Annotated in this window: 191 protein-coding genes, 5 tRNA genes and 1 pseudogene (1 of these 197 cut by a window edge); 102 read left to right on the forward strand and 95 right to left on the reverse strand. The window is 34.6% G+C overall.

What is annotated here, in order from left to right:
• The 3 genes from ACNQF6_RS08615 to ACNQF6_RS08625 form a co-directional block, all read left to right on the forward strand.
• Positions 1–1463: T9SS type B sorting domain-containing protein (locus ACNQF6_RS08615; protein ID WP_417965041.1), on the forward strand; the 1463-nt coding region annotated here is incomplete at its 5' end.
• Positions 1464–1502: 39 nt separating this feature from the next.
• Complete coding sequence (locus ACNQF6_RS08620; protein ID WP_417965042.1) at positions 1503–2429, forward strand: PorP/SprF family type IX secretion system membrane protein; 927 nt, start codon at positions 1503–1505, stop codon at positions 2427–2429.
• Between the two features lie 14 nt (positions 2430–2443).
• A complete protein-coding gene (locus tag ACNQF6_RS08625; RefSeq protein ID WP_417965044.1) occupies positions 2444–4402 on the forward strand; it encodes an OmpA family protein in 1959 nt (652 codons plus the stop codon).
• A 167-nt stretch (positions 4403–4569) separates the two neighbouring features.
• Here ACNQF6_RS08625 and ACNQF6_RS08630 read toward each other — a convergent pair whose 3' ends face one another.
• On the reverse strand, positions 4570–5238 hold the full coding sequence (locus ACNQF6_RS08630; RefSeq protein WP_417965045.1) for a hypothetical protein: 669 nt from the start codon (positions 5236–5238) through the stop codon (positions 4570–4572).
• Between the two features lie 403 nt (positions 5239–5641).
• Between ACNQF6_RS08630 and ACNQF6_RS08635 the strand changes: the two genes are divergently transcribed.
• Positions 5642–6916 carry a Y-family DNA polymerase gene (locus ACNQF6_RS08635; protein ID WP_417965047.1) on the forward strand — a complete coding sequence of 425 codons (1275 nt, stop codon included), beginning with the start codon at positions 5642–5644 and terminating at the stop codon, positions 6914–6916.
• Positions 6907–7347, forward strand: a complete 441-nt coding sequence (locus ACNQF6_RS08640; protein WP_417965049.1) for a LexA family protein — start codon at positions 6907–6909, stop codon at positions 7345–7347. Before ACNQF6_RS08635 ends, ACNQF6_RS08640 begins: the two co-directional genes overlap by 10 nt.
• A gap of 94 nt (positions 7348–7441) precedes the next feature.
• Here ACNQF6_RS08640 and ACNQF6_RS08645 read toward each other — a convergent pair whose 3' ends face one another.
• The 5 genes from ACNQF6_RS08645 to ACNQF6_RS08665 form a co-directional block, all read right to left on the reverse strand.
• A complete protein-coding gene (locus ACNQF6_RS08645) occupies positions 7442–10612 on the reverse strand; it encodes an efflux RND transporter permease subunit (RefSeq protein WP_417965051.1) in 3171 nt (1056 codons plus the stop codon).
• Between the two features lie 61 nt (positions 10613–10673).
• Entirely contained in the window at positions 10674–11735 is a 1062-nt protein-coding gene (locus ACNQF6_RS08650) for an efflux RND transporter periplasmic adaptor subunit (protein WP_417965053.1), read from the reverse strand.
• 4 nt (positions 11736–11739) lie between these two features.
• Positions 11740–13080, reverse strand: a complete 1341-nt coding sequence (locus ACNQF6_RS08655) for a TolC family protein (protein ID WP_417965055.1) — start codon at positions 13078–13080, stop codon at positions 11740–11742.
• A gap of 3 nt (positions 13081–13083) precedes the next feature.
• The gene (locus tag ACNQF6_RS08660) at positions 13084–13680 is read right to left on the reverse strand and encodes a TetR/AcrR family transcriptional regulator (protein ID WP_282713536.1); all 597 of its coding nucleotides are present in this window, start codon (positions 13678–13680) and stop codon (positions 13084–13086) included.
• 125 nt (positions 13681–13805) lie between these two features.
• Positions 13806–14327 carry a YceI family protein gene (locus tag ACNQF6_RS08665; RefSeq protein WP_417965057.1) on the reverse strand — a complete coding sequence of 174 codons (522 nt, stop codon included), beginning with the start codon at positions 14325–14327 and terminating at the stop codon, positions 13806–13808.
• A gap of 198 nt (positions 14328–14525) precedes the next feature.
• Here ACNQF6_RS08665 and ACNQF6_RS08670 point away from each other — a divergent pair, with 198 nt between their 5' ends.
• Together ACNQF6_RS08670 and ACNQF6_RS08675 are read left to right on the forward strand one after the other, a co-directional pair.
• Complete coding sequence (locus tag ACNQF6_RS08670; protein WP_417965060.1) at positions 14526–15500, forward strand: polyprenyl synthetase family protein; 975 nt, start codon at positions 14526–14528, stop codon at positions 15498–15500.
• Positions 15501–15639: 139 nt separating this feature from the next.
• Positions 15640–15996 (forward strand): hypothetical protein, encoded by a 357-nt coding sequence (locus ACNQF6_RS08675; protein WP_417965062.1) that lies wholly within the window; start codon positions 15640–15642, stop codon positions 15994–15996.
• Here ACNQF6_RS08675 and ACNQF6_RS08680 read toward each other — a convergent pair.
• A complete protein-coding gene (locus ACNQF6_RS08680) occupies positions 15993–16553 on the reverse strand; it encodes a hypothetical protein (RefSeq protein WP_417965064.1) in 561 nt (186 codons plus the stop codon). The genes ACNQF6_RS08675 and ACNQF6_RS08680 overlap by 4 nt on opposite strands.
• Positions 16554–16570: 17 nt before the next feature.
• Positions 16571–17113, reverse strand: a complete 543-nt coding sequence (locus tag ACNQF6_RS08685; protein ID WP_417965066.1) for a hypothetical protein — start codon at positions 17111–17113, stop codon at positions 16571–16573.
• Positions 17114–17232: 119 nt separating this feature from the next.
• Here ACNQF6_RS08685 and ACNQF6_RS08690 point away from each other — a divergent pair, with 119 nt between their 5' ends.
• From ACNQF6_RS08690 to ACNQF6_RS08700, 3 genes are all read left to right on the forward strand, one after another.
• Positions 17233–20004, forward strand: a complete 2772-nt coding sequence (locus tag ACNQF6_RS08690) for a 2-oxoglutarate dehydrogenase E1 component (protein ID WP_417965068.1) — start codon at positions 17233–17235, stop codon at positions 20002–20004.
• Between the two features lie 159 nt (positions 20005–20163).
• Positions 20164–21396 carry a 2-oxoglutarate dehydrogenase complex dihydrolipoyllysine-residue succinyltransferase gene (gene odhB / locus ACNQF6_RS08695; protein WP_417965070.1) on the forward strand — a complete coding sequence of 411 codons (1233 nt, stop codon included), beginning with the start codon at positions 20164–20166 and terminating at the stop codon, positions 21394–21396.
• 404 nt (positions 21397–21800) lie between these two features.
• Positions 21801–24689: a T9SS type A sorting domain-containing protein gene (locus tag ACNQF6_RS08700; protein WP_417965072.1), complete on the forward strand. Its 2889-nt coding sequence runs from the start codon at positions 21801–21803 to the stop codon at positions 24687–24689.
• Positions 24690–24748: 59 nt separating this feature from the next.
• Here ACNQF6_RS08700 and ACNQF6_RS08705 read toward each other — a convergent pair whose 3' ends face one another.
• On the reverse strand, positions 24749–25189 hold the full coding sequence (locus tag ACNQF6_RS08705) for a retropepsin-like aspartic protease (RefSeq protein WP_417965074.1): 441 nt from the start codon (positions 25187–25189) through the stop codon (positions 24749–24751).
• Between the two features lie 167 nt (positions 25190–25356).
• Here ACNQF6_RS08705 and ACNQF6_RS08710 point away from each other — a divergent pair, with 167 nt between their 5' ends.
• The 4 genes from ACNQF6_RS08710 to ACNQF6_RS08725 all read left to right on the forward strand — a co-directional run bounded on the left by ACNQF6_RS08710 (position 25357) and on the right by ACNQF6_RS08725 (position 28492).
• Positions 25357–26124, forward strand: a complete 768-nt coding sequence (locus ACNQF6_RS08710; protein ID WP_417965486.1) for a TatD family hydrolase — start codon at positions 25357–25359, stop codon at positions 26122–26124.
• A 65-nt stretch (positions 26125–26189) separates the two neighbouring features.
• On the forward strand, positions 26190–27326 hold the full coding sequence (locus tag ACNQF6_RS08715) for a 1-acyl-sn-glycerol-3-phosphate acyltransferase (RefSeq protein WP_417965076.1): 1137 nt from the start codon (positions 26190–26192) through the stop codon (positions 27324–27326).
• On the forward strand, positions 27316–28344 hold the full coding sequence (locus tag ACNQF6_RS08720; RefSeq protein WP_417965078.1) for an asparaginase: 1029 nt from the start codon (positions 27316–27318) through the stop codon (positions 28342–28344). The genes ACNQF6_RS08715 and ACNQF6_RS08720 overlap by 11 nt, the downstream gene beginning before the upstream one ends.
• 61 nt (positions 28345–28405) lie before the next feature.
• Positions 28406–28492, forward strand: a tRNA-Ser gene (locus ACNQF6_RS08725).
• Positions 28493–28537: 45 nt separating this feature from the next.
• On the opposite strand, the gene ACNQF6_RS08730 is transcribed toward ACNQF6_RS08725, so the two are convergent.
• The 3 genes from ACNQF6_RS08730 to gnd form a co-directional block, all read right to left on the reverse strand.
• Positions 28538–29956, reverse strand: coding sequence for a gluconokinase (locus tag ACNQF6_RS08730; protein ID WP_417965080.1), 1419 nt, complete (start codon positions 29954–29956; stop codon positions 28538–28540).
• A 20-nt stretch (positions 29957–29976) separates the two neighbouring features.
• Positions 29977–31296 carry a gluconate:H+ symporter gene (locus ACNQF6_RS08735; RefSeq protein ID WP_417965082.1) on the reverse strand — a complete coding sequence of 440 codons (1320 nt, stop codon included), beginning with the start codon at positions 31294–31296 and terminating at the stop codon, positions 29977–29979.
• A gap of 62 nt (positions 31297–31358) precedes the next feature.
• Positions 31359–32258, reverse strand: a complete 900-nt coding sequence (gene gnd / locus ACNQF6_RS08740) for a phosphogluconate dehydrogenase (NAD(+)-dependent, decarboxylating) (protein ID WP_282743079.1) — start codon at positions 32256–32258, stop codon at positions 31359–31361.
• A 299-nt stretch (positions 32259–32557) separates the two neighbouring features.
• On the opposite strand from gnd, the gene ACNQF6_RS08745 reads away from it, so the two are divergent.
• Positions 32558–33259 (forward strand): porin family protein, encoded by a 702-nt coding sequence (locus tag ACNQF6_RS08745; RefSeq protein WP_417965084.1) that lies wholly within the window; start codon positions 32558–32560, stop codon positions 33257–33259.
• On the opposite strand, the gene ACNQF6_RS08750 is transcribed toward ACNQF6_RS08745, so the two are convergent.
• Complete coding sequence (locus ACNQF6_RS08750; RefSeq protein ID WP_417965086.1) at positions 33254–33859, reverse strand: hypothetical protein; 606 nt, start codon at positions 33857–33859, stop codon at positions 33254–33256. The genes ACNQF6_RS08745 and ACNQF6_RS08750 overlap by 6 nt on opposite strands.
• A gap of 377 nt (positions 33860–34236) precedes the next feature.
• Between ACNQF6_RS08750 and ACNQF6_RS08755 the strand changes: the two genes are divergently transcribed.
• From ACNQF6_RS08755 to ACNQF6_RS08810, 12 genes are all read left to right on the forward strand, one after another.
• Entirely contained in the window at positions 34237–36678 is a 2442-nt protein-coding gene (locus tag ACNQF6_RS08755; protein ID WP_417965088.1) for a bifunctional UDP-N-acetylmuramoyl-tripeptide:D-alanyl-D-alanine ligase/alanine racemase, read from the forward strand.
• An 86-nt stretch (positions 36679–36764) separates the two neighbouring features.
• Positions 36765–37181 carry a large conductance mechanosensitive channel protein MscL gene (mscL, locus tag ACNQF6_RS08760; RefSeq protein ID WP_417965090.1) on the forward strand — a complete coding sequence of 139 codons (417 nt, stop codon included), beginning with the start codon at positions 36765–36767 and terminating at the stop codon, positions 37179–37181.
• A 378-nt stretch (positions 37182–37559) separates the two neighbouring features.
• Positions 37560–38549: an aspartate-semialdehyde dehydrogenase gene (locus ACNQF6_RS08765; protein WP_417965092.1), complete on the forward strand. Its 990-nt coding sequence runs from the start codon at positions 37560–37562 to the stop codon at positions 38547–38549.
• A 72-nt stretch (positions 38550–38621) separates the two neighbouring features.
• Positions 38622–39002, forward strand: coding sequence for a hypothetical protein (locus ACNQF6_RS08770; protein ID WP_417965094.1), 381 nt, complete (start codon positions 38622–38624; stop codon positions 39000–39002).
• 147 nt (positions 39003–39149) lie between these two features.
• Positions 39150–41357 (forward strand): TonB-dependent receptor, encoded by a 2208-nt coding sequence (locus ACNQF6_RS08775; RefSeq protein WP_417965095.1) that lies wholly within the window; start codon positions 39150–39152, stop codon positions 41355–41357.
• Positions 41358–41506: 149 nt separating this feature from the next.
• Positions 41507–43606, forward strand: coding sequence for a prolyl oligopeptidase family serine peptidase (locus tag ACNQF6_RS08780; RefSeq protein WP_417965488.1), 2100 nt, complete (start codon positions 41507–41509; stop codon positions 43604–43606).
• 302 nt (positions 43607–43908) lie between these two features.
• On the forward strand, positions 43909–44130 hold the full coding sequence (locus tag ACNQF6_RS08785; RefSeq protein WP_417965097.1) for a helix-turn-helix domain-containing protein: 222 nt from the start codon (positions 43909–43911) through the stop codon (positions 44128–44130).
• Positions 44131–44132: 2 nt separating this feature from the next.
• A complete protein-coding gene (locus ACNQF6_RS08790; protein WP_417965099.1) occupies positions 44133–45392 on the forward strand; it encodes a DNA cytosine methyltransferase in 1260 nt (419 codons plus the stop codon).
• Entirely contained in the window at positions 45389–46468 is a 1080-nt protein-coding gene (locus ACNQF6_RS08795) for an HpaII family restriction endonuclease (RefSeq protein WP_417965101.1), read from the forward strand. The genes ACNQF6_RS08790 and ACNQF6_RS08795 overlap by 4 nt, the downstream gene beginning before the upstream one ends.
• On the forward strand, positions 46465–47088 hold the full coding sequence (locus ACNQF6_RS08800; RefSeq protein ID WP_417965103.1) for a PDDEXK family nuclease: 624 nt from the start codon (positions 46465–46467) through the stop codon (positions 47086–47088). The genes ACNQF6_RS08795 and ACNQF6_RS08800 overlap by 4 nt, the downstream gene beginning before the upstream one ends.
• Positions 47089–47163: 75 nt before the next feature.
• Positions 47164–47604: a very short patch repair endonuclease gene (locus ACNQF6_RS08805; protein ID WP_417965105.1), complete on the forward strand. Its 441-nt coding sequence runs from the start codon at positions 47164–47166 to the stop codon at positions 47602–47604.
• Positions 47605–47732: 128 nt separating this feature from the next.
• Positions 47733–48047, forward strand: coding sequence for an HPF/RaiA family ribosome-associated protein (locus tag ACNQF6_RS08810; protein WP_099713737.1), 315 nt, complete (start codon positions 47733–47735; stop codon positions 48045–48047).
• Between the two features lie 93 nt (positions 48048–48140).
• Here ACNQF6_RS08810 and ACNQF6_RS08815 read toward each other — a convergent pair whose 3' ends face one another.
• Complete coding sequence (locus ACNQF6_RS08815; RefSeq protein ID WP_417965107.1) at positions 48141–49718, reverse strand: L,D-transpeptidase family protein; 1578 nt, start codon at positions 49716–49718, stop codon at positions 48141–48143.
• Between the two features lie 508 nt (positions 49719–50226).
• Between ACNQF6_RS08815 and ACNQF6_RS08820 the strand changes: the two genes are divergently transcribed.
• Both ACNQF6_RS08820 and ACNQF6_RS08825 read left to right on the forward strand, forming a co-directional pair.
• Positions 50227–52683: an AsmA family protein gene (locus ACNQF6_RS08820; RefSeq protein ID WP_417965109.1), complete on the forward strand. Its 2457-nt coding sequence runs from the start codon at positions 50227–50229 to the stop codon at positions 52681–52683.
• A gap of 13 nt (positions 52684–52696) precedes the next feature.
• Positions 52697–53206, forward strand: a complete 510-nt coding sequence (locus ACNQF6_RS08825; protein ID WP_417965111.1) for a nuclear transport factor 2 family protein — start codon at positions 52697–52699, stop codon at positions 53204–53206.
• 90 nt (positions 53207–53296) lie between these two features.
• On the opposite strand, the gene ACNQF6_RS08830 is transcribed toward ACNQF6_RS08825, so the two are convergent.
• Positions 53297–55342: a M13 family metallopeptidase gene (locus ACNQF6_RS08830; RefSeq protein ID WP_417965113.1), complete on the reverse strand. Its 2046-nt coding sequence runs from the start codon at positions 55340–55342 to the stop codon at positions 53297–53299.
• 500 nt (positions 55343–55842) lie between these two features.
• Here ACNQF6_RS08830 and trmB point away from each other — a divergent pair, with 500 nt between their 5' ends.
• From trmB to ACNQF6_RS08860, 6 genes are all read left to right on the forward strand, one after another.
• Positions 55843–56520, forward strand: a complete 678-nt coding sequence (gene trmB / locus ACNQF6_RS08835; RefSeq protein ID WP_417965490.1) for a tRNA (guanosine(46)-N7)-methyltransferase TrmB — start codon at positions 55843–55845, stop codon at positions 56518–56520.
• 30 nt (positions 56521–56550) lie between these two features.
• Entirely contained in the window at positions 56551–57186 is a 636-nt protein-coding gene (locus ACNQF6_RS08840; protein WP_417965115.1) for a LysE family transporter, read from the forward strand.
• Between the two features lie 43 nt (positions 57187–57229).
• Positions 57230–57559 carry an MGMT family protein gene (locus ACNQF6_RS08845; protein ID WP_305628889.1) on the forward strand — a complete coding sequence of 110 codons (330 nt, stop codon included), beginning with the start codon at positions 57230–57232 and terminating at the stop codon, positions 57557–57559.
• A 201-nt stretch (positions 57560–57760) separates the two neighbouring features.
• Entirely contained in the window at positions 57761–58915 is a 1155-nt protein-coding gene (locus ACNQF6_RS08850; protein WP_417965117.1) for an Mrp/NBP35 family ATP-binding protein, read from the forward strand.
• A 68-nt stretch (positions 58916–58983) separates the two neighbouring features.
• On the forward strand, positions 58984–59223 hold the full coding sequence (locus ACNQF6_RS08855; RefSeq protein WP_091172742.1) for a NifU family protein: 240 nt from the start codon (positions 58984–58986) through the stop codon (positions 59221–59223).
• A 181-nt stretch (positions 59224–59404) separates the two neighbouring features.
• Complete coding sequence (locus ACNQF6_RS08860; RefSeq protein WP_035668621.1) at positions 59405–59722, forward strand: 2Fe-2S iron-sulfur cluster-binding family protein; 318 nt, start codon at positions 59405–59407, stop codon at positions 59720–59722.
• Between the two features lie 31 nt (positions 59723–59753).
• Here the strand turns inward: ACNQF6_RS08860 and ACNQF6_RS08865 are convergent, their stop codons facing one another.
• From ACNQF6_RS08865 to ACNQF6_RS08895, 7 genes are all read right to left on the reverse strand, one after another.
• Positions 59754–60650, reverse strand: a complete 897-nt coding sequence (locus ACNQF6_RS08865; RefSeq protein ID WP_417965119.1) for a serine/threonine protein phosphatase — start codon at positions 60648–60650, stop codon at positions 59754–59756.
• A gap of 81 nt (positions 60651–60731) precedes the next feature.
• Positions 60732–61469, reverse strand: coding sequence for an SGNH/GDSL hydrolase family protein (locus tag ACNQF6_RS08870; RefSeq protein ID WP_417965121.1), 738 nt, complete (start codon positions 61467–61469; stop codon positions 60732–60734).
• 63 nt (positions 61470–61532) lie between these two features.
• On the reverse strand, positions 61533–62315 hold the full coding sequence (locus ACNQF6_RS08875) for a DUF3050 domain-containing protein (protein ID WP_417965123.1): 783 nt from the start codon (positions 62313–62315) through the stop codon (positions 61533–61535).
• A gap of 91 nt (positions 62316–62406) precedes the next feature.
• Positions 62407–63585: an acyl-CoA dehydrogenase family protein gene (locus ACNQF6_RS08880; protein ID WP_417965125.1), complete on the reverse strand. Its 1179-nt coding sequence runs from the start codon at positions 63583–63585 to the stop codon at positions 62407–62409.
• Between the two features lie 237 nt (positions 63586–63822).
• Entirely contained in the window at positions 63823–64536 is a 714-nt protein-coding gene (locus ACNQF6_RS08885; protein WP_417965127.1) for a tRNA1(Val) (adenine(37)-N6)-methyltransferase, read from the reverse strand.
• Positions 64537–64616: 80 nt separating this feature from the next.
• Entirely contained in the window at positions 64617–65141 is a 525-nt protein-coding gene (gene rimM, locus ACNQF6_RS08890; RefSeq protein WP_417965129.1) for a ribosome maturation factor RimM, read from the reverse strand.
• 15 nt (positions 65142–65156) lie between these two features.
• Positions 65157–65717: a 30S ribosomal protein S16 gene (locus ACNQF6_RS08895; RefSeq protein WP_035668607.1), complete on the reverse strand. Its 561-nt coding sequence runs from the start codon at positions 65715–65717 to the stop codon at positions 65157–65159.
• A gap of 198 nt (positions 65718–65915) precedes the next feature.
• On the opposite strand from ACNQF6_RS08895, the gene ACNQF6_RS08900 reads away from it, so the two are divergent.
• Together ACNQF6_RS08900 and ACNQF6_RS08905 are read left to right on the forward strand one after the other, a co-directional pair.
• Positions 65916–66401 carry a DUF6252 domain-containing protein gene (locus ACNQF6_RS08900; RefSeq protein ID WP_417965130.1) on the forward strand — a complete coding sequence of 162 codons (486 nt, stop codon included), beginning with the start codon at positions 65916–65918 and terminating at the stop codon, positions 66399–66401.
• Between the two features lie 154 nt (positions 66402–66555).
• Positions 66556–66918 carry an RNA recognition motif domain-containing protein gene (locus tag ACNQF6_RS08905; protein ID WP_099713722.1) on the forward strand — a complete coding sequence of 121 codons (363 nt, stop codon included), beginning with the start codon at positions 66556–66558 and terminating at the stop codon, positions 66916–66918.
• Between the two features lie 160 nt (positions 66919–67078).
• Here the strand turns inward: ACNQF6_RS08905 and leuB are convergent, their stop codons facing one another.
• From leuB to leuC, 4 genes are all read right to left on the reverse strand, one after another.
• Entirely contained in the window at positions 67079–68140 is a 1062-nt protein-coding gene (gene leuB / locus ACNQF6_RS08910) for a 3-isopropylmalate dehydrogenase (RefSeq protein ID WP_417965132.1), read from the reverse strand.
• A gap of 33 nt (positions 68141–68173) precedes the next feature.
• On the reverse strand, positions 68174–69700 hold the full coding sequence (locus ACNQF6_RS08915; protein ID WP_417965134.1) for an alpha-isopropylmalate synthase regulatory domain-containing protein: 1527 nt from the start codon (positions 69698–69700) through the stop codon (positions 68174–68176).
• 137 nt (positions 69701–69837) lie between these two features.
• Positions 69838–70434, reverse strand: a complete 597-nt coding sequence (gene leuD / locus ACNQF6_RS08920; RefSeq protein WP_417951127.1) for a 3-isopropylmalate dehydratase small subunit — start codon at positions 70432–70434, stop codon at positions 69838–69840.
• Between the two features lie 196 nt (positions 70435–70630).
• Positions 70631–72025 carry a 3-isopropylmalate dehydratase large subunit gene (gene leuC / locus ACNQF6_RS08925; protein WP_417965136.1) on the reverse strand — a complete coding sequence of 465 codons (1395 nt, stop codon included), beginning with the start codon at positions 72023–72025 and terminating at the stop codon, positions 70631–70633.
• A 643-nt stretch (positions 72026–72668) separates the two neighbouring features.
• Here leuC and dnaE point away from each other — a divergent pair.
• The 6 genes from dnaE to ACNQF6_RS08955 all read left to right on the forward strand — a co-directional run bounded on the left by dnaE (position 72669) and on the right by ACNQF6_RS08955 (position 80156).
• Entirely contained in the window at positions 72669–77213 is a 4545-nt protein-coding gene (gene dnaE / locus ACNQF6_RS08930; protein ID WP_417965138.1) for a DNA polymerase III subunit alpha, read from the forward strand.
• A gap of 234 nt (positions 77214–77447) precedes the next feature.
• Positions 77448–77765 carry a thioredoxin gene (gene trxA, locus ACNQF6_RS08935; protein ID WP_417965140.1) on the forward strand — a complete coding sequence of 106 codons (318 nt, stop codon included), beginning with the start codon at positions 77448–77450 and terminating at the stop codon, positions 77763–77765.
• A 167-nt stretch (positions 77766–77932) separates the two neighbouring features.
• Positions 77933–78871, forward strand: coding sequence for a DUF58 domain-containing protein (locus ACNQF6_RS08940; protein ID WP_417965142.1), 939 nt, complete (start codon positions 77933–77935; stop codon positions 78869–78871).
• An 86-nt stretch (positions 78872–78957) separates the two neighbouring features.
• Positions 78958–79031 (forward strand) — tRNA-Asp (locus tag ACNQF6_RS08945).
• 733 nt (positions 79032–79764) lie between these two features.
• Positions 79765–79841: transfer RNA gene (locus ACNQF6_RS08950), tRNA-Asp, on the forward strand.
• Between the two features lie 66 nt (positions 79842–79907).
• Positions 79908–80156 (forward strand): GIY-YIG nuclease family protein, encoded by a 249-nt coding sequence (locus ACNQF6_RS08955; protein ID WP_417965144.1) that lies wholly within the window; start codon positions 79908–79910, stop codon positions 80154–80156.
• Between the two features lie 127 nt (positions 80157–80283).
• Here the strand turns inward: ACNQF6_RS08955 and ACNQF6_RS08960 are convergent, their stop codons facing one another.
• Positions 80284–80784 (reverse strand): DUF456 domain-containing protein, encoded by a 501-nt coding sequence (locus tag ACNQF6_RS08960; RefSeq protein WP_417965146.1) that lies wholly within the window; start codon positions 80782–80784, stop codon positions 80284–80286.
• Positions 80785–80835: 51 nt separating this feature from the next.
• On the opposite strand from ACNQF6_RS08960, the gene ACNQF6_RS08965 reads away from it, so the two are divergent.
• From ACNQF6_RS08965 to ACNQF6_RS08975, 3 genes are read left to right on the forward strand one after another with little or no spacing between them, the layout of a single operon-like run.
• Positions 80836–81225 carry a hypothetical protein gene (locus ACNQF6_RS08965; RefSeq protein ID WP_417965148.1) on the forward strand — a complete coding sequence of 130 codons (390 nt, stop codon included), beginning with the start codon at positions 80836–80838 and terminating at the stop codon, positions 81223–81225.
• 42 nt (positions 81226–81267) lie between these two features.
• The gene (locus ACNQF6_RS08970) at positions 81268–81744 is read left to right on the forward strand and encodes a hypothetical protein (protein ID WP_417965150.1); all 477 of its coding nucleotides are present in this window, start codon (positions 81268–81270) and stop codon (positions 81742–81744) included.
• A 3-nt stretch (positions 81745–81747) separates the two neighbouring features.
• Positions 81748–82461: a DUF4184 family protein gene (locus ACNQF6_RS08975; RefSeq protein WP_417965152.1), complete on the forward strand. Its 714-nt coding sequence runs from the start codon at positions 81748–81750 to the stop codon at positions 82459–82461.
• On the opposite strand, the gene ACNQF6_RS08980 is transcribed toward ACNQF6_RS08975, so the two are convergent.
• Complete coding sequence (locus ACNQF6_RS08980; protein WP_417965154.1) at positions 82454–83572, reverse strand: glycosyltransferase family 2 protein; 1119 nt, start codon at positions 83570–83572, stop codon at positions 82454–82456. The two genes, ACNQF6_RS08975 and ACNQF6_RS08980, sit on opposite strands and share 8 nt — an antisense overlap.
• The gene (locus ACNQF6_RS08985) at positions 83569–84513 is read right to left on the reverse strand and encodes a hypothetical protein (RefSeq protein WP_282713546.1); all 945 of its coding nucleotides are present in this window, start codon (positions 84511–84513) and stop codon (positions 83569–83571) included. Before ACNQF6_RS08985 ends, ACNQF6_RS08980 begins: the two co-directional genes overlap by 4 nt.
• 55 nt (positions 84514–84568) lie before the next feature.
• Here ACNQF6_RS08985 and ruvC point away from each other — a divergent pair, with 55 nt between their 5' ends.
• The 13 genes and pseudogenes from ruvC (at position 84569) to ACNQF6_RS09050 (ending at position 98014) form a co-directional block, all read left to right on the forward strand.
• Entirely contained in the window at positions 84569–85123 is a 555-nt protein-coding gene (ruvC, locus tag ACNQF6_RS08990; protein WP_091172893.1) for a crossover junction endodeoxyribonuclease RuvC, read from the forward strand.
• A gap of 57 nt (positions 85124–85180) precedes the next feature.
• Complete coding sequence (gene hemW, locus ACNQF6_RS08995) at positions 85181–86335, forward strand: radical SAM family heme chaperone HemW (RefSeq protein ID WP_417965157.1); 1155 nt, start codon at positions 85181–85183, stop codon at positions 86333–86335.
• Between the two features lie 92 nt (positions 86336–86427).
• Positions 86428–87222 carry a cyclase family protein gene (locus ACNQF6_RS09000; RefSeq protein ID WP_417965159.1) on the forward strand — a complete coding sequence of 265 codons (795 nt, stop codon included), beginning with the start codon at positions 86428–86430 and terminating at the stop codon, positions 87220–87222.
• Positions 87223–87247: 25 nt separating this feature from the next.
• Positions 87248–87613: pseudogene (locus ACNQF6_RS09005) on the forward strand (MmcQ/YjbR family DNA-binding protein).
• A 117-nt stretch (positions 87614–87730) separates the two neighbouring features.
• Positions 87731–88144, forward strand: a complete 414-nt coding sequence (locus ACNQF6_RS09010) for a response regulator (protein ID WP_417965161.1) — start codon at positions 87731–87733, stop codon at positions 88142–88144.
• Positions 88145–88468: 324 nt separating this feature from the next.
• On the forward strand, positions 88469–88579 hold the full coding sequence (locus tag ACNQF6_RS09015) for a heme NO-binding domain-containing protein (RefSeq protein WP_417965162.1): 111 nt from the start codon (positions 88469–88471) through the stop codon (positions 88577–88579).
• Between the two features lie 117 nt (positions 88580–88696).
• On the forward strand, positions 88697–91381 hold the full coding sequence (locus tag ACNQF6_RS09020) for a PAS domain S-box protein (protein ID WP_417965164.1): 2685 nt from the start codon (positions 88697–88699) through the stop codon (positions 91379–91381).
• A 3-nt stretch (positions 91382–91384) separates the two neighbouring features.
• Positions 91385–92518: an FIST signal transduction protein gene (locus ACNQF6_RS09025; RefSeq protein WP_417965165.1), complete on the forward strand. Its 1134-nt coding sequence runs from the start codon at positions 91385–91387 to the stop codon at positions 92516–92518.
• A complete protein-coding gene (locus tag ACNQF6_RS09030; protein WP_417965167.1) occupies positions 92518–93555 on the forward strand; it encodes a sensor histidine kinase in 1038 nt (345 codons plus the stop codon). Before ACNQF6_RS09025 ends, ACNQF6_RS09030 begins: the two co-directional genes overlap by 1 nt.
• Positions 93542–93859 carry an Hpt domain-containing protein gene (locus ACNQF6_RS09035; protein ID WP_417965169.1) on the forward strand — a complete coding sequence of 106 codons (318 nt, stop codon included), beginning with the start codon at positions 93542–93544 and terminating at the stop codon, positions 93857–93859. Before ACNQF6_RS09030 ends, ACNQF6_RS09035 begins: the two co-directional genes overlap by 14 nt.
• Positions 93860–93870: 11 nt before the next feature.
• The gene (locus ACNQF6_RS09040; protein ID WP_417965171.1) at positions 93871–94578 is read left to right on the forward strand and encodes a LytR/AlgR family response regulator transcription factor; all 708 of its coding nucleotides are present in this window, start codon (positions 93871–93873) and stop codon (positions 94576–94578) included.
• 112 nt (positions 94579–94690) lie between these two features.
• Positions 94691–97468, forward strand: coding sequence for a T9SS type A sorting domain-containing protein (locus tag ACNQF6_RS09045; RefSeq protein ID WP_417965173.1), 2778 nt, complete (start codon positions 94691–94693; stop codon positions 97466–97468).
• A 189-nt stretch (positions 97469–97657) separates the two neighbouring features.
• Positions 97658–98014 (forward strand): hypothetical protein, encoded by a 357-nt coding sequence (locus ACNQF6_RS09050; RefSeq protein ID WP_417965175.1) that lies wholly within the window; start codon positions 97658–97660, stop codon positions 98012–98014.
• A gap of 363 nt (positions 98015–98377) precedes the next feature.
• Here ACNQF6_RS09050 and ACNQF6_RS09055 read toward each other — a convergent pair whose 3' ends face one another.
• The 3 genes from ACNQF6_RS09055 to ACNQF6_RS09065 all read right to left on the reverse strand — a co-directional run bounded on the left by ACNQF6_RS09055 (position 98378) and on the right by ACNQF6_RS09065 (position 101456).
• Complete coding sequence (locus ACNQF6_RS09055) at positions 98378–98605, reverse strand: transposase (RefSeq protein ID WP_417965492.1); 228 nt, start codon at positions 98603–98605, stop codon at positions 98378–98380.
• A gap of 172 nt (positions 98606–98777) precedes the next feature.
• Positions 98778–99179, reverse strand: a complete 402-nt coding sequence (locus ACNQF6_RS09060; RefSeq protein WP_417965177.1) for a hypothetical protein — start codon at positions 99177–99179, stop codon at positions 98778–98780.
• Positions 99180–99395: 216 nt separating this feature from the next.
• A complete protein-coding gene (locus tag ACNQF6_RS09065; RefSeq protein WP_417965179.1) occupies positions 99396–101456 on the reverse strand; it encodes a tetratricopeptide repeat protein in 2061 nt (686 codons plus the stop codon).
• A 266-nt stretch (positions 101457–101722) separates the two neighbouring features.
• Here ACNQF6_RS09065 and ACNQF6_RS09070 point away from each other — a divergent pair, with 266 nt between their 5' ends.
• The 3 genes from ACNQF6_RS09070 to ACNQF6_RS09080 are packed head-to-tail and all read left to right on the forward strand — an operon-like array spanning position 101723 to position 104415.
• Positions 101723–101896 (forward strand): hypothetical protein, encoded by a 174-nt coding sequence (locus ACNQF6_RS09070; protein WP_417965181.1) that lies wholly within the window; start codon positions 101723–101725, stop codon positions 101894–101896.
• Between the two features lie 33 nt (positions 101897–101929).
• Positions 101930–103180 carry an MATE family efflux transporter gene (locus ACNQF6_RS09075; RefSeq protein WP_417965183.1) on the forward strand — a complete coding sequence of 417 codons (1251 nt, stop codon included), beginning with the start codon at positions 101930–101932 and terminating at the stop codon, positions 103178–103180.
• 56 nt (positions 103181–103236) lie between these two features.
• Positions 103237–104415 carry a glycosyltransferase gene (locus ACNQF6_RS09080; RefSeq protein ID WP_417965185.1) on the forward strand — a complete coding sequence of 393 codons (1179 nt, stop codon included), beginning with the start codon at positions 103237–103239 and terminating at the stop codon, positions 104413–104415.
• Between the two features lie 2 nt (positions 104416–104417).
• On the opposite strand, the gene ACNQF6_RS09085 is transcribed toward ACNQF6_RS09080, so the two are convergent.
• The 3 genes from ACNQF6_RS09085 to ACNQF6_RS09095 are packed head-to-tail and all read right to left on the reverse strand — an operon-like array spanning position 104418 to position 110282.
• The gene (locus tag ACNQF6_RS09085) at positions 104418–105971 is read right to left on the reverse strand and encodes a glycoside hydrolase family 2 TIM barrel-domain containing protein (protein ID WP_417965187.1); all 1554 of its coding nucleotides are present in this window, start codon (positions 105969–105971) and stop codon (positions 104418–104420) included.
• Positions 105958–107193 carry a hypothetical protein gene (locus ACNQF6_RS09090; RefSeq protein WP_417965189.1) on the reverse strand — a complete coding sequence of 412 codons (1236 nt, stop codon included), beginning with the start codon at positions 107191–107193 and terminating at the stop codon, positions 105958–105960. Before ACNQF6_RS09090 ends, ACNQF6_RS09085 begins: the two co-directional genes overlap by 14 nt.
• Positions 107190–110282 carry a hypothetical protein gene (locus tag ACNQF6_RS09095; RefSeq protein ID WP_417965191.1) on the reverse strand — a complete coding sequence of 1031 codons (3093 nt, stop codon included), beginning with the start codon at positions 110280–110282 and terminating at the stop codon, positions 107190–107192. Before ACNQF6_RS09095 ends, ACNQF6_RS09090 begins: the two co-directional genes overlap by 4 nt.
• A 140-nt stretch (positions 110283–110422) precedes the next feature.
• Between ACNQF6_RS09095 and ACNQF6_RS09100 the strand changes: the two genes are divergently transcribed.
• From ACNQF6_RS09100 to ACNQF6_RS09110, 3 genes are all read left to right on the forward strand, one after another.
• Positions 110423–111604, forward strand: a complete 1182-nt coding sequence (locus ACNQF6_RS09100; protein ID WP_417965193.1) for a glycosyltransferase — start codon at positions 110423–110425, stop codon at positions 111602–111604.
• Positions 111605–111750: 146 nt separating this feature from the next.
• Positions 111751–112725 (forward strand): response regulator, encoded by a 975-nt coding sequence (locus tag ACNQF6_RS09105; RefSeq protein ID WP_417965195.1) that lies wholly within the window; start codon positions 111751–111753, stop codon positions 112723–112725.
• Between the two features lie 372 nt (positions 112726–113097).
• The gene (locus ACNQF6_RS09110) at positions 113098–113808 is read left to right on the forward strand and encodes a PH domain-containing protein (protein WP_417965197.1); all 711 of its coding nucleotides are present in this window, start codon (positions 113098–113100) and stop codon (positions 113806–113808) included.
• Positions 113809–113890: 82 nt separating this feature from the next.
• Here ACNQF6_RS09110 and ACNQF6_RS09115 read toward each other — a convergent pair whose 3' ends face one another.
• From ACNQF6_RS09115 to ACNQF6_RS09125, 3 genes are all read right to left on the reverse strand, one after another.
• A complete protein-coding gene (locus ACNQF6_RS09115) occupies positions 113891–114991 on the reverse strand; it encodes a DUF4407 domain-containing protein (RefSeq protein WP_417965199.1) in 1101 nt (366 codons plus the stop codon).
• Positions 114992–115155: 164 nt separating this feature from the next.
• A complete protein-coding gene (gene pckA / locus ACNQF6_RS09120) occupies positions 115156–116757 on the reverse strand; it encodes a phosphoenolpyruvate carboxykinase (ATP) (RefSeq protein ID WP_417965201.1) in 1602 nt (533 codons plus the stop codon).
• Positions 116758–116831: 74 nt separating this feature from the next.
• Positions 116832–117224: a DUF423 domain-containing protein gene (locus ACNQF6_RS09125; RefSeq protein WP_417965203.1), complete on the reverse strand. Its 393-nt coding sequence runs from the start codon at positions 117222–117224 to the stop codon at positions 116832–116834.
• A gap of 181 nt (positions 117225–117405) precedes the next feature.
• On the opposite strand from ACNQF6_RS09125, the gene ACNQF6_RS09130 reads away from it, so the two are divergent.
• The gene (locus ACNQF6_RS09130) at positions 117406–118776 is read left to right on the forward strand and encodes a saccharopine dehydrogenase family protein (RefSeq protein WP_417965205.1); all 1371 of its coding nucleotides are present in this window, start codon (positions 117406–117408) and stop codon (positions 118774–118776) included.
• Between the two features lie 65 nt (positions 118777–118841).
• Here the strand turns inward: ACNQF6_RS09130 and ACNQF6_RS09135 are convergent, their stop codons facing one another.
• The 5 genes from ACNQF6_RS09135 to ACNQF6_RS09155 form a co-directional block, all read right to left on the reverse strand.
• Positions 118842–120305 carry an energy transducer TonB gene (locus tag ACNQF6_RS09135; protein WP_417965207.1) on the reverse strand — a complete coding sequence of 488 codons (1464 nt, stop codon included), beginning with the start codon at positions 120303–120305 and terminating at the stop codon, positions 118842–118844.
• A 28-nt stretch (positions 120306–120333) separates the two neighbouring features.
• On the reverse strand, positions 120334–121698 hold the full coding sequence (locus ACNQF6_RS09140; RefSeq protein WP_417965209.1) for a M56 family metallopeptidase: 1365 nt from the start codon (positions 121696–121698) through the stop codon (positions 120334–120336).
• Complete coding sequence (locus ACNQF6_RS09145; protein WP_417965211.1) at positions 121695–122069, reverse strand: BlaI/MecI/CopY family transcriptional regulator; 375 nt, start codon at positions 122067–122069, stop codon at positions 121695–121697. Before ACNQF6_RS09145 ends, ACNQF6_RS09140 begins: the two co-directional genes overlap by 4 nt.
• A 2-nt stretch (positions 122070–122071) precedes the next feature.
• A complete protein-coding gene (locus tag ACNQF6_RS09150) occupies positions 122072–122485 on the reverse strand; it encodes a toxin-antitoxin system YwqK family antitoxin (protein ID WP_417965213.1) in 414 nt (137 codons plus the stop codon).
• 263 nt (positions 122486–122748) lie between these two features.
• A complete protein-coding gene (locus tag ACNQF6_RS09155; protein ID WP_417965215.1) occupies positions 122749–124137 on the reverse strand; it encodes a dipeptidase in 1389 nt (462 codons plus the stop codon).
• Between the two features lie 108 nt (positions 124138–124245).
• Between ACNQF6_RS09155 and ACNQF6_RS09160 the strand changes: the two genes are divergently transcribed.
• Positions 124246–124327: transfer RNA gene (locus ACNQF6_RS09160), tRNA-Leu, on the forward strand.
• Positions 124328–124377: 50 nt separating this feature from the next.
• Here the strand turns inward: ACNQF6_RS09160 and ACNQF6_RS09165 are convergent.
• The 7 genes from ACNQF6_RS09165 to ACNQF6_RS09195 form a co-directional block, all read right to left on the reverse strand.
• Positions 124378–126141 carry a DUF885 domain-containing protein gene (locus tag ACNQF6_RS09165; protein ID WP_417965217.1) on the reverse strand — a complete coding sequence of 588 codons (1764 nt, stop codon included), beginning with the start codon at positions 126139–126141 and terminating at the stop codon, positions 124378–124380.
• Between the two features lie 207 nt (positions 126142–126348).
• On the reverse strand, positions 126349–126711 hold the full coding sequence (locus tag ACNQF6_RS09170) for a nuclear transport factor 2 family protein (protein WP_315208526.1): 363 nt from the start codon (positions 126709–126711) through the stop codon (positions 126349–126351).
• Between the two features lie 84 nt (positions 126712–126795).
• Positions 126796–127704, reverse strand: coding sequence for a pseudouridine synthase (locus ACNQF6_RS09175; RefSeq protein ID WP_196852801.1), 909 nt, complete (start codon positions 127702–127704; stop codon positions 126796–126798).
• Positions 127705–128008: 304 nt separating this feature from the next.
• A complete protein-coding gene (locus ACNQF6_RS09180; protein WP_417965219.1) occupies positions 128009–128962 on the reverse strand; it encodes a geranylgeranylglycerol-phosphate geranylgeranyltransferase in 954 nt (317 codons plus the stop codon).
• A 91-nt stretch (positions 128963–129053) separates the two neighbouring features.
• The gene (locus ACNQF6_RS09185; RefSeq protein WP_417965221.1) at positions 129054–129992 is read right to left on the reverse strand and encodes a mevalonate kinase family protein; all 939 of its coding nucleotides are present in this window, start codon (positions 129990–129992) and stop codon (positions 129054–129056) included.
• A gap of 59 nt (positions 129993–130051) precedes the next feature.
• Positions 130052–130246, reverse strand: coding sequence for a hypothetical protein (locus ACNQF6_RS09190; protein ID WP_417965223.1), 195 nt, complete (start codon positions 130244–130246; stop codon positions 130052–130054).
• 41 nt (positions 130247–130287) lie between these two features.
• The gene (locus tag ACNQF6_RS09195) at positions 130288–131370 is read right to left on the reverse strand and encodes a diphosphomevalonate decarboxylase (protein ID WP_417965225.1); all 1083 of its coding nucleotides are present in this window, start codon (positions 131368–131370) and stop codon (positions 130288–130290) included.
• A gap of 287 nt (positions 131371–131657) precedes the next feature.
• Between ACNQF6_RS09195 and ACNQF6_RS09200 the strand changes: the two genes are divergently transcribed.
• Positions 131658–132134, forward strand: coding sequence for a TspO/MBR family protein (locus tag ACNQF6_RS09200; RefSeq protein WP_417965227.1), 477 nt, complete (start codon positions 131658–131660; stop codon positions 132132–132134).
• Positions 132135–132142: 8 nt separating this feature from the next.
• On the opposite strand, the gene ACNQF6_RS09205 is transcribed toward ACNQF6_RS09200, so the two are convergent.
• The 10 genes from ACNQF6_RS09205 to ACNQF6_RS09250 form a co-directional block, all read right to left on the reverse strand.
• Complete coding sequence (locus ACNQF6_RS09205; protein WP_282743145.1) at positions 132143–132880, reverse strand: hypothetical protein; 738 nt, start codon at positions 132878–132880, stop codon at positions 132143–132145.
• A gap of 124 nt (positions 132881–133004) precedes the next feature.
• The gene (locus ACNQF6_RS09210; RefSeq protein WP_417965229.1) at positions 133005–134225 is read right to left on the reverse strand and encodes a BaiN/RdsA family NAD(P)/FAD-dependent oxidoreductase; all 1221 of its coding nucleotides are present in this window, start codon (positions 134223–134225) and stop codon (positions 133005–133007) included.
• A 34-nt stretch (positions 134226–134259) separates the two neighbouring features.
• Positions 134260–134667 (reverse strand): GxxExxY protein, encoded by a 408-nt coding sequence (locus ACNQF6_RS09215; RefSeq protein WP_417965231.1) that lies wholly within the window; start codon positions 134665–134667, stop codon positions 134260–134262.
• Between the two features lie 326 nt (positions 134668–134993).
• Positions 134994–135671 carry a glycerophosphodiester phosphodiesterase gene (locus ACNQF6_RS09220; protein ID WP_417965233.1) on the reverse strand — a complete coding sequence of 226 codons (678 nt, stop codon included), beginning with the start codon at positions 135669–135671 and terminating at the stop codon, positions 134994–134996.
• Positions 135672–135752: 81 nt separating this feature from the next.
• Positions 135753–137411, reverse strand: coding sequence for an alpha-amylase family glycosyl hydrolase (locus ACNQF6_RS09225; RefSeq protein ID WP_417965235.1), 1659 nt, complete (start codon positions 137409–137411; stop codon positions 135753–135755).
• A gap of 79 nt (positions 137412–137490) precedes the next feature.
• Positions 137491–139296 (reverse strand): glycoside hydrolase family 13 protein, encoded by a 1806-nt coding sequence (locus ACNQF6_RS09230; protein ID WP_417965237.1) that lies wholly within the window; start codon positions 139294–139296, stop codon positions 137491–137493.
• A 287-nt stretch (positions 139297–139583) separates the two neighbouring features.
• Positions 139584–141890: a glycoside hydrolase family 65 protein gene (locus ACNQF6_RS09235; RefSeq protein ID WP_417965239.1), complete on the reverse strand. Its 2307-nt coding sequence runs from the start codon at positions 141888–141890 to the stop codon at positions 139584–139586.
• 93 nt (positions 141891–141983) lie between these two features.
• On the reverse strand, positions 141984–142643 hold the full coding sequence (gene pgmB, locus ACNQF6_RS09240) for a beta-phosphoglucomutase (protein WP_417965241.1): 660 nt from the start codon (positions 142641–142643) through the stop codon (positions 141984–141986).
• The gene (locus ACNQF6_RS09245; protein WP_417965243.1) at positions 142636–144156 is read right to left on the reverse strand and encodes an MFS transporter; all 1521 of its coding nucleotides are present in this window, start codon (positions 144154–144156) and stop codon (positions 142636–142638) included. The genes pgmB and ACNQF6_RS09245 overlap by 8 nt, the downstream gene beginning before the upstream one ends.
• A 189-nt stretch (positions 144157–144345) precedes the next feature.
• Positions 144346–145368: a LacI family DNA-binding transcriptional regulator gene (locus ACNQF6_RS09250; RefSeq protein ID WP_417965245.1), complete on the reverse strand. Its 1023-nt coding sequence runs from the start codon at positions 145366–145368 to the stop codon at positions 144346–144348.
• Positions 145369–145602: 234 nt separating this feature from the next.
• Here ACNQF6_RS09250 and ACNQF6_RS09255 point away from each other — a divergent pair, with 234 nt between their 5' ends.
• The 4 genes from ACNQF6_RS09255 to ACNQF6_RS09270 all read left to right on the forward strand — a co-directional run bounded on the left by ACNQF6_RS09255 (position 145603) and on the right by ACNQF6_RS09270 (position 154189).
• Positions 145603–148542, forward strand: coding sequence for a SusC/RagA family TonB-linked outer membrane protein (locus ACNQF6_RS09255; RefSeq protein ID WP_417965247.1), 2940 nt, complete (start codon positions 145603–145605; stop codon positions 148540–148542).
• Between the two features lie 17 nt (positions 148543–148559).
• A complete protein-coding gene (locus tag ACNQF6_RS09260; protein WP_417965249.1) occupies positions 148560–150149 on the forward strand; it encodes a RagB/SusD family nutrient uptake outer membrane protein in 1590 nt (529 codons plus the stop codon).
• A 22-nt stretch (positions 150150–150171) separates the two neighbouring features.
• Positions 150172–151230, forward strand: coding sequence for a SusE domain-containing protein (locus tag ACNQF6_RS09265; protein WP_417965251.1), 1059 nt, complete (start codon positions 150172–150174; stop codon positions 151228–151230).
• A gap of 61 nt (positions 151231–151291) precedes the next feature.
• Positions 151292–154189 (forward strand): alpha-amylase family glycosyl hydrolase, encoded by a 2898-nt coding sequence (locus tag ACNQF6_RS09270; RefSeq protein WP_417965254.1) that lies wholly within the window; start codon positions 151292–151294, stop codon positions 154187–154189.
• A gap of 118 nt (positions 154190–154307) precedes the next feature.
• On the opposite strand, the gene acs is transcribed toward ACNQF6_RS09270, so the two are convergent.
• From acs to ACNQF6_RS09315, 9 genes are all read right to left on the reverse strand, one after another.
• A complete protein-coding gene (acs, locus tag ACNQF6_RS09275) occupies positions 154308–156215 on the reverse strand; it encodes an acetate--CoA ligase (RefSeq protein ID WP_315208577.1) in 1908 nt (635 codons plus the stop codon).
• A gap of 15 nt (positions 156216–156230) precedes the next feature.
• A complete protein-coding gene (locus tag ACNQF6_RS09280; protein WP_417965494.1) occupies positions 156231–158150 on the reverse strand; it encodes an acetate--CoA ligase in 1920 nt (639 codons plus the stop codon).
• Entirely contained in the window at positions 158147–158509 is a 363-nt protein-coding gene (locus ACNQF6_RS09285) for a response regulator transcription factor (protein WP_417944961.1), read from the reverse strand. Before ACNQF6_RS09285 ends, ACNQF6_RS09280 begins: the two co-directional genes overlap by 4 nt.
• 2 nt (positions 158510–158511) lie before the next feature.
• Complete coding sequence (locus ACNQF6_RS09290) at positions 158512–161217, reverse strand: ATP-binding protein (protein WP_417965256.1); 2706 nt, start codon at positions 161215–161217, stop codon at positions 158512–158514.
• A complete protein-coding gene (locus ACNQF6_RS09295; protein ID WP_417965258.1) occupies positions 161210–161404 on the reverse strand; it encodes a hypothetical protein in 195 nt (64 codons plus the stop codon). Before ACNQF6_RS09295 ends, ACNQF6_RS09290 begins: the two co-directional genes overlap by 8 nt.
• Before the next feature lie 131 nt (positions 161405–161535).
• Positions 161536–161760 (reverse strand): DUF6814 family protein, encoded by a 225-nt coding sequence (locus ACNQF6_RS09300; protein WP_282713178.1) that lies wholly within the window; start codon positions 161758–161760, stop codon positions 161536–161538.
• Positions 161761–161770: 10 nt separating this feature from the next.
• Complete coding sequence (locus ACNQF6_RS09305) at positions 161771–163306, reverse strand: MFS transporter (protein ID WP_282713177.1); 1536 nt, start codon at positions 163304–163306, stop codon at positions 161771–161773.
• Between the two features lie 21 nt (positions 163307–163327).
• Complete coding sequence (locus tag ACNQF6_RS09310; RefSeq protein ID WP_417965261.1) at positions 163328–164707, reverse strand: porin; 1380 nt, start codon at positions 164705–164707, stop codon at positions 163328–163330.
• 102 nt (positions 164708–164809) lie between these two features.
• Positions 164810–165229: an IS1/IS1595 family N-terminal zinc-binding domain-containing protein gene (locus ACNQF6_RS09315; RefSeq protein WP_417965263.1), complete on the reverse strand. Its 420-nt coding sequence runs from the start codon at positions 165227–165229 to the stop codon at positions 164810–164812.
• A gap of 308 nt (positions 165230–165537) precedes the next feature.
• Between ACNQF6_RS09315 and ACNQF6_RS09320 the strand changes: the two genes are divergently transcribed.
• The 12 genes from ACNQF6_RS09320 (at position 165538) to ACNQF6_RS09375 (ending at position 176749) form a co-directional block, all read left to right on the forward strand.
• Positions 165538–166710 carry a molybdopterin molybdotransferase MoeA gene (locus tag ACNQF6_RS09320; RefSeq protein ID WP_417965265.1) on the forward strand — a complete coding sequence of 391 codons (1173 nt, stop codon included), beginning with the start codon at positions 165538–165540 and terminating at the stop codon, positions 166708–166710.
• A 119-nt stretch (positions 166711–166829) separates the two neighbouring features.
• Positions 166830–167396, forward strand: a complete 567-nt coding sequence (locus ACNQF6_RS09325) for a molybdenum cofactor guanylyltransferase (protein ID WP_417965267.1) — start codon at positions 166830–166832, stop codon at positions 167394–167396.
• A gap of 1 nt (position 167397) precedes the next feature.
• Positions 167398–168195, forward strand: a complete 798-nt coding sequence (gene cobA, locus ACNQF6_RS09330) for a uroporphyrinogen-III C-methyltransferase (RefSeq protein WP_417965269.1) — start codon at positions 167398–167400, stop codon at positions 168193–168195.
• Positions 168192–168428, forward strand: coding sequence for a MoaD/ThiS family protein (locus ACNQF6_RS09335; protein ID WP_417965271.1), 237 nt, complete (start codon positions 168192–168194; stop codon positions 168426–168428). Before cobA ends, ACNQF6_RS09335 begins: the two co-directional genes overlap by 4 nt.
• A 34-nt stretch (positions 168429–168462) precedes the next feature.
• Positions 168463–169542, forward strand: coding sequence for a molybdopterin-synthase adenylyltransferase MoeB (gene moeB, locus ACNQF6_RS09340; protein ID WP_417965273.1), 1080 nt, complete (start codon positions 168463–168465; stop codon positions 169540–169542).
• Positions 169543–169728: 186 nt separating this feature from the next.
• Positions 169729–170166: a molybdenum cofactor biosynthesis protein MoaE gene (locus ACNQF6_RS09345; RefSeq protein ID WP_417965275.1), complete on the forward strand. Its 438-nt coding sequence runs from the start codon at positions 169729–169731 to the stop codon at positions 170164–170166.
• Between the two features lie 151 nt (positions 170167–170317).
• Positions 170318–171232: a bifunctional molybdenum cofactor biosynthesis protein MoaC/MoaB gene (gene moaCB, locus ACNQF6_RS09350; protein WP_417965277.1), complete on the forward strand. Its 915-nt coding sequence runs from the start codon at positions 170318–170320 to the stop codon at positions 171230–171232.
• Positions 171219–172226, forward strand: coding sequence for a GTP 3',8-cyclase MoaA (gene moaA, locus ACNQF6_RS09355; RefSeq protein WP_417965279.1), 1008 nt, complete (start codon positions 171219–171221; stop codon positions 172224–172226). Before moaCB ends, moaA begins: the two co-directional genes overlap by 14 nt.
• Before the next feature lie 619 nt (positions 172227–172845).
• Positions 172846–173355, forward strand: a complete 510-nt coding sequence (locus ACNQF6_RS09360; RefSeq protein ID WP_417965496.1) for a transposase — start codon at positions 172846–172848, stop codon at positions 173353–173355.
• Between the two features lie 173 nt (positions 173356–173528).
• The gene (locus ACNQF6_RS09365; protein ID WP_282728257.1) at positions 173529–173825 is read left to right on the forward strand and encodes a DUF3861 domain-containing protein; all 297 of its coding nucleotides are present in this window, start codon (positions 173529–173531) and stop codon (positions 173823–173825) included.
• A 698-nt stretch (positions 173826–174523) separates the two neighbouring features.
• The gene (locus ACNQF6_RS09370) at positions 174524–175072 is read left to right on the forward strand and encodes an REP-associated tyrosine transposase (protein ID WP_417965281.1); all 549 of its coding nucleotides are present in this window, start codon (positions 174524–174526) and stop codon (positions 175070–175072) included.
• A gap of 366 nt (positions 175073–175438) precedes the next feature.
• A complete protein-coding gene (locus ACNQF6_RS09375) occupies positions 175439–176749 on the forward strand; it encodes a M28 family metallopeptidase (protein ID WP_417965283.1) in 1311 nt (436 codons plus the stop codon).
• A 118-nt stretch (positions 176750–176867) separates the two neighbouring features.
• Here the strand turns inward: ACNQF6_RS09375 and ACNQF6_RS09380 are convergent, their stop codons facing one another.
• The 3 genes from ACNQF6_RS09380 to ACNQF6_RS09390 form a co-directional block, all read right to left on the reverse strand.
• Positions 176868–177416, reverse strand: coding sequence for an acyl-CoA thioesterase (locus ACNQF6_RS09380; protein ID WP_282717377.1), 549 nt, complete (start codon positions 177414–177416; stop codon positions 176868–176870).
• 31 nt (positions 177417–177447) lie between these two features.
• Positions 177448–178887: a rubredoxin gene (locus tag ACNQF6_RS09385; protein ID WP_417965286.1), complete on the reverse strand. Its 1440-nt coding sequence runs from the start codon at positions 178885–178887 to the stop codon at positions 177448–177450.
• 76 nt (positions 178888–178963) lie between these two features.
• Complete coding sequence (locus ACNQF6_RS09390) at positions 178964–182476, reverse strand: molybdopterin-dependent oxidoreductase (protein ID WP_417965288.1); 3513 nt, start codon at positions 182474–182476, stop codon at positions 178964–178966.
• A 179-nt stretch (positions 182477–182655) separates the two neighbouring features.
• Between ACNQF6_RS09390 and ACNQF6_RS09395 the strand changes: the two genes are divergently transcribed.
• The 5 genes from ACNQF6_RS09395 to ACNQF6_RS09415 all read left to right on the forward strand — a co-directional run bounded on the left by ACNQF6_RS09395 (position 182656) and on the right by ACNQF6_RS09415 (position 188321).
• Positions 182656–183360, forward strand: coding sequence for a Crp/Fnr family transcriptional regulator (locus ACNQF6_RS09395; RefSeq protein WP_099713648.1), 705 nt, complete (start codon positions 182656–182658; stop codon positions 183358–183360).
• A 306-nt stretch (positions 183361–183666) separates the two neighbouring features.
• Positions 183667–185118 (forward strand): alginate export family protein, encoded by a 1452-nt coding sequence (locus ACNQF6_RS09400; RefSeq protein WP_417965290.1) that lies wholly within the window; start codon positions 183667–183669, stop codon positions 185116–185118.
• 26 nt (positions 185119–185144) lie between these two features.
• Positions 185145–186371, forward strand: coding sequence for a CmpA/NrtA family ABC transporter substrate-binding protein (locus tag ACNQF6_RS09405; RefSeq protein WP_417965292.1), 1227 nt, complete (start codon positions 185145–185147; stop codon positions 186369–186371).
• Between the two features lie 28 nt (positions 186372–186399).
• Positions 186400–187287 carry a nitrate ABC transporter permease gene (gene ntrB, locus ACNQF6_RS09410; protein WP_417965294.1) on the forward strand — a complete coding sequence of 296 codons (888 nt, stop codon included), beginning with the start codon at positions 186400–186402 and terminating at the stop codon, positions 187285–187287.
• 227 nt (positions 187288–187514) lie between these two features.
• Positions 187515–188321: an ABC transporter ATP-binding protein gene (locus ACNQF6_RS09415; RefSeq protein WP_099713645.1), complete on the forward strand. Its 807-nt coding sequence runs from the start codon at positions 187515–187517 to the stop codon at positions 188319–188321.
• 90 nt (positions 188322–188411) lie between these two features.
• Here the strand turns inward: ACNQF6_RS09415 and ACNQF6_RS09420 are convergent, their stop codons facing one another.
• The 10 genes from ACNQF6_RS09420 to ACNQF6_RS09465 all read right to left on the reverse strand — a co-directional run bounded on the left by ACNQF6_RS09420 (position 188412) and on the right by ACNQF6_RS09465 (position 198868).
• The gene (locus tag ACNQF6_RS09420) at positions 188412–189209 is read right to left on the reverse strand and encodes a DUF1829 domain-containing protein (RefSeq protein ID WP_417965297.1); all 798 of its coding nucleotides are present in this window, start codon (positions 189207–189209) and stop codon (positions 188412–188414) included.
• A complete protein-coding gene (locus ACNQF6_RS09425) occupies positions 189206–189706 on the reverse strand; it encodes a DUF6978 family protein (protein ID WP_417965299.1) in 501 nt (166 codons plus the stop codon). The genes ACNQF6_RS09420 and ACNQF6_RS09425 overlap by 4 nt, the downstream gene beginning before the upstream one ends.
• Before the next feature lie 429 nt (positions 189707–190135).
• Positions 190136–191617 (reverse strand): MFS transporter, encoded by a 1482-nt coding sequence (locus ACNQF6_RS09430; RefSeq protein WP_417965301.1) that lies wholly within the window; start codon positions 191615–191617, stop codon positions 190136–190138.
• Between the two features lie 288 nt (positions 191618–191905).
• A complete protein-coding gene (locus ACNQF6_RS09435) occupies positions 191906–192565 on the reverse strand; it encodes a response regulator (RefSeq protein ID WP_305627439.1) in 660 nt (219 codons plus the stop codon).
• 103 nt (positions 192566–192668) lie between these two features.
• Positions 192669–194477, reverse strand: coding sequence for a sensor histidine kinase (locus tag ACNQF6_RS09440; protein ID WP_417965303.1), 1809 nt, complete (start codon positions 194475–194477; stop codon positions 192669–192671).
• Between the two features lie 12 nt (positions 194478–194489).
• Complete coding sequence (locus tag ACNQF6_RS09445) at positions 194490–195077, reverse strand: DUF4202 domain-containing protein (protein WP_417965305.1); 588 nt, start codon at positions 195075–195077, stop codon at positions 194490–194492.
• A 29-nt stretch (positions 195078–195106) separates the two neighbouring features.
• A complete protein-coding gene (gene nirD, locus ACNQF6_RS09450; RefSeq protein WP_417965307.1) occupies positions 195107–195484 on the reverse strand; it encodes a nitrite reductase small subunit NirD in 378 nt (125 codons plus the stop codon).
• A 118-nt stretch (positions 195485–195602) separates the two neighbouring features.
• Positions 195603–198110 carry a nitrite reductase large subunit NirB gene (gene nirB, locus ACNQF6_RS09455; protein ID WP_417965309.1) on the reverse strand — a complete coding sequence of 836 codons (2508 nt, stop codon included), beginning with the start codon at positions 198108–198110 and terminating at the stop codon, positions 195603–195605.
• 397 nt (positions 198111–198507) lie between these two features.
• Positions 198508–198744 (reverse strand): GIY-YIG nuclease family protein, encoded by a 237-nt coding sequence (locus tag ACNQF6_RS09460; RefSeq protein WP_417965311.1) that lies wholly within the window; start codon positions 198742–198744, stop codon positions 198508–198510.
• A 51-nt stretch (positions 198745–198795) separates the two neighbouring features.
• Positions 198796–198868, reverse strand: a tRNA-Phe gene (locus tag ACNQF6_RS09465).
• Positions 198869–198966: 98 nt separating this feature from the next.
• Here ACNQF6_RS09465 and ACNQF6_RS09470 point away from each other — a divergent pair.
• From ACNQF6_RS09470 to ACNQF6_RS09495, 6 genes are all read left to right on the forward strand, one after another.
• A complete protein-coding gene (locus ACNQF6_RS09470) occupies positions 198967–199701 on the forward strand; it encodes a type III pantothenate kinase (protein ID WP_417965312.1) in 735 nt (244 codons plus the stop codon).
• Positions 199694–200944, forward strand: a complete 1251-nt coding sequence (locus ACNQF6_RS09475) for a BamG family beta-barrel-assembly machinery protein (RefSeq protein WP_417965314.1) — start codon at positions 199694–199696, stop codon at positions 200942–200944. Before ACNQF6_RS09470 ends, ACNQF6_RS09475 begins: the two co-directional genes overlap by 8 nt.
• A gap of 47 nt (positions 200945–200991) precedes the next feature.
• Complete coding sequence (gene lptC, locus ACNQF6_RS09480) at positions 200992–201546, forward strand: LPS export ABC transporter periplasmic protein LptC (protein ID WP_417965316.1); 555 nt, start codon at positions 200992–200994, stop codon at positions 201544–201546.
• 11 nt (positions 201547–201557) lie between these two features.
• The gene (locus ACNQF6_RS09485) at positions 201558–201752 is read left to right on the forward strand and encodes a hypothetical protein (protein ID WP_417965318.1); all 195 of its coding nucleotides are present in this window, start codon (positions 201558–201560) and stop codon (positions 201750–201752) included.
• A 3-nt stretch (positions 201753–201755) separates the two neighbouring features.
• Positions 201756–203015: a hemolysin family protein gene (locus tag ACNQF6_RS09490; protein ID WP_417965320.1), complete on the forward strand. Its 1260-nt coding sequence runs from the start codon at positions 201756–201758 to the stop codon at positions 203013–203015.
• Between the two features lie 108 nt (positions 203016–203123).
• Complete coding sequence (locus ACNQF6_RS09495; protein ID WP_417965321.1) at positions 203124–205220, forward strand: peptidylprolyl isomerase; 2097 nt, start codon at positions 203124–203126, stop codon at positions 205218–205220.
• Positions 205221–205328: 108 nt separating this feature from the next.
• On the opposite strand, the gene ACNQF6_RS09500 is transcribed toward ACNQF6_RS09495, so the two are convergent.
• Both ACNQF6_RS09500 and ACNQF6_RS09505 read right to left on the reverse strand, forming a co-directional pair.
• Positions 205329–206246, reverse strand: coding sequence for a GYDIA family GHMP kinase (locus ACNQF6_RS09500; protein ID WP_417965323.1), 918 nt, complete (start codon positions 206244–206246; stop codon positions 205329–205331).
• Between the two features lie 52 nt (positions 206247–206298).
• The gene (locus tag ACNQF6_RS09505) at positions 206299–207615 is read right to left on the reverse strand and encodes a hydroxymethylglutaryl-CoA reductase, degradative (RefSeq protein WP_282743535.1); all 1317 of its coding nucleotides are present in this window, start codon (positions 207613–207615) and stop codon (positions 206299–206301) included.
• 179 nt (positions 207616–207794) lie between these two features.
• Here ACNQF6_RS09505 and ACNQF6_RS09510 point away from each other — a divergent pair, with 179 nt between their 5' ends.
• Genes ACNQF6_RS09510 through ACNQF6_RS09525 form a run of 4 tightly spaced genes read left to right on the forward strand, consistent with a single transcriptional unit; the run spans position 207795 to position 213836 of the window.
• A complete protein-coding gene (locus ACNQF6_RS09510) occupies positions 207795–209966 on the forward strand; it encodes a S9 family peptidase (protein ID WP_417965325.1) in 2172 nt (723 codons plus the stop codon).
• A gap of 9 nt (positions 209967–209975) precedes the next feature.
• Positions 209976–211520 carry a peptide MFS transporter gene (locus ACNQF6_RS09515; protein WP_417965327.1) on the forward strand — a complete coding sequence of 515 codons (1545 nt, stop codon included), beginning with the start codon at positions 209976–209978 and terminating at the stop codon, positions 211518–211520.
• 4 nt (positions 211521–211524) lie between these two features.
• Positions 211525–213330, forward strand: a complete 1806-nt coding sequence (locus ACNQF6_RS09520; protein WP_417965329.1) for a peptide MFS transporter — start codon at positions 211525–211527, stop codon at positions 213328–213330.
• A gap of 44 nt (positions 213331–213374) precedes the next feature.
• Positions 213375–213836: a thioredoxin family protein gene (locus tag ACNQF6_RS09525; protein WP_417965331.1), complete on the forward strand. Its 462-nt coding sequence runs from the start codon at positions 213375–213377 to the stop codon at positions 213834–213836.
• Here ACNQF6_RS09525 and ACNQF6_RS09530 read toward each other — a convergent pair whose 3' ends face one another.
• The 5 genes from ACNQF6_RS09530 to surE form a co-directional block, all read right to left on the reverse strand.
• Positions 213837–215876 (reverse strand): ComEC/Rec2 family competence protein, encoded by a 2040-nt coding sequence (locus ACNQF6_RS09530; RefSeq protein WP_417965333.1) that lies wholly within the window; start codon positions 215874–215876, stop codon positions 213837–213839.
• 72 nt (positions 215877–215948) lie between these two features.
• Positions 215949–216470 carry a C40 family peptidase gene (locus ACNQF6_RS09535; protein ID WP_417965335.1) on the reverse strand — a complete coding sequence of 174 codons (522 nt, stop codon included), beginning with the start codon at positions 216468–216470 and terminating at the stop codon, positions 215949–215951.
• 47 nt (positions 216471–216517) lie between these two features.
• Positions 216518–217630 carry a lipid-A-disaccharide synthase gene (gene lpxB, locus ACNQF6_RS09540; RefSeq protein WP_417965337.1) on the reverse strand — a complete coding sequence of 371 codons (1113 nt, stop codon included), beginning with the start codon at positions 217628–217630 and terminating at the stop codon, positions 216518–216520.
• Between the two features lie 105 nt (positions 217631–217735).
• On the reverse strand, positions 217736–218008 hold the full coding sequence (locus tag ACNQF6_RS09545; RefSeq protein WP_417965339.1) for a hypothetical protein: 273 nt from the start codon (positions 218006–218008) through the stop codon (positions 217736–217738).
• Entirely contained in the window at positions 218001–218780 is a 780-nt protein-coding gene (gene surE, locus ACNQF6_RS09550) for a 5'/3'-nucleotidase SurE (protein ID WP_417965341.1), read from the reverse strand. The genes ACNQF6_RS09545 and surE overlap by 8 nt, the downstream gene beginning before the upstream one ends.
• 209 nt (positions 218781–218989) lie before the next feature.
• Here surE and ACNQF6_RS09555 point away from each other — a divergent pair, with 209 nt between their 5' ends.
• Together ACNQF6_RS09555 and ACNQF6_RS09560 are read left to right on the forward strand one after the other, a co-directional pair.
• On the forward strand, positions 218990–221167 hold the full coding sequence (locus ACNQF6_RS09555) for a carboxy terminal-processing peptidase (RefSeq protein ID WP_417965343.1): 2178 nt from the start codon (positions 218990–218992) through the stop codon (positions 221165–221167).
• Positions 221168–221401: 234 nt separating this feature from the next.
• Complete coding sequence (locus tag ACNQF6_RS09560) at positions 221402–222253, forward strand: DNA/RNA non-specific endonuclease (RefSeq protein ID WP_417965345.1); 852 nt, start codon at positions 221402–221404, stop codon at positions 222251–222253.
• Positions 222254–222291: 38 nt separating this feature from the next.
• On the opposite strand, the gene rodA is transcribed toward ACNQF6_RS09560, so the two are convergent.
• The 6 genes from rodA to purH form a co-directional block, all read right to left on the reverse strand.
• Positions 222292–223527: a rod shape-determining protein RodA gene (gene rodA, locus ACNQF6_RS09565; protein WP_417965347.1), complete on the reverse strand. Its 1236-nt coding sequence runs from the start codon at positions 223525–223527 to the stop codon at positions 222292–222294.
• A gap of 5 nt (positions 223528–223532) precedes the next feature.
• The gene (gene mrdA, locus ACNQF6_RS09570) at positions 223533–225485 is read right to left on the reverse strand and encodes a penicillin-binding protein 2 (RefSeq protein WP_417965349.1); all 1953 of its coding nucleotides are present in this window, start codon (positions 225483–225485) and stop codon (positions 223533–223535) included.
• Positions 225482–225988: a rod shape-determining protein MreD gene (locus tag ACNQF6_RS09575; RefSeq protein WP_417965351.1), complete on the reverse strand. Its 507-nt coding sequence runs from the start codon at positions 225986–225988 to the stop codon at positions 225482–225484. Before ACNQF6_RS09575 ends, mrdA begins: the two co-directional genes overlap by 4 nt.
• The gene (mreC, locus tag ACNQF6_RS09580) at positions 225981–226805 is read right to left on the reverse strand and encodes a rod shape-determining protein MreC (RefSeq protein ID WP_417965353.1); all 825 of its coding nucleotides are present in this window, start codon (positions 226803–226805) and stop codon (positions 225981–225983) included. Before mreC ends, ACNQF6_RS09575 begins: the two co-directional genes overlap by 8 nt.
• 100 nt (positions 226806–226905) lie before the next feature.
• A complete protein-coding gene (locus ACNQF6_RS09585) occupies positions 226906–227934 on the reverse strand; it encodes a rod shape-determining protein (RefSeq protein ID WP_035668436.1) in 1029 nt (342 codons plus the stop codon).
• A gap of 53 nt (positions 227935–227987) precedes the next feature.
• Positions 227988–229514, reverse strand: coding sequence for a bifunctional phosphoribosylaminoimidazolecarboxamide formyltransferase/IMP cyclohydrolase (gene purH / locus ACNQF6_RS09590; protein ID WP_417965355.1), 1527 nt, complete (start codon positions 229512–229514; stop codon positions 227988–227990).
• 198 nt (positions 229515–229712) lie between these two features.
• Between purH and ACNQF6_RS09595 the strand changes: the two genes are divergently transcribed.
• On the forward strand, positions 229713–230686 hold the 5' portion of the coding sequence (locus ACNQF6_RS09595) for an ABC transporter permease (protein WP_417965357.1). It continues 277 nt past the right edge of the window; 974 of the gene's 1251 nt are visible here — the first part of the coding sequence; it begins with the start codon at positions 229713–229715; its stop codon lies beyond the right edge, outside the window.

The following is a 230686-nucleotide window of genomic DNA, read 5'->3' on the forward strand; positions in this document are numbered from 1 at the left end:
CAGGCGGAACAGCACAAGGAACAGTAAGCTTTGATCCAATAACAGGATTGATGAGCTACACGCCACTAGCTACAGAAGCAGGAAGTACAGTAACAGTTGTTTACCAAGTATGTCAAGGTACAGTTTGTAATACGGCAACAGTTACTATCACAGTTCTAGCGGGAGACTTAGATGGCGATGGTAATCCGGATAATACGGATCCAAACCCAAGTGTTCCAACAGCGAATGGCGATACTGTAAGTGGAGCATTCGGAGGATCTACGACAGTTAATATCTTAGCCAATGATGACTTCTTAGCCAATGATGGTAATACCATTACCCAAGCAGGCGGAACAGCACAAGGAACAGTAAGCTTTGATCCAATAACAGGATTGATGAGCTACACGCCACTAGCTACAGAAGCAGGAAGTACAGTAACAGTTGTTTACCAAGTATGTCAAGGTACAGTTTGTAATACGGCAACAGTTACTATCACTGTTATAGCAGTTTCTCAACCAGTATCTGATATAGGAACTGTAACCTCTACAGGAGGGACAGCAATACTAAACGTAGCAGCAAATGATAAAATGAATGGTGTTCCAGCAACATTAGGAACTACAGGTAACGCAACCGTTTCTCAATCAGGAATATGGCCAGTAGGAATTACATTAAATCCATTAACGGGAGCAGTAACTGTTGCGGCAGGAACAGTACCGGGAGTTTATAATGTAGTTTATGAATTGTGTGATAAATTAACACCTACAACTTGTAATACAGCAACCAGTATTATTACAGTAGGGGAATCTCCAAAAATAGCAATCATTAAAACGGCAACTTTTGATGATAATAACGGAGATGGTTATGCACAGGTTGGAGAAACGATAACCTATAAATTTGAGATTTCCAATACAGGTAATGTACCATTAACAAATGTTGTTGTAATCGATCTTTTACCTGGTATTGTCCTTACAGGAGGCCCAATAGCATTGGGTGTTGCACAAACCGATACTACTTCGTTTGAGGCAAAATATAGTCTAACTCAAGCTGATATTAACAAAGGAAATGTTGAAAATCAAGCCAAAGTGACTGCTTTAAGTCCTATTGGGACTTTAGTAAGTGATCTTTCTGATAATGAAACGATTACAGATGACAAGCCTACGGTTTTAGGAATTTCAGGATGTGTAATCGAAGTGTTCAATGCAGTAGCTCCAAATGGAAGCGGTGACAACAAAGTTTTCCGCATCAGAGGCTTAGAATGTTACAGCGATAACACGGTAGAGATATACAACCGTTGGGGAGTTTTAGTATTCGAAAGAGCAGGATACAACAATGATGATAGAGCCTTTAGAGGAGTTTCAGAGGGAAGGGTTACCATTAATCAATCCGAAGAGTTACCAGAGGGAACGTATTATTATATCTTGAGATATAAGGATAGTGCTGCCACAAGTTTCGAGAAAGCAGGATACTTATATATTAACAGATAATTGATAAATAAAGCTTATAAGTTTAAAAATGAAAGCAATATGAAAACAAAATTAATAATGTTTTTACTCTTACTCTCGAGTTTGGTAAATGCTCAGCAAGACGCCCAGTTTACACAGTATATGTACAACACAATCAATATAAACCCGGCCTATGCAGGATCTCGCCAGTCTATGAACATCTTTGCCTTACACCGCACACAGTGGGTAGGGCTAGATGGAGCACCGGTTACTAATACTGCCTCGATCAATACCCCAATCAATGATACTAAAATTGGTTTGGGAGTGTCAGTAATAAATGACAGAATAGGTCCATCAGATGAGAATAATCTATCGGTTGATTTTTCTTATTATATCAATACATCAGAAGATTTTAAACTCTCATTTGGGTTGAAAGCATCAGCAAACCTTTTGAATGTCAATTTTGATAAATTGAATCAGTATGATCCAAATGATTATAGTTTTGAAAACAACATAGACAATAAGTTTTCACCAAATATAGGTGTAGGACTTTACTGGTATTCTGATAATACCTATATAGGACTATCTGTACCTAACTTGCTCGAGACAGAGCATTTTGATAGGTATGCAGGAGTAGGATCTGGTTCTTACATTGCACGAGAGCGTATAAATTATTACTTAACGGCAGGTCACGTTTTCGATTTAGATTACAACCTAAAGTTCAAGCCAGCAATGATGACAAAACTAGTTCAAGGAGCACCTTTACAGGTAGATTTATCGGCTAATTTTTTGATAAATGACAAGTTTACAGTAGGTGCAGCTTACAGATGGAGTGCAGCCTTGAGTGCTATGGTAGGATTTCAAGCGTCTGATTCATGGTTTATTGGATATGGATATGATATGGAAACTACACGTCTTGCAAATTATAATTCTGGATCTCATGAAATATTTCTTCGCTATGAAATATTCAAAAAGTACAACAGAATTACATCACCTAGATTCTTTTAATTTAATATAACGTTATGAAATTAAACGCCAGACATTTCCTATACTGCACAATTTTTTTAGTGTCATCATTAGTGGGATATACTCAAAAAAAAGGTGTGACAACCGCTGATAAAAAATTCGAAAACTATTCTTATGTTGATGCTATAGCTATCTACGAGAAAGTAGCAGAGAAAGGATACAAAGACGAGAAAATGTTTCGAAAACTAGGAGATTCCTATTTTTTCATAGCTGAATTAATAAAGGCAGAAAAATGGTATACTGCACTTTTTGACATGAATGCAGTACAAGAGACGGAGTACTACTATAGGTATTCTCAGTCATTGAAAGCAGTAGGTAATTATTCTAAGGCTGATAAAATGTTAGAGCAATTCATAGCAAAATCGGCAGGAGATCAGCGGGGGAAGCTCTTTGCAAGTCAACGAGATTACCTGAAAGAGATTAAGGAAAATTCGGGGCTTTATGAAATATTCGATGCAGGAATAAACTCTGCCTACTCAGATTATGGAAGTGCTTATTACAATAATACCATACTTTTTGCCTCTGCAAGAGATACGGGTGGAGTAGCTAAGAAAGTGTTTAAATGGAACAATGAATCCTTCACCAACTTGTACAGCTCTGAGATAAGTACACAAGGTGGTTTAGGCAAGCCAGAAGTTTTCAATAAAAACATTAACAGTAGGTTTCATGAGTCAACCCCCGTTTTTACAAAAGACGGCAAAACCATGTATTTTACACGAAATAATTATCTAAACGGGAAAAGGCAAAACGATAGTAGACGAATCATTTTGCTAAAACTTTACAAAGCTACAAACGAAAATGGAAAATGGGTTAATGTAGAAGAACTTCCTTTTAACAGCAACGAATATAGTGTAGCACATCCAGCATTGAGTGTAGATGAAAAGACATTGTATTTTGCATCAGATATGCCGGGTACTAACGGTATGTCAGATCTTTTTAGTGTAAGTGTCAATCCAAATGGAACTTACGGTACTCCAAATAATTTAGGACTCCCAATAAATACAGAGTCGAGAGAAACATTTCCTTACATTGCACAGGACAACAAGTTGTATTTTGCTAGTGATGGACACCCAGGGCTAGGTGGATTAGACGTATTTGTAACAGATTTATTAGCAAACACAGGAAGCGAAACCATAGAGAACATTGGCGCCCCGATAAATAGTACCCTAGATGATTTTTCATTTGTGATTGATGCAGAGAACAGAAAAGGATTTATAACCTCTAACCGTGAGGGAGGACTAGGTTCAGATGATATTTATAGATTCAATAAATTACCCGTTCCAGTATGTGTTCAAGTACTTCAAGGCGTAATCAAGGATCAAGACACAGGATTAGTCATGGCAAATGCCAAGGTAAGTTTGTTTGATGCTAATTTTAATCTTATAAAGGAGATCACAACTCCATTATCTGGAGCATATACATTTGAGGTTGAATGTGGGAAAGTGTATTATTTAAGAGGAGAAAAGGTAGAGTATGAAACTAAAGAGAACAAGATTGTAATAGCAAAAGTATCAGGAGAAACACAAGGACCATTAGAATTAGAGCCACGTAAAAGAGCAGTCGATGTGGGTACAGACTTAGCCAATACCTTGAATATTCCAATTCTTTATTTTGATTTAGACAAGTCATTCATACGAAAAGACGCAGCATTTGAGCTCGAAAAAGTATTGGCAGTAATGCAGCAATACCCAAAGATGACAATAGATATTAGATCACATACAGATTGCAGACAAACCATTGCATACAACCAAGCACTATCTGATAGAAGAGCGAATGCAACAAAAGCATGGCTGATAAAAAATGGAATAGCTGCAAATCGATTAGCAGCTAAAGGATATGGAGAGTCACAACTTGTAAACGATTGTGGATGCGAACCAACGAACAAATCAAACTGTACAGAGGAGCAACATCAAGCCAATAGAAGAAGTGAGTTTTTAATTGTTTCGATGCAATAAATCTTTTTTTAAACCTTAAAATATCTAAAAAATGCCCACGAAAAGGTTCTGCTTTTTGTGGGCATTTTTATTAAATAAAATCAAGTAAGATTACGCATTCAAAAAAAATTCCCGCTGATACAACTACCAGCAGGAATTTCAAACAAACCATTTATATAACTAACTAACTATCTTCTGTCTATTCTGATGGCTACACTTCCTGATGCTTTAGTGTCCTCAATTTTGGCTTTTGTACCATTTGTTCTGTAATAGTAGTAGTCATCATCATTTGAGTTTTGGCTGTTGCCATAATCATTGTTTCCATAGCTGTTTTGACTATATTCATGACGGCCGCCACCTTTTACGGCTCCAACAATATCAACAATCTGACCACGACGGTTGTAGATAATTTCTAAACCACCCACTCGTTCTAAGGCATAACGGTTGTATGTCATATAAACTGAACCTACTCGTTTTACTCTATCATTTGAGTCATAGTTGATCATCACGTTTCCAATACGTCTTACTCTGCCCATGTTGTCGTGTTCTACTTTTACACCATAATTTCCGTTTCGAACATTTGCTGGTGCACCATACGTTTTATTCATGCCATTTTTTTTGCCTGTTTTATAATACATGCCGCCAGTTGAACCGGTTGAAGGACGTGTATTAAAATCAAATTGTCCGTCAGGGAATATGAAGAACTCAATTCCTCTTTCTGTGAACACAATTGGATCGGCATCTCTAAAATCTACAACAGATCTTCTTTCTACAGAAAAATCGATTTTCTCTGCGGCATTCACTATACCACCTCCAAATACGAAGATACTAGCTACTAAAAAGGTAATTTTTTTCATGATAATTATATTTTGAATTTTGCCTACTCTTGAGCTTTTCGGCTTTCGCTTTTTTTACTTATTTGATTAGGTATATCCAAGTAGCGTGCCAAAGATTTGAATCACGGTTTTGTGTTTTTAGCTTGTAAATTGATTTAAAACATATAATTAACTTTAAATCAATCAATTAAAATCTTTAAAAAAATAAAAATAATTTTATTGAGAAGGGAATATTAAGGTTTTTTTAATATAATTCTTGTTGGGCTCAATGTGCTTTTTTATCGTTTTGATAAAGAACGAATCTCAATAAAAGAGATAGAACCTAATTTTTAAAAATATTTTTATATAAAACTACTTATCAACAATCCCTAAAATTAACTTTAGTTACAAACACGCATCGAGGGATATTGAGTAATTTTGTAACATGTATGCTTTAGTCGATTGTAACAATTTCTATGCTTCCTGCGAACGTGTTTTTCAGCCGAAATTCAACGGGAAACCGGTTGCAATTTTGTCAAATAACGACGGTTGCGTGATTTCCAGAAGTAATGAAGCGAAAGCGGTTGGGATTCCTATGGGTGCGCCAGCATTCCAGATTAAGGAATTGGTAAAAGAGAAAAATGTAAAAGTATTTTCTTCGAATTATCCGCTTTATGGTGATTTGAGTAATCGGGTGATGGCAATTTTAGGCCAGTTTACCCCGAATCTAGAAATTTATAGTATCGACGAAGCCTTCCTGAATTTTGATGGTTTGACGATTTTAGATTATCATGATTATGGAATCCAAATGAAAACCCGTGTGCAAAAATGGGTTGGGATTCCCGTTTGTATTGGTTTTGCACCAACAAAAGCATTGTCTAAAGTAGCCAATAAAATTGCCAAGAAATTCCAAGGCAGAACGCAAGGTGTTTACGTTATTGACACCGAAGAAAAGCGTATTAAAGCCTTGAAATGGACAAAAATTGAAGATGTCTGGGGCATTGGTTACCGAATGAATAAAAAGATGAAAGCTAAAAATATTGTAACTGCTTTAGATTTTATTGCACCACAACACGAAGCTTGGATCAAAAAAGAAATGGGTGTGGTAGGTATGCGTTTAAAATACGAACTCGAGGGAAAATCAGTTTTGGATTTAGACCTTATTGTGGACCAAAAGAAAAGTATTGCTACGACCAGAAGTTTCCCGAAACAAATTGCTGATTTTGATTTATTGCGTGAGCGTGTTGCTACTTTTGCAGCGGTTTGTGCAGAGAAATTGCGAAAGCAAAACTCCTGCTGTCATACGATTATTGTAATGCTAGTGGTTGATAAACATACGGTAGAAACTTCCAAATATTATTTTAATATGGCGGTTACGTTGTCCTATGCGTCAAATTCTACGTTGACAATTTCTAATACAGCTATCGCAATGTTGAAAAAATTACACCTAGGAAATGAGCATTTGAAATTCAAGAAAGCGGGCGTCATTGTCACTGAGTTGATTGATCAGGACAAGAAACAGTTGCAGTTGTTTGATGAGGAAAACCCAAAACATTTGGAACTGATGAAAGTGATGGATGGCCTCAATAACAAAATTGGTGACAAGAAAGTAAAGTTGGCCACACAAAATTTAAGTCTGACTTGGAACATGAATCAGAAGCATCTGTCACCCAGATACACCACTAATTTTAAAGATATACTCGAAATCAAATGTCTATAAATAAAGATCAAAAACTGACTTTTTTTCTGCCTGATTATGAAAGTGAATTGCGAATTGCTTTCATCAGTGAAGGTGTTTCAGCGGGATTTCCATCACCGGCTGCTGATTTTATGGAAATGAGCATTGATTTGAATAAACAATTGAGCGAAAATCCATTGGCTACATTTTACATCAAAGTAAAAGGAAATTCCATGATTGATGCCGGAATCAATGACAAGGATGTTCTTGTTGTGGATAGAAGTTTAGAGCCGCAAAACAATAAAATTGCGATTTGTTTTATCGATGGTGAGTTTACGGTGAAACGCATGCAACTCGAGAAAGACTGTTTGTATTTGATGCCAGAAAATCCAAGTTATTCTCCGATAAAAGTCACAGAAGAAAACCAATTAATAATTTGGGGAATTGTAACCTATGTGATTAAGAAACTTTAAATATTCCCTAAGAATTAAAATCTTAATGGACTTTTTAGTCATAAAAAAACCTGTTCAAATAAATGAACAGGTTTTTGAATATTATAAGAATAGTTTAGTGTTTAGGAGTAACTCCATCTTCGCTTAGTTCTAGGTGTTCATAATCAGCAACCATTTCAGCTTCATAATCAACTTTATCTCCTTTAGAAAGTCTATTGATTGCTTTTTCCATGATTTGGTAAATTACAGGAACTACAACCAAAGTTAAGAATAATGAGGAAATTAATCCCCCAATAATTACCCAAGCCAATCCGTTTTTCCATTCAGCTCCAGCTCCAGATGCTAATGCAATTGGGAACATACCAAATACCATTGCGATAGTCGTCATCAAAATTGGACGAAGACGCGCATGATTCGCTTGGATCAATGCTGTTCTCACCGTTTCACCTGCTTTACGCCTTTGGTTGGTATAATCGACAAGCATAATCGCGTTTTTACAAACTAGACCAATAAGCATGATGATACCTAGAATAGTAAATATATTCAGTGTGTTATTGGTTAAAGCCAAAGCCAACATCGCTCCAATAAATGAAAGCGGAATCGCAAACAATACCACAAATGGATGTACAAAACTATCGTATAACGAAACCATCACTAGGTAAACCAAAATAATCGCAGCTAATAACGCAATTCCTAATGTACCAAAACCTTCACTTTGGTTCTCCTGATCACCTCCCCAGATGTAATTTACGCCTAATGGTTTTTTTAATTTTTCAATTTTTTCTTGCCATTGTGTTACAATTGTTCCTGAAGCTACACCAACATTTTGACCTTTTACAGTTACCGATGCTGATTTGTCTCTTCGTTCTAATTCACTTGGCCCAGAACCTTCGGTTACGGTTGCAAATTGATTTAGTTTAATTTGTTGACCCATATCATTAATGAATATCAAGTTACTTACATCGGCAATACTTTTTCTGTCAAAAGCATTGTATTTAATATTGATGTCGTATTCGTATTCACCAGCTCTAAATCTACCATCAGTGTTTCCGCTAAAAGCAGTTTGCATGGTAATACCTACTGTTTGCAAACTCAATCCTAAAGCTGCCATTTTATCTCGATCCACTTTTACGTTCACTTCCGGATTTCCATCTTCTACTGATAATTCGATTTCTGTTGCTCCTGGAATGGTGCGTAATTCTTTTTCGGCTGCTTTTGCAAATTGCATGGCGCTTTCTACGTTTGGACCAGTTACAATTAATCCTAAAGTCGCATCTTCTGCAGTTCCTAAAATACCAACTGGAACCGTTTTAACTTTTGCTCCAACTAATATTTTTTCTAATTTACGTTTTGTTTTTGCAGCATATACATTTGCAGGTTCATCACGTTTGTCTAATCCAACCATTTTAACGTTTATCTCAGACTTGTACGCAGTTGCTTGCGAAGCACCAAGACCTTCACTGGTTTGACCAATCGTTGTAATTTGACTAAAAACATACGCTTCGTTCTTCAAAAAGGCTTCTGCTTTTTGCGTCATGAAATTAGTTTGCTCTAATGAAGCATCTTTTGGCATTTCTATTTGAACTAAAAATTCACCACTGTCAGACGCTGCAAAGAATTCTCCGCCAATAAATCCACCACCAAATAAACTAATCATAGAACCAAAAAAGATTACTAAAACTATAGCCAGTGTTTTAAAATAATGATCCAAACACCATTCTAATAATCCTGAAACCCAATTTGTAAAGCGTGTTAAATAGCTTTCAAATCCAAGGATGATTTTTCCAAAAAGGTTTTTACCTTCAATGTGTTCTAATTTTCCATATCTTGAAGACAACCACGGAATGATTGTAAATGAAGCTACTAAAGACAACAATGTTGAAATAATTACCGTTACACAGAATTGTGTAATAATGTTAGAAACCAATCCGGTACTCATTGCAATTGGTAAAAATACCACCACAATTACTAAAGTAATCGATACAACGGTTCCGCCAATTTCAGCTGTTCCATCATAGGCTGCACGTACCTTATTTTTACCCATTTCCATGTGCCTATAAATATTCTCCAGAACTACAATGGCGTCATCCACAAGAATACCTACAACAAGAGAAAGACCTAATAAACTCATTAAGTTTAAAGTATATCCCATCAAATAAATTCCGATGAAAGTAGCAATTAATGAAGCAGGAATAGAAACCATTACAATCAACGAGTTTCTAATACTGTGCAAGAAAAACAACATTACAAGTGCAACTAAAAGTACTGCAATAAGTAAATCATGTACAACAGCATCAGCAGCTTCTAGCGTAAAAATGGTACTGTCTTTTGCGATTTCTAATTTTAAACCATTCGCTTTATAATCGGTTTCCAGTTTAGCAATTGTTTTAACTAATTCTTCACTTACCGCAACCGCATTAGCATCCGATTGTTTGATAATTTGTAAAATAATAGCACTTTTTTGATTGACACGCGCTACTTTTTCAGTGATTTTTTGAGTGTCCTGAACATCAGCAATGTCACTTAAACGTACTTGAATTCCGTTTTTAGAGGATACAACTAGGTTTCTTAATTCGTCAACATTTTTATATTTCCCGGCCAAACGAATTAATATTTTCTGCTCACGAGTTTGAATGTTTCCTGTTGGAAAATCCAAATTAGAGGATAAAATATTTTGTTGTACTTGCGGAACAGAAAGTCCGTAGCCTTGCATTTTTACTGCATCAAGATTGACTTGAATTTCTCTTTCTTGTCCACCAATAATGTTTACTTGCGCAACACCTTCTACTCGAGAAATAACGGGTGCTAATTTTTTATCAATTAAGTCGTAAAAAGCAACTTCATCCATTTTTCCGTTGGCACCAATAGTCATAATTGGTAAATCACTTAAGGAAAATTTACTTAATGAAGGCGTTTCAACATCATCCGGTAAATCACTAAGAATGGCGTTTATTTTACGTTGAGCATCGTTCATAGAGATATTAACATCAGCCGAGGAGGTTAATGTAATAGACACAGTTGACAAACTTTCGTAGGACTTCGAGTCTATTTTTTTAATATTTTCTAAGGATGCAATCGCATCTTCAATTTTTTTAGTCACGGTATTTTCTACCTCACTTGGAGACGCTCCAGGATAAATAGTGGCAACAGTAATTACATTAGTTTCGAATTTTGGAATCAATTCGTAGCCCAATTGGCTGTAACTGTACAGTCCTCCTAATGTTAGAATCGTAAATAATACGATTACTAATGAAGGACGTTTTATGGATATTTCTGCTAATTTCATTTTTTATTTGCTTTAGGCTTTAAGCTTTAGGCTTTAAGCGGTTTCTTTATGGCTTTTAGACCTATTTTATGACTTCCACTTTAGATCCATCTTGAAGGTTAATTTGACCTGTAACAATTACAGTTTCACCATCAGAAAGTCCATTTAAAATTTCTACTTTATCACCAAGAATTCTTCCCGCTGTAACCGTTTTTAGTTTAGCAGTTCCATTTTCGATTACAAATATTTCGTTGCTGCTCACACTTCCTACAAAAGCATTTCTAGGAACAATCATCAACGATTGTTTTTGTTGGCTTGAAGCAAATTCAGCAGTTCCGTACATTCCGGCTTTCAGATCATTTGAAGCATTATTAGCAATTTCTATTTCTACCGGAAAGTTTAAACTTGCGTCTGCTTTTGGAGCAATGAAGGTGATTTTTCCAGAGAATGTAGCATCAGGATATACACTAGCTTTTACGTTAATCGTATTGCCTACTTTTAAACCTGCTACTTGATTTTCGTTAACGTTTACTTTCAACTTCAATTTTGAAACATTTACAATGTCAAACATTTGCGTTGCAGCGCCAAGAACGGATCCTGGTTCAATGTATTTTTTGTTTACGATTCCGTTAATTGTCGCTTTGATATTAGTATCGCCAATATTAACTTTTGCTTGTTGTAATCTTGATTTTGAAGTTACCAAATTCAATTTAGCTTGATCCAATTGTTGTTTCGTCACACCACCAGTTTTAAAAGCATTTTCAAAACGGCTGTAATCCGTCAATGCATTTTGATAAGAAGCTTGTGCCGTTTGCAAGTCAGCTGTGATCTGTTCGCTTCTAACAATAGCTAAAGTCTGACCAACACTTACTCGATCTCCTTCTTCAACTAAAACACGAACTACTCTTCCTGGTTTCTCAGCAGAAAAACTCAATTCCTGTAGTGGTGCAAAATTTCCATTGGCAGAAAAATCAAGAGAAACTTCTTCGATTTTTACGGTTGAAACTTTTACAGAAACACTGGCATTTTTCTCTGCTACAATTGCTGTTTTTGCTTCGTTTTCTTCTTTGTTTTTTGTTAAAGTATATGCGATAACGCCTAAAGCTGCTACGATTGCTACTATGATTAGTATGTTTTTTTTCATTTTTTTAGTTATTTATAAGTGTTTTTAATTCTCCTTTTGATTTGATTAATTGTATTTCTGCTAGTTTGTAGTCTAGGATTGCAGATGTATAGTTGTTTTGAGCTTCAGTCAATGAATTTTCTGCATCCAGTAAATCAGTTAAAGAGGCTAATCCTTGTACATAATTATTTCTTGTGTTGTCTAAAACTTCCTTAGCTAGTTGCGCATTTTCTCTTTGATTGTTGATAGTGGTTAAGCTATTGTCAATTTGTGTTTTTGCATTTGCGAAAGCCAAATCAAGAGATAATTTTGTATCGTTGATGTCTTCTTTTATGGTTCTCAAATCAATATCGGCTTGTCTTACTTTGGCACGAGTACCAAATCCTGTAAAAATTGGCACTTTTAAATTCAAACCAATTGAAGAGAAATCTGACCAATACACGCCATCAGATGGTTTTCCTCCAATAGGCATTTTTGGGCCCTGACCAATATAATTGTATCCTGCGTTCAATGATAGTGTTGGGTAATATCCTGCTTCAACAGCCTTTTTTTGATAAAATAAAAGTTGTTCTTGTTTTTTCAAGAGCAAATATTCTGTTCTGTTTGCTGTATTTGGAATCTCTGATAATGATTGTGGACTTACTTCAAATGCTGTTTGCGGAATCTCGATTTGAGTTTCTATTGGCATTCCCATGTAAAATTTCAATGCGTTTTCTTGAATTTGAACTGCATTTAAAACTTGTTGGCGTTGCGTATTGATGTTTGAAATTCTTACTAAAGTTCGATCTAAATCAATTTTTTTGGCTAGACCATTATCATACTGACCTTTTATGATGTCTTTTACTTTAGTGGTATTTTTATACAAACTGTCAATAACAGTTAGTTTTTGTCTCTGAACATATACCTGATAATAATTATTGGCTACGCGTTCAATTACTTGTTCTTCGGTTAGTTGTTCGTTGATTTGGTAAAATTCTCTAGTAGATTTTGCTGCTTTCAAACCTGTAAAAACCGTTTGATCGAAAATCGCTTGTGTCAAAGAAACACCAGCGGTTGAATTCCATTTTTGACCAAAATTTGCTTGAATTGTGCTTCCTGGTTGACCAAAATTTGCTCCATCAATAACGGTTGTTTGTAATACAGGATTGTAAGTTAAACTTCCATTTGCTGAAATTTGAGGTAACGCTTGAGAACGTACTTCCTGAATTTGGTACTCACTGTTCTCCACTTGTAGTTTTGCTTTTTTGGCTTCTGCTTTATTTTCTAAAGCATAGTTGATGGCTTCTTTGAGCGTGAGAGATTTGACTGCTTGCGCATTGGCACTAAGTGCAAATATTAGGGTTAATAGTATGATTATTTTTTTCATTGTTTATGTAATTGGATTAAGTAAGTTTTTTTCTAATTCGGCAATTCCTTTTTCTGTAGCCATTGCTCTGGTGTGGTATTGTAAAGCTTCCATTTCTAAAGAGAACACTTCTCTTTCAGATCTTATGTTTTCATTAATGGTAAAAATTAATGAGTAATAAAAATTAACATAAACTTCGATATTTATGTCATTTCGATATAAACCTTGTGCAATTCCTTTTTCAATATTTTCTCGAAAACAAGTTTGGCACATTTCCACTTGGTAGGTTAACACTTTTTCATGGATTTCAGGGTAATGCTTTTTTAATTGATAAAGAGGGGAAGTGTCAGTGGCTTTAAACATCTCTGCAAACATGCGTCTTATTTCAAAGTTTTCTTCGATTGCATTAAAATCTTTAGATGTAATTTCGGCAATTATTCCATTAACTTCTGTATGAATAACTTGAACGCTTTCCTCTATCAACAATTCTTTATTGGCAAAATATTTATAAATCGTTTTTTTTGAAATGCACATTTCACCGGCAATATCATCCATAGTAATACTTTTGAAACCAAGTTTCAAAAACATCTCTTTTGCTTTGGATATAATTTTCTCTTTCATTTTCTTTATTCTTAATCAGTTGTGATTTATTGAAACTGTTAAATTTTGTGCAAATGTAATTTGGAAACTTTGTAAACCAAAATAGTTTCCTTAAATTTCATGTTTATTTAACATTTGCTTTCTTATCAAGCGGTTAATTCTAAGTTTGCCATGAACTTAATGTCTTGTCCTAAAGCCAAACCGCCTGTTTGATTAAATGAAGTAAAGTTTAAACCAAAATCTTTTCGATTAATATGACCAGTTATTTCAAATGCAGCTTTTTGATCGCCATCATACGTATTGAATCCTATGAATTCAGCATCAAGCTCCACTACTTTTGTGATGTTTTTTATAGTAAGATTTCCTTTCAAAAAATTGATGTTTTTATTAACTTTTTCGAATGAAGTCGACTTGAAACTAATAATTGGAAACTCCTTAATGTCAAATAAGTCATTTAGCCCCATGTGAGTATCTATTTGTTCTAGTTTTGCATTTTTATTATTGACATCCAAAGAGAATTCTATCGAAGCATCTTCTATTTGATTATCCTCAATATCAATATGTCCGTTGAATTTATTTATGGATCCTGCTAGATACGCAATTATTGAGTGCCTCATTTTTATCAGAACATCTGATTGATTCGAGTCAACTGTCCATTTTGTTTTCATAATTCGTTGCGTTGTATTTGGAATTTATTTTAAAACCGCTAAAGATTTCAAAACATTAAATTTTCGTTGGCAAATGTAAGAAGGAAACTTTGAATACTAAAATAGTTTCCAATGTATTTTGATTTATTTAACATTTGATGACAAAAGGGAGTTTGTAATACAAATTGAATACTGTAAATTAGCCAAAAAAATTATTTTATGCATTCTATATACCAGTATCAAGAGTTTCTTTCGGATTATCTGCAATCACAGTATGAAACCAAAGAACCTAGAAATCTATACGAACCCATACATTATATATTAGATCTTGGAGGGAAAAGAATGCGTCCAGTGCTTACATTAATGAGTGCAGAGATTTTTGATGCCGATTACAGGAAAGCGTTACCGGCGGCTCTGGCTGTTGAAGTTTTTCATAATTTCTCTTTGGTTCATGATGATATTATGGATGATGCGCCATTGCGAAGAGGACAGGAAACGGTGCACGAGAAATGGAATTTAAACACCGGAATCTTATCTGGTGATGCCATGCTGATTTTAGCGTACCAGTATTTCGAACAATATGAACCTATTATTTTTCGGGATTTAGCTAAGTTATTCAGCAAAACCGCTCTTGAAGTTTGCGAAGGGCAACAATGGGATGTCGATTTTGAAGAAAGAAATGATGTTACCATTCCGGAATACCTGAAAATGATTCAATATAAAACAGCAGTTTTAGTGGCAGCAGCCATGAAAATGGGAGCGATTATTGCAGAAACCTCAGAAGAAAATGCCAACTTGATTTATGATTTTGGACTGAATTTAGGTCTGGCTTTTCAATTACAGGATGACTTTCTGGACGCTTTTGGTGATCCGGAAACCTTTGGAAAACAAGTAGGCGGAGACATTATAGAAAATAAAAAAACCTATTTGTATCTTAAAGCAGTTGCGTTTTCAAAAAAAGCTGAAGCAAAAGAATTAAGACGATTGTTCTCTAACCAACCAGAAGATAGTACAGAAAAAATCAAAACGGTAAAAGAGTTTTTTAACAACTCAGGTGCTTCAACAGCAACTCAAGATGCCATACAAGATTTTACTTATAAAGCTTTTCAGACTTTGGATAAAATGAATATCAGCATAGATAAAAAAGAAATGCTGAAGGCTTTTGGTGAGAACTTAATGGGAAGGAAAGTGTAATTTAACTTCAATAACAATTTCAATAATCAATAGCAACGTTGATTTTGAAAGTTGATATTTGAATTTAACAAGAAGTAAATTGTACCACAACAACAATATTGAAAATTGCTATTGATACTGGCATTGAAATTTTAAAGATATGTTTATAGTTCCAAAAAATACAGATTTACTACTTACTGAAGCAGAAAGCGAAAACTTATATTTGAAATTAATCGAACAAATGAATAAGGATTTCAATTTAGCTAATGAAGCAATTGATTTTCCTTTGAGTATTTCTCCTAATGAATTGAAGTTGCAGCTTCATGAAAAAATCTACCGACTCATTCAGTATAAGTTTGCTGAATACCTCAATTTACTATATATAATTGATGTTTCTGAAGGAGAAATAAAAAAACTAGACGGTTCTGATTTAGTAATTCTGGCAGAACAAGTCGCTTTTTTAATTCTAAAAAGGGAATGGCAAAAAGTTTGGTTCAGGAATAAATATTCCAATTAAAAAGAAATATTTACAAAAGGAATCACTGGGCTAGTATAAACGCTTTTTCCTTCTTTGTATAGGAAATTATATTTAGCTCCAAAAGATATTTTACTTGTAACGTTGTATCCAGCGCCGACAAAAAGTGCTGAATCCCAATAATTATAAGTACTTTTCTCCGTTGGAGAATCTTTTTTAGTGGAAACCCTTAATTCAGAAAATTCTAATAGAGTCGTTATTTTTTTTACTGGATTGTATCGGCCTAATACGTTTGCCCCAAAAGTAGTTGTGTTTTGTAAATTTTTTATTGCTGCGTAACTTCCTTGTAATCCTCCTCCCACTGCTATTTTATCGCTAATAGTGTGTGTTAAATTAGGAGAAACACTAATATTTGTACCCCCAACAAAGTTCAGCCCGAATCCACAACCGAATTTTAATTTTTCTGGTTTTTTAATAACAGTGGTGTCAGCTACTTTTTGAGTGATATTATCTTTTGAAGTTTGCGAAAACACGTATGTACTACTGATAAATAAGAATAAGCACAATGTAATTTTAAAAACTGATAGTTGGTTGTTCACGAGTAATTGTGTTTTTATTAAAAATAGATTCTTATAAAAGGCATAAAGGCACTGCCATAAATATTATTCTTATCGGTCAAAACATTGTAACGGGCGCCAATTGTTGCGTTTCCAGATCTATATCCTGCGCCAAGAAATAATCCAGTATTCCAGTAATCTTGTGAATTGCTATTAGATCCATCTAAGTTTACATTGACTCTTAATTGTTCCAGTTCAGCTGAGAGTTGAATTTCTTGTATTGGATTAAAAAGACCTACAACACTCCCGCCATACAAATGGGAAGCGTAATAATCTCTCTGTTTTAAATATTTATATTGTAAGCCAACACCCAGAGCCACATAATCATTGAAATTGTAAATAGCACTTGGTGCTAATGAGATATCCGTATAGCCAGAACCAAAGCCTAAGCCAATTCCTCCTCCAAATTGCACATTTCTCCAAAACTCATTTTTCGTTTCAGGAGGTGATGTGTTTTGCTGTGCAAACAAGCAACTTGAAAAAAATAGGATAATAATCACCAATAATGATTGGGAATCTTCTAAAAAGCTATTCTTTGTCATAAGTTTTCAGTTTTTTAACATTTTTCAATGTAAAAGTATCTTAAAATAAATTATAAATTTATTCAATTATTGTACTTTTGCCAAACTATTTTAACAAAAAAGTATATTCACCACATATTATGGATAGGTTTTCATTTTTAAACGCAGCACACACCGAATTTTTCGCACAATTATACGATCAATATTTAGAGAATCCAGACAGCGTTGAGCCAAGTTGGAGAAGTTTTTTTCAAGGTTTCGATTTTGGGATGACGACTTACAATGAGGAAAACAAAGTAGAGCAAATCGCTAATTTTGCAGCTAATAATTCCGATATCAATTTAGTGTCGGATAAACTTCAAAAGGAATTTAATGTATTGAAATTAATAGATGGATACCGTTCTCGTGGTCATTTGTTCACAAAAACAAACCCTGTTAGAGAAAGACGTACAACATCACCAACACTTGAAATCACAAATTTCGGACTATCAACAGCCGATTTAAATACTGTTTTTGATGCTGCTAAGGTGATTAATATACAACCGTGTACGCTTCAGGAAATTATAACTCACCTTGACACCATATATTGCCAGCACATTGGGGTGGAATACATGTATATTCGTAAACCGGAAGTGGTAGAGTGGATTCAGAAAAAATTAGGAGTTAATGACAATCAGCCTAAATTTTCTTTGGACGAAAAGAAATCAATTCTAAATAAATTAAACCAAGCCGTATCTTTTGAAAACTTTTTGCATACTAAATATGTAGGTCAAAAACGTTTTTCTCTTGAAGGTGGAGAATCAATCATTCCGGCTTTGGATGCTTTAATTGAAAAAGCAGCCGAAAAAGGAGTAGAGCAATTTGTAATGGGAATGGCACACCGTGGCCGTTTAAATGTTTTGGCAAATATTTTTGGTAAATCAACCCAAGACATTTTTGGTGAATTTGATGGTAAGGATTACGACCAGGAATATTTTGATGGAGATGTAAAGTACCATTTAGGACTTACTGCTGACAAAGTTACCAGCACTGGAAAAAAAATCAATATTAATTTAGCTCCAAATCCTTCGCATCTAGAAACTGTTGGTGCAGTTATCGAGGGAATTACTAGAGCAAAGCAAGATAAATATTTTCCTAACGATTTCTCTAAAGTATTGCCAATCGCTGTTCACGGTGATGCTGCAATTGCAGGCCAGGGAATTTTGTATGAGATTGTACAAATGGCACAACTTGACGGTTATAAAACCGGAGGAACAATCCATATTGTGATCAATAACCAAGTAGGATTTACCACTAATTACCTTGATGCACGTTCTTCTACATATTGTACGGATGTTGCCAAAGTAACCCTTTCGCCAGTATTACACGTAAACGCAGATGATGCTGAAGCGGTAGTTCATGCGATGTCATTTGCTTTGGATTTCAGAATGCAGTTTGGCCGTGATGTATTTATCGATTTATTAGGATATAGAAAATACGGGCATAACGAAGGTGATGAGCCTCGTTTTACCCAACCGGTATTATATAAAATTATTGCAAAGCATAAAAATCCAAGAGACATCTACATGGATAAACTGCTTGCAGAAGGGTTGATAGACAGCACTTTTGTAAAAGGATTAGAACAAGAATACAAATCAAACTTGGAGGTAAACTTAGAAGAATCCCGTAAAAAAGATTTGACTATTATTACTCCATTTATGAAAAATGAATGGAAAGGTTTTGAGCAAGTTAGCGACAAGCAAATGCTTGAAAAATATGACACTTCTTATCCTAAAGACGGATTAGATTCTATCATAAAAACAATCTCAAGCCTACCGTCAGATAAGAAGTTCATAAATAAAATAAGTAAAATTGTCACTGATAGAAAAACAGGTTACGACAATAATACTATAGATTGGGGAACTGCAGAGACATTAGCTTATGGTTCGCTTTTGACAGAAGGTTTTGATATCCGTATTTCAGGTCAAGACGTAGAGCGTGGTACATTCTCTCACCGTCATGCGGTTGTTAAAGTAGAAGATTCTGAGGAAGAAGTAATCTTGTTGAATGCCATCGAAAATAAAAAAGGGAAATTTAATATTTTTAATTCTCTTTTATCAGAATACGGTGTTTTAGGATTTGATTATGGATATGCTTTGGCAAACCCAAATACATTAACTATTTGGGAAGCACAATTTGGAGATTTCAGTAATGGAGCCCAAATTATGATTGACCAATACATCTCCTGTGGAGAAGATAAATGGAATAACCAAAACGGAATTGTTTTGTTATTGCCTCATGGATATGAAGGACAAGGAGCAGAGCATTCATCTGCAAGAATGGAACGTTATTTGCAACTTTGCGCCAGACATAATATGTATGTTGCCGATTGTACAACGCCTGCCAATTTCTTTCACTTGCTGAGAAGACAAATGAAAACGACGTTCCGTAAACCGCTTATTGTATTTACACCAAAGAGTTTGTTGCGTGATCCAAGAGTAGTTTCATCTGTAGAAGAATTTGCAACTGGCAGTTTCCAGGAAACATTCGATGATGAAACAGTAAATAAAGCTGATGTGAAAACACTAGTTTTTTGTACAGGTAAATTCTATTATGACATCACTGCCGAAAGAGAAAATAACGGTCGTAACGATGTTGCAGTAGTTAGAATCGAACAATTATTCCCATTGCCAGTGGAACAATTAAAAGCGATTATTGCTAAATATCCAAACGCTGATGATTATGTTTGGGCACAAGAAGAACCAAAAAACATGGGAGCTTACAGCTTTATGTTGATGAATTTCGATTTAGTGAAATGGAGATTGGCTTCACTAAAAGCGTATGCAGCTCCAGCAGCTGGAAGTTATACCAGAGCAAAACGTCGTCAGGCAGATGCCATAAAAATGGTTTTTGATAAAAATTTATTTAGATAATAAGGAGCTATTTCCTGCTGTGCACTATATCTTTTCCTAGCTAAAGAAGCTAGGAAAAGGATGCAGTTTCCATCAGGGCTAAAAAATAGTTTATATAGTAAACATAGGTTGTTCTAGGACAATTTAAAACGTAAAATTCATAATTTAAAATAATAGAACATGATTTTAGAAATGAAAGTCCCATCACCAGGGGAATCTATAAAAGAAGTTGAAATTGCAACTTGGTTGGTAAAAGACGGAGATTATGTAGAAAAAGACCAAGCAATTGCTGAGGTTGATTCTGATAAAGCAACATTAGAATTGCCAGCAGAAGCAAGTGGAATCATTACTTTAAAAGCAGAAGAAGGCGATGCAGTAGCAGTAGGAGCGGTAGTTTGTTTAATCGATACGAGTGCAGCTAAACCAGCAGGTGATGCATTGGCAGCAGCAGTTGAAGCGCCAAAAGCAGAAGCTGAAGTTAAAGCAGAAGCGCCAAAAGCGGCTCCCGTAGTAGCAGCTCCAGCAGCAACTTACGCTTCAGGAACCCCATCTCCAGCAGCAAGAAAAATATTAGACGAAAAAAATATAGCGCCAGCTTCCATAACAGGAACTGGAAAAGACGGAAGAATCACTAAAGATGATGCAGTAAATGCTGTGCCTTCAATGGGAACTCCTACAGGTGGTTCTCGTGGAACAGAGCGTACTAAATTATCAATGTTGCGTCGTAAAGTGGCAGAAAGATTAGTTGCCGCTAAAAACGAAACAGCAATGTTAACTACTTTTAACGAAGTAAACATGACGCCAATCAACTTGATTCGTAATGAGTACAAAGATGCGTTCAAAGCAAAACATGGTGGAATAGGTTTAGGATACATGTCTTTCTTTACTAAAGCAGTGACGAGAGCGTTAAAATTATTTCCAGATGTAAACTCAATGATGGATGGTGATCATAAGATTGCTTTCGATTTTTGCGATATTTCAATTGCGGTTTCAGGACCAAAAGGATTAATGGTTCCTGTAGTTCGTAATGCTGAAAACTTGACTTTCCGTGGAGTTGAAGCTGATATTAAAAGATTGGCATTAAAAGCACGTGACGGACAAATCACGGTTGATGATATGACTGGTGGAACTTTCACAATTACTAATGGGGGCGTTTTTGGAAGTATGTTGAGTACACCAATAATCAATCCTCCACAATCTGGAATTCTTGGAATGCACAATATTATCGAGCGTCCAATTGCGGTAAACGGAAAAGTGGAAATTCACCCAATGATGTACGTAGCGTTGTCTTATGACCATAGAATTATTGATGGTCGTGAATCTGTTGGGTTCTTAGTAGCAGTTAAAGAAGCGTTAGAAAACCCAATGGAATTATTAATGGATAACAATCCTAAAAGAGCGTTAGAGTTGTAAATTTGTTTTTATCAACTTTATAAAAATATATTTCAATCCCGCCATGTTATTAAATAAGGCGGGATTTTTTTGTTTATTAATTTACGAGTTATAAAGGCATATTTATTTTTGTTTTTTATTGCGATTATGATTTTTAATTACATAATTAATTATATTTTATTTAAAAATAGACGTAATGTTTTGGGAATTAACCATAACATTACCACAACATTATGGATTTAGATGTTGTTGTGCATCTTTTTTTATGTCTCATAAAATAAAGTTAAGTCCTTGTATTAGTAGGATTTCCGGCAGTTCCTATCTGTAAAATTTCTTTGTAGTGCTGTATAGTTTTTAGATAGGTATCATTTTAAATCACAACACAATACATTCATAAATTTGAGAACAACTTATAACTCAATATTATGAAGAACTTTACTTTAATCATGTTCCTTTTGCTTTTTTCAATTGGATACTCACAAAATGCACCAGTCACCTTTGAGAACGGACAATTCGGTTCGACATGGTCATTTGCAACTTTTGAAAATGGAACTGGAGCCGGTTATTCCAGAGTTTCTAATCCATTCCCAGGAGGAATAAATACCTCAGCAACGGTTGGTAAATTTATAGCTGGCAGTACAACTTCTGGAGCTGCTCCTTATGCTGGATTTGAAACAGCCCATGCTTCGGGACTCAATGGTATTGGAACCTTTACCTTGAGTGCATCTAACAGCATTGTCAAAATAATGGTTTACAAATCAGTTATTAGTGATGTAGGTATCAAATTTGCAATAGGTAATGGTGGCGCACAGCAAGAAATTAAAGTTGCGAACACTAAAATCAATGAATGGGAAGAACTAACTTTTGATTTTTCAGGAAAAATAGGATTGTTTGAAACCATCAATATAGATCAAATCATATTCTTTTTAGATTTCAATGCTAGAACTGCGGAAACGACTAATTATTTTGATAATGTAACTTTTTCAGCAAAACCAGCTGCAACTGTACCAACTGTTGCTGCGCTAACACCGACTGTAGCATCCACAGATGTTATTTCGTTATTCAGCAATGCTTATACAAATGTTACTGTAGATAATTGGAGAGCAGATTGGGGACAATCAGGGAATGTTTTGTCTGATATTCAAGTCGCTGGAAATGACACTAAAAAATATACGGATTTAAGTTATTTTGGTGTAATCACTGAAGCTAATAAAATTAATGCTTCATCTATGCTTAACTTTCATATTGATGTTTGGAGTCCGGATGTGACCACTTTTAAAATTAAAATTGTCGATTTTGGAGCTGATGGAGCTTACCAAGGAGGTGACGATAAAGAGTTTGAAATCACCCGCACCTTAACATTAAGTGGATGGAACAGTTTAGAGATTCCATTATCAGAATTTACAGGTTTGACAACAAAATCGAATATCGCACAATTCGTATTTTCAGGTTCAGCAGGAACAATTTTTATAGACAATGTATATTTTAATAAGGTCGTAATAATAGCTCCACCCGCTGCTGCGCCTTATGCACCCGTAACTTTTGAAACTGGTGAATATGGGTCTACTTGGACTTTAACTTCTTTTGATAATCCATCGGGAGGTTCAACAGCTTCTTTGTTAGCAGTAAATCCTAATAAAACAGGAATGAACACTTCAAACACAGCGGCTAAGTTTACAGCACTGGTTGCAGGCGCGTGGTATACTGGTTTTGAAACGGCTCATGCTTCTGGTACAAATGGTATTGGAACATTTACGTTGAATGAAACTAACAGTACGATTAAAATGATGGTGTACAAAGATGTAATCAGTAAAGTAGGTATTAAGTTGGCACGCCCTGATGGCGGTTCTAGCGGAGAAATTACAGTTACCAATACTAAAATTAATGAATGGGAAGAATTGACTTTTAACTTTGCCGGAAAAATAGGTGAAGGAGTTTCTACAGGAATTGATCAAATTATTGTTTTTCCTGATTTTATTCCAGAAGGAACCACAAGAACGGCTGATCATGTATGTTACGTTGATAATATAACATTTTCTGCAAAAATAACTGCTCCAGTTGCTGCAACTTCACCAACAGTAGCCGCACCAACACCTCCGACGCGAGTTGTTACAGATGTAAAATCTATTTTTAGCGATGCTTATGCTATTTATAAAGCAGGTGACTGGTGTAAATGTTGGGGTCAGTCTACGGATGTAACCGATGAACCTATTGGGGGAAATAACACAAGAAAATTAACAAATTTCAACTATCAAGGGGTTACCTTGCCAGGTACGGAAGTTTTTGATCTTTCTGATATGACAACGATGCACGTAGATTTATGGTCTTCAAGCGCAACTTCTGTTAAGATTAATTTAATAAACCCTGGTCCAGTAGAATCTGGAGTGACATTAACAATTGCAGCAGGATGGAATAGTTTTGATATGGTTTTAAATGCTGCTAATTTTCCTGGAATAAACCTCGCTACCGTTTTTCAAATGAGTTTGTCATCTGTCCCTACTGGAACAACGGTTTACCTGGATAACTTTTATTTTTATAAATCAACAGTTGTTGTTGCGCCAACAGAGCCAACTATTGCTGCGCCAACCCCTACAGTTTCCGCATCTAATGTGATTTCTATGTTCAGTAATGCGTATACAAATATTCCTGTTACGACGTGGAGAACGGATTGGTCATCAGGAAGTGCTTTGACAGACATGCAAATTGCGGGAAATGATACTAAAAAATATACAAATTTGAATTATTTTGGTGTAGATGTTACTGGAACAATAGACGCGACACAGATGTTGTATTTTCATATCGATGTTTGGACGCCAAATTTAACAGCTTTCCGAGTTAAATTAGTGGATTTTGGTGCAAACGGAGTGTATCAAGGGGGCGATGATGTAGAGTTTGAAGTTACTCGTACGCCAACATTGTCAGGATGGAATAGTTACGACATTCCTTTGTCAGAGTTTACGGGGTTAACCACCAAAGGACATATTGCTCAATTAGTCTTATCTGGAGCACCAGTAGGGACAGTGTATATTGATAATGTTTATTTCAGTAAAACAGTTTCTAACTTAAGTGTTGCTAATTTTGAAATTTCAAAAGTGATGATGTATCCAAACCCGGTTACTAATTATTTTACAATTGAGGCTAATAGTACAATAGATAAAGTAAGTGTTTATAACGTTTTAGGTCAGGAGGTTTTAGTAAAAAGCCCAAAAAGTAATTCTACAACCATCCAAACAAGTCAACTTTCAAAAGGAGTTTATATAATAAAAACAGCTGTAGATGGAAAAATGACCACTACTAAAATGATTAAAGAATAAATTTGTTGAGGTTTGTAGTAGGAAATAGAGCGTATTGATTTTCGATACGCTCTTTTCTTTTATTTCAACAAATACAAATAATGGTTGTAATAATCCACAATCGCTTTCCCTTTCATTAAAATATCAGCCCCTATAATGCCATGAACCGGTTTGGCCTTGTGTTGTGTTAGCGCTTCATTTACATGAGATAAATCAAAAATAACGATATCAAATGCGATGTCTTTCCAAGAACCAAGTTGCAATTGATTTTTTAAAGATAGTTGGGTAAACATTCCGCTGGCTCCAGCACCTGAAGCTTTTGTTTTGGATTTTTTTGCCTCTAATGAAAACAAATCAATACTCTCAAATCCTACGCAGCTATTTGAAGCTCCTGTATCCAGAATGAAATTCCCTATCACACCATTGATTTTTGCTTTTATCAAAAGATGCTGTGTTTTAGTTATCTTAAATTTTACTTTTCTGTAATTTTCTTTTTTAAGAATATCGTGTAGGTTCTTCATTATGCTGAATTTATTTCAGTGATTTATTTCTGTTTTACAAAGATACATGGAGTTAGTGAAGGAATTGTACGAATCTATTTTTCTATGCGAATCTTTTTAAAACCATTTTTTCAACAACTTTTATTCTTGTAATTTTGTACTCTTAAACTTTACACTTGGAAGCACCTATAACAATCACTGATACACATACCCATTTATATTCAGAGGAATTTGATCAAGACCGAAACGAAATGATTCAACGCGCTATTGACGCCGGTGTTTCGCGTTTTTTTATTCCCGCAATCGATTCTACCTGCACCGAATCGATGTATGAATTGGAGAAAAATCATCCCAATACTATTTTCTTAATGATGGGGTTACACCCAACGTATGTAAAAGACAATTATCTGGAAGAATTGCAACATGTGGAAAACGAATTGGCGAAAAGAAAATTCTACGCAGTGGGCGAAATTGGGATTGATTTGTATTGGGATAAAACCCATTTGCCTCAGCAACAAATCGCTTTCAAAAGGCAAATCCAATTGGCAAAACAATATAAATTGCCTATTGTGATTCATTGTCGTGAAGCTTTTGATGAAATTTTTGAAATTCTGGAAGCAGAAAAATCAGATGATTTATTCGGGATTTTTCATTGTTTTTCAGGAACTTATGAGCAGGCATTACAGGCGATTTCGTACAATATGAAATTAGGAATAGGCGGAGTTGTGACTTTCAAAAACGGAAAAATCGACCAGTTTTTGAATCAGATAGATTTGAAACACATTGTTTTAGAAACGGATTCCCCATATTTAGCACCGATTCCTTATAGAGGAAAAAGAAACGAAAGTAGTTATATTGTTAATGTTGTAGATAAGTTAGCGCAAATTTATGGCCTTTCGGCAAATGATATTGCGGCAATAACAACGGAGAATTCTAAAGCTATTTTTGGGATTTAAAGTAGAATTTACCTTATTTTGATATTTTTTTTGTTCATTTGTCCACACAAAAATTGAGAACCTAAATGCAGAAATTTGACGCTATTCGGCCTTTTTATGATTCCGAAATAAACGAGGCACTTCAAGATGTCATCCATCATCCAATGATGAAGGCATTAATGAATTTTACTTTTCCGGATGTTGCAGACGAAGTTTGGAAAGAACAACTCAAAAAAACGCATTCCATTCGCGACTTTCAATGTAATTTTATTTATCAATCGGTTCAAAAAATACTAGAAAAAAGCTCGGAAGGTTTGACTACATCTGGTTTTGAAAATTTAGAACCTAATACTTCGTATTTGTTTATTTCGAATCATCGAGATATACTTTTGGATACCACTTTATTAAATTCGGCCTTGTTTGAACACGGTTTAGTGATGACTGCATCAGCTATTGGAGATAATTTAGTCAAAAAATCGTTCCTGAAGACATTAGCAAAACTGAATCGTAATTTTTTGGTACAACGTGGCTTGACGCCAAGAGAAATGCTGCAAAGTTCAAAGCTATTGTCCGAATATATTGGAAATTTATTGCAGCATGAAAACCGTTCTGTTTGGATAGCACAACGCGAAGGAAGAACGAAAGACGGTAATGATGCCACTAATCCAGGTGTTTTGAAAATGCTGGGAATGGCTTCTGATGAAAAGAACTTGATGGATTATTTCAAGAAAATCAAAATCGTACCGGTTTCTATTTCGTATGAATACGATCCAACGGATGCTTTAAAAATGCCTCAACTGATGGCTGAAGCCAATAATGAAATCTATGTTAAAGAAAAAAACGAAGATTTTATGACCATTCTTAGTGGAGCTTTGGGTCAGAAAAAAAGAATTCACATCCATATAGGTAAAGTTTTAGACACTGAAATAGATGCCGTTCAGGCTGAAAACGATAATTCTAATAAGCAAATAGTAGCCTTGGCACAAGTAATTGATGATGCAATATTGAGTAATTATAAGTTATGGCCAACGAATTTTATTGCGTACGATATTGTAAACAAGATTGACACCCATTCACATCTTTATACAGAAAATGAAAAATCACTTTTCGAACGCAGACTAGAAATGCGTATCGATGAGGAAAATCCAATTGCATTACAAGGATTTTTGGCAATGTATGCTAATCCGGTTATGAATAAATCAAAATATCACGATGTTATCTAAAGCTAAAATACTTTTAATTTATACTGGTGGAACCATTGGTATGAGAAAAGATTTTGAAACTGGAGCGCTCAAGGCATTCAATTTTAGTAAATTGTTGCAGCGCATTCCAGAGTTGAAACAATTGGATTGTGAAATAGAAACCATTTCTTTCGAAAACCCAATTGATTCGTCCAATATGAATCCTGAAGAATGGGCTAAAATCGCGACGATTATCGAAGAGAACTATGCTTCATTTGATGGATTTGTGGTGCTTCATGGATCAGATACCATGTCTTATTCGGCATCGGCATTGAGTTTTATGCTAGAAAATTTATCGAAACCCGTTATTTTCACAGGCTCACAATTACCTATTGGAGATTTACGTACCGATGCAAAAGAAAATCTGATTACCGCCATTCAAATTGCCTCTTTGCGAAACAATGACGAACCTGTTATCAGTGAAGTGTGTCTTTATTTTGAATACAAGTTATACCGAGGCAATAGAACCACAAAGATTAATGCGGAACATTTCAAAGCATTTACGTCTCCAAATTATCCTGAATTGGTAGAGTCAGGAGTGCATTTAAAATTGAATCCGGAATTGTTCTTGGCTAAAAGCCAAAATAAAGAATTCAAGGTTCATAAAGAATTGGACAATAAAGTGGCTATCATAAAAATGTTTCCTGGTATCAGCGAAGCAGTTTTGGCAGCTATTTTAGATATTTCAGATCTTAAAGGAATTGTTTTAGAAACGTACGGAGCGGGAAATGCACCTACTGAAGATTGGTTTTTGAACTTATTAAAAAAAGCAATTGCGAGGGGTTTGCACATTATCAATGTTACACAATGTTCCGGAGGGAGCGTGAGTATGGGGCAGTATGAAACCAGTACAGGGATGAAAAATATAGGTGTAATTTCAGGAAAAGACATCACAACTGAAGCTGCTATAACCAAATTAATGTATTTGTTAGGTCAAGAAATAGCTCAAAAAGACTTTAAAACTATTTTTGAAACTGCTTTGCGAGGAGAAATAGCATAATAGTTAGATTTTACTTTTCTAACTCATTTTTTTTATTGTTATTTGCAACCTCAAATAAAATAGAGAGGTGTCCGAGTGGTTGAAGGAGCTAGCCTGGAAAGCTAGTATGTGGGTAACTGCATCGTGGGTTCGAATCCCATCCTCTCTGCAAAAAAAAAACTAATGCTTCCTGAAAGGGGAGCATTTTTTGTTTTTAAATATCTTTCAACAAGGAATACACCTTTTTGAATTTCTCAAAGCTTTGTTCGTAGATTTCTTTGAAATCTTTATTTGGTAAAAAAGTTTTTCCAACTTTATTTTCAGTTGGAACGGCAATATCAGTAGCTTTAAAACCAATCAAAACAGCTCCCCAAGCAGAAGCTTCGATTGTTTCAGCAACGATTACTTTCATTTGAAAAATATCAGCGACCATTTGCAACCAAAGTTCACTTTTTCCAAAACCGCCACTCGCCATTATGGTAATTTTGTATCTTTCTTCGGGATTTGGAAGTAAGATTTCGGTAATGCTCAATAGTCCAAATAAGATGCCTTCCAGTGTTGCTTTAATCAAATGCGCTTTGGTATGGATAATTCGGATTCCTAAAAGTGTTCCTTGAGCAGATGCATCCCAAATAGGAGCTCTTTCACCTAATAAATAGGGAACAAAAAGTAAACCTTCGGATCCAGCAGGAATAGTTTCAGCTTGTTTGAACAATTCTTCGAAAGATTCATCTGTTTTTAAGATGGATTCTTTGAGCCATTGCAAAACAATTGCGCCATTATTGACAGCTCCCAGTTTCAAATACTGATTGTCCATCAAATGGTAACATTGCGTTCGCATTTCCGGGTCAATAAAAGGTTTGTCAGCAGGTAAACGAACTGCGCCGCTGGTCCCAATGGATAACGCCATTCGGCCGGCTTCCATAGCTCCGGTTCCTAAATTTGCCAATACACCGTCACCGCCTCCTAAAATATACTGAAAACCATCGGATAGTCCTTTGGCTTTGTGGGTTGGACTAACAATGGTGGAAAGCTGGGATGCTGCTATTTTCAAATAATCTAAAATATCCGATTCCCATTGTAGGGTATGAATGTTCATTAAACCTGTACCTGATGCCATCGATGAATCAATTACATATTCGCCAGTAAGATGATGCCAAATGTATTCTTTGATACTAATGAATTTATACGTTTTAGAAAAATTGGGCGCATCGTGCTCCTTTAACCAAGCAATTTTGGTCATGGGTGAAAAGGTATGAATGGGAATTCCTGTTTTTTGATAGAAATTTTTTCCTTGTTCGGATTTTTTTAATGCTTCGGCTAATGCATGCGCTCTATTGTCGGCCCAAATAATGGCATCGGTTAGCGGTTTTCCATTACTGTCTATTGCTATTATACTTTGCATAGCCGAACTAAAACTGATGAACTGAGGCTGAATCCCTTTTGTTATTTCTTGGATGCATCCTAAAACAGCCACTAGAATTTCATCGGGTTTTTGAATGCTCCAATCGGCTTTCGGATGGTACATAGAATAGGATTGACTACATTCTAGAATCACTTTCCCGGTTCTGTCAAAACACACGGCTTTTGTTGCTGTGGTGCCAATGTCTATTCCGATGTAAAATTGCTCCATTTTCTTTAGTTTAATTTGGATTACGCGACTAGTAAATTAAGCAATAGTACGCCAATCAATCCCATCACTCCAATGATAGTTTCCATAACGGTCCATGTTTTAAAAGTATCCGAAATACTGATTCCGAAATACTCTTTAAACATCCAGAATCCCGTATCATTTACGTGAGAGCACATTAAACTTCCGGCTCCAATTGATAAAACCATCAATTCTGGACTTATTCCTGAGCTTACCACTAAAGGCTGTACAATCCCTGCCGCAGTTAATCCTGCTACAGTTGCTGAGCCTAAAGCTATCCTGATAATTGTAGCCACAAGCCAGCCCAATACTAACGGAGAAAGTGTTGAGGTTTCGAAAAAAACAGCTAAATCAGTACCAATACCACTGTCAATCAATACTTGTTTGAAAGCGCCTCCAGCCGCAATAATCATAATAATCATCGTGGCGGAACTCAGTGCCGAACTAGATTTATCCATGATGTCCTGCATCTTTCGACCGCGATTGATGCCTAAAAAAACAATGGCAAACAATACCGCAAGAAGCATAGAAGTGGTTGGACTTCCAATAAATCCAAGAATCTGACGTATAGAAGATGTTTCCGGTAAGGTCAACTCGCTTATTGTTGCCATAGCCATTAAGATAACAGGAATTAGAGCTGTTATAAAACTGATCATGAAAGAAGGCATTTCGTTTTCAGCGAATGTTTTACTTTCGAATAGTCCTTTGGGTGGATTAGCGACTATCTTCTTAATGAATTCTGGAAAAACAATTCCCGCAATCAATAAAGTAGGAATGGCAATTATCAATCCGAACAGAAGCGTTTTGCCAATATCAGCCTTGAAAATTACCGCAATGGCTGTAGGTCCGGGATGTGGTGGCAAAAAACCGTGAGTTACCGAAAGTGCAGATGCCATGGCAATTCCGAGATAGATTATAGGCTGCTTCGTACTTTTTGCGACAGCGAAAACCATTGGAATCAAAATCACAAAACCGGCATTGTAAAACATCGAAATTCCTACAGCAAAACCCGTAAGTAGCATCGCCCATTTGATGTGTTTCACTCCAAAAGATCGAATCATCACTGAACTTATTCGTTGTGCCGCACCACTATCTGAAAGGATATTTCCCAGTATAACTCCAAGTGCAATAATCAAAATTAAAGAACCTAGTGTACTGCCAATTCCTTGCTGGAGGGAATTTAGGATAGTAGGAAACAGCATGCCTTTGGCAATTCCCACAAAGAAAGAAGCGATAATTAAGGAGATGAACGCGTTTAGTTTTACTGCGGATATCAAGACAAGTAATAAAAGGATACTTGCAATTAAGATCAATATTGACATGTACTTGAATTTGAAAAATTAAAAATTAGCTTCGAATTGGTTTGCGGGTATTGGGTAAGTTGCTATTCGTTTTTTTCGACAGCGTGACCGCCAAATTCATTGCGAAGTGCCGCTACCACTTTTCCGGAGAACGTATCTTGCATCTGGGAACGGTAGCGCATCATTATCGATAATGCAATAACCGGGGTAGGAACACCTAGATCTAAAGCGGTTTCCAGTGTCCATTTTCCTTCACCTGACGAGTGCATGATTCCTTTGATACTGTCTAATTTTGGATCTTTTGAAAAGGCATTTTCGGTGAGTTCCATTAACCAACTGCGCACAACGGACCCGTGATTGAACAGTTTGGCTGTTTTTTCAAAATCTATGTCAAATTCAGAATGCTCAAAAACTTCGAAACCTTCGGCAATAGATTGCATCATTCCGTATTCGATTCCGTTATGAACCATTTTCGTGAAATGTCCGCTTCCTGCTGCACCAGTATAAAGATGTCCGTTTTCGACAGAAATATCCTTGAAAACTTGTGCTACATATTCAAATACGGCTGGTTCTCCGCCTATCATTGTACAAGCACCATTCAACGCTCCCGAAGTTCCGCCTGAAGTTCCACAGTCTAAAAAGTCAATACCAAGTTCCTTGAGTTGCGAATAACGGCGCTTGGAATCTTTATAGTTAGAGTTTCCGCCGTCAATGATAATGTCGTTTTTTTCTAAAAAAGGAAGCAATGAAGTGATTACTCCATCTACAATTTCTCCTGCAGGAACCATTAACCAAATCACTTTTCGATTGTTTAATTTTTGACACAATTCTTTAACAGAATGTGCCGTTGTAATTCCTTCCTGACCGATTTTCTCTACGAAGTCAGTATTGACATCTTGGGCTACTACGTCGTAACCATTTCGCTGTAGATTAAGGGCAAGGTTGAAGCCCATTTTTCCTAATCCTATAATTCCAATTTGCATGGTTGTATTTTTTTAAGTCTGATTTGAAGACGTTTTTGAGTAATCGTTAAAATTTTTAAAGTAAAAATATTGGTTTTAATTTTTTAACAAGCAATTTATTCGAAAAATATTAAACTTGTTGGATTCAATATGTTAATTATTTTTTTGAGGTTTTGTATCGACTCATTTTTATGAAAGTTTTATTTGTTGTCATAATCTATAAGAAAACTATCAAAATGGTATATTTGTAACGTTATAATGAGAATTGAAATCTGAAAAGTGTTTTAAACAACCATTGAGCAATTTAAACCCAAAACAATATGCGAATTTTTCTTAGTTGTTTTCTTCTTTTATCGGTTTTGAATGTTTTTTCACAAGAAAATGCAACAACTGAAAATGCTCCGGAAATAAAGGTTGATTCCTTGTATAGAGAGGATCAGTTTTATTTTGCGATAACGTATAATACCTTGATGAATAAGCCGTCCGGGGTGACACAAAGTAAGTTTTCTTCGGGGCTGTCAGCAGGTTTTTTGAGAGATATGCCCATTAATAAAAAACGAACGGTTGCCTTTGCTTCCGGTATTGGTTTTTCGTATAATAATTACAATCAGAATCTAGCCATTTCTTCACCTGCAGGAACGCCGCTATATACTATTATCGATTCAGATATTGCGTATGATAAAAACAAATTCTCACTGCTTTCAGTTGATGTTCCTCTTGAGTTTAGATGGAGAACTTCTACTTATGAAAGTCATAAATTTTGGAGGATTTATGGAGGATTTAAGCTGAGTTATTTACTTTATGACAGATCTATTTTCAATAGTGCTGATGGAAAAGTAATAGTTACAGGAAATCAAGATTTCAATAAATTTCAGTATGGCGCTTATATTTCATCGGGTTACAATACGATCAATTTATATGCTTATTACGGTTTGAATTCGCTGTTTAAATCGGCTAAAGTCAATGACGAATCGGTTGCTATGAAATCAGTGAATATTGGAATTATATTCTATATTTTATAACCACAGCACTAACAAAAGCAACTGAGGAATTGCTCCCAGCATAAAACCTATAACCAATTCTTTATTGGTGTGTGCTTTCATTTCTAATCGGGAGGAAGCTACAAAACCATTTAGGAGAATCAATGTTGCAATAGTAAATGTAATCTGAATTTGTAGGTGTAAGCTCAATCCAATTATAAAAACGGTTAAGGAGCTGATCGCTATCATGTGAAGGCTCGCTTTTATATTGGCAAACAAAAGAATAAGCGCTAATATAGTACTCAAAAGCGCGCCTAAAAGAAAAAAATGCAACTCAGGATATCGGTCTATAGTGATACTTTTTTTTACCAATAAAATAAGTAAAAAACAGTGAAGTATTAATGGAATTTTACGTTGTGATACTTCGGCAAGCATTATGGAATCTATGTTTCCTGCCGTGCGTAATAATAAAAATACCAAAGAAGGTAAAATTACAGTTACAACCAGAACCTGAAAAAAAACAAATAGTTGTTCTTGATTTACAAATTCAGCGCCGTTAAAGGAAAGGTAAAACATTGTGGCCATTGCCGGTATGAATATCGGATGGAAAACATAGGAAAACAATGGTAGGATTTTTTTCAAAACGTCTGATTTTTATCTAAAAACAAATATAAGTAATCTGTCAAAATTAGTAAAGCTAATGCTATTGTTTCTTTTTTGTTCAACCTGGATGTTTTGTGAAACATATTCTATTTTATAGTTAAATCATTAAGAAATTAAGTTTAGTTAAGAGGTGATGCTTAATGAAACTTAATTTCTTAATGGTTTGATTTTTTTTTTAATTTTCCACAAAAAGCCTATAAGCCATTTTTCTTAAATAAACGGAATTGGGTATAATTATAGTGTGTCTAAGTCATCGTTTTGAAAAGAAGTGTTATTTTTGAGGAAGTTTTACAAATAGCGAACTATTAAAGAATAATTTCTAAACCAGAAATCTACTTCAATCTCTTTCTAATTCCATGAGCCAGAAAATCCTAAAAAGTATTCAAAATGTCCCTGCTAGATTCATTGGTAACAACGCTAATTTGCTGATTGATGCTATTGCTATAGACAGTCGTTCTTTGCAAAACGGACCGCAGACTTTGTTTTTTGCCTTGGTCGGAGCCAATAATGACGCGCATCAGTACATCAAAGATTTAATTGCAACTGGCGTTCATAATTTTGTAGTTACCCATATACCTGAAGAATGTGAAGGTAAAGCTAATTTCTTTGTTGTCGAAAACACACTGACCGCTTTACAGCAATTTGCGGCAAACTATCGCAGTCTTTTTGATTTTCCTATTATTGGTTTGACCGGAAGTAATGGTAAAACGATTGTTAAGGAATGGCTTAATTTTTTATTGAGTCCTGATTATAACATTATTCGAAGTCCAAAGAGTTACAACTCACAAATTGGTGTTCCGTTGTCAATAATTGCAATCAATGAGCAACACAATCTGGGGATTTTTGAAGCGGGTATTTCCACTCGTTCTGAAATGGATAAATTACAGGAGATTGTCAAGCCTACTATTGGAATCCTTACAAATATTGGAACTGCACACGATGAAGGTTTTGTAAGTACAGAAGAAAAAATAACCGAAAAATTAAAACTCTTTAAGCACGCTGAGGTTTTAATTTATTATAAAAATAAAAGTATTGATATTGTTGTCAAGCCGGAAATCAAACTGTTTTCATGGAGTTTCAATGATAAAAGTGCATCTGTTTTTGTTTCCAAAAAAAGTGTTTTAGACACGACAGTTCTGAATATTGAATTCGGGCAAGAACATTTTGAGATAAAAATTCCGTTTCAAGACGAAGCTTCGGTAGAAAATGCCATTACTTGTTTGATGGTTTTATTGTATTTTAAATACGATGAAAAAACCATTCAAAATCGAATGGAACTGTTGTATCCGGTAGAAATGCGTTTGCAAGTCAAGAACGGAATCAACAACTGCAGTATTATAGATGACAGTTACAGTTCTGATTATCAGTCGTTGAAGATAGCGTTGGATTTTCTTGAAAGTCAAAAGCAATACAAGAAGAAAACGGTTATTCTTTCGGATATTTTTCAAAGTGGTTTGTCTAATGACGAATTGTATACTAAAGTTTCCCAGTTGATTGTTTCTAATAAAATTGACCGCGTTATAGGGATTGGAGAAACCATTTCGGCATTCGAAAAGAAGTTTGCCAATTGTGTAACGTATAGAAATACACCTGAGTTTATATCAAAATTTGATGATTTGAACTTTGCTAATGAAACCATTTTAATCAAAGGAGCAAGAACGTTTCAATTTGAAGAAATTGTTGCTGCATTAGAGGAAAAAACACATGAAACTGTTCTGGAAATCAACTTGAATGCGATTAGTTATAACCTGAATTTCTTTAAATCAAAGTTAAAACCGAATGTCAAGATTATGGTGATGGTGAAAGCTTTTGGATATGGAAATGGCGGTTTTGAAATTGCCAAATTACTGGAACATCATAAAGTAGATTATCTGGGAGTGGCTTTCGCCGATGAGGGAATTTCGCTGAAAAGCGCAGGAATTCATTTGCCTATTATGGTTTTAAATCCTGAAACGACCAGTTTTCCGGCGATTATTCAACATCAGTTAGAACCTGAAATTTATAGTTTAAAAGGACTTCATGCATTCCTTAAAATTGCACAACAAAAGAATTTAAACCAATTTCCGATACATATCAAACTCGATACAGGAATGCACCGTTTGGGTTTTGAGGACAATACGATTGATGATTTGATAGCAACTTTAAAAGGAAATCAAACCGTTAAAGTAAAAAGTGTTTTGTCCCACATGGCCACAAGTGATGACATAGAATTCAAGGATTTTGCACATTCACAAATAGATTTATTCGAAAAATTATCATCTAAATTGATGGCTGAATTGCAAATAAAACCGTTGCGACACATCTTAAATACATCAGGAATTAGTAATTATCCGGATTCACAATACGACATGACGCGTTTGGGCATTGGCCTTTACGGCGTTTCAAATGATGCCGAAGAACAAAAACAGCTTGAAAATGTGGGGACGCTGAAATCAGTTATTTCACAAATTAGGAGTATTAGGGCTGGCGAAAGTGTGGGTTATGGCAGACGATTCATTGCGGAGAAACCCACAAAAATTGCCACAATTCCTATAGGATATGCTGATGGTATTTCTAGAGCTTGGGGAAATGGTTTAGGTTTTGTAACGATTAGAAAATCAAAAGCATCCATTGTTGGCAGTATCTGTATGGACATGTTGATGGTTGATATTACTGACATAGAATGTTCAGAAGGAGATCAGGTAATTATTTTTGGCGAAAGCCCAACGGTAAGTTATATGGCACAAAAACTCAACACAATTCCTTATGAAATTCTTACCAGTGTTTCTCAGCGTGTAAAACGGGTATTTTATCGATAAAACCTCGTTTTTTATGTTAAATATTAAAAGTATGTTAAAATTTTATTATTTTCGTTTCTAATGTTTAACAATTTAAAAAAAAAATTATGGGATTTTTCGGTGATTTTAAGGCGTCTTTAATGAAAGGAGATGTATTGAGTTTAGCTACAGCAGTTGTAATTGGTGGTGCTTTTGGTAAAATAGTGGGTTCAGCAGTGGATGATGTAATTATGCCAGTTGTAGGATTACTTACTGGTGGGATTGATTTTACACAAAAATTTGTAACACTCGATGGTAATAGTTATGCTGATTTAGCGGCTGCTAAAGCTGCAGGTGCTGCTGTGATAACTTATGGAAATTTAGTGCAAGCTATTATTAACTTCGTTATTATTGCTTTCTTTATTTTTGTGGTTTTAAGAGCTGCTGAAAAAGCTAAGAAAAAAGAAGAAGTTGTTGCTCCTGCCCCAGCTGGACCAACTCAAGAAGAATTGTTAACTCAGATTAGAGATTTATTGAAAAAATAATTTCCGCTACATTATATATTCTAACTAAACCGCATCGTAATAGAGGCGGTTTTTCTTTGCAGTTTTATTTAACAAAATCATACTGCAAATTCGCGAATTTTTGGATAATACCATTACTGTTTGTAAATTAGTCCAATTGTCATTCCGAACGCAGTCGAGAACCAGTACAGCATCTCGACTGCACTCGATGTGACAAAAAAACATTGGACTAAAATATATTGACAAATGGCAAAACAATGAAATGTTATAAATTTAACATTTTGTTATTTTTTGTTAACCCCCTTGTTTTGATTTCAATATTACTTACTTTTGTACTTTAAATTTAATATTCACCCTAGCCTGAAAGGCGAACGGACGAAGTAATAATAAAAATATCAGATGAGAATAGCAGTAGTAGGCGCTACCGGAATGGTTGGCGAGGTAATGTTGAAAGTTTTGGCAGAAAGAAATTTCCCTGTAACAGAATTAATTCCGGTTGCTTCTGAGCGATCAGTAGGTAAAGAAATTGAATACAAGGGAAAAAAATATAAAGTAGTGGGCATGCAAACGGCAGTAGATATGAAAGCTGATATTGCTTTGTTCTCTGCAGGTGGCGATACGTCATTGGAGTGGGCTCCAAAATTTGCGGCAGCAGGAACAACAGTTATCGATAATTCATCAGCTTGGAGAATGGATCCGACCAAAAAATTAATCGTTCCGGAAATCAATGCATCTGAATTGACTGCATCGGATAAAATCATTGCAAATCCTAACTGTTCTACGATACAAATGGTATTGGTTTTGGCTCCTTTGCACAAAAAATACAACATCAAACGTGTGATTGTTTCTACCTACCAATCCATCACTGGAACAGGTGTGAAAGCAGTGCAACAATTAGAAAATGAATACGCAGGTGTTCAAGGTGAAATGGCTTATAAGTACCCAATCCACAGAAATGCGATTCCTCAATGTGATTCTTTTGAAGAAAATGGATACACTAAAGAAGAGATGAAATTGGTTCGTGAAACCAAGAAAATCTTAAGTGACAATACGATTGCTGTTACAGCAACTGCGGTTCGTGTGCCTATTGTAGGCGGACACAGTGAAGCGGTAAACGTAGAATTCTCGAATGATTTTGACGTAAACGAAGTAAGAAACATTTTGCATCATACTGATGGCGTAGTGGTTCAGGATAATAACGATACTTACACGTACCCAATGCCAATGTACGCACAAGGAAAAGATGACGTTTTTGTAGGTAGAATTCGTCGTGACGAAAGCCAGGAAAACACATTGAATATGTGGATTGTTGCGGACAACTTGAGAAAAGGAGCAGCAACAAACACGATACAAATTGCTGAATATTTGATTGCAGCCAAATTGGTGTAAATCAATTTTTACTTTAAAATGAAACCATTTGTTTCGCAAAAATATATTTTGTGAGACAAATGGTTTTCTTTTTTGCTGTTTTTGTTACCTTTGGCTCGAATGAAAAAGAATAAACTCATAGTAAGTCTTTCTCTGATTGTTACAGTATTGTTCTCAATGCTGTTCCAGTCATTTCATACCTATGAGCATTTGGAAAAACAACTTTCCAAAAAGCAGTGCCACCATAAATACAATGTGACTGGTACGGAGATAACGCACCAACACCACAAATTAGACCATTGCTATGTTTGTGAATTTGCTTTTGGCAGTTATATTACTCCAAAAGATTTCTCCTATCAATTGTACTCTAATAGTGCAGAAATCCCTTATTTCTTTACTACAGCGGAAACGGTTATTTCGTTTTCCGGCAGTTTGTATTCCCTCCGAGGTCCACCAGTAAATAGTCTAAGCTGAACTTATTTCGGCTTGTGTTGAATTTATTTTCCATGCAACTTCATTAATTTGATTTTGTTGGAATAATTTTTATTTACTAAATAATTCCAGCGTCGGCTCCCTCTCCTTTGGAGAAAGCAGACAGCAGGAATACTACAATCATTTTCAATGAAAAAATTTATCATAGCCCTATTTTTGGGGTTTTCGGCGATGCTTCAAGCGCAAAATACCCTTTCGGGAACCGTAACTGATTTAAAAAACCAACCCATAAAAGGCGTTTCGGTATATGCATCAGAACTGCATAAAGGAACCACAACAGATGAAAACGGAAAATATACGTTTTCAAATCTGCCCAATAGAAACCTAAAAATCAGCTTTACGTTCGTAGGATTTGCAACCCAAAATAAAACCATAAGCAGTCTTCAAAAAGAAAACACACTTGATATTATACTAGAAGAAGCAATTTTCGAAATGGACGAAGTTATTGTTTCAACCGCTTTTAATAAAATTCAATCGCAAAATGTGATGAAAGTGGAGCACGAAAGCATCAAAAATTTGCAACGAAAAGGGACGGCCACTTTGATTGAAGGATTGGCCACTATTCCCGGAGTTTCTCAGGTCTCTACCGGAACATCTATCGGGAAACCAGTGATTCGAGGTTTGAGTGGCAATCGTGTTTTAGTATATTCGCAAGGCGTTCGAATAGAAAACCAACAGTTTGGTGACGAACACGGTTTGGGATTGAACGATTCAGGAATAGAAAGCGTTGAGGTGATTAAAGGACCAGCTTCTTTGTTGTACGGTTCCGATGCGTTGGGTGGTGTTTTGTATTTTAACCCCGAAAAATTTGCCGATGCGAATACTTTTAAAGCAAATTTCAGTCAAAAATATTTCTCGAATACCGCCGGAAGCAGTTCTTCTTTGGGTTTGAAAACATCTACAGACAACTGGAAATTCATGGCTCGTGGAAGTTACAACACGCATTCTGATTATAAAATTGCCGATGGTGACCGAGTGACAAATACTCGTTACAATGAAACTGATTTCAAAACAGGAATTGGTTACAGCAATGCCAAGTTCTCAAGTGTATTGCGTTACAATTACAATGAATTGGATTTAGGAATTCCGGAAGATGGCATAGCAGACCAATCGACGAGTAAGAAAACCGGATTTCCAAAACAAGGCGTTTTCAATCATTTATTGAGTTTAAACAATGTTTTCTTTTTCGAAAAATCAAAATTGGATCTTGATTTAGGTTATGTTGCCAATGATCGAAGTGAGTTTGAAGACAGCAATGTGGCCGTTTTACACATGAAACTGAAGACATTCAATTACAACGCAAAATACCATTTGCCAAAAATGGGAAAAATAGAAACCATCGTTGGAGTTCAGGGAATGCACCAAACCAACACAAATTCAGGAGAGGAATATTTAATTCCAGATGCGGTTACGAATGATTTTGGTGTTTTTGGAACAGCTAATTATGAGTGGAATTCCAATGTGTTACAAGCCGGATTGCGTTTCGACAATAGAAATATTACTACGGATGCACAAGGAATTGCAGGCGAAGAAGGTTCCTTTGAAGCAATCGATAAATCATACGACAGTTTTAATGCATCGTTGGGTTACAAAACCAATTTGGCCGATGATTTGACCTTGCGTTTGAATGTTGCTTCGGGATTTAGAGCGCCAAACCTTGCTGAGTTAACTTCAAATGGAGTGCATGAAGGAACGAATCGCTATGAAGTAGGAAACAGCGATTTAGAAACGGAGCAAAACGTACAAACAGATTTGAATTTAGAATATAAGAATAGTCATTTTGAGTTTTTTATAAACGGATTTTACAATCACATCAACAATTATATCTACACCTCGCCATCTGGAGAAATCATTGCAGAAAACGCTGTTTTTGATTATATTCAGAACAACGCTAAATTATACGGAGGTGAAGTTGGACTGCATTTTCACCCGCATCCATTGGATTGGTTGCATTTTGAAACCAGTTTTGAAACCGTAACCGGCGAAAAACAAAATGGTGATTACTTGCCGTTAATTCCGGCTAACAATTGGAATAATACCATTAGAACCGAATTCAAAATCAAGAACTGGCTGGAAGATGGTTATGCAACTTTGAATGTTTCCAGTACGTTCCATCAAAAAAATGTAAGCGGATTTGAGACAGCATCGAATGGGTATAACTTAGTAAATTTAGGTTTTGGCGGAACTGTAAAATTGGGTAAAACCGCTTTTGACGTCAATATCAACGGGAATAATTTATTTGATAAAAGATACATTGCGCATCTTTCCCGTCTAAAAACAGATGGTATTCCAAACATTGGAAGAAACATCGTTTTAGGTGTGAATTTTAATTTGTAATTCATTTGCTTGAGCAAAAAAAAACGCTATTCGAAAGAGTAGCGTTTTTTTTGGTTTTATTTAAGACTTGGTCAACTTTAGAACACTAACTATTTCCTTATTTTTGTAACAACCTAAAAAATTAACTAATGAAAAAAACTTTTTTAATAATGGCTGTATCTTCTGCAATGGCGACTTTTGGACAAAACCAAAAACCGGTAACTTATCCCGTAACCACCAAAGGGGAAACTGTTGATGTGTATTTCGACACCAAGCTTCCGGATCCGTACCGCTGGCTTGAAGACGACAAATCTGCTGAGACTGGTGCTTGGGTAAAATCCCAAAACGAAGTGACCTATGGTTATTTGGCCCAAATTCCGTTTCGTGATGCGTTAAAAGCAAGAATGGAAAAACTGTGGAATTACGAAAAAATAGGAGCCCCTTTCAAAGAAGGGAATTTCACGTATTACTATAAAAACAACGGTTTACAAAACCAATCGGTGTTGTATAGAAAAGACGCCAAAGGAACCGAAACCGTGTTCTTGGACCCCAACACTTTTTCTAAAGACGGAACCACTTCGCTTGGCGGATTGGATTTCTCTAAAGATGGTTCTAAAGTAGCCTATGCCATTTCAGAAGGCGGAAGCGACTGGAGAAAAGTCATTATTATGGATGCCATTACCCAAAAAATTATTGAAGACACTATTGTCGATGTAAAATTCAGCGGAGTTTCTTGGAAAGGAAACGAAGGTTTCTACTATTCCAGTTATGACAAACCAAAAGGAAGCGAATTATCGGCAAAAACCGACCAACATAAACTGTATTTCCACAAGTTAGGAACCGCACAAAAAGACGATAAAGTAATTTTTGGTGCCGATCAAAAACGCCGTTATGTAGGCGGTGGCGTGACTGAGGATGACCGTTATTTAGTTATCACAGCGTCTAATTCTACGTACGGAAACGAATTGTACATCAAAGACTTGACAAAACCGAACAGTCCTATTGTGACTATTGTGGATAATTTCAAAAGTGACAACAACATCATTGAAAACGAAGACGGAAAATTATTCATAGAAACCGACTTGAATGCGCCCAACAAACGCATCGTTACCGTGGATGTCAACAACCCAAAGCCGGAAAACTGGAAAGACTTTATTGCAGAAACGGAAAATGTGTTGTCTCCATCAACAGGTGGCGGGTATTTCTTTGCTAATTATATGAAAGATGCTGTTTCGGTGGTGAAACAATATGATTATTCCGGGAAACTGGTTCGTGAAATTAAATTGCCGGGCGTAGGAACTGCCGGTGGTTTTGGCGGAAAGAAAAAAGAAAAAACCTTGTATTATTCGTTTACGAATTACATTACTCCGGGTTCTACTTTTTCATTCGAACCACAAACCGGAACTTCGGCGGTGTATCAAAAACCAAAAGTAGATTTCGACAGCGAGCAATACGAGTCCAAACAAGTGTTTTATACTTCTAAAGACGGAACCAAAATCCCAATGATTATCACCCACAAAAAAGGATTGAAACTTGACGGTACAAATCCCACGATGCTTTATGGTTACGGAGGATTCAACGTGAGTTTGACACCAAGTTTCAGTATTGCTAATGCCGTTTGGATGGAAAACGGAGGCGTTTATGCTGTGCCTAATTTACGTGGTGGTGGCGAATACGGAAAAAAATGGCACGATGCGGGAACCAAAATGCAAAAACAAAATGTATTTGATGATTTCATCGCTGCCGCTGAATACCTGATTGCTCAAAAATACACGTCTTCACAATATCTGGCCATTCGTGGTGGGTCAAACGGAGGATTGCTTGTAGGTGCTACCATGACGCAGCGTCCAGAGTTGATGAAAGTCGCTTTGCCGGCGGTGGGCGTGATGGACATGTTGCGCTATCATACCTTTACCGCAGGTGCAGGTTGGGCGTATGATTACGGAACGGCGCAGGACAGCAAGGAAATGTTCAGCTACATCAAAGGGTATTCTCCCGTACACAACATAAAAAAAGGGATTCAATATCCGGCAACCATGGTCACAACGGGTGATCACGATGATAGAGTAGTGCCGGCGCACAGTTTTAAATTTGCTGCCGAATTACAGGAAAAACAAGCTGGAACAAACCCAGCCCTAATCCGTATTGACATCAATGCAGGACACGGCGCCGGAAAATCCGTGGCGGCAACCATTCAGGAAAATGTCGATATTCAGGCCTTTACCTTGTACAATATGGGCGTAACCGAATTGCAAAAATCACCTAAATAAGATTTATTTTTAGGAGCTTATTCCTGCTATCCGTTACAATCTTTATATCCGCCGAAAAGGCGGAAATAAAGGATTTTCACTGCTATCAGGGCTAGGGCATTCGATTCCACAAACGATTGTCATTGCGAGGAACGAAGCAATCACATCATAAATTGATACAAAATTCAAAAAACGCTATTCGAAAGAGTAGCGTTTTTTTTGTGGAATGAATTTACTTATCAAAAAATCAAGTTGAAAACTAAAAATTAATGAGGACAATTGTAAGCAGGTCAATTGTCCACGCAAAACTATTTTTATAGGTTATGAATATTAAGGAAAAATTCGGTTTTAAAGTCAAACAATTACGAGAAGAAAAAGGCTTCTCGATTGAATATTTGGCCAATATATCAAATGTAGACAGAACCTATATTTCAGATATAGAAAAAGGAAAAAGAAATGTTTCAATAACAATAATTGAAAAAATAATCCTTGCGCTCGATACTGATTTTATAGAATTCTTCAACGATAATAATTTTAAGAAATGAAAATGAAAGAGAAAATATCAATTGAGGAATTTGATAGTAAAAAATTCAAGGCTCAAAATGTAGAGTCTGAAGATAATAAAAAGGCCGTAGTCACGCATTATCTCCATAATTATCATAATGGTGTAAAAAAGCATTATGAAAAAGAAGCAAAAAAATATATAAAGGAAATTGTTGAATACAAAAATGAAGAAGAAAACTTAAACATTCTTTATGATGATGCAGAACAATATTTTTTATTTGAAGTCGAAAACATCCCTTTTCCAACACCTAAAGATTATTCTTTTGAATTCATTGATCTTTTTGCGGGAATTGGCGGGTTTAGAATGGCGCTACAAAACTTAGGAGGGAAATGTGTATTTACATCTGAATGGGATAAAAATGCAAAAGTAACATATAAAGCAAATTATGGCGAGACCCCTTTTGGAGATATCACAAGAGATAGTACTAAAAATTCCATTCCTGATAATTTTGATGTTTTGTGCGCAGGATTTCCTTGTCAAGCTTTTTCGATTGCAGGAAAAAGAGGTGGTTTTGAAGACACAAGAGGGACACTTTTTTTCGATGTGGCTGAAATAATAAAATTGAAGAAACCAAAAGCAATTTTCTTAGAAAATGTAAAAGGTTTAAGAAATCATAATGGTGGTAAGACATTAGCTACAATATTGAATGTTTTACGTAATGATTTGGGTTATTATGTGCCAGAACCGCAAATAATTAATGCTAAGAATTATGGAGTTCCTCAAAACCGAGAACGAATATATATTGTCGGTTTTAGAAATGATTTAAATATTGATTCATTTTCATATCCTGAACCTTTAGAAGAAAAAGTTTTTTTCGGAAAAGTAAAAGAAGAAAATGTAGTTCCTACAAAATATTATTTATCTACTCAATATTTGCGAACCCTAGTTAGTCATAAAGAAAGGCACGCAAGTAAAGGAAATGGATTTGGATATGAAATTATCAAAGATGATGAAATATCAAACGCAATTGTTGTTGGTGGAATGGGTAGAGAAAGAAATTTAGTTATTGATAATCGAATAACAGATTATACTCCAACTACTCATATCAAAGGCGAAGTAAATCGTGAAGGAATTAGAAAAATGACTCCAAGAGAATGGGCAAGATTACAAGGTTTTCCTGATAATTTTATAATTCCTGTAGCCGATGCATCTGCTTACAAACAATTTGGGAATTCTGTTGCGGTTCCTGCGATTCAAGCAACAGCAGAAAAAATAATTGATTTGATAAAAGCTAAATTATGATTACAGGAAATAAAGGGGAATGGAGTGAAATATATACTTTATTCAAACTTTTAGGTGATAAAATACTTCAACCAGGGGATGAAAATATCATGAAAATTGAAAATGTATTTTACCCAATAATCAAAATATTACGCTCTGGCACTAATGGGAATTATGAATATTCAATTCAAGATGATATTGTATTGATTTCAGGTAATGAAGAAGTTCTAAGAATTCCTATTCAAGAATTTAAAGAGAAAGCTATTTTTTTATTAAACTTAATAAAATTAAACAGAGAAACTACATTTTCTATTCCTGAAATCGAGCAGTTTATGCTTAGTATTAATTGTATTTCTTTGAAAGCTAATTCTAATACTAAAACTGATATCACAATTGTTGTGCACGATCAAAGAACAAATCAACAACCAACTCTTGGATTTAGCATAAAATCTCAATTAGGAAACCCTTCAACTCTGCTTAATGCAGGAAGAACTACAAATTTTATTTTTAAAATTAATGGATTGAATCTTGATGAAGAAGAAATTAATACGGTTAACGCTATAGAAACTAGAAGTAAGATAAAAGATCGTATTGAGTGTATAGAAAAAATAGGTGGAGTTTTTGAATTTGCCAGAACCGAACAGAAGGTTTTTTCTAATAATTTAGTTTTAATTGATAGTTTACTACCACAAATTTTAGCAAGTATTATTTTTAATTTTTATACGAGTAACTCTTCAAAAATCATTGATTTGATTTCAAAAGTTGAAGAGGACAATCCTTTAAATTTTGATATTTCTGACAAGCATAAATTTTACACATATAAAACTAAACGACTTTTAACGGATATAGCTTTAGGAATGATGCCTTCAAAAGTTTGGTCTGGAGATTATGATGCAACTGGGGGTTATTTAATCGTAAAGGAAAATGGGGATGTTTTATGCTATCATATTTATAATAAAAATGAATTTGAAAACTATTTAATAAACAATACAAAGTTAGATACTGCCAGTTCAACTAGACATGACTTCGGATGTATTTATGAAGAAAATGGGGAGTTATTTTTTAAACTAAATTTACAAATTCGATTTATAAAATGAGCAAACTTAATCAATTGGGAATAACTTTAGGAAAAGGTAAAAAAGCCAATATTATATTCGATAGCTTGTTTCCAAACTTTTTAGATATTAAATATGAAAAACCTTCCGAATATATTTCGATTTATTGGGAAGCCTATAAAAAACTTCCTGAAGGGAATAACAATCTCAATGGGAAGATATTTGAATACATACTTGCGACTTTATGTGTTCGTGAAAATATTTTGCCTTTATATTTAAGTGCTAAAGTTGCATTTGTACCAAATGTTATATATGATTTGATGTTTTATACAACAGAACGAGGTCCAATATGTTTATCTGCAAAGACAAGTTTAAGAGAAAGATATAAACAAGCCGACCTTGAGGCTATTGCTTTAAAATATGTTCATAGAAAAGCTCTAAGCTATCTGGTAACTCTTGACGACACTGAGGCAAAAGGTGTAAAAGCAAAAATTAAAAGCGGAGATGTTATTGGACTTGACAAAGTTGTGGTAGCAACCAGTGAGGAATTCAATGATTTAATAAAGGAATTAAAACAATATATGTTTTCCGATCCTCCAACGGTTAAAGTAATTGAGAGTTCCCAAATCATAACTAAGGAAAAGCTTTTGAGTCTTAAATGATATAATTTTTATCTTGTTCAGAGAGTATGGCAAAAAAAGTACTAGCTTTATATAACGACTTTAAATCGTTATCTCATGGATCGTGTCACACCACAACAACGTTCCAAAAACATGCGAGCCATTCGCAGCACCAACACCAAAGCTGAAGTCCGTTTGGCAAAAGCTTTATGGAATCTCGGCTATCGCTACCGTAAAAACAACAGAACTGTTTTAGGTACACCGGATTTAACTTTCAAAAAATTGAAGATTGCCATTTTCGTTGACAGCGAATTCTTCCACGACAAAGATTGGGAAATCCAAAAAGACCGCGTGAAAACCAATACGGAGTTTTGGCAAAAGAAAATAGAGCGCAATATGCAAAGAGACATTGAAGTCAATAATTATCTCGAATCACAAAATTGGAAAGTCCTTCGTTTCTGGAGTGCGGAGATAGAAAAAAAACTGGAGGATTGCGTGGCTACAATCCAATCCGAAATTATTTTGAGACAAAATCAAAAAGTGCAATCCCAAACTTGAGACAAGAATCCAATCCCTTCCTTAAATCCACTTTTTCTCTCTTTTATTTTCCCAATGTTTTATTAATTGGTTCGGTTTTTTGTGTTTCAATCGGTAAATTTGAGAATAGAACATTAAATAAATAAAAAATGACAGTACAAATCAACACAGACAACAATGTAGAAGGACACGCACGGTTGAAAGCGTATATAGCGGAGGAATTAGGAACAGCTTTGGCGCGTTTTGAAGATAAAGTTACCCGTTTAGAAGTGCATCTTGCAGACGAAAACAGTGATAAATTCGGAATCAACGACAAACGATGCCTTATCGAAGCTCGACCAGTAAATATGCAACCTGTAGCGGTTACCAATCATGCCGATACTACAGAGAAAGCATTTCACGGTGCCTTGGACAAAATTAAAAAAGTGTTGGACACGGCTTTCGAAAAACAGAAAGCGTACTAAATAGTTGCCTTTTGGCAAACAAAAAAATGACACTGTCTAAATAAGATAGTGTCATTTTTTTGTTAGTTATTCTCTGGAGAAAGAGATTGTCTTTTATTTGTCAAACAATAAGGTTGCTAATGCTTCGTCTCTTTTATAGACATCTTCATAGAAATGAACCACGCCATCTGCATCTACCCAAGCAGTGAAATAACCAATGTATACCGGAATTTTGTTTTTGAGCGTGTACCAATATTCCTCTCCGCTGTTCATCGCGCTTTCTATCTTTTCAGGATTCCATTTCTTGTCATCTTTCATAATCGCGGCGGCCAGTTCTTTTGGCTTGGCGACACGAATACAACCGTGGCTAAAAGCACGATCTTCCTTGCCAAATAAACTTTTGGATGGTGTATCATGCAAGTAAATCGCATTCGAATTTGGGAATAAAAATTTCACTAATCCCAATGAGTTTTCAGGCCCTGGTCTTTGTCTTACATTGCTGTCTTTCCATTCCATGTTGTGCTCGGCGAGGTAATTTGGATTCTTTTCAATAGCAGGAAGAATTTCTTTCTTAAGGATACTGGTCGGCACATTCCAATACGGTCTGAACACGATATATTTCATTGGAGCACTAAAAATTACGGTTTTGTGCATGGCTTTTCCCACAACAACTTTAGAGCGTAATTCTGGTTTTCCGTCTCTGAAAAAAGTCAGTTCATATGCTGGAATATTCACCACGATTAATTCCTTGGATTTGGTGATGTCATTCGAAATCCATCGGCAACGTTCCATGTTCACCATTAGGGTTTTAATGCGTTCCGCAACTGATACATTCATATAGTTGATGTGTTCCGGCAGAATCGTTTTGTTCAGCAAATTGCCACTTCTCTTTTTGAATTTCAAAATCCCGGTTGCTAATTCATCATCATAAACGGCACTTTTAGAATCTCGGGAAATATCATCCGTGATAAACAGACGGGTTCTGATTTGGGCAATGGCAGTGGCACTGTCGCCAGGTTTATACGATTTTACATTTGGATCCAGTGCAATGGCTTTCCAGCCTCCTTTTTTTTCTATTTTGCGGTATTCCTGCAACACATCTTTAAGCAGGTAATACTGCTTCAAAACACCTTTTTCTTCTTTGTGAATTAACGAAGGGTTGATCAACAACGAATCTAAATAATTGACATACGATTGTTTTTTTCGAGGTAAAAACCATTCTAACTCTTTCGATTTTTCAGTGCTGATGCCATCGTATACTTTATCTGCATAAAAGAAGTATAGTGCAGAACTCAATAACTCGGTTTCAATACTTGCTTTTTGATTGTCATCCGGATTATCATAAATAGCATCTAATTTTTCCTTGTATGGAATCTCAGTTTCAATTCCTTCCTGACTCAAATTATTTACTTTGTTGTATAGTAAACCTGCAAATTCATTAAGTCCGTCTTTATCAAACCAGATGTAATGAAATTGATGCTTGAGGTATAATTTTTCTACATCTCCTTGATAGCTTTTCAGTTTTGGATATTTCCCAAAGAAAGTATTAATCTGGGTACTGTCAAAAGCAATTTCAACGGTATTTAAACTTGTTTCCTTTTTAGGTTCATTTCCATCTTTCTTTTTACAGGAAATGATGGTGAATAGTATTGCAAAAGCAATAATCAGTATTGGGGAACATAACTTTCTCATAGGTCAACTTTTAATTCGTAAAGAATTTATTTAAGGCTTTACAAAAATACGCCAAATCACGTTTCGTACTACCAGTCTTGAACGGGCTGTGTTTTTCAAGATTGAAAATATGTTTTTAATTTAAAGACACAAAAGAAAAGAAAATGTTTCATAAGTAGTTATTAATAAATGAGTTGTGATTTTATTTTTGTTTTCTGAATGGAATGTTTTTGTCCAATAAGTTTTTTAAAATCCAAAAATTATGAAAAAAATAGTACTACTTTATATAACTATTTTGCTGTTTTTGCCCTGTATTTCAGTAGACTAAGGTGTTGCTTTTGAGGAAAGTCATTGTTTTTTGAGGATATTCCAGCTTGTAAGTATTTCAGATGTTTCACAGAGTTTTTCATCGTAAATGGTACTCCGCTTGAAATGACAAACGAGAATATGAATTGTAATTTGTAGTTTCAAATTATCAGGAGAACCAGTTTTTATACTACCTTGTATCTTAAACACTAAAGGAATACGCATGAATCAATTTTGGGAGGGCGCAAAAACATATTTTAAAACAGCGGGTTTCAGGAAAATAATCAAAAGAGTTGGTTTTTTCTTTCTGGGAGTTGTTGCGCTTTTCCTAATATCTTCAGCGCTTTTAGCACTTTATTTTAACAATAACAAAGCGGAAATTATAACCCAAATCAATGCTAAAATCAACGAAAAAATTACGGGTACAATCGGTATTGGCGATATCAGATACAAGTTTTTAAAGGGCTTTCCCAATATGACTTTGGCGTTAAGCCAAGTAGAGTTGAAAGATAGTTTGTGGGTCATTCACAAGCGCACCTTGCTCAAAGCGGAACAAATAGAGATTCGTATCGATCTTTTGGACTTGCTTTCAAATGAGATTAGCATCGACAAAATCGAAATTCAGCAAGCCACGTTGTATTTGTTTAAAGGAAAGAACGGAATTGTAAATACCGCTATTTTTAGACCTCAGCCAAAAGGCGCAAAAGCAAAAAGCTCGACCACTTCCTCCATCAATGAAGTTATTTTAGACCAAGTGCATTTCATCTCCGAAAATCAATTGGGAAATAAGTTATTCGATTTTGATGTTCTTGCCTTAAGAAGTAAAATAGATTTTGATGATGATAATTGGCATACAAAACTGTATCTAAAAACGCTTGCCAAAAACATGGCTTTCAATACCCAAAGAGGGAGTTTTATAAAGGATAAAATCGTAGAAGGCGTTTTGAAAGTTGACTTTTCGAACCAGAAAAACCAGATTAGTGTTGCAACCGAGAACCTAGAAATAGGGAAAGAGCTTTTTGACATTAAGGCGCATTTTAGTTTAGACAAAAACAAGTCGCCTTTTGATATTGCCATTACCACAAGTATTTTATGGAAGGACGCTTCAGCATTGTTGAGTGCGAATATCAGCAACCGAATCAATCAATTTGACTTGAAAAAGCCAATAGATGTGGGTTGTACGATTATTGGCGATATGAATGCCACGGGAGATCCAGAAATTGTTGTGACCACAAAAATAAAAAATAATGAACTCAAGATACCGGACGGAATTATTACTGACTGTAGTTTTGACGCCAGTTTTACCAACCATTATGAAAAAGGCGCCGGATGTAATGATGTTAATTCTACGATTACTTTAACGAATCTTTCGGGGAAATATAAAACGATTCCTTTTGCAATCCCAATCGGAATTATTTCTAACTTCGAAAAAACAACTGCGGCAGGAAGTTTCAAATCAGATTTTAATGTGGCCCGATTGAATGAGATTGTTACTAAAGATTTTATCCATTTTTCTGATGGTCAAGCCAAAGTGAATCTGGAATTTAAATTTGATATTTTGGATTTAAAAATACAAAAACCGTTGTTCACGGGAAATGTAGCCGTTAAAAATGCAACGGTAAACTATGGTCCGCGGAATTTGACTTTCGTAAAAACAGACATTCAGCTTGACTTTACAGAAGAAGCGCTTTTGATAAAAAAAATTAATTTTAAAGACCGTCGCAACACGGTTTTTATGGAGGGAAAAATTGATAATTTCCTGACCTTGTATTACGAAAATCCTGAAAAAATGATTGTAAATTGGGATATTTATGCTCCTTTTCTGGATGTGAAACAATTTGTAGGTGTCATTACCCGCTCAGGTCAGAAATCCCCCAAAAAGCAGTATAAGAAAGATGATTTTTCAGAAGAACTGTATGCTGTAGTTGATAAATGCCAAGTGGTGTTGCATTTAAAAGCGGACAAAATGGTCTATAGTAAACTACAGGCGACTAATGCTAAAGCCACGGTTTTATTAGTCAATAATCAGTTAATAGTAAAAAATGGCTGGGTGCAGACTTCAGGTGGAACGATTTCTTTTGAGGGGAAATTAGCTCCAAATGGAGATGCTTTCCTTCTAGAATCCAATGCAAAAATCAATCGGGTAGATATTGCCCGATTCCTGACTTCGTTGAATAATTTTGGGATTCAATCCTTTAAACCTAAAAACATAAAAGGATTTCTGTCTGCTTCGGCATCGCTTAAAGGAACGTTGCTTTCTGGAGGACAATTAAAGACAAACTCACTTTCTGGCGCTGCTAAATTTGATGTAATTCAAGGTGCACTGGTCGATTTTGAACCTATTAAAAATATTGGTAAGTTCGCTTTTCCTTTTAGAGATGTCAACAATATCGTGTTCAGGGATTTGTCCGGAAACTTTAAAATCAATGGAGATTTAGTAGATGTAAATGATTTGAAAGTCAGTTCCAATGTTTTAAACTTGGATGTAAACGGCGTGTACTCGTTTAACAGAGGAACGAATTTAGCATTGACAGTTCCTTTAAGAAATCCAAAAAAGGATGAATTTATTACGGATAAAACCGAGAGAGCCGAAAAGCGCAATAAAGGAATTGTATTGCATTTACTGGCAGTTGATGTAGACGGAAAAATAAAAATCAGATGGAATAAAAACCATGAATAAACACTTATATCAGATGAAAAAATTACTCGCACTTCTTATCGTTCTCACTTTATCCGGATGCAAAAGCAGTATGGACCAACAAACAATTTCAAAAACAAACATCAATTCCACACTTGATGCCTGGCATAAAGCCGCAACAGAAGCTAATTATGATGCCTATTTCAGTTTGATGGCTGATGACGCTATTTTCATTGGTACCGATGCGACCGAGAATTGGAATAAAAAGGATTTCCAGGCGTATGCAAAACCTCATTTTGATAAAGGTAGGGCATGGAGTTTTACCGCTTTGGAGCGTCATATTTATTTTGATAAAACGGGAAAAACTGCTTGGTTTGATGAATTGTTGAATACCCAAATGAAGATTTGCCGTGGCTCGGGTGTTTTGGTAAAAATAGGCAAGGGGTGGAAAATAAAACACTACGTTTTGTCAATGACGATTCCAAATGAAAATTCGGATGAAGTTATAAAAGTTAAGGCTTCTCTGGAAGATGCAATGATAAAAACATTGAAATCGAAACAATAAATCCGTATTGCATTTTTGGTAGGATTGTTTTTTTTGCATAAAAAAACCTCTGCTTTAACAGAGGTTTTTTACTAACTATAAATGCTATACTTACCAGATTTTGACTCTTTTCTCTGGAGCCAAATATAAGGAATCAGTAGGTTGTATGTTGAAAGCGGTATAAAACTCAGGAATATTACGCACTACACCATTAACTCTGAATTTTGCCGGCGAATGTGGATCAGTAGCGATTTGATTTCGCAAAGCTTCGTCGCGAGTTTTATTTAACCAACATTGTCCCCAGCTTAATAATACACGTTGTTCACCAGTGAAACCTTCTAAAACGGGCGATTCTTTTCCTTCGAGACTCATTTTGTAGGCTTTTATAGCAATGGATAATCCGCCTAAATCTCCTATGTTTTCCCCTTGGGTAAATTCCCCATTCACATTAAGATCTGGAAATACTTTAAAAGCATTGTACTGCGCCACTAATGCGCCTGTTTTTTGTTTGAAAGCGGTCAAATCTTCAGGTGTCCACCAATTGCGCAACACTCCGTCACCATCAAAGGTACTTCCTTGGTCATCAAAACCATGACCAATTTCATGCCCTATTACCGCGCCAATTCCGCCATAGTTTGCAGCACCTTCCACTTTTACATCAAAGAAAGGTGGCTGTAGTATGGCTGCAGGAAATACGATTTCATTAAGTGGAGGATTGTAGTAAGCGTTTACTGTTTGTGGAGTCATTCCCCATTCAGTTCTGTCAACAGGTTTTCCTAATTTATTAATTTGTCTGTTGTATTCAAAAGTGGTGGCTTTTTGTTGGTTGCCGTACAAGTCGCCTTTTACGACTTTCAAGGTAGAATAATCTCTCCATTTGTCAGGATAACCAATTTTTGGAGTGAATTTAGAGAGTTTGTCCAAGGCTTGTTTTTTAGTTTCAGGACTCATCCAATCCAGATTTTTTATGCTTTCACCATACGCTTTAAGAAGATTTTTAACCAAAAGAGTTACTTGTTCTTTGGCTTCAGGAGAGAAGTGTTTTTTTACATAAACCTTTCCAACGATTTCACCAAGGCTATTGTTTACTCTATCAACACCTCGTCTCCATAACGGTTGTTTTACTTGTATTCCGTTAAGGGTTTTGCCATAGAAATCAAAATTTTCATTGTCTAAAGCGGTGTTCAACGATGTTGCCGTTCCATGAATGGCATTCCATTTCAGGTAGGCTTTCCAAGTGGTTAAAGGTGTTGTTTTTATGATTGTGTTGAGCGATTTGATGTAATCAACTTGTGCAACGACGATGTTTTGTTGGTTCAGGATTCCGGCGTTCTGTAACATACTTGCCCAATTAAAATCAGGCATGAGTTGTTTCAAATCTTTAATAGCATATTTATTGTACAGTTTTACGATGTCACGGGTTTGTTCTTTTTTCATGTGCTGGGTTGCCAAAACAGTTTCTAATACCATGATTTTTTTTGATAAATCAGGTGCATTGGCTATTCCTCCTAGTTGCAACATCTTCTCAATATGGGCTACATATTTTTTTTGAATTTCTTTAGATTTGGCATCTTCAAGAGAATAATATTCTCTATCGGGTAATCCTAAACCACCTTGCCAAGAAATAAGCATGTACTTGGTTGGGTCTTTTAAATCTTCCATTACCGAAACGGAAAATGGAATGTTGCTTCCAGATTTATTGGCGTATCCAAAATAAGCAGCTAGTTCAGTATAGTTGTTTATTGCATCAATTTTTTTGTATTCAGGGAGTAAGGGTGCAATTCCTTTTTGATCCCTTGTTTTAGTATCCATGAAGGCTTCATAAAAGTCTCCGATTTTTTGTTCATCGGATCCAGCTGCAAAAACACCTTTGGAAGAAGCTTCTATAATGGCTTTTACGTCTTCTTGTGATTTTTCATAAACCATATAACCAGCGCCATAAGAGGCTTTATCATCTGGTATTTTAGTGTTTTTTTTCCAGGTTCCGTTGACATAGGTATCAAAATTATCACCTGGTTTAGCTGATGTGTCCATGTTTTCCTTGTTAATCCCGGAAAGGAGCAGGTCTGATTTTTCAAAAGTGTTAAAAGCACCTAGCAACAAAATGGAAGATACCAACACGAGTTGTGTTTTAATTGGGTATGGTTTTAGTTTCATAAGTTGGATTTTAGAATATAAATGTAATTAAAAAAAGAAATGTTTTTATAATAAATTGATTATTAAATACTTAAAAATAAATTATTTTCAATCAAGAGACTTAATCCATTGGTTTTACTTATTTGTATCGTTTTTTAGATGAAATCGATAAATGTTAAAGCACTACAAAATTGGTGCTTTATAGAAGTAAAAGTGAATTGTGATGTCTATTTTAATGAAAGTAAAAATGGTTTCATTAGCCGTTTTATTTTTATTACGGTAAGCTGAAGAGGGTAAAGAACCAAATAATATAATTGCAATGGATAAAACATATTTTCTTATTACAAGATTATTTGTATCGAGGTAAAGAGATATTTTATAGTTTAAAAGTGAATTATCAGTGCCGTTAAGAGTTGAAAGGGTCGTAATTGGACTAATTTTAAAAACGTTTTTTCATTTTTTAGTCTGTTGGTCGTTCGGTCTTATATATTTCCTTAATTTTGCCGAAATATTCTGAAAAAGTGGGAAGCAAAAATAAATTAAAAAGGTTCAAGGAAAACGAAACATTCACTAACGTTTTTCAACCAACGAGAGAAGAGGTAGTAGGAGATTTGTTTCCGCTTAGAGGCAAATGGAATTCGGAATTCTTCAAAAATGAAAATCCAGTAGTGCTAGAATTAGGCTGTGGAAAAGGAGAATATTCAGTAGGTTTAGCTGAAAGATATCCAAATAAAAATTTCGTTGGAATCGATATCAAAGGAGCACGTTTCTGGCGTGGTGCTAAAACGGCTGTTGAAACCGGATTGCATAATGTGGCTTTCATCAGAACTCAAATTGAATTAATCAACCACATTTTTGCCGAAAATGAAGTGGACGAAATCTGGATTACTTTTCCGGATCCACAAATCAAATACAAACGCACAAAACACAGAATGACCAATTCGGAGTTTTTGCAATTGTATAAAAAAATCCTTAAAAAAGAAGGTGTCGTAAACTTAAAAACCGACAGCGAGTTCATGCACGGATACACTCTTGGGTTATTGCACGGTGAAGGACACGAAGTTTTATATGCCAATCATAATGTTTATGTAAATGAGGGAAGTCCGGAAGAAGTGACTACATTTCAAACTTTTTATGAAAAACAATATTTGGAAATTAACAAAGCAATTACGTATATTCGATTTAAAATTAAAGAATAATTTTGCTTTTTTGATCCTCGCATCTTGCCTATGAATTTAATTACTTCCTTGTTTTTGGGTTTTGTTACTGCTTTTGTAGGGATTACACCTCCTGGATTAATCAATATGACAGCCGCCAAAGTGAATCTGAGAGAAGGAAAGACAAGCGCGTATTGGTTTGTTTTAGGAGCGGTAATTGTAATTTTTTTCCAAGCGACACTGGCCATATTATTTGCCAGGTACATTGAAGGCAGACCGGATGTGATTGTTTTACTACGAGAAGTGGGATTTGTTATCTTTTCAGTATTAACCATTTATTTCTTGTTGATTGCCAAAAAGCCAAAAGCGAAGAAAGGGAAAATCAAAAAGAAGAGTACTTCTACTCGTTTTTTTCTTGGAATGTTACTCTCTGCACTTAATTTTTTCCCCATTCCATATTATGTTTTTGTAAGTATCACTTTAGCGTCTTATAATTTGTTTGTGTTTGATATTTCCCATGTTTTTATTTTTGTAACAGGTGTGGTATTGGGTTCTTTTCTAGTTTTTTATTTATATATCACTTTCTTCCAGAAAATAGAAGATAAAACGAATTATATGATGAAAAACATGAATACTATCATAGGAAGTATAACAGGATTGATAGCTTTAATCACCTTGATTAATATTATTCGATATTATTTGAGGTAGTTTTAAACAGCATAAAAACACCGTTTTATTTGATTTTATAAATATGTCAAACGACAACTTTTTTGAACGTGTGTACGCCATCGCTAGACAAATTCCTTACGGAAAAGTGACTTCTTATGGTGCTATTGCAAAAGCTTTAGGAACTGCTCGTTCTGCTCGAATGGTGGGCTGGGCAATGAATGCTTCGCATAATCTTGAAGATGTTCCAGCGCATCGTGTGGTGAATCGAAAAGGATTGCTAACAGGAAAACTTCATTTTGACGGAACAAATCTCATGCAGCAATTATTGGAAAATGAAGGTATAGAAGTTGTTGATAACCAAATTGTGGATTTCGAAAAATATTTCTGGCAACCGGAAGTTAGGATTGAGTAATCGGTAAGAGTGAATGCATCAGCTTTGTTGTGGTCCAAAAGCGATATTTTCTCGAATAATCGCCCTCAATTTCTTCATCAATAAATGCAATACAAATTCTTTATAATAAGAACTTTTCATAGTATCTTTGTAATCTGAAATCAGTTTAAATAAAGATAATATTCTGGCGCTAAAATGCCAATAGAAAACAGTAAACTAAAAATGAAATTAGATAGAAAAGACATTCTTAAAGCTTTAGAAACGATTACTATAGCTGGAGAAGGGAAAAATATGGTTGAAAGTGGTGCAATAGCAAATGTGATTACTTTTGGTGATGAGGTTGTAGTGGATTTAGTATTACACACGCCGGCGATGCATATTAAAAAACGTGCAGAAGACGATATCAAAAAAACAATTCTTGAATTAGTATCTCCGGATGCAAAAATCAAAATCAATAGTAAAGTTGAGGTTCCGGACAAACCAGAAATCAAAGGAAAATCAATTCCAGGAATAAAAAATATTATCGGAGTTGCTTCTGGTAAAGGTGGAGTAGGAAAATCTACAGTTACTGCAAATCTAGCGGTATCATTAGCAAAAATGGGTTTTTCGGTAGGAATTCTGGATGCCGATATTTACGGACCATCCATGCCAATCATGTTTGACGTAGAAAATGAAAAACCAATCTCTGTAACAGTTGATGGGAAATCAAAAATGAAACCGGTTGAAAGTTATGAAGTGAAAATTCTTTCAATTGGATTTTTCACGGCACCAAGTCAAGCGGTAATTTGGAGAGGGCCAATGGCTTCTAAAGCGTTGAACCAAATGATTTTTGATGCAGACTGGGGAGAATTGGATTTCATGTTAGTCGATTTGCCACCAGGAACAGGAGATATTCACCTTTCAATCGTGCAATCATTGCCAATTACGGGTGTTGTAATAGTAAGTACTCCACAAGCAGTAGCTTTGGCCGATGCTAAAAAAGGAGTTTCAATGTTCATGTCTGAAGCTATAAATGTTCCTGTTTTAGGAATTATTGAAAACATGGCGTACTTCACACCGGAAGACTCGAGCGAAAGTGAACAGGCGAAGCAATTACTTGAAAATAAATATTACATCTTTGGAAAAGAAGGTGCCAGAAATCTTGCAGAAGATTTAGAAGTTCCATTCCTTGGCGAAGTGCCAATTGTACAATCTATTCGTGAAGCAGGAGATTACGGTCGTCCGGCTGCGATGCAAACAGGTTCAATTATCGAAACTGTTTTCGAAGAAATCACTAGAAACGTAGTACAGGAAGTAGTAAGCAGAAACGAAAGTTTACCTGCGACTGAGGCTGTTAAAATTACAACTATGGCCGGTTGTTCCGCAGTAAAAAAATAGAAGTTAGAATGGTTGAAATGATTTTTAATCGTTCAATTTTCTAATCTTTCAATCTTTAAATAAAGAAAATGACAACAGAAGAATTATTAGTAGAAGTTCAAAAAGCACTGGAAGAAATCAGACCTTTTTTGAATTCTGACGGCGGTGATATCACACTGATTTCTATCGAAGACGACAAACATGTAAAAGTACGTCTCGAAGGAGCATGCACCAGTTGCAGTGTAAACCAAATGACATTGAGAGCCGGCGTGGAAACCACCATCAAAAAGTTTGCACCACAAATAGAAACTGTTGTAAATATTCTATAATATTTTTGGGCGTGACCCTTTTAAGAAAAAAGGCTACTCGATATAATGGGTAGTTGCCTTTTTTCTTAAAAGCGTCGGGCTATCGCGCTACTTCGGTAGCTGGCTATTATCCCTCACGCACAAACAATTCCCATTCCAAAAGTATACAATTGATTAACAAACCAATTCCAAATTTAAAAAAATGGATGTATTAATAAAAATTAAAGATAGAGAAGGAGTAGTGCATGAATTACAGGCTCCTACGGATATGGCCATGAACATCATGGAATTATGTAAAGCCTATGAACTTCCTGTAGAAGGAACTTGTGGCGGAATGGCCATGTGTGCTTCTTGTCAATGTTATGTTCTTAATGATGTAGCTTTGCCGGAAATGGGCGATGATGAAGAAGCGATGCTTTCAGAAGCATTTTACGTAAAATCAAACAGTCGTTTGGGATGTCAAATTCCAATCACGGAAAGCCTCGAAGGATTAGAACTGGAGCTGGCTCCGGAAAATTAATAAAAAAGCGTTTGCCTCGGCAAACGCTTTTTTATTTGTAATCTTTCAGATTTGTCGGACCTTCAAGTACTTCTCTTACAACCTGAAGAATGCCATTCTCCTTTGTGTCGATAAACCATTTTATAAGTGTTATAGTTCCATTTACAATTTCAATTCCAGTGATGCTTCTAGGATGTACGCAGCTTCCGTCATTGAAGTAAGGTGTCGTGTTCTGACTTGGATAAGAAAAACTAGGTCGATGAGTATGGCCCACAATAGTAATTTTTCGATTATTGTTCTCAATCCATTTTTTGATGCGCAGTTCGATTTTTATTCGTTCTACATAATTTTTAGCGGGACTTGTGGGATCAGATATCCCCCAAATTTGCAACGGTTTCCATAAGATGCGCACCATAAATCTATTGATTTTCCAACCCACATAATTCATGAAATCAGCTTGATGACCATGAGTTAAAAACAATTCCTGATTGGTTTCCTGATTTACTAAAACGATGGCCTCATGGCATTGTATGCCAGTGAATAAAGGTTCAATTCTGTTGTTTTGGGTGTTTGTATACGTCGTAAGTGTTTTTTCTACATGGTCTTTATTTCGAAAAGTCATTTCGTGATTACCCCAAATTTTATAGTACCTATTAGAATCATGAAATTTCTTGAGTAAAAGATAGACGTTTTTGTGTGCTTCGAAAATAGTTTTAAAAAAAATATTCTCCCATAATTCATCCCCATCACCCAGCTCACAATACGTAAAGCCATCGTTATAATATTGGGTCATCGCATGAAAATAGACGTTTCTATTGCTGGCAAAATCATCAGCAAAACTATTGTCGCTTCTGTGGCAGTCACTAAAAAGGATAAATTTTGATTGATTGTCAAAAGGAACTCTTTTGGCTTCTTTGTAAGCTTTTGTTAATCGTTCTTGGGAGGACATTTATTTATTTTAGATATTAAAGATAAAAAAAATAGCGAAGAAAGCTGTTTTTTCATTGATTCTTCTTTTACCAAATTGTTTTTAATTGCTTAAAGCTGTTGCTGCTTTTGGTAAAATTCGTTCTACAAATAAAGAATACGCTAATTCCGAAGGATGCAGTCCATCTTGGGCTACAAGATTTTTATTGATCAAACCTTGTCTGGTGATGTCGGTTATATTTATAAACACTATAGCATTGTCATCACAGTATTTTTTTGCAAAAGCATTATACTGATCTATTGCTGTAGAAATTGTAGACAGTTTCCCTGATGCTTGGCCAAAAGGAGTACAGGCATAATCTGGAATAGAAACTACAATTATATTCGTTTTGTCTCCTTTTGCAAGCTTAATAGCCTTATTTACTAATTCAGGAAATTCTTTTTCATATAACGAAAAAGGCTTATTTTGATATTGATTATTTACGCCTATTAGCAGTGTGACCAAATCATAATTAGAAGTTGGATTTTGTGTATTTATCGCCGAAATTAAATTGGTGGTAGTCCATCCGGTTTGTGCGATAATTTTGAGGGAATAGGTATTGTTAGGATTTAAATTACCTAAATTTTTTGATAATTGTGTTGGGAATCTGCAGGTTTCACAAACGCTCTGTCCAATGGTATAGCTGTCTCCAAGTGCTAAATAATTGTAGGTTTTCGCTTGTGTTTGCGGAGATTTAATTATTGGTGTGGGAGTTGTTTGAGGAATTGGGCTTTCGGTGCTGCAGCCCGCAATAAAAAGCAGAAAAAAGAACGCAACTATTACTTGGAATTGTTTTTTCATTATTTTGAAATTTGATAGAATTCATTTCTAAATAATAGTTACGTTTATTAGGAAGTATTGGATTTAAGCCAGTTCTACTTTCAGAATAAGGGACTCTTCTATGGCATCCCACAATCCGATACGTCTTTCTAAAGCCATTTTCGATACTTCTTCTACATCAGACCATTTTTGAGCATCAGTCCCGCAAAGTTCAGTTATCATTTTCATTGCCATTGGGCCATGATCATCAGCATCTAATTCGATATGTCTTTCAAAATAATAAATCAGTTTGCTCAAATCAGTTTGCGGAAAATTTTCTTGAAAGTTTTTCAGAATAGCGGTAAACATACTTGGGATTAAATCTTCTCTACCAAAAGTGAATGCAGCTGCAATTTCATGAGATTTTCCTTCGTCAATAACTCTAAAAGTAAAGTCTAAGAAAGCTTTAATGTTAGGGTGTAAATTGCTTTTTTTGATGGCAACAAATATGTTTTTAAGCGAATTTACTTCAGATAAAAAATGTGCGATTCCAGAAGTATCTGCTCCACAAGCTTCCATCGCTTCAATATACATTTCATAATGACTTTGGCGACGACCGTCAATTGTTAAATCAGATTCTTCGGCAAGGACTATTTCGTTTATCAAATACCTTGTTTCAGGATTTTCAGTGGCGAACCAAGGAGTTGTTGTACATGTTAATTTAGACTGTAATGCTTTTAATAAAGACATGAAATCCCAAACTGCATACACATGATTTTCGAGAAAACACTTTAAGTCATCAATTGTTTTTACTTTTTTATATAGAGAATGTTGTAACAATAGTTCTTTTTGGGGCTGAATGCTATTGTTGATTGTTTCAATATTCATAAGTGGTATTTTTATGTAAATATAAAAAAGCTTCTCGTTTCCAAGAAGCTTTTTCTATCAATTTTATAAATACTTTAATAGTCGTTTACTACTACTTAAAAGCAGGAATTCCTGTGATATCCATTCCGGTTATTAGCAAATGAATGTCATGGGTTCCTTCATATGTAATTACAGATTCTAGATTCATCATGTGACGCATGATTGAGTATTCGCCTGTAATCCCCATTCCGCCTAGCATTTGTCTGGCTTCACGAGCAATATGAATTGCCATATCTACGTTATTTCTTTTGGCCATAGAGATTTGTGCAGTTGTTGCTTTGCCTTCATTTCTCAAAACACCTAATCTCCAAGTCAATAATTGTGCTTTAGTGATTTCAGTAATCATTTCTGCTAGTTTCTTTTGTTGTAGTTGAGTTCCTGCAATAGGTTTGTCAAACTGGATTCTTTCTTTTGCGTAGCGCAACGCCGTATCATAACAATCCATAGCTGCACCAATGGCTCCCCAGGCAATTCCGTAACGTGCTGAATCAAGACAACCAAGCGGTGCTCCTAGTCCAGATTTATTGGGTAATAAGTTTTCCTTTGGTACTTTTACATTGTCAAAGATTAATTCTCCAGTTGACGAGGCACGAAGTGACCATTTGTTATGTGTTTCCGGAGTAGAAAAACCTTCCATGCCGCGTTCTACAATTAAACCGTGAATTCTTCCGTCTTCATTTTTTGCCCAAACAATAGCAATATCAGCAAACGGAGCGTTTGAAATCCACATTTTGGCACCATTCAATAAATAATGGTCGCCCATATCTTTAAAGTTTGTAATCATGCTGCCTGGATCTGAACCGTAATTAGGTTCTGTTAATCCAAAACATCCCATGTATTCTCCTGTAGCTAACTTAGGTAAGTATTTTACGCGTTGCTCTTCATTTCCGTATTTCCATATTGGATACATTACTAAAGATGATTGTACAGATGAAGTGGAGCGAACTCCAGAATCACCGCGTTCAATTTCCTGCATAATTAAACCATATGATATTTGGTCTAATCCTGCACCACCATATTCTTCTGGAATGTAAGGACCAAAACCACCTATTTCACCCAAACCTTTAATGATTTGTTTTGGAAATTCTGCTTTTTGAGCATATTCTTCTATAATAGGAGATACTTCACGTTTTACCCATGCACGGGCAGAATCACGTACTAGTTTGTGTTCTTCTGTTAATAAATCGTCTAAGTTATAATAATCTGGAGCTTGAAATAAGTCTGGTTTCATGGTTTGGTAATTTTATATGACGCAAATTTACATAAAGAAATATAACAAAAGCATCAACAAATGTTATATTTTTTTATTTTAATCAAAAATTACGAATTTTGTAATCAAATATGGTGTTTTTCAAAGCATGATTTTAATGAAAAATAGCATTGCCTACTAATTTACAACAAAATTGTTAATTGCACTTTCAAGTTTATTTTAAATAATGCCGTTGATGTATTTAGATAGAGTACAAAATTACATTTTCAAATAAAAATCTTTTGTCAATTCGATGTATTCTGAGGTGTATAGTTGTCTTGAGGTTTCGATAATCAATTCATCAATAGTAATGACGGCGTTTTCATTTCGGCTTAAAGCCAATAAACTGCGTTTGATCTCAGTAGTTGGAGTTCCTTTTACGTGAGTGATTTTTAAAGGAAATAATTCGTATGCTGTGGCTAGAGCCAAGAAATTTTCTTCTTCTTTAAAAGGAATTATGACAGCGAAAATTCCGTTTTCAGAAAGTAACAAATCAGCAGCTTCTATTAAATCTTCAAAAGGCATAGCGTCAGCAAAACGGGCTAGATCGCGCTGTTCGTTATCAGATTTATAATCTTCAGTGTAAAAAGGAGGATTGGAAACAATTAAGTCGTATTCGTCTTCTGGTTCTTCTACAAATTCGTCTAAACCGGCATGAAAACAAAATAAGCGATCACTCCATGGAGAGTTTTCAAAATTATCTACTGATTGTTCGTAGGCTTCTTCATCGATTTCTAAAGCGTCAATTTGTTCCGCGTTACTTCTCTGCGCAAGTATTAAAGCGATGACACCAGTTCCAGCTCCAATATCTAAAATGCTACAGGGATTATTGTTAATTGGTGTCCAAGCACCAAGAAGAACTCCATCGGTGCCAATTTTCATAGCGCAACGATCTTGTTCAACAGAAAATTGTTTAAATTGGAATTTAGACATGAAGACAAAAAAATTAAACCTTTAAGAAATTAAGAAAAAAACTTAATGAACCTTAATTTCTTAATGGTTCAAAAAATAAACTAAACGTACATTTCAATCAAGCCTTCAGGCAAGTCCATAATGACTTTTTTGTTTTCCCTGTCAATTTTTACAAGGAAATGGTCAATCATTGGAATAAGAATTTCTATTTCGCCGTTTAAAACTTCAAATAGTGGCTGAGCAGTAGTGTCATTTATGGATTCAATTTTTCCAACAACACCAAGGCGTTTGTCTTCAACTTCAAAACCAATTACTTCATGGAAGTAAAATTTATTGCCGGTAAGTTTTGGCAACATATTTAAGGGAAGATATAAGTCGTTACCTATGACAGCATCGGCATCTTCTTCGGTATTCATATCTTCAAAACGAATTCTAAGAAAGTCGTTTTTGTGCAGTGAACTACTTTCAATAAAAAAAGGAACCAAGTGTTTGTTGCATTCAACAAACACTGATTCCAAGTTCTCGTATAACTCAGGTTCGTCCGTGTCTAAATAGGCAAGGACTTCTCCCTTGAAACTAAATTTTTTAGCGATTTTACCTAAGTAGAAACAATCTTCTTTACGCATCTTCGCCTTCTAAAATTACGCTTCAGTTGTTTCGTTATTTTCTTCTGCAGCAGGAGCTTCTTCAGCTTCAACTTCAGCTACTTCTTCTTCAACAGCTGGAGTTGCAGCAGCAATAGCATCAGCCTCTGCTTGTGCAGCAGCAGCTAAACGTTTTGCATTTACTTCTTGTTCTGCTTTGAAAGCTTTTGCTTTATCAGCAGCTTGTGCTTTAGTCAATCCTTCTTTTTTAGCGTCAACTTTTCCAGCTTTAGCTTCTAACCAAGCTGCTAATTTTGCGTCCGCTTGTTCTTGAGTTAAAGCCCCTTTACGAATACCTCCATCAAGGTGGTGTTTCAATAAAGCACCTTTGTAAGAAAGAATAGCTTTAGCAGTATCAGTAGGTTGAGCACCATTGTGCAACCATTTTACTGCGCTATCAAGGTTCAATTCGATAGTTGCTGGGTTAGTGTTTGGATTGTAAGTACCAATTTTTTCTAAGTATTTACCATCTCTTTTTGAGCGTGCATCTGCAGCTACAACCCAGTAAAAAGGTTTTTGTTTTTTACCGTGTCTTTGTAATCTAATTTTTACTGACATAATCTTGTGATTAAATTTTGAGGTACTCGACCTCGATTAATTAAGGGTGCAAAGATACATTTTTTATCGATAAATACTAATTCGATTGGTATTTTAATGAACAGTAATGTTTTAGGTTTGGCTGTTGTTTTATTTTTAATGCAATTTTATTTTTTTAAGGTCTAATGTCATACTTTTGTTGCTCTAAAAGATGCGTTTGTGAAAAAATATTTTTTGTTAATTGTCTTGCTTTTTTCTTTAATCTCTTGTGAAGAGGACATTAGTTTTAATAATCCTTCGCTTCAAGGCATGAAGGATAATATATTTTGGCGTGGCGTACAATCTAGAGCAACACTAGCAACTGATGGATCCTTGCTCATAGAATCTTTTACAGCAAATGAAACACTATCCTTAAAAACTACTTCTACTACTGCTCAAACTTATTTTTTAGGAACCAGTGAGTCTAAAAAAGCAATTTATACAGTAACTGATCCTACGAATGGTTTGGTCACTTTTTCTACTGGTTTTGGTATAGGAGAAGGCCAGATAGTGATAACTCAATATGATGCTGTTAATAATACTGTTACAGGTACTTTTAAGTTTAATGCTAAAAATACAAATAGTAACTCGTTAGCCAGTCCGGTTGTTAATTTTCAACATGGAGTCTTTTATAAGGTTCCTGTAGTTAGTTCTCTTGCTCAGTAATCTATGAGGAGTTGGTTTGTTAAAATGCCTAATCATTTGCTTTAGGATGTTCATTTCCTTTTTTTGAAATTAAAATAAAAACATAAATAAGCTAATATATAGTAGATTAGAAAAAAATTAGAGTACATTTGTTCTATTATTTAAATAAGTACATATGAATATTTTTGTTGGAAGCCTTCCATTCAGTATTGAGGAAGCAGATTTAAGAGAGTCTTTCGAGGCTTACGGAGCAGTTGATTCAGTTAAAATTATTACTGATAAATTTACTGGAAGAAGTAAAGGATTTGGTTTTGTTGAGATGCCAAATGATGACGAAGCTCAAAAAGCAATTGATGAATTGAATGGTGCTACTGTTCAAGGACGTGCGATTGTAGTAAACAAATCTGAGCCTAAACCAGAAGGTGAAAGAAGAAGTTTTAACAATAACAGTCGTGGTGGAGATTCACGCGGTGGTTATGGTGGTGGAAACAGCCGTGGTGGAGATAACCGTGGTGGTGGAAACAGAGGAGGATATTAATATTTTTTTCTAGCTATAAAAAAAGGTGTCAATAAAATTGACACCTTTTTTGATATTTATTATTCTGTTTAAAGCTGAGTAAAAGCTAAAAGGGAGTGTTGTTTTTTAAGGTTGTAATCTTAGCTATTACTCAATTTTAAACAAATGAAACTTTGAAAACTTATAGATTAGTAACTAACCAGTCACCCACTTCACTAGTTTTGTATGCTTTTGAGTCTTTAGACGCTAAATCCTCTGTTACGATTCCTTGTTCTAATGATTTGTTAACTACTGTTCTAATAGCCTCTGCTTCTTCTTTTAATCCAAAAGCATCTTCAAACATCATTGCTGCAGATAATACTGTCGCTAATGGATTAGCAATATTTAATCCTGTAGCCTGAGGATAAGAACCATGAATAGGTTCATACAAAGAGGTATGCTCTCCTACAGATGCTGATGGCATTAATCCCATAGAGCCAGAAATTACAGAAGCTTCATCTGTTAATATATCTCCAAATAAGTTTTCAGTAATTAAGACATCATAAGAGTTTGGCCATTGTACTAAACGCATCGCAACTGCATCTACAAATTCATAACTGACTGTTACTTCAGGATAATCCTTTTCCATTGCTTGTACGGTTTCTCTCCACAATCTTGAAGTTTCCATTACATTAGCTTTGTCTACACAACATAGTTTTTTAGTTCGGGTCATAGCAAGTTCAAAACCTTTTTTAGCCAAACGCTGTACTTCAGCTCTGGTGTAAGTGCAGGTGTCAAAAGCGGTTTCCCCATCGTCTTTTCTTCCTTTTTCTCCAAAATAAATTCCCCCGGTAAGTTCTCTTAAGAAAATTAAGTCAGTTCCTTCGATGCGTTCTCTTTTCAAAGGAGAATTATCAATCAAAGATGGGAATGTAAAGGTTGGACGTACATTGGCAAATAAACCCAATTTTTTACGCATCAATAATAAACCTTGTTCGGGTCTCACAGGCGCACTTGGGTCATTATCATATTTTGGATGTCCAATGGCTCCGAATAAAACAGCATCAGCAGCCATACAAATTTCATGCGTTTCGTCCGGATAAGGAACTCCAACGGCGTCAATGGCACAAGCTCCTGTAAGTGCGGGTGTCCAAGTAATTTCATGGTTGAATTTTTTTGCAATAGCATCCGAAACTTTTACAGCTTCATTGATTACTTCAGGTCCAATTCCGTCTCCGGCTAAAAGGGCTATGTTAAATTTCATTAGGTTTCTTTTATATTAATGTATTTCTATTTATTATTGGGCTGCAACCACATTCAACATTTTCTGAGTTGCTATAATTGCGGCAACTGTTTGGTCTGAATCTAAACCTCTTGTTTTAAATTCTTTTTCATTGTTTGTCCAGGTAATTATGGTTTCGCATAAGGCATCAGAACTACTTCCTGGAGGAATTCGTACAGCATAATCAATCAACTTTGGCAATTCTAAATTTTTGCTCTTATATATTTTTGCCAATGCATTCATGAAAGCATCAAATTGTCCATCACCTTGCGCATGTTCTTCAATTACTTCTCCGTCTATTTTTAAAGATAAAGTAGTCGATGGACGCATGCCTTTTGCATGAGATAATATATAGGATTCAACAACAATTTTTTCTTGATAAGTTTGACTGTCTAATACATCAGAGATTATATAAGGTAAATCTTCTTTGGTAACCGTTTCTTTTTTGTCGCCTAATTCGATAATCCTTTGGGTAACTAACTTTAGATCCTCAGGGTTTAATTGTAGGCCTAATTCCTGAAGGTTTTTTTCAATATTAGCTTTTCCGGATGTTTTTCCTAAGGCGTATTTTCGTTTTCTTCCAAAGCGTTCTGGAAGTAAATCATTAAAATATAAGTTGTTTTTATTGTCGCCATCGGCGTGAATACCAGCAGTTTGTGTAAATACATTGTCGCCAACAATAGGCTTGTTGGCAGGAATTCTATACCCGGTAAAAGTCTCTACTAATTTACTTACGGAGTATAATGATGATTCTTTTACACTTATTGCTATTTGTGGAAAAAAGTCATTTATTACAGCAACAGTACTTTCAAGCGGTGCATTTCCTGCGCGTTCTCCCATCCCATTTACGGTTACGTGAAGTCCTTGAATTCCTGCTTTTACAGCTTCCATTACATTAGCAATACTTAAATCGTAATCGTTGTGTGCATGAAAATCAAAATGAGTTTCAGGGTATCTTGTTATTATTTTCGAAATAAATTCAAAAGTTTCAGAAGGGATTAAAACGCCTAAAGTGTCCGGTAGCAAGACTCTTTTAATCGGTTGTTTGGTCAAAAAGTCTAAATATTGAAACACATATTCAGGTGAATTGCGCATTCCGTTACTCCAGTCTTCCAGATAAACATTAGTCTCAATATTATTTTCCGTAGCCAAAGCAATGGTTTCAGCAATTTCTGTAAAATGCTGTTCTGGTGTTTTTTTTAACTGATGTGTTAAGTGGTTAAGAGATCCTTTGGTCAATAAATTCTGGACTTTAGCTCCGGTTTTTTTCATCCAATCTATGGAAAGTCCGCCATCTACAAAGGTTAAAACTTCGATTCTATTGGAGTAGTTTTTTTCGTTAGCCCAAGTCATAATCCCTTTTACACCTTGAAATTCCCCTTCACTCACGCGTGCAGAAGCAATTTCGATTCTATCAATATTTAATTCTTCCAACAACAATTGCGCAATGGTTAGTTTTTCTGCAGCAGAAAATGATACTCCCGAGGTTTGTTCACCATCACGGAGTGTCGTATCCATTATTTCAATTTTTCTTTTTTTCATTATAAATTTGATGCTAAAAGTAGTTTTGATTTCAGTAATTTGAAGTCTTGCTGTTGTTTTTTATAAAAAGGTAAAAGCAGTTATCTGGCTTAACAATACTATTGAGTTTAAGATAGCTGCTTTTTTATTGTTTGTTTCTAATAAGGGAGTTGATTGGCAAACCCAACAATTTCTTCTTTGATGTTTTGCAAATAATCAATATCATCAAAACCATTAACCATATTGTCTTTTTTGTATCCGGAAATATCAAAAGATTCTTTTTGACCAGTTGCTTTTAGTGTAATGGTTTGTTCAGGAAGATTAATTTCCAATTCTGTTTTTGGATCATTCTCAATAGCCTTGAAAATAGTATCGGCAAATTCTGGACTAACTTGTACCGGTAAAACACCAATGTTTAAACAATTTCCTTTGAAGATATCTGCAAAGAAACTTGAAACTACAGCACGGAATCCATAATCGTATACTGCCCAAGCTGCGTGCTCTCTAGAAGAACCCGAGCCAAAGTTTTTTCCGCCTACTAATATTTTTCCGCTATACGTTGCGTCGTTCAATACGAAATCTGCTTTTGGAGTATCATCTCCGTTGTATCTCCAGTCTCTAAAAAGGTTGTCTCCAAAAGCTTCCCGTTTGGTAGCTTTCAAGAAACGTGCTGGGATGATTTGATCGGTATCCACATTTTCTATTGGTAGTGGCACTGCACTACTGGTAAGGATATTAAATTTATCGTATGCCATTTGATTTTTGATTTTTGATTAACGATTTCTGATTTTTGATTTACCGTGAGGAAAATATAATCTTAAGCGCTAACTAATATTATTTTATATTCTATAATTTAAACTGAATGTTGTGTCGATTTTAACGAAATCTGAAATGCTACGCCAATTCGCTGAAGCTCGGGTCAAAAATCATTAATCTACATTCTGAAATTTTTTAAAATAAATCTCTAGGATCTGTTAGTTTTCCGGTAACTGCTGCTGCTGCGGCCATAATTGGACTTGCCAATAATGTTCTTGAACCGGGACCTTGACGACCTTCAAAGTTTCTGTTGGATGTACTTACTGCATATTTTCCGGCAGGAACTTTATCATCGTTCATCGCTAAACAAGCCGAACAACCTGGCTGACGCAATACAAAACCAGCTTCAGTAAGAATGTCTAATAATCCTTCTTCTTTAATCTGAGCTTCCACTACGTGAGAACCTGGAACTAACCAAGCGGTAACATTATCTGCTTTTTGTCGTCCTTTTACAATTTCTGTAAAAGCTCTGAAATCTTCAATTCTACCATTAGTACAACTTCCCAAGAAAACAAAATCAATTGGTTTACCAATCATTACGTCATTTTCTTCAAAGCCCATATAGGCTAAAGATTTTTTATATGTTTCTTCGCCACCTTCAACTTGATTTGCCTTCGGGATATTTTTTGATATACCAATTCCCATTCCAGGATTTGTACCATATGTAATCATTGGTTCAATATCTGCAGCATTGATGTTTAATTCTGCATCAAAAATAGCATCAGCATCCGTTTTTAGAGTTTTCCAATATTCAACTGCTTTCGTCCAAGCTTCACCTTTTGGAGCGTATAATCTTCCTTCTAGGAAATCAAATGTTTTTTGGTCAGGAGCAATCATACCACCACGAGCACCCATTTCAATACTTAAGTTACAAACCGTCATACGACCTTCCATAGACATGTTTTCGAAAACATCTCCTGCATATTCTGCAAAATATCCTGTACCTCCAGAAGTGGTTAACTGAGAAATAATATAAAGAGCAACGTCTTTTGGACCCACACCTTTACTCAACTCACCATTGACGTTGATACGCATTTTCTTTGGTTTCGGTTGCATGATACATTGTGTAGCCATCACCATTTCAACCTCCGAAGTTCCAATACCAAAAGCAATAGCGCCGAAAGCACCATGTGTAGAAGTATGGGAATCTCCACAAACAATAGTCGCACCAGGTAAAGTAATTCCGTTTTCAGGACCTACTACGTGTACAATTCCATTTTTTTGGTGACCTAATCCCCAGTGAGAAATACCATATTCTGCTGCGTTATCTTCTAATGCCTTAAGTTGATTGGCAGATAATGCATCTTGAACCGGTAAATGTTGATTTATAGTTGGTGTGTTGTGATCCGCTGTAGCAAAAGTGCGCTCTGGATATAATACTGAAATTCCTCTTTCTTTTAAACCTAAAAAAGCTACAGGACTAGTAACTTCATGGATGAAATGACGGTCAATAAAAAACACGTCTGGTCCATCTTCAATTTTACGCACCACGTGCGAATCCCATACTTTGTCAAATAATGTAGTACTCATTTTAATATGTTTTTAATGTATTTTTTTATAGCCAAGTTAGCTAAGATGATAACAATGAAAGCAAAACTAAAAAAAGAATCAAGTCTTTATTTTTTAATATTTCATTATATACGATACCCAAAATCGTATTAGTGAATTTCTTTGCTGATTTTTATCTTTTGGGTTTCTTTTTTATAAGTGTGATTCTTTATTTAGTGACGATAAAAAATCCATTTCTTGCTGTTTTTGATATTTGTATAATCGATAAAAAATGCTTTTAAAAAGCTGTTATATTTATGAATATTTAATTAAACGGAACTAAAATCAACTATTTTTTAATTTTAAATTCACTATTTTACTTTTATTGAAACTGTTTTTCGATGTGATTTTCTTAGTTAATGGCATATTTTTTCGACGTATTTCAGTATTTTTTTTTGATGAAATACTACGACATCCAAAAAATCAATACGGACTCTTTTTGTCTTTTTAACAAGTGAATATCAAAGTGACTTGTTGAAAGTGATTGTAGTTTTAATAGGAGAATAGTCTTGGAAAATAAATTTGTTTTTTGTTGATAACTTAACTTCTATTCTACTCAAAAAAAACTAAATTTGAAATTCATTTTTTGTGATTTTTTAAAATCACAAACACTTCAACTCCAGATATGTACTTAATATTCGACACCGAAACTACAGGATTACCAAAGCGCTGGGGCGCTCCCATTTCAGATACGGATAACTGGCCGCGTTGTATACAAATCGCTTGGCAGTTGCACGATGATATGGGAAAACTCATCGAACATCAAGATTATTTGGTAAAACCCGAAGGTTTTAATATTCCGTATGATGCGGAACGAATTCACGGTATTTCTACTGAATTGGCGGAAGCTGATGGTATTTCGTTGTCTGAAGTTTTAGAAAAATTCAATATCGCATTAGGCAAAGCCAAATTTATTGTGGGTCAGAATTTAGGTTTTGACATCAATATTATGGGTTGTGAGTTTTATAGAATGGGCGTTGAAAGCCAAATGAGTTCCATGCCTATTCTCGACACTTGTACTGAAGTTACCGCTTCTTTATTAAAATTGCCTGGTGGTCGAGGAGGAAAATTCAAATTGCCTACGTTAACGGAATTGCACTCGTATCTTTTTAATAAACCTTTCGGTGAAGCGCACAATGCGACTGCCGATGTGGAGGCAACCACACGTTGTTTCTTGGAGTTAATACGTCGTGATGTTTTCACAAAAGAGGAACTCGATGTTCCAGCAAGTTATATTCAAGATTTTCAAAATAAGAACCCAAGCGAGATTAAACTCATCGGGCTAAAACATATTAATCTTAAGGAAGCTTCAGATAAAATTCGTCAACAGTTTGGAGAAAAACAAGCGCCAGCTGTTTCTAGAGCCGAACTTTCGGAGAATAAAAAGGGACTTATTGATACGCCTTTCGTGCATTTGCACAATCACACCCAATTTTCCGTGTTGCAATCTACCATTAGCATTGCGGCATTAGTAAAAGCGGCAGCCCAACAAAAAATGCCTGCGGTTGCTATGACGGATCATGCAAATTTAATGGGTGCTTTTCATTTTGTCCGCGATATTTTATACCATAATAAGGCGGCTGAAGCCAAGAATAAAGCGGCAATCGAAAATGGCGAGGAACCTTCCGAAGTTTCGATGAAACCAATTGTGGGTTGCGAATTTTTTGTATGTGAAGATCATAAAAATAAATCGGTTAAGGACAACGGATACCAAATAGTACTTTTGGCGAAGACCAAAAAAGGCTATCATAATTTGGCTAAAATGTCTTCGATTGCGTATACGGAAGGGTTTTATTATGTACCAAGAATCGACAGGAAAGTCATTCAGGAATTCAAAGAAGATATTATTGTTTTGTCCGGAAATTTGTATGGTGAAATTCCAAATAAGATTTTAAACATTGGTGAAAACCAAGCCGAAGAAGCTCTGCTTTGGTGGAAAAACGAGTTCAAGGAAGATTTCTACATTGAAGTGATGCGTCACAATCAAGAAGATGAAAATAGGGTAAATGCGTCTTTGATTTCATTGGCTAGAAAACATGATGTCAAAATTATTGCTACGAATAATACCTTTTACATAAATAAAGAAAATTCAAATGCACACGATATTTTGTTGTGTGTGCGAGACGGCGAAAAGCAAACTACACCAATAGGCCGTGGTCGTGGCTATCGTTACGGATTGCCGAATCAAGAATACTATTTCAAGTCGGGAGACGAAATGAAACAGCTTTTTGCAAATTTGCCCGAAGCGATTTCGAATATTTCGGAGATTGTGGATAAAATTGAAATTTTCGATTTAGCTCGTGAAGTTTTGCTTCCAAAATTTGAAATTCCGGTTGAATTTAATAATCCCGAAGATGCAGTTGATGGAGGAGTACGAGGAGAAAACGCGTATTTGAGGCATTTGACTTTTGAAGGAGCCAATCGCAGATATCCCGTAATTACCGAAGAAATTCAGGAACGATTGGATTTTGAATTGCTGACTATTTCGAATTCCGGTTATCCGGGTTATTTCTTGATTGTACAGGATTTAATTGCTGAGGCGAGAAGTATGGGCGTTTCTGTAGGTCCGGGAAGGGGTTCTGCTGCAGGATCCGTGGTGGCGTATTGCTTGAAAATTACGAATATTGACCCGTTGATGTACAACCTGCTTTTTGAGCGTTTCCTGAATCCGGATCGTGTGTCACTACCCGATATTGATATCGATTTTGATGATGAAGGTCGAAGCAGTGTAATGGACTATGTGATCAGGAAATACGGGTCGAAACAAGTAGCGCAAATTATCACCTATGGTAAAATGGCAACAAAATCGGCGATTCGAGATACGGCTCGTGTGCTGGATTTACCGTTATTTGAAGCCGATAAAATTGCCAAATTGATTCCGGGGATGATGCCGTCCAAGTGGAATTTAGCACGCTTTTTGAACGAAGATGAAAATCTGATTAAAAAAGCGGTTCGTCCGGAAGAATACGATAAAATAAAAGAATTAATAGGTCTTGCTAATGAAGATGATTTGGGTGGAGAAACCATTCAGCAAGCCAAAGTTTTAGAAGGAAACTTAAGAAATACTGGGATTCACGCTTGTGGAGTTATTATTACACCAAGTGATATTACTAATTTTGTTCCTGTGGCTACCGCCAAAGATTCCGATTTGTATGTGACTCAATTCGATAACTCGGTCGTAGAAAGCGCCGGATTGCTGAAGATGGACTTCTTGGGTTTGAAAACCCTGACTCTTATAAAAGATACCGTAAAATTAGTAAAATATAGAACTGGAATTGATCTTGATCCAGACACGTTTCCGATAAATGATTTGAAGACGTATGAGCTTTTTCAACGCGGAGAAACGGTAGGGATTTTTCAGTATGAGAGTCCGGGAATGCAGAAATACATGAAGGAATTGAAGCCTACGGTTTTTCCTGATTTAATTGCGATGAATGCGTTATATCGTCCAGGACCGATTGCTTATATTCCGAGTTTCGTAAAAAGAAAAAATGGTGAAGAGGAGATTATTTATGACCTTGATGCCTGCGAAGAATTACTGAAAGATACTTATGGAATAACCGTTTACCAAGAACAGGTAATGCTTTTGTCTCAAAAACTAGCGGATTTCTCCAAAGGTGATGCAGACGTTTTGCGTAAAGCGATGGGAAAAAAGCAAAAGGACGTTTTGGATAAAATGAAACCTAAATTTATCAGTCAGGCTGCCGCCAAAGGTCATGCCGAAGATAAACTGGAGAAAATATGGAAAGACTGGGAAGCCTTTGCGGAATATGCCTTTAATAAATCACACTCTACTTGTTATGCATGGATTGCATACCAAACAGCGTTTTTAAAAGCAAATTATCCTGCTGAATATATGGCTGCGGTACTTTCTAATAATATGAGTGATATCAAGCAAGTTTCGTTCTTTATGGAAGAGTGTAAACGTATGGGATTGCAAGTTTTAGGGCCTGATGTGAACGAGTCTTTTTATAAGTTTACCGTTAACGATGATTACGCGGTTCGTTTTGGAATGGGAGCCATTAAAGGAGTAGGTTCTGGTGCTGTGGCTACTATCGTAGAAAGAAGAAAAGATGGAAAATACAAATCGATTTTTGATTTGACCAAGCGCATCGATTTACGTGCAGCGAATAAAAAAGCATTGGAAAATCTGGCTTTAGCGGGAGGATTTGACTCCTTCACAGGAACTACAAGAGCGCAATATTTTCATGATGATGGCGATGGAATTACTTTTTATGAAAAAGCGATTCGGTATGGTGCTAAATTTCAGGAAAATGAGAATTCATCGCAAGTGAGTTTGTTTGGCGACAGCAGTGACGTACAAATTGCAGAGCCTATCGTGCCGCCTTGCGAGGATTGGAGCACTATGGAAAAACTCGCTAAAGAGAAGGAAGTCGTAGGAATTTATATTTCGGGACATCCTTTAGACGATTTTAAATTTGAAATGAAGTATTTCTGCAATTCGAAATTGGAAATGCTTAAAAACATGGAACTTTACGTGGGTAAAACCCTTGCTTTTGGAGGTATAGTTTCTAATGTGCAAAGACGAACAGCCAAAAACGGTAAGGAATGGGCGATTTTTAACTTAGAAGGTTTTGACGAGAGTTTTGAATTTAAAATATTTAATGAAGAGTACCTGAATTTTCATAGATACTTGCTTCCTAATAATTTTGTTTATTTTAAAATCATGATCAAAGATGGATGGGTTAATAGAGAAACCGGAAAAAAATCTGAACCAAGAATGCAGTTTACTGATGCAAAACAATTACAGGATGTATTGAGCATTTTTGCTAAGAAATTAATCTTGCTTCTGAATATATCAGATTTAGAAACAGATTTTATCCATAAACTGAGTCACCTTTTTCAAGAAAATAAAGGCGATAACACCGTGTCTTTTGAAGTTATGGAATTGGAAAAAACAAAACGCTTAGTTGCTGTTGCTCCGGTTGAATTAGAGAATGAAGAAGTTGCTTTTATTGATGAAAATGAAGATTCTGAAATGGAAGCTCTCGAAATTCCAGAGACAAGTACCACAGCTAAATTAGAAGAAGTAGAAGAAATAAAAGTGGTTACAAAACTAACAATGCCAAGCAGAAAACTAAAAATCAAGATTTCGAATGAATTGTTAGTGGAACTGGAAAAAATGCAGATTAACTTTAAGCTGAATTAGAGCACTATGTCCTAGCCCTGATGGAAGTGGCATCCTTTTCTTGGCTTCTTTAGGCAAGGAAAGATATAGCGTACAGCAGGAAAAAGCTCCTGAATTTACTAAAAATAGCAATTGACAATACACTTATAATCAAAACTAATTTATGAATGACGTTTGATTAGTTTTTAATTTCTAAATTTGTAACCAAGTTTGAGACTACAAATATTCAAACGATAAACTTAAATAAAAATAAATATGGCATTAGCAATAACAGACGCTACTTTTGAAGAAGTAGTTTTGAAATCAGACAAACCGGTAATGGTAGATTTTTGGGCAGCATGGTGTGGACCTTGTAGAATGGTAGGGCCAATCATTGACGAATTAAGTGCTGAATATGAAGGGAAAGTAGTTGTAGGGAAAGTAGACGTTGATGCAAATCAAGAATTTGCTGCCAAATACGGAGTGAGAAATATTCCGACGGTACTGGTTTTTCATAACGGAGAAGTAGTAGGAAAACAAGTAGGAGTTGCTCCTAAACAAACTTACGCTGATAGTTTAGACGCTTTGTTGTAATCGGTAGATTATGATTTATATAGAATCTGTATGGATTCAGATAAAAGGTTTGGCAAAAGTCAAGCCTTTTTTTTGTTTAAGCTGAATTTATTTCAGCTTCTCGATTTAGTTTTATTTCTCTACTCTTTTAATTTTTAAATCATCCCATCTTTTGCTACATTTGAGATATGAAGATCGAATCGCAAATAGAGAAAATTTCCAGTTTTCAGCATCTGGAGTTGCTGGCTAATCAGGTTGTAGAAGGTTTTATTTCAGGAATGCACAAGAGTCCGTTTCATGGCTTTTCGGCTGAGTTTGCTGAGCATAAAGTCTATAACGTAGGGGAAAGTACCAAGCACATTGATTGGAAATTGTTTGCTAAAACGGATCGTTTGTATACTAAACGCTTTGATGAAGAGACTAATTTGAGGTGTCATCTTATTATCGATAATTCTTCGTCGATGCATTATCCTAAATTAAAAGACAGTCAACAGTTTTATGAAAACAAAATTGGCTTCTCGGTTTTGGCTTCGGCTGTTTTAATGAATCTTTTAAAGAAGCAACGCGATGCAGTGGGACTTAGTGTGTTTTCTGATGCATACGAGTACTACGCGCCTGAAAAAGGCAGTGATCGCCATCATAGAATGATTTTAAATACACTTGAAGGGCTTTTAGAGAAACCTGTGGTCAAAAAAAGTACTAATACAATTACATTCTTGCATCAAATAGCCGAGAAAATCCACCGTCGTTCGATGATTATCCTATTTACAGATATGTTTCAGTCCGGTCACGAAGCATCGGGAGAAGAAGCGCTGTTTAATGCGCTACAACATTTGAAACACAATAAGCATAAAGTGGTCCTATTTCATGTTGTCGATAATAAAACAGAGTTAAATTTTGACTTTGATAACGCTCCAAGGAAGTTTATTGATGTGGAAACGGGAGAAGAAGTAGCAGTTTTTGCCGATAATGTCAAAGAAGAATACGAAAAACAGACAGAAAGTTACTTTAAGAAACTTGCTTTGACCTGCTCGCAAAACCGAATAAAGTACATTCCGGTAAGCGTTGGTGAAAGTTTTGAAAAAATTTTAATGACATACTTGGTTGAAAAACAAAACTTTGGATAATAAGGAGAGATTTTGTCAAATTTTTTTTCAAAAAACGCTTGTGTAAACGGAAATCTATTGTATCTTTGCCACCGCAATAACGCAGAGGTTTGGTAGTTCAGTTGGTTAGAATACATGCCTGTCACGCATGGGGTCGCGGGTTCGAGTCCCGTCCAGACCGCAATATTGGGAAAAGCCTTTCGTAACAGAAAGGCTTTTTTGCCCAAATAAGGTTTTTAACGTTAGTTGTGTTGTTTGCTACGAATTTGTAACTCGTAGCGGGTTTAGTAGTTAGACCAATGAAAAGCTTTCCACTTTTGTGGATAGCTTTTTTGATTTAAAAAGAAAGAGGCTTTTAGATCGTCAGATTGAAAAGAGGCAAGATTTCAGTTGGTTTTAATAGCAATTAGGTTTTAGCGAGCAACTAATTTTGGAATCAAAAAGTTTATAGATTAAAATATACTGGTTTGGTAGTTCAGTTGGTTAGAATACATGCCTTTCATCTCGTCTTTTGGGACGAGACTGGTTCGATTCAAGAACTGGGTTAAAGAATTAGAATGTTATAGATTAAAATACTGGTTTGGTAGTTCAGTTGGTTAGAATACATGCCTTTCATCTCGTCTTTTGGGACGAGACGGGTTCGATTCAAGAACTGGGTTAAAGAATTAGAATGTTATAGATTAAAATACTGGTTTGGTAGTTCAGTTGGTTAGAATACATACCTGTCATCTCGTCTTTAGGACGAGACGGGTTCAATTCAAGAACTGTGTTTAAGAATTAGAATGTTATGATTAAAATACTGGTTTGGTAGTTCAGTTGGTTAGAATACATGTCTGTCATCTCGTCTTTTGGGACGAGACGGGTTCGATTCATGAACTGGGTTAAAGAATTAGAATGTTATAGATTAAAATACTGGTTTGGTAGTTCAGTTGGTTAGAATACATGCCTGTCACGCATGGGGTCGCGGGTTCGAGTCCCGTCCAGACCGCCAGTAATAAGAAGCTTTTCGTAATAGAAAAGCTTTTTTTGTTTTTGTAAAATTCAAATAGCAATCGATATGTATTTTGTTTACATCATAAAAAATCATCAAGGATTATTTTACAAAGGATTTACACAAGATCTTGGTAAGCGTATTTTTGAACACAATAATGATTTAAGCCGATACACTTCTGGAAAAAGTCCATGGGTTTTGGTGTATTTCAAAGAATTTGAAACAAAAACAGAAGCATTAAAAGAAGAATTGCGATTGAAAAAGCTTAATGTTACTTCGATAGAAAGATTATTAAGCAGTTTTCAAGTTGAATAGAATACATGCCTTTCATCTCGTCTTTTGGGACGAGACGAGTTCGAGTCCTTTAGTTCCAAAAACGAGACCAGTAACAAGAAGCTTTTCGTAATAGAAAAGCTTTTTTTTGTTTCAGTATGTTTATAAATTAAAACAATTCGGATTTATAGTTCCAGACAATCCACATAAACAATCCAAAATACATCATGCAAATTACAAATTTCATAAAGCTGGAAGCTAAAAAACCTACAAAGGATCCCGCGGCTGCTTTCAAAGCCCGATTATGGTCTTTAAAATCATAAATAAGTTCTCCTATCAGCGCACCAACAAAAGGGCCAATAATGAACCCAAAAGTGATAGGAGCAAGAATCCCAATAATCAGACCGATGTTAGTTCCCCAGATACCATACGAGCTTCCACCAAATCTTTTGGTCCCTTTGGCTGGAATGACGTAATCTAAAACGGATATGATTACAGTGACTGACAGTGCAATTCCTAATATCCAATAATTTGCCGGAACAGCATTTGTTAAATACAATAATGCCAATCCAACCCAACTGATGCTGGGCCCTGGTAAAACTGGTAAAAAACTACCAAAAATGCCCAAAATCACACACACAAAACCAAGAACCAAAAGGAGTACATCCATAAATTTATTTTTAGTAATTTTGAAAAAACAAAAGCAACATTTTACTAACTTATGAAACAGATTAAATTAATAGCTCTATTTTCTATTATCTTCTTCTTTACTTTTTCTTTTTGGGCAGTAAATGCTCAGGAAAAAAATGTAAAAAGCAACGATATGATTTTAAAAGAGGCTATTTACGATGAAAACAGAGTAAAAGTATTAAATTTTTCAATGAAAGAGTTTGACAGGCTTTTTTTTGAGTTTTCCGATAAAAAATCAGACCCAAACTTAGTATTGAAAAAAGAGGAATTTTATAAATATACGATTCAGATTGCTATTTTCTCAGATCGATTGGCGGCTCTGTATCCAGATCAAAAAGAAGTCGCTGCCGAAAATAAAAAGAAATGGTTTGCTGAAAACTACGAAGATTATTTGCTTACGAAAGCATCTCAAAAAAAATAATTGTATTTTTATAAAATATTAGTCCAATTCAAAAACAAAACCTTGAAGCAGTATTACCTCTTTTTAGTATTTATATTTTTTAATTCCTGTCAATACTTTGACAAGCAAATTCCTTCGGAAAAGGAATTGTTGCAAAAGGAATTGAAATCCATCAACTGGAAAGAAGTCGACGAATATCCATCAGTAGTAGATTGTGAAAAAATAGAAGATAAAAAGCAACGCCAACAGTGTTTTTTCGAAGTTTTAACGCGGTTGATTCAGGAGAAATTGAGCGTTGATACCCTTTCGGTTCTCTACCCTGAACTCGATACGATTGAAGTAAAGGTCACTGTTTTTCCAAATGCGACGATGCAATTCGAGCCTCAATTTCCCAAAGATTCCGTTGCTTACGACAAAATCAAAATCGATAGTATTCTTAAAGTCCGTTTAGTTGATTTTCCAAAAATTAACCCAGCCATTAAACGGGGAATTCCAGTAAAAACACAGTTTATACTCCCTGTAATCTTAAAAGTAGAGTAAGTAATGCCATTTACATTTTCACACCCAGCAATACTTTTGCCATTTTTAAAAAATAATAAATTGTCAGCTACTGCTTTGATTGTTGGTTCCATGTCTCCTGATTTTGAATATTTTTTCCGAATGAAAATGCAAAGCGAGATCAGTCATACGCTTTTAGGGATATTTCTAATTGATTTTCCTCTGGGTTTTATAGTTATGTTTGCCTTTCATGAAATTATAAAACGTCCTCTAATAGAAAATTTGCCAACTTTTCTTCAAAATAGGTTGCAAGAATTAAAAGAATTTAAATGGGTAGTTTATTTTAAAAGTGCTGTATTCACTGTTTTGATTTCCTTTTTTTTAGGAGCTGTTTCACATATTTTGTGGGATTCAATGACGCATTGGGATGGTTATATAGTACAACAAATTCCCTTTTTTAATCTAGATTTTTTTTCAATACCGTTTTATAAAATTGCACAGCATGCAAGTTCGATTATTGGCTTGGGGTGGATTTTATTTTATATTTATAAGCTACCAGAAAAAAATGAAAACAGCAAAATAGTTGGTTTCAATTATTGGTCTTTGTCTATTGTTTTTGCAGTAGTTTTTATTGCTATCCGATTTTATTTTGGAACAGAGTTGGAGAAAATAGGTAATGCTATAGTTAGTATTATTTCTCCAACAATACTCGCAATTACTCTGACAGGATTGATTTTTAGAAATAAAAAAACTATTTAGTGAAGCTTCTCCCTTTCCATTCGTATTTTCCAAACGAAGAATACAAAGCTACGCTCACACTAAAAAAGGGATAGAACAAACTACTCAAAATCAAATATCGTACTTTGGTCTTGGTTAAAAAATCATTGGATTTGTAAATCAAAACGGTATCAACTGAAAACTTCAAAGTAATTAATAAAAAGACATTCTGAAAAGCAGTTAAACCCAAGAGCCAAGAACCAAGAACGAAGAGCCAACTCAGATTTCCCGCAAATACTAACAGCCCCAATCCTTTTCCGAAAGTGCTTTGATACGAGCTTGTTTTGGATGCCCAACGTACGCGCTGATAAAACAATGACTTCCAATCGTTTAATGGTTTTGTAGTGATAATTGTATTTTGAGATTTTAGATAATGAACTTTTTCAGGAAACTGGGCAGTCGCTTTTTGCAACAAGAAAATATCATCACCGCTGGCAATTTTGTCATTTCCTTCAAAACCATTTACACCCAAAAATAACGATTTTGTATACGCAAAGTTGGCGCCATTACACATAAACCCTTTGTTGATTCCAAAACTTCCAATTGTTGCACCTTGTAAACTCGACAAATCCAATTGCTGAAAATGATGCAAAAATGAATTACCGCAATCATACGTTACCGCACCGGCAATCATCTCAACATCATGAAGCTGAATGTAATTGTCTAAGGTTAATAACCAGTTTGCATTCACTACACAATCGGCATCGGTGGTAATAATCCAATCCGTGGTTACAATTTGCATTGCGGTTACAATCGCATCTTTCTTGGGTGAATTCGTAACCCGAATGTTCTTTATTATTTGAATATTGTATCTCGACTGCGCTCGAGATGACAATGGAATGCTAAACTCTTCTTCAGAAAAATCATCAACCAAAATCACTTCGAACAATTCCATCGGATAATTCAATTTCGACAAACTCTCCAATAGAATGGGTAAATTTTCGGCTTCATTCCGGAAAGGAACAATAATCGAGAATTTTGTTTTTGGCGTTAAGCCAATATAATCTATAGCATTTACTTTGGTGAAACCATAAATCAAGAAGGTAATCGCAACGCAATAGAGGATTATAACGAAGTACAAAACAAAAATCATATTGGATTTTTAGTTTTAAAATTCAAAACATAATAACTACCAATTAGTACAGGCAGAACTACATTCAGAAACCACATAAGTGTGGTTATAAAAATTACTATCCATTCGTTTACGCCAAGAATCCCGAAGAAATATACAGCCACACTTCCTTTTACTGCAAAGTCCAAAAACTGAAATGTAGGCAAAGAGGAAGCTAGAAAATAAACGCTTGTAATCGTGGCAATGGCTATTAAATAAGGTAAGTCAACATCAAAAGCGAGAAACAAAAAGTAATATTGGTGCGAAAAAACCAGAAAACGACAAATGCCTAAAAAGATATTTTTTTGGTGAATAGGTTTTGGGATTTCGTTAATCTTATGAATCAGTTTTTCGATAGAATAGCCCTTAATGTTTATTTTTTTCAAAGAAAACAAGATTCCAAATGCCAAAAAACAAATACCAAACAGAATCATAGCGGTTTTTGTAGTAATTACATTATACTGTGCATTGAAATACAACAACCCAAAAATTCCAAAAATAACGGTCAATATCATTTGGATTCCGTTGCAAATCAGGTTCAAGAAAATCACTTTTTTAGTGTTTCCTTTATCAAAAAACAATGCTTTTCCGGCATATTCGCCCACGCCGTTTGGCGTAAAAAGTCCTGCGGTCAATGCGCCAAGAACTTGTTTTGTTGCTTCGCCCAAAGAGATCTCATGGATAAATTTAACTAAATTTTGCCATTTCAAGATTTCAAAAAACCGATTCAAAACACTCAATACTAAAATAAAGGCGATTCCGCCAATGGACTGGTTTTTCTGGAATAAAACAATGAATTTTTGCCAATCCAGTTTGTCGTTATTAGCCAATTGATTGTAAATAAAATAAAACGCACCGCCTACAATCAAAAGTTTGATTAGAAGTACGAGGAATTGCTTAGTTTTGTGTGGAATTGAAATCATTGGTGCAAAGTAACAAAACTTTAAACTTTTAGACTTTAAACTTTAAACTAAATCATTGGCAAACGAACGCATCATATTAGGAATTGACCCTGGAACGACGATTATGGGTTTTGGATTGATAAAAATTGTCAATAAAAAAATGGAGTTTTTGCAATTGAATGAATTGCAATTGTCTAAATACGACAATCATTATCAAAAGCTGAAAATCATTTTTGAACGTACGATTGAGTTAATTGATACACACAATCCAGATGAAATTGCAATTGAAGCGCCTTTCTTTGGTAAAAACGTACAATCGATGTTAAAGTTGGGACGTGCGCAAGGCGTAGCCATGGCGGCGGGACTTTCGAGAGATATTCCCATTACGGAATATGAACCAAAGAAAATAAAAATGGCGATTACCGGAAATGGAAACGCCAGCAAGGAGCAAGTTGCCAAAATGCTACAGCAACTTTTAGGACTGAAAGAATTACCTAAAAATCTCGATAGTACCGATGGATTAGCAGCAGCGGTTTGTCATTTTTTCAATTCCGGAAAAGTGGTTGGTGCCAAAAGTTATACTGGTTGGGATGCTTTTGTAAAACAAAACGAAGAACGAGTTAAAAAATAGTAGTCGGTTTTCAGTTTGCGGAACTGACTACTAAAACTGACTACTGAATACTTATAAATGAGCGGAATCTACATTCATATCCCTTTTTGCAAGCAGGCGTGTCATTACTGCGACTTTCATTTTTCGACTTCGATGAAGAAGAAAGAAGAAATGGTTTTGGCTATTGCCAAAGAAATTCAAATGCGCAAAAGCGAGTTTGAGCTTCTCGACTGCGCTCGAAGTGACCATAAAATTGAAACCATTTATTTTGGAGGAGGAACGCCAAGCGTTTTAACTTCTGAAGAAATTAATTTTTTGATTGCTGCAGTTTACAACAATTATTCTGTAATTGAAAATCCCGAAATCACACTGGAAGCCAATCCAGATGATTTGTCAAGCGAACGAATAATTGAATTGTCTAAAAGTAAAATTAACCGATTAAGCATTGGGATTCAGTCTTTCTTTGAAGACGATTTACAACTAATGAATAGAGCTCATAATTCGGTGGAAGCCAAAAAATGTTTGGAGGAAGCCACTAAGTATTTCGACAATATTTCCCTCGATTTAATTTACGGAATTCCCAGAATGAGTAACGAAAAATGGAAACAAAATATTGAAACAGCTTTGTCATTTGGGATTCCGCATATTTCTAGTTATGCTTTAACGGTAGAACCAAAAACCGCTTTGAATAAACTGATACAAACCGGAAAAATTGCCGCGCCTAAAGATGAAGTCGCACAAGAGCATTTTGCTATTTTGGTAGAAACGCTCGAAGCCAATGATTTTATTCATTACGAATTGTCAAATTTTGGGAAGGAAAACTATTTTTCCAAGAATAATTCGGCGTATTGGTTGGGGAAAAAATACCTTGGGATTGGTCCTTCGGCGCACAGTTATGATGGCATGTCGAGAAGTTGGAATATTTCGAATAATGCGCTCTACATAAAATCGATTCAAGAAAATAAATTGCCTAACGAAACTGAAATCCTTTCTATAGCTGACCGTTACAACGAATATATTATGACTGGTTTGCGAACGATTTGGGGTGTTTCTTTGCATAGAATTGAAACCGAATTTGGAATCATTTATTTGGAATATTTAAACAAACAATCTCAAAAATTCCTTAGTGATGATTTAGTTTTTATAAAAAATAACATTCTGAAACCGACTCCAAAAGGAAAGTTTTTGACAGATGGAATTGCATCAGATTTATTTTACTTAAATTTGGAATAGTTAAAATTTGCCACAAAGGCACAAAGGCACAAAGAAATAAGTAAAGTTTTACATGATACTTTGCGCCTTAGCGCCATAAAAAATAATAATTTGTGTTAGCAACAGTTCAACATAACAATCAAACAATTAAGGTCGACCTATCAAAACCCATTGATATTTCGATTCCATTGACTAATACAGATGAAAATCCAATTGCTTGGTATATAAATAAACCAGTAATTGAACCGGTAGTTTTTGGGGATTGGATTGGTAAAGTTTCAGAAGGGAAATCATCTACTAATTTCAATAACATTTTCTTTAATCCGCACGGACACGGAACGCATACCGAATGTCTGGGACATATTACACGAGAATTTTACAGCATTAATCAATCGTTGAAACAGTTTTTGTTCTTGGCTGAATTGATTTCGGTTGTGCCGGAATTGCAAGGAGAAGATTTGGTGATAACATTAGAAAATATCACGACTGCGCTTGATGTGACACTGAAATTAGGTGTTCCAAAAGAATCCCTAATCATTAGAACGATGCCTAATTTTAAAATAAAGAAATCTTTGAAATATTCGAATACCAATCCGCCATATCTTTCTGAAGAGGCTGCACGTTTCATTTGCGAAAGCGGAATTCAGCATTTATTGATTGATTTGCCAAGTGTAGATAAAGAAAAAGATGATGGAAAATTATTGGGACACAAAGCATTTTGGAATGTAACTGATGTGAATAATTTGAATCATGGTGCACGGTTAGATTGCACAATTACCGAAATGATTTTTGTTTCAGATGAAGTGAAAGATGGTGCTTATTTGCTGAATTTACAAATCGCATCTTTTGAGAATGATGCAAGTCCTAGTAAACCTATTTTGTATGCTGTTTTAAATGATGCATTTTAAATTTTGAATAAAATAATTTCATAAGATGAACTTAGAAATGTACTACGAATATTGCTTGTCTAAAAAAGGAGTAACAGAACATTTCCCTTTTGATGAAGATACGTTGGTTTTTAAAGTAGGTGGAAAAATGTTTGCATTGTCGTCTTTAAGTCAATGGGAAAAAGGACAACCAGCAGTCAATTTGAAATGTGATCCTGAACGAGCTGAGGAATTATGAGCTGAATACGTTGACATTCAGCCGGGTTTTCACATGAGTAAAACCCATTGGAATACAATTATGATAAACGCATCGGTTTCGGATATGCTTGTCAAAAAGTTGATTGATCATTCCTATGAATTGGTTTTCGGAAGTTTGACTAACAAGATGCTTGTACAGATAAAAACAAAATAAAATCCATTCGTCGACCAATAATAGCTATTCATCTATAGTAATTATAGATATGACGAAAAATGAAATGTTTTTAATGGAATAAATTTAATTTAGTGCAAAAATTTAATTTAATAAATTATGAGCAAGGCACTGAATATTCTATTAATTGAAGATGATGCAATTGAAATAATGAAATTCAATAGAGTTTTAAGCACCTTAAGTATTAAGCATAAAATTGTTGAAGCTAATAACGGAGAGGAAGCTATTACGATATTGAAAGTCAAAGAGGTGATTCCTGATATAATAATTTTAGATTTAAATATGCCAAAAATTAACGGAATAGAATTTTTAGGCATATTAAAAGGGGATGACTACTTAAAATATATTCCAGCAATAATTTTAACTACATCCAACAATCGAAAAGATATTTTAGAATGTTATAAAATAGGAATTGCTGGGTATCAGTTAAAACCTCTTAAATATGACGACTATGTAGATAGGGTAAAACGCTTAATAGAGTATTGGAGTGATAATGAATTAATATCTCAATAATGTGCGAACGGAATAGTAAATAAGGAAGTCGAAGAATTAGTTCTAGCTAATTTTGGCGGAGGATAAATAGGAGGCTATTAAACTTCGAAGTGGAGTTGATGTTGCTTGTTTTATAAACATGGATCCTTATTATGATTATTTGACCTTTAGTTGATTCAAGCTGTTTTTGATGAAATGGGGTTGACATTGAGTGATGTTTTGATAGCGTTTGGAGAATGGTGAGTATGAAAACTATAAAAGATAAATATGGTGGGTTGATGGAAGCAGGAGGGAATAATTTTAAATAGTTTTTTAATAAACTTGACTCTTTTTCATAACCGAGTAATGTTTATTTATCCAAAACTAACACCACCGGAATTTAAAGTTACTGACGTTCCTGAAAATAGTCTCAACATACATTATTTTTCAAAAAGAGAAGGGTTTATGATTTTGTAAGGGGTATTTTAAAGTAATTAGGTATTATGAATAGTAATCCTGTTAAAATTAATTTAGTTCAAACTCGCAATGAAGGTTGTTCACATGAAATTTTTAATGTAATTTGTAAAAAAAAACATGGGTAATTTAGAATTTAATTTTGATGAAGATAGCTTCAATAAGCTATTTCCTTTCTATATTTTAATTGATTCTAATTTAAAAATAAAAAGTTTTGGTAAAAGTTTGGCCAAAACTTTGCCTGGAATTAAATTAAATGATGATTTCTCTTCAACTTTTGAAGTTAAAAGGCCCTTTGTTGAAAATCCAGATTTTGATTCATTAATAGCTGTTTCTAATCAATTAGTTGTTTTAGGGACTATGGCTTATATGGTCGATTTAAGAGGTCAATTTCAAGAACATAAAGGTTCTGTTTTATTTGTAGGATCACCGTGGTTTGTTTCTATGAGCCAAGTAAGTGAAAAAAAATTAACACTCCACGATTTTGCGTTTCATGACCCTTTAGTTGATTTACTACACGTATTAAAAACCCAAGATATAACAGAACAAGAATTAAAAGAATTATTAATTAAAATTAATAATCAAAAAAAAGATTTAAAAAGAGATCAGGAAGAGTTAAACAGGCTTTCACTTGTTGCCAGTACTAATGAGAATGGAGTTGTTTTTACTAAACCAGGAGGGGATATTTTTTGGTGTAATGATGCTTATTTAAAATTGACGGGTTTTTCTAAAGAAGAAATAATAGGAAGGACTCCTGTTCAGGTTGGTATGTGCGATCACACAAATAAAAAAGATCTAAAGAGTATGATTGACCCATTCTTTAAAGGGGAAAAATTTGATGTAGAATTAGTTCATGGTCGGAAAGACGGAAGCTATTTTTGGACTAAAACAAAAGGGCAGCCTATCCTGGGTTCAACAGGGAATGTTATTCAGTATTTTGCGATGATTGAAGATATAACTGAAAAGAAAAATGCTGATTTTAAATTGATTGAATCGGAAGACAGGCTTTCATTTCTAATTCTTAATCTACAAACGGGTATTATTTTAGAGGATGAGAATAGAAGGCTTTTATTGGTAAATAAAAAATTCTGTTCAATGTTTAATTTTGAAGAAGATCCCGATACTTTGGTTGGTATGGATTGTTCTAATTCTGTAGAGGATTCAAAACGTTTTTTTAAAAATTCGGAATTATATGCTGAAAGATTGAATAGTATACTTGAAACTAAACAACCTGTTTATAATGAAGAATTAGAGCTAGTAGATGGCAGGTTTTTTGAGAGAAGTTATGTACCCATCTTTAGTGATGGTATTTATAAAGGTAATCTTAGGTCTTATATAGATATTACAATAAAGAAAAACCACGAAGAAATATTACAAAACGAAAAAGAAAAATATAGCAATGTCATTGCTAATATGAACTTAGGTTTAATGGAGGTAGATACTAATGAAGATATCACTTTTGCCAATCATAGTTTTTGTGAAATCAGTGGGTATGATTTAGAGGAAATTATTGGGAAAAAAGCCTCAGATCTATTTCTAGCCAAGGAAGATAAAGAGTTAGTTGATACTAATAATGATTTAAGTATTCCCAATATGACTAATTCCTATGAAGTTCAAATAAAAAATAAAAAAGGAGAGAAAAAGCATTGGCTAGTCAGTAGTGCACTAAATTATGATGTTAATGGGAAAATAATGGGCTCAATAGGCATTTATCTTGATATAACAGAACAAAAAGAGCAAGAGGAAAAGCTTTATTTACTCTCCTTAATAGCTGAAAAAAATCTTAATGCGGTTATTATTTCTGATAAAGAAGGTAGGATAGAATGGGTTAATTCCAGTTTTGAAAAAATGTCAGGTTATAATAAAGAAGATTTAGTAGGTATAAAACCAGGTTATTTATTGCAGGGTAAAGATACAGATCCTGAGACCATTAATTACTTAAAAAATCAAATTAGCAAAGGGCATCCTTTTAATTGTGAAATTGTAAATTATTCCAAATCAGGAGAAAAATATTGGGTTAAAATACAAGGACAAGCATTATATAATAAAAAAGGTGAGATAGTCAGATATTTTGCTATTGAAGAAAATATATCCAATAAGAAAATATTGGAAAATCAACAAGAAGAGTTAGTAGCGAGTTTAGCAAAAACAAATAAAGAACTCGAAGATTATGCTCAAGTAGTTTCGCATGATTTAAAATCTCCTTTACGCAGCATTCATTCATTAATTTCATGGATAAAAGAGGATAGTGATAAGGGATTTAGTGATCAAACTTTAAGCTATTTTTCTATGATAGAGAATAAAGTCGAAAAAATGGATCATTTAATTGAGGGTATATTAACCTATTCTAAAATTGACAAAGAGGAGTTGGCTAAAGAAAGTATAAATACTCATCAAATTATACAGAGTATAATTGATATTATTCATATCCCCAAACACATCAGTATTACTATTAAAAATCAACTACCGATACTTTATGCGGATCGTTACAGAATTCAGCAATTGTTCCAGAATATAATAGGGAATGCTGTCAATTATATTGAAGAGGAAGTTGGTTTAGTTGAAGTCGCTTCGGAAGAATTTGGTGACCATTATGTTTTCTCCATTAAAGATAATGGTGTTGGTATTGCAAAAGAGCATCATGAGAAAATATTTAATACCTTTCAGTCCTATACTAAAAGTGAACATTCAACTGGAATTGGATTGGCAATTGTGAAAAAGGTTATAGATGCCTATAATGGTAAAATATGGATTGATAGCGAATTAGGAAAGGGTTCAACTTTTTTTGTAAAACTTAATAAATAAATTATGAAAATTATTCAGGCATCCAAGGTAAAAAATCAAGATTGGAACTATTTACAAGAAAAAATAATTTTAAATAATCCCTTAATCTTAGTTTTTGCTAACAGATTTCTTTTGGAGGATGAAGCAGTAATTGAAAGCATTCGAAAAGAGTTTCCCTATGAGCATATTGTTTTTGGATCAACTTCAGGGGAAATTTTATCTTGTAATGTATATGACAATTCCATTTCAGTAACCGCCATCGAATTTGAGAAAAGTTCTTTTGTAGTAAAACGGGATAACATTCTGAATTATGATAACGATGCAGGAAAATTAGGAGAAGCACTATATAATGAAATCCCAAAAGAGAATTTAAAGCACCTATTTGTAGTGTCAGAAGGTAGTTTTGTAAATGGTAGTTCATTGATAAAAGGATTAGAAAGCAATATTGATTTCTCAATTTCAATAACCGGTGGGATGTGTGGTGATGATGCTCGATTTGAAAAAACCCTCGCCTCTTACAAAGACAACCCAAAAGTAGGTGAAGTCATACTAATAGGTTTTTATGGAGAAACATTAGAAATCACCTATTCCAGTTTTGGTGGTTGGATTCCATTTGGACCAGAAAGGATAATTACTAAATCAGAAGCAAATATTCTTTATGAAATTGATGGACAACCAGCGCTTGATTTGTATAAAAACTATTTAGGGGAGAAAGCCAGTGAATTGCCACAAGCTTCTCTATTGTATCCTTTAAATGTAACTCCTGAAGATAAAAAAGAACCGGTTGTGCGAACTATATTAAATATAAATAACGATGATCAATCCATGATTTTAGCAGGTGATGTGCCAATTAATTCAAGAGTTCAGCTAATGATGGCATCTGTTGATGGCATTGGAGACGGAGCAAAAATTGCTGCTGAATTTGCTATGAAAAACAGAAAAAACAAACCAGAATTAGCTGTTTTAGTAAGTTGTATTGGTAGAAAATTAGTGATGAATCAAAGAGTAGAAGAGGAAGTTGAGCAAGTTCTAGAGACTATTGGAGAAAAGATCCCAATGACAGGGTTTTATTCCTACGGAGAGATGGCACCTTTCAATGGAAGTAAGTCTTGTGAACTCCATAATCAAACAATGACTATAACTCTAATTAGCGAATAATGAATTCATTACTAAAAAGACAAATAGATAAAAAACTTAAAGGAGGACTGAACGATTTAGATCTTTTTTTAGAAGCTATTAATGATTCTTATGAAAATTTTGAAGACCATATAGGTTTACTGCAGAGAGCAATGAAAATAAGTTCAGATGAGCTTTTCACAGCCAATCAAAAGCTTAGAGATGAAGCCGAAAGTCTTAAAGAAGTTAACAGAAACTTAGAATTTATTCTTAAATCAATGAGTCTCGATGCGGAAATTACTGCTAATGTAGATTCATTTAATTCATCGGATTATATTAAACAACAATCGGTAGAAATTATAAAGATCAACAAGCAAAGAGAAGAGTTGCTTGTTGATCTTGAAAAGCAAAATAAGGCATTAAATGAATATGCTCATATGGTATCCCATGATTTAAAGGCACCATTACGAAGTATTGATACATTGATAAATTGGTTTATAGAAGATAATAAAGAAATGATGAATGAAACCAATGTGAAATCATTAAATTTAATTCTCTCAAATGTGGAGAAAATGGATTCATTAATTAAAGGAATCTTAAATTATTCTTCTGTTGAAAACATTGAGAATGAAGATAGGGTAATTGATTTGAACAATTTAATCGATGAAATTCTTACTATTATTCCTATACCCGAACAAGTTGAAATTACTCTAAAAAATCCATTACCCAAGGTAGTCGGAAATAATTTTAGATATAAACAGTTATTTCAAAACTTGATACAGAATGCTATAAAATACAATGATAAAGATAAAATTTTAGTTGAAATTGGAAACACTGAAAATGATACTGAATTTCAGTTTTACATAAAAGACAACGGAGTTGGTATTCCTGAAAAATACTACACTAAAGTTTTTGATATTTTTTCTAAACTAGAAAACAATGATTCCTCTTCTGGAATAGGACTTTCGATAGTGAAAAAAATTATAGAATTTTATAAAGGAAAAATTTGGTTGGAAAGTCAAGTAGAGGTTGGCACAACTTTTTATTTCACAATAACTAAGAGCAATGGAACAGCCTAATCTAGAATACATTGATAAATTGTCAGGGGACAATATCGATTTCCGAACAAAATTAATTGGAATTCTTAAAAAAGAACTTCCTGAAGAAGTAGAAAGATACTTACAGGAAATGAATAATGTTAATTTTTCATATGCCGCTCAATCCGTGCATAAGCTAAAACATAAGATATCTATACTTGGTTTAGAAAAAAGTTATTATATTGCTCAAGAATATGAAGATAACTTAATTAAGGGCACTACTATACTAAAACTTGAATTTGAAACTATTTTGAAATCAATGCAAGATTTTGTATATTGTCTATAACCACTTCCTTTATGAATTGCATTGTTATTGATGATGAAGAGATGGCGAGAGTAATTATCACTCAAATAATGAGTCGTTTTCCTGAGCTCAAACTAATCCAAGAATTTCCTAACGCCATTCAGGCTATGAAATTCTTGAATAACAATCAAGTGGATTTAATTTTTTTAGACATTCACATGCCTGATTTTACAGGATTTGATTTTATACAAAGTTTAAAAAATCCTCCTAGAATTATTTTAGTAACTTCAGATAAAAATTTTGCTATTGAAGCTTTTGAATACGAGTGTATAGTAGATTATTTAGTAAAGCCTATCTCTGAAGATCGATTTCAAAAAGCAATTCAAAAAGCTAATTCTTTTAAGGTTATCTCCAAACCATCGGAAGTAAAACCAAATTTTGAAGACAACGCAAAGGAATTTTATATTAATATCGATCGTAGATTGATAAAAATAGAAATGGCATCTGTAAATGTTGTAGAGGCAAAGGGAGATTACATTCACATAAAAACAGAAAGTAAAAATTATGTAGTCCATTCTACCTTAAAAAAAATCGAAGGTAAATTGTCTAAAAATTTATTTTTAAAAGTACATCGTTCCTTTATTATCAATACTAAAAAAATCATTGATATTGAAGATAATAGTGTCTTAATTGGCAAAGATGTAATTCCAGTAAGTCGCGCTAATAGACCTGAATTGATGAAAAGATTAAATCTTTTATAAGCTATTTGTCCCCATCAAATTGTATTTGAACTACAGTAAGTAGTAATTAATCTAAGATTTCATTTTTTCTTTAATTAGTTAAGTAGCTTTGTTTTCTAATTACAATATAAAGATGATGGGTAAAAAATACTTTTTTATTAATTTGTTATTTTTAGTGTTATTCTCTCAATTAGGCTTTTCGCAAAGTAAAAGTGCAGTAGGGGTAGCCACCGGAAACTGGATAAGTCTTATGAAAGGCGATAAGTTTGATCCAAATGATGATCAACAGTCCGTAGCTGATACAGATTTTGTTGGTAATACTGCTCATGCGATGGTTGAAACTCAAAAAGAGACCATCAACTTTACTGATGGATTAACTGATGATGTTTACTATTTTAGAGTTAGAATGGGCCAAAGTATAGCCTCAACTTCTTTTTATTTAGGAATTGATGTTTCAGGTGATTTGATTGCAGATCTTTTTATTGAAGCAAATATGAAAAGCCAAACTCCATACGTTTCTTTTCATAAAAGAGATGTTTCAAAAACGGGTCTTTCTCCCTCTCAAACTGCTTGGTTAAACGGAACAAAAAATAATGAATTCTTCTTGGATGCCAGAAATGCCCATATATTGACTTATACTGCAGGAACTGATATTGATGGAGGTAATAGTGGAACAGATAGTTGGATAGAATTTGGTTTTACAGAAGAAAGCTTAAAAAAATATGTTTTAAATAATTTTGGGGTTGTAATTACTGGTAATTCTGTAATAGCCTTGTACGGTTTTACTTCAACAAGTCAGACGTCTAATGGTGATATTGCGGGAGTAAATGATAAATTATCTGGAGTTTTGGATAAAAGCTGGGAAGAATTAGGTGTTATCGTTAATGGTACATTGGATAACATTGCATCTGGAGAAATATTGGTTCCAGCAGTAAATACACTATCTACTACAGATACTACTCCTACTATTACTGGTTCATGGGGAGGTGAAATGCTAGGGGATGACCATTTAATAATAACTATAAATGGAATTACTTATTCCGAAGAAATTTATATAAATAATACAAACTGGAGTGTTACAATTTTATACCCGGAAATGTTATCTGGCACATATGAAGTAGTAGCTACAACTACTAGAACCTCCAACAATAATGTAAGAACGGATACTACAAGTAACGAATTAATAATTGTAGGCTCTACAGAATTAACAACTGTAACATCTGCAAATGATGGTGGCTTAGAAAGTAATGGAGATTTAGCGAGTCTTATTGCCAAACGAAATTTTAACAGAATAAAATCAAATAGCTTTGCTAACGAAAAAGAGGTGCAAAAAAAGTTTATTCCCACTTCTTTTTTTTTAAAAAAAACAAGCTCAGGTATTGATTTTTCTGCTTTAATTCCAAATACAGGAATACTAGGTGTCGAAACTAGTTTTGTATCTAGTCCTACAGACTTAATTGAAATCACTAATGCTAAAGAAGTGTATTCAGTAGATTATTATCAAGGTAATAATCGCGTAGCGGCTGTTTTAGCTACTTCAACAACTGGAGCTGTCTACAGTCACTCTAAAGCAATTTGTGATCGCTTGAATAATTCATCTCTAGAAAATATTGTAACAATCAATTTAAATGGTTATGAAGTTATTTTGGTTGAAATAAAAAGAGCCAACGGACTAACTGAATATGCTGTGAATTTTTCTATTCAACAATTGACAACGGCAAATGTACTTCATAGCTATTGGAATATAGAACAGTATCCTGCGGGAGACTATCTTAATTTTCAAGTTTGGGGATCTTCAACAGCTCAGGTTTGTCATATAGCGAAAACAATTATTTCCAAAATTCAACAACAAAAAGCTTTAACTGCCGAAGTAGTTAGTAATAGGATTCCAACTGTTTTTGTAAAAAAAGGTTTTTATAAAAATGGTAAATTAAATATGGCAATAATTAATAAATCAAGAGCCTTTAATTTAACTTTTATTGGAAATAAAAAAACAACGGAATTAGCAGCAACAGCAATAGTTTCTCAGAATTTAATTTTGACTGGGGCATACGAACAAAATATAGTTTTAGATTTAGGAGGATTATTTGATATTGGGTTATCAATAATAGGCGATAAATCAAAACAATTAGATGGATTGTATTTAGCAGATGGTCCTTGGGGATTGGATTATTTGAAAACAGAGACAAAAATTTCATCATTTTTGATTGATAATACTCTAAATACAAATATCACAAATGATCAGTATGCCATAGAAAGAAATACAACTGTTACTGGAGATGTATACGGGACTTTAAATGTATTTAGAAATATTCTTCCAGGTGATTTGCTATTTGATGCCAGTTTATATTCAATGGTAGGTTTTACAATACAAAACTCACTACCTGTAGAAGTTGTTTTAATAACAGAAAATACGACAGACTGGAATGATAGATTGCGTTTTCAGCTTCCTGCAAATGCAACAGCAGTAGAGATGAATGTCCTTTTCAATAACTTTGCCAATCAAAAAGGCCAAAAATACACTAACGAAAAAATTAAAGGTCTTGTTTTCTCGGTTCAAGGAAATTATAGTGCTTTTCGACCATTTGAAATTAGTGTATCTCAATTAGCTTTTAAAAATACAAGTTCTTTGAGTACGGTTGGTTTTTCAAATAAATTTAGTAAGAGTATGTATAGTTACCCTAATCCATGCCAGTTTTCGACTACGCTTGTTTTGCCTCAAATAACTGAAAGTGCCAGGGTAGAAGTAGCGGATCTAACCGGAAGAATTCTGATTGCAAAAAGCTATAAAACTGTGTCATCTAATAATGAAATCCAAGTAGCATTAGATAATTTGAGCAAAGGAGCTTATCTGTTTATTGTTACAACAAAAGAAAATGAAAAATTACAAACCAAATTTATCATAGAATAGTAAAATGAATAGTGTTTAGAAGACTGCCAACCACGGGCAGTCTTTTTTTTTGTATAAACATATTTTTATTTGGGTTGTTGTATTTGTAATCTAAGTATTATAATTATTTAAATAAAGTGTATTTTATCGATTTTTTATGCATTTTAAGCGATAATTTTATAAATTCGTATTGAACTAAAGCCGTGAAAAATGAAAGAAAAATTACACAATACGCAACCATTGCTAGAGAGAAATAATTTTGAAGATCGTTCAGGTTATTATTTGATTTCTTTAAATTGGTCATTGATAAATGAAGAATATATTACTTTTGTTCGAAAAGAAGTTTTTGGTTATTGTTATAATTTGGATTGGGCCGGACCTATAAGTAAGTTTGATGCAGAAAAAAAAGTGATAAAAGATAAAATAGTAATGGTCTCTCAATCAAGAATAAGGTCTTTTGTCGTTAAGGTAATTATAGATGAAATAGAATGTTTTGTATTGCCTAATATCGAAGAGGTTAGGAAAATAGTTGGTTTTGATGATATTAATTTACAACTTGTAGTTTAAGTTATTTTTTGAAACAAATATAATTTAAATGTCAGGATAATAAGACTATCTGTTTTACTTGCTAAACAGATTGTATTAAAAAAAAGAGGATGTTATGGAGATAAGAGTGGTTGGAAGAAATTTCGGCAACTTTATGTTATAAATAATTTGCGGGATCACCACCAGAAATACTAACCATAATGGTAATTCTAAGTTCTCGGATTTATATCTAAATCTTCTTTTAGCTGTCTTATATCCAATATTATTGGCTTCTTATAGATTAAGATTAGCATTGCTACAATTAAAGTCATGTAAATCATGACTTCCATTACATTTTTACTCAGCAATACAAGATGACTGACATTATGTTCTTGGTTGATAAATCTAAAAAAAAACCTCAAGATCCCATCTCTTTCTGTAATAATTAGCAACTTCTTTAGGACTTAGCTCAAAATCATTGGTAATAAACCAAAAATATTTTTCAGATTGCTCTTTATTTTTTACTACCACAAGCCTAAACCGATTTTCAACTTTTTCTTCCTGATAATTCTTATTTCCCCTTTTATTTATTATCGGGACACCTTTATGTAGATTAATAATACTGTCATTTATTAGTAAATTATCTCAAATATCTAAATCCTGATTTTCTTTAATAAGGGATTCTATCTCTACATGCTTGCGATTTTCCCTAGCCCTGATTACAAATTTGAAATCCTTTTGGGAAAACTCTTTCATAGTCCGGGCTGATTAAACTCCTCTGTCAATTATATAAATACTACGATGTTCAGTATCTTTTTTTTACTTGCTTTAAAACAGCTTCAGAAACCGCATTCTTCTGGTATACATAGCTCTGTGTATTAAATATTTCTAAACCTATAGGAAGATTACCGTCAAAGGAAACCCTAAATTTTATAAGCTTCTTGACATTATTCTGATCAATTCCTTCTTTGAGCTTTCCGGAGAGGTCTGGATCAATAGTACTGTCTACGCGAATTAAATTATACTTATCTCTTTCCGGCTGATTGTAACTTTCAGAGAAACGATCATACAAGCATTCGAGAATTTCCTTGAAATAGTTGGAGTCAATTTTTGACAATCTCTCAGAAATAGACCTCCTTCTGATAGTTTCGGATTCGTGTAAATTGAAAATAGCCTTAAAACCTGAGTAGTTAAAGGTTTTTTTCATTACTTTTTGGTCTTTGAAATGCGTTATAAATTTATGATTATCAGTAGTTAACACGGTAAAAGTTTTATAAAAAAGAAAAAGCTTGTTAAATAACTGATCAACTTAAATGTTTGTGGTTTCTTAGAAAACAAAAAAAGTCGGAAGATTTTTCTTCCGACCACTCTTATCATAGAGATACCCCCTCTTTTTTGGTTTAAATTGGTTTGGTAATGGGTGTTATTTTAATTCAAAAATTGGTTTGTCAACCAAGTTCCATTTTAATCGTAATCCAACTTCATTAAAAGTAAAACCAGCAGCTGTAGTCGATGCAATATTACTTCGAGTTCCATAAATATTTGCTAATAAACGGTCAGAAAATTTATAACCAAATTTTGCCTGAACTCTGTAGGTCCATTGTTTAGAGTTGTCCTCTATAAATTGAAATCCAGTTGCTATATTAGCATTGTAAAACCACGATTTAGCTTCAACAATTTTCTCGTCTTTTAGTATTTCTAAAAATAATTCGACAGCATTAAATTTCTTTGGGCTGAAATAATCAGTAGGAACTCTGTTTTTATAAGATATATATTGGTAGTTTAGTCCGCCTTTGATTACAGGATTCGCCTTGAAATTATAATAGAAGGAAGTAAACAATAAGTTTCTTTTATTGTTATCTGTTTGTGAGGAGTAAAAATATTGTGTAAACCATCCAAAATTAAAATTGGTGCCTAAATTATAATTAAAGTAATAATTGTTGACAGCAATTTCTTTGCTAATTAAATCGGAATTAAAATTTTGAATTTCTCTTTTATATCCTACCTCTAAGTCTTGAAGTTTTACTGGTTTAAGTTTAAAATAGGTACTAATTAATGCTTGAGTATAACTTGTGCTATTAGAGTTTGCAGAAGAAGCGCCTAAATCTAGTGTGTAACTTATTTTAGGATGGAATTTATACTCTATTCCTGCTAAGAAGTCAGTCGTTTTTGCATTTACATTTGTAACTGTATTTTCTGTTTTTCTATATTGATACATTGTGTTTATAGTCCATTTTGTAGATATTGGAACACTAATTAAAGTACGAGTTGCAATAGCTGTATTGTTTCCATTATCAAATGTATAACTTAGTTTTTCTTCTAGATAAGGAGTGAATTCTTCTTTTAATTTTTTTATGAAATTAATAGCATCTCCTTGATTGTTGAATATTTCTAAAGTAGTGTTGGCTGCTCTATACGCTTTTGATATTTCGCCTGATGCATAATAGGCATTTGCAATTCCTAGATTACCATCAAATGATTTAGAATCATTTCCTAAAATAGTAGAATAGTATTGAATACTGTCTTTAAAATCACTGCGATAAATGGCTAAAGTTGCGGATAGTGCCAATAACCAATTTTCATTAGCGTATTTGGTATTTAATTCGGTTATTTTAAGTTCAGCAAATTTGTATTTTTTATTCCAAATTAAAGCCTGAACATAACGTTCTTGTGTTTGTTTAATTAAATTTTCATCACTATTGTAATTGACTTTTTTAATTGCTTCTTCAGATAGTGCTAATGCTTTTTTGTCTTTTCCATCTATATGCTCAATTAAAGATAACCCGTTTAAAGCTATAATTGGATCATTTTGGGCAATTAAATCATAGGTTTCTTTGCCCTTTGTTATGTTTTTGGTAATCAAATACAAGTTGGCTTTATTTAATAGTGTTTCCTTGTCATTAGGGAAATCAATTAAAATCTCATTATAGAAAGTCTCCGCTTCAGTATAGCTTTTTTCATTTACCTTTTGATTCGCATATCCTAATTTTATGTATTTTCTTGAAATTAAAGGACCTGGATTACCGGGAGATATTTCTAAAGCTTTATTGACTTGAAAAAGAGCCTCTTTAAATTCTTTTAAATTAGATAAGGTATTTGCATAGCCAAGATGACCAACAAAATTATCAGGGTTTATCTCTACAAGTCCGCTGTAAAATACTTTAGCTTCATCAAATTTTTTGTTCCAAAGTAACGATTCTGCATAATTTAGTTCAATTTCTAAATCGCCTGGGTATTCTTTTTTTAGATCTATAAAAAGATTTAATGCTTTTTCGGCTTGTTGATTAAGGCCGATTGCTCTGGCATAACACAAACGTGCTGTTTTGTTTTTGGGATAGTCTTTTAAAATATTTTCGAAGAATACCTCAGCTTTGTCAAATTCACCTTTTTCTAAATTACCGAATCCTTTGCTCATATCTTGAGCATTTCCAACATTGCTTAAAATAATGAATAGAAAAAAGATAGTTTGTTTTAATAATTTCATCCGATTAAATTCTTGATTTATATCCATGCAAGTTAAGTATAAAGCTGTGATATTTCACCTACAGTAAATGATTATTCGTCGAAGAATTATAAAGCTTCATACTAATACTGCTGATATTTGTATCACTATTAACAAATATAATTCAAAACTTATGTGAGTTCAAATCACATCTTTCGGAGGAGTTTATGAAATTAGCGACTTATTAAACACCCAGAATGGAGAGTCTTTAAAAATCATTTTGAATCGCTGATGAACATTCTAAAGGCATGGTTCTTTCTTTGAATAAAGTAGTAGACATTGATAGTAGTTCAGTGAATGTTATTTTGTATTCGCATGGAAGAGCAGTGAAAAGCGATACGTTATTTTATATTATTGGAAAGAAAAACAATAAAGTAAGAATGCTATTTAAGGTCTTGAATTATTACGATACTTTGCTTTAATTTTTTTTGTATTTTGTTTGAAACTTAATCAATATGAAAATAGGATCTTATACTATTCCTTCAATACCAACAAAATTAAGCTCTGAGCAGTTATTTATGATAACTATACTTTTTGTAAACGGTGGTAATTATTTGTATAATTTATTATTAGGGCGCATATTGGGACCGGCTGAGTTTTCAGATGCCGCAATATTAATTACATTATTATTAATACTTTCCTTCGTAGGGATGACTTTTCAAATTGTTACAGCAAAATATGCTGTATTATTAGAAGAAAATTATCTGCTAACTTTTATTAAGCTTATTACTAAATACGCTGCTTTTTTAGGAGTGTTATTTGGCATTGGTATTGTCTTTTTTTATCAAGATTTGCAAGCTATTTTTCATACAAAAACAGCTTGGATGTTTTTCATTTTTGGATTTGGAATTCCATTGTATTTTTTGATGAGTGTTAATAGAGGTTTATATCAAGGCCAAAATGTATTAAATAAATTAGCCACTACCTATCAAACTGAAATGGCCAGTCGTCTAGTTTTAACTATAGGAGCAATTTTTTTGTTGCCTAATATACAAAGTTCTATAATTGTCGCTTCAGGAATAGTTATGTCGTTTGTTTTTGGTATTTTTCCTTTCCAAAAATTAATTTTTAAAGGTTTTAAGTCAGTAGAGACTCCTGAGATAGATACCCGTTCAATTACTACTTTTTTTGCATTGACTGCTTTTTATGAACTTACGCAAATCATAATTAACAATAGTGACATCATATTAGTAAAACATTTTTTTGACAATCAACAGGCTGGATTATATGCTTCATTAGCTCTAATTGGTCGTGTTGTTTATTTTGTTGCTTGGATGTTTGTAATGTTATTGTTACCCAAAGTAATCCAAATGAAAAAAGAAAATCAAGATACACTACCCATTTTACTAAAATACGTAGGGTACATTGTTTTACTTTCTACTTCAATTGTATTGTTTACGGCATTATTTCCTGAGTTTGTTGTAAATGTTATGTTTGGGAAAGCGTATGTTTCTATTTCATTTTTGTTGTGGAAATATGCATTAGCCACCTCACTTTTTGCAGTTGCAAATATTTTTGCATACTATTATTTATCACTCAATCAATATCTTCCCGTTGTTGTTTCAGCTTTCTTAGGCTCAGCTCAAATAGGTTTAATTATTGTTTATCATAATTCACTGGAACAAGTCGTTCACATGCAAATAATTGCAATGGTTATTTTATTGTTTTTTCAATTGTGTTATTTCTTTTATAAAAATAAAAAGTAAATGTGTAGCATGAAATTCTTATTATCTTTAAATCGCCAAACCAAATCTGTAAAAATATGAAAATAGCTGTAATCACTGCTTTTCCACCTAGTAAGGTAACCTTGAATGAGTATGGATACCATTTAGTTAAAAATTTTGTACAAAAAAATGAAGTTACTCAAGTTGTTATACTGGCTGATAAAACAGTTGAAACAAAAGAATTAGATTTTGAAAATAGTAATAAAATAAAAGTCAATGAATGCTGGTTTTTTAATAGTTACTCTAATATTGTTTCAATTTCTAAAGCAATAAGTAAGGAAAAACCAGATGCAGTACTTATAAATCTTCAATTTATGAAATTTGGAGATAAAAAAATACCTGCAGCTTTGGGTCTAATGATTCCTATGGTTTTACGCTTGAAAGGGATTCCTACAGTTTCTTTATTGCATAATATTTTGGAACAAGTAGATTTAGAAAGTGCCGGTTTTACCGATAATAAAATAGCACAAAAAATCTATAATTTTATTGGGACTACACTAACTCGTTTTATTTTAAAGTCAGATGTAGTGGCGGTTACCATTAATAAATATGTAGCTATTTTAGAAAAAAAATATAAGGTAAAGAATGTAAAAGTGATTCCTCATGGTACTTTCGATAGTATTGACGAACCATCTTTTGAATTGGCACCTGGCCCAAAACAAATTATGGCATTTGGTAAATTTGGGACCTACAAAAAAGTGGAGATACTTATTGAAGCAGCCATTTTAATAAGAAAACGTAGTACTGAAAAAATTGAAGTGGTCATTGCAGGGACTGATAGCCCTAATACTCCAGGATATCTTGCAGGGGTTCAAGAAAAATATAAAGAAGTAGAGGGAATCCGTTTTACGGGTTATGTAGAGGAAAAAGATGTTCCCGTTATTTTTGGAAACTGCACTGTAGTTGCATTTCCTTATACTTCTACAACGGGAAGTTCAGGAGTATTGCATCAAGCAGGAAGTTATGGTAAAGCTGTAGTTATGCCTGACTTAGGTGATTTAGCTTTGTTAGTCGAGGAAGAAGGGTATAAAGGAGAATTTTTTAATCCAGAAAGTGCTGAATCTTTAGCGCAAGCGATAGAAAAAATCATCAATAATGACGATAATAGAAAAGCAATCGCCATGCAAAATTTCAAAGCTGCTAGTGCCTTGTCAATGGATAAAATTACGGATATGTATATGGATACCTTTCAAGGAATTATCCAATCAAAAAAATAATATTAATTAGAAATATATTTAAATGCGGGTTTAATTTTGCCTTTGTCATCAATAAACCCGAATTTTTTTTGTCTCATTTTTTGCCAAGGCCATTTGCCGGCAACTTGGTCAGGAACCTGAGGGAAATCATATAAGGTCCAGGACATAAACGAATAATTATTCTTTTTGAAATAGGTTTGCATTTTTTTGTGGTAAGCAGCCTGTTTGGTTACACTTCCTTCCCAAAAATTCCACATGCCTCCGTACGATGGTACTCCAAATTCAGAGATAACTATAGGCTTGTTGGTGCTTTTCATCAAGGTATTGGTTTCGTATTCTAAATGGGTATTGTCATTGTAAAAGTGGTAGGATATAAAATCCATCTGTTTGGCAAGTTGGGTAGCTTCTACAGAGTTAGACCAGCCAATGGTAATCAAGTGATTGGGGTCACTCTCTTTGATTACAGTTGCTATATGTTCTAGCCAACTCAAAACATTTTCTTTGCCTCTGTTTTCAAAATCTAAATTGGGTTCATTCTTTAAATCCCACGCTATAATCGCTTTATGATCTTTAAAGGTGTTTACTATTTGCTCCGCATGTCGGTGCGTTAGCGTCCAGCTGTCTAAGGAATAATCACTGTAAAAATCAAATAAGGTTACAATGACTTCTAGTTTTTTAGATTGAGCTAGGTCGAGTAGGATCTTTAATTTTTCAAGTTTCTCAGGCAGTACTTTGGCTTTGCCAAAATCATTGTATTGAATAAAAATCCGTACCGAATTTAAATTGGCCTTTTTAATAATGTCAAAATCTCTAGCAATAGTGTCTTTGTTAAACAAATCGCCAAAGGTGTCCCAAGCTGAATTTTTAGGGTAATAATTAATACCTTTTATGGTAAAAGGGGTGCCGTTTTTTAAAATCACATTGTTTTTTATGGTATACAATGGTTTGGCAGGCACTGTATCTTTCGCAAAAGCTGTTGCCTCCATTTTTTGAAAATGACGCACGCGCCAGTAGCCATCTTCTAGCAGCATCATTACTTTGTAGGTGGTCGTGTCTTGAATAGTAGTAACCAATTGTTTGTTTTGATATACTTTTTGATATTCAATCACATTTTTATCGGTAAAAACAACTAATTGCCCATCTTCACTATAAAATTCTAATTCAGGAAAATGTTTAAGTGTTGTGTTTTCGATAGCGATATTTTGTGATTTGTTGTGTTTAATAGTTTGGTATAAATTTTGGCGTGTGTTAAGCGTGTAATAATCATCAATGCCTTTATAATCATTGTTTTGTAAAGCTGTGTTTTTTACAAACCAAGAAAATAAATAATCTCGTTCTAGTTTTCCCAGCGTGTTTTTTTCCATTTTACGCGCGGGATTCTCTAATTTAGTCCAATTAACTTTGGGAAGATAAATATCCTCACTTTCAATAGCTGGCCGTAGCATATTACTCCTGTCTGCGCCGGTATTTAAAAAATCCAAAATTTTTGCCATCCCAGAAACGGTAAAAATACTGATCAATATAAAGCAGGTAAAAAAAGCTGCTTTGTACAGATTACGATTGTTAATTAGCTTCATAATTTTTTGTTTCAGTTTTTTTAGTGATCCCTAAGGTAGTGATTTCAAATTGGTAGGTTGGCTTTTTATAAAAAGCAGCTAGTAAATTGAAGTTGGCATATCCTTTATTGGTTTCAACAATTTTTGTTTCCAGTAGTTTCCCGTTATGAAATATTTTTAGTTCTGCTTTGATTCCGTCCGGTACAATTTGTTTCATAAAACTGTTCAAAGGACCCACCGTTATTTTTCTATTTTTTTCAGAAAATTGATAGGTAAAATTACTTAGTAGTGGTTTATAAGTTATTTGTATAAGGTTGCTCTCTGCCATTCCTGTGATATAGGCTTTTAAGTTATAGGTTTCAGCATGATCGGGGTGAAGGAGCTGTGCAATGGCAACTCCGTTGATTGTAGCTGCAAAGGTTTTAAGTAACATATTGTTTTTGGTTATAACCTGAAAAATTACAAGTGTACCATCACCCACTAAATTTCCAAATCGATCTTTGATTTTTGAAGTTTCCAGTTTAGTAATTTGATTTCCATCAGCAAATTCGTGGTTTCTCGAAAATCCTATTGTGAAATCAGTAGCAATAGATGGATTAAGTTCAGTTTCAAACTCTTTTGAACTGGTATTTTCGCATTGCGTAGAGACTAACATTTTTCCTGATTTGGTTCTAGAATAAATGTTTTTCCAAGCAATGAACGAGGCTGTCTTTTGTGTACTAACGGTAATGTTTTCTAAAAATTGGTCTTTTATAAAAACGGTGGTGTTATCTGCTTTTGGATTGTCATAACTATCCGTAGGAATAGCAACCATCATGGTGTAATGCTCCTTTCCAGTAAGAATGGTGTTTGGTCCTAGATAGTTTTCAAGTACGGTTGGAGTAGCATTGTTGGGCAATACTTCAAAATCCCCGGTGTTGGTAACTTTTTCATTTTGAATTAGATACCAAGAAACTTGCCCAGTCTTTAAGCTGTAAATAGGAGGGATTTTAAAAGTTAATTTCCCTTCTTGATTCTTTCCTTTCAAAATGGTTTTTCCGTAGGAATGAATAATAAATAATCGAGCATTTGCAAGTGGTGAGTTACTTGTGAATTGTAACGCTATTGGTTTTCCTGCAGTAAATTTTTTTTGAGTTGTAACTAATAAAATATTAGCTTCAAGATTATTTGTTTTGGTGGTTGCAAAGACAAACAATAAAAAGCAAATAAAGGAAGCTATAATTAGGCGGAGTCTCTTTATCATTTTGGATTACCAATATAATTATTCAATTCAATTTTAATGAAGCTAAATCCTTTTCCTTTTACTTTTTGGAGTAGTTCTTTTTCTACCTTTTTATTGCGGTTTGGAACAATGGTGCGGGCTTGTGACTCATTGGGCAAACCATTGACAAAACAATTTTTTAAAGAAGAAATGATAATGCGGCAATTGGATAAATCAAGTAATTTGTAATCAAAATACTGTTTGCGTTGCACTCGCACTCCCTCTCTTACAAAATGATGATCTACATACAGAAGTTCTTTATCATCAGTATAATAAGATATTAAGAGTTCAGGGACCGTAACTTCTTGAATGCCATAATTGAACAAAGTGCCTTTTAGATGGTTGTTTTCAAGAATCAAATCATATAGAGCTACTTGATTGTAAAAGTCGGTGATTGCAACGTTTCCAGCTGATTGTATGTCAAAATTAGTGGGAGTTTCACTTATATCTTTTGGAGTGTATTCATTGGGATTAAAGGTAGTTGGTTGTTTTACTTCTTTTTTTAACCATGAAATTTCTTCAAAATTCACTTTAAAACTAGTTGTTTCTTTGGGTAATATCTTATGTTTTATGACATCTTTGGCATTAAATGTAGCCAAGACGCGGTCATGTTTATTGTATAGGGTGGACTTTAAAACAACGTCAGCAGGGCTATTGTCGAGGTTTTGTATTTCGCCAATAATCATGAATTCTTTGTTGTATTGAATGAGTTTAGCCGAAAGGATTTCGAGTTCTGGTTGTTTCAAAATATCTTCGTGATAGGTGGTTTGGGTTGATATTTTTCGGCGCCCTTGTTTGAAATACTCGGTTAAATTACTAGATACAAATTGGTCAGGAGGAGTGTCTAAAGGCACGCCTTGCGGCAAAATATACCATTTTCCTGCTCTTTTAATCACCTCGTGATAGTAGTCCTTTTTGATTATTTCTAGTGGAGTAATCCATTTAGTTTTGGCTACTAGTGTACTCCTATTTGCAGAACTTTTGATGATGCTTATAGTTATAGCATCGAGTTTAGCATACGAATTTAAAATCCCATCAGCAACAGAGTTCTCAAGCATGAACTGCGAAATAGATAATTTGCTATTAGGGTCAATAAAGGAATGTGCTTTTTCGTAATATTTAAAGTCTATGGCATCATAATAAGCCTTAACAACGTTTTTTGGACTTACTTGCGTTGCGTTGTGCATATAAAAATCATAGATACTATAGCTGATTAAGCCTAGCAGCACTAATATCCATAGATGTAATATTGCAATAATCTTGAATGGAAACTTAACATAGGGCACTTCAAATTTGAAAAAATCGGGTTTGATTTCATTTTTTAATTTTAACGCTTGAAAAAATACACTTTGCACATTGATCACAAAGGCAATAATGATTGTTAATATGGGTATAATACCCCACATGAGTTTGAGGTAGGTAGGGACTTCGTCTTTTAGGAGCACTTTGGGAAGTGGCGCGACATTTAATTTTTCCCAGACCATGATACCATTCTCTAGTTGAGAAAGTCTGTGCCAACCGCAAAAATAAAGTATCGGGTCATAAAATTTATCATTCGAAAAAACATATTTCAAGTTGTATTTTTCAGGAACGGTCAAGAATTGTTGCAGGGAACCTATGCCTTCCATTCCTCTAAACTTCGAATTCTCTAGTCGTTCAATGGCACGTGAGGTTAATTCAGGTAGCCGGCGTGCAGAATGGTAGTTTCCATCTACTGTTTTTGCATTAGTTTGTGACGACAACGTTGCCATTTGATCGCCAAAGCCAAGTGGCAAATAGCGCCATTGATCATGCTGATCTTGATTTAAAAAGTTTACTAATGGCAGCGTATTGATTTTTTGAGGTTGAAAAGGCCTAAAATAACCTAAGGTAATCGTGAAACCAGCAAAAAACAGAAAAGAACCTGCAAAAGCAGCACCTAGAATACGATGATACACATTGCCAAAACGATTTTGGATGGCTATTTTTAAATCACCTTCAATCAAGCGATACACAAATTCACCAAACATGGGCAAGCTCATTATAGAGGCCCAGAGCGTAAAACGGTCCAATGTTAAAATGTTAAAAGCATTATCACCCAAAACCTTTAGCGGAATAGGCGTGGTTCCCCCAGTTCCCAAAACAATTAAAAGTGAAATGGATAATCCAAAACAAATGTATCTTTTGCTGTAATACCGATATAAAATGTAGGGCAAAATAAAAAAAAGGATACCCCAAGGGATTACAAAAAACATTAGCCCAGAGGAGGTCACTTCAAGAAAATTATCACGACTTCCGTGTGGAATGGGAACCTGTGTAATGGGATTTGCCTTAGAGTTGACCCAATAAGGAAAAATACAAAACACAATTAAAAAGAGCGATCCCGCTCCAAAAACAATAATTCGTTTGAGTAATTGAAATAAGGTTTGCAAGAATAGTTTGAATCTCACTTCTTTGTAGGAAGATACTTTTTCTCTTGAAACATCCATTATGACAGTACCGATTAATGGGAAAATAAAAAACACCATCCCAAAAATTGGCGTAACATGATGAGAGCAAATAGTTAAAGCGAGTAATGAAAAAGATTTTGCAAGATTTTTGATATGTCCATTTTTTATCCAAAGATAAATTTCGGGCATGCAATGCATTAAAACAGAAACCCCAATTATGCTGGGTAGTTGACCAAAAATATGTAACGTCTCCACAAATGAAGATGAAAATACAGCAACTATCGCCGCATAACCAGCCACTGTTCGATTACCGGTAATCATTAAAGTATAGCGGTAAACCCCAGTAATAAATAGAATAATTCCTATTATAGCAACTGTAAACAAGCCAAATTTCAATCCGCCCAGTAAGGATAATAACCCAATGGCTTGATGAACTAAGGGTGGGTAGCCCATCACGGTAAAACCAGTATACCAGCTATAATTCCAAGGTTCAAACCAACTCGTTGCATAATGATTAGCAAAAAACATATGGATTAATGCATCGTAAGTGCTTTCCAGTGTAAAAAATATTGCACTAGCGTGAAAAACGACTCCAATTAATAGAGCTACTATTAAGTATTTATTTGATTTTTCCTTTGACAATTGTTTAAAAATGATTTTTTTGTAAATGTATTAATAAAACTGTTAATTTAATGGTCAAGTGTATTCTACAATAAGATTTTATTGTGTTATTAAATCATAAATGATATATTTACTACAGCCAAATCCCAAAAGTTACAATTATGAAAATATTAATTATCGACGATCAAGAGTTAGTGATCCTTTCTCTAGAAAAAAGCCTACTCGATTTAGGGTACGAAGTGCTTTCTGCAAAAACAATTTCTGATGGAATAGAGAAATATGATCTCTATCAACCCGATTTGGTTATTGCGGATATTAATATGCCTTTTTCTAATGAAACAGCAGTGTTTGGTACAAACACTGAAATTGAAGAAGATTACAATGGACTTGAAATTGCAAAGCATATAAAAATTATAAGAGAGCACACTACTCCGGTAATGATTTTATCTGGGAATACAAACGAAGATATCATCGTGAAGGGATTTGATCTAGGTGTTGATGATTACATGAAAAAACCATTAAGTTTGAGTGAAATAGGTGCTCGTGTGAAACGTTTAATTGGTAAAGGAATAAAACCAGCGAAGGAAACTAAGAAAAACCAAATTATTCAAACCAATTGTATTGGTGTAGTAATACCCTGCTATAATGAAGAATTACGATTGTTGGGTGATGATTTTAAAACGTTCATTAATTCCAATTTAGGATATCATTTGTGTTTTGTAAATGATGGTAGTAAAGATAAAACACTTGAGGTTTTGGAAAAATTAAGAGTAGGTCATGAAGATCATATTAGTATTTATAATTGCGAGAAAAATGGAGGTAAGGCAGAGGCAGTTCGTTTAGGGATGTTACATTTAGCAAAGCAAGATCAGTTTGATTATATAGGTTTTTTAGATGCTGATTTGTCTACTGATTTTGAAGATTTTCATGATTTAGTAAACACCATTTCTACTTCAAAATATAAATTAGTAAGCGGCTCAAGGATGGCTCGTATGGGTGCTGATATCACTAAAGAATCGGCTCGTGCGGTCATCAGCAAAATTATTAATTTGATTATCCGAAAGACAATTGGAATGGAGTTTAATGATACACAATGTGGCGCTAAAATCATGAGCAAAGATTTGATTGAAAAGACTTTTCAAACAAAGTTTTTAACGAAATGGTTGTTTGATGTTGAGATTTTTATGCGCATGAAAAAGGTGTATGGAGATGAAGAAACTAAAAAAATTGTTTGTGAGCAACCTCTAAAAAGATGGATTCATGCTGATGGTTCTAAGTTATCCTTCAAAGACTCCTTGAAAATCGTTTTTCAAATAGGTCAGATTGCTATACATTACAGATAAGCACTGCTATTTTCCTTTGTTGAAATTTATTAGTCTACAATTAGTTTTAATTCACCTACACTTAAATGGGAATTAAACTATATTTCTATTTAGGATAAAAACTTGTGTTTAGCTTTGTATCTGTAAAAGCATGAATGGATACAAAAATGAAAATATTAATTATTGATAATCAGGAATTAGTTTTACTAACTTTAGAAAAATACCTAATCTATCTTGGGTATTTAGTTAGAACAGCTGATAATTTGTCTGAGGGTATAATGGTGTATGATACTTATCAACCCGATTTAGTTATTACTAATATTGACATGCCAGTTATCCCTAACTCGAGTTTTGAATTTAAAAGCTTGGATTATATAAAAAAGAAATCAGGTTTAGAGATTATCAAACATATTCGAGTTTTAAAGAAGGAAACAACTCCAGTTATGGTCTTGTCTGGTAATAGGCAATTAGATGTCATTTCACAAGCTTTGTCATTAGGTGCCGATGATTATGTAATTAAGCCGGTATGTCTCGATATAATAAGTATGCGCATAGAAAACTTAATTGGAAAGACCTCTACCGATAAAAAAAATATTAAAAAAGGGCGCTACATTCATGAATCTTGTGTAGGATTAGTAATCCCTTGTTATTATAGTTTAGAAACCATGCTGAGCGATGAATTTTTAAAATTTGTAAACAGCAATCTTAACTATCATTTATGTTTTGTTAACTATAGTAATGAAGAAATGGCTGTTAAGATTATAAATAAATTTTGCAAAGGAAAAAGGATTAGCGTTCTGAATTTTGATCACGTTGTTAATAAAACGGAAGCCATAAGATTAGGTATGTTACACTTAGAGCAAGAGCATCAGTTTGAGTTTATAGGTTTTTTTAACGAAGATCTTTCTGTTAATTTTGATACCTTCAAAAAATTGGTCAACATAATATCTGCATCTAATTATAAAAATGTTGTGGGTTTAGAAGTTGGTTCATCAAATTCTACTTTTTTTGGGTTTCTAATAAAGCACTTTGTAAATAAAAAAATAAACGGTTTATACAAGAAATTTTCAGAAAAGCACAGTAAGAAAAATAATAATTTTATAGAAGTTTTTGACAATGAAATAGTTAAAGAGATTTTTTAAAATAAATTTTTGTTGGAAAATAAATTTGAAGAGGAAATATCAGAGAGAACAAAATGTTTTTTTGGAGAGGATAAGTGGAATGATATGGTGTGTGTAAAATTGCTTAAGCTCGCTTAAATTAACAACTAAAGTTATGAATTGCAATTAACATATTGCAATCTCAGTTCATTATAATTAAACCATTTTTAAAATTACCAAACTACGAGATTATGCAATTTGTATTATCTCTTGATATGAATTTTATTTGGTTTTCAGAAGTTTGACAAAGAAATTGCAGAGTGAAATTCAAGAGTTATAAAATTAGGCATTACTTTTGTTGTGAAGTTCAGAATAAAATTATAAACACGAATTGAAATAAATTCAGCCCAACCTATGAAAGAACAATTTAAGAAGTTTTTAAACGAGGAACAAGATCCAAAAGCTATTGAAAAAATCGCTTCAAAATTGAGTGATTTATTGATGAAAAATGAAGAAATAGGGTATATTGCTGTTCAAAAAAAGCCAGCGATTACCGTTTTGCCGGATAGTATTGTATTGACCAATAAAAGAATCATTATTTGTCAGCCTAAAAATCTCGGACTTTCAATGAATTTTATTGACTACACTTGGGATGAGATAGAAGGAACATTTGTAAAAGAAAATATTCTGGGTTCAGAGTTTTCTTTTACTACCAGAACAAATATGGAAGTTTCCATTGATTATATCCCTAAAATACAGGCTCGAAAGATTTTTACATATGCCAAAGAGCAATTGGATATACTGAAAGTTGGTTCTGTATTAAACGCAACCATGATGGATGAAGTTCCGGTTGCTCCAATCGATGAGGTTGAGATTATAGAAGAAATGGAAACCGAAGAGGTGACTAGTTTTGCTGAAATAATGCCAGTTTCACAACCCAACTTCATTGCTGAAAATCAAGTATTTGAAGACGTTCCAGCAAGTCCAAAAGACAAATCATTAAGTGATTTATCACAAGACGAACTTTTTGAAAAACTGCAGAATTATAAAAAATTATTAGATAACGGATTGATTTTACAAGGCGAATATGATACTTTCAAAAAAGAAATTTTGAGTTATATGTAATTAGTCTTAAAGTCGAAAGTCCTAAAGTCAAAAGATAGTTGTACCTTTTGACTTTAGGACTTTTGATTTTATAATAGATAGACTAAAGCGTTCTTTTCTGCTTTTCTACAAAATTATTAGATTGTAATTCTAATAAATCAGTAGCGTTTTTTCGCTGCAAATCATACAGTTTTTTATCGTCAGCTATATCTCCGTAGACTTTGTCGTGCATCGTGGCGCTAGTTTTTACAAGCAGAGTGCGTTGGTATTTGTCTTGTTCTATTGTGGCTTTCAAAGCTGTTTCCAGATCTTCCAGTTTATAATCGTATTCGCCTTTTGGAGATAAAAGTTTAGCAATAATAGGAGAAGTTTCAATGGCTAAAAATAAGAGCATGATAAAAAACGAAGGCAGCCAAGGTAATTTATCCAAGGCATTGATTCGAGCCATTAAACCATCAAATCCATCAATAATAGGTTGGGTCTCGGTAACTTTTTTGTCTAAATCGGTTTGCAGCGTTTTGGTGTTTTTCTCCATTGCTGCAATTTTAGCCAAGTTGGTTTTTTGTAAGGTGTCCAATTCTTTTTTGGCTAAATCATGTTTGGCAATTTTTTCTTTAAAAACAGGTCCTTTACCTAATTTTTTGGTTCCTGCAGTTCCTTCGGCCTCTGTGATGTAGGTTTCGTAAAGTGTATTGACTTCTTTTTCTTTCTTAGTAATTTCCGATTTCAAACCTGCTATTTCTGCTTTGTTTTTGTCTAAATCTGATTTGAAATAATTAGCCACTTCTTTTTTGTTATTCAAAGCCATGGCATTTTTTTCTTTCAATAAGACGGTATTAATTTCTTTCTCGAAGATTTTAATTTCTAATGGTTTCGAAATAACAATGGCAATAATTACCGCCAAAATAATTCGGGGAGTTGCCTGTAGAAATTCACTTCCAAACTGGTCTCTTTTTCGAATAGTGGAAACAATAAAACGGTCCAAATTAAAAATAAGTAAACTCCAAACGATACCAAATGCGATTGCGGGATAAATACTGTCAAAGACGGTAAACAGTGCGTATGAACTGGCTAGGAAAGCCATTACTGCGGTGAAGAAAACAGTGGCGCCAATACCGACGTACTTGGTTTGCTCGCCTTCGGAACAGCCTTCAAGAAGGTCTTTGTCAGCTCCGGAACAAAGAATAAAAAATTGTTTTAACATGATTTATGATTTTTTGAGTGATGATTACAAATTTAACGCCAAAAAATGAATCTTGGTATAAATACTTGATAGGTATTTATTTAAGGCTTTTTGTTACGGTTTGTACAAAATAAAATAGAGCCGCTCTTTACGAACGGCTCTATTGGTTTTGAATTAATATTAACTTAAGCTAATGGTGCTCCTGCCATAATTTCGGCATTGGCAAATTCTTCAAATTTGGCGAAGTTAGCTTTGAATTTTTGAGCTAATTCTACCGCTTTTTTATCGTATAGTTCAGGGTCTTCCCAAGTATTTCTTGGATTCAATATTTCACTAGGAACATTTGGACACGTTTGCGGTTTTGCAATTCCAAATACTTTGTGATTTTCGTAATCCACATTGTCTAATTCTCCGTTTAATGCAGCGGTAATCATAGCACGTGTGTATTTTAATTTCATTCTGCTTCCTATTCCATATGGACCACCTGTCCAACCGGTATTGATTAACCAAACTTTTACATTGGCATCTTTCATTTTTTTACTCAACATTTCAGCGTATTTTGTTGGGTGCAAAGGCATGAATGGTGCGCCAAAACAAGCCGAAAAATTAGGCTGAGGTTCTGTAATTCCAGCTTCTGTTCCTGCAACTTTTGCTGTATAACCAGAGATAAAATGATAGGCAGCCTGTCCTGGAGTCAGTTTAGAGATTGGAGGTAATATTCCAAACGAATCCGCAGTTAAGAAAAATATATTTTTTGGATTTTCTCCTATAGAACCAGGTTGAATGTTGTCAATATGATAAATAGGATAACTTACTCTAGTGTTTTGAGTGATAGAAATATCCTCAAAATCAACTTCATTAGTGTCTTTATTTAGAACTACATTTTCTAGGATTGATCCTTTTTTTATCGCTCTAAAAATATCTGGTTCGTTTTCTTCAGAAAGGTTGATGACTTTTGCATAACAACCTCCTTCAAAGTTGAAAACTGTATTTTCATTAGTCCATCCATGTTCATCATCACCAATTAATTTTCTGTTTGGATCTGCAGATAAAGTTGTTTTTCCAGTTCCTGATAATCCGAAGAAAATAGCAGTATCACCGTCTTTTCCAACATTAGCACTACAGTGCATTGGTAACGTGTTTTTGAAAACTGGTAAAATAAAATTCAATGCAGAAAAAATTCCTTTTTTCATTTCTCCAGTGTATCCAGTTCCGCCTATCAAAACTACTTTTCTTGTAAAGTCAAGAATTGCAAAATTGCTTTGACGCGTTCCATCTACTGCTGGATCTGCCATAAAACTTGGTACACATAAAAGAGTCCATTCTGGGTCGAAGTTTGCTAATTCTTCCGCTTCAGGTCTTAAAAACATATTGTAGCAAAATAAATTTGCCCAAGGAGTTTCTGTAATTACACGAATATTTAATCTGTAATTTGGATCAGAACATACGTATGAATCTCTTACATAAACCTCTTTATTGGATAAATAGGAGGCCACTTTATTATAAAGTGCTTCGAAAGCATCTGATTCAAAAGGGATATTTACTTTTCCCCACCAAACTTGATTTTCACTGATGCTGTCTTTTACTATATAGCGGTCTTGTGGAGAACGGCCAGTATATTCGCCTGTATTTACTGCTAATGCACCGGTTGAGCTTTCAATTCCTTGACCTAATTTTATTGTTATGTCGTGTAATTCTTCAGGGGATAACTGGTAATGAATTTTTGCATTTTCAATTCCTAATTCTTTTAACGAAATCGATTGCGAGAAAAGCGTGTTATTGTCCATAAATTTATTGTTGTGTAGTTTCTTTTTATAGACTGCAAAAGTAGAAATTATATTTCAGATAGCCTTTCATTCTTCTAATTTTGTGATTTTTTATTCATAATATTCAGTAAAAAAACGCCCCAGCCCAGTATTAATAGGAGTCCGCCAATAGGAGTCACGAATCCTATAATTTTAAAGTCAAATGAAGTAAGGTCGTTTGTCGCTAATAGATAAATAGACCCAGAGAATAAAATTACACCAAAAAGAACTAAAAAATAGATTGTTTTTTTTGTTTTTTGAGGGACGTCTTTCATTAGCCCAAAAAACAATAAAAATAGCGCATGGTACATTTGGTAGCGTACACCAGTTTCAAAAGTAGATAATTGTTCAATAGACAGTACTTTTTTTAGGGCATGTGCGCCAAAAGCACCAAAAATTATAGCAATCATCCCTAAAATAGCTCCTGTTGAAAGTATCCTTTTGTCCATGTTGATTTTGTTTTTATTACAAAAGTATCTCATCTGTCATTAAATTAAAAACGTTTTGTGAGATACTTTTTTTAGCGGTTGATTGATTCTAAATCAGGTTTTAGAACTGGCAAATTTTTTTTTGCAACACTATTTGTTATAAATACAACAATTTTGTATGTTTGTGTTATAATTATATAAAATGAAAACAATTTTAATCATCGGGGCAGGAAGATCAGCTTCATCTTTGATACATTATCTATTAAGTAAATCAGATAAGGAGAACTTGCATCTTATTATTGGTGATTTGTCATTGGTTTTAGCCCAAAAAAAGACAAATAATCATCCTAATGCAACGGCGATTGCCTTAGATATTTTTGATGAAAATCAAAGAAAAGAAGCAATTCAGAAAGCAAATATTGTTATTTCAATGTTGCCGGCTCATTTGCATATTGAGGTAGCTAGGGATTGTATTGTTTATAAAAAGCATTTGGTTACCGCTTCTTATGTGAGCGATGCCATGCAGGAATTAGATGCTGCGGCCAAAGAGAACAATCTTATTTTCATGAATGAAATTGGGCTTGATCCTGGAATTGACCACATGAGTGCCATGAAAGTCATTGATGAGATTAAAGAAAAAGGCGGAGAAATGCTCCTTTTTGAATCTTTTTGTGGCGGACTTGTAGCTCCAGAATCGGATACGAATCTTTGGAATTACAAATTTACTTGGGCGCCACGTAATGTAGTTCTTGCCGGTCAGGGAGGCGCTGCTAAGTTTATTCAGGAAGGGACTTATAAATACATTCCGTACTGTAATTTGTTTCGCAGAACTGAATTTCTGGATGTAGAAGGATACGGGCGATTTGAAGCGTATTCGAATCGGGATTCACTAAAATATAGAAGTGTGTATGGCTTAGACAATGTGCTTACGTTATACAGAGGAACGATTCGAAGAGTGGGTTTCTCTAAAGCATGGAATATGTTTGTGCAATTAGGAATGACGGATGATAGTTATGTTATGGAGGATTCTGAGAACATGAGTTATCGAGAATTTGTGAATTCGTTCTTGCCGTATCATCCAACAGATTCTGTAGAAATCAAGACTCGTTTGATTCTCAAGATTGACCAAGATGATATCATGTGGGACAAATTGTTGGAACTCGATTTGTTCAATCGTGATAAAAAAGTAGGTTTGAAAAATGCCACTCCGGCACAAATTCTAGAGAAAATATTAACTGATAGTTGGACGCTTCAGCAAGATGATAAAGATATGATTGTCATGTATCATAAATTTGGATACGAATATAATGGTAAAAAAGAACAAATAGATTCCAAAATGGTTTGCATTGGTGACGATCAAACCTATACAGCCATGGCTAAAACAGTTGGTTTGCCCGTTGCAATGGCGACTTTGTTAATCTTGAATGGTAAAATTACGACTCCGGGAGTGCAATTGCCCATTCGTAAGGAAGTCTACGAGCCTATTTTAAAAGAATTAGAAGAATACGGAGTTGTTTTCAAGGAACAATCCATGTCCTATTTAGGATACAATCCGGATAAAGAGTTTAGTTAGTAATTTTTTTAGATTTTTAGTTTGATAAATCCGCTTCAAGAGGAGCGGATTTGTTTTTTTTACAATTACGCCTTTTCAGATTGAATAGTTATTGGTAAGCTATACATTACTCTAACAGGAACTCCGTTCATTTTTCCGGGAATCCATTTCGGGCATATTTTCAAAACACGTATGGCTTCTTCTCCGGTTCCATAACCAATGTCGCGTATGTTTTTTATGTCGCTTAAACTGCCGTCTTTTTCTATGATAAAGGTGATGTATACTTTTCCTTTTAAGTTAGGTTGTTCTGGAGTTTTAAAATTATTGCCTACAAATTTGTAAAATTCCATAATTCCACCCGGAAAATCTGGTTTTTCGGTTATTCCAGCAGTATTATAGACTTCATTTTCCCCTTTTTGGACAAACTGATTTTTAGTATCGTACGCATCAATTTCAATTACTTCAGGAGCTCCTTTGCTTAATGTTGCCAGAAGTTCCTCGTTTGTAGGCAATTCTTTTTCTTTTGATAGGATAGAAGGTATAGCCCTCTTTTCTACAGGAGTTAGTTCATCGTATTTTTTTTCGCTGGTAACCTTTCCTTTTTCATCTTTGATTTTAAAAGTAGTTTTGTCGTAATACGTTTTAATTAAATTTCCTGGTTTCGCAGAAGTAGTTTCCTTTTTTACATTGGTTTCTTGTGCAGCAACTTTCGTACACAATAACAACAATAATGCAGTTACTACAGGAATTAGCATTGCTTTTTTTAATAAAGCTTCTCTTTTTGATGTGGTTTTTGTCATCATGAGTAATCGTTTTTTAGTTATTAAATAGTTCAAATTACTGGCCAAGTAAAAAGTTTGGTTCTCCTTCGCTTTCGATAATAATAAAGATTGGTAGAACGGAACATTGTTATAGGAGGTCACTACTTTCTCATCAGCAAGAAATTCGTGGTTGAGTTGTATGGCTTTTTTGTAAAAAATAAAAATAGGGTTGAACCAAAAAACGGTTTTCAATAGTTCAATGAATAAAATATCCAAAGTGTGTTTTTGGGTTACATGCGTGAGTTCGTGTGTATACAATTCAGCTTCAATTTCACGGTTGTTGTATTCCGTCTCGTTGATGAAAATGGTATTCAGGAAAGTGTGCGGCAACGTTTTTTCGGGAACCAAAATCAATTTGGCATTCTTATAGTGAATTGGTGTATTCGACTTCATTTTTGACGAAATCTTGATGATATTACTAAAAAAACGTATCGTCAGAACGAGTGTTACTACAGCATACAAACTCCACAATCCTATTGCCAGATAGTTTGTTTCCTCCAGTATTACAGCGTTTCCTTGTAGTATTTGGATATTTCCCGGATTGACTGCAGGTTGTGCTATTTCCTGAATTACTTCAATAGTTATGAATGGAATTACCATCGAGAAAACAAGGCTGAACAACAAGTAAAACCTATTGAAAATGTGTATTTTTTCTTTTTCCAAAAACAAATAATACACTGCTAGTAGCACCAATAAAGTAATTGTCGATTTGATTAGAAAGTCGCTCATTTTTTCTTTTTTAGAATTTCACTGTCTATTATATATTTCGTTGAACCTCTTTAATCAAAACGGGATTTGAAAATGTTCCTGCTTTTATTGTTTTTTCGATCACTTTAAAAGAAACACTTTTTCTTTGTTTTTTTATAAGCATCTCGTGTTCAGAGTTGGTGAATAAAGCATAATGATTGAGATTAGCACTATAAGGTTTACCGTTTTTTGATGGTTTGTAAAATCTTATATAGCCAGCAATTTCTTTTACATTATGTTTTTTTAAATCAATGTTGTTCAATTTTTTGCCGTTCAATATTCCTGAAAATTTAGAATCCTTAGTCCAACTGTCAAATTCTTTTTGTGTTGGTTTTTTCATTGAGCTTTCTGGTGGAACATTGCTAATGTAGAGGCGCTTTTCATTTGCCGTGAGTGCTTCGTATTTTTTGTCTAGTAGCACTTTTTTCGAATTATCTTTCACAATCAATCGAACTCCTTTGTAATAGTCGTCTCTTTTTTTAATTTCAGCTGGTGCGCTATTGTCGCTGCTTGTGCTGGTTTGAGCAATTGTTTGTATGCACATTAAGTTTACTAGTCCAGTAAATAGCGGTATCAAAATGATTTTCTTCGCAATTGATTTCGAGCTTGATGTGGTTTTTGTCATCATGAGTAATCGTTTTTTAGTTATTAAATAATTCAAATTACTGGCCAAGTAAAAAGTTGGGTTCGCGTTTGCCTTTGAGAGCAACAAAGATTGGTAGAACGGAACATTGTTATAGGAGGTCACTACTTTCTCATCGGCAAGAAATTCGTGATTGAGTTGTATGGCTTTTTTGTAAAAAATAAAAATAGGGTTGAACCAAAAAATGGTTTTCAATAGTTCAATGAATAAAATATCCAAAGTGTGTTTTTGGGTTACATGCGTCAATTCATGGGTGTACAATTCAGCTTCAATTTGACGGTTGTTGTATTCCGTCTCGTTAATGAAAATCGTATTCAGGAAAGTGTGTGGCAATGTTTTTTCGGGAACCAAAATCAATTTTGCATTCTTATAATCAATTGATGTATTCGACTTCATTTTAGACGAAATCTTGATGATATTGCTAATAAAACGTATCGCCAGAACAAGTGTTACTACAGCATACAAACTCCATAATCCTATTGCGAGATAGTTAGTTTCCTCCAGTATTACAGCGCTTCCTTGCAGTATTTGGATATTTCCGGGATTGACTGTAGGTTGTGCTATTTCCTGAATCACTTCAATAGTTATAAACGGAATTACCATCGAAAAAACAAGGCTGAACAGTAAGTATAACCTATTGAAAATGTGTATTTTTTCTTTTTCCAAAAATAAATAATACACTGCTAGTAGTACCAATAAAGTGATTGTCGATTTGATTAGAAAGTCACTCATTTTTTCTTTTTTTGAATTTCACTGTCTATTATTTTCTTGAGATCTTCCAATTCCGTTTGCGTTAAATTAGTTTCTTTGGTGAAGAAAGATGCAAATTGTGATGCCGAATTGTTGAAGAAATTACTAATCAATCCATTTACATGTTTCGAGAAATAATCGGTTTTCTTGACCAAAGGATAATATTCCCGCGAGTTCCCAAATTCATTGTAGGCGACAAATTGCTTATCGATCATTCTTTTTAATAAAGTAGCCACAGTTGTGGTTGCGGGTTTTGGTTTTGGATAGGCTTCCAGCAAGTCTTTCATGAATGCTTTTTCGAGTTTCCAAAGGTGTTCCATTACTTGTTCTTCGGCGTTTGTTAGTTGTTGCATGTTTATTTAATTTCTATTTCGGAAAGTGATTCCCCGTTATTGTATTTCTTTATCGTTATTAGTTTCCCATCTTCATTAAAGAAGTTCCAGTCACCAAAATAAAACCAATGCGCGTAATTATCGCTCGTTTCCATTTTTGTTTTTCCTTTGGACTGTATTTTCCCATTTTTATGATAAAAAGTAGTGTTGCAGATGTTGTCTTTGTATTTTTCTCTTTTAATGATTTTACCATTTAAGTAATAACTCCATTTTTTTATGGGATCACCTTTTCGATATTTCCCAACCGATTTATAATGGGAACTGTCTTGTGTGTATTGTTCAATCCAAAGTCCTTCTCTAAATTTATTTATTATTTGATTGGTTTTGCAACCAAATAATAAAAATACCAAGGCGATTAGAATTACAGATGGTCGCATAAATGATTTTGTTCTACGAAAATAGAGTTTGCTCTACAAATGTAGAATATAAAATCAAATAAACAAGTTTTTAGAGAAAAATATTTTGGTAGTCAGCGGTTTGCGTTAAGGATGGGAGTGGAAATCCTTTTTATTTTTTTGTTTCAAAAAATAAAAAGATTGAGAATGGACAGCCTGACCGCGCTGGAACGATAGTGGAAGCGTGGGAACGCCCAAAAAAATCCGCCCTGTGTAGAGCGGATATAGTATTTAATGAAAGGAATTTATTTTGATAACTCCACGAAATATTTATAAAACAACGGAATGGTTTCAATTCCTTTTAGGTAATTGAAGATCCCGAAGTGTTCGTTTGGCGAGTGAATGGCATCGCTATCCAGACCAAATCCCATTAGAATTGTCTTGCTTTTTAGTTCTTTTTCGAATAACGCTACAATGGGAATACTTCCTCCGGAACGCACAGGAATTGCGGGAACGCCAAAGGTTTGCGTATACGCCATGTTTGCGGCTTTGTAGCCAATGCTGTCTATTGGGGTTACGTAACCTTGTCCGCCATGATGTGGTTTTACTTTTACGGTAACGCCAGCAGGAGCAAGGCTTGTGAAGTGTTTTGTGAAAAGTTCAGTGATTTGTTCCCAGTCTTGATTAGGAACCAAACGCATCGAGATTTTAGCGAAAGCTTTGCTTGCAATCACTGTTTTGGCACCTTCTCCGGTGTAACCACCCCAGATACCGTTGACATCCAGCGTAGGACGGATGGAATTCCTTTCGTTTGTTACATAGCCTTTTTCGCCATAAACGTCATTAAGGTCCAATGCTTTTTTATAGTTTTCTAAATTGAAAGGCGCTTTGGCCATTTCAGCTCTTTCTTCGAGGGATAGTTCTTCTACATTGTCATAGAAACCGGGAATGGTAATGTGGTTGTTTTCATCATGAAGCGAAGCAATCATTTTAGACAACACATTGATAGGATTGGCAACTGCACCTCCGTACAATCCAGAATGCAAGTCACGGTTTGGTCCCGTAACTTCTACTTCTACATAGCTTAGGCCACGTAAACCTGTTGTGATTGATGGTTGCTGATTAGAGATCATTCCGGTATCTGAAATTAAAATCACATCGTTTTTTAGTTTTTCCTGATTGCGTTCTACGAACCAACTCAAGCTTTTGGAACCAATTTCCTCTTCCCCCTCAATCATGAACTTTACGTTACATGGCAAAGTATTGGATTGCACCATATATTCTAATGCTTTTACGTGCATGTACATTTGGCCTTTGTCATCACAAGAACCACGGGCAAAAATGGCGCCTTCAGGATGAATTTCGGTTTTCTTGATTACGGGTTCAAAAGGTGGAGAAGTCCATAATTCGATTGGGTCTGGTGGTTGCACATCATAATGTCCATAGACTAAAACGGTGGGTAATGTTGGGTCTATAATTTTTTCACCATATACGATTGGATACCCTGGAGTATCACAAATTTCAACAAAATCACAGCCTGCTTTTTCTAAACTGGCTTTTACGGCATCAGCTGTTTCAAAAACATCGTGAGAATAAGCAGTGTCAGCACTTACGGATGGGATTTTCAATAATTCGATTAACTCGTTGATAAAGCGATCTTTGTGTTCTTGAACGTATGCTTTAATATTTTCCATTATTTGAATTTTGTTTATATTTCAAAAGTACAAAAAAGAGTATGAATATTTTTTATCAAAATTGTTTTGAAAATTGGAAGTTAAGTGTATCTTTGCACCCACAATTGCGCGGATATGGTGAAATTGGTAGACATGCCAGACTTAGGATCTGGTGCCGCAAGGCGTGTAGGTTCGAGTCCTATTATCCGCACAAAAAAAGCTTCTCAATCGAGAAGCTTTTTTTATATCTATACCTGAAAATTATTTATTTCCTATCCAAGCATTAATTTTCATCTCTAATAATGCTAATGGCATTACTCCGGATTCTAATACTTTTTCATGGAATTTTTTAATATCAAATTTAGTACCCATTTTAGTTTCCGCTTTTTTGCGTAGCTCCATGATTTTTAACTGGCCAATTTTATAAGACAAAGCTTGTCCTGGAATCGCCATATAACGTTCTATTTCAGGAATAATGCTCGCTTCACTTTCGGCTTCGTTTGCTAATGAGTATTTGATGGCTTGTTCTCTAGTCCAACCCTTGGAATGTAAGCCGGTATCAACAACTAATCGAACTGCTCTGTGCATTTCATTGCCTAACATTCCAAAATACTGATACGGATCTTGATACAGTCCCAGTTCTTTTCCTAAGCTTTCCGTGTACAAAGCCCAACCTTCGCCATAAGCACCAAACCAATTAAATTTTCTGAAGTCAGGAAGGCTTTCGTTTTCTTGTTGTAAGGATATTTGAAAGTGATGTCCTGGAATCGCTTCATGCAAAAACAAATCTTCATCACCATACATATTATAATTTGCTACTTCAGGAATTGGAACATAGAAAATACCTGGACGCGTGCCATCAGCAGTTCCTTGATTGTACTCAGCACTGGCGGTTTTTTCTCTAAACGCTTCTGTTCGTCTGATTTCAAATTTTGTTTTGGGTTGCAGTGCGAATAATTTGTCTACATTGGGTTTGATGCGCGTATAAATACTTTGAAAATTAGCGATAACCTCTTCTGGTTTTGTAAATGGTTTTAATTCTTTTTTGTTTCGAACCTCCTCAAAAAACTCGATTAACGTTCCTTTAAAACCCACTTGAGTTTTTACCTTTTCCATTTCGGATGTTAAACGAGCTACTTCTTTTAATCCCAGTTCGTGAATTTGTTCGGGAGTCATTTCAGTGGTGGTCCATTGTTTTACGTAAGTGGCATATAACTCTTTTCCAAAAGGCAAACTTCCAATTCCGCTGGTTGTTCTGGAAGCAGGAAGATATTCTTTATTTAGAAAATCAGCCATTTTCTTATATTGTGGAATTAGTTTGGTATTGATTGTCGAAGTGTATTTTGCTGTTAAATCCTCTTTTATACTGTCAGGGAAAGAGGCAGGCATTAGTTTTATAGCTGAGTAAAATAAATTGTCTTCTATATTTGGCGTAGCCATTTCTGCAAATTGTGGAATCAGTTTTACCGTTAACGATTTTGGTAATACAACACCTTTATCAAGTCCTTTTTTCATGTAAACCATTGCCGAATCTATCCAAACAGCATATTTGTCCATTCTTTTTAGGAAATTGGTATAGTCCTTTTCAGTTTTAAAAGGTTGCGCGCTGGTTCCTCCTGCAAATTGCCCCATAGTCAAATGCGTTCCCCAGAATTGATGAACAGGAAGCAAATTTGTAGGTTGTTTTAATAAGTCTTTACCAATCTCAACTTCCCATTTGATGATTTCATAACTGTTTTTTTCTTCATCGGATAAATCTTCGACAGTTATATTTTGAAGTGCAGATTGGTATTTGTTAAAGAAAGCTTCTTGTGATTTTCTAAAACTGTCTGTCATTTCAAACTGCAACTGATCGTTGTATTGGTTTTGACCACTTTGTGTCGCATCCAGTGGGCTCATCGCATTTTTGTCGTCAAAATAATTTTTCGTCAGACTGTTGAAGTCTTGTTTCTTATCTTCGGATTTACAGTTAACCAGCAATAATGACGTGGTTACAGAAAGTAAAAGAGTGGTTATTTTTTTCATAGTTTAGATGTGATTATTGGAAAAGCTAATTTATCCAAAAATAATTGATTATTACCCAAATATATTTCTAATGTAATGCTGTACAGGGACTTTTTATATTTTCATTCCTTATCGGTCAAAAAAAATCCCATTCGGTTTAAAACGAATGGGGTCTTGGTTTCAATTTTAGTATAACCTTACAATACCAGATTTGAAAAAAATCGATTTTTATCCGTGATAAACTCTCGAAGCAATTATTTTGTCTTCTTTGATGTCTAATACTTCCGCTACCAGCAAATCTTCTTCACCGGTAACTGTTCTTGTGTATTCCATAAAAACGCGGTCGCCATTGGCGGTAAGCGATTTTACTTTGTAATTTAAGCTTGGTAAACGCTCAAAAGCATCTTTCCACCATTCTCGTAATGCTACTTTACCGGTAACAAAACCGTTACTTTCTGGTTTGTACATTTTTAGTTTTGGACTAAAATGCACGGCATCGTCATCGTATAAAGACAATAATTTTTCTAATTCTTTATTATTGAAAGTTTCAAACCATTTAAAAGCAATTGATTGTAATTTTTCTGGTGTCATACTTATTTAGGATTGAATTTTTATTAAAAAAATCCCATTCCGTATAAACGGAAGGGATTTCATATTTATAATTTCAAAGAAATATTAAACGTTCTTCAAATTGATAATTTCTTGTTCAGTAAGCAATCTCCAGTTTCCTCTTGGCAAATTCTTTTTGGTCAAACCAGCAAAAGAAACTCTGTCAATACGCAATACATCATAACTAAAGTGTTCAAAAATAGAACGAACCACTTTCACGTTTGCTGAACGCAATTGCAATCCAATTTCACTTTTAGCTTCACCTTCGATGTAGCTTACATCTTCCACAAAAACGCGGTGTCCGTCAAGAGTCAAACCTTTATTTATTTTTTCTAAATCCTCAAATTTCAAGTTTTTATCTAATGAAACTTGGTAAATTTTAGATGATTTTTGACTTGGTAACGTAAACTTACGAATCATGTCCGTGTCATTCGTGAACAATAACAAACCAGTTGTATTCTTGTCCATTCTTCCTACTGCACCAATTTTTGCAGTCGTAGAACCTTTAACCAGTTCCAATACATTACGATATTCCTGACCTTCGTCCATCGCAGTTGTAAAGTTTTTAGGTTTGTTCAGTAAGATGTATACTTTTTTCTCCGGAGTTAAAGTAGCACCGTCAAAATTAACAACATCACCTGGTTTTACCATGTATCCCATTTCGGTAACAGGAATTCCGTTTACTTTTACAGTTCCGGATTGAATATAAATATCCGCATCACGACGCGAGCACGCACCAGAATTAGCGATGTATTTATTCAAACGAATTTCGTCTTTTACTTTCGGTCTCTTTGGTGCTTGATTTGGTTTTTTCTCTACTTTATCAGTAGCGATATCGGCAACTTTAGTATTTACTTTAACTTTTTTCGGCCCTTGAGCGCGCTTCTGCATGGCAGGTTTTGGCTTATTCGAACTTGGTCTAGAGCTAGCTGCTCTTGGACCACTTTTCTTATTATTGCCTTCCTTGTTATTCATAATATTCCAAATAATTTACTTCGTCAGTTCGGCCAGAATGGCCTCGTGCGTGCAAAGATACTATTTATATACTTGACAATCAATAACTGCCAATTATAAAAACGCTAACTATCTAGTTAATAAGCTAATTAATATGATTTAGTATGGTTTTTTGGAGCTATTTACCGCTATCGTTTCAATCTTTTATTTTTTAAAGAAAAAAATAAAAGGATTTCCTCTACTATCGGGGCTATGCTAATCTGGGGATTTGTGAGCTCTTCGGGAATGGTTTTTTATCCTTTTTATAATTTGAAAAAAGGCGAAATTAAACCATCAACAATCTTTTTCCGTGCCATAAAACACTTGGGTTAATCAAGACAATGCAAAATACTCCGGCAACAATAAGGAATTTCAACACATTGTGAAGCAGCAAAAACTGTGGTTTCGCATTTGATTTCCATAAGTATAACAGGAAAAATATCAAAACGATCAGACAAGAGTAAAAATAAATATCCATGTAACCCACATCGTAAATATCGATTAAAACATAAACGGGAACAATAGTCAGAACTGTCAAAACAGTAATGATTTTTTTCGATATTTCTTCACCGTAAACAATAGGAATCGTTTTATAATTATTGGCTAAATCACCCTTTAGATTTTCTAAATCCTTGATCATTTCCCGAATCAACAACAGTAAAAATAAAAAAGCAGCATGCGAAAAAATAACGCCTAATTGTCTTTTGTAATTTTCAATTTCTTCATAAGGAATCCGTGTATAAAAATACAATAGTATCGCAAAAAAAGGTAAAACAGCCAGTAATGCAGCAGTCAGGTTTCCTATTATTGGGTATTTTTTTATTTTGTGGGAATAAAACCAGATGAAAAATATATATCCTGAAAAAAATAAAAACACGCGCCAGGAAACAAACAAAGCCATTAAAGCCACAATAAAATTGATTGTAAAATACACACTCAATTTTGTTTTTTGACTCACTAATCGGTCCAGCATCGACTTATTAGGACGATTGATTAAATCCTTTTGACTGTCATAAAAGTTGTTGATGATATATCCAGAAGCAATCGTAAGGGAAGAAGCAAAAACCAGAATGAATAAATTGAAATCGAGTAAAATATCAAGCGCTCTTTTTTCTGGAGCCAAAATAAATATAGCCGAAAGGTATTGGGCTAAAATAATTACGGGAATGTTATAGCCTCTAACTACAGAGAACAAACTTGCAATTTTCATTATAAGAAGTTTGTGCTGCCTGCTTAACATTTAGATGAATTTAAGAATGTGCTCCCACTAGAAGGGTGCTATTTTATGTTTTCTTTTCCCTCTCCTTTGGAGAGGGTTGAGGATAGGATGTTTAAAACTGATATACTACTTCTAGTTTATAATCTTTTAAAGATGCTTTAGCTTTTTCTAAATCTTCAGTGAAACCTAAGATGTAGCCACCGCCACCGGAGCCGCAAAGCTTCAAATAGTAATCATTGCTGTCAATTCCTTGTTGCCAAATTCCGTGAAATTGTTCCGGAATCATTGGTTTAAAGTTATTCAAAACTACTTTTGATAATTTCTTGGTATTCATGAACAATGATTTCATGTCTCCGCCAAGAAAGTTTTCTACACAAGCATCCGTATATTTTACAAATTGATTTTTCAACATGGCACGGAAACCTTTGTCCTTCAAACTTTCCATGAAAATATTTACCATCGGAGCTGTTTCGCCCACAATTCCTGAATCTAATAAAAATACCGCGCCTTTTCCGTCAAAACTTTGTGTAGGAATTCCGGTTGCTTCAATATTGTCTTTAGAATTAATTAGAATGGGGATGCTCAAATAACTGTTTAAAGGATCTAAACCAGAACTTTTTCCGTGGAAAAAACTCTCCATTTGAGAGAATATGTTTTTTAATTGCAATAATTTTTCACGAGTCAAATTCTCTAGAACCGTGATTTTGTTGTTTGCATATTTATCATAAATAGCAGCGACAAGTGCGCCACTGCTGCCTACACCGTATCCTTGCGGAATACTGGAATCAAAATACATTCCGGTCTCCACATCGTTTTTCAATGTAGTCAGGTCAAAAGTGACTAAGTCAGATTGTTCGTTTTGCAAAGTTTCTAAATACGCTACAAAACGTCTCAAGTGACCATTTGATTTGACGGCTTCATCAGATGGGTTTTCTTCTCTTTTTAGTGCACCATTGTAAAAATTGTATGGAATTGAAAGCCCTTTTGAGTCACGAATAATTCCGTATTCTCCAAAGAGTAATATTTTTGAGTAAAATAAAGGTCCTTTCATATTAGATTGTAAATTAACAATTTAGTCTTGATAATTGTATTTTGTAACAAATGAATTTCTTATAAATCAACTTGATCTCCGCGATTTGCCTCTAGAATTTCAATATCAATTTCCTCTTGTTGTTCAGGAGATAATTCTTTCCAGATGTCATTTTTTTGCGCTTTTAAAATGGTTTTTATAGCCTCGATTATTGTCTTGTCATTAGTTTCTAATAACATTTTTATCAATTCTAATTTCTCTGATTGAATATCCATGATTTCAGCTCTTTAAAAAATAAAGATAGGAAAAAAACAGATTAAATCAACGAAGCTCCATTTCCAATTTTGTCACAAATGTACTGACCATTTTGACAATAGCCAACTAATTCGTTCTTAATAAATTGTAAAACTGTTTCGGCCACATTTTCAGGATATAAAACATGCACATTTGCACCAGCATCCAGTGTGAAACAAACCGGAATTCTAGTTTCATTTCTAAATCTCCAAATCGCATTTATAATCTCCAAAGTTTTCGGTTTCATTAGTATAAAATAAGGCATTGAGGTCATCATCATAGCATGTAAAGTCAAGGCTTCGCTTTCTACAATTTTGATAAATTCTTCTAAATTCCCACTTTCAAAAATGGTAATCAGTTGGTCCAAGTTTTCATGTGCTTGTGCAAATCGTCTTTCGGCAAAAGGATGGTTGTGCATTAAATCATGCCCAATGGTACTTGAAACCTGCTTTTCACCTTTGTCAACTAGTAAAATAGTATCTTGAAAATTCTTAAAATTAGCATGAATCGCATTAGGAAATTCTACCCCAAATAAATCAGAACATCCGTTGATATTTGTATGATTTCCCCAAACCACCACTTGGCCTTTTACACTTCTGCAAGCACTTCCGGAACCTAAACGTGCCAATAAAGATGCTTTTTGATAGAAATATTCCTCGGTCATTTCAGGATGTAACGCTTTTTCTAAACTCATTAAGTTCATCGCCAAAGCGGCCATTCCAGATGCTGATGAAGCAATTCCGGAACTGTGCGGAAAGGTATTCTCTGTATCAATTGTAAAATGGAAGTCTTTTAAAAACGGTAAATAGATTTCTATTCGCTCCAGGAATTTTTGAATTTTTGGCTTGAAATCTTCTTTTGGTTTCCCTTCAAAAAGTAAATCGAAGGAAAATGTACCGTCGTTTTCTTTTTTGGCGAAAGTCAATTTCGTTATCGTTTTACAATTATTCAAGGTAAAACTCACCGAAGGATTCGCAGGAATTTGATTGTCCTTTTTTCCCCAATATTTTACTAGAGCAATGTTACTGGGCGCGCTCCATTGAAAATTTCCGCTTTCAATCGAATGTGTATATTTTGATGGAATAAAATCGTTTACTGAAATCATGAATGTATAAATTTACGCAAAGATACTTTTTTTGGGTTATTTGTTTATTCGTTTAGTTGGTTAATCGTTACAAAGATTTAAGTAAATTTGGACAATAAAAATAATCATATAAGTCCATCAAGGATTTTTTAACCATTAAGGAATTAAGCTTCATTAAGTATTGGGCTTAATTTTTCTTAATTCCTTAATGGTTAGAAATATAAAGTTTACGAGATAATCAGTACACTTATTGCTTCTTAAATAGCTCATATGTTTCAAGAAAAGAGTACATCTTAAAAAATATAAAAATGAATAAAATTACCCGAATATTAGCTGTTGTTGTTACGTGCCTTGCAATTGGATATTTATCTGGAACGGTTACTCGTTCTGCTATTACAACTTGGTATCCCACTTTGATAAAACCAAGTTTTAATCCGCCCAATTGGATATTTGCACCTGTTTGGAGTATGTTGTACGTAATGATGGGTGTTGCCGCAGGATTGGTTTGGGACCGAATAGAAGTAGAAAAAGAAGTCGTTAAAAAAGCGTTGGTTTTCTTTGCAATACAATTGGCACTAAATGCTTTGTGGTCGTATTTATTCTTTGGTTTACACAATCCAATGTTAGCGGGATTAGAAATTATCATACTGTGGTTGATGATTTTTGAAACGTACGTTCAGTTTTCTAAAATCAATAAAATTGCAGGTTATTTGTTTATACCGTATTTGGTTTGGGTAAGTTTTGCCGCCGTTTTAAATGGAAGTATTTGGTGGTTGAATAGATAAGATTCTGTTTATAGTTTTTTAAATTCAATATTTTTGGCAAGCAAAAAATCCATTACACTTAATACATTGTTGCTTTCGGCTACTGTTTTTGATTTTGAGTCCGCATCACAAAATTCCAAGAACAGCTCTATTTGGTCTGGTTTTAATTTTAAAGTTTCGATATAAAACTTTTGATCACAGCTGCTTTTTGCCAATTGTTTGAATTCAATTTTCGGTTTATTTTTCAGAGCTTTCTCTTTTTCCTTTATGAACAACTTTAAAATCATGTCGGCCACCCGGAAGAAATCCACTCCGTTTTCTATGGTTCCATTGTAAACGCCCGTTTTTAAGCTTCTTGCAGACTTTTCTACGGCTAGTTTGTCAAGTTTTCCTTGTTCGTATGCTTTATCTGAACTTAATTTTATAGCTGGGATTTTCGTAATTACTACTTCTTCTAATTGTTCCGCTTTTAGGATTAGCAAAATGATGAGGTTGTTTTTGCTGATGGTTTTTTCATCCAAAACCAATTTTTTGATATCATGGTTTTTCGAAATAAAAATGAGTTCGTCACCCGCTTTTGCCAAAATAGAAAATTCCCCCGATGCATTAGTAACGGTGATTTTTTTAGAACTAAAATTAGCAACTTCAACTTTTTCCACTGGAAATTGTTCGTGTAAAACTTTTCCGTGAATTAATTTTTCGGTTTGTGAGAAACCAGATTGAAGTATAAAAAACAGTAAGAAAACAAAAAAGTAGTTTTTAATCATTCGTAATATTTTGATTACAAACATATTCAAATCATTCGGTTAAAATGAAAACAGAATAATAAATTCATGTTAATCAAAAACTAAAGTTCTCTTAATTAAAGTTTTGTAGTACAATGACTTTTGTCTAAACGGCATTTGCCACAATAAACCCGCTCGTCCATGCATTCTGAAAATTGAATCCGCCTGTAATGGCATCAATATTGACGATTTCACCAGCAAAATAAAGATTCTCATGTAATTTGCTTTCCATTGTTTTGAAGTTAATTTCTTTTAAATCAATTCCGCCGGCAGTTACAAATTCTTCCTTAAACGTACTTTTTCCGTTGACGTGGAAAGTCCCGTTCGTCAATTGGATGGCTAGATTTTGCAATTGTATTTTAGATAAATCGGCCCATTTTGTCTCCATTTCAATTCCGGAAGCAAGCACTAAACTTTCCCATAATCGATTGGTTAATTCGAATGGGGATTTCTTGGAAACTGATTTTTTAGCGTGTTCTTGTTTTAAATCTTTTAGCTTTTTCTCGACATCGGCAGTATCTTCATCATTCAACCAATTAACGAAAATGGTGAACTGATAATTTTTGTCATGCAAGATGCGGGCACCCCAAGCCGAGAGTTTCAATATTGCGGGTCCGCTCATTCCCCAATGGGTAATTAACAACGGTCCTGTTGAAATAAGTTTGGTGTCTTTTACTTTTACGGTAACTTGTGCCGCAACTCCGGGCAATTCTTTTATTCTGGAATCTTTGATGTTGAAAGTGAATAGGGAAGGAACGGGGCTGACAACTGCGTGACCAAAATTCTGTAACATTTCCCAGACTTTAGGATTGCTCCCTGTGGCTAAAATTAGCTTTTCGGCAAGATAATTTTCAGTTTGGGTTTCAATTTTCCAAAAATTTTCTCCCGAAACTTCGGGATTGAAAATAGATTGTACACTTTGTCCCGTAAGCACTGCAATTCCTAGTTTTTGTGTCGCTTTCAGGAAACAATCAATAATCGTTTGAGACGAATTCGAAACAGGAAACATGCGTCCGTCCGCTTCGATTTTGAGTTCCACGCCATGCTTCTCAAACCATTCAATGGTATCGCCAGAACAAAACTGATGAAAAGGACCGCGTAATTCTTTTTCGCCACGCGGATAAAACTTTACCAATTCATTTGGTTCAAAACAAGCGTGCGTTACGTTGCATCTTCCGCCACCGGAAATTCTAACTTTTTGCAATACTTCAGCTCCGCGTTCCAGAATTGCAACTTTTAATTTTGGATTTTTCTCCACAATATTAATCGCTGTAAAAAAACCTGCTGCGCCGCCGCCTACTATTATTATATCAAAATTCTGATTCATTTTTTAACCATTAAGAGAGTTAAGATTTTTAAGTTTAATCATCAGCAAGCCGAGAAAAATATTCGTTAATTAAAGGTTTGCATGATTTTGTTATATTGAGAGTGTTAAAATTGATGAGTAGCCCTTGTGGAATACTTAATAGTTTCATGTAAGTTAGTAGTTTAGCTTCATCAATTGGGTGAAATTTTTCAACCGTTTTCAACTCAACAATAATACAATCATTTACTAATAAATCTAGTCTTAATGGATTGGCAAGTTCTAAATCATAGTAATCTATTGCGACACTAAATTGTTGCTTCACATTGTACCCATTTTTTTCTAACTCATATTTCAAGCATTCTTCATAAATTTTTTCTAATAGACCGGGTCCTAGTTTTTTATGAACTTTTATTGCGTAACCAATAATTCCATAGGATAATTGTGTTATCTCTTTTTTTGTCATAAACTGAATTATTTACCTTGTTACTTAATTGACTTAAATCACTTAATGGTTTCCAAATAGAATCTTATTTGGAAAAGGGATTATGTTATATCTAATTTTATTTTATAAACCATTAAGAAAGTTGAGATTTTTAAGTTTAATGCATGGCTAGAAAAATATTATTTATAAAATTTTATATGATTTAGGGACTGCTATATTGGTAAGTGTTTTTTAGGGATATTTAATGATTCCATAAGACAATGGAGTAGCCTCTTTTTTGTCATAAACAAACTATATATTCCATTACTTAACTGACTTAATTCTCTTAATGGTGAAATTATTCTGGGTCATATTCTATTTGGGAAATCAGTGATGATTCCGTTTACGTTGAATGTTTTTATTTTTTGAATGTCTTCTAATTCATTGATGGTCCAAGGGAAAACCTGCAATCCTTTTTCCTGTAATTTTACCGTGTTTTCTTTTGTCAACAAATGAAAATGCGGATGAATGGATTTTGCCTGAATGAATTTGGCGAAAGCCAAAGCCAAGTCTAAATCGGTTTCCGTTAAAACGCCAATTGGAATTTTATCATTCAAAAACGCCACTTGTTGCAGCGCATTCCAATCAAAACTGGAAACTAAAAAGCGGTCATATTTCCATCCTTTTTTAGTGACGTATTTTTCAATAAGAGTAACTACTTTATCGGTTGACTCATAACTTTTGAGCTCAATATTGATAAAACTATCTTGGTTTACCAAATCAAAAACCTCCTTCAGCGTTGGAATTTCGTATTTCCCATCTATTCGAAAAGCCTTCAATTCACGCAAAGATAATGCATTTACTAATCCTTTTCCATTGGTCGTTCGGTCAATAGATTCGTCATGAATAACCATTATTTCGCCATCACCACTCAAATGCACGTCAAGTTCAATGCCGTCCACTTGCATGTCTAATGCTTTTTGGAACGAAATAAAGGTATTCTCGGGTTCATGTCCTTTTGCACCACGATGTCCAATTTTGAGCATTTTCTTTTATTTTTTGGTAAAGGTAAACATAAAAAAAACGCCTTCATTTCTAAAGGCGTTTGGATGAAATTATTTTTCAAATTATTTTTTCAATTCCAATAAAACAATATCAAATTCAGTATTGATTGTCACTTTTCCATTCACAACAAGTACTTCTTTTCCGGAATACGAATCTTTTAATGATGTGCCGTTTGCGAAAATTGAATCTACAGCAAGTTCTTTTGTACCAATTACCAAATCCAATCCAACAACTACTTTATCTGTAAAATCTCCTTTAGAGAAAGTTCTGCTAAAAACATACGGTTGACCCGTAATTTGTTTGTGGATTCCTGCTCCAATCGAAGGATGATTTCTTCTAAATTGACCTAATTTTTGCCAATGCAAGAGTGTTTTTTGAGTTTCAGGATTTGATTTGATAGCTTCCCAATTCATAAACGAACGCAAGGTAGCATCGCCTTTTGTTCCTTCGATCACTAAAGAACGAGCGCTTTCATCACCATAATATACTTGAGAAAGTCCAGGACTCAGTAATAATTTTGTTCCGCTTTCTATAGTTTTGGTACGATTTGCATCAAATGGTCCGCCGTCATCGTGTGAAGACAAATAGTTCAAAACACTATATCCTTTTAAGTCATTGTTTAACTTATCAGAATATTTGGAAAATATAAATTCATAGTCTTTTTGCGCATCCCATTTGAACTCAAAATTGATCATATTGTTGAAACCATTTTTAAAATAGTTTATTTTTTTATCTCCAAAATCAAAATCTTGTCCGCCGCTGATACCATAATTGTAAACTTCAGCAATGGTGTAAAAAGTATTATTGTCTAAAACTTTTGTAGGATTGTTTTTCTTCCAAGTTGCAAAAGCATAATCACATTGGGTCTTGAAATCAGCCCAAACCGTTTCATCGGTATGTTTTACCGTGTCGCCACGATAACCGTCAATTCCGTAATCCGTAATATAATCCGTCAACCATTTGATGATGTAGTATTTTGGTGCTCTTGGATATCCCGTACGAGCAAAAAAAGCATCAAGTTCTTTCATTTCTTGTTCGTAACGTCCTTCTTTTTTCCATTTTTCGATTAAAAAAGGAGGTAACGGTACCGCTTGATTGTTTTCTGTTTTTATATCCGGAAGATTAGAAACCAGCGTACACGCAGTTGTGTTTTCAAACGATTTGTAATCGCAATTGGGTCCTGTTCGCACCCAGTCATTTGGCCAAACCATATCTTCTGGAGTTACGGGTCCGGTATGATTGATTACGCCATCAAGAATGATTCGGATTCCGTGTGCGTGTGCTTTTTGAACTAATGCAGCCAAATCTTCTTTTGTTCCAAAGTTAGGATCTAAGTTCGTCCAGTCTCTCGCCCAATAGCCATGAAAGCCATAACTCAAACCGGTTCCTTCGTCAACACCATCGTGAATTTGCTCCACTATTGGTGTAAACCAAATGGCATTGATTCCTAATTTATCAAAATAACCTTCGTCAATTTTTTGAGAAATTCCTTTGATATCGCCACCTTCAAAACCACGAAGTTTTCCCGTTGTTTTGGTTCTGTTGAAGTTTATATCATTTGAAGTGTCGCCATTATTAAAACGGTCTGTCATCAGGAAATAAACATTCGCCCCTTCCCAAACGAAAGGTGTCTTGTTACTCTCAGCAACTGTTTGTGTACAGGAACAACTGCTTAAAATTGTCATGGTTAATAGTAAAAGTGGGATTGAATATTTTTTCATTTTTTTAGTATTAAATGATTATTTTTTTTGAAACATATAAGGAATTATCAAATCGCTTAAATGCTTTACAAGGTTCAAATTACTTTAGTTCTAAAATCAAAACTGACTTAGGTTCTATAATAATTTCGTTTGTAATGTCAAATGTAAGTTCAGAAATTACATCTTTTCCTGTTTTAAAGTCTTTGATGTTTTCTTTGAAACGATGTGTATTGACAGTTTTGGTCTCATTACTATTGTTCATTAAAACCATCACCGTTTCATCTTTGTTGTATCTAAAATAAACGTAGATATTATTCTCCGGAATGTAATGTGTCATTTTTCCAAAATGAACCGCCGCTTTTGTTTTTCTCCAATTGAATAATTTAGACGTAAAATTAAAATAATCACTTTGTCCCGGAGTTCTTCCTTCTTTGATGAAAGCATTGTTTTGATCGCCTTCCCAACCGCCAGGAAAATCTTGACGAATATCAGCATCGCCTTTATTTTTATCACCGGCCATACCTATTTCACTTCCATAATACAATTGAGGAATTCCACGAACGGTAGCCATCAAAGTCATTGCCATCTTGTATTTTCTGATGTCGTTTCCGTAGGTTTGATTGAAACGATTCGTGTCGTGATTTTCGACAAAAATTAACATATTGTTGATGTTTGGATACAGAAAATCATTTGTAAAATTATCATACATTTTCACCACTCCTTTGTCCCAAGTTCCTTCGTCTTCACTGAACGCTTTGCTGGTTGCCTCATATAATGTAAAATCCATTACACTTGGTAAATACGAGTTGTAATTTTGTATTTCAGCAATTTTACTGTCTTTTTGCCAATACGCCATTTGCGCTTGACTTTGCATCCAAACTTCCCCTACAATATTAAAATTTGGGTATTCATCGGTGATGGATTTTGTCCATTTTGCAATTCCTTTTGGGTCTGAATAATTATAAGTATCTACTCTAAATCCATCCAAATCGGCATATTCAATCCACCAAATCGCATTTTGAATCAGGTATTTTAACGTTAAAGGATTTGTCAAATTTAAATCGGGCATGGATGGAACAAACCAACCGTCTATCGCGATTTTTTTATCAAATTTTGAAGCATTAGTGTCGTGGATAACCGTTCTTTTATGATTGGTTTGCGTGTAGGTTTCAAATTGATTGATCCATTCTTTCGTAGGTAAGTCTTTCATCATCCAGTGTTCAATTCCCCAGTGATTCGTCACATAATCCATCACCAGTTTCATGTCTCTTTTGTGCATTTCGGCAGCTAATCGAACATAATCAGCATTGCTGCCGTAACGGGGGTCTATTTTATACACATCGGATTGACCATATGTGTGATACGAAAAAGCAGCGTCATTATCTTCACAAAGAGGCGTACTCCAAATGGTCGTTGCGCCCAGTTCTGCTACATAATCTAAGTTTTTTATGATGCCTTCGATATCGCCACCGTGTCTCCCACCCGGTAATTCTCTATTGTGTTTTTCTTGGGTAGCATTTTCACTGTCGTTGTTTCTGTTTCCATTGGCAAAGCGATCAGGCATCAATAAATACATCATATCCGAAGAATCAAAGCTTTTGCGTTGTGCTGAATTTTCTTTTCTTTGGCGCAAGCTGTATTTTTGTGTAAATGTTTCTTTATTGTTGTTTTTAAAAGTAAAAGCAAAATCAGAAGCTGCTACTTTTTTAGTGTCAATGGTAACAAAAATGTAGTTGGAGTTTTCCGTTCTTTTAACGTTAGTTATTTTTATGCCATTTGAAACCGTGACTTGGTATTGAGAAATGTCTTTACCATAAAAAAGAATTTGCAGTTCTGGATTTTGCATTCCTGCGTACCAAAAAGGCGGTTCCATTTTGTCGATTTGAGCGTTTAAAGTTAAAGACATAAAAAAAAGGAATAAGGTTATTTTTTTTAGAAAGCTCCTATTTATGAACGGAAACGAACCTGTTTTATGCATTGTGAAATATATTTTATTGACATTTAGATTTTTCGCTCACTTAAAATAAAGTCTTTTACTTTAAAATAGCCAGCCGATTTTATAATAATTAGAATCCTCAAATTTGAATTAAGAACAGTTATCAATTAAACAATCCCAATGTTATTGGGATTGTTAGTAAGCCTAGTGTGGCTCGGGATCAAATGTTAGAATTAACTACAAGTTCTAGCAATTGTTTATTCTACCGTAACTAAATTGTCAGTCTTAACGACTAGTGGCTGGCCATTTACTATGATTTTCAGTTCTTTGTTACCATCAATTGAAAAAGTTGTTTCCTTATGATTGATTGCTACTTTCAAAATTTGATTTCTGAAATTAATTTTAAACGAGTAGGCTTCCCATTCTTTTGGAATTTTTGGAGAAAAATGAAGCGTATCTTCTTTAATTCTCATTCCGCCAAATCCTTCTACGATACTCATCCAAGTTCCTGCCATTGAAGTAATATGACAGCCTTCTTCCACTTCTTTATTGTAATCATCTAAATCCAGACGTGAAGTTCTCAAATAGAACGTGTACGCCATATCCATTTTGTCTAATAAAGCCGCTTGAATTGAGTGTACGCAAGGCGAAAGTGAACTTTCATGAACGGTAAATGATTCGTAAAACTCAAAATTATTTTTCAGTTCTTCTTTCGAAAAATGATCTTCAAAGAAATAGAAACACTGTAAAACATCGGCTTGTTTGATGTACGGCGAACGTAAAATTCGGTCCCAAGACCATTTTTGATTGATTGGTCTTTGGTTTTTGTCCAAATCAGCTACGCGAACTAATTCTTTGTCCAAGAAACCGTCTTGCTGCAAGTAAACATTATGTTCTTCCGAAAAAGGGAAGTACATATTATCCGAAACTTTTTTCCAAGATTGTAATTCAGAATCCGATATTTTTACTTTTTCCGTAATTCTTTTGTGATCTGAAGGATATTCCAGAGACACTTTTTGAATTTGTTGGTACGTATATTCTAAACACCATTTTGCAATATAATTCGTATAGAAATTATTGTTTACGTTGTTTTCATATTCGTTTGGACCAGTAACTCCAAGAATTACATATTGGTTTAAATTAGTTGAGAAATTGGCTCTTTGATGCCAGAAACGTGCAATTCCTATTAATACTTCCAGTCCTTTTTCAGGAATGTAACTGTAATCGCCAGTGTATCTGTAAAAGTTGTAAATGGCAAATGCGATGGCGCCATTTCTATGAATTTCTTCAAAGGTAATTTCCCATTCGTTATGACATTCTTCACCGTTCATGGTTACCATTGGATACAAAGCAGCACCGTTAGTAAACCCTAATTTTGTAGCATTTTCTATGGCTTTGTCCAATTGATTGTAGCGGTACGTCAATAAATTTCGTGCTACTTCTTGGTCTTTGGTCGCCATGTAAAACGGAATGCAATACGCCTCGGTATCCCAATAAGTCGATCCGCCGTATTTTTCTCCCGTGAAACCTTTTGGTCCAATGTTCAAACGAGAATCTTTTCCTAAATAGGTTTGGTTCAACTGAAAAATATTGAAACGAATTCCTTGTTGTGCTTTTACATCGCCATCAATAGTAATATCTGACATCTCCCAAATTTTTGCCCAAGCATCAATCTGGTCCTGCAACATTTTCTCGTATCCTAACGCTAATGCGGATTGAATCACTTTCTCCGCAGCAGTAACGGTGTTTTCGTGGTTTAAAGAAACCGTGTAACCACCAATTTTTTGGATAGATGATTTTTGGCCTTGAGCCACAATTACATCATAACTAAATTGAATTTTATCGGAAGTTGCATCAATATTAGAAGGAGAAATAGCTGTTTTTTCACCATTAGACAAAATGCTATTTTGCATGAAAGTGGTTACTTTGAAATGTGTTTTGAACGTTTGTGCCGTTACAAAAGCTTCATTTACAGATTTTTTCACCTCAAGTGGTTCCCAGAATTTTTCTTCCCAGTTGGCATCTTCATTGGTTACACCTGCATCAATATAAGGTTTGTACACTATTTTTGAATCTTTGTTCAAAGGTGTGATTTCGTAATTAATAACCCCAACTTCATCCAGAACAATAGAAAGAAAACGACGAATAGTAACTGCTATTTGAGTTCCGTTTTTCAATGTGGCTTCAAAAGAGCGATTGTACCAACCTTCTTTCATGTTCAACTCACGACGAAAATTTTTGACTTCGGTACAGGTATTCAAATCCAGTTTTTCTCCGTTGATTTCGATGTCGATTCCTATCCAATTGGGAGCATTTAAAACTTTTGCAAAATATTCCGGATAACCGTTTTTCCACCAGCCCACTTTAGTTTTGTCCGGGTAATATATTCCTGCGATGTAACTTCCCTGGAATGTTTCTCCAGTATAATTTTCTTCAAAATTAGCACGTTGTCCCATTGCACCGTTCCCAATGCTGAACAAACTTTCAGATGATTTTACGCTCTCTACATCAAATCCTTCTTCTATGATTGACCAATTATCTGGTTTTATATAATCTTGATTCATTCTTTCCTTGTTGTTTAAAGTTTGAAAAATGTATGGTTTAAAGGTTCGATTTTATGGTTTTACCACAGTTTATGGAACCTCTTGTTTTTTATTCTATCTTTTTATTAAGTCTTCTATGAAGTTAGTATCAATTGCTGTGAAATCTTTAAAGATGTATTTTGCTTCATGCAAAATACCAGCTTCACCGATTCCTATACTGGTCATGTTTCCAATATTGGCTGCTTGAACTCCCGCCACTGAATCTTCAAAAACAAAAGCATCTTCCGGTTTTGTTTCTAATAATTTAGCAGCAATCAGGAAAACTTCAGGATCAGGTTTGGCATTAATAACATCATTTCCATCTACAATAACATCAAAATAAGATAATATTCCTGTTTTCTCTAGAATAGGTCTGGCATTTTTACTGGCAGAACCCAATGCTATCGGTTGATTTTTTTCTTTTAGAAATTTTAAAATGGGATATACTCCAGGAAGAATCTCGCTTTCGTCCATATCAACTAAATAGGATAAATAATCCTCATTTTTTTGAAGTAACCATCTGTCTTTATCTTCTTGTGAAGCTTCCACTTTTCCTAATTCTAATATAATATCTAAAGAGCGTACGCGGCTGACTCCTTTTAATAATTCATTATGTTCCAGTGTGAATTCAATATTTAGTTCGTTTGCGATTTTTTGCCACGCTAAATAATGGTATTTTGCTGTGTCAACAATTACTCCGTCCAGGTCAAATATGAATGCTTTTCTATTATTCATGAATTTCAATTTTTGTTCTGTTGTTTACTCTAAGGGTTAGTAAACCGGCAAATATCATCGATACTCCGCCAATTAATAATGCGTAAATAGGTTCGTTTTGGAAAAATTGTTTGACAATAAAACCTAAGATTGTTGCGGCAACAATTTGAGGAATAACTACAAAAAAGTTGAAAACTCCCATGTAATAACCCATTTTTGCAGCGGGTAAAACACCTGATAACATTGCGTAAGGCATTGATAAAATACTTGCCCATGCGATACCAACTCCTAACATTGGAATTAATAATAAATATTTGTCTCCAATAAAATAAATAGAAAGTAATCCTATACCTCCAGAGCACAATGCCAATAAATGTGTGGATCGAACACCTACTTTTTTTGCTATTACAGGCAATAGAAAAGCAACTGCAGCGGCTACTCCGTTATAAACTGTGAAAAGAACTGATACCCAGTCAGCAGCATCATTATACACTTTTGAAGTTGTATCAGTTGTTCCAAAAATATGTTGTGTAACGGCTTGAGTAGTGTAAATCCACATAGAGAAAAGTGCAAACCAAGAAAAGAATTGAACCCAAGCCAATTTTTTCATTGTAGTGGGCATGTTCAATAAATCGGTCATGATGATTGTGAAACCATTTTTTATTTGGACAACTCTAAGTCTGGAGGTTATTATGAATAAAATTCCAATCACAATTAAGCCTACAAATAAAATATAGAGCTCTTTAGTAAGTCCGTTTTCGTAAATAAAAAAAGAAATAATACTTCCTAACAAAGTCATTATAAGCCCTAAATTGAGTTGTCTTTTGATATTCGCTTTAGTCTCCAACTCAGTTTCAATTGGAGCTACTTCTTTAGTGTCTTTATCTTTTTGTTCAAAAGCTTCTAATTCTGCGGGAGAATATTCAGTAGATTTAAAAACAGTCCACAACACAGCCATTAGAAAAACAACTCCTCCTATATAGAAGGACCATTTTACAGAGTCTGGGATGATTCCTTCAGCTGCGGTATTGCTTACGCCAAAAACATTTGTGAAAATGTAAGGAAGTAAGGAGCCAACAACGGCGCCCAATCCAATAAAAAAACTTTGCATAGCAAATCCTAAAGTACGCTGTTTTTCGGGTAAATTATCCCCTACAAAGGCACGGAAAGGTTCCATTGAAATGTTTATTGAGGCATCCATCATCCATAATGTTCCTGCGGCAATCCACAAGGTAGGTGAATTGGGCATTATGAACAAAGCTATCGATGATAAGATTGCACCTATCAGAAAATAAGGTCTGCGTCTGCCTAATCTGGTCCAAGTTCTATCGCTAAAATAACCAATTATGGGTTGGATAACTAAACCTGTTACAGGAGCAGCAATCCATAAAATAGGGATTTCATCAACTTTTGCACCTAATGTTTCAAAAATTCTTGAAGTGTTTGCGTTTTGCAGTGCAAAACCAAATTGTATTCCTAGAAAACCGAAACTCATATTCCAAATTTGCCAGAAACTTAATTTACGCTTTTCCATTATCGTAATTTAAAAATTAATACGATAAGCGCTATGCTTATCAAAACTTATCTTATTTTCGAAGTAAAAGTTGAAGCTTTGAACGGGTAAATATAAAAATATATTTCAAACTTTTGTTTTTTAGAAAGAAATAAAAAGAAATATTTTCAACTACAAGGTTGTAGTAATGAACAAACTAACAAATAAAAATTAATTAGTTGATTCTCTTTCTATCAAATGGGTTTCAATTACTTCAGTTTTATAGTTTTCGTCCTCTTCATCTTCTTCAGATTCGAGTCTTTCAATTAGCATTTTTGCGGCTTTATTTCCCATTTTTATTCCACTTTGACTTACAGTAGTAATAGTAGGTGTAGAATATTTAGAAATTATACCATCTGTAAAGGCAATAACAGCTAAATCATTAGGGACATTCAGTCCTATTTTATTAGCTGTTTTGATTATAGTAACTGCAAAAAGTTCATTTACTGCAAAAACAGCATCAATTGCTTTGTCTTCCAATAATTTTCCAATGGTTATTTCGCAGGTGTCGATATCTTCAATTTTGATGATTAGATTTTCATTGAAAGGGATATCATTATCCAGAAGAGCTTTAATATAGCCGTCAGTACGGAGTTTGCCAACGCTCACGTAATCTACTGTTGTTACTAATGCAATTTTTTTTCGTCCTTTATCAATTAAACTTTGAACTGCTTCATAAGCTGCATATTTATCGTCTATTATTACTTTGTCACAAAGGATATCATTGGTAACTCTATCAAACATTACAACGGGCATTCCTTGATTGATGACTTCTGTGATATGATGAAAATCACCCCTGAATTGGGTTTCTTTTGAAAGTGACATTATGAAGCCGTCAATGCTGCCATTAGCGAGCATTTCCATGTTGAGTACTTCTTTATCAAATGAATCGTCTGACAGGCAGATGATAACACTATATCCATTTTCATTTGCAACTTGTTCTATTCCGTTAATAACTGTTGAAAAGAAATGGTGGACAATTTCGGGAATAATAATTCCAATAGTTTTTGTTTTTCTGTTTTTTAGACTTAGCGCAATATTGTTAGGTTTGTAATGGTAAAATTTAGCAAATGCCTGAACTTTAAGTCTGGTTTCTTCCCCTATTTCGGGACTGTTTCTAAGCGATTTTGAAACGGTTGAAATGGATACGTCAAGCTCTTTTGCAATTTGTTTAAGGGTGACTTTTCTTTTCATGATAATAGTGTTGTAATATTCAATTCGTAATAAATGTAAGATTTTTTTTTATTTATTGCAATTTTATCAGTAAATGTCAATATAAAATACAAAGTTTTCAACACTATCACGTTTTCGTAGGTGAAATAAAATGGGGCCTTGTTGGACGTGATAAAATTTACATAAATTTAACATTCGAAGTAATAGTTAAGGTTGAAAACTCAACAAAAAATTAAATTAATTTAAACAAAAAGTATGAAAACAATTTATAAAAAGTTGTTAATTTTATTACTGCTACTCCCTTTTAGTATTCTGGCTCAGAATACTATTAGTGGAACTGTTCTTGATAAAGTCTCAGGACAGCCTATTCCTGGGGTAAATGTAAATGTACAAGGTGCCGCTAATGGTGTTTCTTCTGATTTTGAGGGTAAATATCAGTTATCTAACGTTAAGAAAGGCGATAAAATCGTATTTTCTTATATAGGGTATAAAAATACTGTTGTGGATTATGTTGCCCAAAAATCATTGAACGTTTCTTTAGAAGAAGATGCAAATCAATTAAAAGAAGTTGTAATCCAAGTAGGTTACGGTACAGTTAAGAAAAAAGATGCTACAGGAGCTGTAACGGTATTGACAACTAAAGATTTTAATAAAGGACCTGTTACTTCCGCTGATCAAATGATCCAAGGTAAAGTTGCCGGTTTGCAAATCATCAATGGAGGTGGTTCTCCAGGAGAAGGTGCTACAATTAGAATTAGAAGTGGATCTTCATTATCTGCTAACAACGATCCATTATATGTAATTGATGGTGTGCCAGTCGCGGCTGGTGGAGTAGAAGGAAGTAGAAATCCATTGTCTACAATCAATCAAAATAACATTGAATCTATTTCAGTATTGAAAGACGCTTCGGCAACTGCAATTTATGGTTCTCGTGCTTCAAACGGGGTAATTATTATTACTACCAAAAAAGGAAAAAAGGGTGACTTGCAAATCAATTATAATTCTAATTTACAAGTCTCTGAAATCACTAAAAAAGTAGATGCTTTAAGTTCTGCTCAATTTAGAGATTTTATTACAGCTAACGGTACTGTGGCTCAGCAAAAACTTGTTGGTGCTGCGAATACAGATTGGCAGAATGAAATTTATAGAACAGCTGTTGGTACGGATCATAATATTGCTTTAAGCGGTGGAACTGATAACGTAGTGTATAGAGCCTCTGTAGGTTATGCTAATTTGAATGGTATTTTGAAAAAAGATAATATGGAAAGAACCACTCTTGGAACAAATGTTACAGGGAATTTCTTAGATAACCATTTGAAAATTGAATTAAATAATAATACCTCTATTATCAATAGTAATTATAGTAATCGTGATGCTATTGGAGCTGCAATTCGTTTTGACCCAACACAAGCTATAAGAAATGTAGACGGAACTTATTTTCAATGGTATACTGCTGATGGAAAATTAAACCAATTAGCAGGAGTTAATCCAGTTTCAATGATTGATCAAATTAGTAAAACTGGAACTGCTTATAGAAGTATAGGTAATATACAAACGGAATATAAAATGCACTTCTTACCGGAATTAAAAGCGGTAGCTAATTTTGGTTACGATCAACTAAGCGGGAAATATAATGAAGTAACTGCAGCTGATTTTCGTAATGCTCTTGATGGATCAGGATTTAATAATACTTCAGTTAAAGATCAGTCAAGATTCAATAAATTAATGGATTTGTTCTTAAATTTTAATAAAAAAGTAGAATCTATTGATACTCAGTTTGATGTTACTGGTGGGTATTCATATCAAGATTTTAGAGAATTGTATTCTTCTTCAAATTTTGTTTTTCAAAGTAATAATACGACTGCAGATCCAAGTTCCCCATCTCGTGTAAATTTGCAATCCTTTTTCGCTAGAACTAACATCACTATTGCTGATAAATACTTATTGACTTTGTCTTACAGACGCGATGGTACATCTAGATTTACAGAATCTAACCGTTGGGCAAATTTTCCTGCAGTTGCTGTAGCTTGGAAATTAAATGAAGAAAGTTTCTTGAAAGATGTTGCTAGTATTTCTAGTTTAAAACTTAGAGGAGGTTGGGGTATCACAGGACAACAGAACATTGGGGTAACTTATCCTTCTATTCCTTTATATCAAGCATCCAATACCGCTGCTCAATATCAGTTCGGAAATACATTTTATACGACTTACAGACCACAGCCATACAACAGCAATTTGAAATGGGAACAAACAACCACTATTAATGCCGGTCTTGATTATGGATTGTTTAATAATAGAATTGTTGGTACTGTAGATTTATATAAAAGAACAACTAAGGATTTATTGTTATACACTCAAAATCCTTCTTTCTTTGGATTCTCTAATTATGACAATTATAACGTAGGAACTATAGATAATAAAGGAATTGAACTTTCAGCTGAAGTTATTCCAGTTCGTACTGATGATTTAGAATGGAGAATTGGTGGAAACGTTACTTTTCAAGATTCTAAAATCACAAAATTAACAACTACGCAACCTAATACACCGGGTCTTAATGTAGGAGGATATGAAGGTGCTACTGGAAATACAATTCAAAATCATCAAGTAGGTTACGCTCCAAGTTCGTTTTATGTGTATGAGCAGGCATACGGAGTTGATGGGAAACCACTTGATGGAATTTATATTGACAGAAACAAAGATGGAATCATTACGGAACAAGATAAATACCGTTTCCATAAACCAGCTGCTGATGTTTTTTACGGTTTTAATACAAGCGTAACCTACAAAAACTTTGATTTTGGAATGAGTTGGAGAGGGTCTTGGGGTAATTTTAATTACAATAATGTTGATTCTAGCAAGGGCTCTTATAATAATGTATTAATAAGAGAGACGGATTTATCAAATGGTGTTGCTAATTTATTAGAAACAGGATTTACTTCAAATGATACTAAAAGATTCGAATCTGATTATTATATTCAGGATGCAGCTTTTGTTAGATTAGATAATGTTAGCGTAGGATATACTTTTAATCAAAAGCCAAATTCTAATTCATTAGTTAAATTAACATTAGCGGCTCAAAATGTTTTGTTGATCACTAATTACAGCGGATTAGATCCGGAAATTTCTGGAGGCATAGATGGTAATTTGTATCCAAGGCCAATTACTTTCACGTTAGGTTTAAACGTTAATTTCTAATACAAATAACAAGAAAAATGAAAAAGACACAAATAAAATTATTGGGTATTTCTTTGTTACTGTTGGTGATGTTGTTCCCATCATGTACAGATGATTTGAACCAAGCTCCTGAAAGTACAAACTTAATTCCGGGAGATGAATTTTTTAGTACGCCGGAATCTTATAAGCAAAATCTAGCCAAATTATATGCAGGATTTGCTACCTCAGGGCAAACTGCGGCTGGTTCTCCAGATATTTCCGGAATAGATGAAGGAGAAAGCCAATACATTAGAGGATATTGGTTGTTACAGGAATTAACTACTGATGAAGCAGTAATTGCTTGGAATGATGGAACTATAAAAGACCTACACTCTCAAACGTGGACATCTTTGGATCGTTTTGTAACGGCTGTTTTTGCACGTTACTCTTTTCAAATTGTAAACTGTAATGAGTTTTTACGTCAAACTACGGATGAGAAATTAGCTGCAAGAGGAGTAGATGCTACTTTGAAAGCAGAAATTGCTACTTACAGAGCTGAAGCGCGTTTCTTAAGGGCAATGACGTACTGGCATTTAATTGACACTTTTGGTGGCGGTTCTTTAGTAACTGAAGATTCTCCAAGCACTTTCTTTTACCCAGAATATGCTACAAGAGCGGAGTTATACAAATTTGTTGACGAGGAGTTAACAGCAATTACTCCATTAATGAAAGCTCCAAAATCTAATGAAGCGTATCGTGTGGATCAAGCTGCTGCTTGGATGTTGCAAGCTAAATTGTACATGAATGCAAAAGTATACACAGGCACTGATCATTATGCTGACGCTGTTTCATTACTTACAAAAATTACAGGTTCAAGCTACAAATTGCACACAAATTACAATCAATTGTTTTTTGCAGATAATGATAAAAATGGTTCTCAAAACGAGTTTATTTTTGCAATAGCTTTTGATGGTCTTCATACACAAACGTATGGTGGAACTACTTTCTTAACGCACGCTCCAGTTGGAGGTAGCATGAATGCAGCTTCATTTGGTATCAATGGTGGTTGGGGAGGTATTAGAACCACTGCTGCTTTTGTTGATAAATTTGCTGCAAACACTACAGATACACGTGGACAATTCTACACTGATGGTCAAACCAAAGAAATTAAAAACATTGGTAATTTCACAGATGGATATGCAGTTCAAAAATTTAGAAATGTTGATGTGAATGGTAAACAAGGTTCAGATAAAGCAGGTAACTTCTCAGACTCTGATTTCCCTATTTTCCGTTTAGCTGACGCTTATTTAATGTATGCGGAATGTGCTGTAAGAGGCGCTGGTGGAAGCTTGGCAACAGCAACTACTTACGTAAATGCTTTAAGAACAAGAGCGAAAGGTGCTGCAGTAAATCAAGGAGATTTAAACATAGATTTTATTCTTGATGAAAGAGCAAGAGAATTACACTGGGAAGGACACAGAAGAACGGATTTAATTCGTTTCGGAAAATTCTCTGGAGGTAGTTATTTATGGCCTTGGAAAGGAAATGTTGCTGGAGGATCTCCAACACAATCTTACAGAGATTTATTCCCAATTCCTGCAACGGCATTATCATCAAATAGTAAATTACAACAAAACTCTGGATACTAATTAATTTAAAAAAACAATAAAAATGAAAAATATAACTAAATCAATAATTGCTTTATTTGCAGTAGTTGCTTTGTCTTGTAGCGTAGAAGATGTTCAAGACAGACCAGTTATTGAAGGGGTTGACTCCCCATTATTAACAGCTCCAACTTCAGGTGCTGCTTATGTTCTATCACCTGTAAATGCCTCTGCACAAGCAGAGCGTTTTACATGGAAATCTGCTAACTTTGGTGGTAGTGTAGAGGTTGTTTACACTGTTGAAATCGACAAAAAAGGAAATGCTTTTAAAACACCAAAAGAATTAGCAACTAGAAAATCTGAAAACCAAGCGTCAGTTTCAGTTGAAGTTATGAATGGTGCTGCATTAGCATTAAAAAGTACTCCTTTTGCTCCAGGTGAATTTGAAGTTAGAGTTAAAGCAACCGTTGGTACAATGGCTGCAATGTATTCTAATGTAATTGGAATTGTTGTTACTCCTTATACTACTGAAAATCCTAAATTATGGGTTCCTGGTGGTTATGCTAAAGCTTCTGGATATCCTAATGATTGGGATCCTGCTACATCTCCACAGCTTTCCGCTTCTGCTTATGGAAAAGTAGATTTCGAAGGTTATGTTAATTTTAATGATGCTAACGCAGAATATAAATTTACAAGTTTCCCGGAGTGGAAAGGAGAATATGCTGCAGGAGCTACTCCTGGAACATTGGCTCTTACAGGAGCTAATCTTAAAATTCCTGCTGCAGGTTATTACTTAATTGTTGCTGATACTGAAAAGTTAACTTACAAAGCTACTGCAACTGCTTGGGGAATCATTGGTGATGCAACTCCTGGAGGATGGGATGCTAGTACTCCTATGACTTACAATAAAACGACAAAATTGTGGACTGTTACCGCTGTACTTTCTCAAAAAGAAATGAAATTCAGAGCTAACAATTCTTGGGATTTAAATCTTGGTGATACGGGAGCAAATGGTACAATGGAATATGGTGGAGATAACATCAAAGTTACTTCTGCTGGAACTTACACTATTACTTTAGATTTAAGTTCACCTAGAAATTACAAGTACACGCTTACTAAGAATTAGTATTTTTTTAATTTGAAAGGGCTATCTTATGGATGGCCCTTTTTTTATAAAACCAAAAGCTATGAAAAAAATTATACTTTTAGTATCGCTATTCTTGTCAATATTGGCTTCGGCTCAACAACAAACGGTGGCAAATACGATTAGCCCTAATCCTTTTGAAGAAACCACATCGATTACCATAACTATTAGCGGAAGTTCTGTAGATGAAGCGGCTTGGGGAATTTCTGATCATTCTTTGTATCTGTGGGCTTGGTCTTATGATACGAATGATGCTAACAGTTTAGATTGTCAGACAAATGGTTCATGGACATCATCAAATGAAGCTAATAAATTAACCTACACTGCAGGTGCAGATATCTATAGAATTACATTTACTCCAAATACCTTTTACAATAGAAACGGAATTGGCAGAATAGGGTTTTTGGTAAAAGCAAAAGACGGAACCGGTGATAAAAAATCGCAAGATAATTATGTTGATGTTGGTGTCTATCAAGTCACACTAAATTCACCCGCAGAAAATAGTTCTACAATTATTTCTTCAGGTGGAAGTTTGACTATTTTAGCTTCTAATACCGGTGGAAATGCCAGTTATGTATTAAAGGCAAATGGTACAACTTTAAATGATAATGCGGCCACTTCCAGTTACTCGTATAATCACACAAATATTACAGGAAATCAAAATTACGAATTGCAGGTAACCCAAGGAACAACCGTAATTACTAAAAAATTCAGTGCTGTAGTAAATCCAAATGTGGTTAGTGAGGCAATGCCGATCGGTTTATTAGACGGAATCAATTATAATGCTGCTGATGCTACAAAAGCAACGCTGATTTTAGATGCGCCATTCAAAGATTTTGTTTACGTAGCAGGAAGTTTCAACAGCTGGCAGCCTACAGCTACTTATGCGATGAAAAAAGACCCTGTTTCGGGTAAGTTTTGGTTAGAATTAACCGGATTGACATCGGGTACAAATTACACCTATCAGTATTGGGTAGTTGATGCTACTCCCATTGCAGGAACACCTTCTTTAGTGAAAACTGCTGATCCGTATTCGACTTTAGTATTGTCACCATTTGATGATCCTTTTATTCCGGCTATTAATTATCCAAATCTTCCGATTTATCCAGTAGGTCAAGACAGAGAAGTGACAGTATTACAAACAGGAAAAACTCCTTATACTTGGAGTAGTGCCACCACAAATTTTGTTAAACCTGCAAAAGAAAAGTTAGTGGTTTATGAATTGTTGGTTCGTGATTTTGATGCCAATAGAAGCTATCAAGACTTGATTAATAAAATCGATTATTTTAAAAATTTAAAAATAAATGCAATTGAATTAATGCCTGTGATGGAATATGAAGGCAATGAAAGTTGGGGATACAATACTTCTTTTCACATGGCTTTGGATAAATTCTACGGTACTTCTGATAAGTTAAAAGAGTTTGTGGATTTATGCCATCAAAACGGAATTGCTGTAATTCTTGATGTGGCATTGAATCATGCTTTTGGAAGAAATCCAATGCTTCGTATGTGGATGAATGATCCTGATGGTGATGGTTGGGGTTCTCCTTCAACTGAAAACCCTTATTTTAATACAACGGCAATGCACAGTTATAGTGTAGGTGAAGATTTTAACCATCAACAGCCAAGAACGCAAAACTATGTGCAGCGTGTCATTAAACAATGGGTAGAAGAATATAAAATCGACGGATTTCGTTGGGATTTAACCAAAGGATTTACTCAAAATTGTCCCGCTAATGTTGCTGGTGGTCAAGAAGCTTGCACTGGTGTTAAACAACAAGATCGAGTGGATGTTTTGCGAAAATATGCTGATTATTCTTGGAGCTTAGACCCAACTCATTATACTATTTTTGAACACTTAGGGAATGATGATGAAGAGCAACTTTGGGCAAATTACAGAATTACAGGTGAGTCTGATGGAATTAGTAAAGGAATTATGATGTGGGGAATAATGACCAGTCAATACAATGAATTATCTATGGGGTATTCTGGAAATATTTCTCGTATGAATAGTACGAGCAGAGGTTTTACGACAAATAGATTGATAGGTTATGCCGAAAGTCATGATGAAGAACGACTAATGTATAAAAATTTGCAATTTGGGAATAGTGCCAATGCAGCCCATAATGTAAAAACACTAAATGTAGCTTTGTCTAGAATGTCAGCAATTGGAGCTGTCTCTTTATTGGTTCCAGGACCAAAGATGATTTGGCATTTTGGGGAACTAGGTTGGGAAAATTCTATTTTTGCCTGTAACAATGGAACGGTAAACACCTCGTCCGATGCTACTTCTGGGGATTGTAAATTAGATACCAAACAACAGCCACAATGGGTTAATAATTGGCTTGGAGATACCAATAGAAGTAAAATTTATAACGATTGGTCCAAAATGATTACGATGAAAACGGTAGAACCTGTTTTTTCAGGAACTGCAACTATGTCGAATACTAGTTCGTTGTATCCAAATATCCAAATTACCAATAGCGCTTTGGCTTCAAGCCAACTTAAAGATGTTTTGATCTTGGCTAATTTTAATGTAACCACGCAAAATGTGGCAACTGGATTTCCTTACACGGGACAGTGGTATAATTTGATGGATAATACAACAATCACGGTGACTAATGTAAATGACCCAGTAACAATTCCAGCTGGTGAATACCTAATCTATGGAAACAAAACAGCATCATTGGCAATAGCGGATTACGAAAAAACACCAACTGTTTTGTTGTATCCAAATCCGGCTTCGAGTTATTTTACTTTAAATGCTGCAACCTCTAAAGTGCAAATCTTTTCTATAACGGGACAATTGGTAAAATCGTTTGATGCAAATCAATCCGAAGGACATCAATATATTATTAGTGATTTGAATCAAGGTTTTTATATAGTAAAAGCGTATGATGAGAATAATGGAGTTCAGGTATTGAAGTTCATTAAGGAATAATACGGTTTGTTTGTTTTAAATGTTTGAAAGGCAGTCTATACCTAGACTGCCTTTTTTGTATAAAAAAACTGCTCCATAAATGGAACAGTTTTCAACAAATTACTACAACTAAAAAAAATTATATTTTACCATCTTTGATTTCGTCCACAATTTCAGGATTCAATAATGTTGAGATGTCACCAAAATTTGAATAATCTCCCTCGGCAATCTTGCGCAAAATTCTGCGCATGATTTTTCCAGAACGGGTTTTTGGTAAACCGGAAACAAACTGAATTTTATCCAGTTTTGCAATCGGTCCAATATGGTCTGATATGTGTTGGTTAATCTCTTTACTCAGATTTTCTCTGTCGCGATATTCTCCCGTTTCTTTTAGAATTACAAAACCATACAAAGCATTCCCTTTGATGTCATGAGGGAAACCTACAATGGCTGATTCCGCAACTGCAGGATGTTCATTGATCGCATCTTCAATAGGTGCAGTTCCTAGATTGTGTCCAGAAACAATTACCACATCGTCTACGCGACCCGTAATTCTATAATATCCAACTTCGTCACGCAAAGCGCCGTCTCCAGTAAAATATTTGCCAGGAAAGGTAGAGAAATACGTGTCTTTATAACGTTGGTGATCGCCCCAAATGGTTCTGGCAATCCCAGGCCAAGGGAATTTAATACATAAACTTCCAGTAACCTGATTGCCTTCAATTTCGTTGCGTTTTTCGTCCATCAAAACGGGTTGAATTCCCGGCAACGGTAGAGAAGCATACGTAGGTTTTGTAGGTGTTACAAATGCTATTGGCGAAATCATAATTCCTCCGGTTTCCGTTTGCCACCAAGTATCTACCACAGGACATTTCTTGTCTCCTACGTGGTTGTTGTACCAGTGCCAAGCTTCCTCATTGATGGGTTCTCCCACGGAGCCAATCACTTTCAAAGAAGTTAATTGGTAGCGTTGCACGTATTCGATGCTTTCTTTTGCCAAAGCTCTAATGGCTGTTGGTGCCGTGTAAAACTGGGTAACTTTATGCTTTTCGATGGTTTGCCAAAAACGACTGAAATCAGGATAGGACGGAACGCCTTCGAAAATTACAGTTGTGGCTCCATTCAATAACGGTCCGTAAAGAATATAAGAATGTCCGGTAATCCAGCCAATATCAGCGGTACACCAGAAAATATCATTGTCTTCATAATTAAAAACGTTTTTAAACGTATAGGCTGAATACACCATATAACCCGCTGTAGTGTGTACCATTCCTTTTGGTTTTCCGGTAGAACCAGAAGTATAAAGGATGAATAATGGATCTTCGGCATCCATGATTTCGGCAACGTTATTATCCGAAGCTTGGTCTAAAAGTGGCTGTAACCACTGGTCACGACCTTCTTTCATGTTGATAGTTGAGTTGATTCTTTTAGCCACTAAAACGTTCTCCACACAAGGACAATTCAATAAAGCTTCATCAACGATGCTTTTTAAATCGATGGTTTTGTTCCCGCGATAACCACCATCTGAAGTGATTACCATTTTGCATTCGCTGTCGTTGATTCTTGCTGCTACTGCCGAAGCAGAAAATCCTGCAAAAACAACCGAGTGAATGGCTCCAATTCTGGCGCAGGCCAAAGTAGTAATCGCTAATTCAGGAATCATGGGTAAGTAAATACAAACACGATCTCCTTTTTGTATGCCTTGTTCTTTTAAGACATTCGCCATTTTGCAAACACGTTCGTACAATTCATTATACGAAATATGCAAAGCTTCTTCATTTGGATCATTTGGTTCAAAAATGATAGCTGTTTTATCTCCTTTTTTGGCAAGATGCCTGTCGATACAGTTTTTTACAATGTTTACTTTTGCATTGGTGAACCATTTTATATCGGCTTCAGCCATATTAAAGTCTACAACTTTATCCCATTCTTGGTACCAAGTAAAATTTTCAGACGCGACTTTGTCCCAGAATTTTTTGGGTTCACGAACTGATTTTTTGTAATGTTTAAAGTATTCTTCTAAATTATTAATTTTATAGTAACTCATGATTATTGATAAATTTTATAAATTATAAACGCCTATTTTATACTTTTTTAATGTGGTAACGATTTCTTCGACAATGGTTTCGTCATCAATGGTTGATGGAATCTGGAATTCTGCGCCATCGGTAATGCTGCGCATCAGTTTTCGCAGGATTTTACCCGAGCGCGTTTTTGGTAATCGCTGTACAATCACTACATTTCTCAATGAAGCAACTGCCCCAATTTGCTGTCGAACCAGTTTAATGATTTCTTGTTCCAATTGATACTGTTCGATGTCATCTCCTGATTTGGTTACCACTAAAGCCAAAGGAATTTGTCCTTTCAACTCATCTTGAATTCCAATAACGGCACATTCAGCAACGGAACGGTGGGAAGCAACGACTTCTTCCATTTCAGCCGTTGACAATCGATGTCCAGCCACATTAATAACATCATCCGTTCTTCCGGTGATGAAAATATATCCATCTTCATCTTTGTAACCACCATCGCCAGACAAATAATAACCATCAAATTTGGTGAAATATCCGGCTTTGAAACGTGCTTCGTTTTCCCAAATACCCAACATATTTCCCGGGGGTAATGGCAGTTTTACAACTACCAAACCTTCTTCATTGGCTTTTAGTTCGTCACCGTTTTCATTAAAAATCCGAATGTCATATCCACAAACTGCTTTTGTTGCGGAACCGGATTTCACATGCATTTTTTCAATACCAAGAGAATTGGCAATCATTGGCCAGCCGGATTCTGTTTGCCACCAATGGTCAATTACAGGAATAGGAATGTGTTGTTGGTACCATTCCAATGTGGCATTGTCACAACGTTCTCCCGCCAAAAATTGATTTTTAAGAGCACTCAAGTCATATTGTTTAATAAATTCTCCGTTGGGATCTTCTTTTTTTATGGCTCTAATGGCTGTTGGAGCCGTAAACATAGTGCCCACTTTATGCTCCGAAATTATTCTCCAAAACGTACTCGCATCAGGAGTTTTTATTGGTTTTCCTTCAAAAATTATGGTGGTATTTCTGTTTAATAAAGGTCCGTAAAGAATATAGCTGTGACCCACTGCCCAACCCATATCTGATGCTGCCCAGAAAGTCTCATCTTCTTTGACATTATAGATGTATTTCATAGAAAATTTCAATGCTACGGCATATCCACCAGTATCTCTTACAATCCCTTTTGGTTTTCCCGTAGTGCCAGATGTGTATAAAATATACAGCGGATGATTGGAATTCACGGGGACACAAGGGGTTTCCTCGGACCCATAAACCAGTGCATCGTAATCCACATCGTACTTTTTAAACGGAATTCTCGCGCCTAATTTTCTGTTGAAAACGATTACTTTTTTTGGTCGGTGCGAAGCAAGTTCAATGGCTACATCAACCAAAGGTTTGTACGCAATTAATCGATCTATTTCAATCCCGGAAGAAGCGGTTATGATTGCTCTGGGTTTGCAATCATCGATTCTAATCGCCAATTCATGCGGTGCAAAACCTCCAAAAACAACTGAATGAATCACTCCAATTCTCGCGCAAGCCAGCATAGCAAATGCAGTTTGAGGAATCATTGGCATGTAAATTATGGCAGTATCTCCCTTTTTCAATCCTAGCGACTGCATACCTCCTGCGAGTTTTGCCACTTCGGTTTTTACTTCTGAAAAAGTGTATTTTTTTACGGTTTGTGTTACCGGAGAATCATAAATAAAGGCGGTTTGATCGCCATATCCATCTTGAATATGTTTGTCTAATGTGAGATAACAAATATTCAATTCGCCATCTTTATACCAAAGTGGATATCCATTTTCATCTTTCGACAAAATCGTTTCCGGTTTGCTATACCATTCAATTTCATCGGCCTGTGACGCCCAAAATGCTTCCGGCTGGTCAATGCTTCGGGTATAAATTTCTTCGTATTTCATGGTGTTGAATTTGTTTCTTATTGAATTAAATCCTGTACTTGTTCTACTAATTTTTTGACTGAAAAAGGTTTGACCACATATAAATTTGCACCTAATGCAAGTCCTTTTTCGATGTGTTTTTCTTTGTTTTTTGCCGATAGGAAAATGACTTTGCAATGCCGCAATCGTTCATCTTTTTTTATTTGTTCCAATGTGGCAAAACCATCAACCATGGGCATCATTACATCCAGAATAATCACATCCGGAAGTTGTACTTCTAAAATATCTAAAGCCTCTTGGCCATCGCGTGCTATAAAAACTTCAAAATTGTTCTTTTTGAAAGTATATTCCAGAGCCATTACAATATTTGGCTCGTCATCTACAATTAAAATCTTCTTCATTTTCAATTATTTTCTGTTGTATTATAATTGGGTAATGTAAAGATGAATGTGGCTCCGTCAGATACATTATTTTCACTCCAAATGCTTCCTTTATGGTGTTCTATAATTTGTTTGCAAATGGCTAATCCTAAACCGCTTCCTACTGGTTTCTTGATATTCTGGTTTCTGGATTGATAGAATTTATCAAAAATCGCTTCAGCATCTTCTGCTTTAATGATTTTGCCATTATTGTGAATTTTGACTTCTATATTGGTTTCATTTTCAAGTATCGAAATAACTATTTTTCCATTTGTATCTGAACAAAATTTTATGGCATTAGACAATAAATTATGAATGACCTGAACAATGCGTTCTTCATCGTAAAAAGCTCTTATTACCTTGTTTGAATCGTCAAATTCAATGCGTATTTTTTTGTTTTTAATTAATTGATTTAAGGATTCTAAAGTGTTCTTAATGGTTTTTGTAATGTTGTTTTTAGACAAATAAATTTTTTGTTTTCCGGTTTCAAATTTTTCTAAATCCAGAATTTTATCAATCAAACGGTTCAAACGATCGGACTCCGATATGATGTTTTGCAAAAACTGCTTTCTCAACTCCTCCGGGATATCGTCATCATCGTGAAGGATTTCGCTCGCTGCACGAATGGCGGTTATTGGTGTTCTCAATTCATGGGTAACCGTATCCAGGAATTCATCTTTTTGGATGTCTTTGTTGACCAGTTCCTGATTCGCATTTTTGAGTTGTTCTGATATTTTTTTTAATTCATTCGAAGTGTCCGTCAACTTCTTGTTGATGATGATGTTTTCTTTGGATTCCTCCAAAATTCGCAATACTTCGGGCAAACTGATTTTGTCTTCTTTGACCACACTCGATATTAATATTTTGGCGGAAGCCGTACCTATGTGTCCCGTCAATAAATTCTCGGCAAACTTTATAAATCGGGCATCGGCAGTCGTAATATTTTTATCAATGTTGTATTTTAAATTGAAAATAGTCAAAGCTCTTTTTGTTCGCTCTTCGCCAAGAAAGCGCTGCAACACTTTTTGAATATCCGAGATGTAAGCGGTTCCCTTCCATACAAAAGCGTTTTCGTGATTGGTGATGTATTTGTCAATATCCACAAACATTTCGGCATAATTGCGTTCTCTGTAATTACCTTTGAAACTCACCGATACTGCCGCATAACTCATGATGTTAATCAATAAACTCCAAAAAACAGCATGCGGAATAGGTTCTAAATAATCCAATCCAAAAAGTTGAAATGGCTTTAAGAGGGAAATTCCCCAAGGTCCTTCTGTAACAAAAAGACTGACTGAATTTGTCATTCCGGTTGCATACGGAATTAGTAAGGTATAAAAACAAACAGCAAATCCGAGAATGATTCCGGTGATAGCACCATTTTTTGAGCCTCGTCGCCAAAAGATAGCGCCAAAAAAGGAGGGCGCTAATTGGGCAATGACTACAAATGCTACTAAGCCTATTGAAACCAGTGAATAGTCTAGAATAAATAATCTGTAGATGGCATAGGCCAAAATAATTAGAGAAAAAATTCCAATTTTACGACTGTTTACGATGCGTTTGCTGTTTTTTTCTTGAGATGAATTTTCTAAGGACCCTATAAAGCCGTACGGAATCAATAAGTTGTTACTTAACATAGTGGCTAGAGAAATAGACGAAACGATAATCATTGAAATCGCTGCCGAAAATCCGCCTAGAAAAACCATCACTGTCAATATATTATTGTCAAATAACTGAGGAATCAGCAGTGAATAGGTATCTGCATTATGGTTTTTGCCTTCAAAAAGAATATTACCCCCCCAAGCAATAGGAAAAACAAAAAGGTTGAAAAGTAGTAGGTATAACGGAAATAGCCAAATGGCTGTTCGAATGTGGGTTTCTTTATTGTTCTCGACAATCGCCGTATGGAATTGTCTTGGCAAAAGGAAAATAGCAAACATGGATAGAATACAAAGGAAGAACCAGTTGATGCCGTTTGTAATGCCGCCAATCGTATTTTTTTTGTCAAAATCCTTGAGGATAGCCGCTTTTTGATAAATATCATCAAAACCGTCAAAAACAAAATAGGTTACATAAATACCAACTATCAAAAAGAAAATTAACTTTAAAATAGATTCCATGGCTACGGCAGTAACAATACCTCTTCTTTTTTCGGAAGCGTCTACATATCTTGTTCCGTAATAGGAGGCAAAAAGGGCTAAAGCAAGACATACGTAGGTTGTAGTATCAGTAAAAATATTTGAACTTGCTTGTGTTTTTGTAACAATATGAAAGGTATCTGATATGGATTTAAGTTGTAGGGAAATGTAGGGTAAAATACCAACAATGCAAATCGTAGTTACTAATGCTCCCAGAAATCTGCTGTTTCCGTATCGTAAAGAAATAAAATCTGCAATGCTGGAAATTTTATTTACTCTCGAAATTCGGATAATTTTTTTCAGAATAATCATCCACGTTGGGATAATTAATATGGGGCCTAAATAAATAGGTAAATAACCCAAACCAGATTCTGCAGCAACACCAATACTTCCGTAATAGGTCCAGGCTGTACAATATACGGCTAATGAAAAGGAATAAATGTAGGGATTATTTGTCCATTTAGAATGGCTTCTTTTTTCGGACCAATAGGCAATGTAAAAAAGAATCGACAAATAAAGCACCAATATCAATAAGAGTCCAATGCTATTCATAATATCTTTTTATAATTAGGTACGATATGGCGATTGAAAACAGCCAAGCCGAGAAGATATAAATATAGATGATTGGAAATCCAAAAAGTGGTTGTGAACTGTCAAATAAAACCAAGAGTGGCACGTTCAAAGCTAATAGCATTAGCATTGAAAGGATAACCAACTTTTGTTCATGTCTCTTTTTCATAAGAAGATGCAGTTTGTTTTGCAGCGGTATTACTTTCGCTTTTAAAGATTCTATTTTTGAATCTGGGTTTTTAATTTAAAAATAGACAATCTCTGCAAATGCATGCAGAGACTGGCTATTGTGGAATTTAATTAGTCGTTTTTTTCGTCATAATCACCCATTAAGGAATAATACCCAAAGGTTCCCAATCCTAAAACTACAAGCGGTAGTAGTATGAAAAATATGATTATTCCGAAAACTAAATCTTCCTGTTTGCCGGAGGTCAATTTGCCTCCAAAAATGTCAATGCAATAATAGGCCGTAGCAACTGCTAATGCAATCCAAACTAATCCTAAAACTCTTTTTATCTGATTCATAGCTGTGTTTTTATTCGTGAGCGTTTTTATCTTTATTTTTAATGTAAACCATTCCAACTACAAAACTGACTGCAGCAATAACAATTGGATACCAAAGTCCTTCCAGGTAAAATTCCGGATGGCCTAAGTCTTTTGAATTGGTAACAAAATAGGTTGAAATAGCAGGAAGTAACCCTCCAAAAATTCCATTTCCTACGTGATATGGCAATGACATTGATGTATATCTAATTTTTACCGGGAACATTTCAACCAAGAATGCTGCAATAGGTCCATAAACCATCGTTACAAATAGTACTTGTACAAATACTAGAAATATCAAAGCCCAATTGTCACTAGAGTTAATTTTAATAGTGGTTTTGGTGTCTACTTTTGGTTTACCATCCACAACTATTACTGCTCCGTTTTCTAAATGTACGGTTTTTATTTCTTGAAAAGTAGTTCCATCCACATACTCTTTGTTAGTCGTATAGATAGAATCCATGGTTTGCTTTTTATTTTCTTTCAATTCAGCAAGTACCGTAGTTTTTTCGACCATTTCGGTTTTGTTTTTCACCGATGTGGTTTCGTACATTTGTTTGTAGATTGGTCTATATAATAAAATGGCCAATAACATTCCGCCCATCATAATGTATTTCCTACCTACTTTATCACTCAACCAACCAAAAAATACGAAAAATGGGGTTCCAAGAATTAAAGCAACTCCTAATAAAGTATCCACTTGAGAGGAGTCAATGGCCATTACTGTTTTCATGAAATTCATTGCATAAAACTGACCAGTATACCAAACAACACCTTGTCCCATTGTAGCTCCAAATAAAGCCAATAATACAAATTTCATATTGTAACGATTTCCAAAACTTTCTTTCAATGGATTTGTACTTGTTTTTCCTTCGCTTTTCGCTTTGGCGAAAACAGGTGATTCATCCATGTTTTTACGAATCAAATACGAAACTCCAACCATAACTATGGATAACCAAAACGGAACTCTCCATCCCCATTCGTCAAATTGTTCTGGTGTTAAGATATTTCTTGTAGCAAGAATTACCATCAAAGAGATGAATAATCCAACAGTTGCTGTAGTCTGAATCCAAGAAGTCCAGTATCCTCTTTGCCCGACGGGAGCATGCTCAGCCACATAGGTTGCGGCTCCACCATATTCACCACCCAAAGCAAGACCTTGAAGCAAACGAAGAATTAACACTAATAAAGGCGCCATGAATCCAATAGTTTCATAACTCGGGATACAACCAATCAAGAATGTGGCTCCACCCATTAATAAAAGCGTAACCATGAACGTGTATTTTCGTCCAATTAAATCGCCTAATCTACCAAAGAAAAGAGCTCCGAAAGGACGCACAACGAATCCGGCTGCAAATGTTGCCAAGGTTGACAAGAAAGCTGCTGTAGGATTATCTGAAGGGAAAAATTTTGTTGAAATTACAACGGCTAAACTTCCAAAAATGTAGAAATCATACCATTCGATCATTGTACCCATTGAGGATGCGGAAATGACTTTCCAAATTCCTTTTGTTGATTTAGTACTCATAAATTATATTTTTAAATTTGTTTATAGATAGATTTGAAGTTGTACTACGAATTCTCCTTTTGATCCTGAGATATTCGATGGAGTCGTGTAAATAGGTCTTGTTGAATATTGTGCAGTGATTTTAGCGTGTTGACCATCCAAGAAAAAGTTGGTTCCCAGATCAAATTGAGTACTGGATTTATCTAAAGCGTCAAAGCTTTTATACGTAAATGCTCCAAAAGGTTGTACACGAACTTTAGGTTTGTCTACTTTGCTTGGTAATAAAATTCCGGCTTGTGTGTACCAGATATTTCCAGATCCAATAGTAGCTTGTGCATTTCCAGGTCCAGCCAATGCTCTGCTTCCTGTGAAGTTAGGGTCAACAGAACCAATATTCATAATGGCTACATTGCGTAAATAGTTAGGCCCAAAATCATAATCATAAAAAACACTGTATCCGGTTACAGCCATTTTATTTTCTTTTTTTCCAACAGGCAAGTCAAGAAAAATATCTGCTGCAAAAAGATTGATATTGTGTTTGCTAATAGTGCTATTAACAGAAGATTTAGTTGCGTCCGGAGCAGTGTAAAAACCAGCACCAATATTGAATACTTTTTTAGTTCCTAAATAACTGCCTACTTTATAAGGTAGTAAATTAGCTTCTTGATCTAAAAATTGATATTCAAAATAACCTGCTTTAGACCATTTTGTGTTTCCGCTGTTGTCAACGGCTACGGCATTATCTGCGGTAGTTACATTAGTAGGAACTAAGTTTGTGGAGTAAGGTTTGTTGTAACTCAAACGGTATTCTAATTTACCATATTTACCTTTGGCGAATAAACCCATTTGTCTGGCAAACTGATCTGAATTTTCTATTAATGGCCAGTTGAAGATAGGCGCATCAATTGTTAAAAAGTTCAATGTAGAGGCCATTGTTGCTCTGGATAATCCCATGTAATAATGCAATCCTCCACCTAGAGATAAGCTGAGTTTTTTGTCTTTTTGAGGCAAGACTAATGCGTATTCATTCCAGGCATCGTGAAAAAATAAACCTGGTTTTTTTCCGGCACCATATCCGCCAGTTCCAGAAGTTCCCGCTGCACCACCATTAGTAAAGGTTTGATTGTTAATCCCAAAGTGCGTTACAATCATGTATCTTTTAGATATTTGAGAGTAAGCAAGAAAACGTAAACGTCTGTTTCCAATGTCGGTTCCGGTTGTTGCCGCTTCATTTCCAATCATTGTTCCGGGATTCATTTGGCTGGAACGAAACCATATTTGGTTCCATGCTATAAATCGCATGTATTTTGAACCATCTTCGTTCAGATTGAATTTCATTCCGCTGCCGTAATCTGTGGAGCCTTGTGAAAAACTTTTTAGGGACAATAAGAGTATTGCCGCTATAAAAAATATTTTTTTCATAAATAAAATTTTGGTTGTTAAATGGTTGGTTAATAAAGTGCCAAATTCTATTATTTTATTCTTAAAAAAAATTTATATATATTTATGTGTAAAGATATATAGTTAATCTTTGAATCTTTCCCATTTTATAAGCATAAACTTATCTCCAAGTTCTGTTATTATCATACCTGCACCGGAAAGTAATTGTTTGTTTTTTAGATATTCTATCAGTTCTAAGTGGCTAAAAATCTTATAAGTAGGATGGTAGTTGGCGTGAGACGGTTTTTTTATGTTAAATGTCTTTACCCAATTGCTTACCGTGACGTGGGAAACCCCAATAATTCGCTCAATTTCACGAAAACTCAGACCCTCGAGGTAGAGTTGCAATGCTTTGGTTACATAGTAATCATCGATCTTTTTACCTATTTTATTTACTGTAAAAAAATAGTTGCATTTTTTACATAAATACCTTTGTTTACTGTTGATTATGCCACTTTTTATAATGTGGTCGTTTTGGCATTTCGGACACGTTAAAAGCTCCATGTATATAAATTTTGCATAAATATAGCAATTTTGCAACTATATAAAAGAGAATAATATAAAAAAAATGTTTTAAATTTATTAAAGGTGCATTTTTATTGAAGAAAATGTGTGTGTTTAACAAATTTTGCCTTTTTTTAAATAAAGCGATTGTTTACAATTCTAATTGTGTTTTAAAATCACTTTGTTTGCAATAGTGTGTTTTGTTTTGATTAACTTGATGAGTTAAAATTTTTGTTATAAAAATAATCAAACTAGATAAAAATACTTATATTTGTAGTAAGTATTTATACTTATTTTAAAAAAATGTTATGGTACAAGTCGAAGAAGCATTATCGATAATTGCAAAGAATAGTGTCAGGATGCCCATCATAAAAATTAAAGTGGCAAAATCACTTGGTTTTATCTTGGCGGAAACTATTTATTCGCCAATGGATATGCCTCCTTTCCGACAATCAGCGATGGACGGTTACGCTTTTATACATAGTGAATTGCAACAATTGGATGTGGTAAGCACTTCGCAGGCGGGTGACTTTTCGAATAAAAAAATAAAGGAAAATCAGGCGGTTCGAATATTTACAGGGGCTTATGTACCTAATGATTTGGATACGGTTGTGATGCAGGAACATACTGCGGTTAAAAATAAAACGGTTGAAATAACTAAAATGCCTGTTCGTTTTGCCAATATCAGAAACAAAGGCGAGCAAATCAAAGAAAACGAACTCGTATTAGAAAAGAACACTATGATTACTCCTGCTGCTATTGGTTTTTTAGCTTGTTTGGGAATCACGGAAATTACAGTTTATGCCAAACCAAAAGTTGCCATTGTAGTCACGGGAAACGAATTGGTGAAAGCCGGAAGAAAATTAGCTCAAGGAAAGATTTATGAAAGTAATTCGATTATGCTGCAATCTGCTTTGCAGGGAATTGGGATCAAGAAAATAGAAATATTCCGTGTGAAGGATAAACTGAATGCGACAAAAAAAGTGCTGAAAAGCTGTCTTTCTGCGTTTGATGTGATCTTAGTTTCTGGCGGAATTTCGGTTGGGGATTACGATTTTGTAAAAGAGGCGCTTTTGTCAAATGGAGTAGAAGAGTTGTTTTATAAAATCAATCAGAAACCGGGAAAACCTTTGTTTTTTGGAAAAAAAGACAAAACGATAGTTTTTGCATTGCCTGGAAATCCAGCGTCAACATTGACCAGTTTTTATATTTACGTTCATCCGGCGCTAAAAATAAGTATGGGTTTTGAATCTATTTATTTGCTAAAAATTATACGAAAAATTACGGTTCCATTTGAAAATACATCTGGAAAATCACTGTTCTTGAAAGGGTTGTATGACGATGAAAAAGTGACCATTTTGGAGAGTCAAAGTTCAGCGATGTTAAACACTTTTGCAACAGCAAATGCTTTAATTTATTTGCCTCATGATGTGGTAAATATTGCGAAAGATCAGGAACTACAGGTTATACCGCTTTATTGATAGTGAATAGAAACTATAATAGTTGGAAAGAGCGTGAAGTTTTTTTTATTGAAAAATTGAAAGATTCAAGAATGTAGAAGCAGTTGCTAAACAATCTTCCAATCATTAAATTATTTTTTATGCAAGTATCAATTCTTTGTGGAGGGAAAAGTAGCCGAATGCAGTCGGAGAAAGGATTGGTATTGTACCAAAACAAACCTTTTATCGAGCATATTATTGAAGCGGTTTTGCCAATATCGAGTAACATTCAATTGATTACGAATACAAACGATTATGATTATTTAGCATACAAGAAAATAAAAGATATAGTAGTTGATAAAGGACCTTTGGGCGGAATATATACCGCGCTGGTTCATTCAGAAATGGAAATGAATTTGATATTGAGCTGCGACATTCCATTGATTTCTAGTGAAATACTACTGGAATTGATTGAAAAGCATGGTGCAAATTTTGATGTTTCTGTTTTTGAAGATATAAATCGGATTCATCCTTTGATAGGAATATATTCAAAAAGAATACTACCTATTTTAAAAAAGGCAATTGATGTAAATGATTTGAAAATGATGCGTTTCATTTCAAATGTAAAACATCAATTGATTCCGATTACGGATGCCAAAAGACACTTGTTTAAAAATATAAATTCCGTTGACGAGTTGAAGGAATTGAAACCAATTTATCCCAGTTAAAATGAAAAATTCAAATATACCAAAATTAACAATAGTTGGGGCGGGCCCCGGAGATGTGGAGTTGATTACTTTAAAAGCCATCAAAGCGCTGGAAAGTGCTGATGTTGTTTTGTATGACGCCCTTGTAAATGAAGAATTATTGCAATATGCATCGAATGCTGAAATCATTTTTGTGGGGAAACGTTTTGGGTGTCACGCCTACAGCCAGGATCAAATTAATGAATTGATTGTGTCGATGGCAAAACGTTTTGGTCATGTTGTTCGATTGAAAGGCGGCGATCCATTTGTTTTTGGAAGAGGTAGCGAAGAGATTGAATATGCTGAAAAATTTGATTTAGAAACCGCAATTGTTCCCGGAATTTCATCGGCTTTAGGCGTTCCTGCATCAAATGGAATCAGTCTGACACAACGAAAAATTGCCGAAAGTTTTTGGGTAATCACCGGAACTACTTCGGATCATAAATTGTCTAAAGACGTATCTTTGGCATCGCAATCTTCAGCAACGGTGGTGATATTGATGGGAATGAATAAATTGGACGAAATTATTTCGATTTATCAAAACAACAGAACCGATGATTTGCCTGTTGCAATCATTCAAAACGGAACAAAAGACACAGAGAAAAAAGTGGTGGGAACCATCAGTTCTATTGCAAAATTAGTGCAAGAGCACCAACTTTCTTCGCCTGCAATTATCGTCATTGGTGAAGTGGTGCGAAATGCGTCAAAATTAACAACTTATTTTCAAGAGGAATTTACAGAAGATGAGTTCATTTTTCAAAATTTAGATATAGCAATATGATTGCAGTAAAATATTTTGGCGCTATAGCCGAAAAAACTAAAAGTTCAGAAGAAGAATTTTCTTTTTCAGATATGCCTTTACATAATTTATTGTTAGCATTAGAAAAGAAATACCAATTGAGTGAACTTTCTTTTAGTGTTGCAATCAATCAAAAAATAGTTCAGGAAACAGCAAATTATGTATTGAAAAGTAATGATATTATAGCTTTATTGCCACCATTTGCAGGAGGATAAAACCACTAAAGTGGAATTATAAAAGACTAAATTTATGGACACAACACGATACAACCGACAAATCATACTTCCAGAAGTTGGCATTGATGGCCAACAAAAACTGCAGCAAGCCAAAGTCTTAATCATTGGTGTCGGAGGATTGGGTGTGGCTGTTTTACCGTATTTGGCTGCAGCCGGAATAGGGGAAATTGGGATTATTGACGATGATCGAATCGAAGTGACTAATTTGCAACGTCAAGTGATTTACAAAAGCAGTTCCGTGGGAAAAAGTAAAGTTTCCGAAGCTAAAGCAATGGCTTTGGAACTCAATCCTTCGATAAATATAAATGCAATCACTGAGAAATTAGACTCGAAAAACGCAATTTCGTTATTCGAACACTATGATATTATGGTTGACGCCACGGATAATCTGACTACTAAATATTTGATTAATGATGCGTGTGGCGTAACTAACAAGCCTTTTGTTTACGGTTCTATTTATAAATTTGAAGGGCAGGTTGCTGTTTTTAATTATGAAAACGGACCTACATACCGCTGTTTGTTTCCAGAGCAGAATAGTGAAGTAAGGAACTGTAATGATGCAGGTGTCATGGGAATATCGGTGGGAATTATCGGGATGTTTCAGGCGAATGAAGTTTTGAAAATGGTTTTGGGAATAGGAGATTTGTTGTCTGGAAAATTATTGGTGTACAATATGTTGAATAACGAACAACAGAAATTTGAGTTTTCAAAAATAGACACAAATACGATCGATACAGTAGCTTTCAAAAACAAATATAGTTCAGTAGGAACTGCAAATCTTGAAATTAGTGCTGTTCTTGCTTTGGAACAAATGCATCATCCAGAAGTTGTTTTTCTTGATGTTCGAAATTCAGAGGAGTATCCAAAAATAACAATTAAAAATGGGCTTCAAATTCCGTTAGACCGTTTAGAATTTGCCTTGCATCAGTTGGATCGTAATGCGGAAATATTTGTTTTTTGCCAATCCGGAATCAGAAGTAAAAAGGCAGTGGAAATCCTTAGAAATAATAATTTTGCGAATGCCAAAAGTATTGCCGGTGGCGCTAAAGCATTGGATGTAATACTGCATAAAGGAACGGTTTCTGTTTCCTAAAATATAAAATAATAGGACAAACTGTAAATAATAGTAAAGAAAAATTTCGCCACGAATTCCACAAATTTGACACGAATTAGTGTTTTATTTTTTATTTCAATATAAAAATTCGTGTCGAATTTGTGTAATTCGTGGCCAAAGAAAAAACTATAGTCCGCTAAGCGGACATTCATAAAAATAAAGATCATGAGTAAGAAAACTGTTTTCATTCAAGGACCCATTTCTTCAGAATTTATAGGGCAGTCGATTGCCAAACACCAGTCGAAAACCACTATTGGCGCACATAATATTTTTTTGGGTCAAGTCAGAGCCGATGTTATTGACAGTCAAACCGTAACTGCAATTGATTATACTGCTTACGAGGAAATGGCAGACGAAGCACTCAATGTGATTAGAGAGAAAGCTTTCGCGCAATTCGATTTGATTTGCATGCACATTTATCATAGTTTGGGTACGGTGAAAGCTGGCGAAATCTGTTTGTTTGTCTTTGTTTCGGCAACGAGAAGAAAGCAAGTGTATGAAGCTACGGAAACGATTGTGAATTGGATAAAAACGGATGTGCCTATTTTTGGTAAAGAAATATTTGAGAATAGTACTTTTACCTGGAAGAAAAATAGTTTGTAGTAATAAAAGTCATAAAGTCTAAAAGTGGATTAGGCTGAAGTCTTTTTGAATTCTATAAATAGAATAATCCAAACGAATTATAAATAACGGTTTTATTGTTTCAAGAGGCTGACTTTGCAACTTTAGACTTTAAAACTTTAGACAGATAAATATGGTTGATATCACACATAAAATAAGTACGCTCCGCACCGCAACAGCTCAAGCAACAGTTATAGTCAGCAAGCAAGAAACTATTGACGCCGTTGTGAATAATCTTGTGCCAAAAGGGAACGTGCTGGAAATGGCAAAAACTGCCGGGTTATTTGCGGTGAAAAACACGCATTTATCCATTCCGGATTGTCATCCTATTCCTATTGAATTTACTTCGGTAGCATATGAAATCAACGAATTGAGCATTGATATTATTTTCAATGTCAAAACGGTTTATAAAACCGGAGTTGAGGTCGAGGCGATGCACGGTGCTTCGATTGTGGCGCTTACGATGTATGATATGCTGAAACCTATTGACAAAAACATCGAGATTTCGACGATAAAATTAATCAATAAAGAAGGCGGGAAATCGTCTTTCAAAAATAGATTTCCATTCACCATTACAGCGGCAGTTTTCGTTTGTTCCGATTCTATTTTTGCAGGAGATAAACAAGATCGTTCCGGTAAAATAATTGTCGAAAAACTGGAAATTAGCGGAGTCGAAACTACGCATTACGAAATCATACCTGATGAAATGGATGTGATTCAAGAGCGCACTAAAGCTTTCGCCAAAGAAAATCAATTGATCATTTTTACAGGAGGAACCGGGCTTTCGCCAAGAGATGTTACACCGCAAGCATTGGAACCGTTATTAGAAACCAGAATTCCGGGAATCGAGGAAGCCATACGCAATTACGGGCAACAACGCATGCCGTATTCCATGCTTTCCAGAACCGTGGCGGGAACTTTAGGCAATTCGTTGGTTCTGGCTTTACCGGGTTCAACCAATGGCGCAAAGGAATCTATGGACGCCATATTTCCTCATGTGCTGCATGTTTTTCATATTTTAAAAGGCAATAATCATGACACCAAATAACGCTGTTTTAACGGATGATTTTGGACGTAAACACAACTATTTGCGTATTTCTCTAATTGAGAAATGCAATTTGCGTTGTACCTATTGCATGCCTGCCGATGGAATTGTATTAAGTCCAAAAGCGAGCTTGATGACGGCTGACGAAATTCATGCCATCGCCCAAACATTCGTCAATAATGGTGTTGACAAAATAAGATTGACTGGCGGAGAACCGCTATTAAGAAAAGATTTTCCTGAAATAATCGCCAAACTGGGGTCGCTCAAAGCCGAGATTTCCATCACTACAAACGGAATTCTGATTGACAAACATATAGACGTTCTAAAGCAGTTTAACGTCAATAAAATCAACTTGAGTTTAGATACTTTGGTGGCTTCAAAATTCCATTCGATTACGCTTAGAAACCAGTTTCAGAGTGTAATTGATAATCTGCATTTATTGCTGAATAATGATTTCAAAATCAAGGTAAATGTGGTTTTGATAAAAGGATTCAATGACGATGAAATCATTGATTTTATTAAGCTCACCCAATTTTTACCCATTTCGATTCGGTTTATAGAATTCATGCCTTTTGCAGGAAATGAGTGGGACAAGAGCAAAATGGTTTCTCAAAAGGAAATTCTTGATCAGGTGCAACGTCATTTCCCAGAATCGGATGTAGAGAAATTAGAAGATGAAAAAAATTTCACTGCCAGAGAATTCAGAATAAAAAACTACTTGGGAAGTTTTGGGATTATCAGTTCGATAACCAATCCCTTTTGTGACGGTTGCAACAGAATTCGCCTTACAGCCAACGGGAAAATTAAAAACTGTCTGTTCTCCAACTCCGAAACAGATTTAGTGACGCCTTTCAGAAATGGCGAAGCGATAGAAGACTTGATTGCTTTTGCCATTAAAAACAAAAAGAAAGTACGCGCAGGAATGACTACAATCGAGGATGTAAATAATCCTGCTTTAAATCAAGACAATCGTAGTATGATTGCTATTGGCGGTTAATTTTCTACAAATTTTTTAGGAGTTAATCCCAGCTAGCGCGAGCGTCCCGCTCGTGCCCGCAAAGTAAAAACAATAGATAATTGAGTACAAAATATAAATTTTTAGAAAAATGGAAGCTTATTCTATAAGTTTATCCCCAGCTAGCGCGAGCGTCCCGCTCGTGCCCGCAAAGTAAAAACAATAGATAATTGAGTACAAAATATAAATTTTTAGAAAAATGGAAGCTTATTCTATAAGTTTATCAACTATCCAGTGGATAGCAGTATTGATTACGGATTTATATTTTGGAAACATAATTGAATCATTAAATTATTGAAAAAATAAAGAGAAGAGAAATTTGATTGTGGTCACGAGCGGGACGCTCGCGCTAGCCTTTGAAAAGCTAAGTTACTGAGTCCTCAATCTCCCCGCTCCCGCACGAATCCTTTTGTGTGGTTCGTGTAAATTAAAACTAAACTTAATCTTAAAAACAGTAACTATGAGCAGAAATTATAAATTTACTTCGTCCGTTCGACTATCGTCTTGGGTCATAATCCAGAGGGTTTGTACTTTATAAGTTTTACTCATTTGTTTTTATTGTTTTTTATAGGTATTCGTGCATCCGCTGCGCTCAAGTGCAGTGGTAGGTTGGTTAGATGTATTTACTCGTAATGAGTACAAGGATTTATTTCTTGAAAGTGTAGCATTTTGTCAAAAAAATAAAGGATTAGAAATTCATGCTTGGTGCATTATGAGTAATCATGTTCATTTAGTTTTTAGGAGTGTAAAGGATCAGAAGCCCGAATTATTGATTGGTGATTTAAAACGGTTTACCAGTCAATCAATTGTAAAAAGTATACAAGAAAATCCAAGGGAAAGCAGAAAAGAATTCTTGTTGGATTTTTTTAAAAAAGAAGCTGAGAAAAGTTCAAATGTAAAACACTATCAATTTTGGCGTCATGATAATCAACCTATAGAATTGTGGAGCAATGCCGTTATTAAACAAAAGATAGACTATATACACAATAATCCTCTAGAAGGAGGCTTAGTTTATGAAGCAGAAGATTACGTATACAGTAGTGCCATTGATTATTCAGGTCAAAAAGGATTAATTGACGATGTAGTTGTTTTTAGAATGTTTACTATTTAATTATAACGAACCACACGAAAGGATTCGTGCGGTAGCGCAGGTTTTGTATCTGGGATGTTTTGCAAACCCGAAAATAAGGCTTAATTTAGCCTCAAACCACTTGTAGTAAGGTAATGTTATACATAAAAACAGATAATTATACAGTGAAGTAAACCAGCATAAATCTTATAAAAATGGCAAAACGATCAAATAAATACAAAATAACTTTAGAACAAGTTTCTTTAATGAATGAAGATGCTACATCATCAGAACCTTTAATTGTAGAATTTGAGAACCATGACGAAATTTTTAAAATTATTGAGGTTATGCGTGAAAAAAATCTATTTGAAGAAAAAAATCATTCTACAGAATTTGCTATAGGGCTTAAAATGTTTGGGGAAGTAATGCTAAAAAATAAAAACCTCCCGCTCTTCAAAGAATTTTATCCTGCTTTTGGAGATTTTATGAAAAAATTGAAAAGTTCAAATTAATAAAGTAAATTTTTAAAGGTCAGCAGGAATCCGTGATCTAGCACCACTACCGCACGAATCCTTTCGTGTGGCCTCCCAGCTAGCGCGAGCGTCCCGCTCGTGCCCGCAAAGTAAAAACAATAGATAATTGAGTACAAAATATAAATTTTTAGAAAAACGGAAGCTTATTCTATAAGTTTATCAACTATCCAGTGGATAGCAGTATTGATTACGGATTTATATTTTGGAAACATAATTGAATCATTAAATTATTGAAAAAATAAAGAGAAGAGAAATTTGATTGTGGTCACGAGCGGGACGCTCGCGCTAGCCTTTGAAAAGCTAAGTTACTGAGTCCCCCGGCTAGCGCGAGCGTCCCGCTCGTGCCCGCAAAGTGAATGCAATAGATGATAAGTACAAAATATTATAGAATCGTTAGGTTTTTGCAGAAAAACAGAGATATAGAAATTTGATTGTTGGCACGAGCGGCACGCTCGCGCTAGCCTTTGAAAAACGAAGTCCATAAATATGTTTTTTAAATTAGTGGGATACACTCGTGCCCTCAAACCTAAGTCAGTTTTTAATTTAAAACCAATGAGTAGAAAATATAAATTTGCTGAAAAATCCGGAGCATGTTTTATAAGTTTCGCTGTTGTCCCAGCTAGCGCGAGCGTCCCGCTCGTGCCCACAAACCTAAGTCAATTTTACTTTAAAAACCAATGAGTAGAAAATACAAATTTGCTGAAAAATCCGGAGCATATTTTATAAGTTTCGCTGTTGTCAATTGGATTGATGTATTTACTAGAGACAATTATTTCTGGTGCATTATAGAATCGTTAGATTTTTGCAGAAAAAATAAAGGGATGGAAATTTATGGATATTGTATTATGCCAAGCCATATTCATCTTATATTCCGTTCTTCATCAAATGATCCTTCCGGTTTGATAAGAGATTTTAAGGGATATACTTCAAAGAAAATAGTAAAAACAATTGAGGAGAATCCACAAGAAAGCAGAAAAGAATGGATGCTATGGATGTTTGAAAGAGCAGGGAAAAAGAATAGTAATGTCGCGAATAGACAATTTTGGCAACAACATAATAATCCTATCGAGATTTGGTCGTTGAACGTATTTGAGCAAAAACTAGACTACATTCACAATAACCCTGTTGAAACTGGATTTGTAACTGATGCTGTAGATTGGAAATATAGCAGTGCCAGAAATTATGGTTGTGACGATCAAACGGTTTTGGAAATAGACAGGAACTGATATTGATTGTGGGCACGAGCGGGACGCTCGCGCTAGCTTCTGGTATTTTTCTAGTCAAACTGAATTAATTTTTTTGAGGAAATAATGTACTGTGATTGCTTCGTTCCTCGCAATGAACAGATTGTGGAAACGGTATTATGAAAATAGTTCATTATTCCTAGCCCTGATGGTAGCGGCATCCTCGTAGTCCCGAAGCATCGGGACTACGAGATACAGCGGACAGCAGGAGGTTTCGTTCTTGAAAAGGCAATCATTCTGCTCCAAATTATAAAAACGGTTCTAAAATCTTTTTAGTAGTTTTACTGTAACACAATTTCAATACTACACTCTTACTGTAGAATTTATTGTTATTAAAAGCTATACTTTATGAAAAAAATTGTTTTAAGTGCCGTTGTACTTTGTTCGGCATGTATGTTGCAGGCCCAGAACATCAATAAAATTATCAATACAAAAGACGTTACCAAGATAGAGAAAGTGCTTTCGGCGGATGAAATGCAAGGGCGAAGAGCGTTTACTCCGGGTATCGATAAGGCTTCCTCTTATATTGAATCTGAATTTAAGAAAATAGGGCTGCAAACATTTAACGGAGCGAAAGATTTCAAGCAGGAATTTTTTATGACGGAGTCTAAAAATGAATCCTTAAATGTGCTGATTGATGGTAAAGCAATAGATAAAGCGGATGTGGTTTCTTTTTCCTACCAACCGCAACTTGCAATGACTGAAAAAAGTGATGTTCAGGTGGTAAAAATAAATGCCGGAGATAAATTTGGCCCAAAGTTTTACGAATATTACCAAAGCGATAAAAACCTTTTGGTTCTTGTGGATGTTTCTTTTAAACCCCGAATCGCAAATATGAGACACATTCCACAAATGACTGCTAGTCCTGCAGGAAATTCGGTGGTGTTTGTTTTTGGTCCAACTGAAGCAACGCAATTTTCAATAGAAGGCACCAATACAATCACCAAAAAAGTATTAAATAACGTAGTAGGCATGTTGAAAGGCAAAAGCAAACCCAATGAATATGTTGTGTTTTCAGGACATTATGACCATCTGGGTGTTGGTTCCCCTGCAGAAGGAGTGGAGCACGATGCTACCGATTCTATTTATAATGGTGCCAATGATGATGCCGCCGGAACTACAGCCGTAATCATGCTCGCCAAGTATTTCAAGAAACTAAACAATAATGAGCGTACGATATTGTTTACCACATTTGTAGCAGAAGAAATAGGCGGTTACGGCGCGCAATATTTTTCGAAACAATTAAACCCGGATCAAGTTATGGCTATGTTTAACTTGGAAATGATAGGAACGGAATCGAAATGGGGTAAGAATTCGGCTTACATTACTGGTTTTGAAAAATCTAGTATGGGAGAAATACTTCAGAAAAACTTACAAGGATCAGCGTTTAAATTTTATCCGGATCCTTATCCGGAACAACAATTATTCTATCGTTCCGATAATGCGACTCTGGCAAAACTAGGTGTTCCTGCACATACGATTTCGACGTCTAAAATGGACAGCGAACCTAATTATCACAAAGTAAGTGATGAAATAGAAACTCTTGATATGGTGAATATGACACAAATCATTAAGGCCATTGCCATCAGTTCTGCTACTATCGTAAACGGAAAAGATACGCCATCAAGAGTGGATAGCAGTGCTTTGAGTAGAAAGTAGCCTAGTTCTTCGGCTTTCTTTCTTGATAAGTAAAGTCTATATAGTAATAATGGGTAATTATTTTACAATCAGATTGTAGAATAATTACCCATTTTTGTATTTTTATAATTTGTGGAATTTACTGCAATTCCACCTTAACATTATACTGATTTAAACTCAAAATAGTTTCAATAGATCCAAAAGTGGCAATGCTTCTTTGGTATTCTCTTTCTTTTTTTAAAGCGATTTGTTTCACGCAGTTTTGAAACCGGCTCACTTCTTTTAGATTGGTTAAAATTAATCCGGGAACAGGCGCATTTTTTCCTTCTTTGTCTTTGGAAACCATAGTGAAATAAGACGAATTGCAATGTTTTACGACTCCGGTTTGAATGTTTTCGGCTTCTACTCGAATTCCAATAATCATAGAACTCGTTCCTACATAATTTACGCTGGCTTTCATGGTTACCAATTCGCCGACTTCAATAGGTTTTAAGAAATTCACGGTATCTACAGAAGCCGTTACGCAATAATTCCCTGAAAATCTGGAAGCACAGGCAAAAGCAATTTGATCGAGTAAGGATAAAATGTAACCTCCGTGAATTTTACCACTAAAATTAGTGTGCGAAGGCAGCATTAATTCGGAAATGGTAATATGGGAGGAAGCTACCGTTTTGAAAGTAGTGTTCATTTGATGTGTTATTTATTTTACAGATGACTTTTTATAAAGCGCCTAGTTTTTCTCCGGCTAATACGACAAAGTTTATTTTTGGAGATTCACATAAAGAACAGCAGTAATCCTCGGGTAAATCTTTGAATAAAACTCCTTTTTCAATGCCTTGAATAACATCGCCGTATTCAGAATTGTATAAAGTCAAGCACTCTGGACATTGATGAATATCTTGTGTTGTGGTCTCTTTTTTGGCTGCTTTTGTAGGTACTTCGGCAATTTGATTTCCTAATTCATCAAAATATTTCCTGCTCAATTCAATCAAAATGGTTGGCAATTCCAGTTTGTCAACATCTTGAGCATGAACAATGTATTCTTTGGTATTGTGGTCAAAATTTTTAGCATACAAAACATTATACGTGTCTCTAATTTTGATGGATTCCAAGTCTTTTGGTAACTCATTTTTTTCTACTACAATCGAAGTGAAATAATGCCCGTCTCGGTTGTATTCTGATATTCCAAAAGTAAGTCCGTACGTACTGATGTCAAATTGATCCAGCGTTCGAACCAGAAAAGTTTTGAGATTCAATGCCCATTCCATTGCAACGGGTAAGTGCCAGTTGAGTTCCAATAAGGAGTGACGCACGTTAATTCCTTTTTTGCCCAGGAATTTTTCCCAGTCTAATTTTCGGTCTTTTGGAATCCCTTTTATGATAAAAGATTTCCAAGGCGTGATGCATATTTTTCCGATTTTACAATCAAAACACAAATCGCACATTTCTTTCAGAAAGTCTAAATCATAAAGGTTATTTCTCCAATACAAACCCAGCCAATATTGATCAATTCCCAAACGATTCATGCCTTCGTAATACGGAAATGGGTAAAAAGGAATGTTTAAGGGCTTGTCTATAGTTCTATTATTGGTGTCCAAAGCATCGCTGACCAATTGAAAAATCATCTCTACAGAATCCGGTTCTTCAATAAGTTTCTTTTCTATTTCATAATATATTTCAGCAATATTCCAGCTGTAAATCAGTACGGGATACATTTCCATTTTGTCCCATTTTGGCAAACGAATGTATAGAAACCAGTAGTCCTCGTGATCCGAAGCAATGAAGTTGATGTGTCCTGTAAACAAAGGAACCAACTGTTGTTTTGGGTCGGTGATATTAACTTTTAGCTTGGGATGTTCCTTGAATTGTTCTAAAATATATAAAAATTTATTTCCCGTAAGCCAAGGTGTGTTTCTAAAAATATCGGTGGAAACATAGGACGAAACAATGTTATTTCCGCTTTTTTCATTGGGATGAACAAAAAGATTTTTGCCTACTTTTTCCTTATCTACCGCCGTAAAATCTTTTGGAAATATAATGTCTTGCCGAGAACCAAAGGAGATGGAATCCAGTCCTTGTTCTAAACCCATATTTACAATTTCTCGCAATTCACCTGGTGAAATCACGCCTCCTTTTACTATTAGTCTTGTCAATTCCATGTTTATTTAGTGTTCAGTATTCAGTAATTAGTGTTCAGTTACTGACTGTAAACTGACCACAGATCACTGACCACTATTATTTATTTTTTGCTAAAATTTCTTTTACTTCGGTTTTACAACTTCCACAACCCAGTCCGGCACCGGTGGTTTTGCATAATTCGGTAAAATTAGTCACGCCGCTTTTTATGGCTTCTTCAATATTGCCGCTTCCCACTTGGCTGCAAGAGCAAACGAGTTTTCCTAAAACGGGTTTAGCATTGGAACTTCCTCTCAGCAATGTATTTCTCTTGTCCGATAGTTCGATTTTGCTTTCAATCATAGTTTTGAATTCGGCAAACTCATTTTTATCGCCCATCAAAATGGCGCCTACTAACAAATCGTTTTTGACGATACATTTCTTATAGTATCTTTTTCCCAAATCTGAAAACACAATTTCTTCGTAGGAATCATCATTCTCCGGAATTTCAATTTCTCCAATGCTGCATAGGTTGATATCTTCGAGTTTCAGGATGTTCATTAAAACGGAACCTTTATAGAAACTGCTGATGTCGCCGGCCATAAAATTTGCCAAAACATCTGCTTGTTCTTCAGCCGCTGAGGTGATTCCGAATAACTGATTGTTGAATTCGGCGATTTCGCCAATGGCAAAAATATTTGGATTCGAGGATTGTAAATACTGGTTTACTTTTACGCCACGTCCGCAGGAAATACCAGATTCTTTGGCTAATTCTATATTTGGGATGGTTCCAATGGTGTATACGATAGCATTGGCAGTAATAATTCGACCACTTTTCAGGGCAATTTCAATTTCGTTCGAATTTTCTGTTTCGAATACCGTACTGACTTCATTATCAAAATAAATTTGAATGTCTCGAAGCTGTACTTCTTCGGCCAGTAATTTACTAGAGATTCGGTCTAATTGACGTTCCATTAATCGGGAAGCCCTTTGAATTATCGTAATTTTTACTTTTTTGTGTTTCAAGGCTGCAGCCAATTCCAATCCTAATAATCCACCGCCTACAATAACAACATGTTGCTCTTCGGGAGGCAAATTAGTGTCATCCAGATAGTTTTTCAATCGGTCCGCATCTTCTTTTTTTCTTATGGTAAAGCGTCCCGGCAAATGCAATTGCGCATTTTCAGGAATAAAAGGTCGGCTTCCAGTTGCCAATATTAAGGAGTCAAAAGTATGAACGATGCCGTCACTATCTAGAATTGTATTTTCTTTAGCCTTGATGGTATCAATTGAAACATTTGATTTCATCGTGATGTTGAGCTTGCTCAAGGCTTCGTCTTTGATTTTCAAAAGCTGCTCCCACGAAAGTTCCGCCGTTACATATTCCGGTAATAAAACGCGGTTGTAAAAAGGATTCTCTTCATTCGAAAACACAATAATTTCATCCGAAGTATTGATTTCTCTATAGTTCTGAATGAATCGGAAAGCGGCTGCTCCAGCGCCAACGACTGCGATTTTCTCAAAGGGTTTCACGTATTTGGCAACGGCAACGGTGGTAAACTTAAAATCGGGTTCTTTTGAGATTGGATCTACAACGGTGTTGGTCAAATTGTTGGTTCTGTTCAAATCATTTTCCAGTTGTTTTCCCCAGTGCATCGGCAAGAAAAGTACGCCTTCCCTAATAGAATCAGATACTTTTGCTTTTACCCGAACTGTTCCATTTTTGCTTGTTACCACTACAATATCGCCGCTTTTTATGGCTGCTTTGTAGGCGTCAATAGGATTTATTTCCAGCATCGGACTTGGGATATGCGTCATCAATCGGGATACTTTTCCTGTTTTGGTCATCGTATGCCATTGGTCTCGAATGCGTCCCGTTGTTAAAATAAACGGAAATTGATTACTGGGTTGTTCCGAGGTGTTTTCAATCGCTGTCGGCAGATTAAAAATCGCTTTTTGCGAAGGTGTATAGAATTTTTTATCCGTAAATAAACGAGGCGTTCCGGGATGTCCATAATCTGGAACCGGCCATTGAAAAGTACCTTCGTTTTTTAATCGATTGTAATTTAAAAAGGAAATGTCAATGCTGGTGTTTTTTGTCATCAGGCAATATTCCTTATAAATGTCTTCGGTAGTGTTAAAATTAAACCCGCTAAAATTCATTTTTTTAGCAAAGCGAGTCAGGATTTCCACATCGGGAAGTGCTTCTCCCGGAGCATTGATGCCTTTTGGTAAATAGGAAATTCGTCTTTCCGAATTTGTCATCGCACCTTCTTTTTCTAACCAACCAGCTGCAGGTAATAATAAATCGGCAAATTTTGACGTATCAGCATTATGAGAAATGTCTTGAACTACGACAAATTTGGCATTAGCCAATGCTTTTTCCACTCTTCTGGAATCGGGTAAACTCACTAACGGATTGGTGCAAATAACCCAAATCGCCTTCATTTTTCCAGATTCTAAGGCGTCAAACATTTCTGTTGCCGTTAATCCCGGTTTTTCGGAGATGTCTTCCACTCCCCAAAAATCTGCAACTTCTTTTCGGTGAATAGGATTGTTCAATTCTTTATGAACTGCGAGTAAATTTGCCATTCCGCCCACTTCTCGACCGCCCATAGCATTGGGTTGACCCGTCAATGAAAAAGGACCAGAGCCCGGTTTTCCTACTTGTCCGGTGAGTAAAGAAAGGTTGAGTAAAGCGGTGTTTTTGTCTACGCCAATAGCACTTTGGTTGAGTCCCATAGCCCAAAGCGAAAGAAATCCTTTGGCTTTGCCAATGATATCAGCGGCTAGTTTGATATCGTTTACAGGTATTCCGCAAAGTTTTGATGCTTTCTCTAGCGAGCTGGCAAGTACCAGATCTTTATATAATTTGAAATTTTCAGTATGGTTTTTGATGAAATCAGTGTCGGCATATCCTTTTTCGATTAGCCTTTTGGCCAAAGCATGGTATAAAATAATATCAGTCCCCGGAATGATTTGTAAATGCAAGTCGGCGTTTAAGGCCGAATCTGTTTTTCGGGGGTCAACTACAATGATTTTTATTTTTGGATTCTTTTCTTTGTGTTGTTCGATACGTCTAAAAAGAATTGGATGACACCAAGCCGGATTGGCACCAGTTATCAAAAAGGTATCGGCGAGTTCAATATCGTCGTAAGCGATGGGAACCGCATCTTCGCCAAATGTTTTTTTGTAACCCACCACCGCTGAACTCATGCACAAGCGAGAGTTGGTATCGATATTATTGGTTTTCAGAAATCCTTTTACCAGTTTGTTTACTAAATAATATTCTTCGGTAAGGCATTGTCCGGAAATGTAAAATCCTACGCTGTCTGGACCGTGTTTTTTTATGATGGAGGTAAAAACTGCCGCAGCACGATCCAAAGCAGTATCCCAGCTCACACGTTCCATAGGATGTGATTTACTCCATCGCATTTCCGGATATAGGATTCGGTCAGAAGTATCATTGACTACATAATGCAGGTTCATCCCTTTGGAACATAACATTCCTTTATTCACAGGATGGTTTTTGTCGCCAGTTACCGTTACTCCATTTTTAGAATCATTGGTTACTATAATTCCGCATCCTACTCCACAATAGGAACACGTAGTTTTGATTTCTGAATTTTGCATTATCGAATTTCTTTATTAATAATGAAAGCCTGTATTTGAGCGCTAACTAGATATTGAAATGTAAAAATAAGTATTTTTACGTATTAATACGTATTAAACGAATATTATTTTATATTTTTGATTAAAATAAATGAATGCATCCCATCATTTTGTAAACAATTTTTAAATTTTAGCTACGTATGAAAGAAGAATTAGCCACTTGTACCAGTTGCGTAAATGAAAATTGTTTTATAAAAAAGCACCTTCATTTAGAACAAATGAAAAAGTACATTGATAAAAATCGAAGTTTCACTTGTAAAAAATCGCAACAATTTATAATTGAAGGGGCGCCAATCCAAGGCTTGTATTTTATTTACAAAGGAAAAGTAAAGACTGTAAAAACAGGCATTCACGGCAGAGAGCAAATTGTGCGCTTGACCAAAGATGGCGATACAGTTGGTTTTAGAGGCTTCGGTACGAGCAAGCGCTACCACATTGGTGCGTACGCTTTAGAAGATACGATGTTGTGTAATTTCAGTAATGAAGACATGCTGGAAATACTTCATAATGTTCCCGAATTCACCTTTGATTTAATGTTATTTTACGCAGAAGAATTGAATAAAAGCGAGAATAACATTCGAAAAATTGCCCAAATGAACGTAAGGGAAAGAGTCATTGATACCTTATTGTATATTCATAAAAAATTCGGTCAGCTGAACGGAGTTATTGATTTGGATTTATCCAGAAAAGAAATTGCCGATTTTGCAGGAACTACTGATGAGCAAGTAATTAGAGTGATTTCAAGTTTAAAGAAAGAAGTCCTTATTACAACCATCGGTAAGAAAATAGGATTGGTCAACACCGACAAATTAAAATCTGAAATAAAAGAACACAAATACCTTTAGTACTCAATTTCAGATTAGATCCACTACCATTTTCCATTTAATTGACATCGAAAGTCTTTAAAAGTCAATTATCAAAACGGCTTTCCAGAAAATCCCAGAAGTTTCCACTTCCTTTTCTACGTATTCAATTCAGCTCACCTCAAGCGATTGCTGGGTTTGCTGCTATTTACTGCTAAAAGGCAGAAATTAAACTGACATAACTACTTTTTTTCTGGTATTAAAAAGCTATTCACAGCTGTTTTTTACATTATACGTAAGTATTTATACTTATGTAAATTTGCTTCATACTAATTAAAACAGATGATTATGCAAAAGATTAAAACCACATCATTACGTATTCAAGGATTAAGCAAAGAAAAAATGTCAAGTAGAACTCTTTCGAAATCTATTTTCTTAGGCATTGCTTTAACATTTTTAAGTTATAACGAAACTAAAGCGCAATTAACAGCAACAGGACAAGTAAGAGAAAGAACAGAACTTAGAGCAGGACAAGGAACGTTACAGAAAGAAGATGATAAAGCAGGTTTGTTTACTTCACAAAGAGCGCGATTAAATATAGGTTATACTGGATATCGTTTTAAAGTATTTATGGCTTTGCAAGACGTACGCGTTTGGGGTCAAGATGCTTCAACGATAAACAGAACAACTACTGAAGCGAATAACGGAATTTTATTGCATGAAGCTTGGGGAGAGATTATGTTGAATGATACGATTAGTAAAATCCAAAATCTATCTGTTAAGTTTGGACGCCAGGAAATCTCGTATGATGACCAAAAAGTATTGGGCGGTTTAGACTGGTTGCAACAAGGAAGAAGACACGATGCGGTTGTTTTTAAGTTTGCAAATAAAGGGTGGATTGCTGATGTAGGAGCTGCTTTTAACCAAAACAAAGAACTAAACACAAGCACTATTTATAACGGGACAAATCCTGCTTATGGTGCCGGTACAAACGGAATTGGAACGATGTATAAATCCTTTCAGTATGCGTATTTAGGTCGAAAATTCTTCTTTGGAGACGTGTCTTTTCTGTTTTTTAAAGATGATTTCAATAAATACACCAATGTAACTTCAGGAACTCCGGCGGTAACGACCAAAGTATATGGAGAAGGAGTTTGGAGCCGCAATACAACCGGATTTTATTTTAATTTCGCCATTACCAGAAAACTGAATCTTACGGGAAGTCTCTACCATCAAGGCGGAAAGGATAAAGACGGTCGCTCGATAAGCGCTAATCTGGCTTCGATTACTTCAACTTTACAAGTAGGAAGAAAATTATTTGTAGGTCCCGGAATCGATTATTTATCGGGTGATGACGGTACAAAAACAGTAACGGCAACATCAGATAATAATCGTTTTGATCCGCTTTACGGAACACCACATAAATTCTGGGGAAGCATGGATTATTTCTATGCGGCGAATGGCTTTGGAAAACAAGGATTGCTAAACTATTTCTTTAAAGTGAAATACAATGTGAAATACAATTTGAGTCTCTTTTTAGATGTTCATGGTTTTCAAGCTGCGGATAAATTATCTAAAGGAACCGGAGGAGAATTAAGTTCTTATTTAGGAACCGAAGTGGACTTGTTAGTGAAGTATAATTTAACCAAAATGATCAACATTGAAGCGGGTTATTCTATCATGAAAGCGACTAACTCTATGGCTTCGGCAGCAGTTAAAAATGTTACAACACCAGATTTAAGTCCGCAATTTGCGTATGTGATGGTCAATGTTAAACCTAATTTTTTAGCTAAAAAATAAAAAAATAACTTTTAAATCTTTTTAAAATGAAAAAATCAAATCAACAAATAAGAAGGACTTTACAAACCATACTATTAATGGTTTTAGTATTCAGCTCCGCTTTTACAACAATAACCGCCCAAAAAGACCCGGTGCGATTAGGATTTATTCCACTTACGGATTGCTCGCCAATTGTTATGGCAAAGGAATTGGGTTTGTTCAAGAAATACGGTGTTGAGGTTGTGGTAACCAAAGAATCGTCTTGGGCGAATGTTCGTGACAAAATCTTAACAGGAGAATTAGACGGAGCACATTGTTTGTATTCCATGCCCTTTTCAGTATACACCGGAGTGGGTGGAAAAGCAGGTTCCGAAATGAAAATTGCAATGATGTTGAATGTAAACGGACAAGCGATTACGCTTTCAAAAGATTTTTGTGGAAAAGTGGGATTCAAGCAAATGAATAAAGTGACTCCTGTTATTGCAGCCAAATTAAAAGCCGAAAAAGAAGTGACTTTTGCAATGACATTTCCAGGAGGAACACACGATTTATGGTTGCGCAACTGGATGTCAATTGCTGGTTTGAATCAAAAAGCAGTAAAAATCATTACAATTCCACCACCTCAAATGGTTGCCAACATGAAAGTGGGTAATATGGATGGATTTTGTGTAGGTGAACCTTGGGGTGGCGTTGCGGTAAAACAAGGAATTGGATTTACACAAGTGGCTTCTCAGGATATTTGGAAAGATCACCCAGAAAAAGCTTTGGTGGTAAACAAGGATTTCAGTGCCAAACGCAAAGCCGATTTAGTGAAAGTAATGAAAGCCATTATGGAAGCCTGCATTTGGTTAGACAATCCTGTAAATCGTAAAAAAGCAGCGGCGATTATCGGTAGAGCGCCATATGTGAACGCTCCAGCAGATGTAATCGAAAACAGATTGATGGGAAATTATGATTTGGGTTGCAACCAAGGAACACAAGTGTATGCCAAAGATTATATGTTATTTCACAAAGGCGGAATGGTAAACTTCCCCCGTAAATCACACGCAATATGGGCAATGGCACAGTTTGTTAGATTCGGATATTTGAAAGAAGCACCAAATTATGCTGCCATTGCAGATAAATTGATTTTGGATGATTTGTATAAAGAAGTAGCGGCAAGCATGAAAATTAAAGTGCCAAATGACGATATGAAACCGTTTGCACTTACAATGGATAAAACCGTTTTTGATCCTGCAAATCCTGCGGCTTATTTGAAAGTTGTAAAAAGATAAATGAATTATTAAACTAAATTTTAGAACCATGTCTGATAAAAACACACTAACTATTGATGCATTAGATTCAGCCATCAATGTAGCGACAGAAAGCAAAAAAAGTGTCGCAGCAGAAAATTATAAACTCAAATTAGCCGTAAATACACTACTTGAAAAATCAAAATCAGGCTTTTTTGCCGGAATTGGTTTGGTGATTTTTGGAGGTTTTTGGAGCCTATTGAGTTATTTTACACAAGATGCACTTCCGGGACCAGTGGCTACTTTGACCGTTTTAAAAGAAATGTTTAGCGATCCGTTTTATGATTACGGGCCAAATGACAAAGGAATTGGATTGCAATTATTCAGCTCTATCAAAACGGTACTTTCCGGGTTTTTGTTAGGTTCTTTAATCGCAATCCCAATCGGGATTTTAATGGGAGCAAGCACCATTTGCAAACAAATTTTTTATCCAATCGTTCAATTGCTCAAGCCAGTTTCGCCGCTGGCTTGGTTCCCAATTGGCTTGGTCGTTTTCAAAGATACCGGAATGGCAACCATATTTATCGTATTCATCACCTCATTATGGTCCACGCTGATAAACACTTCTTTTGGAGTGGCGTCGATTCCGCAAGATCATAAAAATGTGGCAAAAGCTTTTGGTTTTTCCAAGATGAGATACCTTACCAAAATCTTAATTCCATACAGTTTACCACACATCATTACCGGATTGCGATTGAGTATTAGCGTCGCTTGGTTGGTAATTGTAGCGGGCGAAATGTTGTCTGGTGGCGCAGGAATCGGGTTTTTTGTATGGGACAGCTGGAATGCGCTAAGCCTCGAAAAAGTAATTTCGGCCATTATTATCATCGGGATTGTAGGATTGCTTTTTGACAGAATCTTCACTTTTATCGAAAATAAAGTAGCTTACAAAGCGTAGTTTAAAATCAGGAAGTTCTTCTTTTGGGCGTGCCCCTTCAGATTGCTTCGTCTGTCGCCTCGCAACTTTGGGTCGTGCTGTACGTTCCCGCTTTTTTTAAGCCGAAAAAAATCGGCTCAAAAAAGAGCTCCACTGCCATCACTCACGCAAACCCGATACATAAAGAATTTACTATAAAATAACATCGATTTTTAGAGCCAATCTTTAAATCATTAAATAAAGAAATCATGAGTTATTTAGAAATCAAAGATTTGGAAATTTCGTTTCCAACGCCAAAAGGAAAATATATTGCCGTAAGAGATATCAATCTGTCCATCAAAAAAGGGGAAATCATCTCCATCATTGGACATTCCGGTTGTGGAAAATCAACCATTATGAATGCGATAGGAGGAATGCTTACGCCAACAGGAGGAACAGTAGCATTAGACAATAAAAAAATAAAAGGACCGGGACCGGATCGCGGAATCGTTTTTCAAAATTATTCGCTTTTACCTTGGATGACTGTTGAACAAAACATTTTTCAAGCCGTAGATTCAGTTATGGATTGCTCCAAAAAAGAGAAACTGGAAATCGTAGAAAAAAACCTAAAAATGGTCAATTTATACGAACATAAAGATAAGTTACCGGGACAATTATCGGGCGGAATGAAACAAAGAGTTGCCATTGCCAGAGCTTTTGCCATTAATCCGGGCGTATTATTGTTGGATGAGCCTTTTGGTGCTTTAGATGCCTTAACCAAAGGTTCGATGCAACTGGAAGTGTTGAAATTATGGAATTTAAACAACCGTGAAAAAACCATCGTAATGATTACGCACGATATCGAAGAAGCCTTGTTTTTATCGGATCGAATTGTAGTGCTGAATAACGGTCCGGCTTCAACTATCAGGGAAATTGTAGAAGTCCATTTGCCAAGACCCAGAAACAAAATCGAAATCGTAAAAATGCCCGAGTATATTGAACTAAGAGATAAATTATTACACCTCTTAACCGATAAATTCTCCATCGAAGATATGGGAATGGTGTATAAAAGTTAGTTTTATTTAATTTTTTTGAGTGAAAAATCCCTGTAATGTTAAAACGTTGTGGGGATTTTTGTTATTTATTACAAAGTAAAAAAAGAGAATTTATGCAGCAGGTTTTAATTTTTCAATATTTTCATCATTATTCCTTTCACTCCAAAGAATGTAGTCTGCATTTTTTGATTTAAAAGCATTTATAATATCATTTTTTATGGGTTTTTCAGAATCGTTTAAAAAAGCTATAGCTGTTACATTTTTCTTGCTGATTTTCTCTCTAATAGGTTTTATGTCATCCCAACTAAATAAAAAACTTGTTAAGGATTGTTTATTTATTGTATTAAAAGATTTTAAAACAATTTCATTTTTTTTGCCAGCTATTTGAAAGTCAAACATAAATTCTAATCCAGTTGATCCTTTAGATATAAAGTCTGGTGTGTAAATAATGTCTTTCTCATCAAGATAAATTCTTACATCTTCTTTAAATATTGAAGAAATAGTTGATTTAGATAAAATATATAAATCATATAAATCATTTAATTCCATAATGGCAGAAAGAAAATTATGTTTTTTCTGGGGAAAGCTTAATTCATTGGTTGTGGTAAGTAATTCTTTTCCAGATAATTGTATTCCGTAGTTCAGTAAAATTCTTTCCGCAATATTTCTTCTTTCACCAGTTCTACTTATTGAAGCTCCAACTAATTCTAGATTATTTAAAGTTTCTCCATTGTCAGAAAGTACAATTGTATCTCCTTTTTTTTGAGCATATATTTCTATCACATCGTTATACAAACCAATAAAAGGTGTTTGTATAGCGACCCATTCTGTTGAAATATCTGGAATAATTACAGTTTTATTTTTTAACCAAACGTAATATTCGTTTATTAATTCATTCGCCCAAATCATAATATTGCAGTTTGAATATTTAACGAAGATACGATATTAATTTCTTTAGCAAATGCGTTTAATGCATTACCAAAATCTTCCATATTATTTATATCTAGTATTGGAAAATTATAAGCTGTTAAAGGAACAGCCCAAGCAAGGTCTTTAAATCCTTCAACATAAATATGTACGTGTGATTCGTTTTGAAAAAAATGCCCTAAGTAGGGTTTTACGAAATCTGGAACAAATTCGTTTAAACTTTCTGGATTCTTGTGCCCACCTTTAAAATCTATTCTAATTAGTCCTTCTTTAGTATTGTTTTCTTGATTATGAAATGTTATTTTAAATGTTATTTTTCGATTTGAAGTGATTTCAAATAAAAATTCATATTCTGGTTCTTCAGAATTTATTAATTTAAAACGGCTTTTCTCTTCGGATAAATTTATATTAGTTACGCCTCCTCCAATAATAGTTTTTGGAAGTTTTATTAATTTATCTGCTAATTCATTTGAAAACATTTTGTAGATTTTTACTACAAATAAACAAATTTTTTATAGATATAAAATTAAAACCTTTATTTTATTTTTTAATGGGTTCCATATGTAATGTATTATAAATCATTAGTATTTGATATTTTATAAATTTTTTAATTACTTTAAATTAAAAAAAAAATACTTTAGAATAACTAATATAACCTTAATCATTATTATGGTTCTTAAAACAAAAACTGCAAATCACAAACATAAAATCTGTGAATCTGCGGTTGAATACTTTTTTTAGCTTCTACACAAGATATAAAACCGTAATAGGAAAATTAGTCTTATATCTGTGTATGAAGTAAAAACTTTCTAGAGGAATCGAAAGTTTAGGAAACTTTTTTAAAGGCGGTTTTTGTGTATGAATAACAATTTCTTTAACCCAAATAACCCATTCAAAAAAGTATATTTTTATTTTTTACGTTCCATTTCTCGGGATAGCGTAGGTTGTTTTTCGTTCATGATTTTCGTTACGGTATAGTGCATCCAAATCAAACAAATGGCTGAAAAAAGCAAGATGAATATCCAAGAGCTGGACCAAATGCCGGTGGCTGTCAATAAATAGCTGAAGATAATTGGTCCAAAGAAACCGCCTAATCCACCAATCATTCCTACCATTCCACCTACAACGCCAACTTCTGTCGGGAAATATTCTGGAATGTGTTTGTAAACGGCAGCTTTCCCAATTCCCCAGGAAATACCAATCAGAATCACCAAAACTAAGTAAACCCACATATTGGCATCAAAACGAATTTGGGTAATTCCTTTAGCAATCAATTCCTTTTTCTTGACATCTTGATTCTGACTCACAACAACTTGTTGCCACGATGTTCGAACCGGAAAAATAGAACTTTGCTGCGGTTGTATTGTCTTTTGAGCAATGGCAAAGTCAGTATCGCCAATTTTCACCTTCGAATCAGAAATCATTGTGATTGTTCCTTTTTTGGTGGCCAAAACTCCAGGTCCCGTTGTGGTAATATCCATTTTTGGAATCATCAACAACGCGCTTAGGATTACAGAAGAACCCAATACCCAATACATCACTTTTCGAGCACCAAATTTATCTGATAAATAGCCTCCAAAAGCGCGAATCACCCCAGACGGTAAGCTGAACATGGTGGCGAACAATCCACCCATCACAAGACTCGTTTGGTATACATTCATGAAATTAGGCAACAACCATTGGGAATAAGCAACGAAACACCCAAAAACCAAAAAGTAATAGGCTCCAAATCGCCAAACGCGTGCGCTTTTTAAGGAATACAGCATTTGTGAAACGGTTTTGGTGTGGTTTTCTATCTTTTTGTTTTTGGCAAAAATCAAGAAAAATACCCCAATAACGACTAAAGCAAAACCATATATAACAGGTAATAATTTCCAACCGTTTTGCGGATCATCAATTGAGAAATGATTCAATAAAGAGGGGGCAATGAATGTGGTAATAGCAGCTCCGGCATTTCCCATTCCGAAAATCCCCAATGCTCTACCTTGCCATTCTTTTGGATACCAAATAGAAGTATAGCCAATACCAACGGCAAAGCTTGTTCCTACCATACCAAATAAAAAGCTTAAAAGGGCAAACATAAAAAAACTATCCGCTAATGGCAGTAGAAATAAGGGAATAGAGCAGAGAAGGAGTAGTATGGAGAAAACGTATTTTCCGCCAAATTTATCAGTCAAAATTCCAATTGGTAATCGCATAATGGAACCCGTAAGAATCGGAATTCCCAGAAGCCATCCCACTTGCACAACGCTCCATTTGAAGATACCGTTGTCTACCAAGAAAGTGACCAAAACACCATTTAAAGTCCAGCAAGCAAAACATATCGTGAATGCAAGTGTGTTTAAAAATAAAATTTTATGCGATTGGGATAAAGAGTTTGAAGTTTTCATCGTACCTATATTTTTTACAAATATAAGTACTATTACTTAATTTAAATAAATTATACGTAAAAATACGTATTTATATGAATATTTTAAAATTAGATTCATTTATTTCTAAATAGTTATAATTGAATCTATATATTATAAAATCCTCAAACAAGTCTTTCTTTTTAGGGTTAAAAACAGTTTGGATTGCCTCAGAAATAGTTTTCAAATATGGAAATTGGATTGTTTTAATCAACAAATAAAGAAAACAGCATACGTATTCTTAAAAAATAAGTGTTTTTAGAATTATACTTATATCAAGGAATACTCGTTGGCTTTATTGGAAAGTTCCATTAAGTTTTTGACTTTTAATTTTTTCATCAAATTAAAACGATGTACTTCGGCAGTTCTTTTGCTGATATCTAAAGCTTCGGCAATTTCTTTGTTTCCTTTGCCTGACAATAAAAGTTTAAGAATTTCTCGTTCTCTTTTGGTAATCAACTGCTCTTCGTCGGGCATTGGTTTTGATTCCTGAATAGAAGTGGAGTTGTTCAGTTGTCCAATTAATATGGATGAAATATCGCCGCTGAAATATTTTCCGCCATTAGCAATAGTCTGTAATGCCTTGAGGAATTCTTCTTTACTAGATCCTTTTAGTAAGTATCCATCGGCTCCGGCTTTGATTGATTTTAAAACGTATTCCTCTGACTCATGCATGGACAGCATAACAATTTTTACCAAATTATTTTGACTTCGTAGTTTTTCGACAACTTCAATTCCTGTCATATTAGGCATACGAATGTCTAAAATTAATAAATCAGGTTTGCAGCTTTCTACTATTTTCAATGCTTCGAGACCGTCGGTCGCTTCGCCGACAACTTCTATATTTGCTTCGTTTTCCAATAATGATTTGATTCCGTCTCTCACAAATACATGGTCATCTGCCAATACAACTCGAATAGTATTACTCATAATTTACTTAATTTTAAAATCTAATTTTTACGTATAAAAACCTAAAAGGAAGGCTAAGATACGTAATTCTTAAAAATAAAGTCCAAATTCTAAAATTTATCTTTTATATGGGAATATTGAAGGTGATTCGGGTTCCTTCACCAGGAATGGAGTTAAAGAAAACACGACCATTAATATATTGTATTCTTTCTTTCATAAAAAGCAATCCCATTCCAGACTCGCTGTTTCGCTTTTTTTCTGCCGTTTCAATGTCAAAACCTTTTCCGTTGTCGTCTATTGTAATGCTCAAAATAGAACTACTATGTGAAAGTTGGACTATAATATGAGAGGAATCGGCATACTTAATTGCATTGTTTATGGCTTCCTGCGTAAGTCTGTAAATGTTTATTTCAATTAAAGAATCTAGGCGTTTATCAAAATTAGTTTTGTTGTAAAAAAGAATATTTTTTCCGGTCAGTTTTGATAATTCTTGAGTAAGTTTTGCAAGCGCAGAATTTATTCCGTGGTCGCTTAATTCCGGTGGCATTAAGTTGAATGTGGCGGTGCGAACACCTTTTATAATATCCAAAGACAGTTTTTTGAGGTATTCAATTTTCTGGGCTGCTTTTTCTTTGTCGTCCAGATTAATGCTTTCCAAACTGAATTTTAATCCGGTGAGCATTTGCCCAATTCCGTCGTGGATTTCTCGTGCAATTCTGTTTTGTTCATTTTCCTGGTTTTCGACAATTTTACTCGAAATAACCTTCTGCTGATTGATTTTGTCGGTTACATTTTCAGTATTCAATCGCTCGACTTCCTGTTCTGCTTTTTTACGTTCAGTAATATCAAAACAGATAATCAATAATTCGGATTCTTCTTTTTTTATGGTTACCGGAACCATTGATAAGTCCAGCCAAATCGATTCCCCGTTTCTATTAGTAATGTTGATTTCCCCCTGCCAGCCACTTCGCTGTTTTTCAGCAATAATCCGGTCAATACCGATTTGTTCTTTCTCTATGGGAGTTACGACTTGAGAGAACGTTTTGTCAGAAATAAAGGGATTGTATTGCAGTAGTTTAGAGAATTTTTCTCCAATGTGTATCAGTTTTCCATCGGGTGAAACGCGACAATAGAGCAAGGTGTTTTCCATCGCATAATTGAGTGATTTCAATTCTTTGACGGAGTTTTCTTTTATCTCGCTTATGATTTCGGTATCGTGGGCGAGTTTCAAAGCCTTTTTTTCGGAGAACAAAAGTTTAAAAATAAGTGTCTCTACTTTTTTGTTGGTTGGTTTGAAAATAAAAATGAATTCCAATAGCAAAACCAAGAGTGTAAACAGTAAAATTGCATATTCCGTTTTGCTTTGCAACGTTACTTTTTCGAGGGCTTCTTTATCATATTCACCAACAATTTCATTCATTTTCGAAAGGAAAATACTTTCGTTTTCAAGAATAGTTTGAACTAATTTTTGATTCTCCTGTTCTTTTGTATGTGATTTTTTGTTTTCTAAAAGTCGGGTTGCAGCATTAAGTATAGTATCAAAATTGGGTTTGATAGCTACAAATAATTTAGTGAGTGCGGGGCTTTTTTCTTTTGGGAAACCAAGGCTGTCATTTCCTTTTTCCAAAGCATTATGGTTGAATTTCCAGAGTGAGATTATTTCATTGATTCGGATGATTTCCTGCTTGCTTTTGGAAGTGTCCGTTATAAAATTCAGAATCAAAATTTCCTTTGTCAATTTCTGGCTCAACATTCTTTGTTTTCCGGAAATGTTGATTATTCGAGAATCGCTTCGCTGACTGTTGAGGTTGTATTGTATCAAAAGCTGGCTCAATAGTACCGTTATTGCAATCGTCAATAAGGCGAATAAATACAATCGCCTTAAGTTTTTGAATGAAATGGTATCTATGGATGTTGCCACTTTGTTTTTCATAAAGAAATCGAATTACAATCCAAGAGCCTCTTTTATCAATTGAAAGTTTGTTGTGCTAAAGTTGATTTTTAGTGCTTCCTGATGTCCTTTTTCGGACATTTTATTCCAAGTTTTCAGAATGATATTTTTCAGTTTTTCTCTATCATGTTTGTGCACAAAAGGGTCTAAATAGTATTCCAGAAATACCAGGCAAATTACGTCTTCGAGGAGTTGCGTTTCGGTATCTTTTTTGAGTAATTTTTTTTCGATTAAAAAAGAAACCCGTGCAATAAATGCTGAAGAATATCCTGCTTTTTCTAAAATTGCAGCCGTAGTTTTAGCATGAAATTTTTTCAAATCTTCGCGCCATTTCAAATACCCCACACGGTCCATTGGGTAGGATTCCCGGGTTACTTTCCATCGGCAAATGTGTTGTGCTTTGGAAGCAATCTGAACGGCTTCGGATGCATTTGGATAAAAATCCATAAGCCTTTCGTACATTCGGTTAGAATACAATAGCTCCTTTGGATGAGAAACGGATTGATAGATTTCGTGATTTGGATCTTGTGCATTTTCTGCATCAATCCATGCGCTGGCGTTTTGAAATGGAGTTGTTGTCATTTGAAAAGTTAAAAATCAAAGATACATAATTATTCCAAAAAGCCTACGAAGACCTCATTTTCAACAATTTTTACCGGATAGGTGGCAATTTTTAAATCATCTCCATTCAAATTTGATCCGTCTACAAGAGAAAATGTTTTCTTGTGCATTGGACAGGCAATTTTAGGAATATCATCAACAGAACCAATCATTCCTCTGGAAAGTACCATTTCCATTTTGTGTGGACATAAGTTTTGGCAAGCGTACCATTCGTTTCTACGGTCAAATTTTATAATAGCGATTTGTTTGTTTTTGTATTTGATGCAACCGCCACCATTGCTGGGAAAATCAGCTGTTTTCCCTGCTTTGAACCATACTTTTACTTCGTTTAAATTTACGGTTTCGTATTGATTTAGAATGTTTTCCATTTGAATAATCTTTTAATTTTCCTCACCCCAGTCCTCTCAAAAGGAGAGGAATCAAAGGCTAAAAACAGTTAATTAGTTGTTTATTTGGTAGTAGTTGTTTTTATTTTAAAATGAGTGATTACCAAGATTTAGGCATTTTTTGATCTCTTAACGGTACAAAAACAATGTTGTCATCGGCTTCGTCAGAATTAGTGAAATGGCTAAAACGTTTCATCATTTCAGGATTTTCAATGGCTTGTTTCCATTCACATTCGAAAGTATCTACCAAACCTTGCATTTCGGTTTCTAATGCTTCTACAATTCCTAGACTGTCATCGATAACTACTTCTTTTAGATAATCTAATCCGCCTTCCAGTTTTTCCAGCCAAGTAGAAGTTCGCACTAATGGACCCGCTGTACGGATGTAAAACATCAAGAAACGATCTAAGTATTTGATGCAGGTCTCTCTATCAATTTGTTCAGCCAATAATACGGCATGTTTAGGATTTGCACCACCGTTTCCGCAGATGTATAAGTTCCATCCGCCTTCAACTGCGATTAATCCGAAATCTTTTCCTCTGGCTTCGGCGCATTCGCGAATACAAGCAGAAACACCACCTTTTATTTTATGAGGCGAACGAAGTCCTTTGTATCTGTTTTCTAATTCGATAGCAAAACCGGCACTTTCGTCCATTCCGTAGCGACACCAAGCGTTACCTACACAACTTTTTACAGTACGCAGTGATTTTCCATACGCATGACCGCTTTCGAAACCATTGTCAATTAGAGTTTTCCAAATTTTAGGTAAATCATTTAGTTGCGCCCCAAATAAATCGATGCGTTGCCCTCCGGTAATTTTAGTGTACAAATTGTATTCTTTGGCCACTTCACCGATAACGATAAGTTTGTCTGCAGTTATTTCTCCACCGGCAATTCTTGGCACTACAGAGTAGGTTCCGTTACGTTGTATATTCGCGAGGAATCGGTCATTAGAATCTTGTGCAGTAACGTGTTTGTTAGCAGTGTCATTATAAATACTGGAAAATATGGAAGAGATGAGGGGTTTACAAACTTCACATCCATCTCCTTTTCCTACAACTCCTAACACTTCGTCGTGGTTCGTGAATTTATTGATTTTTACGATGTCGTATAATTCTTGTCTGTTATATGCAAAGTGCTCGCAAATAACATCTTTGACTTCCTTTCCTAATGACTTTTGAGTTTCTTTTACTAGGTCAACAACCATCGGTTTGCATCCGCCACAACCCGTTGTTGCTTTAGTGTGTTTTACTACATCTCCAAAAGTAGCGCAAGTTTCATCAACGATAGAGCAGCAAATTGCGCCTTTGGTTACATTTTCACAAGAGCAGATTACAGCAGTATCCGGTAAATCCATTGCACTCCCAAAAGTAGATGCTTCGCCACCTCTCGAACCAAGAATCAAATCTTCCGGGTTTTTTGGTAACGGCATGGCATTGCTGTAAATTTGGAATAATGCATTGTAATCACTGGAATCGCCTACTAAAATTCCGCCCAATAAGGTTTTGGAATCTTTAGTAACGTTGATTCTTTTATAAATTCCGCTTAATTTGTTTTCGTAAACAATTGCGGTCACTTCTTCATTTTCTATAAATGGATCTCCAAAACTCGCCACTTCAACGCCAATTAATTTTAATTGTGTCGACATGTCGATGGTGTCTCTCATAGTTTTTGCTCCTTTCAGTATTTGTTCAGCGGCAACATCGGCCATTTCATATCCAGGGGCTACAAGACCATAAATCATATGATTGTAAAGTGCCACTTCGCCTATAGCATAGATAAAAGGGTCTGAAGATTGCATTTGGTTATTTACCACAATTCCTCCACGTACACCCACTTCCAGTCCGGAAACCCTTCCTAGTTCATCACGTGGTTTAATACCAGCAGAAATTACCAACATGTCTACTTTAAGTAAATCGTCTCCTTCAAACATCATTCCTGTGATAGCATGCTCTCCAGCAATATATTGTGTTGATTTGTTAAGGTGAATGCTGATATTTAGTTCCTCGATTTTTGATTGCAGCATGTCACTGGCGCCTTTGTCCAATTGTCTTGGCATCAATCGAGGAGCAAATTCGACTACGTGAGGATTTAATCCTAAATCATATACAGCCTTAGCAGCTTCTAATCCTAATAATCCGCCACCCAGAACGGCAGCTTCAGTAGCGCCATTTCGTTTTATTTTTTTTGCGTAAGCCATGATTGCATCCAGATCTTCAATGGTTCTGTATACAAAAACGCCTTCTTTTTCTACTCCTTCAATAGGTGGCACAAAAGCGGCTGAACCAGTTGCTAGAACTAAGTAGTCGTAAGTATGTGTTTTTTCTAAATGGGTATGTATTGTTTTTTGCTCTCTATTGATATCGGTAATTAATTCAGAGGTGTTTAGGGTAATGTTATGCTCTTCATACCAGTTTGATGTTGATAATGATAAGTCGTCAGCGCTTTTTCCTGCAAAGTATTCACTTAGGTGAACTCTGTCGTATGCGCGTCTTGGCTCTTCTCCAAATACGGTGATTTGGTATTCTTCATGTCCTGATTTTGCAATGAATTTTTCGCAAAATTTGTAACCTACCATGCCGTTTCCGACTACTATTACTTTAATCATAATCTAATTAATTAAGTATTATTACGCAAATATAAGTATTAATACTTATATTTAAATACTTAATTTAAATTTTTTTATTCTAAGTAATTTTAAAAAAGGGGATAGAGGTGGTTTTTGTCTTATTATTCTTTTAAATAATTAGAACATTAGGAATGATTTCAGCTTTTGGCAGAATTTTAAAATCGTTATATTTTGTGGGAAATGAGTCGGAGATGTTTAGTGCTGGTAGCTAAAAGGAGTATCTGGTTGGGAATTGTCTAAAAACAAAAAACCCGAATCCCGAAGCTTCGGGACTATTCGGGTTTTGTGGTACCTCCAGTCCCGAGGCTTCGGGAGAACCAGGGATGCATGGATTATTTTTTGGATAAAATGTCTTCAAGAATAGAAGGGTTTTTGATTATTTTTCGATAAAAATTCTGCTTTTCATTTTCTTGATAAATCTTTCAAGAAAAATAGCCTCTTCTTTGTTTGAACAATTAAAAAGGAGGGTTAAATCCCAGTCATTAGCGATTTTTGTAAATGATCCAGAATAGGTGTGTTGATTGTGTTTTATTAGTCTCTCTTCAATATTATGTGTTTCGCCAACATAATATTTAGTTGTGGATTTTGAATAAAGAATATAGAGATAATGCATCTTTAGAAATGATGTTAAACAAAAAACCCGAATATTTCTATTCGGGTTTTGTGGTACCTCCAGGGATCGAACCAGGGACACATGGATTTTCAGTCCATTGCTCTACCATCTGAGCTAAGGTACCTCGCTATTGCGGGTGCAAATATAGAATGATTTTTAGTTTATCCAAAACATTTTTTAAAAAAAATCAATTCGTACCTTCGCAACATCAAAAACCAAATTATGATTTTAGTTATCGATGTTGGAAATACCAGAATTAAAGCAGCTGTCTTTGAGGATGCTACCCTTTTTGAAATTTTTGTTTTTTCTAAAATAGAACTTCAAAAAAATATTGAAAATATTTTAAAAAATTTTGAAAAAATAACTGATTTGGTCGTTTCCTCTGTAGGAGATGTCGAAAAACAGTCTTTTTTAGTCTATAATGAAGTGCTCAATGTGCATTTCCTGTCTCATGAAGATCCTTTTCCGTTCCAAAATTGCTATGCGACTCCTAAAACTTTGGGAATTGACCGGATGGTTCTTGCTGCAGGAGCAACGCTTCAGTTTCCAAATCAGAATCGGTTGGTTATTGATGCTGGAACGTGTGTTACGTACGATTTTATTGATGAAGAGAATAATTATTTGGGCGGAGCCATTGCGCCAGGATTGCGATTGCGCTACGAAGCGTTACATAATTTTACGGCCAAACTTCCTTTGTTATCATTAGAAAGTCCAAAAGATTTCATTGGAACTTCCACTTCTGAATCGATTCATTCTGGCGTGGTGAACGGTTTCGTCTATGAGATTGACGGTTTTATCGATGAATATAAAGCAAGGTATTCAAATTTTATAATAATTTTAACGGGTGGCGACACAGATTTTTTGGCTAAACGATTAAAAAATACCATATTTGCCAATTCAAATTTTCTTCTGGAAAGTTTGAATCAAACATTTCAATATAAAATCAAAAATGATTAAAAAAATTATAATAAGCGCCTGTTTGCTTTTATCATTAGTGTCTTTTGCTCAAGAAGGAACATCTTCTCCATATTCTTTCTACGGAATTGGGGATGTAAGATTCAAAGGAACGCTTGAAAACCGCTCTATGGCAGGTGTAGCTGTTGAACAGGATAGTATTCACATAAACTTACAAAACCCAGCCAGTTACGCAAATCTTAAACTGACAACTTTTACTTTAGGAGGAACTTACGGGACTACAACTTTAAAAAATAGTACTGAATCAGCTAATGCCAGAAGAACTACTTTGGATTACCTAGCTGTTGGTTTGCCTTTGGGTAAGTTTGGATTAGGTTTTGGATTGATTCCATATTCTTCAGTTGGGTATAAAATTGAATCTATTTCAGAAACTGGAACAGAAAACAACAAACGTTTTAACGGCTCAGGTGGTTTGAATAAAGCTTTTTTGGGTGTAGCATATAAAATTGCCCCTAATTTTAACATTGGTGCCGATGTGAATTATAATTTTGGAAAAATTGAAACCAATAGTCTTGAGTTTATTACTGGAGTTCCTATTGGGACACGCGAATTAAATTCAGCAGATTTATCAGGAGTGAATTTTAATCTTGGAATGATGTATCAAACCAAAATATATAAAAAAATATCTGTTTTTAGTAGTTTAACGTATTCCTTGGAAAGTTCTTTAACGTCTAAAAATACTAGAAACATTTCGACAGTAATCTATAATTCAAATTTTGATTTGGCTGTTGTTGATGCTCTTGATGATGTTAAAACAGAGGCAAGTATAACAATGCCAAGTAAAATATCGTTAAGCGGAGGTATTGGTGAGGCTAAAAAATGGCTTGTTGGCGGTAATATTTCTTACGGTAAAACTTCGGGTCAGGCAAATGAATATAATGATGAAGCTAATGTTGGGTATGGAAAATATGGAAGCGTTAGTTTAGGAGGATATTACATTCCTAATTACAATTCGTTTTCTAGTTATACAAAAAGAATTGTATACAGAGCTGGTATTAAATATGAAAAAACAGGATTGGTAATCAACTCTGAATCGATAAATGATATGGGTGTGACTTTTGGTTTGGGACTTCCGATAACGGGTAGTTTCTCAAATGTGAACTTTGGTTTCGAATTAGGAAAAAAAGGAACTACAAAAGCAAATCTTGTTCAGGAGAACTATGCAAACTTAAGTGTGAGTTTTTCACTTAATGACAAATGGTTTGAAAAACGAAAATTCAACTAAAAACAAGAATTGGTACTATTGCCAAATTTCTTCGCCAAGTTCAGCGTATGACTGTAGTCAAAAAAAAGTATATTAAATCAGTTGTCACAGTTTTTGCTGTGACACTGTTTTTTGGTTGCGAAAGTAATTTTAAGGAAATTCAGAAGATTAATTTTTCAGAATTTATTCCTAGTAGTGACACTGATTTGGTAAATGTGAAATACACTGATTCCGGGCGAATTACGGCAATTCTTGTAAGTACTAAAATGTTGGATTACTCCAGTGTTGACTTTCCTTTTACGGAATTTCCAAAAGGAATCGATGTTACTTTATTCGATAAAAAAGCGAAGAAAACCTTTATCAAGTCTAATTATGCTATTTCGTATAAAGGCACAAATATTATTGATTTGCAAGGAAAAGTAAAAATTTTCACCGAAGATGGTCAGACCTTAGAAACCGAGCAATTGTATTTTGATCAAAAAAACGAATGGTTCTTTACGGAAAGAAAGTTTAAATTATCGGATCCAAAAGGAACTTCAAATGGACAAGGAATCGATTTTAGCAAAGATTTCAAAGTGATTAATTCTCAAAAAATAACTGGCGAAATAGAATCTGCCGATTAATACAATACATTATGAATTACCTAAAATATACACAATACGTTTACCTTGTTTTTGGAGCATATTTCATTTACGATGGTGTCACTAAATTAAATGAGCCCGAAGGAACGTTTTGGTTGAGTTTCATGATTGCAGGATTGGCTATTTTTATGTTTTTCTTTAGGAGAAAATTTGCCAAAAAATTTGATGACCGAAACAAAAAATCCTAATTAATGGAAGCTAGTATTATCATATTGTGTCTAATACTAAGTGCTTTTTTTTCAGGAATGGAGATAGCCTTTGTCTCTTCAAATAAAATTTATCTTGAAATTGAAAAAAAGCAAGATAATTTCGTTTCAAAAATACTTACTAAGCTTACTGAAAAACCAACTAACTTTATAGTAACCATGCTTATTGGTAATACTATAGCGATGGTGGTGTATGGTTTTTTTATGGGCGAACTGTTATTACGCAGGTTTGCGGGTTTAGGATATCATTTGTCGGATTGGTTCAGTTTACTGCTTCAAATTCTGGTTTCGACACTAGTGATTTTGATCACTGCCGAGTTTCTTCCTAAAGTTTTTTTTCAAATCTATGCCAACTCATTAATTAAGATTTTTGCAGTTCCGGCGTATGTTTATTATAAGTTTTTCTATTTTATTTCTACTTTTTTTATTGGAATTTCTGATTTTATTTTGAAGAAATTCTTCAAAACGGAAGGGGATAATATTCAGTTGTATTTCAGTAAAATAGAACTTGGGAATTACATTACCGAACAAATGAGTAGTGTTGAGGATAATGAAATGGTGGATTGTGAAATATTAATGTTTCAAAACGCATTAGAGTTTTCCGGTGTGAAAGCCAGAGATGTGATGAGTCCCCGAACCGAAATTATTGCAGTTGAGGTGTTTGACTCAATAGAAAATCTCAAGGAATTATTCATCGAAACGGGTTATTCTAAGATTGTGGTTTACCAAAATTCACTGGACGATATTATTGGTTATGTACATTCGTTTGATTTGTTTAAAAAACCAAATAAGATCAAGGAAATTGTGATTTCGGTTGAGTTTGTTCCGGAGACAATATTCATAAAAGACGCCATGAATTTGCTTACTAAAAAGCGAAAAAGTGTCGCAGTAGTGTTAGATGAGTACGGAGGAACGTCAGGAATTATTACCATAGAAGATATTGTAGAAGAGCTTTTTGGCGAAATTGAAGACGAACACGATTCAGACGAAGAATTGATAGAAAAAGAATTAGGGGACAGAGTTTTTGTTTTTTCAACTCGTTTTGATGTAGAATACTTAAACGACACCTATAAATTGGCTATTCCTGAAAATGATTCTTACGGAACACTTGGCGGTTTTATTGTCGATTTTACAAAAGAAATCCCTCAAAAAGGCGATGCGATTTCTATAGGCAATTATCATTTTATAATTGAAGAAGCCACAAATAAGAAAATAGAATTAGTAAAAATGACCGTACAAGACTGATTTTTTTTAGGAAAATAAAATTTCTTGCAAAATAAAACGCTACTAGTATAATTATTAATTAGATAATTGTATTTTCGCAAACTGAATATAAAAATTAACAACAATAAAATGGCAGTTTTACAAAAAATTAGACAACGTTCACTTCTTCTGATACTCGTTATCGGGTTTTGTTTATTAGCTTTTATCATAGGTGATATATTCAATAGCGGTGGTTTCAGCAGTACATCAAAAGATGTAGGAAGCATTGATGGAAAAGATATTTCATTCGAAGATTTTAGAGTTAAAGTAAGTAATGTTGAAAAAAGTGGTCAAGGGATTACGTCAACTGAAGCAGCAAACAGAGTTTGGGAACAAGAAGTTTCTATAGCCTTATTAACTTCTGAATTTGATAAATTGGGACTTAGAGTTGGTGAAAAACACTTATTGGAAGTTTTGAAAGCGGATCAAAATATTGGGGGAAATCCATTGTTTTTAAATGCTGCCGGTGTTTTTGATGTTGTAAAATTCAAAGAATACTTCAAAGCAAATCCTGCACAAGCTCAATTCTTGAAAGATAGAGAGAAGGATGCTGATTTGAATGCTAAATACCAAATGTATAATACTTTGATTAAAGCAGCGGTTTACACAACTGAAAGCGAAGGAAAGTTAAAATATGAAATGGAAGCAAACAAAGTAAACTTTGCTTACGTTGCAGGTTTATATTCTACAATTAAAGACAGTGAAGTAAAAATTACTGATGCTGAGATTGTTGAATTCATGAAGAAAAATGAAAAAAAATATAAAGCTGACGAGTCTCGTGAAGTAGAATATGTTTTGATCGAAGACAAAGCTTCTGCTGCTGATGAAACTGAAGTTAAAACAAAAATAAATGCGTTGTTAACTGGAAGTGTGGTTTACAACCAAGCTACAGGTAAAAACGATACATTGCCAGGGTTTAGAACTACTACAAACACTGTAGAATTTGTAAATTCAAATTCAGATGTTCCTTATGATTCTACTTATATCGCTAAGAAAGATTTGCCGGCTGTAGATGCTGATAAATTATTTAACCTAGCTCCAGGTGCAGTTTATGGACCTTACATGTTTGGAAAATACTACTGTATCTCAAAATCTATGGGAATGAAATCAGGAGTTAATGCTAAAGCAAGTCATATTTTAATTAGTTACGAAGGAACACAAACTCCTAATCAAAAAGAAAAAAGAACAAAAGAACAAGCAAAAGCAAAAGCAGAAAGTATTTTGGCACAAGTAAATGCTAATCCAGATAGTTTCATGATGTTGGCTTTCACAAATTCGGATGATTCATCAGCACAACAAGGTGGTGATTTAGGTTATTTTGGTCAAAACCAAATGGTAAAACCTTTTAATGATTTTGTTTTTAATAGTGCTATCGGTAAAGTTGGTTTAGTAGAAACTGATTTTGGTTTTCATATTATTAAAATTACGGACAAACAAGACGGAATTCGTTTGGCGACTGTAGCGCAAAAAATTGAAGCTTCAGAAGCAACTTCTGATAAAATATTTACTCAGGCAACTAAATTAGAAATGGATGCTGCTGATAAAGATTTTAATAAAGTAGCAAAAGACATGGCACTTAAAGTTGCTCCGGCTGTTTCTGTAAAAGGAATGGATGAGAACTTTGGAACATTAGGAAATCAAAGAACAATTGTAAGATGGGCTTTTGAAGATGGAGTTAAAGTAGGAGCTGTAAAAAGATTTGAAGTAGCTAATGTAGGTCACGTTATTGCAAAACTGAAAAGTATTGACGATTCTGGTTTAGTAGCCGTTTCAGTAGTTAGACCTTACGTGGAGCCAATTCTTAAAAACAAGAAAAAAGCAGAACTTATCAAAGCAAAAATGTCAGGTTCTTCTCTTGAAGCAATTGCAAAAGCAGTAGGAGGAACAGTACAACAAGCGACTGCTCTTACTATGGAAAACACTATGTTACCTGGTGTGGGTCAAGAGCCAAAAGTAGTTGGGAATGCATTTGCATTAGCAGCAAACAAATTATCTGCTCCAATCGAAGGAAATACTGGAGTTTATGTGGTAAAAAATATGAGCACAGTAAAAGCACCGGTTTTGAAAAGCCATGCTGCTTATGTGACTAAATTAAAAGCACAAAGCGCTTCAGATGCAAATAGAGTAATTCCTGCATTGAAAGCTAATGCTAAAATTGAAGACAACAGAATAGATTTCAATTACTAATTCGATAAGAAGTAATTAATCAAATAAAAAATCCCGATATATATTGAATGTATCGGGATTTTTATTTTAATGAAGTTTTATTTGAAAGCGGGGATTAATTATGAATCATTAAGACAATATCATTTCATTATACGGAACGATAGTTTTATATCCTTTTGAAACAAAATAGTCAGTTGGATTTTCAGTTGCTATCGCCATAACAAAATCGCCTCCCCAGGCGCCGAGACTTTTTATCACACCATTGAAATCTGGAAACAAGGATTCTTTTATAGTATGTGTTTCCAGAATAATGCTCATTTGTACTTCGTGCTTTTGTATTGCTGTAGCAAAAGATTGAAGCGAAGTGGCATTCAAAACTTCAGAAGTTATAGTGTCATTTGAAGCAATAGTTCTCGTCAGATTGTTTTTTTTATTAATGTTATATGCCGCTATTGCGGTTTTACTGCTTTGCTTTTTGTTGAGATATACAAAGTATAGGTTTTGTGTGAATTCTGGGTTAAAGATTACCTTTTCAACCATAGGATAGCCGTGTTCCAGATGATATATAATAGGAGTGTCGTTTTGTGCGCACGCAATATCATAACCGCTACCTCCAAAACTGTTTTTAAGCAGTGTAAACGCATCAATTTGCAGCCATTGAGCAATATTGTTTATCAAGGTTGATGATGTTCCCAGGCCCCAGCTTTTAGGAAATCCAAGTTCAGTAGTAATACGGTATCCTTCTGAATTTAAAATGAAATTCGGATTTAGTTTAAATGCTTCGTGTAAAATAGTAGTAAGTGTAGCCTTGACTGATTCGTTTTCAGTATTAACTTCTTTGGAAATATCAGAAAATAAAATAGTGTCTTCAAACCAAATACTTCCATCCGCATCATAACTTTTCCAAATGATTTCTTTGTTGCCTCCTTCTTCAATAATAAGGTTTTGCCCTTTTTTTGTGGGTAATGCAAAGGCTTTAGCTCCATCAAGAACCAGGTATTCTCCTGTGATTAAAAGTTTTCCGTTACTGTAAAATGTTTTTTTCATTGTCTTTGCGAGGAACGAAGCAATCTTATTTTTTGATGCTTCAAGATAAAAATTATTTTCTTAAACTTTCAATATAAGTCACCACGGCGCTATGTGAAACGGTATTTTTTTTGAAATATTTTTGGATTAAAATACGTTCTTCATCAGTGGCTTCAAACTGGTTGATGATGTTGTTCAAATGCATTTTCATGTGTCCTTCCTGAATTCCTGTTGTAGTTAAAGAACGTAAAGCGGCAAAATTTTGGGCCAAACCGGCTACGGCTACAAACTGCATTAATTCTTTGGCAGAGGGTTTTTCCAGCATTTCTAATGATAATTTTACTAATGGATGTAAGGAAGTCAAACCGCCAACAGTTCCTAATGCTAAAGGAATTTCCAACCAAAAAGTAAAAATGCCATTTTCGATTTTGGCATGGGAAAGACTGGAATATTTTCCATTTCGGGAAGCATAGGCATGAATTCCGGCTTCGACGGCACGGAAATCATTTCCTGTTGCCAGAACTACGGCATCCACTCCGTTCATGATTCCTTTATTGTGCGTTACAGCACGGTATGGTTCGACTTCAGCAATTTGAACGGCTTGGACAAATTTCTCTGCAAATTCTAGAGGATTTAGAATGTGTTTTTCTTCTAAATCAGCAATCAGGCAAGAAACTTCGGCTCTTACGATGCAATTTGGAACATAGTTCGAAAGGATGCTCATTACAACTTCAATGTCTTTCTCCGTTTCCGTGAACAAGTCATAATTATGTGCTTCTTCTTTTAATGTTTTGGAAAATTGTTCCAGACACGAATTGATGAAATTAGCTCCCATGCTGTCTTTGGTTTCAAAAGTAGCATGCAGCTGAAAATAATTGGGCAATAAATCGGTTTTGTCTTTTAGGGTGATGTCTAAAATTCCGCCACCGCGTTTTTGCATATTTGTGGTAATCGATTCTGTTTCTGATAAAAATTTGCTTTTGTGTTGAGCAAAAAACAAATTCAATTTTGACACATCGCCTTTATAGATAAAATGAACCTGCCCAATTTTTTCAGTATTTATTACGGTTGCTTTAAATCCGCCACGCGTTGACCAAAACTTAGCAGCTTTTGCGGCAGCGGCAACCACAGAGCTTTCTTCAATTGCCATAGGAATCGTGCTGTATTTTCCATTAATCAGGAAATTAGGAGCAACTCCCAGCGGAATGTAGAAATTGGTTATCGTGTTTTCGATGAATTCATCGTGTAATTTCTGTATTTTTTCATCAGAATTCCAGTAGTTTTTCAGCAAGGAAATGGCTTCTAGAGGTGTTGAAAAATATTGATTGGCAATCCATTTAATTTTTTCTTCTTTGGATAATTTAGAAAATCCGCTAATGGCCTTATTCATTCTCAATAGATTATATTATGTATACTTGCAAAGATACGCTTTTAGCTGTTTTGTTTACTATGATAATATCCTCAATAAATGGGTGTTTATAATATTGTTTTTAACATTTAACACATCGAATGTGAAATTATTGTAAATTTTTCACTAAAATTGACGGTTTTTATATTTAAAGAAATATCATGTATTCGAAAAAAATTATTGCATTATTTTTATTCTTGTGTTTTACTGTCGTTGGTCAACAAAAAATCACAATTGATGAACTTTATAACGGTACATTTCGTGCTCAAGGAATGGATGAATTACAATCCATGAAAAATACAAATCAATACACTGTATTGAATTTAGACAACCAGTCCAGAAGTATGCAAATCGATTTGTACGATTTTGCAACTTTAAAAAAAGTAGCTACACTTATAGATACAAAATCCCACAAAGAACTTTTAAACGGGATTGATAGTTACACGTTTGATGCTTCAGAAAAAATGATTCTATTAGCTTGCAATACCAATCAAATCTTCCGTCACTCCTTTACTGCTGATTATTATTTGTACGATATAGCAAGTAAAAAATTAAAAAAGTTATTTGATTTTCAGGTTCAGGAACCTACGTTTTCACCTGATGGAAAAAAGATTGCTTACGCCAAAGAAAATAATCTGTATGTATATGATTTAGCTTCTAATAAATCGACTCCAATAACTACAGAAGGAAAAAAAAACAGCATTATTAACGGTATTACGGATTGGGTTTACGAAGAAGAATTTGCTTTTGTAAAAGCATTTGATTGGAGTGCTGACAGCAAAAAAGTAGCCTACATTCGTTTTGACGAAAGTCAGGTTCCGGAATTTTCGATGTCCATGTTTGGAAAAGAGTTGTATCCAATGATGCAAACCTTTAAATATCCAAAAGCCGGTGAGAAGAATGCATTAGTTTCGCTACATATTTATGATGTAAATTCGAATGCGGTAAAAAATGTAAATCTTGGTAATTATAATGATTTTTATATTGCCAGAATGAAATGGACAAGTGACGCGAATACATTGTCTGCACAGGTATTGAATCGTCATCAAAATAATTTGGATTTGTTGTTTATCGACAGTAATTCAGGAACTTCAAAAGTAGTTTTGAACGAAAAAGACAAAGCTTATGTTGATGTTACGGATAACTTGACTTTCTTGAAAGACAACAGTTTTATTTGGACTTCAGAAAAAGACGGTTTCAATCATGTTTACTTATATGACAAGAACGGGAAATTGAAAAACCAACTGACCAAAGGAAAATGGGAAGTAACTAATTATTATGGTTTAGACGAAAAGACAAATACGGTTTTCTATCAGTCTGTAGAAAATGGATCTATTAATAGAGATGTTTACAGAATAGGTCTTGACGGAAAAAACAAAATGCGTTTGTCGCAAAATACAGGAACGAATGCAGCGACATTCAGTCCGAATTTTCAATACTACATCAACACGTTTTCTAGTGCGTCTCAGCCTACAACTTATACATTGAACGAAGCTAAAGTTGGAAAACAAGTTCAAGTTATTGAGAACAATGAATCATTGGCTGCAAAGCTAAAAAGCTATAATTTACCGGCTAAAGAGTTTTTTGTTTTAAAAACAGCAAAAGGGAATGAATTAAATGCTTGGATGATTAAACCGAAAGATTTTGATTCTGCTAAAAAATATCCTGTTTTTATGTACCAATATTCTGGTCCAGGTTCGCAACAAGTGAATAATGAGTGGAACAGTACGGATGATTATTGGTTTATGATGTTGTCACAACAAGGTTACATTGTAGCTTGTGTTGATGGACGCGGAACTGGTTTTAAAGGAGCTGATTTCAAAAAAGTGACTCAATTGCAATTAGGAAAATACGAAGTGGAAGATCAAATTGATGCCGCCAAAGTAATAGGAAATTACGCATTTGTTGATAAATCTAGAATTGGTATATTTGGCTGGTCGTATGGTGGTTTTATGGCGTCTAATTGTATCATGAAAGGAAACGATGTTTTCAAAATGGCAATTGCTGTAGCTCCGGTTACAAACTGGAGATTCTACGACAGTGTGTACACGGAACGTTACATGACGACACCACAGGAAAATGCGAGCGGATATGATGATAATTCACCAATAAACCATGTAGATAAATTGAAAGGAAAATTTCTTTTGATTCACGGTTCAGGAGATGATAATGTGCATGTTCAAAATTCCATGCAAATGATGGAAGCTTTGATTCAGGCTAATAAACAATTTGATTCCCAAATTTATCCAGACAATAATCACGGGATTTATGGCGGTAAAACCAGAATTCAATTGTACACAAAAATGACTAATTTTATCAAAGAAAATTTATAACAGCGCTTTATGACAAACGACGCATTGAATAAGGAAGAATTTTTTGGACATCCAAAGGCGCTTTTTATATTGTTTTTTACCGAGATGTGGGAACGGTTTTCGTTCTACGGTATGAAAGCCTTATTGATTTTTTATCTGACAAAGTACCATTTGTTTTCAGATACTTCTGGAAATTTACTCATTGGAAGCTACGCTGCACTCGTATACGCAGTGCCCGTTTTAGGGGGTTTTATAGCGGATCGTTATTTAGGATTTAGAAAAGCCATTGTTTTTGGAGGTATTATGCTTGTGTTAGGGCATTTAGGAATGGCTTATGAAGGGAATGCCGCAACTGAATCTATTACTGGCGAAATTACGCGTGATGAAACTGCCTTGCAAATATTTTATTTTTCATTATCCTTAATAATTGTTGGAGTTGGTTTTCTAAAAGCCAATATCTCTTCATTAGTGGGGGAATTATATGAAACAGGCGATAAAAGAAGAGATTCTGGATTCACATTGTTTTATATGGGAATCAACTTAGGATCTTTTATGGCTACGCTAATATGTGTTTGGCTTGGAGAAACGTATGGTTGGAGTTATGGTTTTGGTGCAGCTGGAGTCGGAATGTTTTTTGGATTGTTGACTTTCATTTCCGGTAGAAAACTATTGATGGGAAAAGGCGAATCAAACAACGCTTCTTTATTAGAAAAAAAATCGTTTGGACTTAAAAATGAATGGCTAATTTATATTGGAAGCGTATTGTCGACATTGTTGTTTTGGCAGATGGTTCAAAATCATAATGCGGTTTCATGGGCTTTAAAAATTGCAGGTGGTATTTCTTTTATTTATATTGTTTATTATGCCGTTACAAAGTTAGATGGAAAAGCACGTCACCAATTGATTGCTTTGACCATTCTGATTGTATTTACAATTGTATTCTGGGCATTGTTTGAGCAGGCATATACCTCCATGAATTTATTTGCTGACAGGATTTTAGACCGAACTATATTTGGTTATGAAATTTCTGCCGGACAGTTCTTAAGTTTTAATGCCTTATTTATAATTTTGCTAGCTCCAGTTTTTGCTTGGATATGGCCAAATTTAGGAAAATACAATCCTAATACAGCCGTAAAATTTGCTTTAGCATTAGCTTTAGTCGGTTTAGGTTTTGGAGCATTAGTTATGGGAATAAATCTTTCTGGTACAGGAAAAGTAGCGGCAATTTGGCTAATATTAGCGTACCTTTTGCATACATGCGGAGAATTGAGTTTGTCACCGGTAGGACTTTCTGCAGTGACTAAATTATCTCCAGCAAAAATTGTGGGATTCATGATGGGTGTTTGGTTTTTAGCAACAGCCAGTTCAGAATTTATCGCTTCCATCTTAGCTAATATAGCTTCTGTAGATACTTCAAATGGTACAGCACCGGATTTAAATTTAGCAAAACAGAGTTACTTAGTACTTTTTGAATATTTATTTTATACAGGACTTGGTTTCGGATTACTGTTATTGGTACTGTCGCCAGTAATCAAAAAATTAATGCACGGAGTAGACAAAGAATTAAATAATTAATAATATGAGTGAAAATACTACAGACCAATTTTTTAAAAGTACCGTTTTAGGACATCCAGCGGGATTATTCGTTTTGTTTTTCACAGAGATGTGGGAACGTTTCTCATTCTACGGAATGCGTTCTTTATTGATATTATTTTTAACCGCTTCTTTTACAGATGGTGGTTGGGAATGGACTCGTGAAAATGCTTCTGCATTATTTGGATCCTACGTTGGATTGGTTTATTTATCCACAATGTTAGGTGGTTATTTTGCCGATAAAGTTATAGGTTTTAGATGGGCTGTTGTTGTAGGTGCAAGTTTGATGACTTTAGGACATGCTTCTATGGCTATTGAAACAGAATTTTCTATTTATTTAGGATTAGTATTGTTGGTTTTTGGGAATGGTTTTTTTAAACCAAACATGACATCAATTGTATCTGAAATGTACAAAGACCGTCCGGAGAAAAAAGATGGTGCTTATACGTTATTCTACATGGGTGTAAATGCCGGGGCTTTCTTTGGTATATTACTTTGTGGTTATTTAGGAGAAAAAGTAGGTTGGACGTATGGTTTTGGTCTTGCCGGAATTTTTATGTTCTTTGGAATGTTACAGTTTTGGTTGTCACAAAATATCTTTGGAGACATTGGTTTAAAGCCAAACAAAGAAAGCAAAGCGAAAGCAGAAGCTTTGGATACGGATAAAAGAAATCCTTTTTCACCAATACAATTAGTGGCTATTGCATTTTCATCATTACTAGCTTTATTGTGGCTTTTGAATGATCCTGCGTCCAAAATATCTGGAGGAAAAGTAAACGTTTTTTCTTTCTTAGGGCCAAATGGTAATTCTATTGCTATAGTTTCGGCACTGGTTGTTTTTATAATATTATTGATTTATAGATTTACCCAATATTCTAAAATCACTAAAGAAAAATTAATAGCAGTTACATTCTTTGCATTCCTGACTATTTTCTTCTGGGCAATTTTCGAACAATCTCCAAACAGTTTAACCATTTTTGCAAATGATTATACGGATCGAGTTTTAACAGGTAATTGGAGTGTAGTATTCTTAGTGATGAATTCATTGATTACTATATTACCATTAGTAATTATTACTTGGGTATTGATTCTGTTGTTCAAACAAACGTTTAAACTTTACGCTATTGCAAATATTATTCTAAGTGTTAGTTTTATAATTATTTGGACAATAGCAATATGGATGTTGGCTAAAGATTATTATACTGCAGGATATTTATCATTATCGGATGAGACGTTGCAAGCGTTGAAAATTGATAAAGTAACTACTGCATTGACCGAAGTTCCAGCAACATGGTTTTCGACTTTAAATTCATTGTTTATTATTTCATTAGCACCATTATTTTCAAAATGGTGGGAAAGTAAATACAATCCTTCTGCTAATTTAAAATATGGAATTGGTATGGGATTATTAGCGCTTGGTATGGCTTGTGTGGCTTTTGGTGCAAGCGGAATCGAAGCGGGTGCAAAAACCGCTTCTGTAAGTATGATTTGGTTGATTTTGGTCTATCTTTTCCATACTATGGCTGAATTGTGTATCTCTCCTGTAGGATTGTCTTATGTGAGTAAATTAGTTCCTGCAAGAATGATTGCATTTATGTTTGGAGTTTGGTATCTTGCAGTTGCAATAGGAATGAAAGGAGCAGGTATGTTTGGGGAAAATATTGATAAAATTGCCAATGAACACGGATTGAGTTATTTCTTCTGGATGTTAGCAATAATATCTATTGTTGTGGCTTTATTCTCTATTTTGATGGGTCCAGTAATTAAGAAATTGATGCACGGTGTTCGATAATTTTAGGCATCATTTTTGATTTGTCAATAATTAAAATTATAAATATGAAGAAAATAATAGTTGTTTTATTATTGTTTGCGGGTTCGTTTGCCGCTGAAGCACAAGAATTAGTTTGGGAAACCAATGTGGTCAAGGCTATGGAAGTTTCTAATAAAACTAAAAAACCAATGTTGTTGTTTTTTACTGGTAGCGATTGGTGCGGTTGGTGTATCAGGTTACAAAAAGAGGTTTTGAAAACACCTGAATTTGCGGCTTGGGCCAAAGAAAATGTGGTTCTGGTAGAATTAGATTATCCTAGAAAAGCGCCACAAACTCCTGAGATTAAAAAACAAAATGACGAATTACAACAAGTTTTTGCTATTCAAGGATTCCCGACAATCCATTTTGCGAATGTTACAACTGTTGATGGCAAAGTTAATTTTCAAGGTCTGGGGAGTACTGGATATGTTGCTGGAGGACCATCTGCATGGTTAGCTGTTGCAAATGGATTGCTGCAGAAGAAATAATTAGTCATTCAATTTATAATATCCCTTTTCACTCGTAGCGTGAAAAGGGATTTTTTGTTTCATACAAGTCGCCTTCCATTGTTTTTGAATGGTTTTATAATTGGAAGCATCGGCTATGACCATCTTTGGTTTTGTGGTTTGTAACAAGCGTTCAAAATTTATTTTGGGAGATTGGGTCATAACAATAATGTCCGGTTGTATGTTTTTTGGAAAAACTCCCGAACTGTCTAAAATGAAAATCTTTTTTCCATTAAAATAAAAAAGGTTTTGTATCTTTTTTTTCTCTCTAAGACTGCTTAAATTCCCTATTCGATACGACTTTAATGTATTGTTTTTTTGAGCAGTTTTCAAAATGCTGTCATTGGCATAGACCGTAATATTTTCCCCTTTTCGTTCTGCCAGTAATGTATTTCTTTTGATATTGAAAACAATCCATTCCTGTTCATTTTGAATGTTCCATTGAATATCCAGACATGAGATTTGAAGAATGATGATTGAAACCAGTGCCATTACTAATCTGTTAAAACTTGGTTTCTTGAGCCAAATAATTGCAGTAAATAATAGTAAATAACTACTAAGCAATAAATAAAAATGCAATGGAATATCTTGAATTATAAATTGTTCTAAAGACGCAATTGTATTAATGATTTTATTCAAGTAATAAATGCTCCATTCCAGTAATTCTGAAAGGAATATTGGAATATTGTTGAGTGCCGCTAAAAGCATTACTAAAACGCCCAAAACCATTATGATGCTCAATACCGGAATGATAATTAAATTGGTCACAAAAAATAAACCCGGAAACTGATGGAAATAGTAAATACTCAATGGTAAAGTTCCTAATTGTGCCGCAAACGAAACCGTGAGAATATCCCAAATGTATTTTGAAACTTTAGTTTTTGGTAACCAAATTGAGGCTAAAAATGGTTGCAACCAAATAATGAAAAACAAGGCTAAATAGCTTAACTGGAAACCAACATCAAATAAAAAGGAAGGTTCAAAAAGCAGAATCAGTAAGATGGAAACTAATAAAGTATGATATATATTGACGCTTCTTCTTAAATGATTTCCAATGGCTACGAACGAAAACATCGTTACGGAACGCACTACCGAAGGTGCTAAACCAGCAATGATTCCGAAAGTGAATAAAGAAGCAAGAATGATAAGTAACTTTATAAATGAACCACGTTTTGTGTTAGGAATAGGTTTTAGAATGAAGGTAACAAAAATTAAAATAAATCCAATATGCAGCCCTGATACCGATAAAATATGTACAGCTCCGGCATATTGATAATCCCGAATAATTTCTGGCGAAATATCCTGTTGTTGTCCCATTATTAAAGCAATGGCAACGTTCAATTCTGTTTTGTTGAAGTTGTTTTTTTCTAAATTATGAATAATTCGGGTTCTTAATTTAGAAGAATAATACCAGATGTTTTTCTCTATTTCAGTTCCAATTTTGATTTCCTCAACATCCGCATATAGTTGCGCATAGATTTGTTTGTTTTCAAGGTATTTGCTGTAGTCAAATTGATTCGGGTTATTTGGAGGTCTGTTTTTAGATAAAATTCCTTTAATAAGTAAAGGAGTCCCAATCTCAAATTCATGATGCATGCTGTCCTTTTGAATGTTCAAAATGATTCTACCCGTTTGTTCTTTCTCATCTACACGGTTTATAATGGCAATGTAACGGTCACTAAACAGAGTGCTTTTTAGCTTTTCGCGAACGATTAAGGAGATGGAATGCGGTTCTTCAAAAATTGTCGTAATGTGACTGTAATTGCTTTCTTGAAAATGATCAATGTGAATTACTTGACTTGATATTCCGATAAGAAAAGACAGGAGATATGTTGTCAAACCAAAATAGAAAACATTCTTGCTTTTATTCTTTAATGTAAAATACAATACTCCAAAAATACTAATGAATATTGAAAGTAAGCTAAATAGTAATGATAGCGGTAGATGAAAGTAGTAGGCGAAAAGGATTCCTGAAATAAATCCAATTGTTATTCTCGCTAAAGGAAATCCGAGTACTTTCATGTATCTAAAGTACGGATTTTTAGTAAGAAACAACTTTGTTTTTACTATAAAGTAACGCCGCTTTTTGCTTGTCTATAACACCCGATTCAATTGAACAAAGGTCTTTTTATAATAAGGTTCTTTCGTTGAGGAAATAATTACACCTTTTGAAGTAGAAGAATGAATAAATTTTATCTCGTCATCATTGACTTCAATGACAATTCCTACGTGATTTATCTGTGAATTTTTGTTGGTTTTAAAAAATATTAAGTCTCCTTTTTGCGCATCTTCACGCTTGGTATCTATAACGTCACCTATTTTTGACTGTTGATACGAGTTGCGAGGTAGCGTTATGTTGTGTGAATCAAAAATGTTGTACATCAAGCCGGAACAATCAAAACCTGATTTTGTTGTACCTCCATATTTATATTTTACCCCAAGATTTTCAGCAGCTGCGTCAATCAGTTCTTCTGCCAAACGATTTGTTTTTCTTTTTTCTAATTTCGTTAATTTCTCTTTTTTTGTGTCGGATTTTTTGGAAGTGACTATTGGGGAAGTCGATTTACAAGCCGTAAAAAAAACAAGAATCAGTAATACGAATGCGAAATATTTCAAAAGAATATATTTTTGATGAATTTAAATAGTTGCAAATTAGCTGTAAGCTATTGTAAATCAGAAACAATGAATTTAGCGGTTTTTTCACTAGCACCAATGCCTCCTAATTTGTCTTCTAATAACGCATATTTTTCTAAAAGCGTATTGCGATGATTGGATTCCAGAATTTTTTTCAGTTCTTCCCGAATGCGTTTTGTAGTACATTCCTCTTGGATTAATTCGGTGACCACTTCTTCATCCATTATCAAGTTTACTAATGAGATGTATTTGAGTGTAATGATTCGTTTTGCAATTTGATAGGAAGCCCAGCTGCCTTTGTAACACACTACTTCAGGGACTTTAAAAAGTGCCGTCTCCAGAGTTGCAGTTCCTGAAGTGACTAATGCAGCAGTTGAATTTCGCAATAAATCGTATGTTTTATTGGAGATGAATTTTATATTTTCATGAGAAATAAAATTTTTATAAAACGAGAATTCCTGACTTGGAGCACCGGCAATTACAAATTGATACTCTGGAAAATCATTGACAACACTCAACATTACAGATAGCATTTTAGTGATTTCCTGTTTTCTGCTGCCCGGTAAAATGGCGATAATTGGTTTTTCTTCTAATTGATTTTCTTTTCTAAAAAGGATTGGATCAACTGCTGGTTGGTTATGTATAGCGTCAATCAACGGATGCCCCACGAACTCAACCGGGAAATGATGTTTGTCCTCATAGAATTGTTTTTCGAAAGGTAAAATCACATACATTTTATCAATGTCTTGTTTGATATCAGTTATTCTACTTTCTTTCCAAGCCCAGATTTGAGGTGAAATATAATAATGTGTTTTCATTCCTAACGCTTTGGCCCATTTTGCAATACGCAAATTAAAACCTGGATAATCTATGAAAATAAGAACATCGGTTTGAAATTCAAGAATGTCTTTTTTGCATATTTTGATATTATTCAAAATAGTTTTTAAGTTAAAAATCACTTCGATGAAACCCATAAACGCTAATTCTCGATAGTGTTTCACTAAAGTACCGCCAACATTTTTCATCAAATCGCCACCCCAAAATCGGATGTCAGCATTTGGATCCTTTTTATACAGTTCTTTCATCAAATTTGAACCATGCAAATCGCCTGAAGCTTCACCTGCTATAATATAATATTTCATGCTTTCTGGATTAGGAGTTTATAGATTTGGATTTCAAACATATAAAATCATATTTATTTTTAATAATCTGTTTTTCAATTTGCAAAGATAAACGAATAACTTTTCTTAGATAAACATAGTGAGAATTGCCATGATTATTACTGATAAAACCACACCACGCGCTATTGTTTCTTTATTAATTTTTAGTAAAATACCAAATACAATTAGCGTAAGAATGGAACCTAAAGTTATGATTTTGCCTAAATTCCCCTGTGATTTCATAATTTGAATTCCAGCAATGAAATTAAATTCCGTAAAAAAAGTTATAAAAAGATAACTCCCAAGCAGGGTAGTGGCAAATCCAATTAAAAACCCGATCAACAAGTCTGTTTTATTCATTCCATTTCCAGGTGTTAAGTTGTTGTACCGCATGATGCGCTGTCAAGTCAAATTGAACAGGTACAACGGATATGTATCCGTTTTGCAAAGCCCATTCATCAGTGTCTTCGCCTTTGTCTTGGTTTACAAATTCTCCGGCAAGCCAATAATAATCCCTTCCTTGAGGTGTTTTTCTTTTATCAAATTTTTCTACCCAAAGTGCTTTCGCTTGACGGCAAATTCGGATTCCTTTGATATCTTTTTCTTCTAATTTTGGGAAATTCACATTTAAAACTACTCCTTCTGGCAGTCCGTTTTCTAAAACTTCTAATGATATTTTTCGAATAAAAGATTTTATAGTGTCAAAATTAGCATTCCAATCATAATCCAATAAAGAGAAACCAATGGCAGGAATTCCTTCTATACCAGCTTCAACAGCGGCACTCATTGTCCCGGAGTAGATGACATTTATGGAAGAATTTGATCCGTGATTGACACCTGAAACGCATAAATCTGGTTTTCGTTTCAGAATTTCATTAACGGCAAGTTTTACACAATCTACGGGAGTGCCAGAACAACTGTATTCTAAAAACGTGTCGTTTTCTTTAGAAATTTTATTCAAATATAAAGTGCTGTTTATGGTAATGGCATGACCCATTGCGCTTTGAGGTTTGTCTGGCGCTACCACAACAATCTCGCCTATTTCTGACATTACGGCAATTAAAGCTTTAAGTCCGGGTGCCGAAATACCGTCATCATTTGTTATTAAAATTAAAGGTCTATCTTTTTTCATTGTTTTATGTTGCAAAAAGGGATTGATTATTGATAATTTTGAAGACAAATGTAATCACACAAAATGGAATGTGTAAACAAAAGATAAAAATATGTTATGTTGATTCATTTAACTTAAAACAAAAGAACATTTTTATATCTTTAACAAAAATTTATGGAGGCCCTGCTACTGTTGGCATAGTTTTTACCGTAACTTAGATTAAAAGATTCATGAATACTATTATTAACTTTATGAAAAGAAATTATAAAATACTTCTTGTTGTTGTATGCCTTTCGGTAACATTGTTTGCATTCAAAATGAATGCAACAAAATCAACCGATCCCGAAAAAGATAAATTGCTCTTAGAGTTATTGACGTTTGTTATAGAGAAAGGACATTATAGTCCAGCAACAATTGATGATTCGTTCTCCAAAGGAATATATAAAGATTATATTGAAGCATTAGATCCATCAAAGCGATTCTTTTTGCAATCAGATATTGATGAATTTTCAAAATTTGAAACAAAATTAGACGATCAATTATTAAATAAGGATTTGAGTTTTTTCAATCTTACTTATGAGCGTTTAATTAAGCGTATGGAAGAAAGCAAAAAGATTTACAAAGATGTTTTGAATAAACCTTTTGACTATTCTGTTGATGAAAGTTTTAATATTGATTATGAAAAAGCTCCTTACTCTAAAAATGGTACTGAACTTAGCGACAAATGGAGAAAGCAAATCAAGTTATCTACTCTTTCATCTCTTGTCGACAAACAAAAATTAGAAGAAGATAAAAAGAAAAATGATGCAACGTATCAAACCAAGTCTTTTGAGGTCTTAGAAAAAGAGACTAGAGAAAGTTCAGTAAAATCATTAGACGAATACTTTGGTTTTATTAAGGATTTAGATAGAAATGACTGGTTTTCAGTGTATATAAATTCCATAACAGCACGTTTTGATCCACACACAAATTATTTTGCAGCGGAAGAAAAAGAACGTTTTGATGTAAGTATCAGCGGTAAGTTAGAAGGAATTGGTGCCCGTTTACAGAAGAAAAATGATCTTATCGAAATTTCTGAACTTATTTCTGGTGGTCCTGCTTGGAGAGGAAAACAGCTTGAAGCTGGAGATTTAATCATGAAAGTGGCCCAAGGTAATGGTGAAGCTGTAGATGTAGTTGGAATGCGTTTGGATGATGTTGTGAAGAAAATTAAAGGGCCTAAAGGTTCAGAAGTTCGTCTTACTGTAAAAAAAGTGGATGGAACTATTAAGATTATTTCTATCATCAGAGATATTGTTGAAATAGAAGAAACGTATGCGAAATCCAGTATTGTAAACAAAAACGGATTGAAATATGGAGTAATTTATTTGCCAAAATTCTACATTGATTTTGAAAATAAAGACGGAAGAGACGCAGGAAAAGATATTGCTTTAGAAGTAGACCGGTTAAAAAAATCAGGTGTAAACGGTATTATTCTTGATGTTCGTGATGATGGTGGAGGATCTCTGTCTACTGTTGTTGATATTGCTGGATTGTTTATTGAGCAAGGCCCAATAGTTCAGATTAAATCAGCAGGTATTAAAAAAGAGGTTCTTTATGACAGAGACAAAAAAATTGAATGGGATGGGCCTTTAGTAATTATGGTGAATAGTTTCTCAGCTTCGGCTTCAGAGATTCTGGCTGCAGCAATTCAAGATTATAAAAGAGGGATTATCATTGGAAGTAAACAAACTTACGGTAAAGGAACGGTTCAGAATGTAATTGATTTAAATCAGTTCGTTAGAAGTAGTTCTGTTGGAGATTTAGGAGCCATAAAAACTACCACACAAAAATTTTATAGAATTAACGGTGGATCTACCCAATTAGAAGGTGTGCGTAGTGATATTGTTATGCCAGACAGATATGCTTATTTAAAAATGGGTGAACGTGATATTGATAATGCGATGCCTTGGGATAAAATTGATCAGGCAGATTATAGTGTTTGGAATAGTAACACCAATTTTAATCAAGCAATTGCAAATAGTAAAAACAGAATTAGTAAAAATTTACAGTTTCAATTAATTGAAGAAAATGCAAAATGGATTGATAGTAGAAGTGAAGAGAATGTTTATAGTTTGAATATTGATAAATTTAAAATCGCTCAAGCTGATATTGAGGAGAAAGCTAAAAAATATAAGCCAATCGTAAACTATAAAAACACATTGAAATTTACTTCTTTACCTTACGAAGCAGAAGCTATGAGTAAAGATCTCTCTTTGAAAGAGAAAAGAGAAGTATGGCATGAGTCGTTATCTAAAGATATTTATGTTGAAGAGGCGATTAACGTTTTGGATGATTTACAGCCTAAATCAATTTCGAAAAAAAATATTCCAGTTAAAATAAAAAAAGATAAATTGGCAAAATCTTAATGAGGGATTTGTTAATTCATAACATGTGTTGTCATGAATGGCTATTGCGCTCCATAAATTCTTCTTGAATTTTTGGAGCGTTTTTAGTTTGGTAAACTTAGGTTTGTCCCTTTTACTGAATTTTAGGATTTGATGTATTAGAAATAGCCATCAGGCGCCTCTATTAATCAATGGAAATAGTTTAATTTTGATTTTTAAACTAAAGAATAGTAACATCTTTACACATGATTAGAAATGGGAAATAGAAAATTATTTGCTTTAATAATGATACTTCTTAATGGATTCTTTTTTACATCTTGTAAAAAGGATTTGGAAGTAGAAAATTCAGTAGCTTACCATGATAGAAAAGGATATATCTCAAATGAGAGTAAAACTAATGTTAATAATAATCGAGAAACGATAGCGAGAGATTTTGATTTTTTACCATCTTCATCAACTAATCAAGTTGTGAAGCACCAGTATTATGTTTTATCGTATAATGAAGTTCATGAACAGGCAGAATGGGTAGCGTATGAATTGAAGAAGGATTATATTAAAAATAATAATTTTAAGCGCCCTTTTTTTATTGAGGACGATAAAGTAAAAACAGGTTCGGCTGATTGGAGAAATTATAAAAACACTAAGTATGATAAAGGTCATCTTTGTCCAGCAGGTGATATGGAGTTTGCTTTTGACGCCTATAATGATACTTTTTTTACTTCAAATATTTCTCCTCAAGAGCGTAATTTTAATAATGGTGTCTGGAATAGATTAGAGCAGAAAGTACGTTATTGGGCTGTAAAATATGATGGAATTTATGTTGTCACAGGTGGAGTTTTAGAATCTTCATTGATGACAATAGGAAAAGAGAAAGTTTCTGTTCCTAAGTTTTTTTATAAAATTTTGTTGGATAATTCGGGTGAGGAATTGAAAATGATTGGCTTTTTAGTTCCTAATACCGAAAGTAATAAGCCATTATATAGTTTTGTAGTATCAGTAGATTATATCGAAAAATTGACTGGAATTAACTTCTTTCCTAAATTGAATGACAACACCGAAAATCAATTGGAAAAAAGGAATGATTATAAAAATTGGAGTTTTAATTAGCTTTGAAGAATAGTTTTTTTTACTTAAAATCTATTTAATTACCACTCGTTTACTTTATTGGCATCCATTTTTATAAATATAAATAATAATATAGTAAAGCCCCAAAGTCCAGAACCTCCATAAGAGAAGAACGGAAGTGGAACCCCAATAGTTGGAAAAATGCCAATTACCATCGCAATATTTACAAAGAAATGAGTAAATAAAATCCCGGCAACACAATATCCATAGACTCTGCTGAATTTTGTTTTTTGTCTTTCAGCCAGATATATTATTCTAAGAAATAGACCTGCAAAAAGAGCAATAACAGTTAATGAGCCTATAAAACCCCATTCTTCACCGACTGTTGTGAATATATAATCAGTATGTTGCTCAGGAACAAATCCACCCTTTGTTTGTGTTCCTTCAAGAAACCCTTTTCCAAACCAACCTCCGGAACCAATGGCTATTTCTGATTGATTGGTGTTATAACCAATTCCTTTCAGATCGACTGTTTTGCCTAAAAGTATATTAAAACGATCCCTATGATGTTGTTTAAAGACATTTTCGAAAACATAGTTTACAGATAAAACAAACCCAGAAATAACCACAAAAAGGATACTGCTTAAAATGATATTTCTATCGGCTAATCTTGATTTTAAATGGACTAATATCAATGTTATTAATGCTATAAGAATTACATATTGTGGCTCTAACACCAGCGTTAATACAAATAAAAGTATGGTGATAAATCCTGTCCAAACATACCATGACGGCAAGCCTTCGCGGTATAAAACGATGATGAATATACTGTATATTAAAGCACTTCCTGGGTCAGGTTGAGGAAGTATTAGGATGACAGGTAAAAGAATAATAGCAAGTGCTTGTACCTGCCTATTTACTTCTTTTAAATTGATTTGGGTGTCACTTAAATATTTTGCTAAAGCTAAAGCTGTCGCCGCTTTTGCAAATTCAGAAGGCTGAATAGTAAAGCTGCCTATTGCATACCAACAACGTTGTCCCGCTATGGTTTTACCAAATAAAAATAATCCTGCTAATGTAAGTAATGAAATTCCAAAAATGATACTGGCGTATTTTTCATAAAATTTACCGTCAACAGAAAGTACAATAAAAATTAAAGGAATAGTTAGTATAATGAATATAAGCTGTTTTTCATGAGTGTCTTCCATTGACGAAAGAGAAGATGAATAGATATTTAGCCAACCCAAAATAACTAATGAAGCATAAATTATTATGCTTATCCAGTCAATGTTATTTGTTATGCTTTGGTTTTTCATCGGAATTAGATGGCTTGTTTATTCGATTTAGTAGTATCTGTTTTTATTTTAACAGTTGGGAATGTAGTTTTCTTTTTTAGGAGAGAATCGCTAATTCTTAATTGTAATTTTACAGCTTCAGACAGTCCTCCTAATTTTGCATATCGATTTTGTAAACTTGTCGCTAAAATTCTTTTTTCTAGGTCAACTCTGGTGATTTTTTGTCTTAGGTATTTTTCTATCATCAAACTGGCAATAGGTCCGGCTATAGTTGCTCCATAACCACCATTTTCAACCATAACTGCAATTGCAATTTTTGGATTATCTTTTGGTGCAAAGGCTACGAATATAGAGTGATCTTCCATTTTTACGCGTACTCCACCAATTTTTGCAAAATTTTCTGCTGTTCCGGTTTTACCACAAATATCTATCCCTTCAACTCGGAGTGATCTGGCCGTACCTAAGTTGTAAACATCAAATAAACCGCTGATAATTGGTTTGAAATGTTTTTTATCAATTGTAGTTTCATGTTTAGTGGTGAATTTTTTGTCAATTTTGTGACCTTCAATTTTTTTAATGATATGAGGTGTGTAATAATATCCTTCATTCGCAACTGTTGCCATCATATTCGCAAGCTGAATAGGTGTCATAAGTACTTCCCCCTGTCCAATTGAATTAGAAACAATAGTTGTACTTCTCCAGCCACCGTTAGGATAAATGCGTTTGTATGTTTTTGAATCAGGCACTTTTCCTTTTTTACCAGTTGGTAAATCATATCCCATGAATTGTCCAAGACCAAAACTTTTTACGTGATTACTCCATATATCAACTGCTTGTGCAGGTTTTGAATATTTATTGATTGTTTTCATGTAAGCCGTTGCAAAATAAGAATTGCAGGACTCAAAAATTCCTCTATGCAATTGAAGCGCACCTCCATGGCAGTGACACCCCATAAAGCGTCCTCTTGCATAGCTAAAACCCCGATTACAAAAAACAGTAGTATTAGCATCAATAACACCTTCTTGTAGCGCAACAAGACCAGTTAAAATTTTGAACGGAGATCCCGGAGGATACTCAGCCAGCAAGCCTCTGTCATAAAGTGGTTTTGCTATAGAATCGCGATACAATTCGGTGTAATTTTTAGATCTTTGTCTTCCTACCAATATACCAGGGTCGTATGATGGAGCGGTTACTAGTGCTAATATTTCTCCAGTACTTGGTTCGATTGCAACAATTCCACCTCGTTTATTAATCATTAATTCTTCTCCATACTTTTGAATTTCAGCATCTATAGTTAGATTTATATCTTCACCTTGAACAGCGATAGTGTCGTATTTTCCGTCTTTATAAGAGCCTATTTCCCTGTTGTATTTGTCTTTTTGAATGTATTTTACGCCTTTTACTCCACGTAAAAGATCTTCATAGCTTTCTTCAACTCCTTGTCGTCCAATCAAATCGCCACTATTATAATACGGATTTTTTGCAACTAGTTTTTCGTTTACCTGAGTGATGCCTCCAAAAATATTAGCTCCAAAATCTACTTCATAATCACGAAGGGAACGTTTTTGAAAATAAAAGCCTTCATATTTTCTTAGTTTTTCTTGAAACGCAGCAAATTCGCTTTTGTTCAATTGAGATAAAAAAACAGATGGCAAGCGTGGACTGTATACTGTAGCTTTTTCAATTTTTTTTATGAAATCTTCTTTTGTAATATTCAATAATTGACAAAATTCTAAAGTATCAGTATTTTTAACATCTCTAGGAATGACCATGATGTCATAGGATGCTTGATTAGCAACTAATAACTTTCCTTTTCTATCATACATATATCCTCTTTCGGGATATTCATACTTTTTTTTAATAGCATTGTTTTCAGACTTTAGTTTTAAAGTGTCGTCAACAATTTGCAAATAAAAGATTCGCATTACAAGTAAAGATGTAGCTAGAATGATTAAAGAAGGCAACAATACTTTTCTCATCTTTTGTTTGGCTTAATAAGGTATATTATGATAATACAAATAATGATTGTGAATACAGTACTTAGTAAAGTTCTAATTAGAATATCAAAAATAAAGCTAAATTGGAATGCTTCCAGTATAAATAATGTAAAATGGTGAATGACAACAGAAAGTAGTATAAAAGAGAATCTTTCAGGTGTCAAAACATCATTTAGTTTTACAGTTTGATATTCATAACTTAGACCAAAAGCAAATTTAAACACAGCAGGTCTAAAATAAGCTAGAAATAAACATGCTGTGGCATGTATTCCGCCTGAATTACTAAACATATCCATAATAAGTCCAAGTATAAAACTCGCAACTACAAGGCCAGATTTGTTTCCGTTTACAGGATAAAGTATTATGAACAATATATAAGGGAAAGGACTTATATAACCCAAAAAATTCATATTGTTGAATATGATAATTTGAACTGCCAATAACAGAATAAATCGAAAAATATTGACTAACAATGCGCTATTCATCCTTTTCTCTTTTTTCTAAATTAATAATTTCTTGACGGTCTTTCCTTTTTATAATATAGACATGACCTAAATTTGTCATGTCATTGAATAGTCTGACGTTTATTTTATAATAATTAGTTTCTTCTTCAGTATAGATATTTTCGATAGTGCCTATTCCTATATTTTCTGGAAAAATTACAGATTGTCCACCAGTTACGATGGTATCTCCTTTTCTTATTGCCGCTAATCTAGGAACATCGACTAATTGAACAAATCCAGTGCTTTTTCCGTCCCAAACAAGTGACCCAAAGTGATTTGACTTTTTTATTTTTGCATTGATTTGAGACTTTTTATTCAGAATACTGATTACAGTCGAATAATTTGGAGATGTGTTTTCTATGATTCCAACAATTCCCAAACTGTTAATTACCCCCATATCTGGTTTTACACCTTGCAATTCTCCTGAATTCAAGGTTAAGTAATTTTCATGAACATTATAAGAGTTGTGTATTACTTTGGAAACAACAATGTCGTCTGGTTTTACACCTTTAATGCTGTCTAGTTTTTTTATTGCAGTAGTGTCTTTTCGATTAAATAAAATACTTTTCAGCTTTGCATTTTCAAGAGCAAGCGCATCATTTTGAGTTTTTAAATTCAAGTATTCGTTAAGATTGTTCACCTTTTCATAGACTCCGCCGCTTAAAAAATTTGCAGAGCTAATTATTTTGCTTCTGTGGAAGGAATGGGATTGAATGGTGAGTGATAACGAGATACCTAAAAGCAGCAAAAACAGTAATCTATTACTGTTTTTAAAAATAAAATTAAATATTTGCTGCATTTCTTAACGGTATAATGTAAATAACTGTATGTCTTGTTTTGTAATCTTATTGCTTTAATTTGTCATGAGCTTGAAGGCTGGCAAGTGCAACAAAAACTGATTACTTAATCAAAATGCTTTTAAATTTTGTAATGTTTTTAAGTGCCATACCAGTTCCTCTAACAACTGCTCTTAATGGATCTTCAGCAATGTATACAGGTAAATCTGTTTTTTGTGAAATCCTTTTATCAAGACCTCTTAACATAGATCCTCCACCTGCAAGATAAATACCTGTGTTATAAATATCAGCTGCTAATTCTGGAGGTGTTTGTGATAAAGTTTCCATTACTGCATCTTCAATTCGTTGTATTGATTTGTCTAGCGCTTTAGCAATTTCTCTATATGAAACTTCTACTTGTTTTGGTTTACCTGTCAGTAAATCTCTACCTTGAACTGACATGTCTTCTGGAGGAGTTTCTAAATCTTCGATAGCGGCACCAATTTGAATTTTGATTTTTTCAGCTGTACTTTCTCCAACAAAAAGATTGTGTTGCGTACGCATGTAATAAACGATGTCATTTGTAAAAACATCACCGGCAATTTTTACCGATTTATCACATACAATTCCGCCTAATGCTATTACTGCAATTTCAGTTGTTCCTCCACCTATATCAACAATCATGTTTCCTTTAGGTTGCATGATATCTATTCCAATACCTATTGCTGCTGCCATAGGTTCATGTATCAAATAAACTTCTTTACCATTTACTCTTTCGCATGATTCTTTTACAGCTCTCATTTCCACTTCAGTAATTCCTGAGGGAATACAAACAACCATTCTTAATGCGGGAGTAAACATTCTTTTTTTCAATGCCGGGATGCTTTTTATAAACATACTGATCATTTTTTCAGAAGCATCAAAATCAGCAATTACACCATCTTTCAAAGGTCTTATCGTTTTAATGTTTTCATGTGTTTTTCCCTGCATCATGTTGGCTTCTTTACCAACAGCGATGATTTTGCCTGAAACTCTATCACGAGCAACTATCGAAGGGCTGTCTATGACAACTTTATCATTATGTATGATTAAAGTGTTGGCGGTACCAAGGTCTATCGCAATATCCTCGGTCATGAAATCAAAAAATCCCATAAGTTTTTTAAGGGTTAAAAGTTATAAATTTGTGACGGGCAAAGTTAAACAAATTAATGTTTAAAATGACGAGTTCCGGTAAATACCATTGCAACTTTATTTTCATTACAATAATTAATACTCAATTCGTCTTTTATTGATCCTCCTGGCTGAATTACAGCAGTTATTCCAGCTTCTTTAGCTATTTCTACACAATCTGGAAAAGGAAAAAATGCGTCGCTTGCCATCACAGCTCCATGCAAATCAAAGTGAAAATTATTCGCTTTTTCTATTGCTTGTTTCAAGGCATCAACTCTTGATGTCTGTCCTGTACCTGACGCAATAAGTGTACCGTTTTTTGCGAAAACAATTGTATTTGATTTTGTGTTTTTACAAATTTTAGAAGCAAAAATTAAATCCTGAATTTCTTGTTCAGTAGGTTCAGTTATAGTAACGGTTTTTAAGTCTTCTTTATTGTCGGTTATGTTGTTTCTTTCCTGAACTAAAATTCCGTTTAAGCAAGTACGAACTTGTTTTTGTGGTAATTCTACTTCGTTTTGGATTAATATAATTCGGTTTTTCTTTTCTTGTAAAATTGCAATGGCTTCAGTATCATATTCTGGAGCAATTACAACTTCGCAAAACAATTTGTTTATCTCTGAAGCAGTAGCTACATCAATTTTTGTATTCGAAATTAAAACACCTCCAAAAGCTGAAGTAGGATCACAGGCCAAAGCCGCAAGATACGCTTCACTAATGGTAGTTCTTGACGCTAAACCACAGGCATTATTGTGTTTTAATATAGCAAATGTAGGACCGTCATTTTTGAATTCATTAATCAAATTTACGGCAGCATCTACATCTAATAAATTATTGTAAGACAATTCTTTTCCATGGACTTTGTTGAACATTGCGTCAAAATCCCCGAAGAAAAATCCTTTTTGATGTGGGTTTTCACCATATCTTAAAACTTGACCGTCAGCAATACTTTGTTTGTATATTGTTTCGTCAGTGTTGAAGTAATTAAATATCGCAGTGTCATAATGAGATGAAACATGAAATGCTTTTGTAGCTAATAATTTTCTGTCTTCCAGTGTTGTAGCTCCATTTTGCTCTGTAATCAAATCCAAAAGCAAACCATATTGGTCAACCGATGCTACAATTACAGTGTCCTTGAAGTTTTTTGCGGCAGCACGTATCAAAGAAATACCACCAATATCTATTTTTTCAATAATATCTGATTCACTAGCTCCAGAAGATACTGTTTTTTCAAAAGGATATAAGTCAACAATTACTAAATCTATTTGCGGAATGTTGAACTCTATCATTTGTTGTACATCACTCTCATTGTCTTGACGGTTCAAGATTCCTCCAAAAACTTTTGGGTGTAATGTTTTTACTCTACCGCCCAAAATAGAAGGGTAAGAGGTAACATCTTCAACAGGAATTACAGGAATTCCTAAATTTTTTATAAAATCCTCAGTTCCTCCAGTAGAATAAAGTGTAACATTTTGACTGTTTAGTTGTCTTACTATAGGTTCTAATCCTTCTTTTGAAAAGACAGAGATTAATGCAGATTGAATTTTTTTTGTTGTGTTCATTATGTAGTTATAGTTATAAAGTGCAAAAATAGTTTTTTAATGTGAAAATTAAGCCATTTGAAAATGAGATAATGTGTAATTTTTACTCCTATTTCATTAGCAAAGATAAAATAATTGATTCACACGGCAACGAATACATTTTTCATTAGGTTTTTGAATAATATTTATGGAATTTTACTTTAATACAAAAAAGATTTTATGCTAGTTTACCTTCGATTATTAAAAGAGAGTTTTGGTTTTGCAATGAATGCATTGCGAAACAATAAGTTAAGAACGTTGCTTTCTTTGTTAGGAGTTACTATTGGAATTTTTTCGATTATAGCTGTACTTGCAGCTGTTGATTCTTTGGACAGAAAAATAAAAAAAGATTTAAGCAGTTTGGATAAAAACACCATTTATTTAATGCGGTTTTCATTTGGGCCTTCTGAAATTCCACTATGGAAAAGAGAACAATTTCCGGATGTTAAATATGATGAATATGAATACTTGAAAAGTTCAATGAATGGTATAGATCAAATGGCTTATCAATTTTTTGTAGGTAGAGAGGTTCTGAAATTCGAATCGGAGTCAGTGAGTGGCGTGAATGTTGTTCCGGTATCTCAAGAATTCATAGAGATTCAAGGACTTGAGTTTGCAAAAGGAAGGTTTTATAATGAATCTGAATCTAATTCTGGAGCTCCTGTAGTCGTTTTGGGTTATGAAATTGCTAACAATCTTTTTGGCGAAAGCGAACCTATTGGAAAAAATCTACGTCTGTATGGACAGCGCTTCACAGTTATTGGTGTGTTAAAAAAGCAAGGAGAAGGTATGTTTGGCGATAGTAATGATACTTCAGTTTTTATTCCGGTTAATTTTTTAAGAAAGTTGTATGGTGATAATAATGATTCAATGACGCCTGTAATTCTTGTAAAGCCTCAAAAGGGGGTTGATATGGATGCATTTAAAGCGGAACTGGCTCAAAAACTGAGGAATTATCGTGGTATGAAAATCGATGAGGCTGATAATTTTTTCATCAATGTTCTTTCTGGATTTACTGATTTGTTAGATGGGATTATTAGTGCCATGCGTGGTGGAGGAATTTTGATTAGTGTTTTTTCATTTTTAGTTGGAGGATTTGGAGTAGCTAACATAATGTTTGTTTCTGTAAAAGAGCGTACCAATTTAATTGGGAT

The organism is Flavobacterium pasteuri (genome assembly GCF_048286615.1).
Classification (GTDB): domain Bacteria; phylum Bacteroidota; class Bacteroidia; order Flavobacteriales; family Flavobacteriaceae; genus Flavobacterium.

Coding starts and splice junctions, on each gene's coding strand:
- ACNQF6_RS08670 (WP_417965060.1), top strand. CDS start 14,526: ATGCATTCTATATACCAGTATCAAGAGTTTCTTTCGGATTATCTGCAA.
- purH (WP_417965355.1), bottom strand. CDS start 229,514: ATGAACACAACAAAAAAAATTCAATCTGCATTAATCTCTGTCTTTTCA.
- ACNQF6_RS08800 (WP_417965103.1), top strand. CDS start 46,465: ATGAGCAAACTTAATCAATTGGGAATAACTTTAGGAAAAGGTAAAAAA.
- ACNQF6_RS08860 (WP_035668621.1), top strand. CDS start 59,405: ATGGATGTATTAATAAAAATTAAAGATAGAGAAGGAGTAGTGCATGAA.
- cobA (WP_417965269.1), top strand. CDS start 167,398: ATGAAAAATTCAAATATACCAAAATTAACAATAGTTGGGGCGGGCCCC.
- ACNQF6_RS09365 (WP_282728257.1), top strand. CDS start 173,529: ATGGCAAAACGATCAAATAAATACAAAATAACTTTAGAACAAGTTTCT.
- ACNQF6_RS09420 (WP_417965297.1), bottom strand. CDS start 189,209: ATGATTTGGGCGAATGAATTAATAAACGAATATTACGTTTGGTTAAAA.
- ACNQF6_RS08690 (WP_417965068.1), top strand. CDS start 17,233: ATGGATAGGTTTTCATTTTTAAACGCAGCACACACCGAATTTTTCGCA.
- leuB (WP_417965132.1), bottom strand. CDS start 68,140: ATGAAATTTAACATAGCCCTTTTAGCCGGAGACGGAATTGGACCTGAA.
- ACNQF6_RS09300 (WP_282713178.1), bottom strand. CDS start 161,760: ATGAATCAGATAAAAAGAGTTTTAGGATTAGTTTGGATTGCATTAGCA.
- ACNQF6_RS08965 (WP_417965148.1), top strand. CDS start 80,836: ATGAAACAGATTAAATTAATAGCTCTATTTTCTATTATCTTCTTCTTT.
- ACNQF6_RS09210 (WP_417965229.1), bottom strand. CDS start 134,225: ATGAATCAGAATTTTGATATAATAATAGTAGGCGGCGGCGCAGCAGGT.
- leuD (WP_417951127.1), bottom strand. CDS start 70,434: ATGGCATACGATAAATTTAATATCCTTACCAGTAGTGCAGTGCCACTA.
- ACNQF6_RS09425 (WP_417965299.1), bottom strand. CDS start 189,706: ATGTTTTCAAATGAATTAGCAGATAAATTAATAAAACTTCCAAAAACT.
- ACNQF6_RS08825 (WP_417965111.1), top strand. CDS start 52,697: ATGAAAAAATTACTCGCACTTCTTATCGTTCTCACTTTATCCGGATGC.
- ACNQF6_RS09370 (WP_417965281.1), top strand. CDS start 174,524: ATGAGTAGAAAATACAAATTTGCTGAAAAATCCGGAGCATATTTTATA.
- ACNQF6_RS09075 (WP_417965183.1), top strand. CDS start 101,930: ATGAAAATAGGATCTTATACTATTCCTTCAATACCAACAAAATTAAGC.
- ACNQF6_RS09065 (WP_417965179.1), bottom strand. CDS start 101,456: ATGAAATTATTAAAACAAACTATCTTTTTTCTATTCATTATTTTAAGC.
- ACNQF6_RS08635 (WP_417965047.1), top strand. CDS start 5,642: ATGTATGCTTTAGTCGATTGTAACAATTTCTATGCTTCCTGCGAACGT.
- ACNQF6_RS09225 (WP_417965235.1), bottom strand. CDS start 137,411: ATGAAAAAATATTCAATCCCACTTTTACTATTAACCATGACAATTTTA.
- ACNQF6_RS09295 (WP_417965258.1), bottom strand. CDS start 161,404: ATGAAAAAGAGACATGAACAAAAGTTGGTTATCCTTTCAATGCTAATG.
- ACNQF6_RS09245 (WP_417965243.1), bottom strand. CDS start 144,156: ATGGAAAAGCGTAAATTAAGTTTCTGGCAAATTTGGAATATGAGTTTC.
- ACNQF6_RS09285 (WP_417944961.1), bottom strand. CDS start 158,509: ATGAAGAAGATTTTAATTGTAGATGACGAGCCAAATATTGTAATGGCT.
- ACNQF6_RS08805 (WP_417965105.1), top strand. CDS start 47,164: ATGGATCGTGTCACACCACAACAACGTTCCAAAAACATGCGAGCCATT.
- ACNQF6_RS09105 (WP_417965195.1), top strand. CDS start 111,751: ATGAAAATATTAATTATTGATAATCAGGAATTAGTTTTACTAACTTTA.
- ACNQF6_RS09335 (WP_417965271.1), top strand. CDS start 168,192: ATGATTGCAGTAAAATATTTTGGCGCTATAGCCGAAAAAACTAAAAGT.
- ACNQF6_RS09440 (WP_417965303.1), bottom strand. CDS start 194,477: ATGAAAAACAAAGTGGCAACATCCATAGATACCATTTCATTCAAAAAC.
- ACNQF6_RS09155 (WP_417965215.1), bottom strand. CDS start 124,137: ATGGAAAATATTAAAGCATACGTTCAAGAACACAAAGATCGCTTTATC.
- ACNQF6_RS09510 (WP_417965325.1), top strand. CDS start 207,795: ATGTATTCGAAAAAAATTATTGCATTATTTTTATTCTTGTGTTTTACT.
- ACNQF6_RS09475 (WP_417965314.1), top strand. CDS start 199,694: ATGATTAAAAAAATTATAATAAGCGCCTGTTTGCTTTTATCATTAGTG.
- ACNQF6_RS08790 (WP_417965099.1), top strand. CDS start 44,133: ATGAAAGAGAAAATATCAATTGAGGAATTTGATAGTAAAAAATTCAAG.
- ACNQF6_RS09115 (WP_417965199.1), bottom strand. CDS start 114,991: ATGTTAAAACAATTTTTTATTCTTTGTTCCGGAGCTGACAAAGACCTT.
- ACNQF6_RS09395 (WP_099713648.1), top strand. CDS start 182,656: ATGAAAGAAGAATTAGCCACTTGTACCAGTTGCGTAAATGAAAATTGT.
- ACNQF6_RS09010 (WP_417965161.1), top strand. CDS start 87,731: ATGAGCAAGGCACTGAATATTCTATTAATTGAAGATGATGCAATTGAA.
- ACNQF6_RS09165 (WP_417965217.1), bottom strand. CDS start 126,141: ATGAAAAAAATAACCACTCTTTTACTTTCTGTAACCACGTCATTATTG.
- odhB (WP_417965070.1), top strand. CDS start 20,164: ATGATTTTAGAAATGAAAGTCCCATCACCAGGGGAATCTATAAAAGAA.
- dnaE (WP_417965138.1), top strand. CDS start 72,669: ATGTACTTAATATTCGACACCGAAACTACAGGATTACCAAAGCGCTGG.
- ACNQF6_RS09205 (WP_282743145.1), bottom strand. CDS start 132,880: ATGATTAAAAACTACTTTTTTGTTTTCTTACTGTTTTTTATACTTCAA.
- ACNQF6_RS09230 (WP_417965237.1), bottom strand. CDS start 139,296: ATGTCTTTAACTTTAAACGCTCAAATCGACAAAATGGAACCGCCTTTT.
- mrdA (WP_417965349.1), bottom strand. CDS start 225,485: ATGAGAAAAGTATTGTTGCCTTCTTTAATCATTCTAGCTACATCTTTA.
- lptC (WP_417965316.1), top strand. CDS start 200,992: ATGACTGTAGTCAAAAAAAAGTATATTAAATCAGTTGTCACAGTTTTT.
- surE (WP_417965341.1), bottom strand. CDS start 218,780: ATGAAAAAAGATAGACCTTTAATTTTAATAACAAATGATGACGGTATT.
- ACNQF6_RS09405 (WP_417965292.1), top strand. CDS start 185,145: ATGAAAAAATCAAATCAACAAATAAGAAGGACTTTACAAACCATACTA.
- ACNQF6_RS08775 (WP_417965095.1), top strand. CDS start 39,150: ATGAAAAAATTTATCATAGCCCTATTTTTGGGGTTTTCGGCGATGCTT.
- ACNQF6_RS09290 (WP_417965256.1), bottom strand. CDS start 161,217: ATGAATAGCATTGGACTCTTATTGATATTGGTGCTTTATTTGTCGATT.
- ACNQF6_RS08875 (WP_417965123.1), bottom strand. CDS start 62,315: ATGAATATTGAAACAATCAACAATAGCATTCAGCCCCAAAAAGAACTA.
- ACNQF6_RS09200 (WP_417965227.1), top strand. CDS start 131,658: ATGAATAAAATTACCCGAATATTAGCTGTTGTTGTTACGTGCCTTGCA.
- ACNQF6_RS08810 (WP_099713737.1), top strand. CDS start 47,733: ATGACAGTACAAATCAACACAGACAACAATGTAGAAGGACACGCACGG.
- ACNQF6_RS09235 (WP_417965239.1), bottom strand. CDS start 141,890: ATGAATCAAGATTATATAAAACCAGATAATTGGTCAATCATAGAAGAA.
- ACNQF6_RS09310 (WP_417965261.1), bottom strand. CDS start 164,707: ATGAAAAAAATATTTTTTATAGCGGCAATACTCTTATTGTCCCTAAAA.
- ACNQF6_RS09320 (WP_417965265.1), top strand. CDS start 165,538: ATGGTACAAGTCGAAGAAGCATTATCGATAATTGCAAAGAATAGTGTC.
- ACNQF6_RS08715 (WP_417965076.1), top strand. CDS start 26,190: ATGCAGAAATTTGACGCTATTCGGCCTTTTTATGATTCCGAAATAAAC.
- ACNQF6_RS08675 (WP_417965062.1), top strand. CDS start 15,640: ATGTTTATAGTTCCAAAAAATACAGATTTACTACTTACTGAAGCAGAA.
- ACNQF6_RS08625 (WP_417965044.1), top strand. CDS start 2,444: ATGAAATTAAACGCCAGACATTTCCTATACTGCACAATTTTTTTAGTG.
- ACNQF6_RS09145 (WP_417965211.1), bottom strand. CDS start 122,069: ATGCAACAACTAACAAACGCCGAAGAACAAGTAATGGAACACCTTTGG.
- ACNQF6_RS09020 (WP_417965164.1), top strand. CDS start 88,697: ATGGGTAATTTAGAATTTAATTTTGATGAAGATAGCTTCAATAAGCTA.
- ACNQF6_RS08720 (WP_417965078.1), top strand. CDS start 27,316: ATGTTATCTAAAGCTAAAATACTTTTAATTTATACTGGTGGAACCATT.
- ACNQF6_RS08840 (WP_417965115.1), top strand. CDS start 56,551: ATGAATTTAATTACTTCCTTGTTTTTGGGTTTTGTTACTGCTTTTGTA.
- gnd (WP_282743079.1), bottom strand. CDS start 32,258: ATGCAAATTGGAATTATAGGATTAGGAAAAATGGGCTTCAACCTTGCC.
- pgmB (WP_417965241.1), bottom strand. CDS start 142,643: ATGAATAATAGAAAAGCATTCATATTTGACCTGGACGGAGTAATTGTT.
- ACNQF6_RS09175 (WP_196852801.1), bottom strand. CDS start 127,704: ATGAATAACAAGGAAGGCAATAATAAGAAAAGTGGTCCAAGAGCAGCT.
- ACNQF6_RS09085 (WP_417965187.1), bottom strand. CDS start 105,971: ATGAAGCTAATTAACAATCGTAATCTGTACAAAGCAGCTTTTTTTACC.
- ACNQF6_RS08735 (WP_417965082.1), bottom strand. CDS start 31,296: ATGTCAATATTGATCTTAATTGCAAGTATCCTTTTATTACTTGTCTTG.
- ACNQF6_RS08880 (WP_417965125.1), bottom strand. CDS start 63,585: ATGAAACCAGACTTATTTCAAGCTCCAGATTATTATAACTTAGACGAT.
- ACNQF6_RS08765 (WP_417965092.1), top strand. CDS start 37,560: ATGAGAATAGCAGTAGTAGGCGCTACCGGAATGGTTGGCGAGGTAATG.
- ACNQF6_RS09060 (WP_417965177.1), bottom strand. CDS start 99,179: ATGAAAAAAACCTTTAACTACTCAGGTTTTAAGGCTATTTTCAATTTA.
- ntrB (WP_417965294.1), top strand. CDS start 186,400: ATGTCTGATAAAAACACACTAACTATTGATGCATTAGATTCAGCCATC.
- ACNQF6_RS09260 (WP_417965249.1), top strand. CDS start 148,560: ATGAAAAAGACACAAATAAAATTATTGGGTATTTCTTTGTTACTGTTG.
- ACNQF6_RS08905 (WP_099713722.1), top strand. CDS start 66,556: ATGAATATTTTTGTTGGAAGCCTTCCATTCAGTATTGAGGAAGCAGAT.
- acs (WP_315208577.1), bottom strand. CDS start 156,215: ATGAGTTACTATAAAATTAATAATTTAGAAGAATACTTTAAACATTAC.
- ACNQF6_RS09250 (WP_417965245.1), bottom strand. CDS start 145,368: ATGAAAAGAAAAGTCACCCTTAAACAAATTGCAAAAGAGCTTGACGTA.
- ACNQF6_RS09030 (WP_417965167.1), top strand. CDS start 92,518: ATGAATTCATTACTAAAAAGACAAATAGATAAAAAACTTAAAGGAGGA.
- ACNQF6_RS09505 (WP_282743535.1), bottom strand. CDS start 207,615: ATGAATAAGGCCATTAGCGGATTTTCTAAATTATCCAAAGAAGAAAAA.
- ACNQF6_RS08655 (WP_417965055.1), bottom strand. CDS start 13,080: ATGAAAAAAATAATCATACTATTAACCCTAATATTTGCACTTAGTGCC.
- ACNQF6_RS08850 (WP_417965117.1), top strand. CDS start 57,761: ATGAAATTAGATAGAAAAGACATTCTTAAAGCTTTAGAAACGATTACT.
- ACNQF6_RS09100 (WP_417965193.1), top strand. CDS start 110,423: ATGAAAATATTAATTATCGACGATCAAGAGTTAGTGATCCTTTCTCTA.
- ACNQF6_RS09555 (WP_417965343.1), top strand. CDS start 218,990: ATGAATACTATTATTAACTTTATGAAAAGAAATTATAAAATACTTCTT.
- lpxB (WP_417965337.1), bottom strand. CDS start 217,630: ATGAAATATTATATTATAGCAGGTGAAGCTTCAGGCGATTTGCATGGT.
- ACNQF6_RS08665 (WP_417965057.1), bottom strand. CDS start 14,327: ATGAAAACAAAATGGACAGTTGACTCGAATCAATCAGATGTTCTGATA.
- ACNQF6_RS09545 (WP_417965339.1), bottom strand. CDS start 218,008: ATGAATAAAACAGACTTGTTGATCGGGTTTTTAATTGGATTTGCCACT.
- ACNQF6_RS08745 (WP_417965084.1), top strand. CDS start 32,558: ATGCGAATTTTTCTTAGTTGTTTTCTTCTTTTATCGGTTTTGAATGTT.
- ACNQF6_RS08730 (WP_417965080.1), bottom strand. CDS start 29,956: ATGGAGCAATTTTACATCGGAATAGACATTGGCACCACAGCAACAAAA.
- rimM (WP_417965129.1), bottom strand. CDS start 65,141: ATGCGTAAAGAAGATTGTTTCTACTTAGGTAAAATCGCTAAAAAATTT.
- ACNQF6_RS09305 (WP_282713177.1), bottom strand. CDS start 163,306: ATGAGTACTAAATCAACAAAAGGAATTTGGAAAGTCATTTCCGCATCC.
- ACNQF6_RS09390 (WP_417965288.1), bottom strand. CDS start 182,476: ATGCAAAATTCAGAAATCAAAACTACGTGTTCCTATTGTGGAGTAGGA.
- ACNQF6_RS09560 (WP_417965345.1), top strand. CDS start 221,402: ATGGGAAATAGAAAATTATTTGCTTTAATAATGATACTTCTTAATGGA.
- nirB (WP_417965309.1), bottom strand. CDS start 198,110: ATGATTAAAGTAATAGTAGTCGGAAACGGCATGGTAGGTTACAAATTT.
- ACNQF6_RS09040 (WP_417965171.1), top strand. CDS start 93,871: ATGAATTGCATTGTTATTGATGATGAAGAGATGGCGAGAGTAATTATC.
- ACNQF6_RS09125 (WP_417965203.1), bottom strand. CDS start 117,224: ATGGACAAAAGGATACTTTCAACAGGAGCTATTTTAGGGATGATTGCT.
- ACNQF6_RS08640 (WP_417965049.1), top strand. CDS start 6,907: ATGTCTATAAATAAAGATCAAAAACTGACTTTTTTTCTGCCTGATTAT.
- ACNQF6_RS08645 (WP_417965051.1), bottom strand. CDS start 10,612: ATGAAATTAGCAGAAATATCCATAAAACGTCCTTCATTAGTAATCGTA.
- ACNQF6_RS08630 (WP_417965045.1), bottom strand. CDS start 5,238: ATGAAAAAAATTACCTTTTTAGTAGCTAGTATCTTCGTATTTGGAGGT.
- ACNQF6_RS09380 (WP_282717377.1), bottom strand. CDS start 177,416: ATGAACACTACTTTCAAAACGGTAGCTTCCTCCCATATTACCATTTCC.
- ACNQF6_RS08620 (WP_417965042.1), top strand. CDS start 1,503: ATGAAAACAAAATTAATAATGTTTTTACTCTTACTCTCGAGTTTGGTA.
- ACNQF6_RS09375 (WP_417965283.1), top strand. CDS start 175,439: ATGAAAAAAATTGTTTTAAGTGCCGTTGTACTTTGTTCGGCATGTATG.
- leuC (WP_417965136.1), bottom strand. CDS start 72,025: ATGAGTACTACATTATTTGACAAAGTATGGGATTCGCACGTGGTGCGT.
- ACNQF6_RS09485 (WP_417965318.1), top strand. CDS start 201,558: ATGAATTACCTAAAATATACACAATACGTTTACCTTGTTTTTGGAGCA.
- pckA (WP_417965201.1), bottom strand. CDS start 116,757: ATGGACAATAACACGCTTTTCTCGCAATCGATTTCGTTAAAAGAATTA.
- ACNQF6_RS09315 (WP_417965263.1), bottom strand. CDS start 165,229: ATGGAGCTTTTAACGTGTCCGAAATGCCAAAACGACCACATTATAAAA.
- ACNQF6_RS08830 (WP_417965113.1), bottom strand. CDS start 55,342: ATGAAACTAAAACCATACCCAATTAAAACACAACTCGTGTTGGTATCT.
- ACNQF6_RS08815 (WP_417965107.1), bottom strand. CDS start 49,718: ATGAGAAAGTTATGTTCCCCAATACTGATTATTGCTTTTGCAATACTA.
- ACNQF6_RS09070 (WP_417965181.1), top strand. CDS start 101,723: ATGGTTCTTTCTTTGAATAAAGTAGTAGACATTGATAGTAGTTCAGTG.
- ACNQF6_RS09135 (WP_417965207.1), bottom strand. CDS start 120,305: ATGAGCGACTTTCTAATCAAATCGACAATTACTTTATTGGTGCTACTA.
- ACNQF6_RS08660 (WP_282713536.1), bottom strand. CDS start 13,680: ATGAAAGAGAAAATTATATCCAAAGCAAAAGAGATGTTTTTGAAACTT.
- ACNQF6_RS09045 (WP_417965173.1), top strand. CDS start 94,691: ATGATGGGTAAAAAATACTTTTTTATTAATTTGTTATTTTTAGTGTTA.
- mscL (WP_417965090.1), top strand. CDS start 36,765: ATGGGATTTTTCGGTGATTTTAAGGCGTCTTTAATGAAAGGAGATGTA.
- rodA (WP_417965347.1), bottom strand. CDS start 223,527: ATGAAAAACCAAAGCATAACAAATAACATTGACTGGATAAGCATAATA.
- ACNQF6_RS09140 (WP_417965209.1), bottom strand. CDS start 121,698: ATGAGTGACTTTCTAATCAAATCGACAATCACTTTATTGGTACTACTA.
- mreC (WP_417965353.1), bottom strand. CDS start 226,805: ATGCAGCAAATATTTAATTTTATTTTTAAAAACAGTAATAGATTACTG.
- ACNQF6_RS08985 (WP_282713546.1), bottom strand. CDS start 84,513: ATGATTTCAATTCCACACAAAACTAAGCAATTCCTCGTACTTCTAATC.
- ACNQF6_RS09430 (WP_417965301.1), bottom strand. CDS start 191,617: ATGAAAACTTCAAACTCTTTATCCCAATCGCATAAAATTTTATTTTTA.
- moaCB (WP_417965277.1), top strand. CDS start 170,318: ATGGTTGATATCACACATAAAATAAGTACGCTCCGCACCGCAACAGCT.
- ACNQF6_RS09445 (WP_417965305.1), bottom strand. CDS start 195,077: ATGACAACAACTCCATTTCAAAACGCCAGCGCATGGATTGATGCAGAA.
- ACNQF6_RS09270 (WP_417965254.1), top strand. CDS start 151,292: ATGAAAAAAATTATACTTTTAGTATCGCTATTCTTGTCAATATTGGCT.
- ACNQF6_RS09400 (WP_417965290.1), top strand. CDS start 183,667: ATGCAAAAGATTAAAACCACATCATTACGTATTCAAGGATTAAGCAAA.
- ACNQF6_RS09575 (WP_417965351.1), bottom strand. CDS start 225,988: ATGAATAGCGCATTGTTAGTCAATATTTTTCGATTTATTCTGTTATTG.
- ACNQF6_RS09015 (WP_417965162.1), top strand. CDS start 88,469: ATGTTTATTTATCCAAAACTAACACCACCGGAATTTAAAGTTACTGAC.
- ACNQF6_RS09220 (WP_417965233.1), bottom strand. CDS start 135,671: ATGCTCAAAATTGGACATCGTGGTGCAAAAGGACATGAACCCGAGAAT.
- ACNQF6_RS09025 (WP_417965165.1), top strand. CDS start 91,385: ATGAAAATTATTCAGGCATCCAAGGTAAAAAATCAAGATTGGAACTAT.
- ACNQF6_RS09490 (WP_417965320.1), top strand. CDS start 201,756: ATGGAAGCTAGTATTATCATATTGTGTCTAATACTAAGTGCTTTTTTT.
- ACNQF6_RS09185 (WP_417965221.1), bottom strand. CDS start 129,992: ATGAAAGGACCTTTATTTTACTCAAAAATATTACTCTTTGGAGAATAC.
- ACNQF6_RS08820 (WP_417965109.1), top strand. CDS start 50,227: ATGAATCAATTTTGGGAGGGCGCAAAAACATATTTTAAAACAGCGGGT.
- ACNQF6_RS08980 (WP_417965154.1), bottom strand. CDS start 83,572: ATGATTTTTGTTTTGTACTTCGTTATAATCCTCTATTGCGTTGCGATT.
- ACNQF6_RS08705 (WP_417965074.1), bottom strand. CDS start 25,189: ATGAAGAACCTACACGATATTCTTAAAAAAGAAAATTACAGAAAAGTA.
- ACNQF6_RS08855 (WP_091172742.1), top strand. CDS start 58,984: ATGACAACAGAAGAATTATTAGTAGAAGTTCAAAAAGCACTGGAAGAA.
- ACNQF6_RS08845 (WP_305628889.1), top strand. CDS start 57,230: ATGTCAAACGACAACTTTTTTGAACGTGTGTACGCCATCGCTAGACAA.
- ACNQF6_RS09530 (WP_417965333.1), bottom strand. CDS start 215,876: ATGAAAGTACTCGGATTTCCTTTAGCGAGAATAACAATTGGATTTATT.
- ACNQF6_RS08785 (WP_417965097.1), top strand. CDS start 43,909: ATGAATATTAAGGAAAAATTCGGTTTTAAAGTCAAACAATTACGAGAA.
- ACNQF6_RS09415 (WP_099713645.1), top strand. CDS start 187,515: ATGAGTTATTTAGAAATCAAAGATTTGGAAATTTCGTTTCCAACGCCA.
- ACNQF6_RS09495 (WP_417965321.1), top strand. CDS start 203,124: ATGGCAGTTTTACAAAAAATTAGACAACGTTCACTTCTTCTGATACTC.
- ACNQF6_RS09265 (WP_417965251.1), top strand. CDS start 150,172: ATGAAAAATATAACTAAATCAATAATTGCTTTATTTGCAGTAGTTGCT.
- ACNQF6_RS08865 (WP_417965119.1), bottom strand. CDS start 60,650: ATGTCCTCCCAAGAACGATTAACAAAAGCTTACAAAGAAGCCAAAAGA.
- ACNQF6_RS09520 (WP_417965329.1), top strand. CDS start 211,525: ATGAGTGAAAATACTACAGACCAATTTTTTAAAAGTACCGTTTTAGGA.
- moeB (WP_417965273.1), top strand. CDS start 168,463: ATGGACACAACACGATACAACCGACAAATCATACTTCCAGAAGTTGGC.
- ACNQF6_RS09050 (WP_417965175.1), top strand. CDS start 97,658: ATGAAAGAAAAATTACACAATACGCAACCATTGCTAGAGAGAAATAAT.
- ACNQF6_RS09585 (WP_035668436.1), bottom strand. CDS start 227,934: ATGGGATTTTTTGATTTCATGACCGAGGATATTGCGATAGACCTTGGT.
- ACNQF6_RS08940 (WP_417965142.1), top strand. CDS start 77,933: ATGAAGATCGAATCGCAAATAGAGAAAATTTCCAGTTTTCAGCATCTG.
- ACNQF6_RS09515 (WP_417965327.1), top strand. CDS start 209,976: ATGACAAACGACGCATTGAATAAGGAAGAATTTTTTGGACATCCAAAG.
- ACNQF6_RS09525 (WP_417965331.1), top strand. CDS start 213,375: ATGAAGAAAATAATAGTTGTTTTATTATTGTTTGCGGGTTCGTTTGCC.
- ACNQF6_RS09345 (WP_417965275.1), top strand. CDS start 169,729: ATGAGTAAGAAAACTGTTTTCATTCAAGGACCCATTTCTTCAGAATTT.
- ACNQF6_RS08795 (WP_417965101.1), top strand. CDS start 45,389: ATGATTACAGGAAATAAAGGGGAATGGAGTGAAATATATACTTTATTC.
- moaA (WP_417965279.1), top strand. CDS start 171,219: ATGACACCAAATAACGCTGTTTTAACGGATGATTTTGGACGTAAACAC.
- ACNQF6_RS09170 (WP_315208526.1), bottom strand. CDS start 126,711: ATGACACCAGAAAAATTACAATCAATTGCTTTTAAATGGTTTGAAACT.
- ACNQF6_RS08885 (WP_417965127.1), bottom strand. CDS start 64,536: ATGTCTAAATTCCAATTTAAACAATTTTCTGTTGAACAAGATCGTTGC.
- ACNQF6_RS08755 (WP_417965088.1), top strand. CDS start 34,237: ATGAGCCAGAAAATCCTAAAAAGTATTCAAAATGTCCCTGCTAGATTC.
- ACNQF6_RS08955 (WP_417965144.1), top strand. CDS start 79,908: ATGTATTTTGTTTACATCATAAAAAATCATCAAGGATTATTTTACAAA.
- ACNQF6_RS09385 (WP_417965286.1), bottom strand. CDS start 178,887: ATGGAATTGACAAGACTAATAGTAAAAGGAGGCGTGATTTCACCAGGT.
- ACNQF6_RS09500 (WP_417965323.1), bottom strand. CDS start 206,246: ATGAAAAAAACATTTTACAGTAACGGAAAACTTTTAATCACAGGAGAA.
- hemW (WP_417965157.1), top strand. CDS start 85,181: ATGAGCGGAATCTACATTCATATCCCTTTTTGCAAGCAGGCGTGTCAT.
- ACNQF6_RS09130 (WP_417965205.1), top strand. CDS start 117,406: ATGAAAACAATTTTAATCATCGGGGCAGGAAGATCAGCTTCATCTTTG.
- ACNQF6_RS09035 (WP_417965169.1), top strand. CDS start 93,542: ATGGAACAGCCTAATCTAGAATACATTGATAAATTGTCAGGGGACAAT.
- ACNQF6_RS09195 (WP_417965225.1), bottom strand. CDS start 131,370: ATGATTTCAGTAAACGATTTTATTCCATCAAAATATACACATTCGATT.
- ACNQF6_RS08650 (WP_417965053.1), bottom strand. CDS start 11,735: ATGAAAAAAAACATACTAATCATAGTAGCAATCGTAGCAGCTTTAGGC.
- ACNQF6_RS08975 (WP_417965152.1), top strand. CDS start 81,748: ATGCCATTTACATTTTCACACCCAGCAATACTTTTGCCATTTTTAAAA.
- ACNQF6_RS09255 (WP_417965247.1), top strand. CDS start 145,603: ATGAAAACAATTTATAAAAAGTTGTTAATTTTATTACTGCTACTCCCT.
- ACNQF6_RS08700 (WP_417965072.1), top strand. CDS start 21,801: ATGAAGAACTTTACTTTAATCATGTTCCTTTTGCTTTTTTCAATTGGA.
- ACNQF6_RS09180 (WP_417965219.1), bottom strand. CDS start 128,962: ATGTTAAGCAGGCAGCACAAACTTCTTATAATGAAAATTGCAAGTTTG.
- ACNQF6_RS09325 (WP_417965267.1), top strand. CDS start 166,830: ATGCAAGTATCAATTCTTTGTGGAGGGAAAAGTAGCCGAATGCAGTCG.
- ACNQF6_RS09215 (WP_417965231.1), bottom strand. CDS start 134,667: ATGACAAAAAAAGAGATAACACAATTATCCTATGGAATTATTGGTTAC.
- ACNQF6_RS08780 (WP_417965488.1), top strand. CDS start 41,507: ATGGCTGTATCTTCTGCAATGGCGACTTTTGGACAAAACCAAAAACCG.
- ACNQF6_RS08685 (WP_417965066.1), bottom strand. CDS start 17,113: ATGACAAAGAATAGCTTTTTAGAAGATTCCCAATCATTATTGGTGATT.
- ACNQF6_RS08870 (WP_417965121.1), bottom strand. CDS start 61,469: ATGAAAAAACAATTCCAAGTAATAGTTGCGTTCTTTTTTCTGCTTTTT.
- ACNQF6_RS09110 (WP_417965197.1), top strand. CDS start 113,098: ATGAAAGAACAATTTAAGAAGTTTTTAAACGAGGAACAAGATCCAAAA.
- ACNQF6_RS09090 (WP_417965189.1), bottom strand. CDS start 107,193: ATGATAAAGAGACTCCGCCTAATTATAGCTTCCTTTATTTGCTTTTTA.
- ACNQF6_RS09460 (WP_417965311.1), bottom strand. CDS start 198,744: ATGCATTATCTCTATATTCTTTATTCAAAATCCACAACTAAATATTAT.
- ACNQF6_RS09150 (WP_417965213.1), bottom strand. CDS start 122,485: ATGCGACCATCTGTAATTCTAATCGCCTTGGTATTTTTATTATTTGGT.
- ACNQF6_RS09080 (WP_417965185.1), top strand. CDS start 103,237: ATGAAAATAGCTGTAATCACTGCTTTTCCACCTAGTAAGGTAACCTTG.
- ACNQF6_RS08915 (WP_417965134.1), bottom strand. CDS start 69,700: ATGAAAAAAAGAAAAATTGAAATAATGGATACGACACTCCGTGATGGT.
- nirD (WP_417965307.1), bottom strand. CDS start 195,484: ATGGAAAACATTCTAAATCAATACGAAACCGTAAATTTAAACGAAGTA.
- ACNQF6_RS09470 (WP_417965312.1), top strand. CDS start 198,967: ATGATTTTAGTTATCGATGTTGGAAATACCAGAATTAAAGCAGCTGTC.
- ACNQF6_RS09435 (WP_305627439.1), bottom strand. CDS start 192,565: ATGAGTAATACTATTCGAGTTGTATTGGCAGATGACCATGTATTTGTG.
- trxA (WP_417965140.1), top strand. CDS start 77,448: ATGGCATTAGCAATAACAGACGCTACTTTTGAAGAAGTAGTTTTGAAA.
- ACNQF6_RS09190 (WP_417965223.1), bottom strand. CDS start 130,246: ATGGATATTCAATCAGAGAAATTAGAATTGATAAAAATGTTATTAGAA.
- ACNQF6_RS08895 (WP_035668607.1), bottom strand. CDS start 65,717: ATGTCAGTAAAAATTAGATTACAAAGACACGGTAAAAAACAAAAACCT.
- ACNQF6_RS08960 (WP_417965146.1), bottom strand. CDS start 80,784: ATGGATGTACTCCTTTTGGTTCTTGGTTTTGTGTGTGTGATTTTGGGC.